Source organism: Pseudomonas sp. D1-1 (genome assembly GCF_051132225.1).
GTDB lineage: Bacteria > Pseudomonadota > Gammaproteobacteria > Pseudomonadales > Pseudomonadaceae > Aquipseudomonas.
In genome coordinates this window covers 4,497,363-4,722,245 of the sequence record NZ_CP071676.1, presented here as the reverse complement: position 1 = coordinate 4,722,245, position 224,883 = coordinate 4,497,363, and the positions used below count along the sequence as shown (strand labels likewise).

The window sequence follows — 224,883 nt, the reverse complement described above, 5'->3', positions numbered from 1 at the left end:
AGCAAGTCCAGCTGTTGGGCCAAACCTTCTTCCACGCGGAAGGACAAAACGGGCGAGGCCATGGGGATCTCCAAAGTGTATACGTTGTAGACACACTAGGCGGTACCAGGTTTTCCGTCAACCGGCGAGCGTGCGCCGATCGACGAAAACCTTAGCAGGACGAACTCATGGCAGGCGTTGGCATGTGTTGCCAACATTGTCTCGTATCAATGCTTGAACATCACATGCCGCACCACCGTGTAATCCTCCAGCCCATACATCGACATGTCTTTGCCATAGCCAGAACGTTTCTGACCGCCATGGGGCATTTCGCTGACGAGCATGAAGTGCGTATTCACCCAGGTGCAGCCGTATTGCAGGCGTGCCGACAAGCGATGGGCACGGCCGATGTCGGCGGTCCACACCGATGAGGCCAGGCCGTAGTCCGAATCGTTGGCCCAGGCCAGCACTTGTGCTTCCTCAAGGAATGGCGTGACGGACACCACAGGACCGAACACTTCGCGGCGGACAATTTCGTCGTCCTGCTGGACGTCGGCCAGCACCGTCGGTTCGAAGAAGAAGCCGTTGCCGTCCACGGCCTTGCCACCGGTGACCAGGCGGATGTGGGGCTGGGCGATGGCCCGCTCGACGAAGCCGGCCACGCGGTCGCGGTGCTGAGCGGTGATCAACGGTCCCATCTCGGTATCGGGTTCGTTCTGCAGGCCGTACTTGATACTGGCGACGGCGGCGCCGAGTTTTTCGACAAATTTGTCGTAGATGCCTTGCTGGGCATAGATGCGGCAGGCGGCCGTGCAGTCCTGGCCGGCGTTGTAGAAGCCGAAGGTGCGGATGCCTTCCACCGCAGCATCAATGTCGGCGTCATCGAAGATGATCACCGGGGCCTTGCCGCCCAGCTCCATGTGCGTGCGCTTGACGCTCTCGGCGGTGCTGGAAATGATGTTCGAGCCGGTGGCGATGGACCCGGTCAGGGAAACCATGCGGACTTTCGGGTGCGTGACGAGCGGCTGGCCGACGGTTTGCCCGCGTCCGAAAACGACGTTGAGCACACCTGCCGGGAAAATTTCCGACGCCAGTTCCGCCAGGCGCAACGCGGTCAGTGGCGTCTGTTCCGACGGCTTGAGCACCACCGTATTACCGGCGGCCAGGGCCGGGGCGATTTTCCAGGCGACCATCATCAACGGGTAGTTCCACGGGGCGATGGAAGCGATCACGCCCACCGGGTCGCGACGGATCATCGAGGTGTGCCCCGGCAGGTACTCGCCGCCCGCCGAGCCGTTCATGCAACGGCTGGCGCCGGCGAAGAAACGGAACACATCGGCGATCGCCGGGATTTCATCGTTCAGCGCGGCGCTCAATGGCTTGCCGCAGTTGTCCGATTCGAGCCTGGCCAGTTCTTCACCATTGGCCTCGATGGCATCGGCCAGCTTGAGCAGCAGCAGGGAGCGGTCCTTGGGCGGCACTTGCGACCAGGCATCGAAAGCGCTGTCGGCGGCGCGCACGGCGGCATCGACCTGGGCTTCGCTGGCTTCATTTATTTCCACCAGGACCCGGCCCAGCGCCGGATTAAAAACGGCCTGGCCAGGGCCGTCGCCGTTCACCAGATGGCCGTTGATCAACAGTTTGGTTTGCATGTCCGTGTCCTCTTGAACGCTGTTGTTTTCCTGTGGGAGCGAGCCTGCTCGCGATGGCGATGCAACAGTCGACATCTCTGCTGAATGCCGATCTGTCATCGCGAGCAGGCTCGCTCCCACATGGGATAGTTTTCATTGGGGCCTGGGTTACTTCCCACCACTCCCCGCCACGCTCTCCCCACCGCGCGTCAGGTAATACGCGCCGAGTATCGGCAGCATCGTCACCAACATCACCAGCATCGCCACCACATTGGTCACTGGCACGTCGCGAGGGCGGCTGAGCTGGTTGAGCAGCCAGAGCGGCAGCGTGCGCTCATGGCCGGCGGTGAACGTGGTGACGATGATTTCATCGAACGACAAGGCAAACGCCAGCATCCCGCCGGCCAGCAAGGCCGACCCCAGATTAGGCAGGACGATGTAGCGAAAGGTCTGCCAGCCGTCGGCGCCCAGGTCCATCGACGCTTCGATCAGGCTGTGGGAGGTGCGGCGCAGACGGGCGATGACGTTGTTGTAGACGATCACCACGCAGAAGGTCGCATGACCGACGATGATGGTGAACATGCCGGGTTCGATGCCCAGGGTCTTGAAGGTCGCCAACAGCGCGATGCCGGTGATGATCCCTGGCAGCGCAATCGGCAGGATCAGCATCAGCGAGATACCCTGCTTGCCGAAAAAATCACGGCGGTACAGTGCCGCAGACGCGAGTGTGCCGAGCACCATGGCGATCAGGGTGGCGACGGCTGCGATCTGCAATGACAACTTGATCGCCTCCAGCACGTCCGGGCGCGAGAAGGCGACGCTGAACCACTTCAGGGTCAGGCCCTTGGGCGGGAAGCTGAACGCAGCGTCTTCGGTGTTGAAGGCATAGAGGAAAATGATCAGGATCGGGAAATGCAGGAACACCAGCCCGCCCCATGCCGCTATCCGCAAGCCCCACGAAGCCTTGGAGTCAGAGTGCATCGAAAGCCCCCAGTCGCTTGACGACAGACAGATAGATGGCAATCAGCACGATGGGCACCAGCGTGAACGCCGCGGCCATGGGCATGTTGCCGATGGCGCCTTGCTGGGCGTAGACCATGCTGCCAACGAAGTAGCCCGGCGGGCCCACCAGTTGGGGCACGATGAAATCCCCCAGGGTCAGCGAAAAGGTGAAGATCGAGCCGGCGGCAATGCCCGGGATCGACAGCGGCAGGATTACCTGCATGAAGGTCTGGCGTGGCCTGGCGCCGAGGTCCGCCGAAGCTTGCAGCAGCGACGGCGGCAGCCGTTCCAGGGAGGCCTGGATCGGCAGGATCATGAACGGCAGCCAGATGTAGACGAACACCAGGAAGCGCCCCAGGTGCGAAGTAGACAGCGTGCTGCCACCGACGCCGGGAATGCCCAGCACGAACTGCAACACCGGCCCCAGCCCCAGGTGCTGGATGAACCACTGCGCCACGCCGCCCTTGGCCAGCAGCAGTGTCCAGGCGTAGGCCTTGACGATGTAGCTGGCCCACATCGGCAGCATCACCGCGATGTAGAAAAACGCCTTGGTCTTGCCGCTGGTGTAGCGCGCCATGTAGTAGGCGATCGGGAAGGCGACAATGGCGCTGGCGATGGACACCGCGATCGCCATGGTCAATGTCCGCGCAATGATGTCGAAATTCGACGGCTGGAACAGCGCCGAAAAATTCGCCAGGGTCAGGTCCGGCGTGACCGCCATGGTGAAGTCGTCGAAGGTATAGAAGCCTTGCCACAGCAAGGTCAGCAGCGAGCCCAGGTAGATCGCGCCAAACCAGATCAGCGGTGGCACCAGCAACAGCGACAGGTACAGGTTGGGACGCCGGTACAGCAGGTTCGAAAAGCGTCGCAACGGCGAACCGTGTGTCTCGGTTCGAGTCATGGCCAGGGTGCTCATCTCAGGCCTCGCTGCCGGCGGTATCGTGCAGGGCAACCATTGCCTCGCGGGCCCAGCGTACGGCGCGATGCTGGCCGGTATGGTGCTGGGCGCCGCTGTCGTTCCATTGGCTGTTGGCTTGGCTGAGGCTCAAGGTCTGGCCGTTTTCCAGCTTCAACTCGTAGCGCGTGGCGCTGCCCTGGTACTGGATGTCGTGAAGCAGACCGCTGACTTCGATTTCATCGCCGGCCAGCGGACCTTCGGCAAAGCGCACATGTTCCGGGCGGATCGAGAACGGCTGTGGATAACCGCTCAGTTGCCTGGCCAACTCACCGCGAATCACGTTGGAAGTGCCGACGAATTCGGCGACGAAGGTGGTGGCCGGCTTCATGTACAGGTTGCGTGGGGTATCGACCTGTTCGATCCGGCCCTTGTTGAACACCGCCACGCGGTCGGACATCGACAAGGCCTCGGTCTGGTCGTGGGTAACGAAGATGAAGGTGATACCCAACTGGCGTTGCAGTTTTTTCAACTCGCTTTGCATCTGTTCGCGCAGCTTCAGGTCGAGCGCGCCCAACGGTTCATCCAGCAGCAACACACGCGGGCGATTGACCAGCGCGCGGGCCAGGGCAACGCGCTGGCGCTGGCCACCGGACAGTTGCACCGGCTTGCGTTCGCCATAGCCGCCCAGGGCAACCATCTCCAGCGCTTCATCGGCGCGCCTGATGCGCTCGGCCTTGGCGACGCCTTTGACTTTCAGGCCGTAGGCGACGTTGTCGCGTACGTTCATGTGCGGGAACAGGGCGTAGTCCTGGAACACCGTGTTGACGTCCCGCTGATACGGCGCGAGCCCTACGGCTTCCTCCCCATGGATGCGAATCGAACCGGCGCTGGGCTGCTCGAACCCGGCAATCAGCCGCAGGCAAGTGGTCTTGCCCGAGCCGGACGGGCCGAGCATGGAAAAGAACTCGCCGTCCTGGATGTCGATGGAGACCCGGTCAACGGCCTTCACCTCGCCGAATTGACGGGAAACGTGAGTGAACTGGACGGCAAGCGTCATGGTGCGGTGCTCCAGAAAGCGGGGCGTTAATCCGTGTTATTGAGGCACAAACCTGTGGCGAGGGGATAAATCCCCTCGCCACAAAAGCAGTGTTCGGCTGCGACTTAGCGTCCACCCATGATCGCAATGTAATCCTGCGTCCAGCGGCTGTACGGCACGAACTTGCCGCCCTCGGCTTGTGGGGTTTTCCAGAAGGCGATCTTGTCGAACTGGTCGAACCCGTTGGTCTTGCAGCCCTCGGCGCCCAGCAGTTCGCTTGCCTTGCACGCCTCGGGCACGGCCGGCAACGAGCCGAACCAGGCGGCTACGTCGCCCTGGACTTTCGGCTGCAGCGACCAGTCCATCCATTTATAGGCGCAGTTGGGGTGCTTGGCCTCGGCGTGCAGCATCGTCGTGTCAGCCCAGCCGGTGGCGCCTTCCTTGGGGATGGTCGAGGCGATCGGCTGTTTTTCGTTGATCAGGCCGTTGACCTGGTATGGCCAGGCGCCGGATGCGACCACGCCTTCGTTCTTGAAATCGCTCATCTGCACGGTCGTGTCATGCCAGTAGCGGTGGATCAACGGCTGCTGGGCACGCAGTAATTCCAGCACGGCCTTGTACTGGGCCTCGTCGAGTTGATACGGATCCTTGATGCCCAGCTCGGGCTTGGCGGTCTTGAGGTAGAGCGCCGCGTCGGCGATGTAGATCGGCCCATCGTAGGCTTGCACCCGGCCCTTGTTCGGCTTGCCGTCGGGCAGGTTCTGCGCCTCGAACAGGACGCTCCAGCTGGTCGGCGCTTGCTTGAATACTTCGGTGTTGTACATCAGTACGTTCGGCCCCCACTGGTACGGCGTCCCGTAGGTCTGTTGGCTGACCACGTACCACGGCGCGTCCTTGAGGCGCGGGTCGAGGTTTTTCCAGTTGGCGATCAACGCGGTGTTGATCGGCTGCACGCGTTTGCCGGCAATCAGCCGTAGCGAGGCATCGCCCGACGCGGTGACCAGGTCGTAGCCGCCCTTGGTCATCAGGCTGACCATTTCGTCGGAGGTGGCGGCGGTCTTGACGTTGACCTTGCAGCCGGTTTCTTTCTCGAAACCAGTGACCCAGTCGTAGGCCTTGTCGCTTTCGCCGCGTTCGATGTAGCCCGGCCAGGCGACGATATCCAGTTGGCCTTCGCCAGCGCCAATGGCCTTGAGCGGTTCGGCGGCCTGGAGGCTGGCGCTGGCCAGCAGCGCCGTGGTGATTGCACTGAGCAATGCGGTCTTGTGCGCGTACATGGAAATCCCTCTTGCTTTAATTATGGTCGGGGCAGTTTTCGAACGGGGTGAAGCGCCATGGCTGGCCTGTTATTAGAGTAGTGCTGTTCCCTACAGATGCTGGCCGTGGCGGGCCATGATGTGGCGCACCACGCTGTAGTCCTGAAGCGAATCGCTGGACAGGTCCTTCCCATAGCCCGAGCGTTTCAGGCCGCCGTGGGGCATTTCGCTGACCAGCATGAAATGACTGTTGATCCAGGTGCAGCCGTATTGCAGCCGCGCCGCCACCTGCATCGCCTTGTCGAGGTTCTGGGTCCAGACCGAGGACGCCAGGCCGTATTCCGAATCGTTGGCCCAGTCCACCGCCTGGCTGAGTTCATCGAAACGGGTCACGGTGACCACCGGGCCGAATACTTCGCGCTGGACGATCTCGTCGCTTTGCTTGCAGCCCGCCAACAGCGTGGGCTGGTAATAGAAACCGGCGCCGGAATGCACCGCCGCGCCGGTGATGCGCTCGATATGCGGCTGGCCGAGGGCACGCTCGACGAAACTGGCGACGCGGTCGCGCTGGCGGGTGCTGATCAGCGGGCCGATTTCGTTGTCGGCGTCGCGCTTGCCGGCAAAGCGCAGGCTGCTGACCGCCGCGCCGAGTTCAGCCACCAGCCGGTCGTGAATCCCGGCCTGGGCGTAGATCCGGCACGCGGCGGTGCAATCCTGGCCAGCGTTGTAGTAACCATAGGTGCGTACACCCTCGACCACTGCCTGCAGGTCGGCGTCGTCACAGACGATCACCGGGGCCTTGCCGCCCAGTTCCAGGTGCGTGCGCTTGAGGGTTTTTGCCGCGGCCTGGAGGATTTTCTGGCCGGTGACGATATCGCCCGTCAACGAGACCATGCGCACCTTGGGGTGACTGACCAGATGACTGCCGACGCCTTCGCCGCCACCGCAGATGACGTTGATGACGCCCCGCGGCAGGATTTCGGCCAGGATCGGCGCCAGGGCCAGGATCGACAGCGGCGTGTGTTCCGAAGGCTTGAACACCAGGGTATTGCCGGCGGCCAGGGCCGGGGCGATTTTCCAGGCCGCCATCATGATCGGGTAGTTCCAGGGCGCAATGGACGCCACCACGCCAATCGGGTCGCGACGCACCATGCTGGTGTAGCCCGGCAAGTATTCGCCGCTGAGCTGGCCGGTCTGGCAGCGTACGGCGCCGGCAAAAAAACGGAACACATCCACCGTGGCGCTCAGGTCGTCCTGACGCGCCAGGTGCAGTGGCTTGCCACAGTTCAGGGATTCGAGAAGGGCCAGGTGGTCGGCATTTTTTTCAATAGCGCCGGCGATCTCCAACAGCAGGTTCGAGCGTTGTTGCGGCGTGGTGCGCGACCAGCCGTCAAAGGCCTGATGAGCCGCGAGGATCGCGGCTTCGACCTGTTCGGTACTGGCCTCGGCGATATGGGCGAGCACTTCACCGGTGGCCGGGTTGAGGATCGGCTCGACAAAGCCCTCGCCGGGTACGCTTTCGCCGTCGATCAACAACGCTGTACATAACGGGGTTTGCGTGCCGGCCATATCGCCTTCTCTTTTTTATAACGGTGAACACAGGCCCTGTGGGAGCGAGCTTGCTCGCGATAGCGGTATGACAGGCAGCATTAAATTGACTGAAAGACCGCTATCGCGAGCAAGCTCGCTCCCACAATGGCTCGCTCCCACACTGGATTGTGGTGCTGTAGCAAGACTAGTGCCCAGTCGCCAGGCCGACAAATTCGAAATACTCAAGGCGGCATTCGATTAAATAGATGGCTTGCGTCCGTGGGGCTGTTCGCGGGCAACAGCCAGGAACGGGTCGACCGAGGCCGGGCGTGCCGTGCCTCGGCGCCAGGCGAGTCCGACATCCAGCGTCTGGTTGAGGTCGGCGATGGGTCGTGCCTCGATGATGTCGCCTTCCAGCGACCATGGGCGGTAGGTCATGTCCGGTTGGATCGAAACCCCCAGCCCGGCCGCCACCAGGCTGCGCACCGCTTCGGTCGAGGCGGTACGCAGGGTGATCTGCGGTTGCAGGCCGGCACCGCGCCACAGGCGTTGCGCGTTGCGATCCATCTCGTCGACGTTCAGTTGGATCAACGGCTCGCGAGCCACATCCGCAAGATTGATGCTGTCGTGTTCGAGCAGCGGATGCTGGGCCGGCAGCCACAATCGATGGGGCGAGTGGGTCAATACTTCGGTCTGCAGGGCGTGGCGGTCTTCCAAGTTGGACAGGATCAGCACGCCGACGTCGATTTCGCCGCTGACCAGCAGATGTTCGATATAGGGGCGTTCGTCCTCCATCACGCGGATGGCCACATTGGGGTAGGCGCGCTGGAAACGGGTCAAGAGGTCCGCCAGATAGTACCCGGCGACCAGGCTGGTCACGCCGATGGTGACCTGCCCGGCAACCTGATCGGTGCTTTGTTGCAGGCTGCGCTTGGCGTTGTCGACGGTGGCGAGTATCAGGTGCGCCTGACGCAGGAACTGATGTCCCTGGTGGGTCAGCGTCATGCCCTTGGCGTGACGGTTGAACAGGCTGACGCCGATTTCCTCTTCCAGTTGCTGGATGGCCAGGGTCAGGGTGGATTGGGAAATGAACGCGGTTTGCGCGGCGGCGGAAATCGAACCGGTTTCGGCTACCGCGATGAAATGACGGATCTGGCGCAGGGTCATCATTGTTGGATACCCAGGAAACGTATTTATCGATGTCTTGGAGTGTATATCGTTTTTATCGAATGGCTGCGGCTGCCTTCAAATCACCGGCAAGTCCGTAGGCAACATCTCGAAGCAATCTGGCCGAGGGCGGTGGGGCACTTTCGATCTACGCTGGGGGCCTTATGATCCGGTTAACCCGAATGCGTGGAGGCAGCAAATGAACACCCGTGGATTGCTCGATCAGTTACTCAAGTCCGGCCAGGAGATGTTGCAGAACAAGGCCGGCGGCTCCCAGGGCAAGTCGTCCGGCGGTCTGGGTGGTTTGCTCGGCGGCTCCGGCAACCTCGGCGGAATGCTCTCCGGCGCAGGGGGCGGGGCGCTGGCGGCCAGCGCCATGGGGTTGCTGCTGGGCAACAAGAAAGCCCGTAACTTCGGCGGCAAGGCCCTGACTTATGGCGGCCTGGCTGCATTGGGCGTGATTGCCTACAAGGCTTACGGCAACTGGCAGGCCCAGCAGGGCAATGCGCCGAAAACCGAACCGCAGACCCTGGATCGCGTCCCGCCGGCGCAAGTCGAGCAGCACAGCCAGGCGATCCTCAAGGCCCTGGTGGCGGCGGCCAAGGCCGACGGCCATGTGGACGAACGCGAGCGTCAACTGATCGAAGGCGAATTCACCAAGCTCGACAACGACCAGGAACTGCAACACTGGCTGCACGCCGAGCTCAACAAACCGCTGGATCCCGGCGACGTCGCCCGGGCGGCCAGCACACCGGAAATCGCCGCGGAAATGTACATCGCCAGCGTGATGCTGGTGGATGAGGAGAACTTCATGGAGAAATCCTACCTCGACGAACTGGCGCGACAACTCAAGCTGGAACCTGGGCTGAAGGCGGAACTGGAGAAGCAGGTGCGTCAGGCGGCCGCCTGACCGTTACCCCTGTGGGAGCGAGCCTGCTCGCGAATAGCGTCCAGCCAGTCAAAATCCGTTGACTGACACACCGCTTTCGCGAGCAGGCTCGCTCCCACAGGTTTTGTATCCAGCCCTCGACAGCGAAACGGTGAGCGAAAATCTCCCGAACACCGCCATACAGACGCACCACCACCCTCGGCTATACTCCCGGCAATTCAAAGTACCCGAGGTTTTCCTGTGAAGAACTGGACGTTGCGCCAACGCATTCTGGCGAGTTTTGCGGTGATCATTGCCATCATGTTGCTGATGGTGGTGGTCACTTACTCGCGGTTGTTGAAGATCGAGGCCAGTGAACAGGAAGTACGTACCGACGCCGTTCCAGGGGTGTATTACAGTTCCATGATCCGTGGGGGCTGGGTCGACAGTTACGTCAAGACCCAGCAGCTCGTGGGTCTGTCCGATCACCGGGAAATCACCGACGAAGACAAGGCGCTCTACCAGCGGTACGAGCAGCATCTGCGCGATGAAATGCAGCAATACCAGAAGCTGATCCAGGACCCGGCCGACCAGGCCTCATTCGATGAATTCGAAGTCAATCACCAGGACTTCAACAAAGCCCTGGCGAAGGTACTGGATCTGTACCAGCGCAAGGACTACGAAGGCGCTCGGCTGGCGGTGGAAAAAGACCTGACGCCGGCATGGCTCGACGGTCGTGGGCACTTGAACCAGATCATCGAGCGCAATCGTGAGTTGGCTGAGCAGGCCGCCCTGACCATCGGCCGTGCGGTGACAGCCGCCGAGGTCGCCATGGGCCTGTCGTTTGTCGTTGCGGTGCTGGTGGCTGTTCTTTGCGGCCTGTTGCTGATGCGCGCGATCATGGCGCCGATGAGCCGCATCGTCGAGATACTCGATGTCATGCGCAGCGGCGATTTGAGCGGACGCCTGAACCTGGCGCGCAAAGACGAGTTCGGCGCTGTGGAGACCGGCTTCAACGACATGATGGCCGAGTTGACGTCGCTGGTGTCCCAGGCCCAGCGTTCCTCGGTGCAGGTCACCACCTCGGTGACCGAGATCGCCGCGACCTCACGGCAGCAACAGGCCACGGCCACCGAAACCGCAGCCACCACCACCGAGATCGGCGCGACGTCCCGTGAAATCGCCGCCACCTCTCGCGACCTGGTGCGCACCATGACCGAAGTCTCCAGCGCCGCCGACCAGGCCTCGGTCGCCGCCGGCTCAGGTCAGCAAGGCCTGGCGCGCATGGAAGAAACCATGCATTCGGTGATGGGCGCCGCCGACCTGGTGAACGCCAAGCTGGCGATCCTCAACGAGAAGGCCGGCAACATCAACCAAGTGGTGGTGACCATCGTCAAGGTTGCCGACCAGACCAACCTGTTGTCGCTCAACGCCGCCATCGAGGCCGAGAAGGCCGGTGAGTACGGGCGCGGTTTCGCCGTCGTCGCCACAGAGGTGCGGCGCCTGGCCGACCAGACCGCTGTCGCCACCTACGACATCGAGCAGATGGTCCGCGAGATCCAGTCCGCTGTCTCGGCGGGTGTGATGGGCATGGACAAATTTTCCGAAGAGGTGCGCCGTGGCATGGCCGAGGTACAGCAGATCGGCGAGCAATTGTCGCAGATCATCCATCAGGTCCAGGCGCTGGCGCCGCGGGTGTTGATGGTCAACGAAGGCATGCAGGCCCAGGCCACCGGTGCCGAGCAGATCAATCACGCCCTGGTGCAACTGGGCGATGCCAGCAGCCAGACCGTGGAGTCCCTGCGCCAGGCCAGTTCCGCCATCGACGAGCTCAGCCAGGTGGCCGTGGGCCTGCGCAGCGGCGTCTCGCGTTTCAAAGTCTGATGAGCGATTTCGATGCCCGACGCGGTACCGGGCCGGCGGCCCGGCAGGCGTTGTTCCTGGTGTTTTGCATCGGTAACGAGCGCTACGCCCTGCAAGCCATCGATGTGGTGGAGGTGCTACCGCGCCTGCCGCTCAAGCCGATTGCCCGGACGCCGTCCTGGGTGGCCGGGGTCTTCGCCTGGCGTGGCCAAGTGGTGCCGGTGCTCGACCTGTGCGCCTTGACCTTCGGCCAGGCCGCCGAGGCGCGCACCAGCACCCGGCTGGTGCTGGTCAATTACCGGCCCCAGGCGCAGCACGCAGCGCACGTGCTGGGTTTGATCCTGGAACAGGCCACCGACACCCTGCGTTGTGATCCGGCCGACTTCAAGCCTTATGGCCTGGATAACCCCCAGGCGCCTTACCTGGGCCCGGTACGGGAGGATGCCCAAGGAATGTTGCAGTGGGTACGAGTCAACGATTTGCTCGACGAGTCGGTGCGTGCGGTGCTGTTCCCCACGCCGCCGCTGGACCTTGATGGTTTCGAGGATCGGCGATGAACAACGACCAGCGTTTTTTCGATTACCTCAAGGAGCGCATCGGCCTGGACGTGACGTCCGTCGGCACCGCGATTATCGAGCGGGCCGTGCGCCAGCGCGTCCTTGCCGTGCCTGGCCGGACCACCGATGACTATTGGCAAAGCCTGCAGCATTCTGCCCAGGAGCAGCAGGCGCTGATCGAAGCGGTGATCGTCCCGGAGACCTGGTTCTTCCGTTATCCCGAATCGTTCGCGACGCTGGGGCGACTGGCCTCCCAGCGCCTCGCTGCGATCAAGCACCTGCGCGCGCTGCGCATCCTCAGCCTGCCATGCTCCACTGGCGAAGAGCCGTATTCGATCGCCATGGCCCTGTTCGACGCAGGCCTCGGGCCGCATCAGTTCAAAGTCGATGCGATGGACGTCAGCCCGCTGTCCGTTGATAAAGCCCGGCAAGCGCGTTACGGCAGGAACTCCTTCCGTGGCGCGGACCTTGGTTTTCGCGAACGGTATTTCCGTGCCGAGGAGGACGGCTATTACCTCGATGAGCACATACGTGAACAGGTGCGCCTGCAAGTGGGCAACCTCTTGGATCCGGCCTTGCTGGTGAATGAGGCGCCGTATGATTTTGTATTCTGTCGCAACCTGCTGATCTATTTCGACCAGCCGACCCAGCAACAGGTATTCGAGGTGCTCAAGCGCCTGACCCATCAGGACGGCGTGTTGTTCATCGGTCCCGCCGAGGGCAGTTTGCTGGGGCGGCTGGGCATGCGCTCGATCGGCATCCCCCAATCGTTCGCCTTCAGCCGCCAGGGCGCGCCCGAGCCGCAACCGCTGCCAACGCTGTTGCCAAGTCCGTTGCCGATTCGCCAGCCGCCACCACGAGTCGCTGCGCCGCCGCCTCAGCCTCGACCGTTTGCAGCTAGTGTGACGCCAATCGCCCCAGCCAGGAGCAGCGACGCGGTGACCTTGCTGGCCAATATCGCCGCCCTGGCCAACGGCGGCAAAAGCGCTGAGGCCCGTGCGGCTTGCGAAGAGTATTTGCGCAGCCATGCGCCCAGTGCGCAGGTGTTCTATTGGCTGGGCCTGCTCAGCGACATGGCCGGCAACGCGCTCGAGGCCCAGGGTTTTTATCGCAAGGCGCTGTATCTTGAACCGCAACACGCCGAGGCCCTGGTGCATCTGGCGGCGCTGCTGGCATCCCAGGGAGACGTGGCCGGTGCCCGTCGATTGCAGGAACGTGCGGCCCGCAGTGGGCGCCCGGTTGAGAGTGAGCGCAAACGATGAGTGGTTCGGCTTCCTATAACGTGACTCATGACGATGCCCAGGCCATCGATGACTGCTGGAACCGCATCGGGGTTCACGGCGACAAGTCCTGCCCATTGCTGGTCGAACATATCCATTGCCGCAACTGTTCGGTGTACTCGGCGGCGGCCACTCGTTTGCTCGACCGTTATGCCCTGCGCCAGGATGATCGAGAGCTGGCTCTTGCGCCGGTCGACAGTGACATCGTCACGCGCTCGGTATTGATGTTCCGCCTGGGCGAAGAATGGTTGGGCTTGAGTACTCGAAGCCTGGTGGAAGTGGCGCCGTTGCAGCCGATCCATTCGCTGCCGCACCAGCGTTCGCGTGCCTTGCTCGGCGTTGCGAATGTGCGCGGCGCCCTGGTGGCCTGCCTGTCGCTAGTCGAGTTGTTGGGGCTGGAGCCTGGTTCGCTTGCGCCTTCCAGTGGGCGGATCATGCCGCGCATGCTGATTATCGCCGCCCAGGGCGGACCGGTATTGGTGCCGGTGGATGAGGTGGACGGCATTCATGCGATTGACGAACGCATCCTGGCGGGTGCTTCGCAATCGGCGGGCAAGTACACCCGTGGCGTGTTGCAGTACAAAGGCCGCAGCCTGCGTTGGCTGGATGAAGAGCAGTTGTTGTCCGCCGTGTCCCGGAGCCTGTCATGACCCCCGATCAGATGCGCGACGCCTCGTTGCTCGAACTGTTCAGCCTGGAAGCCGAGGCTCAGACCCAGGTACTCAGCGCCGGCCTGCTGGCCCTGGAGCGTGACCCGACCCAGGCTGACCATCTTGAGTCATGCATGCGCGCGGCCCACTCGCTCAAGGGCGCCGCGCGAATCGTCGGGATCCCCGCCGGGGTCAGCGTGGCCCACGTCATGGAAGACTGCCTGGTCAGCGCCCAGGAACGCCGCCTTATATTGCGTGCCGAGCATATCGACGCCTTGCTGCAAGGCACCGACCTGCTGACGCGCATCGCGACCCCAGGCAACAGCGTCGGCGCCGAGGACATCGAGGCCTATGTCGCGTTATTGGGGCGCCTGCTGGATCCTGCCGCTGCGGCGGCTTCAAGCGCCATGTCGCCGACCAGCGAGATACCCCTCGAGCCCGTGCGGGTCGAGATGCCTGAGCCCATGCCCATGCCCATGGAGCCTGTAGAACCGGCGGCAAGGAAAAAGCATGTCACCGAGGAGGGCGAACGGGTCTTGCGGGTCACTGCCGGGCGCCTCAACAGCCTGTTGGACCTGTCGAGCAAGTCGCTGGTCGAAACCCAGCGTCTCAAGCCTTGGCTGGCGACCCTGCTGCGGCTCAAGCGCCAGCAAGGCAATGGCCTGCGTGCTCTTGAAGACCTGAATGTGCATCTCAAGGACCATGCCTTGAGTCTGCAGGCCCAGGAGGCGCTCAACGATGCCCGGCGCCTGTTGGCGGAAACCCAGCAGATCCTGGCGCAAAAAACCGCTGAGCTGGATGAGTTTGCCTGGCAGGCCGGCCAGCGCGCGCAAGTGTTGTACGACACGGCGCTGGCTTGCCGCATGCGCCCGTTTGCCGATGTGCTTGCGGGCCAGGCGCGCATGGTTCGTGACCTGGGACGCAGCCTGGGCAAACAGGTACGCCTGGAAATCGAAGGCGAGAAAACCCAGGTCGATCGCGACGTACTGGAAAAACTCGAAGCGCCCCTGACTCACCTGCTGCGCAACGCCGTTGACCATGGCATCGAGACGCCGGAGCAACGGCTGTTGGCCGGCAAACCCGCCGAAGGCCTGATTCGCTTGCGTGCCTCGCACCAAGCCGGCCTGCTGATGCTGGAACTGGCGGACGACGGTGCCGGCGTGGATCTGGAACGGGTGCGCCGCAGCGTCGTGGAGCGTGGTCTTTCTCCCGAGCACACCGCCGCCAGTCTGAGCGAAGAGGAATTGCTGACTTTCCTGTTCCTGCCCGGCTTCAGCCTGCGGGACAAAGTCACCGAGGTGTCCGGGCGCGGTGTCGGCCTGGACGCTGTCCAGCATATGGTCCGGCAGTTGCGTGGCGCAGTGGTGCTTGAGCAGACGGCGGGGGCGGGCAGTCGCTTCCACCTTGAGGTGCCGCTGACGCTTTCGGTGGTGCGCAGCCTGGTGGTGGAAGTCGGCGGCGAGGCCTACGCGTTTCCGTTGGCCCATATCGAACGCATGTGCGACCTGTCGCCCGAGGACATCGTCCAGGTCGAAGGTCGCCAGCATTTCTGGCATGAAGGCCGCCATGTGGGGTTGGTTGCCGCCACGCAATTGCTCAACCGCCCGGTAGCGCCCAACAACGGCCAGAGTCTCAAGGTCGTGGTGATTCGCGAGCGTGAAGTAATTTATGGCGTGGCGGTGGAACGCTTCATCGGCGAGCGAACCCTGGTGGTGCTGCCCCTGGATGAGCGCCTGGGCAAGGTCCAGGACATTTCCGCCGGTGCCTTGCTCGACGACGGCTCGGTGGTGTTGATCGTCGATGTCGAAGACCTGCTGCGTTCGGTAGAAAAATTGCTCGACACCGGGCGCCTGGAACGCATCGCCCGGCAGAACGAGGCCCAGGCCCCACGCAAGCGGATCCTGGTGGTCGACGATTCCCTGACCGTGCGGGAGCTGGAGCGCAAGCTGTTGCTCAATCGTGGTTATGACGTGGCAGTGGCGGTAGACGGCATGGATGGCTGGAACGCGTTGCGTTCGGAGGATTTCGACTTGCTCATCACGGACATCGACATGCCGCGCATGGACGGTATCGAACTGGTGTCGCTGCTGCGCCGCGACAACCGCCTGCAATCGCTGCCGGTGATGGTGGTTTCCTATAAGGATCGAGAGGAAGATCGCCGCCGTGGCCTGGATGCCGGAGCCGACTATTATCTAGCCAAGGCGAGTTTTCATGACGACGCCTTGCTCGATGCCGTGGTCGAATTGATCGGAGGAGCGCGCGCTTGAAGATCGCCATCGTCAATGACATGCCCCTGGCGGTCGAGGCCCTGCGCCGCGCGCTGGCATTCGAGCCCGCGTATCAGTTGGTCTGGGTGGCCGCCAACGGCGCCGAGGCGGTGCAGCGTTGCCATGAATACACGCCGGACCTGATCCTGATGGACCTGTTCATGCCGATCATGGACGGTGTCGAGGCGACCCGGCGAATCATGGCCGACACGCCGTGCGCCATCGTGATCGTCACTGGCGACAGCCAGCAGAACGTCCATCGGGTGTTCGAAGCCATGGGCCATGGCGCCCTGGACGTAGTGGATACCCCGGCGCTGGGCGTCGGCAGGCCCGAGGACGCCGCTGCCCCCTTGCTGCGCAAGATCGCCAACATCGGCTGGCTGATCGGCGAGCGGGGCAACCGTGAGCGCGCCGCGCCGGCTGCGCAGCGGGCCTCGGTGTCACGCAACAGCCTGGTGGCGATCGGCTCGTCTGCCGGCGGCCCCGCCGCGTTGGAAGTGCTGCTCAAGGCGCTGCCCCGTGATTTCGCCCCGGCCATCGTGCTGGTCCAGCATGTGGACGAAGTGTTTGCCGCCGGCATGGCCGAGTGGCTTGGTGGCGTGTCGGGCCTTGAGGTCCGGCTGGCCCGCGAGGGCGAGACACCGCGAGGCGGGGTGGTGCTGTTGGCCGGAACCAATCATCATTTGCGCCTGTTGAAAAACGGCACGCTGGCGTACACGGCGGAGCCCGTCAACGAAATCTATCGGCCCTCCATCGATGTGTTTTTCGAGAGTGTCGCCAATTTCTGGAGTGGTGAGGCGGTAGGCGTGTTGCTCACCGGCATGGGGCGCGACGGTGCGCAAGGGCTTAAACTGATGCGCCAGCAGGGCTGTGTGACCATCGCCCAGGACCAGCAGAGCAGCGCGGTCTATGGCATGCCCAAAGCGGCCGCCGCTATCGACGCGGCGGCGCAGATACTCGCGCTGGACCGGATAGCGCCACGCCTGGTGGAAATTTTCAGCCAATGATGCCTCTTGCACCCCAGCAGTACTCAGGTGAGCCCCATGAATGAATTACAGCTCGACGACTTCAAGCGCGATGAGAACGCCGCCATGGTCTTGCTGGTCGATGACCAGGCGATGATCGGCGAGGCAGTGCGACGCGGGTTGTCGAACGAGCAGAACATCGACTTCCACTTCTGCTCCGACCCTCACCAGGCCATCGCCCACGCCGTGCGCATCAAGCCGACGGTGATTCTCCAGGACCTGGTGATGCCCGGTCTCGACGGCTTGAGCCTGGTGCGCGAATACCGCAACCATCCGGCCACTCGCGACATCCCGATCATCGTCCTGTCGACCAAGGAGGACCCGCTGATCAAGAGCGCGGCGTTTGGCGCCGGAGCCAACGATTACCTGGTCAAGTTGCCGGACAATATCGAACTGGTAGCGCGGATCCGCTATCACTCGCGCTCCTACATGATGCTGTTGCAGCGCGACGCGGCCTACCGTGCGTTGCGGGTCAGCCAGCAGCAGTTGCTCGACACCAATCTGGTGCTGCAACGGCTGATGAACTCCGATGGCCTGACCGGGCTGTCCAATCGCCGGCACTTCGACGAATACCTGGAGCTGGAGTGGCGAAGGGCGCTGCGGGACCAGTCCCAGCTGTCGCTGTTGATGATCGATGTGGATTATTTCAAGTCGTTCAACGACAACTACGGTCACCTTGAAGGCGACGAAGCCCTGCGCAAGGTTGCCACGGCGATTCGCGATGCCTGCAGTCGTCCGTCCGACCTGCCGGCCCGTTATGGCGGCGAGGAGTTCGCCCTGGTCTTGCCCGGCACCTCGCCTGGCGGTGCACGGCTGATGGCCGAAAAGCTGCGCCAGAGCGTCGTTGCCCTGAAAATCCCGCATGCCACGCCCGACGGCGGCGAAAACCTGACCATCAGCATCGGCGTCGCGACCTTCACCCCGCAACAGGGCGGCGAGTGCCGCCAACTGATCTCGGCGGCGGACAAGGGGTTGTACCTGGCCAAGCACAATGGGCGCAATCGGGTGGGGGTTGAATAAACTATCCTGGCTAGCGGCAAGGTGGCTTTTGTGGCGAGGGGATTTATCCCCGCTGGGCTGCGCAGCAGCCCTAGAACCCGACAACTCGGTGTGCCAGGCAAATGAGTTGCCTGATATTTGGGGCTGCTTCGCAGCCCAGCGGGGATAAATCCCCTCGCCACAGGGGTATGGGTAGAACCAACCACTGAAGTTCATTCCCCCTAAAGCCGCCAGGCGGGCTGCCGCCGACGCTTGATTACGTTATACTCGCCGGCTTTCAAAAGTTCGCCAACGAGTGCTGCCCGCCATGGAAATCAACCCGATCCTGAACACCATCAAGGACCTGTCCGAGCGCTCCGAAACTATTCGGGGGTATCTTTGACTACGATCAAAAGCATGAGCGTCTGACCGAAGTCAATCGCGAGCTTGAAGATCCGAATGTCTGGAACAACCCTTCCTACGCCCAGGAACTGGGCCGCGAGCGTTCTGCGCTGGCGCAGATCGTCGAGACCCTGGACGAGTTGTCCAGCGGCCTGGCCGATTGCCGCGACCTGCTGGACATGGCCGTAGAGGAAAACGACGAAGGCGCGGTCGGCGATGTGGTCGCCGAGCTGACACGCCTGGACGAGAACCTGGCCAAGCTGGAGTTCCGCCGCATGTTCAGCGGCGAGATGGACATGAACAACGCCTACCTGGACATCCAGGCCGGCTCCGGCGGCACCGAGGCCCAGGACTGGGCCAACATCCTGCTGCGCATGTACCTGCGCTGGGCCGACAAACGCGGTTTCGACGCAACCATCATGGAACTGTCCGCCGGTGAAGTCGCCGGGATCAAGGGCGCTACCGTGCACATCAAGGGCGAGTACGCCTTTGGCTGGCTGCGTACCGAGATCGGCGTGCACCGCCTGGTGCGCAAGAGCCCGTTCGACTCCGGCAACCGTCGTCACACCTCGTTCTCGGCGGTATTCGTCTCGCCGGAAATCGATGACAACATCGAGATCGAGATCAACCCGGCCGACCTGCGTATCGACACCTACCGTTCCTCGGGGGCCGGTGGCCAGCACGTAAACACCACCGACTCGGCCGTACGGATCACCCACGTACCGACCAACACCGTGGTCAGTTGCCAGAACGAACGGTCCCAGCACGCGAACAAAGACACCGCGATGAAGATGCTGCGGGCGCGTTTGTACGAGCAGGAAGTGCAGAAACGCAACGCGGCGTCCCAGGCCCTGGAAGACACCAAGTCCGATATCGGCTGGGGTCACCAGATCCGCTCGTACGTCCTCGACGCTTCGCGGATCAAGGACCTGCGCACCAGCATTGAACGCAGCGACTGCGACAAGGTGCTCGACGGCGACATCGATGAATATTTGATCGCCAGCCTCAAGCAAGGGCTGTAACGCGACACCCACGTGGCGGGCGGGCACGCTTTCGAAGCGCGGCTCGCCGGCAGACTCCGGCCCGGGCCGGGGGCAACGAACCTGTGATGGAAACCTTAAAGACATGAGCGACCTAGAACTCGACCCGCAAGCCCTGCAACAGGAAGAAAACTCCCTGATCGCCCTGCGCAAGGAAAAGCTTGCTGCCGAGCGCGCCAAGGGCCAGGCCTTCCCCAACGACTTTCGCCGCGATTCGTACTGCGATGCCCTGCAGAAGAAGTACGCGGACAAGACCAAGGAAGAGCTGGCCGAGGCGGCGATTCCGGTCAAGGTTGCCGGTCGCATCATGCTCGACCGTGGTTCGTTCCTGGTGATCCAGGACATGACCGGTCGCATCCAGGTCTACGTCAACCGCAAGACCCTGCCGGAAGAAACCCTGGCCGCCGTCAAGACCTGGGACCTGGGCGACATCATTGCCGCCGAAGGCACCCTGGCCCGCTCCGGCAAGGGCGACCTGTACGTCGAAATGACCAGCGTGCGCCTGCTGACCAAGTCCCTGCGCCCGCTGCCGGACAAGCACCACGGCCTGACCGACACCGAGCAGCGCTACCGCCAGCGCTACGTCGACCTGATCGTCAACGAAGACGTGCGCCACACGTTCCGCGTGCGCTCGCAGGTCATCGCGCACATCCGCAGCTTCCTGATGAAGCGTGACTTCCTGGAAGTCGAGACGCCGATGCTGCAGACCATTCCGGGTGGCGCGGCGGCCAAGCCGTTCGAAACCCATCACAACGCCCTGGACATGGAAATGTTCCTGCGCATCGCGCCGGAGCTGTACCTCAAGCGCCTGGTGGTCGGTGGTTTCGAGAAGGTCTTCGAGATCAACCGCAACTTCCGTAACGAAGGCGTTTCGACCCGGCACAACCCCGAATTCACCATGCTCGAGTTCTACCAGGCCTACGCCGATTACAACGACAACATGGACCTGACCGAAGAACTGTTCCGCGAGCTGGCACAGTTGATCCTGGGCAGCACCGACGTGCCGTACGGCGACAAGGTGTTCCACTTTGGCGAGCCGTTCGTGCGCCTGTCGGTGTTCGATTCGATCCTCAAGTACAACCCGGAAATTACTGCGGCCGACCTGCAGGACATCGACAAGGCGCGTGCCATCGCCAAGAAGGCCGGCGCCAAGGTGCTCGGCTTCGAAGGCCTGGGCAAGCTGCAGGTGATGATTTTCGAAGAGCTGGTCGAGCACAAGCTGGAGCAGCCGCACTTCATTACCCAGTACCCGTTCGAAGTGTCGCCGCTGGCCCGTCGCAACGACGAGAACCCGAGCGTGACCGACCGTTTCGAACTGTTCATCGGTGGCCGTGAAATCGCCAACGCCTACTCCGAGCTCAACGACGCGGAAGACCAGGCCGAGCGCTTCATGGCCCAGGTGGCCGACAAGGACGCCGGTGACGACGAAGCCATGCACTACGACGCCGACTTCGTTCGCGCCCTGGAGTACGGCATGCCGCCGACGGCTGGCGAAGGCATTGGCATCGATCGTCTGGTGATGTTGCTGACCAACTCACCGTCGATCCGGGATGTCATCCTGTTCCCGCACATGCGGCCCCAAGCGTAAGTGTTTCAATTAAAAAGCCGCCTCGATGGGCGGCTTTTTAATGCCTGTCTGGTACAAACGTATCAATTGGTTACTTCTGAAATAGCGAGGAAAGACCTGTCGTGAATCGTGCAATGGCTCCAGAAGGTGCAGCGGGCGTCGCCACTGCTGTCGCTGAAAGTGTTCAGTACCAGGGTCGCAAGGCCAGCCGACAGGGCAGTGAACAGCGCCGCCAGGAGATTCTCGACGCGGCCATGCGAATTGTCGTGCGCGATGGCGTGCGGGCGGTGCGCCACCGCGCGGTGGCCGCCGAAGCGGGCGTGCCGCTGTCGGCCACCACTTATTATTTCAAGGACATCGACGACCTGCTCACCGACACCTTCGCCCAGTACGTGGAACGCAGCGCGGCGTTCATGGCCAAGCTGTGGACCAACAATGAAGGCCTGCTGCGCGAGATGGTCGCCTACGGGGATGGCAGCGCCGCGTCGCGCTCGCAACTGGCGGACGACATCGCGCGGATGACGGCGGACTACGTGCAGCATCAATTGCACAGTCGTCGCGACTACCTGATGGCCGAACAGGCCTTCCGCCAGGAAGCACTGCTCAACCCGCGCCTGGCGGTGTTGGTGCGTTCTCACCAGCAGATTTTGCTGCACGGCACCTGCCAGTTTTTCCAGGTCCTGGGCTCCCGCGAGCCACAACAGGATGCCAAAGTGTTGACGGCGATTATCGGACGGATGGAATATCAGGGCTTGCTCAATGGCGCCGAGCCGGTAGCTGAAGAAGACATGCTCGGCATCCTGACCCGTTACATGCACTTGGTACTGGCGTCGGTGTGACCCTGGTGGGTTATTACGGTCCCCTGTGGCGAGGGAGCTTGCTCCCGCTGGGCTGCGCAGCGGCCCCTCTTTTATGAGCGCTGCGCACTCAAGCGGGAGCAAGCTCCCTCGCCACGGAAGACAAGACGCTGAAGCCATAGGGAGTTCCAATGAAAGCCTGGCGTGCCGTTGCACTGGCCGTGTCGTTGCTGCTGCTCAGTGGCTGCCTGGTGTCGTTCAAGGCGCCGTTGCCCGACAGCGAAGCCGCGCCCAAGGGCCTGCTCGGCCACTGGACCAGCACCAACGCCTGGGGTGAGCCGGTAAACCTGGAGCTGACGGAGGTCGGCAAGCATCGCTACCAGGCCGTCAGTTATTTCAGGGCCAGGCCTCAGGAGCGCGAAGCCATTCCCCTGACCGTCTCCCGCCACGGCAGTCGCTGGTATTTGTCGGCCAAGGTGCCGGCTCGCTTCGGCGGCCATTTCGTCATCGCCGGTTTCGAACTGACCGACAAGCAGGAACTGGTGGTCTACAACCTGGACATGGAACAGATCAACCAGGCCATCGGCCAGAAGCTCCTCAGCGGCCAGCCAAACCAGAGCGAGGAGGGTGATGGCGTGCTGGTGGACAGCGACATGAACAAGGTTTTCAGCTACCTCGACGACCCGGCCAATTCCGATGTGTTCTCGGAAGCCGTGCGCTACCAGCGACTGAGCAAATCCCAATAACGGCTACAAGCGGACGTTTTTTCACAGGAGTTTCGGGTGGACGATTACCAGCAGACGATACGCACCTTGTCCGATCGCATTGTGCTGGCGCAGACACCGATCCGCATTCTCGACGCGGTGAAGTGGGACGAGAGCATCCGCAAGGGGTTTCTCAAGGCCAAGGGCAAGGAAATGCCTGCGGTGGATCGTGATTATTACCTTAACCGGCCACTGTCCTTCGATTCCAGCAAAGTGAAGCTGGAGTTCCAGAACATCGAGCGTGACATCACCCGTCAGCTTGGGCAGTTCAACCCGGTGGGCCAGATCATGCGGCGCATGTGCAAGGAATACCGCATGGTGGTGCGCATGCTCGAAGCGCGCGGCACCGAGGACTTCGGGCTGATTTCCCAGGAGCTGTACGGCGCCGCTTCCGACGCCTTTCACGCCGGTGACCCGACCTTGGCCGACCTGGGCCTGATGCTCTCCGACTACCTTAACAACATCGATGGCCGTGGCGACCTCAAGGACGAGCCCAAGGTGCTCAGTGCCAAGGAGGCCGTCAGCCTGTTGCAGCATCGCCTCAACCGGGTGTTTGGCGAGGCCGAGGAAACCATTCGCGTATTCGAGTCCGACGGTATCGTTGCTGACGCGGCGGCGGGCGCCGACTACATCAAGATCCGCACCGACGCGATGTTCAACGAGCGGGATGTGCGCGCCCTGGAGGTCCATGAGGGACTGGTGCACGTTGGCACCACCCTCAATGGTTTGAACCAGCCGATCTGCACCTTCCTGTCCAAGGGCCCGCCCTCGTCGACGGTGACCCAGGAAGGCCTGGCGATCCTGATGGAAATCATCACCTTCGCCTCCTACCCGAGTCGCCTGCGCAAACTCACCAACCGCACCCGCGCCATCCATATGGTGGAGGAGGGGGCCGACTTCCTGCAGGTCTTCGAGTTCTTCCGCGAGCAGGGCTTCGAAATGGCCGAAAGCTACGGCAACGCCAGCCGCGTTTTCCGTGGCTCGGTGCCGACCGGTCTGCCATTTACCAAAGACTTGTCCTACCTCAAGGGCTTCATCATGGTTTACAACTACATTCAGCTGGCCGTGCGCAAAGGCAAGCTGGAGCAGGTGCCGCTGCTGTTCTGTGGCAAGACCACCCTGGAGGATATGCGCACCCTGCGCCAGTTGGTGGATGAGGGCCTGGTCGTGCCGCCCAAATACCTTCCGGAGCAGTTTCGCGACATGAACGCACTGTCGGCGTGGATGTGCTTCTCCAACTTCTTGAACCACCTGAGCCTGGACCGGATCGAAGCGGATTATTCGAACATTCTTTAACAGCACCACCCATCCCCTGTGGGAGCGAGCTTGCTCGCGATAGCGGTGGTTCAGTCAACGCCTTTGCTGACTGACCTGCCGCTATCGCGAGCAAGCTCGCTCCCACAATGGGGTGTGTGTAACCTCCAATTTTACGAGGCTTCACCGGATGCGAACCCTCGGCATCATTTGCCTGCTGCTGGCCCTGAGTGGCTGCAGCTCCCTGCTGTTCTACCCCGAACGCGGCCTGCCGTTCACGCCGCAGCGGGCCAAGCTCGAATACCGCGACGTCACCCTGACCACGGCTGATGGCCTGAAGCTGCGTGGCTGGTGGCTGCCGGTGAAGCCGGGTGTCGAGGTCAAGGGCACGGTGCTGCATTTGCACGGCAACGGCGGCAACCTGTCCTGGCACCTCGGCGGGAGCTGGTGGTTGCCGGAGCAGGGTTATCAAGTGCTGATGGTCGATTACCGGGGTTATGGGGTGTCCGAGGGCGAGCCGAGCCTGCCGGCGATCTACCGGGACATCGACGCTGCGTTCAAATGGCTCGACCAATCGCCCGAGGTCCAAGGCAAGCCGCTGGTGCTGCTCGGCCAGAGCCTGGGTGGCGCGCTGGCGGTGCATTACCTGGTGGAGCATCCTCAGCGTCAACAGCAGCTCAAGGCGCTGGTGCTTGATGGCGTGCCCGCCAGCTATCGCGACGTCGGACGCTTTGCCCTGAGCACTTCATGGCTGACCTGGGCGTTGCAGGTGCCGCTGTCCTGGCTGGTGCCGGACGGCGACAGCGCCATTGGCTCGATCGCACAATTGAACGGCGTGCCGAAACTGATCTACCACAGCCTTGACGACCCCATCGTGCCCCTTTCCAACGGCATCCGCTTGTATCAAGCTGCGCCGCCGCCCCGGGTCCTGCAACTGACCCGGGGCGGCCACGTGCAGACTTTCGCCGACCCGACCTGGCGAACCGTGATGCTGCGCTACCTCGACGATCCCCTGCACTTCGATGGCTTGCGCCGCCTGGGCGAGGTGCCGAACTACCCGAAATCCTCCGTTGAATCATCCGAGAACCCGCAATGAGCGAAGAACGCAACGCCATCCCCCTGATCATCACCGGTATCTGCAGCATTCTCGGCACTGTCGCGGCGCTCTGGTACTACGGCTATCTGCATTTCGCCAAGCCCGAGGATGCGTTGCTGCTCAACCAGTTCACCATGCTCAAGACCGTGCCGGGCGAAGACTATAAAGTCGCCCTGGAGCCGGCGCCCCAGGTCGCCCAATGCGTCGATGGCGTACTGGTGCTGTTCGACACCGAGCAGAAAGGCCTGACCGGTGTGCTGATCAACGAGAAGAAACGCGCGGTGCGCTGCATGGGGCAGGAGACGCCGCAGAAGCTTCAGCCATAAGCCAATTGAAGCGCACCACACCTCCCCTGTGGGAGCGAGCTTGCTCGCGATAGCGGTGGTTCAGCTACATTGTCAGTGGCTGATACTCCGCCATCGCGAGCAAGCTCGCTCCCACAGGGAGCTGTACAGCCAAACATCTTCTGCCAATAAAAAGCCCCGCCTGATTGAAGTCAGGCGGGGCTTTTGCGTTGCAGTCAGCCGATCAGTTGGCGCTCATGGTCGAGCGCGGGGCGACTGGCTGGTTGTCGTTGGAAATGGTGACTTCCACGCGACGGTTCATGGCACGGCCCGAGACGCTGGTGTTGTCGGCGACCGGAAATTCCTTGCCGTAACCCTGGGTCACGATGCGGGCCGGGTCGACACCCATTTTTACCAGGGCGGTACGCACGGAGCTGGCGCGGCGTTCGGACAGCGACTGGTTGTAGGAATCCGAACCGGTGCTATCGGTATAACCTTCGATGATCACCTTGCGATCCGGGTTTTCCTGGAGGAACTGCGCCAGTTTGCTCACATTGGTCATGCCGCTGGCGCGCAGGTCGGATTTGTTGGTGGCGAACAGCACGTCACCGAAGGTCACCAGCGTACCGCGCTCGGTCTGCTTGGCGTTGAGGCTGTCCTGCAACTGCTTGATCTGCGCGTTGCGGGCGTCGAGCAGTGCGCGGGCGCGTTCGTCACCGGCGTTTTTCAGCTCGGCTTCGGCGTTGCGCAGGGCGATGGTCTGCTTGGCCACTTCGACGCGCTGGTTGGTCAGGTAGGCCAGTTGGTCAACCTTGGCTTCGTCTTCGTTGTCCAGGTAGGCCTTGTCGGCCTTGGCCAGGAAGTCGGAGGCCTCTTTGGTTTCCAGGGCCGCGACCTTGGTGGCCGCCGGGTCGGCCTGCAGGCCGTTGTAGTTGGTACGGGCCTGTTCCAGGTTAGCGTTCGGGTCGTGGGAGCAAGCGGCCAGGGCTACGCAGGCGGCAAGCAGGGCGGGCATCATGAAATGTTTGTGCGTCATAGTCTGTCGTCCTTTTATCAATGAGAAGTACGTCGTGGCTCGAACAGGGTTACTGAACCTTGTTCATGCCTTCCTGACGCAGTTCCTGAACCCCTTTCTGGGAATCCTTGAGGGCCTGTTCGGCCTTGGCTGCCAGGGCCTTGCGTTCGGCAACGCGCGCATCCCATTCGGCCTGTTCGGCCAGACGCTTGGCCTCTTCATAGTTCTCGTCGTGCATGGCGATCTCGGCCTGCTTGAGTTTGTCCTGGGCGGATTTCATTTCCACCGCGGCGAACTCGGTGCCGCCCGCGCTGACGGCGCTGTTGACCGCCGATTGCGTGACCGCGTATTGCTCCGAAGGTGGATTGCCGGCGCAACCGGCCAGGATGAAGCTGCTACCGATAGCCAGGGCAGCCAACTTCAGGCCGCGCAAGCCAGTGGATGAGGGTTTGGCAGTGCAGGTATTCATAGGCTTCAACTCCATTGGAAAACTCCTGAAAAAACACTAATCCATGCTGGGACCGAAGCCGTGACGTCTGTTTTGGCGCTGGCGCCAGGGCGCGTTTATTTAAACGACCGTTCCAGTATGGTTACTCGGTGTGACCCGAGGCGTTTTTCAAAAGTTCAGGTAAGGATGGCCAATCGCCAAAAGAAATGCTGACTGATCGGTCAGTTGCCAAAAAGCTGAACTTTCAAGGCGGGCAGCGGTATTCCGGCACCACAAACTCGGTAGCGGTGCCGGGATAACGCGATGCGGGGGGAGGGAAATCAGTGCTTGGACTTGTCGTTTTGCGAAGAGAGTTGGCGCAGATGACGACGGGACAAGGCGAGAAATCGCGGGGTCGCACCGACGTCTTCGTACAGCGGGTCGCCTTCTTCATCGGTGGCCACGACCTGCGCGCCCTTGATGTAGGGGAAGCTGGCTTCCAGCTCCTCCAGCGCAGCGCCGATCAATTCGCCGAGCAGTTCTTCGGGCTGGCGCTTGGGGTACATGTCGCAGATCGCCGCCAGGCGTGCGGCGGCTTCCACATCCAGATGAATCGTATAACCGGTCTGGGTCAGGTGACCCTTGGCGTTTTCTTCCCAGTGCTGAGCAAGTTCACGGATTTTCATGATGGCGCCTCAATGGACCCGCTCGTGGCGGGCGCGACAGTGACAAGCCGTTGTGTGGCTTACCCATGAGACTAGCTTTGGCTGACAAGGTTTAAAGTCCCTTCGTCGCTTGTCATAAGCGACCGGCATCGGCACTCTCTCCTACAAAGCTGTCTGGACCTTTTTGCTGGAGACCTGCTGATGACCGATATTGATGCCCGCTTGCGCGAGGACGTCCACCTGCTCGGCGAACTGCTGGGCAATACCATTCGCGACCAGTACGGAGACGCCTTTCTCGACAAGATCGAGCAGATTCGCAAAGGCGCGAAGGCTGACCGACGCGGTTCGATGGATGCGGAACTGAGCGCCAGCCTCAACCAGTTGAGCGAGGACGAGTTGCTGCCGGTAGCGCGGGCGTTCAACCAGTTCCTCAACCTGGCCAATATCGCCGAGCAATACCAGCTGATTCACCGCCGCGAAGAATCCAGGCCGGCGCCGTTCGAAGCACGCGTGCTGCCCGAGCTGCTGGCGCGCCTGCGAGCCGAAGGCCATGGCGCCGAAGCGTTGGCCCGGCAGTTGGGCCGGCTGGAAATCGAACTGGTGCTCACTGCGCATCCCACGGAAGTCGCCCGGCGCACGTTGATCCAGAAATACGACGCGATCGCCGCGCAACTGGCCGCCCAGGACCATCGCGACCTCACCAGTGCCGAGCGCGCGCAGATCCACGAACGCTTGCAGCGGTTGATCGCCGAAGCCTGGCACACCGAAGAGATTCGCCGGACCCGCCCGACGCCCGTGGACGAGGCCAAGTGGGGCTTCGCGGTGATCGAGCATTCGCTGTGGCACGCCATCCCCAATTACCTGCGCAAGGCTGACCAGGCCCTGCATGCCGCCACCGGGTTGCGCCTGCCGCTGGAGGCCGCGCCGATCCGCTTTGCCTCGTGGATGGGTGGCGACCGGGACGGCAACCCGAACGTCACCGCCGCGGTCACTCGCGAGGTGTTGCTGCTGGCGCGCTGGATGGCGGCGGACCTGTATTTGCGCGACGTCGACCATCTGGCCGCCGATTTGTCCATGCAGAAAGCCAGCGAGGCCTTGCGCGCCCAGGCCGGTGACAGCGCCGAGCCCTATCGCGCGGTGCTCAAGCAATTGCGCGAACGCCTGCGAGCCACGCGCAACTGGGCCCAGGCCTCCCTGAAGGGCACGACGCCGGCGACCGCCGAGGTGTTGCAGGACAACCGTCAACTGCTTGATCCGTTGGAGTTGTGCTACCAGTCTCTGCATGAGTGCGGCATGGGCGTGATTGCCGACGGGCCGTTGCTCGATTGCCTGCGCCGCGCGGTGACCTTCGGCCTGTTCCTGGTGCGCCTCGACGTGCGCCAGGACTCGACGCGGCACACGGCGGCGATGACCGAGATCACCGATTACCTCGGGCTGGGGCGTTACGAGGAATGGGACGAAGAGCAGCGCATCGGTTTCCTCTTGGGCGAGCTGAATAATCGCCGGCCCTTGTTGCCGCCTTACTTCAAGCCGTCGGCCGATACGGCGGAAGTCCTGGCCACGTGCCGCGAGGTTGCGGCGGCACCGGCAGCGTCCCTGGGCTCTTATGTGATTTCCATGGCCGGCGCGGCTTCCGATGTGCTGGCGGTGCAGTTGCTGCTCAAGGAGGCCGGCGTATTGCGGCCGATGCGCGTAGTGCCGCTGTTCGAAACCCTCGCCGACCTGGACAACGCCGGGCCGGTGATCGAACGCCTGCTGTTGCTGCCGGGTTATCGCTCGCGCCTGCAAGGTCCCCAGGAAGTGATGATCGGCTATTCCGACTCGGCCAAGGACGCCGGGACCACGGCGGCAGCCTGGGCGCAATACCGCGCCCAGGAGCGGTTGGTGGACATCTGCCGCGAGCAGCAAGTCGAATTGCTGTTGTTCCATGGCCGCGGTGGCACCGTCGGCCGTGGCGGCGGCCCGGCGCACGCGGCGATCCTGTCCCAGCCGCCGGGATCGGTGGCCGGACGTTTCCGCACTACCGAACAGGGCGAAATGATTCGTTTCAAATTCGGCCTGCCGGACATCGCCGAACAGAACCTCAATCTTTACCTCGCCGCAGTGCTTGAAGCGACCTTGCTGCCACCACCGCCGCCAACCCCGCAATGGCGGCATCTGATGGATGAACTGGCTGCCGACGGGGTCAATGCCTACCGGGCCGTAGTGCGGGAAAATCCGCAATTTGTCGAGTATTTCCGCCAGTCCACGCCGGAACAGGAACTGGGTCGCCTACCCTTGGGCAGCCGTCCGGCCAAACGTCGGGCCGGCGGTATCGAAAGCCTGCGGGCGATCCCGTGGATTTTCGGCTGGACCCAGACCCGGTTGATGCTGCCGGCCTGGCTCGGTTGGGAAACCGCCCTGGGCAAGGCGCTGGAGCGCGGCGAGGGCGAACTGCTCGGGCAGATGCGTGAGCAATGGCCGTTCTTCCGCACCCGCATCGACATGCTGGAGATGGTCCTGGCCAAGGCCGACGCCGATATTGCCCAGTCCTATGACGAGCGTCTGGTGGAACCGGCGTTGCTGCCTTTGGGCGAGCATTTACGCGACCTATTGTCGCAGGCCTGTTCCGTGGTCCTGGGCCTGACCGGCCAGTCGCAGCTACTGGCACATAGCCCAGACACGCTGGAATTCATCCGCCTGCGCAATACCTACCTCGACCCGCTGCACCTGTTGCAGGCCGAGCTGCTGGCACGTTCGCGGCAGCAGGACGTGGCCCAGGGCAGCCCTGTGGAACAGGCGTTGCTGGTGTCTGTGGCAGGGATTGCCGCCGGTTTGCGCAACACCGGCTAATCTCCCGGAGGGTTAAAAAACAGCACGCCCGGCCTGTCCGGGCGTAGCTGTTTGCAGGGGCAGGGAGGTCGACCAGGCGACAGTTTGTTGTCCGCTTGCGACTCTCACTCCCCCCTACGAAGGTCGCGTGCGGCGCGGGTTACTCCGACTTTCGGCGGCTTGTGTGGGTCGGGCCCGCTGTGTATCTTGATCAGCCTTTGGCCGTTTGGGCGGTCACGATCAAGTTTTTCGAAGATTGGCCCCACGAGGCGAATCCGAGCGTTTTACATAAAAAAATTGAGGAGCACATCGATGCGCGTCATTCTGCTGGGAGCTCCCGGGGCCGGTAAAGGTACTCAGGCAAAGTTCATCACCGAAAAATTCGGTATCCCGCAAATCTCCACTGGCGACATGCTTCGCGCCGCGGTCAAGGCTGGCACCCCACTGGGTGTTCAGGCCAAGAGCATCATGGATGCCGGCGGCCTGGTGTCGGATGACCTGATCATCGCGCTGGTCAAGGACCGCATTGCTCAAGCCGACTGCGCCAATGGCTTCCTGTTCGACGGTTTCCCGCGCACCATTCCCCAGGCTGAAGCCCTGGTGACTGCCGGTGTGGAACTCGATCACGTGGTCGAAATCGCGGTAGACGACGAAGAAATCGTCCAGCGCATTGCCGGCCGTCGCGTTCACGAAGCGTCCGGTCGTGTCTATCACACCGTCTACAACCCGCCAAAGGTCGCCGGCAAGGACGACGTGACTGGCGACGAGCTGGTGCAGCGCAAGGACGACACTGAAGAAACCGTGCGTCATCGCCTGTCGGTCTACCATTCCCAGACCAAGCCGCTGGTGGATTTCTACCAGAAGCTGTCCGCTGCCCAGGGCAAGCCGAAGTACAGCCACATTCCAGGCGTCGGCTCGGTCGACGCGATCACCGGCAAGGTGCTTGAAGCACTGAGCTGAAAACGCTGATCGCAGCCTCAACTACGGCCCGCTTGCGGGCCGTAGTTGTTTATACTGGCGCACTTTTTCCCACCTGATTTACGGACATATCGATGAGCACCTTGCTGGCCCTGGACACCGCGACTGAAGCTTGCTCCGTTGCCTTGCTGCATGACGGCAAGGTCACGAGCCACTACGAGGTGATTCCGCGCCTGCATGCGCAAAAATTGCTGCCTATGATTCAGCAATTGCTCAGCGATGCCGGGATCACCTTGCAAGCCGTGGATGCGATCGCCTTTGGTCGCGGCCCAGGGGCGTTTACCGGCGTGCGCATCGCCATTGGCGTCGTGCAGGGCCTGGCCTTCGCCTTGGAACGCCCGGTATTGCCGGTCTCGAACCTGGCCGTACTGGCCCAGCGCGCCTTGCGCGAGCACGGCGCGCATCAGGTAGCGGCCGCCATCGATGCGCGCATGGACGAGGTGTACTGGGGCTGCTATCGCGAAACCGCTGGCGAGATGCGCCTGGTCGGTGCCGAGGCGGTGTTGCCACCCGAAGCGGCGGCGTTGCCGGCTGACACCAGCGGCGACTGGTTCGGCGCCGGTACCGGTTGGGGCTACGGCGAGCGAATCGGCGTCAGCCTTGTCGGCCAGGATGCCTCGATGTTGCCCCATGCCGAAGACCTGCTGGCCCTGGCACGCTTTGCCTGGGAACGCGGCGAAGCCATCCCTGCCGACGATGCGCAGCCGGTGTACCTGCGGGACAAGGTCGCGACGCCCAAGTCCGAACGGTAAACCCAAACTTGACCACACTCTCGAGCGAGCACAATTGTGGCGAGGGAGCTTGCTCCCGCTGGGGCGCGAAGCGCCCCTGAAATCTCCTTGGTATCCTTACTGGTCGGGCTGAAATTAAGTCTTGGGGTTGCTTCGCAACCCAGCGGGAGCAAGCTCCCTCGCCACGAAGGCGTTGCTCCGGCTCAAAACCCGCCAAAGTCATCCCAAGACCCAAAAGTCACACCCAAAATTGCCAGTCGTCACTTTTTTCGCCGGTTTTTAAACCTTTTCGCCTTTATGTGTTCTAGTTATCACTTGCGCATTTGCGCGGATACGAATGTGCCGCTAAATTGCCATCATTGATACCGAGCATTCTGTTATGCGTATAGACGGCGTTTCATCCCAGTCCTACCCCATCAAGCGTCGGCCTCGTGCGGGTAAAGCCGCTGAGCCGGAAAACTTCGATGACATCGATGGTGAGCTGGAATTTCCGTCCGAAGAGCAACTGGCCGCCCGCGCCGCCAAAGCCTCTGCGCAACGCCTGAGCAATCTTCCCGCCCGTCAGCAGGACATGCTGTATCACCGCGCCATGAGCCGCAGTGTCGCCACGGCGCTGGCCAGCTACCTGAGCACCGCCGGTTTTGTTGATTGGGATATGGAAGTGCTGGGCCTCGACCTCTATATCTGATGCGGTTGCCCTACTATCTGGGTTGCCCGTCCTGGAGCGAAAACGCCTGGCGCGATTATCTTTATCCCCAGGACGCCAAAAGCTCCGATTTCCTCGGTCTCTACTCTCAAGTATTCAACGCCGTGGAAGGCAACACGACCTTCTACGCGAGCCCGGCCGCGTCCACCGTTCAGCGCTGGGCCGAAATCATGCCCGAGCACTTTCGCTTCACCGCCAAGATCCCCGGTGACATCAGCCACGGCGGCGACCTGCGCGAACACCTGACCGCCACCGAAACCTTTGTCCAGTTGCTAAGCCCCTTGGGCGAGCGCGTCTCGCCGTTCTGGCTGCAACTGTCCAAGGCGTTCACGCCCAATCGATTGCAGGAGCTGGCGGCATTCATCGACGCGTTCCCACGGTCGTTGGCCGTAGAGGTGCGTCACGATGAGTTTTTTGCCAAAGGCGACGCTGAACGACAGCTCAACCGTTTGCTGCTCGATCGTGGTGTCGAACGCATCTGTCTCGATCCCCGCGGCCTGTTCAGCTGCGCGTCGACCGCCCCTGAAGTCATTCACGCGCAATACAAGAAACCCCGGGTGCCGACGCGACCGGCGGCGTTCACTCAATACCCGCAGGTGCGTTTCGTCGGTCATCCGGTAGTGGAGGCCAACGAGCTGTTCCTGACGCCATGGGTAGAAAAAATCGCCGTGTGGATCGAAGAGGGGCGCACGCCGTATATGTTCCTGCACACCGCGGACAATCTGCTGGCGGCGAAACTCGCGATGCATTTTCACAGCCGCCTGATGAAGCGTTTGCCTGGCTTGCCGGCGCTGCCTGAGCTATATAGAGAACCCGCCGCCGAGCAACTCGGTCTGCTCTGAGGCGAACTCCGCAAAATTGCTCAGGAGCGACTTTCATGGATGCACAAACCCGCCGAGCCCAGGCGTTCAAGGCGTTGCACGAACGCGATGGGGCGTTTGTCATTCCCAATCCATGGGATGCCGGTTCGGCAAAGATGCTCGCCAGCCTCGGCTTTGAAGCATTGGCGACGACCAGTGCCGGTCACGCTTTTTCCCTGGCACGACCTGACGGCGCCCTGGGTCTTGATGACACGCTGGCGAATGTGCGAGCGATTGTTGCGGCCATGGACCTGCCAGTAGCCGTCGACCTGGAAAACGGCTTTGCCGATGCGCCCGAAGACTGCGCCCGCAGCTTGCTCCGCGCGGCACAAGCCGGCGCGGTAGGGGGCTCCATCGAAGATGCCACGGGCCGCGAAGACAGCCCGATCTACGATTTCGAGCACGCCGTGGCGCGGGTCAAGGCCGCCGCCGAGGCGGTGCGCAGTCTGCCTTTCCCTTTCCTGCTGACCGCGCGGGCAGAAAACTTCCTGCATGGCAGGCCGGATCTGGACGACACGATCCGACGCCTGAAGGCCTTCGCCGGCGCCGGCGCCGATGTGCTGTACGCGCCGGGGCTGAGCAGCGCCGAGCAAGTGCTGGCGGTGGTCCGGGCCGTGGCGCCCAAGCCCGTTAACGTACTGATGTCCGGCGCGCTGGACCTGACGGTAGCCCAGTTGAGTGAACTGGGCGTCAAGCGCATCAGTGTCGGATCGGCCCTCGCGCTGGCGGCGTATGGCGAGTTTTTCCGCGCCGCCGAAGAAATCCAACGGCAGGGGACCTTCACTTTCACCCGTCGCTCAATGCCTTTCAACCAGGCCAATCAATTATTCAAGGGTTGAATCCCGAGGCGTTGTCGTGCGGTTTTTGAAAGGACTGATGGTATTGGCGCTGATTGCTGGCGTCGCGGTGGTGGCGGTATGGCGCGGTTGGCTGGCCGTGCCGCCGCAATGGAACCCCTGGGCGCCGTTGGACGTGAAAGCGCCGCCAAATCTGCTGACCCGCTACAAACTCATGGCGCTGCGCAACGATCCGCAACTGTGTGACCAGGCGCTCGCCACGTCGGGGCTGCGCACCGCTCGCCAGGCCGACAGCGGCGCCAATACCTCGTGCCCGCTGACCAATGTGCTGCGGGTGCAGGGCGGTGAGGTGGCGCTGAGCAGCAGCTTCCTCGCCAGTTGCCCTCTGGCGGTAGCCTTCGCGCTGTTCGAGCGCCATGCGTTGCAGCCGGCGGCAATGGCCGCCTATGGCAAGCAAGTCACGCGGGTTGATCACTTGGGCAGTTTTGCCTGTCGCAACATGTACGGTCGTGAAAGCGGCGCGCGCAGCCAGCACGCCACTGCCAGCGCGTTGGACATCGCCGGGTTTCGCCTGGCCGATGGACGAGCCGTCAGCGTGCTCAGGGATTGGCCGAAGGACAACACCGATGCGCAGTTTCTACGGCAGGTGCGCGATGGCGCCTGCGACATGTTCAGTGTGGTCTTGAGTCCGGATTACAACGCGGCGCACCGCAACCATTTTCATCTGGATGTGGGGCCCTGGTGGATTTGTCGTTGAGGAATCAGGCAGCGATGCGCAGGTTCTGCAGTACGATCGGACGCGCCCAGCGAGTGTCGAAGTCCAGTTGTTTCTGCTGCGCCACCAATTCCTCTTCCGGGAATGGAGGGAATGGCTTGTCCAACAGGTCGAGTTCGAATTCGGCAATCGGCAGGGGCAGTCGACGCGGCTGTGGTGCCGGGCCCGGTTCTGGCAACGGTTGACCGGCGGCGAGGACGATCGGGCGAACCCAATTGCTCTCGAAGGTCTGCTGCTTTTGCTGCGCTACGATTTCTTCTGGCGGGAAGGGCGGGAACGGCTTGTCGAGCAAATCCAGTTCGAACTCGGCGATCGGCAGGAACAACGGCTCGGGTGGCTTGACCTGGGTTTCCGTCACGTCGCAGGTGCGCTGGCTGACGATATGCTCCAGCAGCTCGGCGCCCAGGGTCGGTTCAACCGCTTCATCGAGGGCGACTGGCTGGTAGCTGCCGGGCGCCGGTGCGTTTTCACCCAACTGGTCGGCCAGGGCCCGGGCAAAAAAATCCTGCCACAGGTGACTGACGCCGCTCAGCGCTTGGGTGTTACGCAGGCTGTAATCGCCGTAAGGGGAGATAACGCCTATCGATGTGGATTGAATGTCTGACATTTTTCTCGGTCGACGCTCAGCTCTGGCAAAATGCCGTTCACCGTTGTTATCGGCCGTTTTTGCCGATCCTTAATTTTTTGAGCATGTTTTCATGACTGAGCAACTCGCGGCTTGCCGCATCCATGTCGAGGCCCTGGCCCCGGCGTTCCAGCCCCGCGCCGAGCAGTGGGCCGAGCAGCTCGGCCTGCCGTTGCAGATGGATGACGGCGAGTTCGCCTTGCAGGTCGGCGAGCACGGGTTGCAATTGCAGCAGCTGGGTCCCGATGCGCCGGGACCGGTGCGCGTGGATTTTGTCGAGGGCGGCGCAGCCCATCGTCGTTTGTACGGGGGCGGCAGTCGCCAGATGATCGCCAAGGCAGTCGGTGTCGCCCAGGGTGTGCGTCCGCGAGTGCTGGATGCCACGGCGGGGTTGGGCAAGGATGCGTTCGTGCTGGCGAGTCTCGGCTGCGAGATGAGCCTGATCGAGCGTCAACCCTTGATCGGTGCTTTGCTGGAGGATGGTCTGGCTCGCGGTGCGGAAGATTTCGATGTGGCGCCGATTGTGGCGCGGATGCGCTTGCTCAAGGGCAATTCCATCGAAGTGATGCGCAGTTGGCAAGGCGAGCCGCCCAAGGTGATCTACCTGGACCCGATGTTTCCCCATCGGGAGAAAACCGCCCTGGTGAAAAAAGAGATGCGCCTGTTCCGCCCGCTGGTGGGCGATGATACCGACGCCCCGGCGCTGCTTGCCGCCGCGCTGGCGTTGGCGACCCACCGGGTGGTGGTCAAGCGCCCGCGCAAGGCCCCCTGCATTGAAGGGCCGAAGCCGAGCCATGGGCTGGAAGGCAAGTCCAGTCGGTACGATATCTATCCGAAGAAAGCGCTCAAGGCTTGAGACCGGGGTGACCTCATTCGCGAGCAGGCTCGCTCCCACATAGGGTCTTGGGAAGGAGCTGTTCAGCAGAATCCATATTCACCACCGTTCTCCTGTGGGAGCGAGCCTGCTCGCGAAGAGGCCCTCCCAGCCAGCGAAGGTGACCGGTCGAACTAAGGCCGATAAGCCCGCACAAACAACCCCACCACTTCCTGCACATGCGCTTCGGCCGCTTCGGCGTCCTGCGGCCCGTCGCAGCCATACAACAACCTGAAGTTCGCCGCGCCCTTGATCAGGCAGAAAAAATGCTCGGCGGCGTTGCGCGGTTTGTCGATGCTCAGGGCGCCGCTCTGGTCGATCTTGGTCAGCAACCTTTCCATCTCTGAGAGCATTCGCTGCGGGCCGGCCTGGTAGAAGATGGTCGAGAGCTTTGGATCCTGGCTACCCAACGCCACCATCAGCCGATGCAGGTTCACCGATTCGTCGCTGTTGATCAATTGGTTGAAGCCGCGGGCGATGTTCAGCAGCACGTGTTCAATCGGAACACCGTCGGCCCATTCGAAGAAAAGCGGCGGCACCTGTTCCTCGCACTTGGCAATCACGGCGGCGGAAAACAGCGTTTCCTTGTCATTGAAGTGGCTGTAGACGGTCAGCTTCGAGACGCCGGCCTCGGTGGCCACGGCGTCCATGCTGGTGCTGGCGTAGCCCAGGCTCAGGAACAGGCGTTTCGCGGCGTCGAGAATGGCCTGGCGCTTGGCCAGATCCTTGGGACGACCAGGGCCGCTGGAGGAGGGAGGATTGTTCGACATTATTCGCTTTTAATACTGGACTGGTGAGTTTGCTATTAATAACATACTCGCCAGTATAATTATTCCAAGCACCATTAGCGAAAGGTCATCCACCATGTTCCGCTATGTCCTGCCCCTCGCCGTGCCAGTCAGCCTGGCTTTTTTATTGTCTGCGTGCGGTCATGAGGAGCCGACGCCGGTCGCCGTGCGCCCTGCGATGGTCGTCAAGCCGGAGCCTTCGGCCCAGGCGATGGACAGTTATCCCGGCGAAGTACGGGCGCGGTTCGAGCCGGACCTGGCGTTTCGCATTGGCGGCAAGGTGAGCCGCCGGCTGGTGGAAGAGGGCCAGCGGGTCAAGGCCAACCAGGCGCTGGCCGAACTCGACCCCGAGGATGTGCGCCTGCAACTGGAAGCCAGTCGGGCCCAGGTTGCCGCGGCCGAGGCCAACCTGAGCCTGGTAAAAGCCGAGCGTGACCGCTACAAGACCTTGATGGAGCGGCAGATGGTCAGCCGCTCCCAATACGACAACGCCGAGAATCTCTATCGCTCCGGTGCCGCGCGGCTCAAGCAGATCAAGGCCGAATTCGACGTTGCCAGCAACCAGGCCAGCTATTCGGTGTTGCGTGCACCCCAGGACGGCGTGGTGGCCCGGCGGGCGGTGGAAGTCGGCCAGGTGGTGTCGGCTGGACAGACCGTCTTCACCCTGGCCACCGACGGCGAGCGTGAAGTGTTGATCAGCCTGCCGGAGCAGGGATTTGGTCGGTTCAAGATCGGCCAGCCAGTGTCGGTTGAATTGTGGAGCCAGCCCGATCAGCGCTTCAGCGGACGCATCCGCGAACTCTCGCCGGCCGCCGATCCGAAATCCCGTACCTTCGCCGCGCGCGTCGCCTTCACCGCTGGCAGCGTCCCGGCGGAACTGGGCCAGAGCGCCCGGGTGTTTATCCAGACCGCTGAGAAGGCGCCGCTGTCGGTGCCATTGTCGGCCCTCACCGCCGAGAACGGCGCCACCTTCGTCTGGGTGGTCAAGCCCGACAACACGCTCAAGAAAGTCCCGGTGCGCGTTGGCGCCTTCGGTGAAAAGACCGTGCCGGTGCTCGAAGGCCTGAGTGCCAATGACTGGGTGGTGGCCGCTGGCGTGCATGTGCTTCTGGACGGCCAGCAGGTTCGGCCGGTGGATCGCTCCAATCGCGTGGTCAACCTGGCGGCCAAGGAGTAATCCCCGATGGGCTTCAATCTCTCCGAATGGGCGTTGCGTAACCGCCAGATCGTACTGTTCCTGATGCTCTTGCTGGCGATCGTCGGCGCGCTTTCCTACACCAAGCTGGGTCAGAGCGAAGATCCGCCATTCACCTTCAAGGCCATGGTCATCCGTACCGTCTGGCCAGGGGCCACGGCCGAGGAAGTGTCGCGCCAGGTCACCGAGCGTATCGAAAAGAAGCTCATGGAAACCGGCGACTACGAAAAGATCGTCTCGTTTTCCCGGCCGGGAGAATCCCAGGTTACTTTTGCGGCTCGCGACTCCATGCATTCCAAGCAGATTCCCGAGCTGTGGTACCAGATCCGCAAGAAGATCGGCGATATCCGGCAGACCTTGCCGCCGGGTATCCAGGGACCGTTCTTCAACGATGAGTTCGGCACTACCTTCGGCAATATCTACGCGCTCACCGGCGACGGCTTCGATTATGGCGTGCTCAAGGATTACGCCGACCGTATCCAGATCCAGCTGCAGCGGGTCAAGGACGTAGGCAAGGTCGAGTTGGTCGGCCTGCAGGACGAGAAAATCTGGGTCGAGCTGTCGAACGTGAAGCTGGCGACCCTCGGCCTGCCCCTGGCGGCAGTCCAGCAGGCGCTGGAGGCGCAGAACGCGGTATCGACCGCCGGCTTCTTCGAGACCGGCAGCGAGCGATTGCAGCTACGGGTCTCGGGGAATTTCCAGAGCGTGGAAGAGATCCGTGACTTTCCGATCCGCGTGGCCGACCGGACCTTCCGCATCGGTGACGTGGCCGATGTTCGTCGCGGCTTCAATGATCCACCGGCGCCGCGCATGCGTTTCATGGCGGAGGACGCCATCGGCCTGGCCGTGGCGATGAAGGAGGGCGGCGACATCCTGATCCTCGGCAAGGCCCTCGAGGCCGAGTTTGCCCGCATCCAGAACACCCTGCCGGCCGGCATGCAACTGCGCAAGGTTTCCGACCAGCCGGCTGCGGTGAAGACTGGCGTCGGCGAGTTTGTCCAGGTACTGGTGGAAGCACTGACGATCGTGTTGCTGGTGAGCTTCTTTTCCCTGGGGCTGCGCACCGGAATGGTGGTGGCGCTGGCGATTCCGCTGGTCTTGGCGATGACCTTCGCCGCGATGTATTACCTGGGCATCGGTTTGCACAAGATTTCCCTCGGCGCGTTGGTGTTGGCGCTGGGGCTGTTGGTGGACGATGCGATCATCGCGGTGGAGATGATGGCCATCAAGATGGAGCAGGGCTACGACCGGATCAAGGCGGCCAGCTTTGCCTGGACCAGCACGGCGTTCCCGATGCTCACCGGCACCCTGATCACCGCGGCGGGGTTCCTGCCGATCGCCACCGCGCAATCGGGCACCGGTGAGTACACCCGTTCGATTTTCCAGGTGGTGACCCTCGCGCTGGTGGCTTCCTGGGTGGCCGCGGTGGTGTTCGTGCCGTATCTCGGGGAAAAACTCCTGCCGGACTTGGCGAAGATTCACGCGGCCAGGCATGGCACTGCTGACGGCCAGCCGGACCCCTACGGCACGCCGTTCTATCAGCGAGTCCGGCGAACGGTGGAGTGGTGCGTGCGTCGACGCAAGACGGTGATCACCTTGACCGTGCTGTTGTTCGTCGGCTCGGTGGTGCTGTTCCGTTTTGTCCCGCAGCAGTTTTTCCCGGCGTCGGGACGACTGGAGCTGATGGTCGACCTGAAGCTGGCCGAAGGCGCTTCGCTGGTCAACACCGCGGAGCAGGTCAAGCGCCTTGAAGCGCTGCTCAAGGACCACGCTGGCATCGACAATTACGTGGCGTACGTCGGCACCGGCTCACCACGCTTCTACTTGCCGCTGGATCAACAACTGCCGGCGCCGAGCTTCGCCCAGTTCGTCGTGCTGGCCAAGACCATCGAAGACCGCGAGCCCTTGCGCAGTTGGCTGATCAGCACACTGAACGAGCAGTTCCCGACCCTGCGCTCGCGGGTCACACGCCTGGAAAACGGCCCGCCCGTGGGGTATCCGGTGCAGTTTCGGGTGACGGGTGAACACATCGAAGAAGTCCGCGCGCTTGCCCGGAAAGTCGCGACAAAGGTTCGCGAAAACCCCTACGTCGCCAATGTCCACCTGGACTGGGAAGAACCGAGCAAGGTGGTGTACCTCAACATCGATCAGGATCGCGCCCGCGCGTTGGGCGTCACCACCGCCAACCTGTCGAGCTTCCTGCAAAGCTCCCTCACGGGCTCCAGTGTCAGCCAGTACCGCGAAGACAACGAGCTGATCGAGATCCTGCTGCGCGGCACCGTGCATGAGCGCACCGAGCTTTCGCTGTTGCCAAGCCTGGCGGTGCCTACCGACAACGGCACGAGCGTTGCCCTGTCGCAGATCGCGACGCTGGAATACGGCTTTGAAGAAGGGGTGATCTGGCACCGCAACCGTCTACCCAGCGTGACCGTACGGGCCGACATCTATGGCAAGGAACAACCGGCGACGCTGGTGCAACAGATTTTCCCGACCCTGGACCCGATCCGTGCAGAGTTGCCGGACGGCTATCTGCTGGAAGTCGGGGGCACGGTGGAGGATTCAACCCGTGGGCAGAAATCGGTGAATGCGGGCGTGCCGCTGTTCATCGTGGTGGTGCTGACGTTGCTGATGCTGCAACTGCGCAGCTTCTCGCGCACGGCGATGGTGTTTCTCACCGCGCCGCTGGGACTGATCGGCGTCACGCTGTTCCTGCTGGTGTTCCGCCAGCCGTTCGGTTTCGTCGCCATGCTCGGCACTATCGCGTTGTCCGGGATGATCATGCGCAACTCGGTGATCCTGGTGGACCAGATCGAACAGGACATCAAGGCGGGGCTCGCCCCCTGGCAGGCGATCATCGAGGCGACCGTGCGCCGTTTCCGGCCGATTGTACTGACTGCACTGGCGGCGGTCCTGGCGATGATCCCACTGTCGCGCAGCCTGTTCTTCGGGCCCATGGCAGTGGCTATCATGGGCGGCTTGATCGTGGCGACGGCGTTGACGCTGTTGTTCCTGCCGGCGTTGTATGCGGCGTGGTTCAGGGTCAGGAAAACCTGACGCAATTCTGATAGCACCGAGGATCAAATGTGGGAGCGAGCCTGCTCGCGAAAGCGTTGTAACAGCCAACAACGATCCTATGGCTGATACCGCTATCGCGAGCAGGCTCGCTCCCACAGCGTTTGTCGGATAGGGCTCAGAGGGTGCCAAACACTTTCTTGGCCAAACTGGTCGCCGCGGCCGCCGGGTTCTGGCGGATCGTTGCTTCCTGCTTGGCAATCATCTTGAACAACCCGTCCAGCGCCTGCTCGGTCACGTAGTTCTCGACGTTGGCGCTCTTGGTGTCCACCACGCCGAGTGTCGCAGCCTGGCCGGCGAAGGCGTTGTACTTCTGGACCAGGCCGACCTTGTCGGTGGCTTGCTTGACGATCGGCAGGAACTTCGCGCGAATCTGCTCGCGGCTGCTCTTGTTCAGGTATTGCGTGGCCGAGTCGTTGCCGCCGCTCAGAATGCCCTTGGCATCCGTCACGCTCATGTTCTTCACCGCATCCACCAGGATCGGCTGGGCCTGCACTACGGCGGCTTCGGCAGCCTGGTTCATGCTGGTTTCCAATTGATCGACCTGAGCGCCCATGCCGAAGGCCTTCATCTTGCTGGCGACTTTACCGAGCTTGCCCGGCAGCTCGATCTTCACGTCGGGGTTGTTGCTGAAACCGCCAGGCTTACCCAGTTGCTTGACCGCGATCTGGGCGCCTTGGGTGAGGGCATCCTTCAGACCGCCCGTGGCGTCCTTCTGCGAGAGATCACCGAGCGACAGGGCCATGGCGTTGGCGCAGATCAACAGGCCGGCGCAGAGGCCGGTGAAACGGAGGGTAGGGCGGAGCATGGGCACTTTCCTTGAACGTTTGGAAAAGCATCAGCGTACGGCATTGCCAGGGATCTTCATATTCAGGGCGCCCGAATGCAACCAGGCGCCCAGGGTTCAGTCCGCAGCCGTCGGAACGTCCTGATCCGCCGCATCTTCGCTGCGATGCAACGCCACCTGGCGGATCGACAGACGAATTTCCGCCGGCAGCACCCGCTTGGCCGCGCCTTCAGCCAGCTCGCCGAGCAGTTCGTGATAGCTCAGCTTGCCTGCTTCGTCGCGCCGCAGGACGTCGAGGTCGAGCATCGTCTGGATGAAGTGGCGGAACAGGCTCTTGTCGAAGAACTCCGGTGCGTTCAGCCCATGCAGGATCGACAGGCGCTGGGCCATGACGGTGCAGAGGTCCTCCAGTTCTTCGGCGCTGATGCTGTTCTGCCCGCTGTTGAGCAGCAGCGAGACGGTCATGTAGAAACGCTGCAAGGTCTGGGCGATGCTTTTCGACAGCAGCGTCAGCAGCACGAAATGCCGCGAACTCGGCGCCGGGCGCAGGTAGAGGTCTTTTTCGAAACGCAGCAGGCCTTGTTCAACGAATGCTTCGAGCCACTGGTCGACCACCGCGTCCAGTTCCTCCAGCGACCAGCGAATGAACAGCTCCGACTGCAGGTACGGATACAAGGCCCGGGTGTAGCGCAGGATCTGTTCGCGGCTCATGCGCGAGCTGCTCTGGAAGAAACTGGCGAGCAGCGCCGGCAGGGCGAAGATGTGCAGGACATTGTTGCGGTAGTAGGTCATCAGCACCGCGTTCTGCTCATCCAGATACAGAATCTTGCCCAGGGCGTCCTTCTGTTCCGACAGCAGGTCCATGCCTTTGACGTGCGCGATCAGCGCCTGGCCATCGCCTTCGGGCAAGGTGGTGTGAGGCGAGTATGGCACTTTGCGCAGCAACGCGAGGTACAGGTCCAGTACGCGGGCCATGGCGTGATCGTCCAGGGCCAGACGGCTGGTGGACAGCAGCGCGAGCGCGACCAGGTTGACCGGGTTGATGGCCGCGGCTTCGTTCAGATGGCGGGCGACACGTTCGCCGAGGCGGTTGGTGGTCGCGTTGAGCCAGTCGGGTTTGAACTGCGGCCCGAGCTCCTGCTGGCGCCAGCCGGGTTGTTCGCCGTCGAGGAACTCCGCCAGCTTGATTGGCTCGCCAAAGTTAACCGCGACCTGGCCAAAGCGTTGCTTGAGGGCGCCGATGACCTTGAAGATGTCGAAGATCGACTCCTTCTTTTTGCTCGCACCCCGCAGCTCACCGAGGTAGGTGCGGCCTTCCAGTACGCGCTCGTAACCGATGTACACCGGCACAAAGACGATCGGCATGCGCGAGGAGCGCAAAAAGCTACGCAGGGTAATGGCGAGCATGCCGGTCTTCGGTTGCAGCATGCGCCCGGTACGCGAACGGCCGCCTTCGACGAAGTACTCCACCGGGAACCCCTTGGTGAACAGCGTGTGCAGGTATTCGTTGAACACGGCGGTGTAAAGCGGGTTGCCCTTGAACGTGCGACGCATGAAAAACGCGCCGCCACGGCGCAGCAGGCCGCCGATCACCGGCATGTTGAGGTTGATGCCGGCGGCAATGTGCGGTGGGGTCAGGCCATTGCGAAACAGCAGGTACGACAGCAGCAGGTAGTCGATATGGCTGCGATGGCAGGGTACGTAGATGACTTCGTGGCCTTGGGCAACGTTCTGCACGCCTTCGATGTGGTTGACCTTGATGCCATCGTAGATCTTGTTCCAGAACCAGCTCAGCACCACTTCCAGGAAGCGGATCGCGGTGTAGGTGTAGTCCGAAGCAATCTCATTGCCATAACGCAGGGCCTGGGCCTTGGCTTTTTCAGCCGGGATCTTTTCCCGTTCGGCCTCTTCGAGGATGGCCTGCTTGACCAATGGCTGGTTCAACAGACCCTTGACCAGGTTGCGCCGGTGGGAGATGTCCGGGCCGATAACCGCTGCTTTCAGATTGCGAAAGTGCACCCGCAGGATCCGCTGGGCCATGCGCACGGTGCGTTCATGGCCTTTGTCGTGCTCGATCAGTTCGCGCAGATGAATGGGCGCGGAGAACTGCACCCGTGTCTTGCGCCCAAGAATCATGATGCTCAGCAAGCGACGCAGGCGCCCGGTGACCGCCCAGCTGTCGGCGAACAGCAGCTTCCAGGGGCTGGATTCGCTGTCGGGCGACTGGCCCCAGAAGACGCTGACCGGAATAATCTGGGCGTCCTCGGCGGCGTTGTGGGTCAACTCGTCGACCAGTCGCGTCAGGGTCGGCGGCGCACCGCGTTTGTCCTGGCGCCCGAGCCAGTCCGGCGCCGGCGTCAGGTAGAAAAACGCCGCCGGCTCCAGCAGGCCGCCCACCGAGACGGGCAGCACCGGACGTGGCAGGCCGGCCTTGGTGCATTCGGTGTCGAGCACCGCCAGATCGGTGAGCGAAGGATCTTGCAGGACGTAGAACACCGGACGACTGCGGTCGAGGTTGAGGGTGAAGGACGACTGGTTGATGGTCTCGGAGCGAACCCAGAGGTACAACAGTCGGCGCAGGGTGCCAAACACAAGACGGCGGAACGGGGAGCGGGTCATACGGCTTCTGCGTGAGTGGATAAGAGCAAGCGGTACTAGTGTGCCGGATTCACCGAAAATCGGCAAAAAAGCGGCGAAGTAAAGTCAGTTGAGAGTTTTTCCGGGTGTCATATACTCGGCCAGTTACTGCCCCGGCCTTCCGACGGATGGTGGGACGGCGGCTGAAACGCGTACGGCTTTCCCTCGAAAAGCCGGCTCAGAAAACAAGAACGGGAGTGAGCATCATGGCAACACGCGAAACTGGCAGTGTGAAGTGGTTCAACGACGCCAAGGGTTATGGCTTCATCCAGCGCGAAGGCGGGGCGGATGTGTTCGTCCACTACCGCGCGATCCGTGGCGAAGGCCACCGTTCACTGACCGAAGGCCAGCAGGTCGAATACGCGGTGGTGGAAGGGCAGAAGGGCTTGCAGGCTGAGGATGTGGTGGGGTTGTAAGCCGCATTCACTGCTACACAAAACCCATTGTGGGAGCGAGCTTGCTCGCGATAGCGGTGTATCAAGCAATACTTCATCAACTGTCACACCGCTATCGCGAGCAAGCTCGCTCCCACATAGGGTCACTGTTCACATGGATCTTTCATAGGCATGGCGATTGTGGCATGCCTCCAAGCCGTCACGCCGTCTTCCAGGTAATCTCTTCTTCCCCATCGGCGCTGATGCGAATCCAGCGATCCGCCGAATCCTCACCTTCTTCTTCCACCCACGACCCAGGCGCGCAGCGCACTTCGACGTTCAGCGCGGCGAAGGCGGCGCGGGCGCAGGCGATGTCGTCTTCCCACGGGGTCTGGTCACTTTCCAGGTACAGGCTGTTCCATTTGCCTACAGCCTTGGGCAACCAGGTCACCGGGATGTCGCCGGCCTTGCACTTGTACGTCTGACCTTTCTGCACCCAGTCGCTGCACGGGCCGAGGGCCTGGCCGAGCCAGGCGGCGATCGCCTTGTGGTCGACGTCGGCGTCCTTGAGGTAAATCTCGATATCGGGTTGGCGCATGGATGTCCTCACTGCGGTCTCGAAAAATCCATTCGCGGATTTAACTGGCCCCGGACAGTTGTCCGAAGCCCGGAATAAAAGAAGGTTACTGCAGAACGAAATAATCGTAGCGCATCGACACGCTCACCTCGAACGGCTCGGCCTGCTCGATCACGCTGGCGCGGCGTTCGGCGCTGGCGCGCCAGCCGTGGGGCGTCATCGCCAGCAGGTTGGCCCGATCCTGGCTGTTGTCGAGCGTGAGCTTGAACTCGAGGGTTTCACTGTGATCCAGCGCCATCCCCGACGGCACCAGGGCCAGGTGTTTGTCATCGGTGTATTCGCGAACCTCATCATACAGCCGCTCGCGCAGCTCCATCAGGTGGCCGCTGGTAGGCCCGACTTTCATCAAGCCGCCGCCGGGGCTGAGCAGGCGCTTGGCCTCCTGCCAGTCTAACGGGCTGAACACGCTGGCGAGGAACTGGCAGCAGCCGTCCGCCAGCGGTACCCGCGCCATGCTGGCGATCAACCAGGTCAGTTGGGGGTTGCGTTTGCAGGCGCGCTTGACGGCTTCGCGGGAAATATCCAGGGCGTAGCCATCGGCGTCGGGCAGGGCGTCGGCGAGTTGCGCGGTGTAATAACCTTCGCCACAGCCAATGTCCAGCCAGCGTCCGGGCGCACGTTCGGCGGCCAGTTCAGCCAGGCGCCGGGCGACCGGGGCGTAATGACCAGCGTTGAGGAAATCGCGGCGGGCCTCGACCATCGCCTGATTGTCGCCGGGGTCGCGGCTGTTTTTGTGCTGCACCGGCAGCAGGTTCAGGTAACCCTGCCGCGCGCGGTCGAAACGATGCCCGGCGGGGCATGCCACGCCGTTGTCCACCGCATTCAAGGGTTCATTGCAGATCGGGCAGGCGAGCATCAGGCGAGCAACTTGATGAGCGTCTTGTAGTAGATCTCGGTCAGCACGTCGAGATCGGCGGCCAGCACGCGTTCGTTGACCTGGTGGATCGTCGCGTTGACCGGCCCCAGCTCAACCACTTGAGTGCCCATGGTCGCGATGAAGCGACCGTCGGAGGTGCCGCCGCTGGTGGAGGCCTTGGTCTCGCGGCCGGTGACGTCCTTGATGCTCGACGACACGGCGTCGAGCAGTGCGCCCGGCTCGGTGAGGAATGGCAGGCCGGACAACGCCCAGTCGATGTGCCAGTCCAGTTGATGCTTGTCGAGGATGTCGGCGACCCGCTGCTGCAGGCCTTCGACGGTGGACTCGGTGGAGAAGCGGAAATTGAACACGGCTTCCAGGTCACCGGGGATCACGTTGGTCGCGCCGGTGCCGGAGTTGAGGTTGGAGATCTGGAAACTGGTCGGCGGGAAGAAATCGTTGCCGTGATCCCAATGCTCGGCGGCCAATTCGGCCAGGGCAGGCGCGGCCAGGTGGATCGGGTTCTTCGCCAAGTGTGGATAAGCCACGTGGCCTTGCTTGCCGCGCACCGTCAGTTTTGCGCCGAGGGAGCCGCGACGGCCATTCTTGACCACATCACCCACCAGCGTGGTGCTCGATGGTTCGCCGACGATGCACCAGTCCAGGCGTTCCTGGCGGGCCTTGAGGCGCTCGACCACGGCTTTGGTGCCATGGTGGGCCGGGCCTTCTTCGTCGCTGGTGATCAGGAAGGTGATCGAGCCCTGGTGATCCGGGTAGTCGGCGACGAACCGTTCGGCCGCCACCACCATCGCCGCCAGGCTGCCTTTCATGTCCGCCGCGCCACGGCCGCAGAGCATGCCCTGTTCGTCGATGACCGCATCGAACGGGTCGAGCTGCCAGGCCTGTACCGGACCGGTCGGGACCACATCGGTGTGACCGGCGAAGCACAATACCGGACCGTCATGCTTGCCATGGCTGGCCCAGAAGTTATCCACATCCTCGATACGCATGGGTTCGAGCTTGAAACCGGCGTCGCCCAGGCGCTGCATCATCAGTTTCTGGCAATCGGCATCCACCGGCGTCACCGACGGACGGCGGATCAGGTCGCAGGCGAGTTGCAGGGTCGGCGAGAGGTCGGCGTGGGCCGTCATGGAAACTCCGGAATATAGTATGGACGCAAGGCTTGTACTGGCGCGGGCTGGTTCGCGCAAAATGGCGGTTATCTTATAGCAAAACGATCGCCATGGGCCGCCGCTCCCCTCAGTTGGAACTCAAAACCTGTGGGAGCGAGCCTGCTCGCGAAAGCGATTTGTCAGTCAACATTTGATGCTGCTGATTCGACGCCTTCGCGAGCAGGCTCGCTCCCACAAGAAATTATCGGGTGGGAACATTTCGCGATCGGTCGCCTGAGGCTCGAATTACCACGGCAAAGCCCTATAATGCGCGCCGGTTTTTGGGGTAATGGTCATGAGTACAGAAGATCCACGGTTCGCCGGCATTGCCCGTTTGTATGGCATCGAAGGCCTGGAGCGCCTGCGGGCGGCGCATGTGGCGATTGTCGGCGTCGGCGGCGTTGGTTCCTGGGCGGCGGAAGCGATTGCCCGTTGTGGCGTGGGCGAGATTTCGCTATTCGACCTGGATGACGTCTGCGTCAGCAACGCCAATCGTCAGTTACATGCCCTGGACAGCACCGTCGGCAAGCCCAAGGTCGAAGTGATGGCCGAGCGGCTGCGGGGGATCAACCCCGATTGCACCGTGCACGCGGTGGCCGACTTTGTCACCCGCGACACCATGGCCGAGTACATCACGCCGAACATCGACTGCGTGATCGACTGCATCGACAGCGTCAACGCCAAGGCTGCGTTGATCGCGTGGTGCAAGCGCCGCAAGATTCAGATCATCACCACCGGCGGCGCAGGCGGGCAGATCGACCCGACGCTGATCCAGGTCTGCGACCTCAACCGTACGTTCAACGATCCGCTGGCCTCCAAGGTGCGCTCCACCTTGCGCCGCGACTATGGTTTCTCGCGCACCGTGACCCGTCATTACAGCGTGCCCTGCGTATTCTCCACCGAGCAATTGCGCTACCCGAAACCGGACGGCAGCATCTGCCTGCAGAAGAGTTTTGTCGGCGACGGCGTCAAGCTCGACTGCGCTGGCGGGTTCGGCGCAGTGATGATGGTCACCGCGACGTTCGGCATGGTCGCGGCGACCAAGGCTGTGGACAAGATCGTCGCGGGCGTGCGGCGTCCGGCGGACCGGCTTAAGCCCGGGCAGTAACAGCTTTTGTGGCGAGGGAGCTTGCTCCCGCTGGGCCGCGAAGCGGCCCTGAAACGGGGCGACGCGGTATGTCAGGCGGATTGAGTTGACTGCTTTTGGGACTGCTGCGCAGTCCAGCGGGAGCAAGCTCCCTCGCCACGGTTATTGCGCCAGCTCGCGCATCCGCTTCAACACCGCATTCAAGCCATTGCTGCGCGAAGGCGACAACTGCCGTGACAACCCCAACTGATTGAACCAGTCCGGCAAATCGACCTGGCGCAAATCCTCAGCCGACAACCCGTTGACCCGCGCCAGCAACAACGCCACCAACCCGCGTATCAAGCGCGCATCGCTGCTGGCGGAAAACTGCCAGTGCCCATCATGCAGCCGACCCACCAGCCATACCTGGCTTTCACAGCCGTTGACGAGGTTGTCCTCGCACTTGTCTGCATCGCTCAGCGGTGGCAAGCGATCGCCCCACTGCATCAGCAGCCGGGCGCGTTGCTCCCAGCCGGAGGCGTCCTGGAAAATCCGCAGTGCCGCAGCGGCATCGGCAGGCAGGCTCATCGCAGCATCTCCAGGGCCTGATCCAGCGCCTCGAAGAACCGTTCGATATCGGCGGAGTCGTTGTACAGCGCCAGCGACACACGAATCGCCCCGGAAAGCTTCAACTGCTTGAACAGCGGCATCGCACAGTGATGCCCGGCGCGCACGGCAATGCCTTGCTCGGTCAACAGGTGCGCCAGATCAGCGTTATGAACGCCTTCGACGCCGAAGCTGACCAGCGCCAGTTGTGGGTTGCCCACCAGCCGCACGCCGTTGCGCGCCAGCAGCCCGTGAAGCAGATAATCGTGCAGCGCGGTTTCGTGATCGATTACCGCCTGCCCGTCGAGATCGGACAGGTAGTCGAGCGTCGCTCCCAGGCCGATCACGCTGGCGGTGGGCGGCGTGCCGGCTTCGAAACCCAACGGCGCCGGGCGGAACGTGGCGCTGTGGTAATCAGCCGTTTGCACCATTTCCCCGCCGAACTGCCAATGACGCAGTCGAGCGAGGGCGTCGGTACGGCCGAACAGCACGCCCAGGCCTTCGGGACCGTAAAGCTTGTGGCTGGAAAAAACATAGAAGTCGCAGCCCAGCGCTTCCACATCATGGCGCCCGTGGACCACGCCCTGTGCGCCATCGACTACCGTCAGCGCACCTTGCGCCTTGGCCATCGCCAGCAACGCCGGCACCGGTTGCCAGGTGCCAAGCACGTTGGACAACTGGCTCACCGCCAGCAGGCGGGTGCGCGGACCGATCAGCCTGGTGGCGGCCTCCGTATCGATCACCCCGTCGGCATCCAGGGGCAGCACCACCAGCGCCAGCGAGCGGCGCTCGGCCAGTTGCTGCCAGGGCAGCAGGTTGGCGTGATGCTCAAGGGCGCTGATGACAATTTCATCGCCCGGGTTGAACAGGTGTTCCAGCCCATAGGCCAGCAGGTTCAGCGCCGACGTGGCGCCGTGGGTAAAAACGATCTGTCCGCAATTTCCCGCATTGAGCCACTGGGAAACCTTGAGTCGGCTGTCCTCGAACGCCTGGGTGGCCAGTGCGCCGGGCAGATGCTGCGCCCGGTGCACGTTGGCCGCGCCGTTGGCGTAGTAATGCGCCAGGGCGTCCATCAGGGCTTGGGGTTTCTGTGTGGTGGCGGCGTTGTCCAGATAGGTCTGGCCTTGCCGTTGCAGGGCGGCGAGGGCCGGAAAATCGGCACGCCAGGGGGATGGAATTAACATGCTTTCGGGCCCTGCTGGAGTTACGCCGGACCCTGTGGGAGCAAGATTGCTCCCACAGGTGAGGTGTGAAGCGGTTCAGTTATGCGCGTGCAGTGCTTCGTTCAGCTCGATGGCCGACTTGTGGGTCTTGCATTCCACTGCGCCGGTCTCGGAGTTGCGCCGGAACAGCAGGTCCGGCTGGCCGGCCAGGTCGCGAGCCTTGACCACTTTGACCAATTGGTTGTTCTCATCCAGCAGCGCAACCTTGGTGCCGGCGGTCACGTACAGGCCCGACTCCACGGTGTTGCGATCGCCCAGCGGGATGCCGATGCCGGCGTTGGCACCGATCAGGCAGCCTTCGCCAACCTTGATCACGATGTTGCCACCACCCGACAGGGTGCCCATGGTCGAGCAACCGCCGCCCAGGTCCGAGCCCTTGCCGACGAACACACCCGCCGAGACCCGGCCTTCGATCATCCCCGGCCCTTCGGTACCGGCGTTGAAGTTGACGAAACCTTCGTGCATCACCGTGGTGCCTTCGCCCACATAGGCGCCCAGGCGCAGGCGCGCGGCGTCGGCGATACGCACGCCGGCCGGAACCACGTAGTCGGTCATCTTCGGGAATTTGTCCACCGAGAACACTTCCAGCAACTCGCCACGCAGACGGGCTTCGAGCTGGTGCTCGGCCAGTTCGGCCAGGTCGATCGCGCCCTGGCTGGTCCAGGCCACGTTCGGCAGCAGTGGGAAGATGCCGGCCAGGTTCAGGCCGTGGGGCTTGACCAGGCGATGGGACAGCAGGTGCAGCTTGAGGTACGCCTCAGGCGTGGATGCCAGTTGCGCATCTTCGGCCAGCAGCGTGGCGACCAGCGGCTTGTGGCTTTCAGCCAGGCGGGTCAGCAGCTTGGCTTGCGCGGCGTCGACGTTGCGCAGCGCTTCAGCCAGTTGCGAGGCCTGGGCCGTGGTGAACGTGATGGCCTGGTTGCCTTCGCTGTAGCCAAGGATCGGCGCAATGGCGGCAACGATCTCGGCCGACGGGTTGAGCAGCGGTTGGGCGTAGAAGACTTCCAGCCAGGCGCCTTCACGGTTTTGAGTGCCGACACCGAAGGCCAGGCTGAACAGGGTAGTGGACATGAAAATTACCTCAACAAAATGGACTGGGCAGGCTTACTTGATCTCTGCCGCATAGATATCTGGCTTGAAGCCAATCAGGGTTCGGTCACCGAGATCGAGCACCGGGCGCTTGATCATCGAGGGTTGGGCGAGCATCAGTTCGATGGCTTTCGTCTGGTCGAGATCGGCTTTGCGTTCGTCGTCGAGTTTGCGAAAGGTCGTACCGGCACGGTTCAACACCACTTGCCAGCCATGCTCGTTGCACCATTGGGCCAGGTGCTCACGGTCGATGCCGGCAGTCTTGTAATCGTGAAGGTCATAATGCACCGCGTGTTCATCGAGCCAAGTGCGGGCCTTTTTCATCGTGTCGCAGGCTTTGATGCCGTAAAGCTTTAAGTGCTTGATTTCATTGGGCATGAATGCTCCCCCAAAACGTTCCCGGTATCGTCCTGAAAATCAGCCGACGATTATGCCACGTCGTTCCACTGCGTGCCTCGACTGTCGGCGGATCGGACGGTACGGAACCGATAGGCCAAGGCGACCACACAGCACAGGTGAACCTCAGCACTTTATTTCGCATAAGAGACTCCCCATGGATGCCATCTCACCGATACCGCTTCATGCCTTGACGAATCAATCCCAAGAAACACTCCCGCCCCAGCAACACGGCGTGCCGGCTCATTCAACAACGGCGAGCACCGGGACCGCTGCGTCCGTCCCGATTGGCCCGGTCACGGCTGAACAGGACCTGGCAGATCGGGCGGGCGCCATCAAAGCCCAGCTCACCAGGGTTTTCGAGCCTCATATGAACGGTGCCAATCGCGAAGCCTTCGAAGCGCTGATCGACGATCGTTCGCGTACCTTGGCCAATGATGGGGAAACCGCGCAAAGCGTCGACGCCGTTCTGGCCAAGGGTTCGCGGCTGGATCGCGCGGCCCATGATGCTGTTGGATTCGTGCGCTCGGTTCCTTTCGGTGCCGCGTCCATCGCATTGGACTTCGCCCCAGCGGTAACGGGAAATGGCTCCATAACAGCGCCGTTGGCGTTGTCGGCGATTTCCGGCCTGGTCAGCAGTGCCGCCGATACCGTCGGCAATGGGCTGATGAAACGCGCGACCAGTGATACCCAATGGCTCGTTGCAGAGGATACCGAGCTGGAGCCGGTCATGCAGGAGGCGGCCCAGGCGGTGAAGCCGAGCCTGGCGACTCAGGCGATCGAAGGCAGCCTGACCTTCCAGACCTTTTCCGCGCGGAACGTGCTGCGCACGGTTATCCAACCCATCGTGACGAAGACCGTCGATGCCCAGACGGGGAGCAAAGTGGACTCGGTGATAGCTGCCGTCGGTTCTCCGCTTTCCGGCATGGCCGCCTATGATCTGCAACATTCCATTGATAAATCGAAACATCGGGTTGGCCCGGAATACCTTTTGGGTCGCCACGACTGGCACCAGCGCTACAAGGACCTCAAGGGCTATGGCGTGGGCAGTGCCGCCATGGGAATTGCGAAGCGGGTCGGCAGCTTACCCCTGGACGCGGTGCGCGACGGCAGCAAATCGCTGCAAGCGCTGGTTACACCCACGGGGCTGGTCAGTGGCCTCGGTGCATTGGCCGGTGGTATCACCGCGATCGGCATGGCCCAGACGGCGGCTGTCAACGCGGCCAGGCGTGCCGGGGTTTCGCCGGCTGGAATAGCGGCGGCGGGCAAGGCGACCGTCACCGCGACTATGGCCCCGGTGGTCGCCGCATGGGTGACCACGGCTGTGATGACGCAGCCCTTGGCGGACAAGGCTTCCGCTGCGTTGGACAGGCTTACCACCGGGCCCGCGCATCCAGATGAGCTACAAGGCATGTTGCCCCTGGTCGAAACGAATGCGACCGAACGGCTCGGTAGTGATAGCGAGAGCGAAGGCGACGATATCGTGTCGGCACGCTCGACCCTCAATGCTGCGGAGCGGGCAGTTTAGCTTGGGTAGTGACCGGTCACGCCAGGCCCGGAGAAGTGTGGCGTGGCCGGACCCTTTGTGCTGGTGCCGAGGTACGCGACGAAGACATCTTGTGGCGGCCTGGCGGTTTCGCCGCGCTCCAGATCTGCTGGCATCCAAATTAGGGAGGACTGCGACATAGGTGTAACGGCCAAGCCAATGCCAAGCGGTTAACATGGCACTTCAACGGCAAGCTGTTGCCGGATGTGTGTGGCTGTCACTGGAAAGCTGTTATGCAAAGCGCCTATACCGTCCTGATCCTGTTGATGCTGGTGGGCGTCTCGCGCCTGGTCGGGCGATTGATCCCGCTGCCGCTGCCCCTGGTGCAGATCGCTGCCGGCGCCGTGCTGGCCTGGCCTTCGCTGGGGCTGCATGTGGCGCTTGATCCCGAGTTGTTCCTGTTTCTGTTCCTCCCGCCGTTGCTGTTCTCTGACGGTTGGCGCATGCCCAAGCGTGAACTGTGGCGCCTGCGCGGGCCGGTCCTGACGCTGGCGGTCGGGCTGGTGTTGTTCACGGTGGTCGGCGCGGGTTATTTCATTCATTGGTTGTTGCCAAGCATTCCGTTGCCGGTGGCCTTCGCCCTGGCGGCGGTGCTGTCGCCGACTGACGCGGTGGCCGTGTCGGCAATCGCCCGAGACCGCTTGCCCGCGCCGTTGATGCACATGCTCCAGGGCGAGGCATTGATGAACGATGCGTCGGGCCTGGTGACTTTCAAGTTCGCTGTGGCAGCGGCCATCACCGGGGTGTTCTCCCTGGCCAGTGCCAGCCTGACTTTTGTCCTGGTCGCTGTCGGTGGCCTGCTGGTAGGCGTGGCCCTGAGTTGGCTGGTGGGTCGTCTGCGGGCGTGGATGATCGCCCGGGGCTGGGACGACCCCGCCACCCATGTGGTGTTCATGTTATTGCTGCCGTTTGCCGCTTATGTGCTGGCTGAACGCCTGGGCGCCTCGGGCATTCTCTCGGCGGTGGCGGCTGGGATGATGCAGAGCTGGCTTGACCTGCTGCCGCGCCAGACCGGCACGCGGTTGCTCAATCGCAGCGTCTGGGCGCTGTTGGAATTTGCCTTCAATGGCTTGATTTTCTTGCTGCTGGGCTTGCAACTGCCGGACATCATCAAAGCCGTGACCAGCCACGAGACCACGTTGTGGCCGATGTTGTTCTACCGCTGCCTGGATGTGGTGGCGATTTTCCTGGTGCTGCTGGTGTTGCGTTTTGTCTGGGTGCAAAGCATCTGGCGCTTGTCCGGGCTGTTGCGCCGCTGGCGCGGCAAGGGCGAGTTGACCCTGGTGCCGACCGCGCGCTCTTGCTGGTTGCTGACGTTTGGCGGCGTGCGCGGGGCGGTAACGCTGGCGGGCGTGATGTCGGTGCCGTTGCTGTTGGGGGCGGGTGAGGCGTTTCCCGAGCGCGACTTGCTGATCTTCATCGCTGCGGGGGTGATTCTGCTGTCACTGGTCGCCGCTTGCATCGCTTTGCCCCTGCTGTTGCGCGGCGTCGAGAAGGGGCCGGACGACAAACGCCGCAACGAAGTCCGTGAGGCCTGGCGTAAAACCGCTGAAGCGGCGATTCATGCCTTGGAAGTGGAGGAGCCGGCCGAGACAGCCGCGCCTGACGCGGCCACGGCGGCTCTGGCGACGGAGGTCAAGGCGCGGCTGATGTCCGAGTATCGTCATCAGCTTGAGGTATTCAACGACTCGGCCGAAGCCCAGGCGCTGGCGTTCGAAATGGACCTGCTGGAGCGCCGATTGCGTTTGAAGGCGTACCGAGCGCAGCGGTTGGAGCTGTATCGCCTCAGTCGCCAGCACCAGATTGGCGATGATGTGTTGCGTGAGGTGCTGGCGGAGCTGGATTTGGCGGAGGCGAATTTGGGGTTGGGTAAATAAATCCTGACCTCATTTCCCGAATAGCCCGGGGGCGGGCCGGGCTAGTATCAGGCAGCTTTTACTGGCTTTATCAGGCTTTCTGCTGGGATGCCGAACATATCGTGAAGCTTCCAGATCATGGGCAGAGTTAACGAGCGCTTACGGTTGAGCACCTCGTATACGCGGTTCGTTTTTCCGATAGCGGGAGCAAGATCGGCCGCGGTGAGTCCGGATTGCTCCATGCGAAACTTGATGGCTTCAATTGGGTCGGGCAGATCCACCGGGAAATGCTTGGCTTCATATGCCTCGATCAGAGTGACCATGACTTCGAAAACATCGCCTTCCGGGGTGCCAGGTTCAGGCTCATTCTCAAACAGGGGAGAGATCTCTTTGAGAGCTACCCGGTATTCTTCATCGGTGCGGATTGGGCGAATGTTCATGATGATTACTCCATTTCCACGGTGTTTGCGTCGATCTCATCGTACCGGCGATGAGTGCCGACAAACTTGATGTACACAGCGCCGAAGCGGTAGGCAATGGCGATCACCAGGCGGTAGTCGTTACCCTTGATGTTGAACACCACGCGGCGACTCTTGAGAATGCTTGCGTTACCGTATTGCGCCTTGATGTCGTTTGGGTTGGTCCAAGTGGCTTTTTTGGCATCGTCAAGCCAAGCCTTAAGCTGCTGTTCGGAATCTGGGTATTTCTCCCAAAAGGCTTTCAGATGACTGAGGGCGATAATTCTCATGGGTGAGAATGTAGTCCCGTGGTGGGACTTTTGCAAGCATTCACAAGCAACAGCCCATGACCGCAATTTGCTGTATGGGCAGCGTGTTGTATGGATCGTTCCCACGCAGAGCGTGGCAACGATCCAACGGAATACATCAGACAGATTGAGTTGTCTGCTTTAGGGCCGCTTCGCAGCCCAACGGGAGCAAGCTCCCTCGCCACGACAGCGGTCCGTTTCGGCTCGATAGAGCCATCAACCCCGGCGCTGGATGAATGCGCGGATTCGTTCCGCCGCTTCCACGCATTCGGCCAATGGCGCGACCAGGGCCATGCGCACGCGGCCGGCGCCGGGGTTGACGCCGTCCACATCGCGCGACAGGTACGAGCCTGGGACGACCGTCACGTGTTCCTGTTCGAACAGGTCACGGCAGAATGCCGCGTCGTCGCCGGCCACGTTCGGCCACAGGTAGAAGCTGCCATCGGGGCGTTGCACGTCGAGCACCGGGCTGAGGATTTCCAGCACCGCGTCGAATTTCTCCCGGTACAGCGCGCGGTTGGCCCGGACGTGCACCTCGTCGTTCCACGCGGCAATGCTCGCCAATTGGGTCTGAACCGGCATCGCGCAACCGTGATAGGTGCGGTAGAGCAAAAAGCCCTTGAGGATGTCGGCGTCGCCAGCAACGAAACCGGAGCGCAGGCCCGGCAGGTTGGAGCGCTTGGACAGGCTGTGGAACACCACGCAGCGCTTGAAGTCCTTGCGACCCAGTTCGACGCAGGCGCTGAGCAGGCCTGGCGGCGGGGTCTGTTCGTCGAAGTAGAGCTCGCTGTAGCACTCGTCCGCGGCGATGACGAAGTCGTGCTCGTCAGCCAGGGCGATGAGCTTCTTCAGCACGTCCACCGGAATCAAGGCGCCGGTCGGATTGCCCGGGGAGCAGAGGAACAGGATCTGGCAGCGTTTCCAGATATCCGGCGAGACGGCATCGAAATCCGGGTTGAAGCCGTTCGTGTCCAGGCATGGCAGGTAGTGTGGCTTGGCTCCGGCCAGGAACGCTGCGCCTTCGTAGATCTGATAGAAGGGGTTCGGGCTGACGACCAGGGCGTCATCGCCACGGTTGACCACGGTCTGGGTGAAGGCGAACAAGGCTTCACGGGTACCGTTGACCGGCAGCACATGGCGCGCCGGATCGAGCCAGCCGTCTGGCACGTTGAAGCGGCGCTCGCACCAACCGGTGATGGCTTCGCGCAGCTCGGGAATGCCAAGGGTGGTCGGGTACACCGCCATTTTTTCCAGACTGCCGGCCAGGGCTTCAGCCACAAAAGTGGGTGAGCGATGCTTGGGTTCGCCGATGGACAACGCGATCGGGCGCTTGTCCGGATTGGGCGTGACGCTGCCGAGCAAGGCGCGAAGCTTCTCGAACGGGTAGGGCTGGAGCTGGGACAGGGCGTTGTTCATCGGGGGCCTCGTTCAATGTGGGCACTGCCCCTTGTGAGAGCGAGCCTGCTCGCGAATACGCTGTGTCAGTCGATAAAATCATTGACTGATCCGCGGCTTTCGCGAGCAGGCTCGCTCCCACAGGGGGATATGTTCGTTCAGATGCTGATGCGCGTCAGGTTGATGTCGGGTTCCTGGTTGACGCTCAGGTGCCGCACGATCGCTTCCTGCAAACGGCTGCACAGCTGCGGGTCGGACAGCGGCTGGTTATGGGCGTCGGTGATGAAGAATACGTCTTCCACCCGCTCGCCGAGGGTCGCGATCTTGGCGTTCTGCAGCGACAGATCGAATTCCAGGAAAATATGGCCGACCCGCGCCAGCAGGCCCGGGCGGTCCGGCGCGCTGAGTTCCAGCACGGTGACCTGGCGCTGTGCGTCGTTGTGGATCGTTACCTGCGGCGCAAAGGCGAAATGCTTGAGCTGGCGCGGCACCCGGCGCTGGATGATGGTCGGGTAGTCCGCGGGGTTGCGCAGGGCTTCGGTGAGACCGTCGCGAATCTGCTTGACCCGCGCCGGGTTGTCGCCGATCGAGTCGCCGTCAGTGTCGAGCACGATGTAGGTGTCGAGGGTGAACTGGCTGCTGGACGTGATGACTCGGGCGTCATGGATGTTGAGGTTGAGCTGGTCCATCGCCGCCACGGTCACGGCGAAGAAATCGTGCTGGTCGGGGGCGTAGATGAAGATCTGCGTACCGCCCTCGAATTCGCGCTGGGTGGTTTCCTTGATCAATACCAGCGGACCGCCATCGGCCGGCTGCTGGAGAATCGCATCGGTGTGCCAGGCCACATCGCCGGCGGTGTGGCGCAGGAAGTAGTCATCGCCCAGTTGCGACCAGAGTTGCTCGACATCATCCGGATCGGTGCCGCCGCGTACCAGGATGTCCAGAGCCGCGCTCTGGGTGCGGCGGATCTGTTCTTCGCGATCCACCGGGTTCTCCAGACCACGGCGCAGGGCACGCTTGGTCTCGGTGTACAACTGGCGCAACAGGCTGGCGCGCCAGGAATTCCACAGGGTCGGGTTGGTGGCGTTGATGTCGGCCACGGTCAGCACGTAGAGATAATCCAGGCGGGTTTCATCGCCCACCGCCTGGGCAAAATCGTGGATCACCTGCGGGTCGGACAAATCCTTGCGCTGGGCGGTGGTCGACATCACCAGGTGGTTCTGCACCAGCCAGACGATCAGCCGGCTGTCCCACACCGGCAACTGGTGCCGCTGGCAGAACGCCTCAGCATCCACCGCGCCAATCTCCGAATGGTCGCCTTGGCGGCCCTTGCCGATGTCGTGATACAGCCCCGCCATGTAGATGAGCTCAGGCTTGGGCAGCTTGGCCATGAGCTTGCTGGCCAGCGGGAATTTCTCCGACACCTGGGTGTACTGCAACTTGCGCAGGTGTTTGATCAGGTTCAGCGTGTGCGCATCGACCGTATAGATGTGGAACAAGTCGTGCTGCATCTGCCCGACGATGTAGCCGAACTCCGGCAGGTAACGTCCGAGGATCCCATAGCGGTTCATGCGCCGCAGGTTGCGGTGCACGCCGATCTTGCACTTGAACAGTTCGATGAACAGGCTGGTGTTGCGAATATCGTGGCGGAAGTCGTCATCGATCAAGTGACGGTTTTCCCGCAGCAGGCGGATGGTGTCGGCGCGCACGCCCTTGATTTCCGGCTGCTGGGCCATGAGCACGAAAATCTCGAGCATGGCGAACGGCGTGCGGCGAAACACGTTGGCGTGGCGCGCCTCGATGTAGCCGTCGTGCAACTGGAACCGGGAATTGATCGGCTGCGGCGGCGCCTCGTCTTCCGGCGCGAGGATCACTTCCTCGAAGTGCTGGATGATCAGTTCGCTGAGCTGGGCGATGCTCATCACCACGCGATAGTACTGCTGCATGAAGTTTTCGATGGACTGCTTGGCGTCCTGGCCTTCGAAACCCAGCAGGCCGGCGATGGAGCGCTGGTGATCGAACAGCAGGCGATCCTCGGAGCGCCCGGCGAGCATGTGCAACGCGTAGCGGACCTTCCAGAGGAATTCCTGGGACGAGGCCAGCAGGGCGTTCTCGCTTTCCACCAGGAAGCCTTCGCCGGCCAGTGCGCGCAGGTTCAGCGTGCCGTACTGGCGACGGGCGACCCACAGGATGGTCTGGATGTCCCGCAGCCCGCCTGGCGAGCCTTTGACGTTGGGTTCCAGGTTGTACTCGGTATCGTTGTACTTGTGATGGCGAGCCTTCTGCTCGGCGCGCTTGGCCAGGAAGAAGTCCTTGCTCGGCCACATGTGCGCCGTGCTGGTGACGTCGAGCATGCGCTGGCGCAAGCGCTCGGGGCCGGCAATGGTGCGGCTTTCCATCAGGTTGGTGATCACCGTGAGGTCGGCGCGGGCCTCGTCGGCGCATTCCTGCACCGAACGCACGCTCTGGCCGACTTCCAGGCCGATGTCCCACAGCAGCGTGAGGAAACGCTCGATGGAATCACGGAAAATCTCGTGGTCGGCGCTCTCCAGCAGGATCAGCAGATCGATATCGGAGTAGGGGTGCAGTTCGCCGCGCCCGTAGCCGCCCACGGCCACCAGGGCGATGTCGGCGTCCTCGCTCCAGTTGAATTGCTCCCAGGCCTTTTGCAGGATGTTGTCGACGAACCAGGCGCGGTCCTCGATCAGCCGACGAATATCACGGCCACTGCGAAAGCGCTGGTCGAGCACTTCGTGGGCCTGGCGGATCGCCTTCTTGAATGCCGAGATGGGGCTTGCCTTCAGGGCCAGTTCAGCCTGGAACTGGCCGCGGTCGAAGAGTTCGGGATCCACCTGCGGCATTGAATGGCTTTCCTTTCTATCTATATCTATCGGATCGGTCAGGCTGGGTTCTGATCAGGCGGAAACACGGGGAATGGTGTCATCGCTGCGCAGGGTGAAGATCTCGTAGCCAGTCTCGGTGACCAGCAGCGTGTGCTCCCACTGCGCCGACAGCTTGCGATCCTTGGTGATGGCGGTCCAGCCGTCGCCCAGTACCTTGGTGTCGGCGCGGCCCTGGTTGATCATCGGTTCGATGGTGAAGGTCATGCCCGCCTGCAGTTCCATGCCGGTACCGGCGCGGCCGTAGTGGAGGATCTGCGGTTCTTCGTGGAACACCTTGCCGATGCCGTGGCCGCAGAACTCACGCACCACCGAAAAACCGTTTTTCTGCGCGTGCTTCTGGATCACCTCGCCGATGTCGCCCAGGCGGCAGCCCGGCTTCACCAGTTCGATGGCCATGTACATGCATTCCTGGGTGACCTTGGACAGGCGCTCGGCCCACTCCGGTACGTTGCCGACGTGGAACATGCGGCTGGTATCGCCGTGGTAGCCGTCCTTGATGACGGTGACGTCGATGTTCAGGGTGTCGCCATCCTTCAACGGTTTCTCGTTGGGGATGCCGTGGCAGACCACGTGGTTGATCGAGGTGCAGATCGACTTCGGGAAGCCTTTATAGTTGAGCGGAGCCGGGATGGCCTTCTGCTCGTTGACGATGTAATCGTGGCAGATGCGGTCCAGCTCTTCGGTGGTGACGCCCGGCTTGACGTAGTCGGCGATCATTTCCAGCACTTCGGCGGCGAGTTTGCCGGCGACACGCATTTTGGCGATGTCCTCGGGAGTCTTGAGGGTGACGGTCATACAGGCTCTCTCTGCGCCCGACGGCGCTGTTCAAAACGAAATGGGCGGCGGATGATGTCGTTGCGGCCCTGAAAAAGGCGATTCTACCAGACGATCAGCGCAAATCCGCGCCCGCGTGCATCGCTTCTCTCTATAAGGGTGCGTATTCCCAGGCAATGAACGGGCGGCGTGCAAGCGCTTCGCCAGGTTTTCAGAATCCGGGTTTCGTTTTAATCCTTGCTGTGGTATAAAATGCGCCGCTTTCCGGGGATGACCCCGTAAGCTTAAATCCACACACGTGTCGACACGATGACCTGGGTGCCTTCGGCTTTTACAGTCGCTGGTTGGTCATTGGGATACGTGGAGGCCAAACCCGACTTATCAAGGAACTATCATGTCCCAAGTCAACATGCGCGATATGCTGAAGGCCGGTGTGCACTTCGGCCACCAGACCCGTTACTGGAACCCGAAAATGGGCAAGTACATTTTCGGCGCGCGCAACAAGATCCACATCATCAACCTTGAAAAAACCCTGCCGATGTTCAACGAAGCACTGACCTTCGTAGAGCGCCTGGCCCAGGGCAAAAACAAGATTCTGTTCGTCGGCACCAAGCGTTCCGCTGGCAAGATCGTTGCTGAAGAAGCAGCACGTTGCGGTTCGCCGTACGTCGATCACCGCTGGTTGGGCGGCATGCTGACCAACTTCAAGACCATTCGCGCTTCCATCAAGCGTCTGCGTGACCTTGAAGTCCAGTCCGAAGACGGTACTTTCGCCAAGCTGACCAAGAAAGAAGCGCTGATGCGCACTCGTGATCTTGAGAAGCTGGACCGCTCCCTGGGCGGTATCAAGGACATGGGCGGTCTGCCTGACGCGCTGTTCGTGATCGACGTTGACCACGAGCGCATCGCGATCACCGAAGCCAACAAGCTGGGTATCCCGGTCATCGGCGTTGTCGATACCAACAGCAGCCCGGAAGGCGTTGACTACATCATCCCAGGCAACGATGACGCCATCCGCGCCATCCAGCTGTACATGGGTTCGATGGCTGACGCTGTCATCCGTGGTCGCAACAATGTAAATGGCGGCACCGAAGTCTTCGCTGAAGAAGCTCCGGCAGCAGCCGCTGAGTAATTGACGCCCTGGCGTTGACTCAGTAAGCAAAAAGGGGGCTTGGCCCCCTTTTTGCCACCTCGAAAACCACTTGTCGCCAGCGCAGCTACCTGTTTGTAACCTGCAGCGGTCTATAAGCAGTGGTTTTTCAGGAAGAATTGATCGCCCGTTCGGTCGGGTGGAATGGTTGAAAACCTATCCAAGAGGATTTTGAAATGGCAGAGATTACTGCAGCGTTGGTCAAAGAACTGCGCGAGCGTACCGGCGAAGGCATGATGGACTGCAAGAAAGCCTTGACCAAGGCTGGCGGCGACATCGAGAAAGCCATTGATGACATGCGCGCTTCGGGCGCCATCAAGGCTGCCAAGAAAGCCGGCAACATTGCCGCTGAAGGCGCGATCGGCATCAAGGATGACGGTAAAGCTGCCGTTATCATCGAAGTCAACTCGCAGACCGACTTCCTGGCCCTGCAAGACGACTTCAAGGCATTCGTTGCCGCCAGCGTCGAAAAAGCATTCGCCGACAAACTGACCGACGCAGCTCCGCTGATCGCCGCTCAGGAATCGGCTCGTGAAGCCCTGGTTGCCAAAGTAGGCGAAAACGTCAACATCCGTCGTCTGGTTCGCGTCGAAGGCGATGTTGTCGGTTCTTACCTGCACGGCAACAAGATCGGTGTTGTTGTGGCCCTCAAAGGCGGCAACGTCGAGCTGGCCAAAGACATCGCAATGCACGTCGCTGCCAGCAATCCTGAGTTCCTGCTGCCGTCGGAAGTTTCCGCTGACGCCATCGAGCGTGAAAAAGCTGTGTTCATGCAGCTCAACGAAGACAAGATCAAAGGCAAGCCAGCCGAAATCGTTGAAAAAATGGTTGCCGGTCGTATCACCAAGTTCCTGGCTGAAGCCAGCCTGGTTGAGCAGGCGTTCGTCAAGAACCCTGAAATCAAGGTCGGTGAACTGGCCAAGAAGGGCGGCGCTGAAATCGTTTCCTTCACCTACTTCAAAGTGGGCGAAGGCATCGAGAAGCCAGTAGACAACTTCGCTGAAGAAGTGGCTGCTCAGCTGGCTGCCAGCAAGCAATAAGATAGTTTGTATAACTGTCGCCCTGAAGAGGCTGCCCGCTCACGCGCGCAGCCTCTTTTCGGATAAGGATGCCGATTTATATTGGTTTCCTGTCGGAACTGGCTTACAAAGCCGTGTTCCGATGGCGCTGTGTCAGCGTCAAGCTAGAGTGAACGCAGGCTGCAAACAGCCCGCAACAGAATTTTTTGAAAAATACGCCGCAGGAGAGATTCGCAATGGCTCAGCAGGGCAGTGGTTATCAGGCTCGCTATAAACGCATTCTACTCAAGCTTAGCGGCGAGGCCCTGATGGGCTCGGAAGAGTTCGGGATCGACCCGAAAGTGCTGGATCGCATGGCCCTGGAAGTGGGCCAGTTGGTCGGGATCGGCGTTCAGGTCGGCCTGGTCATCGGCGGCGGCAACTTGTTCCGTGGCGCGGCGCTGAGCGCGGCGGGCATGGATCGGGTCACGGGCGACCACATGGGCATGCTGGCCACTGTGATGAACGCCCTGGCTATGCGCGACGCGCTGGAGCGTGCCAATATCTCCGCGATCGTGATGTCGGCGATTTCCATGGTTGGCGTGACCGATCACTACGATCGCCGCAAGGCCATGCGCCACCTCAATTCCAAGGAGGTGGTGATTTTTGCCGCGGGTACCGGCAATCCGTTCTTCACCACGGATTCGGCCGCGTGCCTGCGAGCGATCGAGATCGACGCCGATGTCGTGCTCAAGGCTACCAAGGTGGATGGCGTGTACACCGCTGACCCGTTCAAAGACCCGCATGCCGAGAAGTTCGATCATCTGACCTACGATGAAGTGCTGGATCGCAAGCTGGGTGTAATGGACCTGACCGCTATTTGCCTGTGCCGCGACCACAAGATGCCGCTGCGCGTTTTCAACATGAACAAACCCGGGGCCCTGCTCAACATCGTGCACGGTGGCGCCGAAGGAACACTGATCGAGGAAGGCAAGCAATGATCAACGACATCAAGAAAGACGCTCAAGAGCGCATGCAGAAATCCCTGGAGTCTCTGAGCCACGCATTCGGCCAGATTCGTACCGGCAAGGCTCACCCGAGCATCCTCGGCAGCGTCATGGTGCCTTACTACGGCACTGACACGCCGCTGAGCAGCGTCGCCAACGTCACCGTGAAAGACTCGCGCACCCTGCAGGTCGTGGCTTTCGAGCGCAACATGCTCGCCGCTGTAGACAAGGCGATCCAGAGCGCCGGTTTGAACCTCAACCCAACCAACCTCGGTGAGCTGCTGCTGATCCCGATGCCGGCCCTCACCGAGGAAACGCGCAAAGGCTTCACGAAACAGGCCCGTAGCGCCGCGGAAGACGCGCGTGTTGCCGTGCGCAATATCCGTCGTGACGCGTTGGGTGAGCTGAAGAAGCTGGTCAAGGACAAGGAAATCAGTGAAGACGAAGAGCGTCGTGCCATCGCTGATATCGATAAGCTGACCAAAGAATCCGAGGCCCAGATCAGCAAGGCTACGGATGAGAAAGAAAAAGACCTGATGGCCGTATAAGGGTCTCGTTTTCATGGATAAGACCAAGCAGGCCGTGCCGTTCGCGGTACCGCGCCATGTGGCGATCATCATGGACGGCAATAACCGCTGGGCCAAGAAGCGCTTTATGCCCGGTGTTGCCGGGCATAAAGCCGGGGTCGACGCGGTTCGGGCGGTCATTGAGGTGTGTGCCGAGGCCGGGGTCGAGGTGCTCACCCTGTTCGCGTTTTCCAGCGAAAACTGGCAGCGTCCGGCTGACGAGGTCAGCGCCTTGATGGACCTCTTCCTCAAGGCATTGCGGCGTGAAGCCAAGCGCCTCGACGAGAACCGGATCAGTCTGCGGATCATCGGTGATCGCTCGCGCTTTCATCCGGAACTGCAGGCTGCGATGCGCGAAGCCGAGACCGCCACGGCTGGCGCCGATCGGTTCGTTCTGCAGATTGCCGCCAATTACGGCGGTCAGTGGGATATCGCCCAGGCGGCGCAGCGCCTGGCGCGGGAAGTCCAGGCCGGTCACCTGCGGCCCGAAGACATCACGCCCGAGCTGTTGCAAACCTGCCTGGCAACCGGCGACCTGCCGTTGCCGGATCTGTGCATCCGCACCGGTGGCGAACATCGCATCAGCAATTTCCTCCTCTGGCAGCTGGCTTACGCCGAGCTGTACTTCTCCGACCTGTTCTGGCCGGACTTCAAACACGAAGCCATGCGCACTGCGCTGGCCGATTTCGCTTCCCGTCAGCGTCGTTTCGGTAAAACGAGCGAGCAGATCGAAGCTGGAGCCCGGGTTTAATGCTCAAACAACGAATCATCACCGCCCTGATCCTGTTGCCCATCGCCTTGGCTGGCTTTTTCCTGCTTGAAGGAGCCGGCTTCGCCCTGTTCATCGGCCTGGTCGTGACGCTGGGCGCCTGGGAATGGGCGCGGCTGGCAGGTTTTGCTGCGCAGTCGGCGCGCATGATCTACGCGGCAGTGGTCGCCGCCATGCTGTTCATCATGTACCTCGTGCCTGGCATCGCGCCGTGGGTGCTGGGGGCGGCAGTGCTGTGGTGGGCGACGGCAACGTTCCTGGTGCTGACCTATCCACGCACTACGCACCACTGGGCCAATGCCGCGACCAAGCTGATGATCGGCCTGTTGATCCTGCTGCCGGCCTGGCAAGGGCTGATCTGGATCAAGCAGGGCGCACTGGGCAACTGGCAGATCATGGCGGTGATGGTGCTGGTCTGGGGGGCTGACGTTGGCGCCTATTTCTCCGGCCGTGCCTTTGGCAAGCGCAAGCTGGCGCCGAAAGTCAGTCCGGGCAAAAGCTGGGAAGGTGTCTACGGTGGCCTGGCCCTGAGCCTGGTCATTACCGCTGTGGTCGGTTTTGTGCGGGACTGGACCGTCGCGCAATTGCTGATGGGCCTGTTCGGCGCGGCCCTGGTGGTTTTCGTATCGGTCGTCGGCGACCTGACCGAAAGCATGTTCAAGCGTCAGTCCGGGGTCAAGGACAGCAGTAACCTGCTGCCGGGCCACGGTGGTGTACTGGACCGTATCGACAGCCTGACCGCCGCGATCCCGATCTTCGCCGTGCTGTTGTGGATGGCGGCACCGTGAGTCGTCCTCAGCAGATTACCGTTCTGGGGGCCACGGGCTCCATCGGACTGAGTACCCTTGATGTCATCGGTCGCCATCCGGAGCGCTATCAGGTATTCGCTCTCAGTGGCTTCACCCGCCTGAGCGAGCTGCTGGCGCTGTGCATCCGCCACACGCCGCGTTTTGCCGTGGTGCCACATGCCGATGTGGCGCGGGCGCTGCAGGACGACCTGCGCGCCGCTGGCCTGCAAACTCGTGTGCTGGTGGGCGAGGAGGGCCTTTGCCAGGTGGCTTCCGACCCTGAAGTCGACGCCGTGATGGCGGCAATCGTAGGGGCGGCGGGCTTGCGTCCGACGCTGGCGGCGGTGGAGGCTGGCAAGAAAATCCTGCTGGCGAACAAGGAAGCGCTGGTGATGTCCGGTGCACTGTTCATGCAGGCGGTGCGCAAAAGCGGCTCGGTACTGCTGCCCATCGACAGCGAACACAATGCGATTTTCCAATGCATGCCGCAGGATTTTTCCCGCGGCCTGGGGGCGGTCGGCGTTCGGCGGATTCTTCTGACAGCGTCTGGCGGCCCATTCCGGCAGACACCCCTGGAAGAATTGGTGCATGTTTCGCCCGAGCAGGCTTGCGCCCATCCGAACTGGTCCATGGGACGCAAGATTTCCGTGGACTCCGCCAGCATGATGAACAAGGGGCTGGAGCTGATCGAGGCCTGCTGGCTGTTCGATGCCCGGCCGTCCCAGGTCGAGGTGGTGATCCATCCACAAAGCGTGATCCACTCCCTGGTGGATTATGTCGATGGTTCGGTCCTCGCCCAGCTGGGGAACCCGGACATGCGTACGCCGATCGCCAATGCGCTGGCCTGGCCGGAGCGGATCGATTCGGGGGTGGCGCCGCTGGACCTGTTTGCCATCGCCCGTCTGGATTTCCAGGCGCCCGATGAGCAGCGGTTTCCTTGCCTGCGCCTGGCTCGGCAGGCGGCCGAGGCCGGCGACAGTGCCCCGGCCATGCTTAACGCGGCCAACGAAGTGGCGGTCGCAGCGTTTCTCGATGGGCGTGTCCGTTACCTCGAGATCGCGAGTATCATCGAGGAGGTCTTGAATCTCGAGGCCGTGGTTTCGCTTGATGATCTCGATGCGGTATTTACCGTCGACGCCAGGGCTCGTGAGCTGGCGGGCCATTGGTTGAAGCGCCACGGGCGTTGAGACTGCGGTACCTTAGCCAGGGTTGTCCCGGGCAGGATTGTGGAGAAAACAGATGAGCGCGCTCTATATGATTGTCGGCACCCTGGTTGCGCTGGGGGTGCTGGTCACTTTTCACGAATTCGGCCATTTCTGGGTCGCGCGTCGCTGTGGCGTCAAGGTTCTGCGTTTTTCCGTTGGCTTCGGCATGCCTTTGCTGCGCTGGCACGACAAGCAGGGCACCGAGTTCGTCGTCGCGGCCATCCCGCTGGGCGGCTACGTCAAGATGCTCGATGAGCGCGAAGGCGAAGTGCCTGTCGATCAGCTTGACCAATCTTTCAATCGCAAGACCGTTCGTCAGCGTATCGCTATCGTGGCGGCGGGCCCGATCGCCAATTTCCTGTTGGCCCTGGTGTTTTTCTGGGCGTTGGCAATGCTCGGCAGCGAGCAGGTGCGCCCGGTCATCGGTGCAGTAGAGGCCGGCAGCGTGGCGGCTCGGGCCGGGTTGGGCGCAGGCCAGGAAATTGTCGCCATCGATGGTGAACCCACCTCGGGCTGGGCGGCGGTCAACCTGCAGTTGGTGCGCCGCCTGGGCGAAAGTGGCTCGCTGCAATTGCTGGTGCGCGAGCAGGGCTCGACGGCGGATTCGCCGCGAGAGCTGATTCTCGACAACTGGCTCAAGGGCGCCGACGAGCCGGATCCGATCCGTTCCCTGGGGATCCGCCCATGGCGTCCGGCGCTGCCGCCTGTGCTGGCCGAGCTCGATCCGAAAGGCCCGGCTCACGCCGCAGGTCTGAAAACCGGCGACCGATTGCTGGCATTCGATGGCCAGTCGGTGAATGACTGGCAACAGGTGGTTGATTCGGTTCGTGTACGTCCTGATACCAAAATCCTGCTGCGCGTCGAACGCGACGGTGCTTCAATCGACGTCCCGGTGACTCTGGCCGCCCGTGGCGAAAGCAAGGCGCCGACCGGTTACCTGGGGGCGGGCGTCAAGGCGGTCGAGTGGCCGCCGGAAATGATCCGCGAGGTCAGCTTCGGCCCTCTTGAGGCGATTGGCGAGGGTGCGCGTCGTACCTGGACCATGAGTGTCCTGACCCTGGACTCGCTGAAGAAAATGTTGTTCGGCGAGCTCTCGGTAAAAAACTTGAGTGGACCGATAACCATTGCTAAAGTGGCGGGCGCTTCTGCCCAGTCGGGCGTCGCTGATTTCCTGAATTTCCTTGCTTATCTGAGCATTAGCCTGGGGGTTCTGAATTTGCTGCCCATTCCGGTACTGGATGGGGGGCATCTGCTGTTTTATCTGATCGAGTGGGCGCGTGGTCGTCCCTTGTCGGATCGGGTGCAAGGTTGGGGGATACAGATCGGTATCAGCTTGGTGGTCGGGGTGATGTTGCTTGCTCTGGTCAACGATCTGGGTCGTCTGTAACGCTTCGCTGAATTGCGAATCTGCCGCATTTTGCGGCAGTTTGTTTATTGCCAGTTGGAATAAGAAAGGACTTCATGAAACGTCTGCTGCTAACTGCGGTTCTCACCGTATTGATGATCGCCGAAGTTCACGCCGAGTCCTTCACTATCTCTGATATTCGCGTCAACGGCCTCCAGCGGGTTTCCGCGGGTAGCGTCTTTGGTGCCTTGCCGTTGAACGTCGGCGAGCAGGCGGATGATCGGCGCCTGGTGGAATCCACTCGTGCGCTGTTCAAGACCGGCTTCTTTCAAGATATCCAGCTGGGCCGCGACGGCAATGTCCTGGTCATCACGGTCGTCGAGCGCCCATCGGTTGCCAGTATCGAGATCGAAGGCAACAAGGCGATCTCCACTGAAGACCTGATGAAAGGCCTCAAGCAATCCGGCCTGGCCGAAGGCGAGATCTTCCAGCGCGCGACCCTCGAAGGCGTCCGTAACGAGCTGCAACGCCAATACGTTGCCCAGGGCCGTTATTCGGCGACTGTCGACACCGAAGTCGTGCCGCAGCCGCGCAACCGCGTCGGCCTGAAGGTCAACATCAACGAAGGCACCGTCGCCGCCATCCAGCACATCAACGTGGTCGGCAACACGGTGTTCCCGGATGAAGACCTGATCGACCTGTTCGAACTCAAGACCACCAACTGGCTGTCGTTCTTCAAGAACGACGACAAGTACGCTCGTGAAAAACTCTCCGGTGACCTGGAGCGCCTGCGTTCCTACTACCTGGACCGTGGCTACATCAACATGGACATTGCTTCGACCCAGGTGTCCATCACCCCGGACAAGAAGCACGTCTACATCACTGTCAACGTCAACGAAGGAGAGAAGTACACCGTTCGTGACGTCAAGCTCAGTGGTGACCTGAAAGTTCCGGAAGACCAGGTCAAATCGCTGTTGCTGGTGCAGAAGGGGCAGGTGTTCTCGCGCAAGCTGATGACCACCACGTCCGAGCTGATCACTCGCCGCCTGGGTAACGAGGGTTACACCTTCGCCAACGTGAACGGCGTGCCACAACCGCACGATGAAGACCATACCGTCGACATCACGTTCGGCGTGGACCCCGGCAAGCGTGCCTACGTCAACCGCATCAACTTCCGTGGCAACACCAAGTCCGAGGACGAAGTGCTGCGTCGCGAAATGCGCCAGATGGAAGGTGGCTGGGCGTCGACCTACCTGATCGACCAGTCCAAGACCCGCCTGGAGCGCCTGGGCTTCTTCAAGGAAGTCAACGTCGAGACCCCGGCCGTACCGGGCGTCGATGACCAGGTGGATGTGAACTACAGCGTCGAGGAACAAGCCTCCGGTTCGATCACCGCCAGTGTCGGTTTCGCCCAGAGCGCGGGCCTGATCCTGGGTGGTTCGATCACCCAGAACAACTTCCTCGGTACCGGTAACCGCGTCAGCGTGGGCCTGACCCGCAGCGAGTACCAGACCCGCTACAACTTCGGTTACGTGGACCCCTACTGGACTGCCGACGGTGTGAGCCTGGGCTACAACGCCTTCTATCGCACCACCGACTACGACGAGCTCGACTCTGACATCTCCAGCTATGCGGTGGACAGCCTGGGTGCCGGCGTCAACATCGGCTATCCGATCAGCGAAACGTCGCGCCTGACCTTCGGCCTCACCGCCCAGCAGGACGAGATCAGCACTGGCCGCTATACCGTTGACGAAATTTTCGATTTCGTCGAGAAAGAGGGCGACAAGTACCTGAACTTCAAGGCGTCTGTTGGTTGGTCCGAGTCGACCCTGAACAAGGGTGTGCTGGCGACCCGTGGCCGTTCCCAGAGCTTGGTCCTGGAAACCACTACGCCTGGCAGCGACCTGTCGTTCTTCAAGCTCGACTACCGCGGCCAGCTGTTCCAGCCGCTGTCTGACAACTACACCATGCGCCTGCACACCGAGCTGGGTTATGGCGATGGCTACGGTTCGACCGACGGCCTGCCGTTCTACGAGAACTACTACGCCGGTGGTTTCAACTCGGTGCGTGGCTTCAAGGACAGCACCCTGGGCCCGCGCAGTACCCCGAGCCGAGGTGCAGCTGTCACTGGCAACCAGGGGACCATCCGGGATCCGGACCAGGATCCACTGCCGTTCGGTGGTAACGTCCTGATCCAGGGCGGTGCCGAGCTCCTGTTCCCGATGCCGTTCGTCAAGGATCAGCGCTCCCTGCGTACCTCGGTTTTCTGGGACGTGGGTAACGTATTCGACTCCAGCTGCGATAAGCCTACTAACAACAATGGCACGTCATCCAACGCAGAGTGCAACGACATCAGCCTGAGCAACCTCGCCAGCTCCGTCGGCGTCGGCGTGACCTGGGTCACCGCGCTAGGCCCGTTGAGCTTCGCGTTGGCGATGCCGATCAAGAAACCGGATGACGCTGAAACCCAGGTTTTCCAATTCTCCCTCGGTCAGACGTTCTAAGCGTCTGACCCAAGATAACGACAATGGATTTTGTAGGAGTACATCGTGCGTAAGTTGACTCAATTGGTTCTCCTGGCGACCGTACTGGTCGCAGGTCCGGCTTTTGCCGACATGAAGATCGCCGTCCTGAACTATCAGATGGCCCTGCTGGAATCCGACGCGGCGAAGAAATACGCTGTGGACGCGGAGAAAAAATTCGGCCCGCAACTGACCAAGCTCAAAGGCCTGGAAAGCAGCGCCAAGGGTATCCAGGATCGTTTGGTGGCCGGTGGCGACAAAATGGCCCAGGGTGAGCGCGAGCGCCTTGAGCTTGAATTCAAGCAAAAGGCCCGCGATTTCCAGTTCCAGTCCAAGGAACTGAACGAAGCGAAAGCCGTTGCCGACCGCGAAATGCTCAAGCAGCTCAAGCCGAAACTCGACAGCGCTGTGGAAGAAGTCATCAAGAAGGGTGGTTTTGACCTGGTGTTCGAGCGTGGTGCAGTGATTGATGTCAAGCCTCAGTACGACATCACGCGCCAGGTTATCGAGCGCATGAATCAGCTGAAGTAATCCATGACAGCGACTATCAAGCTCGGCCAGTTGGCCGAGTTCCTCGGCGCCACCCTGCGTGGCGACCCGGAGAAGGTCATCACTGGGCTAGCCACTTTGCAAGAGGCTGGCCCAGCTCAGTTGAGCTTCCTGGCAAATCCTCAATACCGTAAATACCTGGCTGATAGCCGGGCTGCCGCGCTGTTGCTCAAGGCCGGTGATGCCGAAGGGTTTGCCGGTGATTCGCTGATCGTGGCCGACCCCTACCTTGCGTATGCGCGGATTTCCCATCTGTTCGATCCCAAGCCCAAGTCGGCTGCCGGTATTCACCCGACTGCAGTGATCGCAGCGGACGCCGTGGTGGATCCCTCGGCCAGCGTTGGCCCGTTTGTCGTGATTGAAAGCGCGGCCCGGATTGGCGTCGGTGTGACGCTGGGCGCCCATTGCTTCATCGGCGCGCGCTGCGAGATCGGCGAAGGTGGCTGGCTGGCGCCCCGGGTGACGCTGTATCACGATGTGCGCATCGGCAAGCGGGTAGTGATCCAGTCTGGCGCAGTGCTCGGTGGCGAAGGCTTCGGTTTTGCCAATGAGAAAGGCGTCTGGCAAAAGATTGCCCAGATCGGTGGCGTAACCGTCGGCGATGACGTGGAGATCGGCGTCAACACCGCCATCGACCGTGGCGCGCTGGCCGATACGGTCATTGGCAATGGCGTCAAGCTCGACAACCAGATCCAGATCGCCCACAACGTCCAGGTCGGTGACCACACCGCCATGGCCGCCTGCGTGGGCATCTCCGGCAGTACCAAAATCGGCAAGCACTGCATGCTCGCCGGTGGCGTGGGCCTGGTGGGCCATATCGATATCTGTGACAACGTGTTCCTGACCGGAATGACCATGGTGACCCACTCGATTACCGAGCCGGGTGCCTATTCTTCCGGCACAGCCATGCAACCGGCTGCCGAGTGGCGCAAGAGCGCGGCGCGTATCCGCCAGCTCGACGACATCGCGCGGCGCCTCAAGCAGGTGGAAAAGCGTGTAGGGGACGTGACCCCTGGCGGTAATGCTTCATCAGATGGCTGATACCATTTCCATATCAAGTGTGCACAGCCGCTAGGCCCTGGCCTCCTTGATTTGCTAGCGGGGTGCGCGTCAATCGTGCGCTCCCAATCTTTACATAGGCTTCCCCCCGAAATGATGGACATCAACGAGATTCGCGAATACCTGCCTCACCGTTACCCGTTCCTGCTGGTGGATCGGGTCGTGGACCTGGATGTTGAAGGCAAGCGCATTCGCGCCTACAAGAATGTCAGCATCAACGAACCCTTCTTCAATGGTCACTTCCCCGCGCATCCAATCATGCCGGGCGTATTGATCATCGAGGCGATGGCTCAGGCTGCCGGGATCCTTGGTTTCAAAATGCTCGACGTGAAGCCTGCCGACGGCACGCTTTACTACTTTGTTGGCTCCGACAAGCTGCGCTTCCGCCAGCCGGTCACTCCGGGCGATCAGTTGATCCTCGAAGCCAGGTTCATCAGTTGCAAGCGCCAGATCTGGAAATTCGAATGTCAGGCTTCGGTCGATGGCAAGCCGGTCTGCTCCGCTGAAATCATCTGTGCGGAACGCAAGCTATGAGTTTGATTGACCCTCGCGCAATCATCGATCCGACGGCCGTACTGGCCGCCGATGTCGAGGTTGGCCCTTGGTCGATCATCGGCGCAGGTGTGGAAATCGGCGAGGGCACGGTGATCGGGCCCCATGTGATCCTCAAGGGGCCGACCCGGATCGGCCGGCACAACCGCATCTACCAGTTCTCATCGGTAGGTGAGGACACGCCCGACCTCAAGTACAAAGGTGAAGAAACCCGCCTGGTGATTGGCGATCACAACGTGATCCGCGAAGGCGTGACGATTCACCGTGGCACCGTCCAGGACCGTTCCGAAACGACGCTGGGCGACCATAACCTGATCATGGCCTATGCCCACATCGGCCACGACAGCGTTATTGGCAACCATTGCATCCTGGTCAACAACACCGCGTTGGCCGGACATGTGCACGTAGATGACTGGGCGATCCTGTCCGGTTTCACCCTGGTCCACCAGTATTGCCACATTGGCGCCCATAGCTTCTCCGGCATGGGCACCGCCATCGGCAAGGACGTCCCTGCCTACGTCACCGTGTTCGGCAATCCGGCCGAAGCTCGCAGCATGAACTTCGAAGGCATGCGTCGGCGTGGTTTCAGCGAAGAGGCCATAACTGCCCTGCGTCGCGCCTACAAGGTTGTGTATCGCCAGGGCCTGACGGTCGAGCAGGCGCTCGCCGAACTGGCCGAGGCAGCGGCACAGTTTCCGGAAGTCGCAATATTCCGCGATTCCATCCTGTCTTCGACCCGCGGCATCACCCGCTGATCATGGCGAACCTGCGTATCGCACTGGTGGCGGGCGAAGCTTCCGGTGACATCCTGGGCGCCGGCCTGATGCGCGCGCTCAAGGCGCAGCACCCGGCGGTCGAGTTCATCGGGGTGGGTGGGCCATTGATGGAAGCCGAGGGACTGGTGTCCTACTTCCCGATGGAGCGCCTGTCGGTGATGGGGCTGGTGGAAGTGCTCGGCCGCTTGCGTGAGCTGCTGGCCCGGCGCAAGAAGCTGATCCAGACGCTGATCGAAGAAAAACCGGATGTGTTCATCGGTATCGATGCGCCGGATTTCACCCTCAATATCGAACTCAAGCTGCGCCAGGCCGGGATCAAGACCGTGCATTACGTCAGCCCGTCGGTCTGGGCCTGGCGACAGAAGCGCGTGTTGAAGATCCGCGAGGGCTGCGACCTGATGCTCACGCTGCTGCCGTTCGAAGCCCGGTTCTACGAAGAAAAAGGCGTGCCCGTGCGATTTGTCGGTCACACCTTGGCCGACACCATTCCCCTGGAGGCGGACCGCGAGGCGGCTCGCCAGGCGCTGGGCCTGGCCGCGGGCCCGCTGGTGGCGTTGATGCCCGGTAGCCGAGGCGGCGAAGTGAGTCGCCTGGGCGGGCTGTTCTTCGACGCCGCCGAGCGTCTGCGGGCGATGCGTCCGGACGTACGATTCATCTTGCCGTGCGCCAGTCCACAGCGGCGGGTCCAGCTCGAAGCGCTCCTGGCCGATCGCGATTTGCCGGTCACGCTGCTTGACGGCCAATCCCATCAAGCGCTGGCGGCCTGCGATGCCGTGTTGATTGCCTCCGGCACTGCTACCCTTGAGGCATTGTTGTACAAGCGCCCGATGGTGGTTGCCTATCGTCTGGCGCCGTTGACGTTCTGGATTCTCAAGCGCATGGTCAAGAGCCCTTACGTTTCCCTGCCGAATCTGCTGGCCCAGCGCCTGCTGGTGCCTGAACTGCTGCAGGATGACGCGACCGCCGAGTCCCTGGCCAGCACGCTTTTGCCGTTGATCGATGGCGGCGAGGAACAGACCCGGGGCTTTGACGAAATCCACCGTACCTTGCGTCGCGATGCCTCCAACCAGGCAGCAGACGCGGTACTGACCTTGATCGGCGCCAGACGATGAGCAACGTGAAGCTGCAGATGGGCCTGGATTTCAACCTGGTCGCCGAAGTCGAAGAGTTGGTCGCGGGTGTCGATGAGGTGGGCCGTGGCCCGTTGTGCGGTGCGGTGGTGACGGCGGCGGTGATCCTCGATCCGAAGCGGCCGATCCTGGGGCTCGATGACTCCAAGAAGCTCACCGAGGCCCGGCGTGAAAAACTCTACGACGAAATCTGCGAAAAAGCCTTGAGCTGGTGCATTGCCCGGGCCGAGGTCGAAGAGATCGACGAGTTGAACATCCTGCATGCCACCATGCTGGCGATGCAGCGGGCGGTACACGGCCTGCACATCACGCCGAAGCTGGCGATGATCGACGGCAACCGTTGCCCCCAGCTGTCGATGCGCGCTGAAGCGGTCATCCAGGGCGACGGCAAGGTGCCGGCTATCGCAGCGGCCTCGATCCTGGCCAAGGTCAGTCGCGACCGGGAAATGGCCGCGTTCGAATTGATTTACCCAGGCTATGGCATCGGCAGCCACAAGGGCTATCCGACCCCCGTTCATCTGGAAGCCTTGGCGCGCCTCGGGCCGACGCCCATCCACCGGCGCTCGTTCGCCCCGGTGCGGCTGGCCTATGAAGCTCGCGAAGGCTTGATTGTGAGTAGTCAGGCTCTGGTTTCGTGATGCAGGCCTTTGTCAGGCTGACCGCTCATGGCTGATGTTTTACCCAAGGCCCGGTACAATCCGGGCCTTGTTGTTTTCATGACTTAACGCAGGATCACTATGCCGGCTTCATTCGTTCATCTACGCCTGCACACTGAATATTCCCTGGTCGACGGCCTGGTGCGGATCAAGCCATTGGTCAAGACCCTGGTCGGCATGAACATGCCTGCCGTGGCCGTTACCGATCAGAACAACATGTGTTCGCTGGTCAAGTTCTACAAGAACGCCATGGGCGCCGGGATCAAGCCGATCTGCGGTGCCGACCTGTGGCTGGCGAACAAGGACCCGGATGCGCCGCTGAGCCGTATCAGCCTGCTGGTGATGAACGCCGTCGGCTACCGCAACCTCACCGAGCTGATTTCCCGCGGCTTTATCGAGGGCCAGCGCAATGGCTCGATCATCATCGAGCGCGAGTGGGTGGCCGAGGCGAGCGAAGGCCTGATCATGCTGTCGGCGGCCAAGGAAGGTGAGATCGGCCTGGCCCTGCTCAGCGACAACACCGAGGAAGCCGAGCAACTGGCTCGCGACTGGATGACGGTGTTCCCGGACCGCTTCTATATCGAGGTGCAACGCACCAACCGTCCGAATGACGAAGAGCACCTGCACGCCGCCGTGGCCCTGGCCGACAAGCTGGGCACGCCGCTGGTGGCGACCAACGACGTGCGGTTCATCAAGCAGGAAGATTTCGAAGCCCACGAAACCCGTGTCTGCATCGGTGAGGGGCGGGCCCTTGATGATCCTCGTCGGTCAAAGAACTACAGCGACCAGCAGTACCTCAAGAGCGCCGAGGAGATGGCGGAGCTGTTCAGCGACCTGCCCGAAGCGCTGGAAAACACCGTCGAGATTGCCAAGCGCTGCAACATCGAAGTGAAGCTGGGCAAACACTTCCTGCCCAACTTCCCGATTCCCGATGGCATGACCATCGATGAGTATTTTCGCAAGGTGTCGTTCGACGGCCTGGACGAGCGCCTAAAGGTCCTGCTGCCCAAGGACACCACCGAAGATTACGAAGCCAAGCGCCAGGTCTATGTCGACCGGCTGAATTTCGAGCTGGATATCATCATCCAGATGGGCTTCCCCGGTTACTTCCTGATCGTGATGGATTTTATCCAGTGGGCCAAGAGCAACGGCGTGCCCGTCGGCCCAGGGCGGGGGTCGGGTGCCGGGTCGCTGGTGGCCTATGTGCAGAAGATCACCGACCTCGACCCGCTGGAATATGACCTGCTGTTCGAACGTTTCCTCAACCCGGAACGGGTCTCCATGCCCGACTTCGACGTCGACTTCTGCATGGACGGTCGCGACCGGGTGATCGATTACGTCGCCGAGAAGTACGGCCGCAACGCGGTAAGCCAGATCATCACCTTCGGTTCCATGGCCGCCAAGGCGGTGGTGCGTGACGTGGCGCGGGTGCAGGGCAAGTCCTACGGCCTGGCGGATCGCCTGTCGAAGATGATTCCCTTCGAAGTCGGCATGACCCTGGAAAAAGCCTACGAGCAGGAAGAGATCCTGCGCGATTTCATCAAGGTCGATGAGGAAGCGGCGGAAATCTGGGAAATGGCGCGCAAGCTCGAAGGCGTGGTGCGTAACGTCGGCAAGCACGCCGGTGGCGTGGTGATCGCGCCGACCAAACTGACTGACTTTTCGCCGATCTATTGCGACGAAGAGGGCGACGGCCTGGTGACCCAGTTCGACAAGGATGACGTCGAGGCGGCCGGCCTGGTGAAGTTCGACTTCCTCGGCCTGCGGACCCTGACGATCATCGATTGGGCGCTCAAGACCATCAACCGCGACCGGGCCAAGGTCGGCGAAGAGCCGCTGGACATCGCGTTTATTCCGCTGGACGACAAGCCGACCTACAGCCTGTTGCAAAAAGCCGAAACCACCGCGGTGTTCCAGCTTGAATCGCGCGGCATGAAGGAGCTGATCAAGAAGCTCAAGCCCGACTGCCTCGAAGACCTGATCGCACTGGTGGCCCTGTTCCGTCCGGGCCCTCTGCAATCGGGCATGGTCGATGACTTCATCAACCGCAAGCACGGGCGCGCCGAGCTGGCGTACCCGCACCCCGACTACCAGTACGACGGCCTCAAGCCGGTACTGGCGCCGACCTACGGCATCATCCTGTATCAGGAACAGGTGATGCAGATTGCCCAGGTCATGGCCGGTTATACCCTCGGCGGCGCGGACATGCTGCGTCGAGCCATGGGTAAGAAAAAGCCCGAGGAGATGGCCAAGCAACGCGGTGGTTTCATCGAAGGTTGTGCGAACAACGGCATCGATGCGGACCTGGCGGGCAACATCTTCGACCTGGTGGAAAAGTTCGCCGGCTACGGCTTCAACAAATCCCACTCCGCCGCCTATGGCCTGGTTTCGTATCAGACCGCGTGGCTGAAGGCGCACTACCCGGCGCCTTTCATGGCCGCGGTACTCTCGGCGGACATGCACAACACCGACAAGGTCGTGACCTTGATCGAAGAAGTGCGGACCATGAAGCTGCGCCTCGACGCGCCGGATGTGAACGCTTCGGAGTTCAAATTCACGGTCAACGACGAAGGCCGCATCATCTACGGTCTTGGCGCGATCAAGGGCGTGGGCGAGGGTCCGGTGGAGGCGATCACCGAAGCGCGCCAGGACGGGCCGTTCAAGGACCTGTTCGATTTTTGCGCGCGGGTCGACCTCAAGCGCATCAACAAGCGCACCCTCGACGGGCTGATCCGCAGTGGCGCGCTGGACCGCTTGGGCCCGTACTTCCAGGATGAGCCCAAGGCCTACCAGGCCAACATCGACCGCAACCGCGCGGTGTTGCTGGCGGCGATGGAGGAGGCGATCAAGGCTGCTGAACAGACCGCCCGTACCCACGACAGCGGCCACGCCGACCTGTTTGGCGGGCTGTTTGTCGAGGAAGACGCCGATGTGTATGCCAACCATCGCAAGGCCAAGGAGCTGACCCTCAAGGAGCGCCTCAAAGGTGAAAAAGACACCTTGGGCCTGTACCTGACCGGCCACCCGATCGACGAATACGAGGGCGAAATCCGCCGCTTCGCTCGCCAGCGCATCATCGACCTCAAGCCCGCTCGCGATACGCAAACCGTCGCCGGCATGATCATCGCCCTGCGGGTAATGAAGAACAAAAAGGGCGACAAGATGGGCTTCATCACCCTCGACGACCGCTCCGGGCGTATCGAAGCGTCGTTGTTTGCCGATGCGTTCCATTCGGCGCAGTCGCTGTTGCAGACCGATGCAATGGTTGTGGTGGAAGGCGAGGTCAGCAACGACGACTTCTCCGGTGGCCTGCGGCTGCGGGTCAAGCGGGTGATGAGCATGGAGGATGCCCGTACCAACCTGGCCGAGAGCCTGCGCCTGAAGTTGCAGACCCAGGACCTCAAGGGCGATCAGCTACGCTGGTTGGGCGAGTTGTTCAAGCGCCACCGTGGTGCGTGCCCGATCACCATGGAGTACGTGCGCCCCGATGCCAAGGCCGTGCTGCAGTTCGGCGAGGGCTGGCGGATCGACCCGGCGGATGCGTTGATTCAAGCCTTGCGTGACCAGTTCGGCAAAGACAACGTCTTCCTCCAATACCGTTGACGGCCAGGGGCCACTCCTGAACCTGGAGCGACCCTGACCTCGACTCGAATTTTTAATCTCGACCTGAACGCGCCTCTCCCTTAAGGTAGGCGCGAATAGACAACCGGCCGGCCCAAGCTCACTTGGACGTCGACCCAAGACGGACGCCTATGAACCCGAATTTTCTAGATTTCGAACAGCCGATCGCCGACCTTCAAGCCAAGATCGAAGAGTTGCGCTTGGTCGGTAACGACAATTCGCTGAATATCGGCGATGAAATCTCTCGGCTGCAGGACAAAAGCCGCACGCTGACCGAAGACATCTTCGGCAAGCTGACCAGCTGGCAGATCGCGCGTCTGGCGCGGCATCCGCGTCGTCCCTACACCTTGGACTACATTGAACACATCTTTACCGAGTTCGATGAGCTTCACGGCGACCGTCACTTCTCCGATGACGCCGCGATCGTCGGCGGTGTCGCTCGTCTGGATGACCAGCCGGTGATGATCATCGGCCACCAGAAAGGCCGCGAAGTGCGCGAGAAAGTACGCCGCAACTTCGGCATGCCGCGTCCGGAAGGCTACCGCAAGGCCTGCCGCCTTATGGAAATGGCCGAGCGCTTCAAGATGCCGATCCTGACGTTCATCGACACGCCGGGCGCCTACCCGGGTATCGACGCCGAAGAGCGCAACCAGAGCGAGGCGATTGCCTGGAACCTGCGCGTGATGGCTCGCCTGAAGACCCCGATCATCGCTACCGTGATCGGCGAAGGCGGTTCCGGCGGGGCGTTGGCCATCGGCGTTTGCGACCAGTTGAACATGCTGCAATATTCCACTTACGCGGTGATTTCGCCGGAAGGCTGCGCCTCGATCCTGTGGAAAACCGCCGAGAAGGCGCCGGACGCCGCAGAAGCCATGGGCATCACCGCCGAACGCCTGAAGGGCCTGGGTATCGTCGACAAGGTAATCAGCGAGCCAGTGGGCGGTGCCCATCGCGACCCGGCCGCGGCCGCAGCGCTGATTCGCGCGGAGCTGAGCTCCCAGCTGTCGATGCTCAAGAACTTCGATAACGACGCGCTGCTGGCGCGTCGCTACGAGCGGTTGATGAGCTACGGTCTCTGACTCAAGCGCTGTACCCTGTGTGGGAGCGAGCTTGCTCGCGATGGCGGTTTAACATTCAACAGATGAGTTGACTGATATACCGCCATCGCGAGCAAGCTCGCTCCCACAAATGTTTGTGCCCAGGCTGACTCCTATGAACTCCAGCGCGGATCTGCCAACCCGGCTCCTCACCCAACTATCCCCCTGGCGCAACGCCGCCACCTGGCGCATCGCTTTCTCCGGTGGCCTCGATTCCACTGTCCTGTTGCATCTGCTCGCGACCCTTTCGAAAAACCATTCGTTGCCTGCGCTGAGCGCCATCCACGTCCATCATGGCCTCCAGGCTGTGGCCGATGCCTGGCCTGAACATTGTCATCGGGTTTGCGCAGCCCTTGGCGTGGCTCTGGAGGTGGTCAGTGTGCAAGTCCGCCCCGGCGCCAGCATCGAACAAGCCGCCCGTGACGCGCGGTATGCGGCGTTCATTGCCGCGACGCAGGGCAACGAAGTGTTGCTCACGGGGCAGCATCGTGATGATCAGGCAGAAACCCTGATGTTTCGTTTGCTGCGCGGGGCAGGGGCGAGGGGCTTGGCGGCGATGCCCCGGCAGCGTCCCTTGGGCCAGGGGCACTTGTTGCGGCCATTGCTCGACGTGTCCCGGGCAGAGTTGGAAAACTACGCGGCGGAGCAAGGCCTGGACTGGATCGAGGATCCCTCCAACAACGATCTCCGGTACGCGCGCAATTATCTGCGCCAGCGGGTCTTCCCGGTGTTGTCCGCGCAGTGGCCCCAAGCGTCGTTGACCCTGGCCCGCAGCGCCGCGCATTTGAGCGAGGCCCAGGGCTTGCTGGACGAGCTGGCGCAGCTCGATCTGCACCGCGCCCGCATCCCGGACGCATTCGACTGGCTCGGGCTGCAGTCGCTTGAACTGCCGCCGTTGCGGGCCTTGTCGCCCGCCCGACAGCGCAATGCGCTGAGTCATTGGCTGGCGCCGCTGACGACCCTTCCCGACAGCGATCATTGGGTCGGCTGGGACTCACTGCGTGACGCGCAAGAGGACGCCCGCCCGATCTGGCGACTGGCCGGCGGCGAATTGCACCGGGCCGGCGCAAGAGTCTGGTGGTTATCCGACCACTGGCTGCGCCCGGTCTCGGGCTCCGTAGCCTGGGCGCGGGTTGATCAGCCCTTGTCATTGCCCGATAACGGCAGGGTGATCCTGCGCGGCAAGGGCCCCGTCGGCCCACTCTGTATTCGTTATCGCCAAGGCGGCGAAGTGCTTGACGTTCCCGGCCGTGGTCACCGTGATCTCAAGCGCCTGCTCAATGAAAGCGGCCTGCCGGCGTTCGTCCGCGGTCGATTGCCGCTGCTTTATCAAGGTGAACAATTATTGGCGGTGGCCAATCTGGCCGGGCTCGACGCGCAGGCCGATGGCAGTTGGCAATTGATCTGGACGCCAGGAAGCCAAGATCTGGGTTTGAGCTGAAAGGGGCTTTCCGGTAGACTACGCTCCCTTCTTGATACAACTTCTGTGGATTCGCCTGAATTGCAGGAGTTGCCGATTACCAAGCAGTCTTTGCTGGGCGATTCCAAAAAATGTGTAGCGAGCAACGTACCGGTGATTTCACCTCCGGTCTGTCCCGACGCGGCGGTTTTTTTGAAAGGTGCACTGTGATTAATGCAGGTGATCGGGGGCTTCGGCCTTCCTTCGCTCTCCCCGGCGGCTCGGACCGCTTTAACGCAGACTTCTAGGGTTTTTCATGACGCGCTACATATTCGTCACGGGCGGTGTTGTTTCTTCATTGGGGAAAGGCATTGCCTCGGCTTCATTGGCGGCCATCCTGGAGGCGCGGGGACTTAAGGTCACCATGCTCAAGCTGGACCCGTACATCAACGTCGACCCGGGCACCATGAGCCCGTTCCAGCACGGTGAAGTGTTCGTCACCCACGACGGCGCCGAGACCGACCTGGACCTGGGCCACTACGAGCGGTTCATCCGCACGACCATGACCCAGAACAACAACTTCACCACCGGCCGTGTCTACGAGCACGTGTTGCGCAAGGAGCGTCGGGGTGACTACCTGGGCGCGACCATCCAGGTCATTCCGCACATCACCGACGAAATCAAGCGCCGCATCATCAAGGGTGCCGGCGACGCCGACGTGGCGATGGTCGAGATCGGCGGTACCGTGGGCGACATCGAATCCCAGCCGTTCCTTGAGGCCATCCGCCAGCTGCGTTTCGAAATCGGCGCCAAGCGCGCGATGCTGATGCACCTGACACTGGTTCCGTACATCGCTACCGCCGGTGAAACCAAGACCAAGCCGACCCAGCACTCGGTCAAGGAGCTGCGCTCCATCGGCCTGCAGCCGGACGTGCTGATCTGCCGCTCCGACCACCCGATCGATATTTCCTCGCGCCGCAAGATCGCCCAGTTCACCAACGTTGAAGAGCGTGCGGTGATCGGCCTGGAAGACGCCGACACCATCTACAAGATCCCCGGCATCCTGCATTCCCAGGGCCTGGATGACTTCGTCGTCGAGCGCTTCGGCCTGCAATGCGCCAGCGCCGACCTGTCCGAATGGGACGCGGTCGTCGATGCCAAGCTGAACCCGGAGCACGAAGTCACCATCGCCATGGTCGGCAAGTACATGGAGCTGCTGGACGCTTACAAGTCGCTGATCGAGGCGATGAGCCATGCCGGCATCAGCAACCGCACCAAGGTCAACCTGCGCTACATCGATTCCGAAGATATCGAGAACCAGGGCACCGGCCTGCTTGAAGGCGCCGATGCGATCCTCGTGCCGGGCGGCTTTGGCCTGCGGGGCGTGGAAGGCAAGATCACCGCGGTGCAATACGCTCGCGAGAACAAGGTGCCTTACCTGGGTATCTGCCTGGGCATGCAAGTGGCCGTCATCGAGTTCGCGCGTAATGTGATGGGCTGGAAGGACGCCAACTCCACCGAATTCGATCGCGCCAGCGGCCACCCGGTCGTGGGCCTGATCACCGAGTGGGAAGACGCCACCGGCTCGGTCGAAGTGCGTACCGAAACTTCCGATCTGGGCGGTACCATGCGCCTCGGTGCCCAGGAATGCCTGCTTGAAGCTGGCTCCAAGGTGCACGATTGCTACGCCAAGGACGTGATCGTCGAGCGTCACCGCCACCGCTATGAAGTCAACAACAACCTGCTGCCACAACTGATCGAAGCCGGCCTGAAAATCTCCGGCCGCTCCGGTGACGGTGCGTTGGTTGAAGTGGTCGAGGCCGCGGATCACCCGTGGTTCGTCGCTTGCCAGTTCCACCCGGAGTTCACCTCGACACCGCGTGACGGTCATCCGTTGTTCAGCGGTTTCGTCAAAGCCGCTTTGGCTCAACACCAGAAGAAGGCATAAGACCATGGCCCAGAAGATCATCCGCGTCGGCGACATCGAGATTGCCAACGACAAACCCATGGTGCTGTTCGGCGGCATGAACGTGCTTGAAAGCCGCGACATGGCAATGCAGGTCTGTGAGGAATACGTCAAGGTCACCCAGAAACTGGGCATCCCTTACGTGTTCAAGGCCAGCTTCGACAAGGCCAACCGTTCATCCGTGACTTCCTACCGTGGCCCGGGCCTGGAAGAGGGCATGCGGATCTTCCAGGACATCAAGCAAGCGTTCGGCGTGCCGATCATCACCGACGTGCACGAGCCTGACCAGGCCGCGGTTGTCGCCGAGGTCTGTGACATCATCCAGCTGCCGGCCTTCCTGTCGCGCCAGACCGATCTGGTGGTCGCGATGGCCAAGACCGGCGCGGTGATCAACATCAAGAAAGCCCAGTTCCTCGCGCCCCAGGAAATGAAACACATCCTGAGCAAGTGCGAAGAGGCCGGCAACGATCAACTGATCCTCTGCGAGCGCGGTTCGAGCTTCGGCTACAACAACCTGGTGGTAGACATGCTCGGCTTCGGCATCATGAAGCAGTTCGAGTACCCGGTATTCTTCGACGTCACTCATGCGCTGCAGATGCCCGGTGGTCGGTCCGATTCCGCCGGCGGTCGTCGCGCCCAGGTAACCGACCTGGCCAAGGCCGGCATGAGCCAGTCCTTGGCGGGCCTGTTCCTAGAAGCCCACCCTGATCCGGACAACGCCAAGTGCGATGGCCCTTGTGCCCTGCGCTTGAACAAGCTGGAACCTTTCCTGTCTCAGCTCAAGGCGCTGGACGAGCTGGTCAAGGGTTTTCCGACGATAGAAACCGCGTAACACGGCTTTCTCCGGTAAAGTACCGCTCGATAAACGCTCTGGCCTGCGGGCCGGGCGTTATCGTCGGCGAGCCTGCCCGCTGCTCTGTACCCGCCGACGGTAAAAGATTTCCTCTCGCTGCGTCGTTTTCGTCAACTTTGGAGTGTTCACAACAATGGCAAAAATCGTCGACATCAAAGGTCGTGAAGTTCTCGACTCCCGTGGCAACCCCACTGTCGAAGCGGACGTGCTTCTCGACAACGGCATCATCGGCAGCGCCTGCGCGCCGTCCGGTGCTTCCACTGGCTCGCGCGAAGCGCTGGAGCTGCGTGATGGCGACAAGAGCCGTTACCTGGGCAAGGGCGTGCTGAAAGCCGTCGCCAACATCAACGGTCCGATCCGCGACCTGTTGCTGGGCAAGGACCCTGCCGACCAGAAAGCCCTCGACCAGGCCATGATCAAACTCGACGGTACCGAAAACAAAGCGACCCTGGGCGCCAACGCGATCCTCGCCGTTTCCCTGGCCGCCGCCAAGGCTGCCGCCCAGGACCAGGACCTGCCGCTGTACGCGCACATCGCCAACCTGAACGGTACCCCGGGCGTCTACTCGATGCCGGTGCCGATGATGAACATCATCAACGGCGGCGAGCATGCCGATAACAACGTCGACATCCAGGAGTTCATGGTCCAGCCGGTTGGCGCCAAGTCCTTCTCCGAAGGCCTGCGTATGGGCACCGAGATTTTCCATCACCTCAAGGCTGTGCTGAAGGCCCGTGGCCTGAGCACCGCGGTTGGCGACGAGGGCGGCTTCGCGCCGAACCTGGCGTCCAACGAAGACGCGCTGAAAGTGATCTCCGAAGCCGTGGCCAACGCTGGCTACAAGCTGGGCACCGACGTGACCCTGGCCCTGGACTGCGCGGCCAGTGAGTTCTTCGAAGACGGTAAATACAACCTGTCCGGCGAAGGCCAGGTGTTCACCGCCGAAGGTTTTGCCGACTACCTCAAGGGCCTGACCGAGCGCTACCCGATCATCTCCATCGAAGATGGCCTGGACGAGTCCGACTGGGCTGGCTGGAAAATTCTCACCGACAAGATCGGCGAGAAAACCCAGCTGGTGGGTGACGACCTGTTCGTGACCAACACCAAGATCCTGAAAGAGGGCATCGACAAGAAGATCGCCAACTCGATCCTGATCAAGTTCAACCAGATCGGTACCCTGACCGAAACCCTGGAAGCCATCCAGATGGCCAAGGCTGCCGGCTACACCGCGGTCATCTCCCACCGTTCCGGTGAAACCGAAGATTCGACCATTGCCGACCTGGCCGTGGGTACTGCTGCAGGCCAGATCAAGACCGGTTCCCTGTGCCGTTCCGACCGCGTTTCCAAGTACAACCAACTGCTGCGTATCGAAGAGCAGTTGAACGGCAAGGCCAAGTACAACGGCCGTGCCGAGTTTCGCGGCTAAGCGGTAAATGGTAAAAAGACAGCGGATTGTGTCGCAAAGGTCGCCAAGGCGACGGTTTTGCCTCTAATCTGATGCCTTATCAAGCACAAGCCTGGATTTTCCAGGCTTCGTGCTATCAGACCTTCAAGTTTGGCATGGCGGTCTTTTTTCACTGGATACTGATATTCGATGCGCAGTCCCAATTGGTTGTTTCTTGTCTTGCTTCTCTTGCTGGCCGGCTTGCAGTACCGCCTGTGGGTGGGTAATGGCAGCCTGGCGCAAGTGGCCGACCTGACTCAGCAAATTGCCGACCAGCACGCTGAAAACGAGGCGCTGCTGGAGCGTAACCGGGTAATGGACGCCGAAGTGACAGAGCTGAAAAAAGGCATGGAGACCGTTGAAGAGCGGGCTCGACATGAGCTGGGCATGGTCAAGGAGGGCGAAACCCTCTACCAGTTGGCCCAATGAGTATTCGTTTGCCGGCCTTCTGGGCCGTGATTCCTGCCGCGGGCGTTGGTGCCCGCATGGCCGCGGACCGTCCCAAGCAATATCTGCAGCTGGGCGGACGTACCATTCTCGAACACAGCCTTGGCTGTTTTCTCGACCACCCAACCGTCAAGGGCGTGGTCGTCAGCGTTGCACAGGATGATCCTTACTGGCCGACACTGGCCTGCGCCAGCAATCCTCGAATCCAGCGTGTGGACGGCGGTGAGCAGCGTTCCGATTCGGTGCTCAATGCCTTGTTGCACCTTCATGAACACGGCGCCGACGATTTCGATTGGGTGCTGGTGCATGACGCCGCGCGGCCCAATCTGGCGCGGGGCGATCTCGACACATTGCTCCATGAGCTGGCGAACGATCCGGTCGGAGGACTGTTGGCAGTGCCCGCCCGCGATACGCTCAAGCGCGTCGACAAGCATGGCCGTGTGTTGGAAACGATCGATCGCAGCGTGATCTGGCAAGCCTACACGCCACAGATGTTCCGCCTCGGCGCCTTGCATCGGGCCCTGGCCGACAGCCTGGTGGCGGATGCACTGATCACCGACGAAGCTTCGGCCATGGAATGGGCGGGGCAGGCGCCTCGGTTGATCGAAGGGCGATCGGACAACGTCAAGGTCACCCGGCCGGAAGACCTGGAGTGGTTGCGCCAGCGTTGGGCGAATCGGCATTGAGCGCTGGAGGCGTCTTCCTGACCGTCTTCGCGAGCAGGCTCGCTCCCACATTGGATCGTCAGTCGCCATGAATGTTGGGTACAACCAGAAACCTCTGTGGGAGCGAGCCTGCTCGCGATAGCAGTTGCTCAGGCAACACAAAAACCACGGTCACCCCCGATACTCCGGCCGCTCAGCCAACCCCTCCTTCAAGTAATCCACCAACTTGCGCACCTTGGGCGACAGATGCCGCTGCTGCGGGTACAGCGCCCAAACCGCCGTATTCGGCGGCTGATGAGCCTCCAGCAAAGAGATCAGCGCACCGCTGTGCAGATGTTCAAGCACGTAATAATCCGGCAATTGGCACAAACCCACCCCTTGCAGCGCCGCATCAAGCACCGCTTGCCCACTGTTACAACGCCAGTTTCCCTGCACCCGTTGAGAAAATTCCCGCCCGTTCTGCTCCAGTTGCCAAATGTCGGAGCTGCCGATGAGGCAGTTGTGACGGCTCAGTTCCGACACGCTGTGGGGCCGACCGTAGCGTTCCAGATAGGACGGTGAAGCGCAGAGGTACATGCGCCGCGGCGCCAGGCGTGTCGCGACCAGGCGCGAGTCCTGCAGGCGGCCGAGGCGAATCGCCAGATCAAGGCTTTCGTGAACCAGGTCCAGTGGGCGATTGCTCAGTTCGATGTCTACTCGCAGTTGCGGGTACAGCCCCATGAACCGCGTCACCAGTGGCACGATAAAACGCTCGCCGTAGGCCACGGCGCAGGTCATTCGCAGCATGCCCTTGGGTTCGCTGGTGAGATCACCCACCGCCCGCAGCGCTTCCTCGCGTCCGTCCTGCAGGCGTTGGCAATGCTGCAGAAAAGTCTGACCAGCCTCGGTGAGGGTCACACGCCGGGTACTGCGATAGAGCAATCGTGTCTGCAGACGCTCTTCCAGCCGTACGATTTGTCGACTGATGTGAGAAGACGAAACCCCAAGGCGCTCGGCCGCCGCGGTGAACTGGCTGCATTCGGCCACGGCGACGAACTCGTCGATGCCTTCCCAGCGATTGTCAGACATGGAAGATTGTCCCTATACAGCAATAATGTTTTGCTTTTGGTTGGATTATTCATCGTTCGGCGAAGGATTACACTCCCGGTCTTGTTTTTATTTGCCGGAGAATCCGAATGATCAAGTCGCGCGCCGCCGTTGCCTTCGAGGCCAAGAAACCCCTGGAAATCGTTGAAGTCGACGTCGCCATGCCGAAAGCCGGCGAGGTGCTGTTGCGCGTGGTGGCTTCGGGCGTTTGCCATACCGACGCCTACACGTTGTCGGGCGCCGACCCGGAGGGGATCTTCCCGTCGATACTCGGTCATGAAGGCGGCGCGATCGTCGAGGCCATTGGCGAAGGCGTGACTTCGGTGGCGGTGGGTGACCATGTGATTCCGCTGTACACACCGGAGTGCGGCCAGTGCAAATTCTGCAAGTCGGGCAAGACCAACCTGTGTCAGGCGATTCGCGCCACCCAGGGCAAAGGCCTGATGCCGGACGGCACTTCGCGCTTTTCCTACAAGGGCGAGACAATTTTCCACTACATGGGCACTTCGACGTTCTCTGAATACACCGTGCTGCCGGAAATCTCCGTAGCGAAGATTCCAAAAGAAGCGCCGCTGGAAAAAGTCTGCCTGCTGGGCTGCGGCGTCACCACCGGCATTGGCGCGGTGCTCAATACCGCCAAGGTCAAGCCAGGGGACACCGTGGCAATCTTCGGCCTGGGCGGCATCGGCCTGTCGGCAGTGATCGGCGCGGTGAAAGCCAAGGCCTCGCGCATCATCGCCATCGACATCAACCCGGCCAAGTTCGAGATCGCCAGGCAGCTCGGCGCGACCGATTGCGTCAACCCGAAAGACTTTGATCGCCCGATCCAGGAAGTCATCGTCGACATGACCGATGGCGGCGTGGACTTCTCCTTTGAATGCATCGGCAATGTCCAGTTGATGCGCGCCGCGCTGGAATGCTGCCACAAGGGCTGGGGCGAGTCGGTGATCATCGGCGTGGCCGGGGCCGGCCAGGAAATTGCCACCCGTCCATTCCAGCTGGTGACCGGCCGCGTCTGGCGCGGTTCGGCCTTTGGCGGCGTGCGTGGTCGCAGCGAGTTGCCAAGCTATGTGGAAATGGCCGAAAAGGGCGAGATCCCGCTGGATACTTTCATCACCCACACCATGGGCCTGGAAGATATCAACAAGGCATTCGACCTGATGCACGAAGGCAAGAGCATCCGTACCGTTATTCATTTCTGAGGTCGGTCATGAGCCTGGAAAACATCTCCTGCCAGAAAAGCTTCGGCGGCTGGCACAAACGTTACCGCCACCGTTCCGAAGTGCTCGGTTGTGACATGGTCTTTGCCGTCTACCTGCCGCCGCAAGCCGAGCAGGGCGGCAAGCTGCCGGTGCTGTACTGGTTGTCCGGACTGACCTGCACCGATGAAAACTTCATGCACAAGGCCGGTGCCCAGCGCATGGCCGCCGAGTTGGGGCTGATCATCGTCGCGCCGGACACCAGCCCCCGCGGCGCCGACGTGCCGGGCGATCCGGACGGCGCCTGGGATTTCGGCCTGGGCGCGGGTTTTTATGTGAACGCCACGCAGGATCCTTGGGCGCGGCACTATCGGATGCATGATTATGTGGTGCAGGAATTGCCGACCTTGGTCGAAGCACATTTCCCTGCCTCGGATAAACGCGGCATCAGCGGTCATTCCATGGGCGGCCATGGCGCGCTGGTCTGCGCCTTGCGCAACCCTGGGCGTTACCGTTCGGTGTCGGCTTTTTCACCAATCAACAACCCGATGGATTGCCCGTGGGGGCAGAAGGCTTTTTCCCGTTACCTGGGGGAAGACCGCTCGAAATGGCGTGAGTGGGATGCCTGTGCATTGATTGCCGAGGCGCAGGAAAAGCTGCCACTGCTGGTGGATCAGGGTGACCGCGATGATTTCCTGGCCAATCAGCTCAAGCCCGAAGCTTTGCAGCAGGCGGCCAAAGTGGCCGGTCATCCGCTGGAGTTGCGCCTGCAACCAGGCTACGACCACAGCTATTTCTTCATCGCCAGCTTTATTGATGATCACTTGCAGCATCATGCGCGCGCTCTGAACGCCTAATGCAGGTAGAATCACGCCCTGACAAAAATCGGGGCGTTTTTTTATGCGTATTGGCCACGGCTACGATGTTCACCGTTTCGCTGAAGGCGACTTCATTACTCTGGGCGGCGTGCGTATCGCACACGGCTTCGGGCTGCTTGCGCATTCTGACGGTGACGTGTTGCTGCACGCCTTGAGCGACGCTCTGCTCGGCGCGGCTGCCCTGGGCGACATCGGCAAGCATTTCCCGGACACCGACCCGCAATTCAAGGGCGCCGACAGCCGCGTGCTGCTGCGCCACGTGGTCGCGTTGATCCACGCCAAGGGCTGGGTAGTCGCCAATGTCGACAACACCATTATTGCCCAGGCCCCCAAGATGGCGCCGCACATCGAAGCGATGCGCCAGCGGATTGCCGAGGATCTCCAGGTTGAGCTGGACCAGGTGAACGTCAAGGCCACCACGACCGAGAAGCTTGGTTTCGTTGGTCGCGAAGAAGGCATCGCCGTCCATTCCGTCGCCTTGTTGCAGCGCCCATGACCGAACTGGAACTCTTGGGCCCGCGGGCCTACGGTGAGACATTGGGCCGTGCGGTACTGAAGGCTACCGCCGAGGATTTCCAGGTCGACGAAGTGCTTGATATCCCGTTGTCCGGTGATGGCGAGCATCTGTGGATCTGGGTGGAAAAACGCGGCTTGAATACCGAGGAGGCTGCCCGGCGAATCGCCAAGGCCGCCGGCGTTCCTTTGCGCACGGTCAGCTACGCCGGGCTCAAGGATCGTCAGGCCCTGACCCGGCAATGGTTCAGCGTGCAATTGCCCGGCAAGGCCGACCCAGACCTGTCGACGGCAGAAAACGATACGCTGAAGATCCTCAAGACCGCACGCCACAGACGCAAGCTGCAGCGCGGCGCGCACTCGGCCAATGGCTTTACCTTGCGCCTGACCCAGTTCTCGGGCGACAAAGAGGCCATCGAGACACGTCTGCAACACATCGCCCTTCAAGGCATTCCGAATTATTTTGGTGCCCAGCGCTTTGGCCATGACGGCGGCAACGTCGTCGATGCCCGTGCCTGGGCGGCGCGCAAGGCTTTGCCGGAGCAGCGCAACGTGCGTTCTCGGCTGTTGTCCACCGCGCGCAGCTTTCTGTTCAACCGGGTGCTGGCGGCGCGAGTCGCCGACGGTACCTGGCGGCAAGCCCAGGTGGGCGACTTGCTCGCCTTTACCGACAGCCGCAGTTTTTTCCCAGCCGGTAAGGCTGAGTGCAGCGATCCGCGCCTGGCCATTCTCGATCTGCACCCGACCGGGCCGCAGTGGGGCGAAGGACCTTCGCCCGCCGCCGGGGCAACCTTCGAATTGGAGCAAGCCATCGCCGCGGACGAGGCCGATCTGCGGGACTGGTTGATAAACGCGGGAATGAGTCACGAACGTCGCATCCTGCGACTGCCCATTGGCGGGCTGTCGTGGCATTATCCCTCGCCTGACATTCTGCAATTGGAATTCGTCCTGCCGGCCGGATGTTTCGCCACTGTCTTGGTGCGCGAACTCGTCGATCTGGTGCCGGTGGGGCAGACGGACAGCCCATGCGTATTCTGATTTCTAACGACGACGGGGTGACAGCACCCGGTCTTGCCGCGCTTTATGCTGCGCTGGCGGATTTTGCCGAGTGCGTGGTCATCGCCCCGGACCAGGACAAAAGCGGCGCGAGCAGCTCGCTGACGCTCGACCGTCCGCTGCATCCCTGCTACCTGGACAACGGTTTCATCAGCCTCAACGGTACGCCGACCGATTGCGTGCACCTGGGCCTGAACGGCCTGCTGGAGCGCGAGCCCGACATGGTGGTTTCCGGGATAAACCTGGGGGCCAACCTGGGCGATGACGTACTGTATTCCGGAACGGTCGCCGCCGCCCTGGAAGGTCGTTTCCTCAACCATACGTCGTTCGCCTTTTCGTTTGTTTCACGGCAGGTCGACAATTTGCCCACTGCCGCCTACTTCGCCCGCAAACTGGTGCAGGCCCACGGCGAGCTGGACCTGCCGCCGCGTACGGTGCTGAACGTGAATATCCCGAATCTGCCGCTTGATCATATCCGTGGCATCCAGCTCACTCGCCTGGGTCACCGCGCCCGGGCTGCCAGGCCGATGCATGTCGTCGACCCGCGCGGCAAGGCCGGGTACTGGATCGCCGCCGCCGGCGATGCCGAAGACGGCGGGCCTGGCACCGACTTCCATGCAGTGATGCAGGGCTATGTCTCGATCACACCCTTGCAGCTCGATCGCACTTTCAACGATGCCTTTCGAAGTCTCGATGGCTGGCTGGAGGGGCTGCGCTGATGGGTCGTGAACAAGACGATATGCTGCGCCGCGGAATTGGCATGACCTCCCAGCGGACTAGGGAACGGTTGATCCAGCGGCTGTACGAAGAAGGCTTGTCCAACGCCCAGGTGCTCGAGGTGATTCGCCGTACGCCGCGTCATCTTTTCGTCGATGAAGCGTTGGCCCATCGCGCCTATGAAGACACGGCGTTGCCGATCGGCCACAACCAGACCATTTCCCAGCCCTACATGGTGGCTCGCATGAGCGAGTTGCTGCTGGAGGCGGGGCCGCTGGACAAGGTGCTGGAGATCGGCACGGGCTCGGGTTACCAGACCGCGGTATTGTCGCAGTTGGTGGAGCGGGTGTTTTCCGTGGAGCGAATCAAGGTCCTGCAGGATCGCGCCAAGGAGCGCCTGGTGGAGCTGAACCTGCGCAACGTGGTGTTTCGCTGGGGCGACGGTTGGGAAGGCTGGCCGGCGCTGGCGCCTTATAACGGCATCATCGTCACGGCCGTTGCCACCGATGTTCCCCAGGCTCTGCTGGACCAACTCGCTCCCGGCGGGCGACTGGTGATTCCGGTGGGTGCGGGCGAAGTCCAGCAACTGATGTTGATTGTGCGTGAAGAACACGGTTTTTCACGACACGTCCTCGGGGCGGTGCGTTTCGTGCCGTTGCTCAACGGGCCATTGGCCTGAGCATTTATAGACAGACGCTGAATTCCGGGGCACGACATGTGTCTTACGGCAGCAGCTGTTCGACAAGCGCTGGTTTGCCAAACAGCGTTCAACAGCGTCGAGCAAACGTGTGCGGCAGCTTTTCGCGCTTCCTTTATAGAAGCGTGGTGTCGGCTCGCCACGGGGCAATATTTCTGCCTGGACAGGCAGTGTGCAATTTTTTCAGCCACCACAAAGGGAGCGGCGGGTGAGTCTCACAGTCATTGCGCAGCGTATGGGTATCACGAGCTTCAAGCGCCTGGTGACTGGCCTTCTCTTGAGTACCTTGCTGGTCGGTTGTTCCAGTACTCCGTCGGGTAATGTCCGGGTGGTCGATCGCAACAATGCGACACCGCAGCGGCCTACAGTGACGACCGGTCAGTATGTAGTCCGTCGCGGCGATACGCTGTTTTCCATCGCGTTTCGCTACGGCTGGGACTATAAAGCCCTCGCGGCTCGCAACAACATTCCTGCGCCTTATACGATCCATCCGGGTCAGACAATTCGCTTTGACGGTCGCAGTGCCTCAACGCCTACCGCGGTCGTGACGCAGTCGGGTTCGACCCCGTCATCCTCGAGCAAAACCACGGTTATCCGTCGTCCGGCCGGTGCCGCAACGGCGACTGTACCGTCCGTCGCGAACAAGCCGGCACCCGCTCCGATGCCTCCGGCGGGCCCCGCCCCGACCGGCTGGGGATGGCCTTCTAATGGCGTTCTCATTGGAAAATTCTCTTCAAACGGTAGTTTGAATAAAGGAATTGATATCGCCGGGGATTTGGGACAGCCTGTTTTGGCAGCGTCTGATGGCACGGTCGTGTACGCCGGGAGTGGTTTAAGGGGCTACGGCGAACTCGTGATCATCAAACACAGCGATACCTACGTCAGTGCCTACGGTCACAACCGCAGGCTGTTGGTTCGGGAGGGGCAGCAGGTCAAGGTCGGACAGACAATTGCCGAAATGGGCTCAACGGGTACGGATCGAGTGAAACTGCATTTTGAGATTCGCCGACAAGGTAAACCTGTGGATCCGCTGCAATTCCTGCCACGTCGTTGATTTGCTTGTCAGCCTGTTCCGTCGCGTAGAGGGAACAGGCTCCAGCGTTGCCAAGGATAAGGGCGTCGCTTGAGCTTGAGGTCGAACTCACCAAAGGACTATAACAATGGCTCTCAGTAAAGAAGTGCCGGAGTTTGACATCGACGATGAGGTCCTCCTTATGGAGACCGGCATCGCTATGGATTCGATGTCGAATGATGAAGGGGCGACTCCACCTTCCGTTCGTGCCAAATCCAAACACTCCGCTTCACTTAAACAACATAAGTACATCGATTACACCCGGGCGCTGGACGCCACTCAGCTGTACCTCAACGAAATCGGCTTCTCACCATTGCTCTCCCCCGAGGAAGAAGTTCATTTTGCGCGCTTGTCGCAAAGTGGCGACCCGGCGGGTCGAAAACGCATGATTGAAAGCAACCTGCGCCTGGTGGTGAAAATCGCCCGACGCTACGTCAATCGTGGGCTTTCGCTGCTGGACCTGATCGAAGAGGGCAACCTGGGCCTGATTCGCGCCGTCGAGAAGTTCGACCCCGAGCGCGGCTTCCGTTTCTCGACCTATGCGACCTGGTGGATCCGCCAGACCATCGAACGGGCGATCATGAATCAGACCCGGACCATCCGGCTGCCGATCCACGTGGTCAAGGAGCTCAACGTCTACCTGCGAGCCGCCCGCGAGTTGACCCAGAAGCTCGATCACGAACCTTCACCCGAGGAAATCGCCAACCTGCTGGAAAAACCGGTGGGCGAGGTCAAGCGCATGCTCGGTCTCAACGAGCGGGTCTCATCGGTTGACGTTTCACTGGGGCCAGACTCGGACAAGACGCTGCTCGACACCCTTACCGACGATCGTCCGACCGATCCATGCGAGTTGCTCCAGGATGATGACTTGTCCCAAAGCATCGACCAATGGCTTTCGGAGCTCACGGACAAGCAACGGGAAGTGGTGATCCGCCGCTTCGGCTTGCGCGGTCATGAAAGCAGCACCCTTGAAGACGTGGGTCTGGAGATTGGTTTGACCCGTGAGCGGGTCAGGCAGATCCAGGTCGAAGGCCTCAAGCGCCTCCGGGAGATCCTGGAGAAGAACGGCCTGTCTAGCGAGTCGTTGTTCCAGTAAATCAGGCAAGCGCAGCAGAGAAAGCCCCGACTGAGTTCGGGGCTTTTGCTTTTGCCGCAGAGAGAACTTCTCATCAGCCCATTTTGTAGCTTCAGTTTGTAAGCTTTTGCCTAGTGTTACGTAAGCGTTCGGTTCCACGACGATGGGACAGATTGCTAATAAAGCGTTTCATAAACATGCAACTAACTGTTTTTAAAAGATTTTCATAAGTGTGAATGGCTCGTGACAGTGCCGGCGGAGCGCCGCCGAGGCATTGCACTCGTTTGGGAAAACACTAATATCAATCCTGTGTCGACGGACAGACACACCCGTCAAGGACGATGGGACAGGAAGGACATCGCAGGACGCGATTCATCAGGACGATGAAAAGGATTAAAGGGATTATGGAAAAAATGTGGGCGGGTCAAACCGCCCCTTTTTTTTGCCCGCGATTTTGTTCCAGGCAGCAAAAAGGCCCGCAAGGGGCCTTTTCAGCGAACGCTGGGTAATCAGCGTTCCAGGTCTGCGATCTTGCCAGGCTTGCCATCCCATTCTTCGGCGTCGGGCAGGGCGTCTTTCTTCTCGGTGATGTTCGGCCAGATATCCGCCAGTTCGGCGTTCAGCTCGATGAAGTTTTCCATACCGGCCGGCACTTCGTCTTCCGAGAAAATGGCGTTCGCCGGGCATTCCGGTTCACACAGGGCGCAGTCGATGCACTCGTCCGGATGAATGACCAGGAAGTTCGGGCCTTCGTAAAAGCAGTCCACCGGACAGACTTCTACGCAGTCGGTGTACTTGCACTTGATGCAGTTGTCGGTGACGACGAAGGTCATTTCTAATTCTCTCCTCAGGCGGCTGCGGCGAAGCCCCATCACGGTAGGGGTCGCGAGGTTCGGGAGCGATTGTCTGCAAACCCAGGCTAATAGGCCACAGCATCCCAAACCGCGCGAGATTCTAACAGCTTGAAAGCCTGTGCGTTAGACCCGTGTCTTCAATGTATAGAGTAAATCCAGCGCCCGGCGCGGGGTCATGTCGTCGAGGTCGAGCTTGGCCAGTTCGTCGAGCACCGGATGCGGCAGGCTGGCGAACAGGTCGCTTTGCTGCGGCGCGGCCGGTTTGCCTTTGGTCGGGCGCGGTACCTCGTGCGGCAAGCTGGTGGTCTCCAGGCGACTGAGGTGCTCGCGAGCGCGGGTGATGACGTCGCTCGGCACACCGGCCAGTTGTGCCACCGCCAGGCCGTAGCTCTGGCTGGCCGGGCCGGGCAGTACGTGGTGAAGGAACACGATGCGTTCGTTGTGCTCGGTGGCGTTGAGGTGGACGTTGGCCACCAGCGGCTGGCTCTCCGGCAACACCGTCAATTCGAAATAGTGCGTGGCGAACAGCGTATAAGCGCGCAACTGGGCCAGACGTTCAGCGGCCGCCCAGGCCAGGGACAGGCCGTCGAAGGTGCTGGTGCCGCGACCGACTTCGTCCATCAGCACCAGGCTGCGCTCGGTGGCATTGTGCAGGATGTTCGCGGTTTCGCTCATTTCCACCATGAAGGTCGAACGCCCACCGGCCAGGTCATCGCTGGAGCCGATCCGGGTGAAGATCCGGTCCACCAGGGACAGTTCGCAACTGGCCGCCGGGACGAAGCTGCCGATGTGAGCCAGCAGCACAATCAGCGCGGTCTGGCGCATGTAGGTGGATTTACCGCCCATGTTCGGACCGGTGATCACCAGCATGCGAGTATTGTCGTCCAGGCTCAGGTCGTTGGCCACGAACGGCGTGGTCAATACCTGCTCGACCACCGGGTGACGACCCTGGCTGATGCGCATGCACGGCTCGCTGACGAAGCGTGGGCAATTGAGGTCCAGGTTCAGCGCGCGTTCGGCCAGGTTACTCAACACGTCCAGTTCCGCCAGGGCGGCGGCGGTGTCCTGCAACGGTGGGAGCTGGCTGATCAGGTCTTCGAGCAGCGCTTCGTAGAGCATCTTTTCCCGGGCGAGGGCACGACTCTTGGCTGACAGGGCCTTGTCTTCGAAAGCCTTGAGTTCCGGCGTGATGAAACGCTCGGCGCCCTTGAGGGTCTGGCGGCGAATGTAATCGGCCGGGGCTTGCTCGGCCTGCTTGCTCGGCAGCTCGATGAAGTAGCCATGGATGCGGTTGTAGCCGACCTTGAGGTTGGCAAGGCCGGTACGGGCCTTTTCCCGGGCTTCGAGGTCGATCAGGAATTGGCCGGCGTTTTCGCTCAGCGATTGCAGCTCGTCGAGTTCGGCGTCGTAACCGGTTTTCAGCACGCCGCCGTCCCGAATTACCGCTGGCGGATTGTCGATAATGGCTTTTTCCAGCAGCGCGGCCAGTTCCGGGTAGGTGCTGGTGGTGCACGCCAGCTGCTGCAGGTGAGGTGCTTCAAGGTCGGTCATCGCCAGCTGAAGTTCGGGCAGCGCGCCGAGGGCGTCGCGCAGGCGCGCCAGGTCGCGAGGACGGGCGTTGCGCAGGCCGATCCGCGCGAGGATCCGCTCGATATCGCCGATTTCCTTGAGCTGCGGTTGCAGCTGCTCGAAACGATACCGGTCCAGCAGGCAAGTAATGGAAGACTGGCGTGCTTGCAGTACCGTCAGGTCCCGCAGCGGTCGGTTCAGCCAGCGGGTCAGCAGGCGGCTGCCCATGGCGGTCTGGCAGCGATCGACTACCGATTGCAGGGTGTTATCGCGGCCACCGGCCAGGTTGGTGTCCAGTTCCAGGTTGCGTCGGCTCGCGCCGTCCAGCACGACCGTGTCATCCAGGCGTTCGTGACGCAGGCTGCGCAGATGGGGCAGGGCGGTGCGCTGGGTTTCCTTGGCGTAGGCCAGCAGGCAGCCGGCGGCGCCGATGGCCAGGGTCAGGTTCTCGCAGCCGAAGCCCTTGAGGTCCTGGGTGGAAAACTGCTGGCAGAGGCTTTTCAACGCCGAGTCGCGCTCGAAATCCCACGGCGCCCGGCGACGTACGCCACGGCGTTTTTCCGCTGGCAGGTCTTTGGGCCAGTCATCCGGGATCAACAACTCCACCGGATTGACCCGCTCCAGTTCCGCCAGCAGGTTTTCCCAGCCCTTGATTTCCAATACCGAGAAGTTGCCGCTGGTGATGTCCAGCACGGCCAGGCCGAACAGGCGCTCGTCGCCGAGGACGGCGGCGATCAGGTTGTCCCGACGTTCATCCAGCAATGCCTCGTCACTGACTGTGCCCGGGGTGATGATCCGCACGACCTGGCGCTCCACCGGGCCCTTGCTGGTGGCCGGATCGCCGACTTGTTCGCAAATCACCACGGACTCGCCCAGCTTGACCAGTTTCGCCAGGTAGCCTTCCGCCGCGTGGTAAGGAATCCCACACATCGGAATCGCCATGCCCGCCGATTGCCCACGCGCCGTCAGGGTGATGTCCAACAGCTTGGCGGCCTTCTTCGCGTCCTCGTAGAAGATCTCGTAGAAGTCGCCCATGCGATAGAACATCAGCTGATCGGGGTGCTGGTTCTTCAGGCGCCAGTATTGCTGCATCATCGGCGTGTGGGAGGACAGGTCGTTCACGGCTGTATTCATGGGTGTCAGGCAAAGCTCGTTGAAAGGTGTGGGGCAAAAGGAGGGGCATCGGCCCGGCTTTTCCGCGATGGGCGCAAGGTTAACATGGGCGGTCTGGTGCGACCCAGGGATGAGTGGCTTCGATTGTTGTCCCAGAATGTGGCGGAAAACCCTCTGGCCAGGTAAATCTGGCAACAAAAAGCCCGACATGTAGTCGGGCTTCTCTTGAATTTTGATATCAGCCTCGTTTCGCCTCGGCCTGCATCATCACCAGGTTTTGCTGCTTGGTAGCCTCTGTCAAAACCTCGCTATAAACACGTTTTTTTTGGTCCGATTTAGCATTACGAATAAAATCGGCAAAGGTGCTTTTGGTTCCTTTGGACAAGCCCAGCTTGATCGAAATCATAGGTGCCCTCCTGATGGTGGCTCGAGCATGGCCTCTAGGTCGGCCCGCGTGTGTTGCTCAGGGATATGGTAGTCAATTTTATCGACACCAGCTTTGTAAAGTCGTCCCGAATTGTCGATATGTTTGAGTAACAGGTCCACATGGACATCGCCGCGATACTCTAGCTTAAGCGCGTTCACTACGTCACGTGCGGCGAAATATTGCTTGATGAAATGTTCTTTGCGGATCCTCCTGCCTTCGGCCGCCTCGCGAGCATTAACGAATCCCCAGGCGAGTACAGGCGACTGATATACATAAAGAATTTGTACGAATCGGCCTTTTCTCAAGGAGCGATCTACGTTTCGTCTTGCTACGTCTATGTTGGAAAACGTTCCATCAAGGATGAAGGACTGCCTTTGATCCAATGCGAAATCCAACATTTTATCGACCAGAATCGAAACTCCTCCCTGAAAAAGCCAGGAGTTTGCTCCAGCGTAAGCTGGAAACTCGCTTCGTAGCTCATCTGCGTCTATGCGTAGGATCGCTGAATCTGCGAACAGATTCACCAACGCTATTGATGCCTCGGTTTTACCGGCGCCCGGAGAGCCTGCCATAAAAACTGACACGGGCGCTTCCTCTGGCGGATAAAGAGCCTTATCTGTCAGTCGCTTCGCGATTGCTTTTTTATTGGACCGAGCGAAGCGCAATGCGTCTTCATGGACGGCTTGGTCTGCTGAGGCCAGTAGCCGGCTGCGTGTATCGGCATTCTCCGTCATTAATCCGATCCCTTTTCGATGGTCTGACTGTTTGTATCGAACTCCCCAGGCCTCTTTGTGCTTATTGCTGCCCATTTATAGTTGATAACGACGTGGCGGGGGAGCTTGCTCCCGCTTTGGGGGCGCAGCGGCCGCTAGAAACGGGGTAACCGCGTAACCCGGCGGGAGCAAGCCGCCTCGCCATAGGGGGTTGTCCTTCTTGAATGAACAGCCTGGCGACATGCAGGCTTTTTTTGTTCTCGTCGAATCGGCCTGTTTTATCTGGGATCCACCACATCCAATGCCCGATTCGCCAGCAACTGGCTCAGCTCGATCATCTGGAGGATCCCTAGGGCGATATGTCGTCGCGAGCCTTCCAGGTCAAACGCGAGATCGCTGACCATGGCGTTGGCCGAGGCCAGGGTTTCGCTGAGGTTGGCGAGCAGGCATTCGGTGTCGATGTTGGGAGCAATAAGGTAGAGGGTATCGGATCTTTCCTCGTCGGCTTTCGGCTTGAGGTTATCTTCGAGGGGATTTGGTATCTGTTTGGACATGGTCTTGGATCCTTGAGTTGGAGCCACTACCAATCCGCTACTAAACGAGATGGGCGGCAGCTGTACGCAGGTTAGTAGACCGGGGATCCAAGAAACCGGCGCGCCCGAGGGCGCCCTGCGCACAGCTACCATTGAGCGCAGGTAAAAATACCTGGCTGAGCGGAGCGATGTACGTCTTGGAATGCCGGGCTACTAAACCCGATCACTGATGGGCAGTGACAAGATCAAAAGTACCGGTGGGGCCCAAGGCGCACAAGCCGGCGGATTCTGGCGTAGTTGTAGGCAGAGACGCAAGGCAACGTAGTCTCGCGATGCGCATTTGAAGGACGGGGTGGGAGGTTTTTCCTAGAACTGTGTAGGGCAAATCCCGTGGCGAGGGAGCTTGCTCCCGCTGGGCTGCGCAGCAGCCCCTTTTGTGAGCGCTGCGCACTCAAGCGGGAGCAAGCTCCCTCGCCACAAAAGCATCTGGCGGAGCTTAAGCACAGTGTTTGCGTATTTATGCAAAACAGCATTTGTCTTCCGCGAAAAGAACAAGCATTATGCGCGTTATGCAAAAACGCAACGTTTCTACCGTATTAAGAGCATTGCTCGATCAGCACGGGATCTCCCCCACGGAGCTTCACCGGCGTACCGGCGTGCCTCAGTCCACCCTCTCGCGGATCCTCAGCGGCAAGATCGTCGACCCTTCGGATAAACACATCTCGAAGATCGCCGAATATTTCGCCGTGAGCACCGACCAGTTGCGTGGGCGGGTCGACGTTGCGCCTGCCGGCAACAGCCGCCGCGAAGAGCCACATTCCGAACTCAAGGACATAAGCCTGTGGGACGATGACACGCCCGTCGAGGAAGACGAGGTGTCCGTTCCTTTTCTGCGTGAGGTTGAATTGGCTGCTGGATCAGGAAGATTCGTCATCGAGGAAAGCGAGCGCTCAAGCCTGCGTTTCGGCAAGCGCAGCCTGCGCCATAACGGCGTGCAGTTCGACCAGGCCAAGTGCGTGACGGTGCGTGGCAACAGCATGTTGCCGGTGCTGCGCGACGGCGCCACGGTCGGGGTGAACGCGGGCAAATGCGGGATCGGCGACATCGTCGACGGTGACCTCTACGCCATCAATCACAACGGCCAACTGCGGGTGAAGCAGCTATATCGCCTGCCCACCGGCATTCGCCTGCGCAGCTTCAACCGCGATGAGCATCCGGACGAGGACTACACCTTCCAGGAAATGCAGGACGAGCAGATCGTCATCCTCGGTCACGTCTTCTGGTGGGGCATGTACGCCCGTTAATCCTTCCGCTGTCAGATAAAACCCGCCGCCGTGCGGGTTTTTTTTCGCCTCCTGGAAACCTTCAAACCCAGTACCTACGCGGCCTCCATGCATTTGCGCATTCCTTGTGCATGAATAAATGCATTTACGCATTGACTGTATATGCATCCATGCATATTCTGTGTCCAAGCCGCTCGACAAAGCGGCTGGCAACAAAGCTCTTTAGTTCCACCAACAGGCAGCGATGAACCGGCCTTAACGGTTCAGAGGGTTGGCAACTGACCCGGGTGTGCAGCGTAAAGCACCAGAAGCAGTTATCCGGCGGGCAGGGACCGCGGTCGGAGGAACAATTTGAATGGATCCGTACCGCGCCAGTCGCGCCGAAAGATCAAGCGCATTACTGAAAAGCCTGGGCGACCGGGCTTTTTGGAATGCCTGTGCCGCGAGGTACTTCAAACCGCCGCCGTGGGAGGGCTTTAAATGCTGAAGGATTTCAGATGCGGTCACTGCAAAAGACTTCTGGCCCGCATGGGCGAGAACACCGAACTCCAGATCAAGTGTCCCCGTTGCGGGACATTGAATCATGTGAAGGCCGTTGAGCCTCGAGTGAACGCCGGCGAGCAATGTATCAACCGTGCAATCAATCACTAACTCAACAGGTGGATCATGAATCGTTTCAAGAAATACGCTACCCCGCTGATGCTCTGCGGCGTCCTGTTCGGTGTCGGAGGCAACGCTGTTGCTGCCAACCTTCTGGTCAACGGTAGCTTCGAACAGCCAGGCTGCAGCGCAAGTTGCATATTGAATACTCCAGCGCAAGCCAACTTCATTACGGGTTGGACGACGTTCCTGTCTGGAGCCGAGTATTTCAACCTGCCCGCTTCGATTGGCGGTTCCCTGGCGGCGGATGGCGTCGTAATTGTCGACTTGGCTAACTATATCTATAGCAACGGCGGCGGCATTCAGCAGAACTTTGCAACCTCCGTTGGCGCCAAGTACCGCTTGACCTTCAGCGCAGGTAATTCGCGTTACGCAAGTCGTTCCGGTGAAGGTGTTATCCAAATAAAAGTGGCGGGCCAAAGTGTCACTTTCAACACCCCTTCAGCAAAAGGTAGAGCTGTTGAGTGGAGCACCATTACGTATGACTTCATCGCGACCTCGCCTCAGACAACCCTGGCTTTTTCCAATGAGCAGAATCCGTATGCCAACTATGCCTTTATCGACAACGTAATCGTTGAGCGACTGTAGAACGTTATCTGGCTGTCCAGGCCTGACCCCCGTTCTTTCATCCATCTCCCCAGGAAACGAGACATGACAAACGAGCAACAAGCGTTGCTGGACATGCCGATCTGGCTGGTCATCGTGCTCGCCCTGGTGGGCGGGGTGACTGGCGAGATGTGGCGTGCCGACAAGGAGGGCGCCCGTGGCTGGTCACTGCTGCGGCGCCTGGCCCTGCGCTCCGGCGCCTGCATGATCTGTGGCGTCTCGGCGATCATGCTGTTGTACGCCATGGGCCTGTCGATCTGGGCCGCCGGTGCCTTCGGTTGCCTGACCGCGATGGCCGGGGCTGACGTGGCCATCGGGCTTTACGAGCGTTGGGCCGCCAAGCGGATTGGCATCAGTGAGCTACCGCCGCGTGATTCCCGTTCCGACCCACATTGATTCCCACTGCTGATCTTCGTGCCGCCATAAAAAACAGGAGGCCTTGATGCCTGCCGTCCTCGAAAAACCTTCGCAGCTGTTGACCGCCATTGCCGAAACGTTGCGAACTGCCATGCCTGGCTTGAACGTCGGGAGCCTCCAGGATTTCAACGACATTGGCGACCCGCCCTGGGTGTTGCTCGCCATCGAGCGTGATGCGGTGGGCCAGCGTTCCAGCGAAGGGCGAATCGCCCATGCCCTGACGGTTTCCCTGCAAGTCGTGTCGTCTGGAACGGCGTCGACAGCGTGCGACCTGGGCTGCGAACTGAAGCAGCGTGTCGTCGACAACCGCTGGAATCTGCCGGGTGATCAATGCGACCCGCCCACGTACATCGATGGCGTCGCGTCGGCCTTTGGGAGCGAAACCCGCGCGTACGCCGCCTGGACCCTTTCATTCACACAGACGCTGTACCTCGGCCCGACATTACTGGAGGACCCGCTGGGTATTCCGAAATTCGCCCGTACCTGGGAAGTCTCGGACATCGACGACCCGGACCAATACACCGCACTCGAGGGCTGAGCCATGTTTGATGCGCTGTTACAGATGCATCTGGCGCCGATCATCGAGCGTCTGGCGCAGATGGAAACCGAGTTTGAGGACCTGCATCGGCGTGCAGAGAGTTTTTGCCGCATCGGCGTTTGCCAGGAAGTCGATGCGGCCAGCAACACTTGCAAGGTCAGTCACGGCGGGCTGGTGACGCCGGCGATCCGCTTTTTCAACCCGAGCGCCGGCGCCCAGAGCGAGTCGCGGATTCCGTCCGTGGGCGAGCAATGCCTGCTGTTCAACCATGGCGGCGGCGACAGCGGCGGACAGACGGTGGCGTTGTTCGGCCTTAACGGCGGCCAGTTTCCACCCGTCTCGACCCACGCCTCGCTGACGCGTCGCCTCTATCAGGACGGCACGGAAAACGGCTACGACCACGCCAGTCATGTCCTGCATTGGGAAAACGGCCCGGCGACGTTCAGCGGTTCCCGTGAATCGCTCCAGTTGAGCATTGGCCCGGCGCGATTGGCGATGACACCCCAGGCCATCGAGTTGCAGCTGGGCGCCGGCGGTTTGCGTATCGACGCGACAGGCGTGCATTTCAGCGGCCCGCTGGTGGATCACCAGGGACGCGTAATCAGTACCGCATAAAGGATTTCCCATGATTGGAATCGATCGCAACACCGGCGCGACGGTCGACGACTGGCTGCAATTCGTGCAGCGCGCCACCCGGGCGTTGACCACCCCGTTGGGTACCCGTCAGAAGCGCCCCCTGTACGGCAGCGCCTTGACCGAGCTGCTCGGGCAAAACCTCGGTGACGACCTGCTGCTACTCGCCCAAAGCCACGCAGCGCAGGCGTTCTACAACCCGCACAACGGCATCGACGATTTCGAGCCGCAAGTCATCGTCGCCAATCGACAGGGGGCTGGTTTGCTGTTGCGCTTCGCCGGCACCTGGAAAAACCGCAAACAGACCTTCGAGGTGGTGACATGAGCATGCTGATTCCCGGCCAGAACCAACTGGCCGAACCGGCTATCGTTACCGTCGAAGCGTTCGAGGACCTGCTCGCCGAGTTCAAGACCTTCGTGGTTGAGTACGTTGCCGCGCGCTCTCCCGCAAGCGCCGCGAGGCTGGTCGACAGTCTCGAAAACGAAAGTGAGTTGCTGACCCTTGCCCTTGAGGCATTCTGCGTCCGGCTGCAAACCCACGAACGCAAATACAACGCCCGCATCAAGCAGATGCTGGCGTGGTGGGCCACGGGCAGCAATCTCGATGCTCGCCTCGCGGACATGGGGCTTGAACGTCAATTGCTCGACCCGGGCGACCCCGCGGCATTCCCGCCCATCGCTCCGGTCTACGAGAGCGACGAGGACGCCCGGTTGCGCTATTACCTGGCGCCCCACGCCCCGGCAGCCGGTTCCCGCATGCAGTATCGGCGGGAGATTTTCACCCTGGGGCAACGTCCCGTCGTGAAAGTTGAAAGCGCCTCGGCGGGGCTGGTGACAGTCAGCTACACCTTCGACCCGGATAGCCATGCAGCCCAGATCAAGGACGGCAACGGACGCCGTACGGCACCCGGCGAAGTCACGGTCACGGTGCTGTCCCGAGCGGGCGACGGCACGCCGTCCGAGGCGCTGCTCGCCGGCGTGCGCGAGCATTTCGCCCGGCCCGATGTGCGACCGGAAACGGACCGGGTCATCGTCCAGCCCGCGCAGATCAAGAACTACAGAATCCGCGTCGTGGCAAAGATCAACCCCGGTCCGGATTCAGGCCTGACCCAGGCTGCCGCACAGCAGCAGTTGCGCGAATACGCCGAGGCCTGTCATCGCCTGGAAGGCCGCGTGGATCCGAGCTGGATCGACTACACGCTGCACAGCGCCGGCGCGGTCCAGCTTGAAATTCTCGAACCGCTGGAGCCGATTGTCACGACGGCTTTCCAGGCCCCGTATTGCACGGGCGTCGAGGTTGAGGTGGATACGTTATGAGTGACGACACACATCGCCCAAGCCTGCTGCCGGTCAACAGCTCACCGCTGGAGAAGGCACTTGATCTCGGCTTCGCCCGGTTGCTCGAACGCATCGATCCACCGTTTCCCGAGCTGATGAATCCGCGCGGAACGCCTTTGACGTTCCTGCCGTATCTGGCGGCGGATCGTGGAGTCAGTGAATGGGACGCGGCAGCCAATGATCTGGAAAAGCGCTTGACCGTTTCGTTGTCCTGGCAGATCCAGCGTCAGGCCGGCACGCGTCAGGCGCTGAATCATGCCGTCGAATCTATGGGGTTCACACCCAAGGTCACCGCTTGGTATGAGCAACAACCGCTTGCTCAGCCCTACACCTTTGATGTGCAAGCGGTCATCGGTCGCAGTTGGTCCAGTGGCGATCACAATCGCTTGATACGGCGAATCAATGCCGCCAAGAGCGAGCGTGACCAGGCCACCATCACGCTTGTACATCAAACGAACGGCAGCCTGGCGCTGGCATCAGTCGCAGACGGAGCCTTGAGCGAAGGGGAACTGTTCCTGGACGGAGCGCTGCCATCAATTGACCTTGATGCGTGCCTTATCAGTACCGGTTTTTTTCAACCCTACACCATTAACGATTACGACCTCAGGGCGCAGCCATGACAGAAGACATTACGCGCTTGGTTCGCTTCACTTCCGCCGGCTTGGCCGAAGTGTTGCAGGCAAAGAACCAAGGCTTGAAAGGTGAGATCACTCACATCGGTGCCGGCACCGCTCGCTACGATCCCAGCGGATCGGAAACGGCGCTTCGCAATGAGCGGCAGCGTGTGCCAATCGTGGATTACGAGGACCTTGATCCAGGGCAGCTGAGAATGGCCGCTTTGTTTGAGGGGGCGGATGAATATGAGATTGGCGAGTTCGGTTTCTATCTTTCTACCGGCACGTTGCTAGCGGTGTATTCGGTGGCTGGAAAGTTGCTGACCTACAAAGCGGCGGCCGCGCGAGTATTGCAAAAGTTCACGCTGGATATTTCACCATTGCCGGCGCAAAGCGTCACGGTGGTGGTCGGGTCCGACAACCTGAACATTCTATTGAGTGAAGAAATCGCCACGTTGGCTACCGCCAATATCGACAATATGGCGCGGCACGTTGGCCTGATGTTTCGAGTGATGGCGCTCGAAGCTAAATAATCAAATAGTACAAGGAACCTGAATGTGAGCCTGGAAACCACTATCGCGTCGCTGGTATCAGCGGCCAATAACTTGACCACGGCGGTCAATGGAAAGATCGGCAGTATCAACAGTACCATGGCCACCGCACTGGAGCAGTTTAATGAATGGAGGAGTCTCAAGGACGTTGAAGGCGATCCAGCAGCGCTGGGGACGATTCGTCGTAATCTGCTGCAAGGTTTTGTCTCAGGTACCGGAGGTGTACAGGGGGTGGGCGCGCAAGGTGATTTTGTGCTAACCGACTTGGGTACCAGCGCAAACGTCTATATACATTTCAAAGTTCCGCTGAACATCAATGTGAACTCGGAAATGTTCTGGTTCAACATAAAAGGTTACAGTTACGGCACTGCGAAAATCATCGAAGAAACGCTGGTCGGCTATTGCTATCAACCCACTCGTACCCTGCAGAATGTTGCCACGTTTGGCAACATGACACCTGCTTGTTACGTTGATACGAACGGTAATGTTGTGATGCGTATTCTGATTCCGAGTATTTATTACACCACTATACGTATCGACACCATGCGTGTAGGAAACGGCCGTTTGTTTAAACTCGGTGATTTGAAAACAAAACTATCGCTGGCTGAAACAGTGGTTTTTAGTTAAGGAGTTGATATGTCTGATTTCCCTGAAGATAACAACGCAGAATTTGCGCTCGCTGTGCCTTCGCCTGACATCGAATGGGCTGCAGTTCGTACCCGTCGCGATCAGCTTCTGCGAGCGACTGACTTTACCCAACTACCGGATTACCCGGCCACTGCTGTCCAGTTAGCCCAGGTCACCGCCTACCGTAAGGCGTTGCGGGATATTCCTGAAACGGTGGAACATCCTGACCAATTAGTGTGGCCTGAGCCGCCAACATTTGTGAAGTAACCCTCACCGCGAAAGCGGTTTTCTTTTGCCCGTACAGAGCCCCTTTAGATGGGGCTTTTGCGTTTTTGCGTCTGGAGAAACTCGCAAATGTCTATCCGCCAAACCTACACCGTGCTCCTCCCATTTCCTACCGGTGGCGGCCACTGGTCGAGCGTCGGCCAGCAGCTCGACTTGCTCGACGTCGAGGCCAGTGCCTTGCGTAGCGCCGGTCGCCTGGAACTGAAAAAAACCGAAGCCGTCGAGTCGGCTTCCACATCGACCCCGGCCAAAAAGGCCGCCACCAAAAAGGCTGAATAACCATGGCTGAGGTTTTGAACTTCGAGCACAACGGCATCACCGTCAATGCCACTGAATCTCCCGAGGCCATGGGTGGCCTGGGGGACAACGTCATCGGGCTGGTCGGCACCGCGCCGAATGCCAACGCGCTGATTCCGAAAAACACCCCGTTTCGCATCAACAGCTTCACCACCCAGGCCCAGTTGGACCCCACCGGTGCCGAGGCGGGGACGTTGTTCCACGCGGTCTACCAGATCCTCAAAGTGGTCAAGGTACCGGTGTATGTGGTTATCGTCGAAGAGGGCGCGACCCTGGCCGACACGCAGAACAATGTGATTGGCGGCATCGAGGCGCAGACCGGACGCAAGTTGGGTCTGGCGGCGTTGAGTGGCGTCGCTGAGGACCTGACCATCATCGGCGCGCCTGGCTTCACCGGCACCAAGGCGGTGGCGAGCGAGTTCGCCTCGTTCGGCAAGCGCATCAAGGCCCGTGTGGTGCTCGACGGCAAAGACGCCTCGGTCGCCGATCAAGTGGCCTACAGCCAGGAGCTGGGCGGCGCCGACCTCGGTTTCGACCGTTGCCTGGTGGTGCACAACATGCCGGCTGTGTACTCCAAGGCGGCGAAGAAAAACGTCTTCCTCGCGCCGTCAAGCCTGGCGATTGCCGCGCTCGCCAAGGTCAAGCAATGGGAGAGCCCGGGTAATCAGGTGACCTACGCCGAAGACGTTTCCCGCACCGTGGAATACAACATCCTCGACACCTCCACCGAAGGCGATCTGCTCAACCGCTACGGCGTCAGCTACTACGCCCGCACCATCCTCGGCGGCTTCTCGCTGCTGGGCAACCGCTCCATCACCGGCAAGTTCATCAGCTACGTCGGCCTGGAAGATGCCATCAGCCGCAAGCTGGTGAAAGCCGGCCAGAAAGCCATGGCGAAGAACCTGACCAAGTCGTTCATGGACCAGGAGGTCAAACGCATCAACGACTGGCTGCAAACCCTGGTCGCCGACGAAACCATTCCCGGCGGCAGCGTGTACCTGCACCCGGAATTGAACAGCGTCGAGAAGTACAAGAACGGCACCTGGTACGTGGTCATCGACTATGGCCGCTACGCGCCGAACGAACACATGATTTATCAACTCAACGCCCGCGATGAAATCATCGAGCAGTTCCTGGAGGATGTTCTCTAATGTTTACCAACCGCGTAAGACAGGCCATTGCGGCCACCCTGCAGGGCCTGCCGTTGTCGGCGACCGTGGAAGAATTCACGCCGCCAAAAATCGAATTCGAAATGGAAGAAATGCGCGGCGGGCGTTTCATCGGCGAGGAGATGGCCAAGAGCGGCAAGGCGCTGACGGCCAAACTGGTGCTGCAAGGTGTCGGTCCGGAAATCATGCTGGCGCTGGGCGTAAGCGTCGGTGACGACATCCTGCTGAACGTGCGCGAGGCCGGTCAGGATCAGGACGGCAACACATGGTTCACCTACCACACGGTGGGCGGCAAGCTGAAATCCCTCGACGAAGCCGCCCTGAAGATGAACGACAAACCCACCACCACTCTCGAGCTGGCCTGCCGCACCTATAACCGCCTGGAAAACGGCATCCCAGTGATCGACATTGACGTGCGCACCCAGAAGTTCGTGCTCAACGGCGTCGACATTCTTGGCGATGCGCGTCGCGCGGTGTTGCTGCCTTAAGCCAACGCCAATCCCTGTGGGAGCGAGCCTGCTCGCCAAGGCAGAACATCAGCCGTCATCCATGCTGAATGTCCCAGCGCCTTCGCGAGCAGGCTCGCTCCCACAGCGGATCCCCGATTTTTGAAGGAATCGATTTCATGTCCTGGATGCCTCCTACCCATGAGCTGCTGTCACCGATCACCGCTGACGACGGTTCGCAGATCGAGCAGTTGCAACTCAAACCGTTGTACTACGCCGCGCAAAAAGACGCCCTGGCCCGTGCCGGCGATGATGAAGACGACCAGTTCTTCGAGCTGGCCAAACTGGCGACCGGCCTGTCGGCCAAGGAGCTGGACCAGCTCAAGCGCCCGGACTACGTGAGCATTGCGCAATACGTGCATGAAATGTCCACGCGCCCGGCATCCCACTTTCTGGATCAGACCGAGGGAGCCCCAGGTGATCCCGACCAGGTGCAATTGCTGCAACCGATCGATGTGGCGGGCCGCAGCCTGACCTCGCTGACCCTGGAAATGCCGGTGCTGCGGGCCACCAAGGCGATGAAAAAACTGAAGACGGCCAAGGAACGCGCCGAGTTCATCACGGCCCATTGCACCGGGCTGATGCTGCCGAACCTGGCCTCGCTGAGCGTGCCTGACTGGACGCAACTTCAGGTACGCATCGACGATTTTTTAAACAAACCGGCGGACTTCTTTCGGAGCGCGACATCGAGGTGATCCTCGATGTGGTGCCGCTCATTTACCCGGTAAGTGAAGCGGAGATCCTGGAGTGGGACGCCGGCAAGGCCTTGCGCCGATACGACATCGCGATCGCTCGCCTTGGCGTGAAACAGGAGTAGAGCGGAATGGCGGACGATAGATATTCGCTCAGATATGCAGCCTTCGATGGGAGTGGGTTGGCGGTCCCCAATGCCAGCGCCAAGAACAGTGTGATCCTTTCCGCTGGGGACCAGCTGCCCGGACTCGATCAGGCGCTGGAAAACCTCGGGCTCAAGCTCGGCTTGCTGACTACGGCAATCGAGTCGTTGACCCTGAAACTCTCGGCACAGCGCGCGTTGTTTCAGGTTATGGGCGCCAGTGCCAAGGGGGATTCAGCCAAAGAGCCAAAAGCGAAGTCGGGTCGTGGAATCGAACCACCGGAACTGCTCAAACCGGCGATAGCAATGGATTCGGCCATGGCCGATCTGAAGCAGGCCGGCCAGTTCACGCCGCGGCAGATCCAGCAGATGGCTGAGCCAACCCAGCGTATCGCCAGCGCGCCATTGGTGGCGGCTGGCGGCACAACAGCGGTTGAGTTGGTGAGAATCGAAGGCCTGGCTGCCAGGGCAGGCATCGGCAGTGATCTGCCCGATGCCTCGGACCGACAATCGGCGCTGTTGCGCTTTGCCAGCGATGCGGGTGTCACCGCATCGACGTTCAAGATGCCAGCCGTGGAAGCCGCCGAGATGCTGCTTGGTTGGCGCACCGCCATGAAGCTCAGCGCCGAGAAAGCCTTTGACCTGGCGGACGCAACCAACCACCTCGGCAAGATTCCCGGCGGTGCGAAAGCGAGCGAGATCGGCACGGTGTTGCAGCGTGACGGTGCGGCCGCGACCTCGGCCGGCCTGCAACCTGCACAGGCCGCTGCGTTGACGGCGGCGTTGCTCAACACCGGTACGCAACAAGCTGAAGCCGGCGCAGCGTTGGCTGGTTTCACGATGGCCTTGGGCAAGGGCAATCAGGCCTCGGCGACCGAGCAAGCGGCCTGGACGCAACTCGGGCTTGATCCCAAGGAAGTCGCGAGTGGGTTGCGTGACAAGGACACCGCGCCGGGGACAGTGATGTCGGTGCTGGCGGCGTTGAACGCGCAGCCGGCGGAAAAACGCTCGGACCTTGCCTCTTCGCTGTTTGGCACGCGGGATGAGGCGGTGCTGCGGATGGCGCAGAAACTGACCGACGTGAATGACGCGTTCTTGCAGGTGAAAGACCCGGCCCAGTACGCCACCTTGCAATTGGGCGACAAGGGCTCGGTGCGGCAGGACGCGTTGGCGTTGGCGAATACCCGGCAAGGTCGGTGGAACGTCTTCAACGCCAGCAATGAGCGTTTGACACTGGCCACGGGCAATGCGGTAGCGCCCGTGGCGGACAGCTCGCTGCAATGGCTGGGTTCGCTGAACGATGGCATGAGTGAGTTGGCCGAGACTTCACCTAAGACCACAGCTGCCATTGTGCTGGTGGGCGCGGCGCTCAAGCCGCTGGTGGGGGCGCTGCTCAAAGCCATCGCGGATGAAATGAGCAATCAAGCGGCCAAACGCGTATTGGGCGGCGTGGCGAAGCGTCTTCCCAGGCGCGTGGGAGAAGTGTTCTCTGAAGACTTCAGAAACGACAATCGTAACGCCAGGCCGGATATCAAGGGCGTCAGCCGGCTCGGACCGGCGAGCGTTGCCAAGGCCGAAGCGGGAGTGACCGTCAACGGTTCCCTTCGCAGCATGGGTGCTTCGTTGCGCCCGTTCAGCCGTTTTGTTCCGGGAGCTGTCGCGTTAAGTGCAGCCCCTGAAGTGCTGGAAGGGGCGCTGAGCGGCGACGCTCGCAAGGTTGGCGCTGGCCTGGGCGCCGCTGGCGGCGGCTGGGCGGGAGCATCGGCAGGCGCCAGCGCGGGCGCGACGATTGGCACGTTCTTCGGTCCGGGTATCGGCACCGCTATTGGCGGAGCACTCGGCGCAATTGTCGGCGGTCTGGCGGGAAGCTGGCTCGGCGGTGAGTCGGGCTCCTGGTTGGGCGAAAAACTCGCCTCGCCCGTCGATAAGCTCGCCGCTCCCGAGCAGGTCAGCAAAGACCTGAGCGGCACCCCGGCGACCGGCCAGCAAAACAACCTGACCGCGAACATCTACATCAATGGCCAGGATCAGGCCAGTGCCGCCCAGTTGGCGAACCTGGTTGTGCAACAGATCACTAGCCAATTCCAACTCATGCCCAACTCGCTTGCCATGCGCAGTGACGCGGCCCTGACCGACGGAGTGACCTGATGCGTCAGCAAATGGCCCTGGGCAGTTTCATTTTCGGGCTGTCCCGCAGTTTCGCCTACCACTCCTTGGTCCGCACCTCGGACGGTGGCTGGAAAAGCATCGACATCCTTACCAGCAAGCCCAAGTCCAGCCAGATCGGCCAAGGCCTGCAGGGGCTGACGATCACCGGCAAATCGATGTACTCGACCGCCATGGATCGACTCGATGAGCTGCGCGCATTGCAAGCCCTGCGCACCCCACTGCCGTTGGTGGATGGCATCGGTCGCAACTGGGGCCTGTGGCAGATCAACAAGGTCACGGAAACCCAGACCGAGGTCATTGATGACGGCACGGCCATGGTGGTCGGCTGGGTGGTTGAATTGACGGAGTTCGCCAATGCGTAGAGTACGAAGTATCGCCGGTGACTCGGTGAATCTGCTGCTGTACCGCGAGCTCGGGCGTTGTGATGACGCCGCCGAAGAAGCGCTCTGGCTGCTCAATCCGGGATTGGCCGAATGGGGCCCGATATTGCCTGCGGGCGTTTGGGTTGTCTTGCCTGAGGTGGACCTCAGGCCTGTTGCAATCCCAGCGGTTTCAGCCTGGGATTAAGGAGGCGCCATGTCATTGGGTTTTACGCCTGCAGTGGAAATTTATGGCGCGAACGCCGCGCTGCTCAACGAACGCCTGCTCAGTTGGACGCACGTCGACGCGGCGGGCATCGAGTCCGATCAACTGACACTGACCATCAGCCTGGAGGGGCTTGAAGGCATGCCCAGCCTGGGCGGCAAGATCGGCCTGCGGGTCGGTTATCTGGAGTCGGGACTTGTGGATAAAGGCGAATTCGTCGTGACCCGGCGTACACCGACCCTGTTTCCCTTGCGCCTGACACTGGTGGCGACAGCCGCGCCGTTCAGCGCCTCGGACCAGACTGGTTTCAAGCAGCGCCGATCCGTCAGCCATGGCCCGACGACCCTGGGCGCGCTGTTTCGGGAACTGACCTCAAGGCACGGTTTTTCCCCCCGGGTGGCGCCGGAACTGTCACTGATAAAAATCGAGCACATCGACCAAACCAACGAAACCGACATGGGCTTCCTGACCCGTCTGGCCCATCGTTATGACGCGGTCGCCAAGCCGATCAACGAGCTGTATGTGCTCGCCCGGCGCGGGCAGGCGAAATCGCTGTCGGGCAAAGTCTTGCCTGAGGTAAAGCTGTCGGTGACGACGAACAATCGCCCAGGCGACCAGGCGTTTACGTCGGCGATCCTTGATGAGACCGCCCGGGCCAAATACCAGGGTTGCAAGACCACCTGGTGGGATGCGGCGGCGGGCAAGCTGCGGGTCGAAGAGGGCGGCATCGCACCTTTCAAGACCTTGCGCCAGCGCTTCCAGAGCGCCGACGACGCCCGCGCCGCCGCTGAGGGCGAGACACGGCGGATGATGCGCGAAGCCCTCAAGGTCGCCATCGAATGCCCGGGCAACCCGGCCTTGTCCGCCGAGGGCATCGTGCTGCTTGACCCCTCCTGGCCGGATTTCATGCGCGGGCGTTGGTCGATCGACAAAGTCACCGCCAGTGGCAGCCGGGAAAAAAGCTATCGCTGCAAGATCGATGCGACCTGCCTGGATGCCCGGGCCTGACACTGGCCCCTTGTGGGAGCGAGCCTGCTCGCGATAGCCGTCTGACATCCAACACTGGTGTTGCCTGATACACCGCTTTCGCGAGCAGGCTCGCTCCCACAGGTTTCCCTGACGCTACCTTCCATACCACTGGAATTCCCCCATGAAGATCACCCCGATCCTCACGCAACTGCGTGAGCAATGCCCCACGCTTGCCCATCGCGTGGCTGCAGGCTTTGACCTTGCCACGCTGCAAGCCCAGGCCCCGCTGCAAACCCCCTGCGCCTATGTCCTGGCAACCGCCGACGTTGCCAGTAGGAACGCGGCGCAGAACGTCACGCTGCAAGCGGTACGTGATCGTTTCGATGCCGTGCTGGTGCTCGACGCGACTGACGCGACAAAAGCGCTGGATCTTTCGCACGACCTACGGGCTGAACTGTGGCGCGCGCTGGTGGGGTTCAAGCCGGGCGCTGAGTACACCGGCGTCGAATACGACGGCAGCGAGCTGGTTTCCATCAATAGCAGTCGCGTGTTGTACCGGCTGCGCTTTTTCGCCGAGTTCCAGCTGGGCCGCAATCTGCCGGGCCAGCCTGCCGAAAGCTGGCATGAGCGTGAACTGGACGGCTTGTCGTCCTTTACCGGGGCCACCGTGCGCGTCGATGCCATCGACCCGGCGGACCCCAACCTGAAACGTCCCGGCCCCGACGGGCGCCTGGAACTGACTTTCTCTGGAGACGTAACCCCATGAGCAAACGCATCACCGTGCTGCCGGCCCCTGGCCGCGCCGTACCGGACCCGGAAGCGGGCGATCTGTTGCCCCTCGAAGGCCGTGAAGTGCCGGACAACGCCTGGTGGCGTCGACGTCTGGCCGATGGCGATATCACTACCAAAGCCGTGCAAGCGGCAAAACCAAAGGGAGCCAAATAATGGCGATTGGATTCAGCAACATTCCCGCGGACATTCGTGTTCCGCTGTTCTACGCCGAGATGGACAACTCGGCCGCCAATAGCGCGTCGTCGGCCATGCGCCGGTTGATCGTCGCCCAGGTCAACGACAACATCGCCCCGGCCGAAGCCGGCAAGCTGGTGCTGGTTTCCAGCGTCGCGCTGGCCAAGAGCATTGGCGGGCAAGGCTCGATGCTGGCGTCGATGTACGAAACCTGGCGCAAGACCGACCCGATCGGTGAGATCTGGTGCCTGCCGCTGCATAACGTCAAAGGGGCGATTGCCCAAGGTACGCTGACGCTGACCGGCAGCGCTGCGGAGAGCGGCGTGCTCAACCTGTACGTCGGTGGCGTGCGTGTCCAGGCCGCTGTCGTCAAAGGTGCCAGCGCTGCCCAGGCGGCCACGGCGCTGACCCTCAAGATCAACGCATCCGCCGACCTGCCGGTGACCGCCGCGGCCGCCGAAGGCGTGGTGACCCTGAGTGCCAAATGGACCGGCGCCAGCGGCAATGACATCAGCCTGCAATTCAATCGCCTGGGCAAGAGCAACGGCGAAGACACCCCGGCCGGCTTGACCACGGCCATCACCGCCATGGCCGGCGGCGCCGGTGCGCCGGACCAGACTGCCGCCGTCGCCGCCCTGGGCGATGAGCCGTTCGAGTTCATCGCCATGCCGTGGTCCGACGTGTCGAGCCTCGACACCTGGCAAGCGGTCATGGATGACAGCACCGGTCGCTGGTCCTGGGCCAAGCAGTTGTTCGGTCACGTCTACAGCGCCAAGCGCGGCACCCTCGGCACTCTTGTCGCCGCCGGCCAGGCCCGCAACGACCAGCACATGACCATCCAGGCCCTGGAGCCGGGCGTGCCGCAACCGTTCTGGGTCCAGGCCGCTGCGCTGGCCGCGCGCACTGCGGTGTTCATTTCCGCCGACGCCAGCCGCCCGACCCAAAGCGGCAGCCTGCCGGGGCTCGATCCGGCACCGGCCAGCGAGCGCTTCACCCTGACCGAGCGACAGTCGTTGCTCAACTACGGCATCGCGACCGCTTACTACGAAGGCGGCTACGTTCGTATCCAGCGTTCCATCACGACCTATCAGAAGAATGCCTTCGGCCAGGCGGACAACTCCTACCTGGACAGCGAAACCATGCACCAGTCGGCGTTCATCGTGCGGCGCCTGCAAAGCGTGATCACCAGCAAATACGGTCGCCACAAACTGGCCTCCGACGGTACTCGTTTCGGCGCCGGCCAGCCCATCGTCACCCCGAGCACCATTCGCGGTGAGTTGATCGCCCAGTACGCCAAGCTTGAGTTGGAAGGTCATGTGGAAAACGCCGAGCTGTTTGCCGAGCACTTGATCGTCGAACGCGACAGCCAGGACCCGAGCCGGGTCAACGTGCTCTTCCCGCCGGATTACATCAACGGACTGCGCGTGTTCGCGCTGCTCAACCAATTCCGCCTGCAATACGACGCCGCCGCCTGACAGTGGTACTCAGTTGCATGAATTCAGCCCACCTCGCGTGGGCTTTTTATTGAAGGGAGAAACATCATGGGTCAACTGATTGCGGGCACCTGCTACGTCAAAGTGGACGGCGCTCAACTGACCATCAATGGCGGCTGTGAAGCACCACTGATGTTTACCAAACGCGAGACCGTCGTACCGGGTTTCTACAAGGAAACCGACATCGCGCCGTCGTTCAAGGTCACCGCGCTGCACACCGCCGACTTCCCGCTCAAGCAGCTGGTCGCCGGCACTGACATGACCGTCACCTGCGAATTCAGCAACGGCAAGGTCTACGTGCTGGCTGGCGCGTATCTGGTGGAAGAGCCGGTATCCAAAGGTGACGACGCCACCATCGAGCTGAAATTCGAAGGCATCAAGGGGACCTGGCAATGACTGGTGTCGTGGCGTTGCGCGTGGCCATCGAGGCCCACGGCGAGCCGTTGAGCGAACTGACCTTGCGCCGTCCGACGGTGCAGGAGGTCCGTGCGATCAAGGCGCTGCCGTACAAGATCGACAAGAGCGAGGAGGTCAGCCTGGACATGGATGTCGCGGCCAGATACATCGCGGTCTGCGCCGGTATTCCACCATCATCGGTCAACCAGTTGGACCTGGCTGATCTCAACGCGCTGAGCTGGGCCGTCGCGAGTTTTTTCATGAGTGCGGCGTCGCAGCCATCGGCGACCTGATCACCGCCACCTATGACCTGGCCTGGTTCTGGAAGGTTGACCCCGAACAGATGATGGCCAGGCCACTGGATGTGCTCCGCGAATCCCTGGAGCACGCGCAACGGATCAATGCGATGCAGCAGGTGCAGTGATGGCAGAGACACAGAAGGTAGAGAAAAAGGCGCTACTGCTGACCGGTATCGACGAACTGTCGCCCAAGCTCGCCAGCCTGCGAGCGAAGGTCGCGAGTTTCAAGCAGAACCTCGACGCCACGGGCCTGGGCAGCCTGGATATGTCCGGGCTGCTGCCCAGCGGTGGCCTGGCCCAACCGTTCATGGACGGGCTCAAGTCGGCGCTGGCCTTCAAGGACGAAGCCGGCGCAGCGAGCGCGGCAGCCAGTGCCGTCCAGGCGCCGGAAGCGCCTCGCGTAGCGGCACAGAACCTGGAGGGATTGAAGACTTCCATCAGCAACGTGTCGGTGCAGTTCGGCTCGGCGCTGGGGCCTGCGGTCAACGCGGTAGCGGTCGGTTTGCAGCCGATGGTCAACGGCGTGGCGCAGGTGCTGCAGGACAACCCGCAACTAATCCAGGGCCTGGCAAATGGCGTCGTCGCGTTCAACGCGATCCAGACGGCGGTCAGCGGCGCGAGCCAGGCAATGGAAGTGATCAACCTGGCCTTGAAGATGAACCCCATCGGCTTGATTGCCATGGGCATCGCCTTGGCGGCAGGGATGATCATCGCCCACTGGACACCAATCTCGGCATTTTTTGCCGGGCTCTGGCAACGGCTGGCGCCGATCATCCTGCCAATGGTCGAGTTCTTCAAGACGCTGTTCGCCTTTACCCCGATGGGGCAGGTGATCAGCAACTGGGGGCCGATCAGCAGCTTTTTTGGCGCACTCTGGAATGTGATCGTGGCGGCGGCGACGCCGATCATCGGTTTCATGCAGACGCTGTTCGCCTGGTCGCCCCTGGGGTTGATCATTGCCAACTGGACGCCCCTGAGCGGGATGTTCGCGGCGATCTGGGATTTGCTCCAGGCCTTGACCGTGCCGGTGATGGCCGCGCTGAAAGGCCTGTTCGACTGGACACCGTTGGGGCTGATCATGGCCAACTGGGGCACGATCGGCGAGGTCTTCGCCGGGATCTGGGAGGGCATTCGCAATCAGGTTTCGATCATGCTGGCGGTGTTCAGCGGCCTGTTCGACTGGTCGCCCATCGAGGGCCTGACCCGGCAGTGGGGACCGGTGGGCGAATGGTTCAGCCAATGGTGGGCCGAGCTGCAGGGCGTGATCGCGCCAATCAAGGCGTTCTTCAACGGCGGCTTCGGCGAGGTGATTGCCTCGTTCACCGGCAAGGTCGAGGGATTGGCCGAGGCGCAGCGCGCCACCAATGCCGAAGGCAAGGGTGAGCTGGCACCGGCGTTTTTTGGCGGGGCCAGCGAGCAGCCTTCGGGGCTGTCTTCAAGCCTTGCGCCGCCACCCGCCACTGCGTCGCCCAGAGCGTCCTTGACGCCCGGCGCATTGCCGCAGACTTCCAGCGCCCTGGTGCAACAAAGCGCCGCCAACAACCGCACGCAACTGGAAGGCGGCCTGACGGTGCGCTTCGAAAACGCGCCGGCGGGTTTGCGCGCCGACCCGCCCCAGACCAATCAACCGGGCCTGGCGGTGAGTTCGCGCATCGGTTATCGCTCACTTTCCGCAGGAGGTTCCAATGAGCTGGCGTGATCGTTTGCTGCCGGCGTCGTTTCGCGGCGTCGGGTTCTGGGTCGACCAGGCGAAAACCCCGATCGGTCATAAAGGCCAGTTGCATGAGTACCCGCAGCGTGACCTGCCGTATTTCGAGGGGCTCGGCCGGCAGGCACGCATCCACGAGTTGACGGCGTTCATCGTCGGCCCCGATTGCCTGGAGCAGCGCGACAAACTGCTCGCAGCCCTGGAGCAGGGCAGCGGTGAACTGGTGCATCCATGGCTGGGGCGCCTGCAGGTCAAAGTGGGCGAATGCGACATGACCCAGACCCGCCAGGACGGCGGGCTGGTCACGTTTGCCCTGAAGTTCTACCCCGACCAGCCGCTGCAGTTTCCTTCGGCGGCGATCAACAGCCAGAAACTGCTGCTGGTCTCGGCCGACAGTTTCCTCGGCTCGGCGGTGCGGCGTTTCGAAGACGCCATGAGCCTGATCAAGGCGGCGCGGATCGGCATCGCGGATCTGCGCAACAGCCTCAAGGAGGTTTATGGCGTCATCGAGCAGGAGCTCAAACCATTGATCGAGACCTATCGGCAACTCAGCGATCTGGTCAAGGCGGTCAAGGAGCTGCCCAAGGAAGTAGCGGCGGAATTCAAGGGACTGCTGGGCGACATTCGGGAGCTGAAGGATTTTGCCCGTGACGGCTATCGCGGCGTGATTGCCAGCGTGTCGCAACAGGTGGAAGCCATCCGTCAGGCAGACGCGCCCAAACTCACCACCGGCAAGGACACCACGGCGGCGGCCCAGGCGGTTGCCGATCTGGTCCAGGACACCTTGCTGGTGCAAGCGGCGCAATGGATTGCGGCGATGCCCGTGGCGGCGCCGGTGGTCAAGCTGGACGCCACTCCATCGGTGGCGCAACAGGCGGTGCAACCGGTCCAGCGCCGAGACGTGCCGGTGGCCGATGACGTGCTCGCCTTGCGCGATGCCCTCAACGAAGCCATCTGGCAGGCTTCCCTCAAGGCCGCTCCGGATCACTACCAGGCAATGAACAACCTGCGTCAGCAAATGGCCGCGCACTTGACGGCCGTGGCGTCGTCCGGTGTCCGGCTGATCAACCTGTCGTTCAAGCAAAGCCTGCCGGCGCTGGTGGTCGCGTATCAGCAATTTGCTGACGCTACCCGGGTGACCGAGGTGACCCAGCGCAATGGCGTGGCGCATCCTGGCTTCCTGCCGCCCAACGACCTGAAAGTCTCCGGGGAGTGAGCCATGAATGAGCTCGACAACGCTGTCACGCTCACCGTCGGCGGGCTGGATTACGGCGGCTGGAAAAGCGTGGAAATCAGTGCGGACCTGGAGCGCCAGTTCCGCACCTTCAAACTCGACATCACCTGGCAATGGCCGGGGCAGACCCAGGCGGTGCCGATTCGTCCCGGTGACGAATGCCAGGTGCGCATCGGCGCCGACCTGCTGCTCAGCGGCTACGTGTTCAAGGCGCCCATCAGCTACGACGGCCGGCAGATCAGCCTGAGCATCGAAGGCGGCTCCAAGACTCAGGACCTGGTGGACTGCGCGGCGATCAACCGCCCGACGCAATGGCGCGGGCAAACATTGCTGAGCATCGTCCAGGCGCTGGCATCGCCCTATGCCGTGGGGGTGGTCAGCGAGATCCCGGAAACCGCGCGCCTGAGCGAGCACAGCATCGTGCCTGGAGAAACGGTGTTTCAATCCATCGACCGTTTGCTGACATTGTTCCGAGTGTTCTCCACCGATGACCCGCAGGGCCGCGTGCTGCTGGCCAAGCCCGGCAGCGGTGGGCGGGCCAGCGATGTGCTGGAACTGGGCAAGAATATTCTTTCGGGCAACGCGCCGATGGACTACAGCCAGGTGTTCTCCGAATACCGGGTCATCGGCCAGCACAAAGGCAATGACCAGCAGAGCGGGGCGGCGGTGAGCGAGGTCTCGGGCACCGCCACTGACCTGGGCTTCAAGCGCAAGCGGGTGACCGTCATCAGCGAAAGCGCTCAGTTGACCCCGGCGCTGGCCCAGCAACGAGCCGACTGGGAAAGCGCGATTCGCAGCGGCCGCGCCCTGACCACCACCTACCGCGTACAGGGCTGGCGCCAGGCCAACGGCGATCTCTGGCGGCACAACACCCTGGTGCGGGTGATCGATCCGGTGCTGGGATTTGACGCTGACATGCTGATTTCCAAGGTGACCTATTCGCTGTCCGCCCAGGGTTCGATCACCACCTTGCAAGTCGCCCCGCCGCACACCTTCGACGCCAACCCGGTGCCACCCAAGGCCTGAGCCCGACGCCGATACCCGCCCTGCGCAAATCCCTTGTGGGAGCGAGCCCGCCGCCAGATTCCTGCCCAGCGCAGATTCCTTGTGGGAGCGAGCCTGCTCGCGAAAGCGGTGGCTCGGTTTGCATCGATGTTGAATGTGCCGGTGCCTTCGCGAGCAGGCTCGCTCCCACAATGCTCTGCCGTTAAACCCGATTCCGAAGGAAAAACCCAATGAGCCTACTGACCCGCCTCCTGGCGCGTGGCACTGTCGTGCTCGCCCATTCGGCGAATAAATTGCAATCGCTGCAAATGCGCCTCACCGCTGGCGAAGTGAGCGACGACATGGAGCATTTCGAGCCCTATGGCTTCACCAGCAACCCGCTGGCCGGCGCCGAGGGCATCGCCACGTTCCTCGGCGGCGACCGCTCCCACGCGGTGGTGCTGGTGGTCGCCGATCGGCGCTTTCGTCTCAAGGCCCTGGCCCCGGGCGAAGTCGCGCTCTACACCGATGAAGGTGACAAGCTCCACTTCAAGCGCGGCCGGGTCATCGACATCGAGACCGCGACGCTGAACATCCGCGCCAGCAGCGCGGTGAACATCGACAGCCCCGTCATCAACCACACCGGCAGGATCGTTTCCCAGGGCGATCAGATCGCCGGCGGCATCAGTCAGATCAAGCACGTGCACGTCGGTGTACAGGCCGGCAACGGCCAGACCGGTGCGCCGGCGGGAGGCCAGTGATGTTCATCAGCCAGAACCTGCACGCCGCGCTGACCCGCTCGGTGCTGGTCAGCCTGTTCACCTGGCGCCGCGCCGCCGCGGGCGATGCGGTCGATGACGACGAGCGTTTCGGCTGGTGGGGCGACACCTTTCCCACGGTCGCCGACGATCGCATCGGCTCACGGCTGTGGCTGTTGCGGCGGGTCAAGCTGACCCGCCAGACCCAACTCGACGCCGAATTCTATGCCCGCGAGGCGCTGCAATGGTTGATCGATGACGGTCATTGCAGCGCCATCGACATCATCAGCGAACGCCTCGACGCCCAGCGTCTGAACCTGCGCACGGTCCTGACCCTGGCCAATGGCGAGCGCCTGGACATCAACCCCGACCACAGTTGGCAGGTGACTTATGCCGTTTGAAACCCCTTCGCTGCCGGTGCTGATCAAGCGCGCCCAAAGTGACCTGGCCAGCGATTCGCTGCGCCAGTCCGACGCCCAGGTCCTGGCGCGTACCCTCGGCGGCGCCGCCTATGGCCTGTATGGCTATCTGGATTGGATCGCCGAGCAGATCCTCCCGGACAAGGCCGATGAAATGACCCTGGAGCGCATCGCCGCGCTGCGCCTTAACCAGGCGCGCAAGGTCGCCCAAGTGGCCACCGGCAGCGTCAGCTTCACCGCCACGGCGGGTGCCGTGCTGGATGCCGACACGCTGCTGCAAGCGGCCGATGGCCGTACTTATAAAGTGACCACCGCGCGAACCACCAGCAATGGCCTGAACACCGCCGCCATTGCGGCACTGGAGGCCGGTAGCCTGGGCAATGCCGATGCGGGTCTGGTGCTCACGCCGGTGCAGCCGCTGTTGGGTATCGGCAACAGCTTCACCGTACTGGCGCCAGGGCTGACCGGCGGTGTCGCCCGGGAAAGCCTTGAATCCCTGCGGTCGAGGGTGATCCGTTCCTATCGGGTCATCCCTCACGGCGGTTCGGCCCAGGACTACGAGACCTGGGCTCTGGAGTTTCCCGGCGTTACCCGCGCCTGGTGTCGCGGCAGTTATCTGGGGCCGGGGACCGTCGGCCTGTTCGTGATGCGCGACGACGATCCGCAACCGATCCCCAACGCCGAGCAACTGGAGGAAGTGCGGGCCTACATCGAGCCCTTGCGCCCGGTGACCGCCGAACTGCATGTGCTGGCCCCGACCCAGGTGCCGGTGAACTACAAGCTGCGCATCACCCCGGACACCAGCGCCGTGCGCGCCGCCATCGAGGCCCAGTTGCGCGACCTGCATAACCGCGAAGCCGGCCTCGGCGAAACGCTGTTGCTGAGTCATATCGCCGAAGCGATCAGCAGCGCCACCGGCGAAACCGACCACAAGCTCAGCGCACCCGCCGCCGATGTCGTCGCCGCCAGCAACCAGTTGCTGACCTTCGGAGGCTGCACATGGCTGGGATAAGAACCGTCGAACAATACCAGGCCCAACTGCGCAGCCTGCTGCCCAGCGGCCCGGCGTGGGACCCGGAGCGCGTGCCGGAACTGGACGAAGTGCTGCAAGGCATCGCCCAGGAGCTGGCGCGCCTGGATGCCCGCGCCGCCGACCTGCTCAACGAGATGGACCCGGCGGGAGTGAGCGAGCTGGTGCCGGATTGGGAACGGGTGATGGAGCTGCCGGATCCGTGCCTTGGCGCCACGCCGCTGTATGACGATCGCCGTCTGGCGGTGCGACGGCGGTTGCTGGCGGTGGGCAGCCAGGCCATCGCCTATTACGTGGAAATCGCCAGGAGCCAGGGCTACCCCAACGCAACGATTACCGAACTCAAGGCGCCGCGCATGGGCCGCGCACGGTTTGGCGAAGCGCACTTCGGAACGTGGCAGGCGCAGTTCATGTGGACCCTCAACACCGGCGGCCGGCTGCTGCTGGGACGGCGCTTTGGTGCGAGCTATTGGGGCGAACGTTTTGGCGTCAATCCGGGGTCGGCGCTGGAGTGTCTTATTCACCGCAGTGCACCGGCGTATACCAAGGTTCACATCAACTATGACTAGGGAGTAAACGGATGGATTATCCGAAAAGTGTACCCAGCGCCGGCTTGGTGAATGGGAGGTTCGTCGATGAAAACCCGTTGACCGGGACGCCGGGATCGTTGATTCCGGCGGATTGGGGGAATGGGGTGACGCAGGAGATCGTGAATGTCATCAAGGCGGGAGATCTGACGCCGGATGAAACCCGCAGCGATCAATTGCTCGCGGCGATTCGGACGGTAACCGCCAAGGGCTGGAACCAGGACTTCGCTCTGCCGATCACAGCGTTGCCGCTGCCGACGATTGCCACGGCGGACAACCGTTTGGCCGTCACTCCAGCAGCGCTGCCCACCAGTGGCGGACGTGTCTCGATTCCGGCGGGTGTGTACGTCAGCATCGGGCAAGAGGTGGTAGCAGGACGGTTGGGGCGGACACGTACCTACGTGACGACGGCCTGGAGCAGCGCCGATCTGTTGCCCAGCGCCAGTTATTTTTTAAGAGCGCAGGTAGTCGGTGATGCGCTGACGTTCTATGTGCAGCGGGGAAGCCTGTATGACCTTGCTCCGGAATCCCTGAAAGGCACCGTCAACGGAACGGCAGGCGGTGGGTTCCCATCGACCCCCCTGGACATGTGCCTGGCCTGGGTGGTGACCGGGACGCCTGGCTCCCTGCCGACGATCCGCACGATTTATAACCGTACTCAATTGACCTGGACGCAAACGGTAAATGGCACCGGGGTGGTGTATCTGCCGCTGGATCCGCATGCGCGTGCGGCGCGGCTTGTGGCGGGTAATCCCACCCCAGCCTCGAACGTCGTGACCACGCTGTCGTTTGTTCAGTCCGGATGGCTTGGCGGCAACTACAGCTATCTGTCGCCCGCCGCGACTAGCCCCGGCAACAATGCGGTGGGTTGGGCGAGCCCGTCAATGTGCGTGCTGTTCTCCAATAACGTCGCCAATGACGTGACCGTTTCCACGGTCACGGCCAGTTTCGACCATTCCCAGTTACGTTCGCTTTGGCAGTGCTATCAGGCCGAGCACACATTGGGTGCGACCACTGCAGACAGCGACGAGTTGCTGTTGAGCATGGGAATCAAGGGGCACCAAGCGCTGACAGATTACAGCGTGGGCATCGGCATCAACTTTATCAACGCAGTCAATGCTCACCTGTCCTGGGAGTTGATCCGATGAAAGTCATTCAAGAGCTGCACCAGTACGAAGATGGGCTTCGCCCGCCTGCGCCTTCCTCCGCTCATATCTGGGTGGACGATACCTGGGTGCTTACCGAAGAGAATGCAGCCGAGCACCTCAGCCTGGAGGCCGAACGCCTTTGCGAAAAGATCGATGCCGCTGCCGACAGCGCCCGTCGCGTTTTGGCCGGTGATCCGTTACGGGCCCTGGAATATCAACAAGCGGCCCTTGAAGCGCAGGCGTTCAAGGATCAGGGCTACCCGAAAAAAGCTGTTCCGTTGTCGGTTTCTGCCTGGGTCGTCAAGGGCCGCACAGCCAGGCAGGCAGCGGACCAGATTCTCGCCAAGGCCGCTGAATTCGACGCGAACCTGCTGACGCTTCGCGAGCTGCGCCTCAAGGCCAAGGCGCAGATTCGCGCGCACGTAGCCAAGGGCAAAGCCGAACTCGCCACTAAAACCGCCGATGACGCGCTCGCAGCCATCCGGACGCTACGCCTTCGGGCTTGATTCTCATCTCATAGAGAGACAAAACATGGATTATCCAAAAAGTGTTCCCAGCGTGGGGCTGGTGGACGGTCGGTTCGTGGATGAAAATCCTGTCGAAGGCTCGCCGGGATCCTTGATTCCGGCTGTGTGGGGTAACAGCGTTACCCAGGAAATCCTCGGTGTGATTTCTGGCGCCGATATCGCGCCCTCCGAAGCGGACACCAATCAGCTCTTCAAAGCTATTCAGAAGATCATCGGTATGACCAACCCCATGCGTTCGGTAATCACGCGGTTGGCCCTGTCGAAAACGCTGACGGCAAATGAGCTTGGCCTTGTATTGATTGACGCCAACGCTGGCGCTACGACCATCGGGTTACCCTCGGCCAACGCTGCGCTGGGTGTTCGAGACGTCGTCATTCGGCGTCTGGACAACAGCGGCAATCGTCTTGTGGTTCAGGCCGGCGGGGCTGATCGGATCAGATTTCACACCCATCTTTCGGCCGCTGGCTATCCATTTCTCGTGCTGATGGGCAGTGGTGACTGGTGGCATCTACGTAGTGACGGTGCCGGCAGTTGGTGGCCAATGGGAAGGTTTGACAACACAGCTTTGGGGCGGCCGTTTTTTGAAACAACTATCCAACTCAGCCCGGGTGGTTACGGTGCGCTAAACGGCACGGTCATGAAACGTGCTGAGTGGCCCTGGCTGTGGGATCACGCCCAACAGTCCGGAATGCTCGGCACCGAGGCCACTCGGGAAGGCAGTGAAGGCAAATGGAGTTCTGGTGATGGTGTTCTCACTTTCCGAGCCCCGGAAGGACGAGGTGAATTCTTGCGGATCTTGGACGAAGGGCGCTCCGTGGATCCTGGACGGGCGATGGGGGCCTTTCAAGCCGGCACTGTTCACTCCTATGCGTTGGGGGGACAAGGGGCTGGTGCGGTTGGATCAAGATGGTCCGACAGCCTTACCGGATTCGGTGCCAACACCCGTGAGGAAATCAAAATCATCGGAGACCTTGTAAACGGTGGTCCGATATTTCCTACCGGGACCAGTTTCCAGGTAGATACGGCCAACACGTTGCTCTACTCATTCAAATCGCGCCCGCGCAATGTCGCTTATCCGGCGCGGATCAAACTCATCTGAGGTGTCTGTGTTTTATTATCTTTTCGATAAAGCCGGCGCGTTGTCCGGACCCGTGGAGTTTCCCGTAACGCCAGGTATTGGCGTTCAGATCCCCAGTAATGCGGTGGCAATTTCCTTTGAACTACCCCCTCCGGAAGGTGGCCGCACGTGGGCGCTGGTGAGCAATGTGCCCCGAGAGGTTATTGACCGTCGCGGCTTGGTCTACCGCAAGAAAGACGGCGGCCAGCAGATTTGGAACGAACTGGGGGAATTGCCGGAAGCGTTCACAACCGAGCCATGGCCAGGTAATTACCATACCTGGAAAAATCACACTTGGGAGTTCGACGTTGACTTGCAGTTGAGCGACATCACTGGCCAGGTTCTGGCCCAACGGGATGCGCTTCTGCGCGACGCAATGTTGCGTATAGCCCCGCTTCAGTACGCCGAGGACATCGGCGACGCCAGCGACCAGGAACAACTGGCCCTGATGGAGTGGAAGCTTTATAGCGTCGAGTTGAATCGCATCCAGCATCAAGCCGGTTTTCCAGCCGCTATCACTTGGCCTGTCCTGCCCGAGCCTGCTCTTTAAGCTGCCCGGGGCGACCTCTCAGACTTTCTCAATCAACCGCGCCACCGCGTATTGCCGGTGAGGCTTTGTCTCGCCTGTTTTTTATCTTTGGCCATCAGGAGTGAAATGTGGACTATCCAAAAAGTGTGCCCAGCGCAGGTCTATCGAACGGCAGGTTCGTGGATGAAGATCCTTTGGCGGGAACGCCGGGATCCTTGATTCCCGCCAGTTGGGGCAATGGTGTAACGCTGGAGTTGCTTAATGTTATACAAGCCGCGGGCATAGCTCCGTCGGAGGTCGTCTATAACCAGCTGCTTACAGCCTTACGGGGGAGCGGGCTGTTTCTGACTGCGGCGCAATTCGATAACAGCAGGGCCGCCGCGACGACTGGATACGTAAACCGTACAGGGGTGCAGTATTCCAGATTCGATGTCTACAATAGCAGTGCCACTTTAACAGCATCGGATGTTGGCGGAGTTGCCAGTTTCGCCAGCAATACACCGGTAACCGCCAGACTGCCGGCGACCGCGGAAATCATACAGGGCGCGACTGTAAAGATTGTCAATGCAGGATCGGGCATCGTTACGGTTTCGACGGCATCCGCTATCGATGTGCTGTGCGCTTCGAATGGTGCTCAAGGAACCATCAGTATCGGCCTCGGCGAAACGGCGGAATTCATCAAGTTAAATAATCAATGGCGTCTCGTTGGCGGTAATGTGGCGTTGAAATATTCGGCTATGTCCGCTTCGTCATTGCAACCCAATGGTTGGAAACGAACGCCTGATGCAACAAGTCCGACGGGATATGTTATCGAACAATGGGGCGTTGCCTCCAGCGGAGCGGATGCCAACGGCGTTCTTGTGACGTTCCCCATGTCCTTTCCTAATGCCGTTAGAAACATCGTGGTGACGGATGGCGGTCCCACTTGCGCATGTTTTGGAGTTTCCACCGGCTCGCTGAGCCAGTTCAGGCTTTATGGGCGCGATTATAATGGCGCTTATTCAAGTTGGACCGGGATGTGGCGCGCGATAGGTTATTGAACAGGAGACGATTAAATGATGATTTATTATGCTCAATCCACCGGCGGGTTCTACAACTCCATCGATCATTCCGGCAGGCTTCCTGAAGATGCAGTCAAGATCAGCGATGAAGAATATGGAGCGTTATTTGCCGCTCCTTTCCTGAACAAACGTATCGAGTCGGACGCCAAAGGCCGTCCGGTGCTCTTGGAGCTGTCCATTGATGAACTCACGGTGCGAATGGCCAGTGAAAAGAAATGGCGCGATGATCAACTCACCGCAACCGACCGCCTCATAGCGCGCGATCGCGACGAGATGGACGATGGCGGCGGCACGACGCTGGACCAGGCGCAGTACACGCAGTTGCAGGCTTATCGCCGGGCCCTTAGGGAATGGCCACAGGACGAGTACTTTCCAGCCGCCGAACACCGTCCGGCCGCGCCGTCCTGGCTGGCCGGGCAGCTTTGATCATGTATGTGCGGTGACCCGAACATGGACCTTACGCAACAGCAACTCATCAAGATCATGCCCGACGCCCGCGCCCAAGCGGGCGTTTTTATTCCAGCGTTGAACACCGCGATGTCTCGTTACCGCATTGACACTCCCAAGCGCATCGCCGCATTTCTGGCCCAGGTCGGTCACGAATCGGGGCAGTTGCGTTATGTACGAGAGCTGGGCAGCGAGCAATACCTGAGCAAATACGACACCGGAACCCTGGCCGTTCGCCTGGGCAACTCGACCCAGCCCGACGGTGACGGTCAGAAATATCGCGGCCGGGGCTTGATCCAGATTACCGGCCACGACAATTACCTTCGTTGCAGCCTGGGGCTGTTCGGCGACGAACGTTTGCTGGCCTTGCCCGAACTGCTCGAACAACCGCAATGGGCGGCGCAATCCGCCGCCTGGTTCTGGGCGCAGAACGGCCTGAACGAGCTGGCTGATCGTGACCAGTTCAACAGTATTACCCGCCGCATCAATGGCGGCCTGAATGGCTTGCAGGATCGCTTGCAACTCTGGGCGCGGGCGAGGGATGTGTTATGCCAACCTTCAGCCTGATGCCGTTTTCCTGCCGTACGCTAGGTGTCGTTGTATTAGTGGCGCTGCTGATCGGTGGTCCAGCCATGTTGGCGTGGCGGCTCCAGGAGTGGCGGTACGGCAGGCAACTGGCGCAACTGGCGCAGTCGCAGTCCGAGACGCTCAATAGAATGACCCAGGCGGCAGCGAAGCAGCAAAAGACCGAACAGGACAAACGCCTCGCCCTGGAACAGCAACTCTCCGCCAGCGAACAAACCCACTACCGAGCCTTGAGCGATGCCCAACGTGATCAGGATCGCCTGCGCGATCGCCTTGCTACTGCCGATGTCCGGCTGTCAGTCCTCCTCGACGCCGACGATGTTGCCGCCGGTTGTGCAATGCCTGCCGCCACCGGCGCCAGCGGCATGGATCATGGCGCCCCACGCGCCCGACTTGACCCGGCGCATGCTCAACGAATTATCGCCATCACCGACGAGGGCGACCGTGGACTGATCGCCCTGCAGGCCTGCCAGGCTTATGTGAGAGCGCTGGCCCGGTAATCTGGCGGACCTTGCAAGCTGTGGCTGCTGGTGTACGGTAGGCGCCAACCGCGTCGAATCAGGAGAGCAGCATGGATGACATTACCGGACTGGCCGCTGAGTTGGGCAGGCGCTTGCAGGTGCTCAATGCCCATGTCACTACCGCCGAATCCTGTACCGGTGGCGGGATTGCCGAGGCGATCACGCGGATCCCGGGGAGTTCGGCCTGGTTCGAAGCCGGTTACGTCACCTATTCCAATCGCCAGAAAACCCAGCAGTTGGGTGTGCCCCCCGAATTGTTCGACAAGGTCGGCGCGGTCAGCCGCGAGGTGGTGGAGGCGATGGCGCGGGGCGCCCAGCAGAAAAGCCTGGCGCGTTTCGCCGTGGCGGTCAGCGGCGTGGCCGGGCCGGACGGAGGCTCGCCGAGCAAGCCGGTGGGCACCGTATGGCTCGCCTGGGGCGTTGGCGAGGCGGTGTTCAGCGAGCGGCGCTTCTTTCCAAGCAATCGCGACGAGGTCCGCCGACAAACGGTGAAGGCCGCGCTAGACGGGCTGTTACAACATGCCGCCACAGAAATCTCAAATCAGGGGTAGGCGATCCTGAATCGCTGTGGAATAATACTGGCTACTTATACAGGTGTTGGCCGTCAGGCCTTATTGATTACGTGAGGACTTTAATGGACGACAACAAGAAGAAAGCCTTGGCTGCGGCCTTGGGTCAGATCGAACGTCAATTCGGCAAAGGTGCCGTAATGCGTATGGGCGATCAGGACCGCCAGGCTATTCCTTCCATCTCTACCGGATCGCTGGGCCTGGACATCGCGCTTGGCATCGGCGGCTTGCCAAAAGGTCGTATTGTTGAAATCTACGGTCCTGAATCCTCCGGTAAAACCACGCTGACTCTGTCCGTGATCGCCCAGGCTCAAAAAGCCGGTGCGACCTGCGCCTTCGTCGACGCCGAACACGCTCTGGACCCGGAATACGCCGGCAAGCTGGGCGTCAACGTCGATGACCTGCTGGTTTCCCAGCCGGACACTGGCGAACAGGCCCTGGAAATCACCGACATGCTGGTGCGCTCCAACGCGGTTGACGTGATCATCGTCGACTCCGTAGCGGCACTGGTACCCAAAGCGGAAATCGAAGGTGAAATGGGCGACATGCACGTGGGCCTCCAGGCTCGCCTGATGTCCCAGGCCCTGCGCAAGATCACCGGTAACATCAAGAATGCCAACTGCCTGGTGATTTTCATCAACCAGATCCGCATGAAAATTGGCGTGATGTTCGGCAGTCCTGAAACCACCACCGGTGGTAACGCGCTGAAGTTCTACGCCTCGGTTCGCCTGGACATCCGTCGTACCGGCGCGGTGAAAGAAGGTGATGAGGTTGTCGGCAGTGAAACCCGCGTCAAGGTCGTGAAAAACAAGGTGGCATCGCCGTTCCGTCAGGCCGAATTCCAGATCCTGTACGGCAAGGGCATCTACCTCAACGGCGAGATGATCGACCTGGGTGTGCTGCACGGTTTCGTCGAGAAATCCGGCGCCTGGTATGCCTACAACGGTACCAAGATCGGTCAGGGCAAGGCCAACTCGGCCAAGTTCCTGGCGGACAATCCGGAAGTCGCGGCAACTCTCGAGAAGCAACTGCGCGACAAACTGTTGAGCCCGGTTGCAGACGTCAAGGCCGTGGCCAACCGCGAGACTGCAGACGATCTGGCTGACGCTGACATCTGATCGATCCGATGACCGCCGTACTCGATACCCTCGTCGCAGTGCGGCGAACCGCAATGGACCTGCTCGCCAGACGCGAGCACGGTCGAGTCGAGCTGACGCGTAAACTGCGCCAGCGCGGCGCCTCTGATGAATTGATCGACACAGCCCTGGACCGCTTGACGGAAGAGGGGCTGTTGTCGGAATCGCGCTACCTTGAAAGCTTTGTCTCCTATCGCGCCCGCTCTGGTTATGGCCCGATGCGAATTCGCGAAGAACTTGGCCAGCGCGGCTTGCAACGACCGGATATCGAACTTGCCTTGCGTGAAAGCGGTATCGATTGGCAGGAACAGTTAATCGATACCTGGCGTCGCAAGTTCTCAGGGCATCTGCCCATTGATGCGAAGGAACGGGCCAGGCAAGGGCGTTTCCTGGCGTATCGAGGATACTCCATGGAAATGATCAATCGGCTGTTCAGCGGTCGTAGCATGGATGACTAGATAAAACGGCCCGCTATTTCGATAGCGGGCCGTTTTTTTTTGGCTCAAGTCACCTCGATTGGTTCCCAGGTCAGCGGGTGGGGTTGGGCGGCAGGCTGGGCCCAGTTTTCCGGCAGGTTGATATAGTCCACCAGTTCTCTAAGTCGACCGTGATCGCGGGCGTTGAAGGTGAATGCCAGGCGCGTCAGGTGGCTGAAAGGCGCCTCCTCCGGCTCCTCGCCGCTGTAGGCATGCTGATGGAAGCAGTCGTTCAGGCATAGATCGGCAAATTGGACCTGCATCTGCTGCATCGCCTGTTCGGTGAGCGCATGATTCATGCGGATCACGAACTGATGCTTGAGCCAGCGGCTGGAGTGGAAGTTGCGATAGAACTGATTGATTTCTTCCACCGCATCCTCGGCGGTGTACACCAGGCGCATCAACTTCATGTCGGTGGGCAGGATGTAGCGGTTTTCTCCCAATTGTTCATGAATGAAATCCAGGGCGCTCTGCCAGAATTTACCTCCCGGCACATCCAGCAACACTATCGGCACCAATGGGCTCTTGCCTGTCTGCACCAGCGTCAAGACTTCCAATGCTTCATCAAGGGTGCCGAAACCACCTGGGCAGAGCACTAACGCGTCTGCTTCCTTGACGAAGAACAGCTTGCGGGTGAAGAAGAAATGGAACGGGAGGAGGTTCTGCGTGCCTTCAACGGTCGGGTTCGCATGTTGTTCGAAGGGGAGGGTGATGTTGAAACCCAGGCTGTGCTCGCGGCCTGCGCCTTCATGGGCGGCGGCCATGATGCCTCCGCCTGCGCCGGTGATGACCATCATGTCCGACCGGGCCAGCGCCGCCCCCAGTTTTCGCGCCAAGCCATACAGCGGATGCTCGATGGGCGTTCGGGCCGAGCCAAAGACCGTGACTTTGCGACGGCCCTTGAATTGTTCGAGGGTGCGGAAGGCATGTTCCAGTTCGCGCAGTGCTTGCAGCGTGATTTTGGCGTTCCAGCGGTTGTGATCTTCCTGGGCCATGCGCAGCACGGTAAGGATCATGTCGCGGTAAATGGGGAGATTGGGACTGTTGGGTGATACCAGGTTGAGTTGCTCTTCGACCTTGCGGGTGAGGTCGTGGCCATGGTTCTCAAAATGCCGACTGAGCAGGTCATTCGGTTTGTAAGGCATTCAGCTTCTCCTTCTGAACAGAACCTGGCCCGAACGAGAGATTCGTCAGGGCCACGGCACTTCCTGTGCCGTCGTCAGCCCGGCGTATGCCCGGGCATTCAACCTGGCTCGACGCAAATTGCAGCAAGGCGATCAAGCCAGCCAACGGATTCTGCTGTTTCCCTTGGATGAAAAAAATCAAGCGTCAGGGTATTGGCAAGGGCAGCCTCGTTCTGCCCGGTAACAGGCGATATTTTGAATCTAGCCTCTTGTTGATCATGGCGCTCGCAGATGACGGTTTGCAACCGTCACCTGGCCTTGTTGGAACCCGTCATCACGAGCAGGCTCGCTCCCACAATTGATCTTCAGTGAACATCAGGTGTGCGTTCGGCAAAATTCCTGTGGGAGCGAGCCTGCTCGCGAAGGCGTCCGGTGCTCCAGCTCTGATAGTGGGTAATGCGCCGCTCGTCAGTTCACCGACTGGCTACGTCCCGCTCTGATTTACTCATAACAAGCGTGCTGACGTTATTCGACGTCCAGGGTTGGGCGTCCACGTTAAGCATTTTCGGGGGCAGGGAGGCGGGAGAAATGACCAGGGTAACTCTGGAACTCGACAAGCAGTTGTACCTGATGCTGTTGGAAGCGGCTCAGGCCAATCAGGTGAGCCTTGAAGAGGAGTGCTGCCGTCGGCTGGAGGGCAGGGAATGGCGCTCGCGCTATTTGCAGGCGCTGGTGGCGGAACTGCGCGCCGACGATGAGCAGCGGCGCGCCAGCTCGGGTTGATTATTTCTTGGTCTTGGCCGGTTTCGGGCAGTCCGATTCCTGGAAGCGTTCGGTGGCGACCGGACGATTGGTCTTAACTTCGGTGAATTCGTAACGCATGGTTGCGCCCTTGGCCATCAACTTGCGAAAGCCTGGGTTGGTGCACACCGTGGAGCCCAGCTGGAAGTAGACCGCCTTGGGGTCGGCGCGCATTTTCTGGGCGTGGCTGCTTTGCACGCTGAGATGGTTGATCAGCTCGGTGCCTTCGACGGTATAACCCTGGTCGAGAATGTCTTCGTTGATGGCACGCGGAGTGCCGACGCTGCTTTGCGTGGCCACGTTCTGCAGCATCTTGTTCAGTTCGAGTTCTTTCAGCGACGCGGCCTGAGCGCTGATGGACGTCGCCAGCAGAACGGCAACGGTTGGGACGATAAGGCGCAGCATGAAACTCTCCTGGTTCAGTGACAGGGGGTTCGACCGGTCACGTGACTGTGCGTTCAGTGGCGGCGATTATAGGGGAGCCCGGGTAGACGGTACAGGCTTGCGCGCTCTGGTAGACTGCCGGGCTTTGTTGTCCTGCCGAGTGTTGTTCGTGTCGAGTTCTCTTGTCCGTGGGCGTCGCCCGCTATGATCCATGCCCCCAACGCCGTAGCCCGCCTGCGCGACCAGCGCGTCGACGAGGGCATCAAGCCGCTCCAGGCCCGTGGCTGGCGCGCGCCTCGTTGTAGCGCGTGTCGGGTGATCGAAAGCCATTGCCTGTGTGCCTGGCGCCCGAGCGTCGAGACCCGTTCCGGGGTCTGCCTGATCATGACCAACAAAGAAGTCTTCAAGCCGAGCAATACCGGTTGGCTGATCGCCGATGTGGTGCGCGACAACCATGCCTTCATCTGGTCGCGTACCGAGGTCGACGGGCAATTGCTGGCTTTGCTGAATGACCCGCAATGGCAGCCTTATCTGGTGTTTCCAGGCGAGTATGTCGAACCGTCCCGTGTCACCCACACGGTGGCGCTCGATCAGGGCAAGCGTCCGTTGTTCATTCTGCTGGACGCGACCTGGACGGAAGCGCGCAAGATGTTTCGTAAAAGCCCGTATTTCGACCGATTGCCCATTCTGAGCCTGTTGCCCGACAAGTTGTCTCGTTATCGCTTGCGTCGCTCGACCCGCAGCGAACACCTGTGTACCGCCGAAGTGGCGGCGCTGTGCCTGGAACTGGCGGGGGACAGCGACGCGGCGTCGGCCCTGGACGCCTATTTCGATGTGTTCAGCCAGCATTACCTCGGCGCCAAGCGCCAGCAGGAGGTGAACGAGTCCACGCCGGCCCATGCCGAGCTGCAACCCTTCGTTCGCGCGGCTCCTGCGCTGTTGGCCGAGTAGTGGCCCATACTGGATAAGGCCGTGACCGTGCTGCTTGACCACCCCGGCTTCGCTGGGCATGCTGGGCGCCGACCAGGGTGCGGCTGGAGTTTGAAACGCTGTGATTGGCGTTGAACATGCCCCCTGTGGATGCCGCTGCTTGGCGGTGTCTTGAGTTGTTTGGCGAGGCGCGAATGCATCGGGCCTGCCACTAAAAAAACAGGATCATTTGAAAAATGGCCACATACGAAATCCTGATTGCCGATGACCACCCGCTTTTTCGCAGCGCGTTGCATCAGGCAGTGACCCTGGGCCTTGGCTCGGATGTCCGGTTGACGGAGGTGGCCAGCATCGCGGAACTGGAAAGCCGATTGGCTGAAAAGGCCGACTGGGACCTGGTGCTGCTGGATCTGAACATGCCCGGTGCGTATGGTTTTTCTGGCCTCGTGCTGTTGCGTGGGCAATACCCGCAAATTCCGGTGGTGATGGTCTCGGCCCAGGAAGAGGCCTCGGTGATGGTCAAGGCCCGCGAGTTCGGCGCCAGCGGGTTCATCCCCAAGTCCAGTTCCCTGGAAATGATTCAAAGAGCGGTGAAGGCCGTCCTTGATGGCGATGTATCCTGGCCGCCCCAGGCGTTCGAGGCGGTGAGTGTTTCCGCGGAAGCCAAGGCCGCCAGCGAAGGGCTGGCCAGCCTCACGCCGCAGCAATTCCGGGTGCTGACCATGGTCTGCGAAGGCCTGCTGAACAAGCAGATTGCCTATGAGCTGAATGTGTCCGAGGCGACTATCAAGGCCCACGTTACGGCGATCTTTCGTAAACTCAACGTGCGCACCCGGACGCAGGCGGCCTTGTTGCTGCAACAACTCGAGTCAATTTCGCCGCAGTCGTAGTGTCTGAATTCACGCTTTTTTGACTGCGGTTCCATTAGCTTCTCCATTCCTTTCGATCAGTGCCTACCTTATGTCACCTTTTAAAGGCCAAACCGGCCTGAAACGCATCCTCAATGCCTCCGGCTATTCCCTGGACGGCCTGCGTGCGGCGTTCGTTGGCGAAGCCGCTTTCCGTCAACTGGTGCTGCTCAATGTCATCCTGATTCCGCTGTCGTTCTTCCTTAACGTCAGCCGCGTCGAGCAGGCCTTGCTGATCGCGGTGTGCCTGCTGGCCCTGATCGTGGAGTTGCTGAACTCCGCGGTGGAAGCGGCCATCGACCGCATTTCCCTGGAGCTGCACCCACTGTCGAAAAATGCCAAGGACATGGGCAGCGCCGCCCAGTTGGTCGCCCTGACGATGATCGCGTTGGTTTGGGGCCTGATACTGCTCTGAGTTTCAGGCGATGGCGGGCAGGACGATCTCGTCGCTACGCTGCACCCCAGCGGTGAACGCCCGGCACAGATCAAGAAACTCACGCATGGCCGATGTCTGGTATTTCTGTTTGTGCCAGATGAAATAAAATTGCCGCGACAGATCCATGTCCGGGGTTTCCACGGCCACCAGGCTGCCGCGGCGAAAAGCGTCACGCAGGGCCAGGCGCGAGATACAGCCTATCCCCAGGCCGGACTCCACGGCGCGCTTGATCGCTTCGGTGTGTTCCAGCTCCAGGCGGATATTCAACGCGCTACGGTGGTGACGCATGGCCTGGTCGAAGGTCAGGCGGGTGCCGGAGCCCTGTTCCCGCAGGATCCAGGCTTCGCGGGTCAACTCCTCCATTGTCGCCTGGCCGCGTTTGGCCAATGGATGCTGGGGCGCGCAGAACACCACCAATTCATCCTCGACCCAGCTCTGCACCTCGATGTCCGGGTGGCTGCAGTCGCCTTCGATCAGACCCAGATCAATTTCATAGTGAGCAACCTGGTGCACGATATTGGCGGTGTTTTGCACATGCAGCTTCACCTGGCTTTCCGGATGGCGCTGCATGAAGCCGCCGATAAGCAGGGTCGCCAGGTAATTGCCAATAGTCAGGGTGGCGCCGACCGCCAGTGAACCGAAGCCGGACTTGCCGTTGAGCAGGTCTTCGATCTCCTTGGCCTGGTCCAGCAGCGCCACTGCCTGGGGCAGCAATTGCTTGCCGAGGGCGTTGAGGCTCAGGCGTTTGCCGGCGCGGTCGAAGAGCTGGCAGCTGGACTGGCGCTCCAATTCGGTGATGGAAGTGCTGGCGGCCGACTGCGACAGGTTGAGCAGGCCCGCGGCACGGGACACGCTTTCCTGCTGGGCGACGGCGACGAAGACTTGAAGTTGACGTAGAGTAAATCGCATATCGATATAACCGATAACCCTTATCTTAATAATCCATTTAACAGATATTGTCGCCGCCATTAGAATGCGATGCAATTGCGCAGATTATCGGCGCAGGCATCATTTCCAGGAGTCCCCCGTACATGAGCAACATGAACCACGAGCGTGTCCTCAGTGTTCATCACTGGAACGACACTCTGTTCAGCTTCAAGTGCACCCGCGATCCGGGCCTGCGCTTCGAGAACGGTCAGTTCGTGATGATCGGCCTGCAGCAGCCCAACGGCCGCCCGCTTATGCGCGCTTACTCGATTGCCAGCCCGAATTGGGAAGAGCATCTCGAATTTTTCAGCATCAAGGTTCCCGACGGTCCGCTGACTTCCCAGCTGCAGCACCTGAAGGAAGGCGACGAGATCATCATCAGCAAGAAGCCTACCGGCACGCTGGTGCTCGACGACCTCAAGCCTGGCAAACATTTGTATCTGCTCAGCACCGGTACCGGGCTGGCGCCATTCATGAGCGTGATCCAGGATCCGGAAACCTACGAGCGTTTCGAGAAAGTGATCCTGTGCCACGGCGTGCGTTACGTCAATGAAGTCGCCTACCGCGAATTCATTACCGAGCATCTGCCACAGAACGAATTCTTCGGCGAAGCGCTCCGCGAAAAGCTGATCTACTACCCGACCGTGACCCGCGAGCCCTTCGAGAACGAAGGCCGCCTGACCGACCTGATGCGCAGCGGCAAGCTTTTCCGCGACATCGGCCTGCCACCGATCAACCCGCAGGACGACCGCGCCATGTTGTGCGGCAGCCCAAGCATGCTCGACGAGACCAGCGAAGTGCTCAACAGCTTCGGCCTGACCGTTTCGCCGCGTATGCGTGAGCCGGGTGATTACCTGATCGAGCGGGCGTTTGTAGAGAAATAAACCGCGGTTTGTGCGTTGGCTGACCTACCGCCATCGCGAGCAAGCTCGCTCCCACAGGTTTTTTGTTGAATCAAATCTCTGGAACAACACAAATCAACTGTGGGAGCGAGCTTGCTCGCGATAGCAGCGACTCGGTCCTACTGACAGATCACGAAAAAAGCCCGCGCCGCCTGATCCAGGCCGCGCGGGCTTTTTCGTTTCCGGCGATTATTCCTGCGCCGGGATCACTTCCAGTACCCGGATCAATCCCGGCTGCGGATAATGCCAGCGCACATCCAGGTCCCAGAACTGCGCGCCGTATTCCCGTTCGGCTGCGGGGACCTGATACGCCGGACGTGGATCCTGGGCCAGGCATTGTTCGATCAACTCCACCAAGGGCTCTTCGAGGCGCAGGGCATGCTCGCGGGCTTGAAGCAGGGCTGAGTCCGCCCATTGCACCGGAATCAATGCAGGCGCTGCGCTGGCGATGCTGTTCGTCGCCGAGCCGATGATGTCGGCGTAGGGCACGTAGGGCTTGATGTCCAGCACTGGCGTCGCGTCCAGCAGATCGATGCCCGAAATCCACAGCCGACCCGCTTCGACCCGTTCCAGCTTCACCACTGACTGACCGATGCCGTTGGGGCGATGGGTGGCGCGGGTGGCGAATACGCCCATGGACTTGTTGCCGCCCAGTCGGGGCGGACGCACCTTCAATCGTGGTTTTTCCTCCAGGGCCTGGTGGAACAGGAACAGCAGCCAGACATGACTGACCTGCTCCAGGCCCTGCACCGCTTCGCCCTGGTCGAACGGCGCCACCAGCTCCAGCACGCCACGCGCGGCCGGGGCCAGGTGTGGCTGGCGCGGAATGGCGAACTTCTCCTTGAAGCAGGAGCGGACGAAGCCGATGGGGGAAACGTTGTAGGTCATGGATCAGCCGCGCACGCGCAGCGTCAGGCCCTTGAGGAAATTGCGCAGCAACTGGTCGCCGCATGGGCGATAGTTGGTGTGGCCGAATTTGCGGAACAGCGCGCTCAACTCCGGCTTTGATACCGGGAATTCGGCGGCCTTGAGAATGGCGTGCATGTCGTCTTCCTTCAGCTCGAACGCCACGCGCAGTTTCTTCAGGATGATGTTGTTGGTCACCGGCACTTCGATCGGCTGCGGCGGACGGCTTTCGTCCTTGCCGCGCTTGAAGATCACCAGGCCATCGAGAAAATGCGCCATGACCAGGTCCGGGCAGAACACAAAGCCTTCTTCCTCGTCTTTCTTGAGGTAGCCAGTCAGGTCTTCCAGGGAAACATCCAGGCCGCCCAGCTTGATGATCTCGATGACTTTCTTGTCGCTGATGTCGAGCATGTAGCGCACGCTGCGCAGTACGTCGTTGTGAATCATGTGTGCAGTCCTGATCAATCGGCAGTGGGCGCCCCAGCTCGGTGCGGCGCCAGTAAAGTCGTGTCTAGAATTTTTCTTTGGCGGACAGATAGCGCCATTGGCCCAACGGCACCTTGCCGATGGACACGCCGCCGATGCGGATGCGGCGGATAGCGACGACCTTCAGGCCGACCGCTTGGCAAAACAGTGCAATGGCGCCTGGTTGCGGATTCTTCATGGCGAAGCGCAGGCGGTTTTCGTTCTGCCAGCTGGCCTTGACCGCAGGCAATTCCTTGCCTTTGTAGGTCAGGCCGTGGTTCAGGCGATTAAGACCGTGGGCGACCATTTCACCCTCGACTTCGACTACGTATTCCTGCTCGATCTTGGCCGCGTCGGCGGTGAGCTTGCGCAGGATCTTCCAGTCCTGGGTGAACACCAGCAGGCCGCTGGCATTGGCCTGCAAGTCGGCGCTGGCGGTCAGGCGCAGAAAGTGGCCCTTGAGCGGGCGCTTGCCGAAGCGATGTTCGTCGCTCAGGGTCTCCGGTCCGAGGGTTGCCATGGCGGTGTCGACGTCCATGCCCGCCGGGACGTTGAGCAGGATCGTCACCGGCTCCGGCGCAGTGGCCTTGGCTTGCGGGTCGAGTTCGACCTTCTGGCCGGTGACCTTGAACTGCGGCTCGTCGATCACTTCGCCGTCCACGGTGACCCAGCCGCCCTCGATGAACAGCTCAGCCTCCCGACGGGAGCAGCCGACGAGTTCGATGAGGCGTTTGGAGAGACGAATCGGGTCAGTCATGACGGGGCCGTAACAAAAAGAGGGTGGGCATTGTACCTGTCTGGCGCCGGTTAATCGCGGGTCCATTTGCCTCAGGCAGCTTTTAGCCGCGTCCGGCCTTCAGGTCGGCTTGTTTGTAGCGCATGTGCAGCAACGGGTACGGCTGGTTCATGCCATCCCGTGCGGAACGCCCGACCACTTCAAAGCCTTGCTTGAGATAAAAGCCCAGGGCTTGCGGGTTCTGTTCGTTGACGTCCAGCTCGTTGGCGTTCAGGTGCTCCATGGCATAGCGCAGCAGTTGTTTGCCCAGGCCTTGGCCCCGGTGTTGCGGGTCGATGAAGAGCATTTCGATCTTGCCGGCCGCCACACCGGCAAACCCGGTGATGCGTTGACGGTGGTCCCGAGTACAGATCAGCATCACCGCGTCCAGGTAACGGGTGAGTACCAGGTTCTTCAGCAGCTCGATGTAGCTGTCTGGCAGGAAGTCATGGGTAGCGCGTACCGACGCTTCCCAGACCCGGGTCAATTCCTCGTAATCGCTCGGTTTCGGTGTGTGGATGACCGAATGCTGACGCATGTCCGCCTGTTCCTTATGGTGGAAATGTTATGTCTGCATACGATAGCCGTAAAAAAGCCCCGCATCTTGTTACAGAGCAGGGCTTCATGATTTTTTAAGTGCAGGCCTGAATCAACCGATCTGCTCAGCCCACAAATCATACTCATCGGCGTCGGTGACCTTGCACCAGACCTTGTCGCCTGGCTTGAGGTTGCTGCCGTTGTCGATGAAGACGTTGCCGTCGATTTCCGGGGCGTCGAAGAAGCAGCGGCCGACGGCGCCTTGCTCGTCGACTTCGTCCACGAGCACTTCGATTTCACGGCCGATGCGCATTTGCAGGCGGGCCGAGCTGATCGCCTGCTGGTGCGCCATGAAGCGTTCCCAACGCTCCTGCTTGACGTCGTCCGGGACCACGTCCAGGTCCAGGTCGTTGGCCGGTGCGCCTTCGACCGGCGAGTACTGGAAGCAACCGACGCGGTCGAGCTGGGCTTCGGTCAGCCAATTCAGCAGGTATTGGAAGTCTTCCTCGGTTTCGCCGGGGAAGCCGACGATGAAGGTCGAGCGGATGATCAGGTCCGGGCAGATTTCGCGCCAGTTCTTGATACGTGCCAGGGTCTTGTCTTCAAAGGCCGGGCGCTTCATCGCCTTGAGCACTTTCGGGCTGGCGTGCTGGAACGGGATGTCGAGGTACGGCAGGATCTTGCCGGCGGCCATCAGCGGGATCAGCTCGTCGACATGCGGATACGGGTAGACGTAATGCAGGCGGACCCAGACGCCGAGGCTGCTGAGCGCTTCGCACAGCTCGGTCATGCGGGTTTTCACCGGCGCGCCGTTCCAGAAACCGGTGCGGTATTTCACGTCGACACCATAGGCACTGGTGTCCTGGGAAATCACCAGCAGCTCCTTGACGCCAGACTTGACCAGGCGCTGGGCCTCGTCGAGTACATCACCGACCGGACGGCTGACCAGTTTGCCGCGCATCGACGGGATGATGCAGAAGCTGCAACTGTGGTTGCAGCCTTCGGAAATCTTCAGGTAGGCGTAGTGACGCGGGGTCAGCTTGATGCCTTGCGGCGGCACCAGGTCGATCAGCGGGTTGTGGTCCTGGCGCGGCGGCACGACTTCGTGCACGGCGTTGACCACTTGCTCGTACTGCTGCGGACCGGTCACCGACAACACGCTCGGGTGCACGTTGCGGATGTTGCCTTCTTCCACGCCCATGCAGCCGGTCACGATGACCTTGCCGTTTTCCTTGATGGCTTCGCCGATGACTTCGAGGGATTCGGCCTTGGCGGAGTCGATGAAGCCACAGGTGTTGACCACTACCACGTCGGCGTCCTGGTAGGTGGACACCACGTCATAACCTTCCATGCGCAGTTGGGTCAGGATGCGCTCGGAGTCGACCAGAGCCTTCGGGCAACCCAGTGATACGAAGCCAACCTTCGGGTTGGCTGGCGCGGGAGTGGTGGACATGTCTAACCTCGGTATAAGGGGGATCGTCTCGTGCGAGACAGGGCGCCTGACGCGCCTCTGATCAAAAAGTGCGCAATTCTATCCATGGCGGGCGCACTTGACCAGCTTTATGCAGGGAAAAACGACGAGTGCTGCGCTATGCTTCGCGCCTTTGCCTTCTGGCGATTGCTACAGTCAACAAAACGTCTGTAACAAAGCGTAAAACAGCGCATGCTGCGGCACAAAGCGTACGGCTTCTTTTACAGAGAAGACAGGTCTGGGAATCAGGAGTGTTGGATGGGTCATGCAAGTAGTCAGGCGGCGACTGCCGAGCATTCGGCAACGAAGCCGCTGAGCATGCTGGTCGCGGCGGTCGGAGTGGTATATGGCGACATCGGCACAAGCCCCCTGTATACCCTGAAGGAAGTGTTTTCCGGCGGCTATGGCGTGCCGGTCAACCATGACGGGGTGCTGGGGATTCTGTCGCTGATTTTCTGGTCGCTGATCTGGGTCGTGTCGATCAAATACATGATGTTCGTCCTGCGCGCCGACAACCAGGGCGAGGGCGGGATCATGGCCCTGACCGCCCTGGCGCGGCGGGCGGCGGCCGGCAGGGCGCGGTTGCGCACGTTGCTGGTGATCTGCGGCCTGATCGGTGCGGCGCTGTTCTATGGCGATAGCATGATCACCCCGGCGATCTCGGTACTGTCGGCGGTGGAAGGCCTCGGCCTGGCATTTGAAGGCATCGATCACTGGGTGGTGCCGCTTTCGGTGGTGGTGCTGGTCGCGTTGTTCCTGATCCAGCGTCACGGCACCGCGCGGATCGGCATCCTGTTCGGCCCGATCATGGTGACCTGGTTCCTCGTGCTCGGCGCTCTGGGCGTGTATGGCATCAGCCAGCATCCGGAAGTATTAAACGCAGTGAACCCGGCCTGGGCCGTGCGTTTTTTTGTCGTCCACCCGGGCATGGGCGTGGCGATCCTTGGCGCGGTGGTGCTGGCGCTGACCGGGGCTGAAGCGCTGTATGCCGACATGGGGCATTTCGGTCGCAAGCCGATCGCTCGCGCCTGGTTTATCCTCGTGCTGCCGGGCCTTATGCTCAACTATTTCGGCCAGGGCGCCTTGCTGCTCGGCGACCCTGAAGCGGCGCGCAACCCGTTCTATCTGCTGGCGCCGAGCTGGGCATTACTGCCATTGGTGGGCCTGTCGACCCTGGCGACGGTGATCGCTTCGCAAGCGGTGATTTCCGGCGCGTTCTCGCTGACGCGCCAGGCAATCCAGCTCGGCTACATCCCGCGTATGTACATCCAGCACACCTCCAGTGCCGAACAGGGCCAGATCTACATCGGTGCGGTGAATTGGTCGTTGATGGTCGGCGTGGTGCTGCTGGTGCTGGGCTTCGAGTCGTCCGGAGCGCTGGCTTCGGCCTACGGCGTGGCGGTGACCGGTACGATGTTGATGACCACGATCCTGGTCTCCGCCGTGATCCTGTTGTTGTGGAAATGGCCGCCGTTGCTAGCGGTGCCGGTGCTGTTCGGTTTCCTGCTGGTAGATGGGCTGTACTTCGCCGCCAACGTGCCGAAGATCATCCAGGGCGGCGCGTTCCCGGTCATTGCCGGTATCGCCTTGTTCGTGCTGATGACTACCTGGAAGCGCGGCAAACAACTGCTGGTGGAGCGCCTGGACGAAGGTGCGTTGCCGTTGCCGGTGTTCATCAGCAGCATTCGCGTGCAGCCGCCGCATCGTGTGCAGGGCACCGCGGTGTTCCTGACTGCGCGCTCGGATGCCGTGCCCCACGCGCTGTTGCATAACCTGTTGCACAACCAGGTGCTGCACGAGCAAGTGGTGTTGTTGACCGTGGTCTACGAGGACATTCCCCGCGTACCGTCGCAGCGGCGCTTCGAGGTCGATGCCTACGGCGAGGGCTTCTTCCGGGTCATCCTGCATTTCGGCTTCACCGACGAACCGGACGTGCCCCAGGCGCTCAAGCTCTGCCATCTGGATGAACTGGATTTCAGCCCGATGCGCACGACGTACTTCCTCAGCCGCGAGACCGTCATCGCCTCCAAGCTCGAAGGCATGGCCCGCTGGCGCGAGTCGCTGTTCGCCTTCATGCTGAAGAACGCCAACGGCAACCTGCGCTTCTTCAATCTGCCGTTGAACCGAGTGATCGAGCTGGGTACGCAGGTGGAGATGTAGGCCCAAGCCCGATAGCAAGGCGAGCTCCCTGCTCCTTGCCCCTTGTGGGAGCGAGCTTGCTCGCGATGGCTCAGGGACATTCAACATCAAGGTAAGCTGACCGGACGCTATCGCGAGCAAGCTCGCTCCCACAGGGAGATACCAGGCGGGCAACAAAAAGCCCCTGCACCGTGAGGTTGCAGGGGCTTTTTGTCAGCTGTGTATCAGCTCACTGCGCGGCAGGTGTGGTCTGCCGCTTGTTGATCTCATCGATCAACCGCTTGGCCAGGGCCGGGTAGTTTTCATCGAAGTGATGGCCGCCGGGCAGCTTTATGGCTTCGCCTACGGCGGTCTTGTCGGTGCAGCCACTTTCGTTGGCTTCTTCCGCGCCATAGATGCACACCACTTTTTCCGCCGGCAGCTTGGCCATTTCCGGGCCGGTGGCGGCTTCGGTGCCGGCGTTGCCGAGCCAGCCCTCGACTTCGATTTCGAAGCTGCCGGTGCGGGCAAAGGCGAGCAGGATAATCGCATCGACCCGTTGCTGTTCTGTCGCCGGCAGGCGGTTGTAGATTGCCGGCAGGACATCGGCTCCGAAGGAATAGCCGGTCAGGACGAAGCGTTTGGTGCCCCAGATCTGGCGATAGTGTTGCATCAGCTCGGTCAGGTCGGTCGCGCTCTGTTCGGGGCTCTTGTGCTGCCAGTAATAGCGCAGGGTGTCGATGCCGACCACCGGGTAACCGACCTTGGCCATTTCATCGGCCACGTCGCGGTCCAGGTCACGCCAGCCACCGTCGCCGGAGAGAAACAGCGTCACGGTGTCCCGGGCCTGGCTGGCGGGGACTTCCACCACCGGAATGCTCAGGCCGCCCTTGCCCTTGTCGGCGCCCACCAGGATCTTGCGCAGCTCGTTGTTGAGTACCTGCGCCAGGTTGATGTCGTAGTCGCTGATGCTGGTTTCGGCATTCTTCTGGTCGCGCACGAAAGCGGCGCTGGTATCGTCGGGGTTATCGTTCCAGGCCACCAGCCAGCGACCATGGCCGGCGCTTTTGGGCAGCAGGTGGGTGCAGCCGGGTTTTTCCAGGGCCAGGTCGACCGAGACGGCCTGGGCCTTGTCGTCCTTCTGTTCAGCCAGCCAGCGCCAGGCCAGCACCGCGCCGGGACCGATGCCGCTGACCAGCGTGGCCGGGCCGTGCAGCTGCCGCAGGCCGGCTTGCAAGGCGCGCCCCTGGAGCATGCAGTCCTTGGGCAGGATCACCTGGACGATCTGCGCCGAGCCGCTGCGGCTGAGGGTCGTCAATTGGGTGTCGCTGAGCTTCTGGTCCTCGTTGACCGCCACCAGCACCTGGGCGCGTGCCTTGGTGCCGGGGATGACTCGGGTCATCGGCACGCCATCGGCCGGCTCCAGTTGTTCCAGGGTCGGTTGCGGGGCCGGGCGGTTCCAGTACCAGTAGCCGCCACCGAGAATCACCGCCAGCACCAGCAGGGCGGCCACTACGTATCGCCAGGAGCGTTGCATCATCAGCGTTTCACCAATCCAGTCAGGCCGCCCGCAATCAGGGCGGCGGTATCGGCCAGCGCTACCAGCGGATCGAGTCCGGCGGGCACGGCCATGTAACGAGGTTCCCAGTCAGGCTGGAATTTGTCTTTGAAGCGGCGCAGGCCCTGGAAATTGTAGAGCTGCTCGCCACGGCGAAACACCATCGAACCCAGGCGCTGGGTCAATGGAGCGCCGCGACGCGGTTGCAGGCCCGAGAGCGGGACCATGCCGAGGCTGAAGCGGGCGTAGTCATGGTTTTTGTAATGCTGGATGAGGCCGACCATCATGAACTCCATGGTCAGCTTCGGGGCTTCGGGATGAGCACGCATGAGGTCAAGGCTGGCCAGCTCATGGCTATGGGTTTCCAGCAGGTTGGCGAACGCCACCGGACGCCCCTCGAAACGAATCACCGCGATGCGGAAGTGCTTGAGGTAATCATGGCTGAATCGCCCCAGGGAGAAACCTTTCTCACGTACATTCTTGCCGGTCAGCCAGGCATCGGAAATAACCTTGAGTTCGTCCATTGGCGCCTGGCCCGGTTCATGGATCTCCAGTGACAGGCCGTCACGGGTGCCGCGATTCCAGGTGTAGCGCAGGTCCTTCATCTCCTTGCCCTTGGCTTCGAGATCAAAACGCTTGAGATCGACCCGCGCTTCTTCGCCCAGCTTGATCGCAGTCAGGCCGATGTCCATGTAATAGGGCAGGTTCTCGGCACGCACCTGATAGAACACTGGCCTGGCGTGGTAGATGTCGCAAAGGTCACGGAACTGCCAGATCATTTCCGCCCGTTGCTGGGTCGGCCCGATCGGGTCGTACAGCGCGACCAGGCTGCGGCCACGGCGGGCATACATCAGGAAGGCTTCATCGTTGGGATGAAACAGCAGCGCCTTGTCGCCGGTCAGGGCCAGGCCGCCGTCGGGTTGCGAAGACGCCATGAGAATCGTCCGGGCGCGCTCCAGTTCTTCAGCCGTAGGCAGATGAATCACCGGCCGAGCGGTGCGCAGCAGCCAGGTCAGGGACACCACCACCAGCAGCACCGCGGCACCCAGCAGCGAGCGCAGGCCACGCGGGGCGTCGGCGTCCAGGGTGAACTGCCACCACAGTTGATGGCTATACGGCACATCCTGATAGGCAAACAGCAGCAGCCAGATCGACGCACCCAGCACGCAGAGGCTGGCAATCAGGAACAACGGCGAGAAGGGCAGCTCGGTCAGGCGACTTGGGCGGTAAAAGGAACGCCGGAAGACCGCCAGCAGGGCTGCGGTCAGCGTCAGCAGGGTGGCTTCTTCCCAGTCGAAACCCTTGAGCAGCGAGAGGAGGGCGCCCACCAGCAACAGGACAGTGGTCAGCATCCAGGCTGCGGACAAGCGGCGACGCAGGCCTTGGGCGAGCAACAGGCACAACACGCCCACCAGGCTGGCGCCAAAGTGCGAGGCGTCCACCAGGCGATGCGGGATCAGGAAGCCGATGTGCTCCAGGCGCGTGTCGATCTCCGGCGTCACGCCGGAAAACAGCAGCACCACGCCGGACAGGAACACCAGCACTGCCAGGATTGGCGCCGCGAAACCGGACGCCGCCCGCAGGGTCTGGCGGGTCTGGAACAGCCGTTGTGCCTCATTGATCAACAACAATACGCACGCCACCAGCATCGGCAGCAGCACGTAGATCAGGCGATACAGCAGCAGGGCGGCCGCCAGCGGCGCAGCCCCGAGTCTGTCGGCAAACGCGGCCAGCAGGATCGCTTCGAACACCCCGACGCCGCCCGGCACATGACTGAGGACGCCGGCGGCGAGCGCCAGCAGGTAAACCAGCAAGAAGGGGCCGAACGGTGGCGCCTCCGGCAGCAACAGATAGAGCACCGTTGCCGCGGCGGCGACATCCAGCGCGGTGATGATCAGTTGCAGGAACGTCAGCCGGCGGCCCGGCAGACGCAGCGTGCGGCGACCGGCCTTGACCAGCAGGGCATCCCGATAGGGTTGTTCCGGCAGGCGGCGGCGATAGATGCCGATGGCCAGCGCACTGGTCAGCAGCAGCACGGCAACGGCGATCACCCCCAGCAAAGTGGCGGGAAGGTGCAGGGCGGCAGAGGCGGCAGGCAGATTGCTCAACGTCGCCAGGGCCGCCAGTGGCGGTAGCGCGCAACCCAGTGACAGACTGGCGAACAATGTCATGTGGGCGACATCCGCCGCCCCCAGGCCGTGGCGGGCGTACAGGCGGTAGCGAACCGAACCGCCCGACAGCAGCGACAGGCCGATCGCATTGCCGATCGCAAACGCGCTGAAGCCGCCGAGGATCAGGGTTTGGGTGGGCAGCTTCACGCCGGCGTAGCGAGTGGCGGACCATTCATAGCCCAGCAGAATGATGAAGCCGGCCACGGTGGCGGCTATCGCACCGAGCAGCGCCGGCCTCGGCACCTCGAGGATCGAGTCGTGAAGGGCGTAGAGGTCGAGTTCGCTCAGGAGGTGACGGCAGGCGATCAAGGCAATCGCAAACAGCAGCAGCGTGACGGCGAGGCCGATCGGTTGCCGGTACTGGCTGATCCGGTCCAGCCAGCGCAATCGCTCGGCCTTGATCGGTTGTGTCGCATTGACAGTGTCTTGTGGGTCAGACGAGTGGGCGCGCATCAATCACCTCTTGAGCTATGCGCGACAGGATGGGGGTATCCAGCCAAGTTACCAATCCCTGCGGCGGAAAATAATTACAAAATATTTGTAATTAGGCTTTTTCGGCACACACAAAAAAGGCCACTCTTTCGAGCAGCCTTTCTTGATATTTGGTTGCGGGAGCCGGATTTGAACCGACGACCTTCGGGTTATGAGCCCGACGAGCTACCAGACTGCTCCATCCCGCGTCTGTGTGGCGGCATTCTACAGGCGAACGCCGGACTGTCAACCGTTAATAGAGCGCCGGATGAAATAAACGGCCGGTTCACCTAAATGCGCGAAAACAAACGGAAATCGTCCTACAACTTCGACGTTTTGCGATGGCCGTAGTGACATGGAATGCACCGGCAGAGGAAAACAGGCGCGCACAAAAAAGGCCACTCTTTCGAGCAGCCTTTCTTGATATTTGGTTGCGGGAGCCGGATTTGAACCGACGACCTTCGGGTTATGAGCCCGACGAGCTACCAGACTGCTCCATCCCGCGTCTGTGTGGCGGCATTCTACAGCGAATCGCCCGGCTGTCAACCCCTTTGCTGGAAAAACCTGTTCAGCTTCAATCGGTTAGCCTGCGCCAAGGCAATGTGACAGCGCTGTGACGCAGGCCTGGCAAGGCCTGGCGCTCTATTGGGCGGTTCGCTGCGATTGAAGAAACACATTCATGTAGGCATTTTCCAGATCTGTCGAAGGATCTTTCAAACTACTGGTGCTATGTACAGGTTCGAGTGAGATACTGGCGCTCCGATCCATCGCATGTACCGCTGCTTATATGACGCAACGCAAAATCATCCACGTCGACTGCGACTGCTTCTACGCCGCGATCGAAATGCGCGATGATCCGCGGCTGGCCGGCATACCCCTGGCGGTCGGTGGCTCGGCGGACCGGCGTGGGGTCATCGCGACCTGCAATTACGAGGCGCGGGCCTACGGTGTGCGCTCAGCCATGTCTTCTGGCCACGCGCTGAAGCTCTGCCCCGACCTGACCATCGTCAAGCCGCGGATGGACGCCTATCGGGAGGCCTCCAGGGAAATTCAGACGATTTTCAGCGATTACACCGACCTGATCGAACCGCTGTCGCTGGACGAGGCTTATCTGGACGTCTCCGCCAGTCCGCATTTCGGCGGCAGTGCCACGCGCATCGCCCAGGATATTCGCCGGCGTGTTTCCAACCAGTTGCACATCACTGTTTCCGCGGGCGTGGCGCCGAACAAGTTTCTCGCCAAGATCGCCAGTGACTGGAAAAAGCCCAACGGCCTGTTCGTCATCACTCCTGACCAAGTGGAAGATTTCGTCTCGGCGCTGCCGGTGAGCAAGCTGCACGGCGTCGGCAAGGTCACCGCCGACAAGTTGAACAGGCTCGGGATTATTGACTGCCAGCACTTGCGCGAGTGGGACAAGTTGGCACTGGTGCGTGAATTCGGCAGTTTCGGCGAGCGACTCTGGAGCCTCGCCCGTGGAATTGACGAGCGCCTGGTGCACAACGACAGCCGGCGGCAATCCATCAGCGTGGAAAACACCTATGACGTCGATTTGCCTGATCTGCAGAGCTGCCTCGACAAACTGCCCGAACTGATGGAAACCCTGGGCGGGCGCATGGCGCGGATCGACAGCAGCTATCGGCCGGGCAAGCCGTTCGTCAAAGTGAAATTCCATGACTTCACCCAGACCACCCTTGAGCAGGCCGGGGCAGGGCGGGACCTGGGCAGTTACCAGCTACTGTTGACCCAGGCGTTCAACCGCGGCGGCAAACCGGTGCGATTGTTGGGGATCGGAGTGCGGCTGGAGGACTTGCGGGGTGGGTTTGAGCAGTTGGAGTTGTTTGAGCGTTGAGCGCTCATTGTGGCGAGGGACCTATCGTGGCGAGGGGATTTATCCCCGCTGGGCTGCGTAGCAGCCCTTTTGGCTCTGCCTGACAAAACGCAACGCCAACGGGGCGGTGCGACGTTTCGCTAAATCCCCTCACTACAGGGGGAGCACCTAGAGTCAGCTCGCGCCCGGGTCCGCCACCAACCGCCCGCCATCCTTGGTCAGGGCCTTGATGAATTCGGCCTGCAGTTCCGGATCGTTGCGGGTCAGTTCGATCAGGCTCTGTTCGAGTTCGCTGGCCTCTTCTTCAAGCCCCAGCTCCGAGAGACGCTTGACCCGATGAACCCACTGGCTCACTTCGTCGTCTTCCAGATCGTCGTAGATCAACGCGTGGGCTTCGACCAGTTTGCTGCGCAACGTACTGCTGACGCTCAGGGATGAGTCGGTGTGCACCTCGTCCTGGGCATCCGTCACACTGATCTGCAGTTTGCCGAACTGGCTCAGGTCATGCTCGGCGAACGGGCTTTCCAGCAGGTTCAAGCGCAACACGCCGTTACGGTCGGTGCTCAGCTCGAAGGTCTGCCGGGCGGCTTTCACCTGTACCGGACGCTCGCTCCAGGGCAGGCTCGAATGCTCCGTGCGCTTGTCGCGCTGGACCTCATCGATACCTGCCAGGTTCTGCTGGGCACGGCCATTGGAAGGCACGTTCATGAACGGATTGAGTCCGGCAAAACCGTAGCTGATCCAGTCGCGGGTCGCACTGTCCGGCAAGCTGCCGAGGGCGAACACATTGACCACGTTCGCGCCGACGCCGGCCACTACCGCCACCGCGCCCAGCGGGATCTCGTAGATCTCCCGCCAAGGCTGGTACGGCGTGTAGCGATCGTAATGGCGGGTGACCTCGAACTCGGTGACCTCGAAGGTCTTCTGCTCGTTGATCCGCACCCGACGCTGCGGCAAGTCGAGCACCTTGGGTTCGCCCACATCGATCTGCAGGCTATGGTCGAGCAATTTGCGCTCGATCCGTTCTTCGTGCTCGTTGCGTTGCGACATCTGGTTGGCGCAGCCGCTGACCAGCAGGGCGCCGCACAGTGCGGCGCCCCCGAGGCCTAAGGTGTTTCGCTTGAACATGACGTCTCTATCTGGTCTCAGCGGCGGATACGGGCCTGAAGGAAGGACAGCACGTCGGCGACCGGCAGCGCTTGCGCCTCGGCCTCGGTACGGCTCTTGTATTCCAGGTTGCCATCGGCCAGGCCACGGTCACTGACGACGATCCGGTGCGGGATGCCGATCAGTTCCATGTCCGCGAACTTGATGCCGGGGCTGGTTTTCTTGTCGCGGTCGTCCAGCAGTACTTCGAAGCCGGCGGCCGTCAGTTCGGCGTAGAGCTTGTCGGTCGCTTCGCGAACCTGTTCGGTTTCGTAGCGTAGCGGCACGAGGGCAACCTGGAACGGCGCCAGCGTGTCGCTCCAGATGATGCCGTTCTCGTCGTTGTTCTGCTCGATGGCCGCAGCCACCACGCGGGACACGCCGATGCCGTAGCAGCCCATCTGCAGCGTGACCGGCTTACCGTTCTCGCCGAGCACTTCGCATTTCATCGCCTTGCTGTACTTGTCGCCCAGCTGGAAGATATGCCCGACTTCGATGCCGCGCTTGATTTCCAGCGTGCCTTTGCCGTCCGGGCTCGGGTCGCCGGCCACGACGTTGCGCAGGTCGGCGACGGTTGGGACCGGCAGGTCGCGTTCCCAGTTCACGCCGAAATAGTGCTTGTCATCGATGTTGGCACCGATGGCGAAGTCGCTCATCAATGCCACCGAGCGGTCGATGATGATCGGCAACGGCAGATTCAACGGGCCGAGGGAGCCGGCACCGGCACCAATGGCATCGCGCAGCTCGGCATCGGTGGCCATGACCAGCGGGCTGGCGACGCCAGGCTGGTTGGCGGCCTTGATTTCGTTCAGCTCGTGGTCGCCACGGATGATCAGGGCAATCAGCTTGCCTTCTTCTTCCGCGCGCACGATCAGGGTCTTGATGGTGCGTTCGATGGGCAGGTTGTAGCCTTCCACCAATTGGGCAATGGTCTTGGCGTTCGGCGTGTCTACCAGGCGCAATTCTTCGGCCGGTGCGGCGCGGGAGGTTTCCCGTGGCACGGCTTCGGCTTTCTCGATGTTCGCGGCGTAGTCGGAGCCGTTGCTGAAGACGATGTCGTCTTCGCCGGACTCGGCCAGCACATGGAATTCGTGGGAGCCGGCACCGCCGATGGAGCCGTTGTCGGCTTCAACCGGGCGGAACTTCAGGCCCAGGCGGGTGAACACGTTGCAGTACGCCTGGTGCATGCGGTCGTAAGTGACTTGCAGCGAGGCCAGGTCGGCGTGGAACGAATAAGAATCCTTCATGATGAATTCGCGACCGCGCATCAGGCCGAAGCGTGGACGGATCTCGTCACGGAACTTGGTCTGGATCTGATACAGGTTGATTGGCAGTTGCTTGTAGCTGCTCAACTCGTTGCGCATCAGGTCGGTGATCACTTCTTCGTGAGTCGGGCCAGCGCAGAAATCGCGACCATGGCGGTCCTTGATGCGCAGCAGCTCCGGGCCGTATTCCTCCCAGCGCCCCGACTCCTGCCACAGCTCGGCCGGCTGGGTGCTCGGCATCAACACTTCCAGAGAGCCGGCGGCGTCCATTTCTTCGCGGACGATGGCTTCGACCTTGCGCATCACCCGCAGGCCCATCGGCAGCCAGGTGTACAGGCCGGAGGCGAGCTTGCGGATCATGCCTGCGCGCAGCATCAGCTGGTGGCTGATCACGACGGCGTCGGAAGGCGTTTCTTTCTGTGTGGCGAGCAAAAATTGACTGGTGCGCATGGTTGGCCGTTGTCGGTTGCTGATGACGAGAAGTGACGCAGCATTGTACGGGCGAGATGCCCTGGCGTACAGGCGCGTGGCCGGTCGCCGGATTCAGGCGCCGCTTTCGTCGGCGCCTGTTGAGATTTCCTACAACTCTTGAGCGGGCCGGGTCGGCGGCGATTCCGACTCTGGCGCCGATTCAGGCGTCGAGCCCTCTCGGCGATTCTCCTGATACCAGTGCAAGGCGATCAGCAGCAAGGTCGGAACGCCGAGCAACGCGGTGATCAGGAAGAAATCGTGATAGCCGAATTTTTCCACCATGACCCCTGAGTACCCGCCGATCAGGCGCGGCAACAAGAGCATGATCGAGCTGAGCAGGGCGTATTGGGTCGCGGAGAATTTCAGGTTGGTCAGGCTCGACAGATAGGCGACGAACGCCGAGGTGGCCAGGCCGGAGCTGAAGTTGTCGAGGGAGATCGTGACGATCAGCATCTTCAAGTTGGCACCCATGTCCGTCAGCATCAGGAACAGGATGTTGGTGGCGGCCGACGACACGCCGCCGATGAACAGGATTGGCAGGATGCCGAAACGCACGATCAGCAGCCCGCCCATGCCGGCGCCGACAAGGGTCATGATCAGCCCGAAGATCTTGCTGACGCTGGCGATCTGGTCTTTGGTGAAACCCTGGTCGATATAAAAAACGTTGGCCATGACGCCCATGACCGTGTCGGACATCCGGTAGGTCGCGATCAGGCCGAGCAGCAGCAGGGCCTGCCAGCGGTAGCGCAGGATGAAATCGTTGACCGGCGTCAGCACCGGCGCCAGGCCGCGACGCCCCATGGACGACAGGCACAGGGCGGTCAGGATGATATAGAGGATGGCGCGCAGGAAGGCGCGGTCCTGGAGCAGCAGGTCCAGCAGGCTGACGCCTTCGAACAGCACGCTGGCAAAGTCGGTGTTGTAGAGCTGGGTGAACATCGCCGGGACCGACACCAGCAGCACGATCAACACGAATACCGAGGCCAACTGGTGGACGAAGGTATAGCGCCCGGCTTGCAATTGAGTACGCAACGGTACTGGCGGCTCGCGCATGAACAGCGAGGTCAGCAGCGCCGGGACCATCAGTACGCCAAACAGCAGGTACGTACCGGCCCAGGCCGAATGTTTATAGCTGAACCCGGTGGAGCCGAACCCCTCGGCGAAAAACAGCGCGCCGGCGGTCGCCAGCAACGCGGCGACGCGGTAGCCGGACATATAGCTGGCAGCCAGGGCGGCCTGGCGGGTGTCGTCGGCGATTTCCAGTCGGTAGGCATCGACGGCGATGTCCTGGGTGGCCGAGGCGAAGGCCACGATGACGGCAATCGCGATCAGCCAGGACAGGTGTTTTTGTGGGTCACAGAAGCCCATGCCGACCAGGCCGAGGATCACCAGGGCCTGGGAGAGCACCAGCCAGGAGCGTCGACGTCCCAGTTTGCCGAGCAATGGCAGGCGCCATTGGTCGAGCAGTGGCGACCAGACCCATTTGAAGGCATAGGCCAGGCCGATCAGGCTTGCGTAACCAATGGTTTCGCGGGCCACGCCGGCCTCGCGCAACCAGACCGACAGCGTGGAAAACACCAGCATGTAGGGCAGGCCGGCGGCGAAGCCAAGCAGCAACAGCACGAGCGTCGAAGGACTGGCATAGGCGGCAAGGGCGGCGCGCCAGGTTTTACGGGGCATGGGCTGGAGTCTGCCTCAAAAATTGCGAAAACAAAGCGCGCACTCTAACCGCTGTGCTCTACCGGGCGCCAGCCATGACGCTGAATATCAACACGATTATTCAGGACACTGATCCCTTCCATGCGCAGGCGTGCGCGCTGTTCGTCCCCCGAGGCGCTGCCTGCCGGCAGGCTGATCCGACCACCGGCGCCGAGGACTCGATGCCACGGCAGCTTCGTGTCGTTCGGCAACTGGCTGAGCGTTCGTCCGACCCAGCGCGCGGCGCGGCCCAGACCCGCCATTTCGGCGAGCTGACCATAGGTGACGACCTGGCCGGCCGGCACTTGGGCCAGGGTCAGGTAAAGCGTGGTGCGGCGGATCTGGGCGGCGTTCTCGGGGGCCGCTGGGGTGTCGGTCACGTGGAGGATTCCTGGAAATGTCCGTCTGTAGATTAGTGCCTACAGGGCCAATTGATAAATGAACTCATCATCCTTATGCAGGTCAGTCGTTGCTGAGGTGTCATCCTGGGGGATAATGCCGCCTTTTCCTCGCAAACTTGAGCCCATTATCGCTTATGTTGTCCAGAACCCTGTTGTGCCTAGCTGTTACCAGTGCCTCCATGCCTTTGCTTGCCGATACCGTCTGGTTGAAGAACGGCGACAAGCTCAGTGGCAAGATAACCGTTTTCGACGGCGGCAAATTGTTGATCCAGACCGATTACGCGGGCGCGATCCCGATTGATTGGAAGCAGGTCAAGACGCTTGAAAGCGACCAGCAACTGTTGGTCAAGCAGGATGCCTATACCGGCGAAAAAGCCAAGGCGTTGCAGGCGGCCGAGGATGGCAAGGTCACCTTGGCCAACGGTGATGCGCCCAAGACCGTCGAGCTGGCGAGCATCCAGCAGATCCTCAAGCCCAAGCCGGTGGTCGAGGACCTTGTTTGGAAGGGCAATATCGACGCTGCACTGGATTACCAGCGCGCGGAAGCCGATACCGACGATTACGACATCGACTTCAAGACCTCGGCGCGCCACGGCAGATGGCGGCACATCGCCGAAGGCGAATACAACCGCGAATTCCAGGATGATGTGGTGTCGGCTGACAACTGGCGGCTGGAGTATTCCCTCGACCGCTTCCTCACGGAAAAATGGTTCTGGCAAGGTCGCCTGAACTACAAGCGTGACAAGGTTGAAGACCTGGCCCGCCAGCGCGTGGTCGGTACCGGTCCGGGTTATCAGTTCTGGGACGACGAACTGGGCGCTTTCTCCCTGGGTTCGCTGCTCAACCGCACCGATTATGAATACCGCGACGGCGGCAAGGACAACTTCTATTCCGTGGCGATGAAGTGGGACTACAACCGTTACCTGATCGGCAAGCGCGTCGAGCTGTTTACCAACGGCGAAGTGGGCAAACCGCTGTCCGGCGTGGCTGAATACGCCTATGACGCCGAAATCGGGTTGCGCTACAAGGTCACTGACTGGGCATCGCTCAACCTCAAGGCCGAGAAGGATGTCATCGAAGGGACCGAAGACAGCGACCTGAGCAAGACGCGCTACACCGCCGGGTTTGGCGTGACCTGGTAACCGGGGTATCCACCACCAGACCCTGTGGGAGCGAGCCTGCTCGCGAAAGCGGTACACCAGTTGCCACAGATGCAACTGATCCGTCGCTTTCGCGAGCAGGCTCGCTCCCACACTGGTTTCGGTTTCCAAAAACACCCAGGCACAAAAAAGCCCCGCTTTTGAGGGCGGGGCTTCTTACTAAAGCAAGGACAAGTTAGATAACTTGAACTTCTTCAGCTTGCATGCCTTTCTGACCGCGGGTAGCGATGAAAGAAACCTGTTGGCCTTCTTTCAGGCTTTTGAAGCCGTCAGATTGGATAGCTTTGAAGTGAACGAACAGATCGTCACCGGACTGTGGGGTGATGAAGCCGAAGCCTTTTTCATCGTTGAACCACTTAACGGTACCGGTTTGGCGATTAGACATGGTGTAACTCCTTGAACAAAGATAACTGCGACTCAGGAAGAACCCTGGCCGAGACTGAGTGCAAAGAGCAGGAAAAATTCTTGTAGATGGTTGGATCGAAATTCAACATATCGTGTAGAGATTCTCAGTGACACAAGCAACACAGTGACGCCACCTTACCCCTTTTTCCGAAACGTGCCAATGGTCTTTGCGAAGGTTTCTCGGTTTTAATGACTGACGGCAATGGCGATAGCCGTCAGAGCCCGGAAATCAAGGCGGATCGGCGAGAGTTGCGTCTCGCACTTTGAACCCGCCCCGCGGCCCGGTAAGATGCCGGACAGTTTTTTCCACCTCGCTATTTCAGGAAACCCGCCATGAGCATCAAATCGGACAAGTGGATTCGCCGCATGGCGCAAGAGCACGGCATGATCGAGCCCTTCGTAGAGCGCCAGATGCGTGGCGAAGGCGCCGACCGGCTGATTTCCTTCGGCGTTTCCAGCTACGGCTACGATGTGCGCTGCGCCGATGAATTCAAGGTGTTCACCAACATCAACTCGGCCACCGTCGACCCGAAGAATTTCGATGAGAAGAGCTTCGTCGACATCAAGAGCGACGTTTGCATCATTCCGCCGAACTCTTTCGCCCTGGCCCGCACCGTCGAGTACTTCCGCATCCCGCGCAACGTGCTGACCATCTGCCTGGGTAAAAGCACCTACGCCCGCTGCGGCATCATCGTCAACGTGACACCTCTGGAACCTGAATGGGAAGGCCACGTGACCCTGGAGTTCTCCAACACCACGACCCTGCCGGCGAAGATCTACGCCAACGAGGGCGTGGCGCAGATGTTGTTCCTTGAGTCCGATGAGGAATGTGAAGTTTCCTACAAGGACCGTGGCGGCAAGTACCAGGGCCAGCGCGGTGTGACCCTGCCGCGTACCTGATTCTGACGAGCTGTTGGAATTCCTGAGCGGGCAGGCACTCTATTGGGTGTACTGCCCGTTTTTGCGTCTGCGCAACGGGCCTTCGCTCAGGAGTTGCTCTATGAAGATCGATCCGCGAATCAGTGCCGAACTGGCAAGGCTTGAGCCCAATCAGATCGGCGTCCTGGCTTGGTCATTACTGGCCCACCCTGCTGAAGCGGCGGGCGGCATCCCTGGCCAGCCCGATCCCGATACCCCTAACGAACAGCCTACCGAACCCGGCGAACCGACTCTTCCGGACGAACCGCCTCCCGCGCCCGTAGCCTGATCAACCAATGGCCCGTCAGTTGAAGCCCGATCGCTTCAACTGACGGGCCATATTTCGTTGTCGCCCACCACGAAGATCTTGCAGTCGTTGTCCTGATCGACCCGATAGCCTCCCGTGAAGGCACCGAAGGCCGGTAGCAGGCTGATCTCGCTACCGAGGCGGAAACATGGCAGGCGCAGGCGTTGACGCCCCTTGCCGCTCAGGTGGTAGACCGGGTGTACGTGACCGGCGAGCACGTGTCGACTTGGATGCGGGGTAGGCTCGTGTTGCACGGCGAAAGGGCCCAACAGCAACGGCTCGGGGACGACGCGGATATCGAGTGCCGCTGGCGGATCGCCGGCGCGCTTGTCGTGATTGCCGCGGATCAGCGTGATGGCTAGTTTGCGATGCCGTTCACGCCAGTCGGCAAGGGCCTTCAAAGTGCCTGGGGCATGAGAACCGGGCCCATGCAGGAAGTCCCCGAGGAATATCAGCAGTCGGCACGGCAGGCTCGCCAGCAACTCGTCAAGCATGGCGATGTTGTTCGCCGTGGTGCCGTGGGGCACCGGTTGGCCGAGGCTACGGTAGGCCGCGGCCTTGCCGAAATGCACATCGGCCACCATCAGGGTTTCCTGGGCCGGCCAGTACAGGGCTTTTTGCGGCAACAGCCAGAGCTCTTCGCCCGCGAGGTTGACGGGATACGGCGCGGGCATCAGGCGCTTCCTCGATCAGCGGTTTTTTCCAGTTCGCTGACCATGCGCCGGATACGATCGGCGAGCTTTTCCGAGCTCATGCTTTCGCGAAATCGCTCCACCAGCAAGGGGAAGCCCAGCGGAGTAGGGCGCTTGATGAGATGCAGGTCGAGCTTCAAGGTATCGAGCCGTTCCAAGGTCTGCTCCAGTCGGCGTATATCCAATTCTTCGCGCAAAACTTCCTCGCCGGCCTGGGCCAGCAGCAGGTTATCGGCGTCATATTGCTTGAACACTTGATAGAACAACCCGCTGGAAGCCTGCACTTGGCGGGTGCTCTTCGGTGCGCCGGGGTAGCCGGCGAACACCAGCCCGGCGATCCGGGCGATTTCGCGGAAGCGGCGCAGGGCCAGTTCTCCGGCGTTCAGGCTGGCGAGAACGTCGGCCAGCAAGCCATCGGTGCGCAACAGCGCCGGGTTCAGGTGCGTTGACCAATCCAGTTCGGTGGCGCTGAGCAATTCCAGGCCGTAGTCATTGACCGCAATCGAGAACGTCACCGGTTGGCGCTGGCTGACGCGCCAGGCCAACAGGCTGGCCAGACCCAGATGTACCTGGCGCCCGGCGAACGGATACAGGAACAGGTGCCAACCCTCCCGGGATTTGAGCGCTTCGGCCAGCAGCGTTCCCTGCGTCGGCAGGCCGGACCAACGTAGCTGCGTTGACAGCAGCGGCTCTACGGCTTGCATTTCCGGTCCGTCGAAACGGCCCTTGGCGGCTTCGCTCAAGCGCGCGACGACCGCGGCAGCGAGCTCGCTGGAAAGCGGCATGCGTCCGCCATTCCAGCGCGGCACGGCGGCTTTTTTCGCCTGGCTGCGGCGTACGTAAGCGGTCATGTCCTCGACCCGGACCAACTCCAGCAACCGCCCGGCGAACAGGAATCCGTCGCCGGGGCGCAAGCGTGCGATGAAGCCTTCTTCCACGCTGCCCAGGGTCTTGCCGCCGCCGCCCTTGCTCCAGAATTTCAATTGCAGGCTGGCGTCACTGACGATGGTGCCGATGCTCATGCGGTGGCGCCGTGCCAGACGGGCGTCAGGCACGCGCCAGATCCCCTGTTCATCCGGTTCGACCCGCCGATAATCAGGGTAGGCGGTCAGCGACAGGCCGCCGTGGCGCACGAAAGCCAGCGCCCAGGCCCACTCGGCCGGGTTCAGGTCGCGGTAGGCCCAGGCGCCGCGTACCTCATCAAACAGCTCATCTGGAACAAAACCGCCACCCAGGGCCATGCTGACCAGATGCTGGACCAATACATCCAAAGGCTTGTGGGGCGATTCTCGCGGCTCGATTCGCCGCTGCGCCACGGCGTCCTGGGCGGCGGCGGCCTCGATCAGTTCCAGGCTGTGGGTTGGCACCAGGGTTATTCGCGAGGTCCGCCCCGGCGCATGGCCGGAGCGTCCGGCGCGTTGCATCAAGCGGGCGACGCCTTTCGCCGAGCCAATCTGTAGCACGCGTTCCACGGGCAGGAAATCCACCCCCAGGTCGAGGCTGGACGTACACACGACTGCCTTGAGCTGGCCGTCCTTCAACGCCCGTTCCACCCAGTCGCGGGTGTCGCGGGACAGAGAACTATGGTGCAACGCGATCAGTCCGGCCCAATCCGGGCGCGCCTCAAGAATGGCCTGGTACCAGATTTCCGCTTGCGCGCGAGTATTGGTAAAGACCAGGCAACTGCTGCTGGTGTCGATTTCAGTGACCACCTGGGGCAACATTTTCAGGCCGATATGCCCCGCCCATGGAAACCGTTCGAGGGTTGGCGGCAACAGCGTATCGACCTGCAACGCCTTGGCATCGGCGCCCTGCACACTAATTCCGCTGCCTTGTGGGATCAATACCTGCTCGGCGTGGGCCTGGTTGCCCAGGGTCGCGGATACGCCCCAGACGATCAGGTCGGGGTGCCAGTAGCGCAAGCGAGCCAGGGCCAGTTGCAATTGCACGCCGCGCTTGTTGCCGAGCAATTCGTGCCACTCATCTACCACGACCATGCGCAGGGTCGACACGGCCGTTTGCGCATCAGCGCGGGCGAGCATCAGCGTCAGGCTTTCGGGTGTGGTGATCAGCGCCGTGGGCAGGCGCCGGCCTTGACGGGCGCGTTCGCTGGCGCTGGTATCGCCGGTGCGCAGGCCTACGCTCCAGGGAATCTGCAGCGGATCGAGGGGCGCCTCGAGAGCCTTGCCGGTGTCGGCGGCCAGCGCGCGCATCGGCGTTATCCACAAGACCGTCAGCGGTTCGCTCGGCGGTTTGCGTTTACGAGGCTTGTCTGGTGGCGGCACGCTGCGGGCGAAACGGTTGAGTGCGGCAAACCAGACGGCGTAGGTCTTGCCGGCGCCGGTATTGGCATGCAACAGCCCCGACTCGCCACGCTTGACCGCAGCCCATACCTGCTTTTGAAAGGCGAACGGCTTCCAGCCGCGGGCATCGAACCACTGTTTCGCGAAGTTGCTGGATGTCGCCATGCGTGCGGTGTGCGCCCTGAAAGTCCTTCTTCAAAGACCACGACGAGAGATGAAAGGTTTATTTCTGTGGCGAGGGGATTTATCCCCGTTGGGCTGCGAAGCAGCCCCAAAAAGCTTGAAAAGAGCCTGTCTGAGATACCGAGGTGGCAGGCTGGGGGGCTGCTTCAGCCCAGCGGGGATAAATCCCCTCGCCACAAGAGCTGCTTGCCGCCCATATCAGGTTTATTTCAGATTGCCACTGAGGAACTGCTTGAGCCGTTCGCTCTTCGGGCTGCCCAGCACGTCTTCCGGCGCGCCTTCTTCTTCCACCAGGCCCTGGTGCAGAAACAGCACCTGATTGGACACCTTGCGGGCGAAGCTCATTTCGTGGGTCACCATGATCATGGTCCGGCCTTCTTCGGCCAGGCCTTGGATCACTTTTAATACTTCACCTACCAGTTCCGGGTCCAAGGCCGAGGTCGGTTCGTCAAACAGCATGACCTCAGGCTCCATGGCCAAGGCGCGGGCAATCGCTACGCGTTGTTGCTGGCCACCGGACAGGAACGCCGGGTATTGCTCGGCAACACGTGCCGGCAGGCCGACCTTGTCGAGATAACGGCGGGCGCGATCCTCGGCTTCCTGCTTGCTGACGCCCAGCACCCGGCGCGGCGCCATGGTGATGTTTTCCAGCACGGTCATGTGGCTCCACAGGTTGAAGTGCTGGAACACCATGGCCAGGCGCGTGCGGATGCGTTGCAGCTCGTCGGCGTCGGCCACGCGCATGCCGTGGTGATCCTTGATCATCTGGATCGATTGGCCGTCCAGGCTCATGGCGCCGTCGTTGGGTTGTTCGAGGAAATTGATGCAGCGCAGGAAGGTGCTTTTGCCCGAGCCGCTCGCGCCGATCAGGCTGATCACGTCGCCGGTCCTGGCCTTGAGCGAAACCCCTTTGAGCACCTCATGGTGGCCATAACTTTTGTGCAGGCCTTCGATGGTCAGTTTGTACATGGAACAGGCATCCTCAAGGCGAAAGTAGGTAGCCGCTGCGGTAGGCTTCGGTCCCGGCGACATGGGCGATGACCATGCCGGCGGTGGCCATGCGACGCAGCGAGCGGGCGTACAGCAGCCCGGCATTACGGCAATGAACGGGGGTGACGGTGTCGTTGACCGGGTCGATGATTTCGGCGATCAGCTGTCCCGCCTCCAGGTACTCACCGGGTAGGGCGCTGTACACCAGCAGGCCGCCGACCGGTGTCGCCACCGGTTCGACGCCTGCCAGCGGCGTGGCCGGGTAGGGCAGGTCGGGCAACGGCACCGGCTCACCGTCGATGGCGCCGAAGTGGATCAGGTATTCGATCAGGGCTTGGCAGTCGAGACTCGCCAGGCCATGGTTGACGTCACCCTGGCCGCGCAATTCGACAGTTACCGAAAAGCTGCCCAGGGGAATTTCGAAGCGCTCACCGAAACGCTCCTTGAGCTGCCACCAGAGCAGCGTGAAGCATTCGTCGAACGATTGGCCGCCGGAGTCGGTCGCCAACAGGCTGGCCTCGGCGCCGATGTAGCGCGCCAGCGGCTCGACCCGCGGCCAGGCCTCGGGCGTGGTGTAGAGATGGGCGACGGCTTCGAAATCGCAATGCAGGTCAAGCACCATGTCGGCATCACACGCCAGGCGTTGCAGGACCAGGCGCTGGGATTGCAGTTGGGTGCTGGCGGTCTGCCGACTCAGGGCGTCGCGCAGGCTGGTGCGGATCAGCATCAGGTTGTGCTGCGGGTCGTCGGTCAGCAGGCCTTCGATTTCGTTGCCGATCTCTTCGCTCAGGTCGACGAACCGGCGGTTGAAATTCTGCCCGCTCTCCAATTCGTAACGGCCCAGGGGCACGTCCATCAGTACCTGTTCGAGGCCGATCGGGTTGGCGACCGGCACCAGCACGATTTCGTGCCGCAGGTGGCCCGAAGCCTCGAGTTCGGCCAGGCGCTGCTTGAGGTGCCAGGCGACCAGCATGCCGGGCAGTTCATCGGCATGCAGGGACGACTGGATGTAGATTTTGCCGACGGCTTTTTCCGGGCCGAAGTGGAAGCTGTGGATCTTGCGTGCGGTCCCCGGCAGCGGGGCCAGCAGGTCATGAATCTGGTGGCGCATTTACATGTATGTCCTGGGAACGGAAGCCTTAGTGGGTCGGCCCGAGAAAGGCCAGCCAGCGGCGTTCGGCGAGACGGAAGAGGCCCACCAGTGCAAACGTGACGGTCAGGTAGATCAACGCGGCGATCCCGAACGACTGGAACGTCAGGAAGGTGGCCGAGTTGGCGTCCCGGGCGACCTTCAGCACGTCTGGAACGGTAGCGGTGAACGCCACGGTCGTCGAATGCAGCATCAATATCACTTCGTTGCTGTAGTAAGGCAGCGAACGACGCAGCGCTGACGGCATGATCACGTACGTGTAGAGCTTCCAGCCGGTCAACCCGTAAGCCTTGGCCGCTTCGACTTCGCCGTGGTTCATGCTGCGAATCGCCCCGGCAAAGATCTCCGTGGTGTAGGCGCAGGTGTTCAACGCGAACGCCAGGATCGTGCAGTTCATCGCGTCGCGAAAGAAACTGTCGAGCACGGGTTGGGCACGCACCGCCTCGATGCTGTAGATGCCGGTGTAGCAGATCAGCAATTGGATATAGAGCGGCGTACCGCGAAACAGATAGGTGTAGAACTGCACCGGCCAGCGCACGTAGACCTTGGGCGAAACCCGGGCAATGGACAGCGGAATCGACACCACAAAGCCGATCAACAGCGCGGCGCTGAGCAGCCACAGGGTCATTGCCAGGCCGGTGATGTGGACGCCGTCGCTGTAGAGAAACGGTCGCCAGTATTCTTGCAGGAGTTCGATCATCGCACGGCCTCCCGGGCTCCGGCGGCGTAGCGGCGTTCAAGCCAGCGCAGGATAAAGTTGGATGCACTGGTGATCAGCAGATAGATGAGCGCCGCCAGCACCAGGAAATAAAACAGCTGGTAGGTGCTTTTGCCCGCATCCTGGGCGGCCTTGACCAGGTCGGCCAGGCCGATGATCGACACCAGGGCGGTGGCCTTGAGCATGACCATCCAGTTGTTGCCGATCCCCGGCAGGGCAAAGCGCATCATTTGCGGGAACACCACGTAACGGAAACGTTGGCCACGCTTGAGGCCATAAGCCGTGGCCGCTTCGACCTGACCGCGAGGCACCGCAAGGATCGCGCCGCGAAAGGTTTCGGTGAAGTACGCACCGTAAATGAAGCCTAGGGTGATGACCCCGGCGCCGAACGGGTTGATCTCGATGTATTCCCATTCCATGAAATCGGTAAAAGAGGTCAGCCAGGTTTGCAGGCTGTAGAAAATCAGCAGCATCAGCACCAGGTCGGGCACGCCGCGAATCAGCGTGGTGTAGAGCTGGGCCGGAATACGCAGCAGTTTGACGCTGGACAATTTGGCGCTGGCGCCGAGCAACCCGAGCAGGACGCTAAGCAGCAAGGATAGGGCCGACAGCTTGATGGTCATCCAGGTGCCTTGCATCAGCAGCGGGCCAAAGCCCTGCAGGCTGAAGGCCGAGAGCCCCAGACTTTGTAGGAATTGTTCGAACATGGACATTGCCTTTGGCAGGAAAAAAGCGCCCACCCGGTTCAGGGTGGGCGCCGCGCATTATTTGCCGCTGTACAGATTCAGATCGCCAAAGTGTTTTTTCTGGATCTCGGCGTATTTGCCGTCGTCGTGTAACGCTTTGATACCTTTATCCAAAAGTGCCTTCAGCTCTTTGTTACCTTTCTTGATACCGATGGCGGTCTTGGATGGCAGCAGTTCGCTGTCCACCGGCTGGCTGACTTCATAGCCTTCGCCTTTTGGCGATTTCAGGAAGCCCAGTTCGGCCTGAAGCATGTCCTGGATCGCGGCATCGAGGCGGCCCGAGGTCAGGTCGGCATAGACCTGGTCCTGGTTCTGGTAGGCCTGGGTCTTGACGCCGGCCTTGTCCAGCACGGCCTTGGCGTAGGCTTCCTGGATGGTGCCTTGCTCGTAGCCGACGGTCTTGCCCTTGAGCGAGGCAACGTCTGCGCTCAGGCCCGAGCCCTTCTTGAATACATAGGCCGTTGGGCCGGAGAACAACTCGCTGGAGAAGTCGATAGCCTTTTCACGGGCCGGGGTAACGGTCATGGAGGAGATCACGCCGTCGAATTTATTGGCCTTGAGGCCCGGAATCATTCCGTCGAAATCGCTTTCGACCCATTTGCATTTGACCTTCAGTTCTTCACAGATCGCATTGCCCAGGTCGATGTCGAAACCCACCAGGCTGCCATCGGCGGCCTTGGATTCGAACGGGGCGTAGGACGGGTCGACACCAAAACGCAGTTCCTTGTATTCCTTGGCCGTGGCGACGCCGGCGGCCATGCACAACGCCAGTGCAGAAAGGGTCAGCAGTGCTTTTTTCATTATTGAGTCCCTAAAACCAATTTGAGCGCTTGTGGCGCGTAAGATTGTTACCGGTGAAGGTCTGAACGGTATGACGGCATAAAGGTAGCAATTTCCGAACCATAGTGCCGAACAAGTGTTTTAAAAGCACTGGCGGCGAGAGACGGAACGCAATGGTGCGCGGGGGTGAGCGTACATCAAAAAGCGCACCGGGATGGAGCGTGCGTTTGTCCGGTTTAGCTCTTCGTGGCGAGGGAGCTTGCTCCCGCTGGAGGCGCAGCCTCCCTCTGCGGTGCGTCCTTCAGAATCAGGGGGCGCTTCGCGCCCAGCGGGAGCAAGCTCCCTCGCCACGAGAGCGGGGTTTACTTGAGAAGATCCTGAAGCGTCGCCAGCGTGTCCGCCTCTTCGACGGTCTTGTCCTGGCGCCAGCGCAGCATCCGTGGGAAACGTACCGCGATCCCGCTCTTGTGGCGCTTGGACAAGGCAATGCCTTCGAAGCCCAGCTCGAAAACCAAGGTCGGGGTGACGCTGCTCACCGGGCCGAACTTTTCCACCGTGGTCTTGCGCACGATGCTGTCGACCTGGCGCATTTCTGCATCGGTCAGCCCTGAATAGGCCTTGGCGAAAGGCACCAGCGTGCGTTCTCGGCTGCCGGGCGGGTTGTCCCACACGGCGAAGGTGTAGTCGCTGTAGAGGCTGGCGCGCCGGCCATGGCCGCGCTGGGCATAGATCAGCACCGCGTCGACACTGAACGGGTCGATCTTCCATTTCCACCACACGCCCATGTCCTTGGTCCGGCCGACGCCGTACAGCGCGTTGCGCGCCTTGAGCATCATGCCTTCGACGCCGAGGCTGCGGGACGCTTCGCGCTGGCGGGCAAGGTCGAACCAATCCTGGCCAGTGACGATGGGCGACGGCAACAGCACCGGACTGTGGCAGCGGGCAATCAGGGCCTCCAGTTGATCGCGACGCTCGGCCTGGGGCCGGCTGCGCCAGTCCTCGCCTTGCCATTCCAACAGGTCGTAGGCCATCACCACCACGGGAGCGTCTTCCAGCACTTTCTTGCTCAAGGTCTTGCGACCGATGCGCTGTTGCAACAGGGCGAAAGGTTGCACCGCCGGCTGCAGCGGCGCTTCCGGATCAAAGGCATCCTCGGTGATCGCCTGCGGGGCTTTCCAGACCACGATTTCGCCATCGATCACCGTGCCGTCGGGCAACGCCTGCGCCAGGCAATGCAATTCAGGAAAGCGCTCGGTCACCAAGTCCTCGCCACGGGACCAGACCCACAAATGGCCGTCACGCTTGATCACCTGGGCGCGGATTCCGTCCCATTTCCACTCCACCTGCCAGTCGCTGGCCGGCCCCAACAAGGTGTCGAATTGCTCAATCGGTTGTGACAAGGCATGGGCCAGGAAAAACGGATAAGGCTGGCCGCCGCGCTGGGCATGTTCATCGGCAGATTCGCCGGCGATCAGCTTGAGGTAACTGGCCGCGGTCGGGCGATGGGACAGATCGGTGTAGCCCACCAGCCGTTGGGCCACCCGTTTGCTGTCGAGCCCGGCCATCGTAGCCAGCGCCCGGGTGACCAACAGCTTGGACACCCCGACGCGGAAACTGCCGGTGATGAGCTTGATGCAGAGCATCAGGCTGGATCGGTCAAGTTCTGCCCACAGCGCCGGAAGCCGCTGCGCCAGTACCTCTGGCGACTCACCGCGCAACGGCAGGAGTTTTTCCTCGATCCACACCGCCAGGCCTTCATCGGAACTGTGGGGCGATTCGGGCAGTACCAGCGAAATGGTTTCGGCCAGGTCGCCCACGGCCTGGTAACTTTCTTCGAACAGCCAAAGAGACAGGCCGGACACCTGGACCGCCAGCTCGCGGAGGATTTTCACCGGTACCAACTGCCTGGGACGCCCGCCCGAGAGAAAATACACCGCCCAGGCGGCGTCCTCGGCTGGCGCCTTGCTGAAGTAATCCTGCATGGCCGCGAGCTTGGCGTTGCTTGAGGTGGTGGCGTCGAGTTCGGCGTACAGCTCGGCAAAAGCTTTCATGAGGCATCCTCGCCGCTGTCGCTCGCCACGGCGACGTCCTCTTCGTCATCGCCGTATTCCGTGGTGAAGCCCTGGGCGTCGAGGCCTTGTTCACAGAGATGACGCACCAGCACGGCCACCGATCCATGGGTGACCATGACCCGTTCGGCGCCGGTCTGTTCGATGGCCCAGAGCAGGCCGGGCCAGTCGGCGTGATCGGAAAGCACGAAGCCCCGATCCACGCCCCGTCGCCGACGGGTGCCACGCAAGCGCATCCAGCCGCTGGCGAAGGCGTCGCTGTAATCACCGAAACGCCGCATCCAGGTGCTGCCACCGGCGGAGGGCGGGGCGATGACCAGTGCCTGGCTCATGATCGGATCAGTCTTTTTCACATCGCCGGCATAAATCGTCGGCGGCAGGTGCACACCGGCTTCGCGATAGACCCGGTTCAGCGGCTCAACCGCGCCATGGGCGAGTATCGGCCCCAGGCTCGCGTCGATGCCGTGCAGGATTCGCTGGGCCTTGCCAAAGGAATAGCAGAACAACACGCTGGCCCGGCCGGCGGCGATGTTCCCGCGCCACCACTGGTTGATCTCATCGAACACCTGCGCCTGGGGCTGCCAGCGATAGATCGGCAGGCCGAAGGTGGATTCGGTGATGAACGTATGACACTTCACCGGCTCGAACGGTGCGCAGGTGCCGTCGGGCTCGACTTTGTAATCGCCGGACGCGACCCACACCTCGCCTTGGTATTCCAACCGCACCTGGGCAGAACCCAACACATGGCCGGCGGGATGAAAGCTCAAGGTCACGCCATGGTGCAGCAGCCGTTCGCCGTAGGGCAGGGTTTGCAGATTGATGTCCTGGCCCAGCCGGGAGCGCAGGATGCCTTCGCCGGGTGCCGCTGCCAGGTAGTGCTGGTTGCCGCCGCGGGCGTGGTCGCCGTGGGCGTGGGTGATGACCGAGCGGTCCACCGGCCGCCATGGGTCGATGTAGAAATCTCCCTGCGGACAATACAGGCCTTCGGGGCGGGCAATGACCAGATCCATGCGGTTACCGGGGCGATGGGCTTGTCCGGTAGAGGCGGGTATCGGGGGAGAAGTTCGATCGGTTTTCCTGGTGGGGTGGGCTGACGCCATCGCGAGCAAGCTCGCTCCCACAGGTAATGCGGCTCACTTGAGAAAGGATGCACTTGTGGCGAGGGAGCTTGCTCCCGCTCGGCTGCGAAGCAATCGTGAACCGTCGGGTGCGGTGTGCCTGATGCTCCGCACATGGCAGGTTTTTGGGGCCGCTTCGCGGCCCAGCGGGAGCAAGCTCCCTCGCCACGGGATCGTCGATTGCCTTAAGTGAATAGCATTAGAGGCAGATCGGCCTATTTACCGGGAACCAAGGTCAAACGAGTCTTGCCATACGCCCGGTCAAAATTCTGCGGTTGCAAGGGCAGGCTTTGATATTGACCCTTGAGCCACGGGTCCAGGCCGTTCAGATAGTTCGGGCTGGCCGGGTTGCCCGACTGGCCGGCGCCGCCCTGGATCGTCAATGGCTCAGGCTGGCTGAAATCAACGATAAAGCGCGTGGCCGGCGCCAGGGTCGTGTTGAAATCCTGGCCCCAGGCGAACGCGGCGGTATTGAGCGTGCTGTTATCGCCGCCGGCTGCCAGCGGGCCGCGTACGGTCTGGCCGCTGGCGTTTTTCCATTCCTGGCGGTGCAGCTTGCCCCACTGCCAGGCGCTGTGGTCAGTGCCCAGCAGACTGTCACCGGCGCTGACAGCCGCCGCGAGGCTGCGCGCCAGGATAACGGCCTTGTCTTCTTTTTGCGGCGTGCGCACATCGTCCCAGAACGGACTGTCCTCACGACCAAGCAAATGATCGGCCTGGGCCGAATAAGACAGCTGGCCGTTGGCGACCAGCGCTTTCCACGCCGGACTACCCTCGGGGCCCAGTTCATCCAGGAATGTCTGCTTCATGCTTTCTTGCAGGAACAACTCATAGATCGCTGCGTCGGCAGAAACCGGACTGAGCCTGCCATCGAACGCCATCAGCCGGGTATAGGCCTCGCGTGCCTTGGCGCGGTCCGCCACCGGCAGGGCTTCGATGGCTTGCTTGAGTGGCTGGGCCATGCCCGGGGCTTCGAAGACCTTTTTCAGCTTGGCGGCGAATGTCGTGGTCTGGTCGTATTGCATGGCGATCAGGCTGCGCGCGTCGTGCTTGCCTGCGCCGGCCAGTTCGGCCAGGCGCTCGCCACGTTCCGGCGCCGCCCAGGAGTTGGACAGTTGCATGCCGTAGCCATGAGGAATGACGCGCTGGTTGGCGGTGCCGAGCCAACCCTGCGCCGGATCCTGGTCGTAGGGGTGCAGCATCGGATCGGCGTAACCGTCCCAATCGTAACGGCTGTCCCAGCCCGGCGACGGCAACAGGCCTTCGCCCTCGCGGCGGTTCGGGTAGCGACCGGTGACCTGCCAGCCGATATTGCGGGCGTCGGCGAACACCATGTTCACTGCGAGGGCGCGGATCTCCCGGCTCGCGTCGGAGGCTTTCTCGACGTTCTGCGCGCGCGACAGATCGAAGAGCGCGTCCAGGGTCTTGTCGTCGGTGAAGCTCGGCAATTGCAGGGCCAGGCCCAGACCGTTGGCCATGGCCGGACCTTGGGCGCTGTTGAGCAACGGACCGTGGCGGGTTTCGTACACCGCTTCTCTGATCGACCGTTGGCCCTTGATGAAGTAGGTCTCGTTGCGCACGGTCGCCTGCTGCCACTTGCCGTTGGCTTCGTAGGACAGCCCGTTGCCCTGGCGTCGGATCTTTTCCAGGTACAGGTCCTGGTTGTCGCCGAGAACACTGGTCATGCTCCACGCGACGTTACCGTTGAAGCCCGCGAGGATCATCGGGATGCCCGCCACGGAAAGCCCGGCCGCCTGATATTTGGGCGCGCGAATCTGCACTGGGCTCCAGAGCGACGGCACGCCCAGCGGGCCATGGCTGTCGCCGGCCAACAGGCTCTTGCCGTTGCGGCTGCGCTGCGGGCCGATGGCCCAGTTGCTCGAAGACGCTGCGCCCAGCAGGTTCAGGTTGGCCAACTCGGCGCTGGCCTTGCTGATTTCGTTCAAACCGGGAATCTGCCCATTGAGCCGGACGCCCTGCAGCTTTTCGGCTTCGGTCAAGGGCAATGGCTCGTCCGGGTAGGACGGGCTCAGCCAGGCCAGTTTATCGTTGGTTACGCTCTGGGCCAGCACCAGGGCGGCGACTTCTTCCGGCAGGTTCGCCGATTGGGTGAAGTTAAGCAGGCAGAACAGCAGCGCCGAATCTTCCGGTTTCCAGTATTCGGGTTTGTAGCCGGTGGCGGCCAAGTCCGCCGGCAGCTTGTCGCGGTAGCGGAACAGGTAGGCGTTGACGCCTCGCGCATAGACTTCGAAAAAGCGCTTCAGGCGTGGCGAAGATGCCTTGTACAGCTCATCTGCGCTTTTCTTCAGGTTGACGGCGCGCATGTAGCGGTCGACGTCCAGCCGTTCGGCGCCGGACATTTCCGCCAGGCGGCCCTGGGCGAGCAGGCGCAGGGTGGCCATCTGCGTGATCCGGTCGCTGGCATGCACATAGCCGAGGGCAAACAGGGCGTCATGAAAACTGTTGCTCTCGATCAGCGGCATGCCCAAGGCATTACGCCGGACCGAGACATTCTGCGCCAGCCCCTTGAGCGGTTGTACGCCGGTGGTGGGCGCGACCGTGTCCTGGGTATTCCAGGCCTGGCAACCGCTCAAACCGAGCAGGCTGGCCACTGCTGCGGCAACGCCGAGCTTGGGAAAGAAAGAAATCGAGGCTGGCGAGGCCATGGCAAAGCTCCTGCGGGAGGGGGTGGCACCAATAAAGGCGCTACGTTAGTGAGCAGGAGAAGGGCGCGCAAGCGGGCTTTGGGGTTATTTGATGTTTTGCGATGAAAGCCCGGGCCACCAGAGACTTGCTTGTAAGAGAAGGTGGTGCTCAAGTGTGGGAAAAACCGACGACCGAGAGACCCGGAATGGAGCTACAGAAAAACGCGGCGCTGATCCTTATCGATCAGCAGAAAGGCATCCTCCATCCCAGGCTTGGCCCGCGCAACAATCCCGGGGCGGAGCTGCGCATGCTGGAATTGCTCGGATGCTGGCGAGAGTCGGCGCGGCCAATCATCCATGTCCACCATTTGTCCCGGTCCGAGGCGTCAGTCTTCTGGCCTGGACAATCAGGCGTGGAGGTTCAGGAGCGGTTCAGGCCCATGGCTGGGGAAGGGCTGGTCCAGAAGCAGATGCCCGATGCGTTTTGCGGCACGACCCTGGAGGCGGATTTGCGCAGTGCGGGTATCGGGCAACTGGTGATTGTCGGCGTGGCCACGAACAATTCGGTGGAGTCCACCGCGCGCACGGCGGGCAACCTGGGATTCGATACGTGGGTAGCCGAGGATGCCTGTTACACCTTCGACAAGCCCGACTTCTTCGGTTATGCCCGTTCGGCTGCCGAGGTGCATGCGATGTCCCTGGGGAATCTGCATGGGGAGTATGCGACGGTGGTCAGCGTGGAGCGGATTCTGGCGGCGGGCTGATAAACCGAGATGGATGTGCTGGCATCTTCGCGAGCAGGCTCGCTCCCACAGGGAAAAGTGGTGCACCGCAGAACCAGTGTGGGAGCGAGCCTGCTCGCGAAGGCGGCCTAGCAGGCGAAAAATTTTTTTGCCTGGTCCATCAAGCCCCGTGGCACTTCTTGAATTTCTTGCCATTGCCGCACGGGCAAGGGTCGTTGCGACCGACGTCCTTCAGGGCATTGCGCACGGGTTCCTGGTGGGCGTGGCCGCAGTTCGGGCCGTGGACATGGCCGTGATCATGGTCGTGGTGATGATCATGGTCGTGGTTGCAATCAGGGCCATGGACGTGGGGTTGTTGGGTCATCGGGGTTACTCCGCAATTAGATCGGCGGCGATTATCACGCCATTGCGCTCCAGGTGCACGTAGTCGGCGATGAATAAACCGGTTTCCAGCTCCCCCTCCAGACGATAGGGAATCTGTTGCCGGGGTTTCTTCAGCATTTTCACCAGTTCGCGCACCTGCGGCCACAGGTTGGTGCGGATCGGCACCTTGAAATAGGCGCTGTGTCCGGGGCGCACCGTAAACCAGTGTTCATGTTCTCCTTCGGTCAGCAGCAAGTCGTCCAGGTGGATCCGGTAGGTCAGGCCGCGTACGGTGAGGTCGTCTTCGCCGGGGTTGTCGACGCGAAAGTGCAACATGAACTTCTGCTCCAGCAACCGGGCCCGCACCACCTCCACCTTGACCAGATGCACCTGTGGTTCGGGTGCCTCTTCACCTCGCCAGGACGCACACGCCCCTAGCCCGACGAACAGCAGCAGGCAAGTGATGCGCAGCAATCGAGATGTCTGGGTCATGTCCGTGCCTCTGGTTTGTTTCCAGTCTAGCCCCCTTGGTCGGTGGACGAGCGTCGGACGTTTCCGAAAATCAACGAATGAAGTAACTGGCGCAGCACTTCTTGAATTTCTGCCCGCTACCGCACGGGCAGCTGTCGTTGCGTCCCGTCTTGACCGGCACGGTCGGGTCAATGAAGTACCAGCGCCCGCCGTTCTGCACAAACGAAGATTGTTCGCGGTGGCTGTGTTCGCCCTGGCCGTCGTGCCAGCGTGCGGTGAAAGTGACGAAGGCATGTTCCGGCTGGCCGCCGAATACCTCGCTGCTCTCCACCTCCAAGCCCAGCCAGGTGCTGCCGGCGCTCCATTCGCTGATGGCCTGGCGGTCGAGGCCGTCCTGCTGGGCGGGCAGGGTGGTGCTCACCAGATAATCCACCAGGCCCAGCACATAAGCGCTGTAGCGCGAGCGCATCAAGGCTTCGGCGCAGGGCGCCGGATGACCGTCGTGATAATGGCCGCAGCAGGCGTCCAACGGGTTGCCGCTGCCGCAGGGGCAAATGGTTGAATGCAGGCTAGTGTCCACAGCTACCACCAATATTTTCCAAAGTTTTCCGGGTTCGCCCAGAAACGTGAGTTGAGCCAGTCGGGGACCTGCTTGTATTCAAGCAGATCGTAGGTAAACAGGGTCAGCACCTGTTCTTCGCGCTGAAAGCGTTCGCTGGCCTGCAGGGCCAGGGAGAAGAAGTCGGTTTCCTGCCAGCCGCAGGCGTTGAGGTCGGCCAGCACGGCAATCCGGCTGGCGTTGAGGTTGCGAATACCGCCCAACAGGTTCAGACCGTCGCGCTTGGGCAAATGCTCCAGGCAATCGAGCGCCAGGGCCAGGTCGAAACGCCGCGCAGCCAGATCCGCCGGCAAGGGGCCGGGGGCAGCATGGACCACCTCGGTGTCGGGATGCGCCTGCTGGAATGCCTCGAGCGCGGGGAAGCTGCCGGCGCCGATCAGCAACAGCTTTTGCGGGGCATAGCGGTCAAGCACGGCGGCCAGCGCCTGCTGGGGCGTGCGCGAAGAAATGGCAACGGTCATCGAAGTTCCTCAGTCAGAACCGCCACGATAGCGCGCGTGGACGCACGGGCCTAGAGCGGTTTGTCTTCGAACGCCGCGATCCGCCGTAAACAGGCGGCCAAAGCTGTGGTTGCGTCACGCTGGCGCAGAACCCGAGTCGGGTCTTTACTCCCCTGAATCGGCGCGAAGCCGATCCTTCAAGGAGAAAACCCGATGAGCATAGTTCGGACAGCGTTACCCCTGGTTCTGCTAACCAGTGTGTTGACTGGTTGCGCAGGTTTGCAAAAAACCGACTGGCCGATCTGTGCGGCCACCGGTGGTGTGGTCGGCGCAGGATTGGGCGCCATCGAAAGCAGTTCCTGGATCGGCCCGGGCGCACTGGTCGCCGGTACGGTGGCGGCAGGCTGGTGCTGGGCCCATGGCGATGGCGACGAGGACGGCGATGGCGTGCCGGACAGTCGTGACAAGTGCCCGGGCACGCCGAAGGGCGTGCAGGTCGATGCCGACGGCTGCCCACCACCGGCACCCGCACCGACACCGGTGGCTGAAGCGCCCGTGATGGTCCAGGAAGAAACGATCGTGGTCCGCGACGTGCATTTCGAATTCAACAAGGCCACCCTCACGCCGACGGACAAAGAAGTGCTGAGCACCATCGCGACCCGGCTGAAGCAGGAAACCTCCACCGCACAACTGCGAGTGACCGGGCACACCGACAGCGTCGGCAGCGATGCCTATAACCAGAAACTGTCGGAAAAACGCGCCAACTCGGTGGTTCAATACCTGGTCGAAAGCGGCGTGCCTCGCGCCAGTTTCGTCTCGGTGGCCGGCGCCGGGGAAAGCCAACCGGTGGCGGATAACAAAACCGCCGATGGTCGCGCAATGAACCGTCGCACCGAAATCAAGATAAACCGCTGAGCCCCTCGTTCTCCGCGGCTTGTACAGTCGCGGATGCGGGTCTTTACTCCTGTGTGACCGGTATGGGCCGGTGACACAGGAGCATTCACCATGAACGTTCTAATCAAGGCCGCCTTACCGCTACTGCTGGCAAGCAGCCTGCTGTCCGGATGCGCCACTCACAGTGATGGCAGTGCCTCGCTCAATCAGCGTACCTGGCCGATCTGCAGCTTGATCGGCGGGCTTGTCGGCGGTGGTCTCGGGGCCATCGAAAGCGGTGGCTGGGCCGCCGGTGGCGCTGCGTTGGGGCTGCTGGGCGGTGGTTTGATCTGTTACGCCCAGGACGGCGACGAAGACGACGATGGTGTATTCGATCGTCGCGACCGTTGTCCCGATACACCGGCCAATACCCCCGTCGAACATCACGGCTGCCCGCTGCCGCAATACCCGGCCAGCACGCCACCGGCCGAGCCGGACATGCCCACCAGCGAAGTCATTACCCTGAACGACGCTGGCAAGGTGCTGTTCGATTTTGACAAATCCGACCTCACCGCCGCGGCCAGGAGCCAGCTCGATGAGCTGACGGCAAAACTGAGTCACGCCAACGTCGCCAGTATCCGCGTGGTGGGCCACACCGACAGTGTCGGTACCGAGGCGTATAACGAGGGCCTCTCGGAACGTCGGGCCGGTAGCGTGGTGGAGTATTTGCTGACCCAGGGCGTGGCCCCGGCAAAACTCACGAGTGAAGGCAAGGGCGAAAGCCAACCGGTGGCCGACAACGAGACTGATGAGGGGCGGGCCCAGAACCGTCGGGTCGAATTGCATATCCAGCGTTAAACATCATCGCCCAAGCGGGCCAGAGCCGTCGGATCGCCAGGAAGGCGGTCCGCTGGGCCTGGATTAAATTTGCCGGGCCCTCTGGCATATCCTGCGCGCAAGCCGTTACTGTGCGCGCAAAGAATAATTCTCGAACGGGGGGCGTATGAAGGTGTTTTGGTGGCTGGGGCGCGTGCTGACCCTGCTGTTCTGGCTGGTGGTGCTGGTCAATCTGGTCATGCCGTTCGTCCATCCGCTGCATCTGTTGGTCAATCTGGCCGGGGTGTCGTTACTGGCGATCCATCTGCTCGAACTTCTATTGTTCAGGGCTCGGTTTCGCGGTCGTCCCGCTCCTGGCCGTGATCGCCTCAGGGTGCTGCTGTTCGGCATCTTTCACCTGCAAACCCTCCCGACCGCGCCAGAGGCCTCCCATGCGTAAACTGTGTCTGCTCGCATTACTCGTATGCCCGTGGGCCAGCGCTCAAGTGGTCCAGGTGGAAAGCCACTCGTTGATGCGCTTGCCCAACACCACCAGCACGCTTGCCCTGGAGCGATTGGACGTGGCCGACTACGGCACGCTGCTGGTGCCTTCGAACGTCACTGAGCTGTCCATTGGCCAATTGCACCTGGGGCGGGAGGCAAGGATCGCGATCGTACCGGCACAACAGGCGCTGGAGATGAAAGTCACCCAGGCCGAACTGGCTGAAGGCAGCCAGATCACCGCCCGTGGCGCGCCGGGAACCTATACCAAGGCGGCGCGCCCGGGGCGTAACCTCAATTTGCGCTTCGAGGCGTTGAACGCGCCGCTGCTGTCGGTGGATGCCCGTGGCGGTACCGGTGCGCCAGGTTACGTGGGCCTTGACGGCGCCAACGGCCAGGCACCGGGTTGCACCTGGGGTTCGGCCGGTCGCGGCGCCGACGGCAGCAACGGCGCGGATGGCCAGCCGGGCGCGGCCGGCGCGCTGGTTCGGCTGCAATTGCCCCGCGCTTATCCCGACGAACAGATCAAGGTAATGGTAGATGGCGGCGCTGGTGGCGCGGCCGGGCCTGGCGGCAAGCCTGGCGCGGGAGGCAAGGCCAAGGGCTGCCTGGTCTACACTGCCGACGGCGGCAAGAGCGGCCGTCCCGGCGCCGATGGCCAGCCAGGGCCTGCCGGCGCGACGGGTGCGGTGACGGTGCAGCGGTTCTGAAGAAAACTTGCCCTGAACCTGTGGGAGCGAGCTTGCTCGCGATGACGGTGTATCAGTCAATATTCCACTGACTGACAAAACGCCATCGCGAGCAAGCTCGCTCCCACAGGGTTGGATAACTGTTTCAGAACATCGGCCGAGCCGCGCCGATCGCCACCACCAGCAAACCGATCAACAGATTGATCCCCACCAGCCTGCGAATCTTCCCCAGCACCGCCGCACCCGTCGGCCAATCCTGCGCCGTCACAGCGTTACGCAATGCTGGCAGTTGCAGGCCCTGGATACGGATGAACAACGCCGCCATCACCACATACAATCCCATCATTACCTGCACGTAACGCGGCGCGGTTTCGAAACCGGCGAAGCGCATGTGGATCAGGCCCACGCCGCTGATCGGCAAAAGCACCACGGCCACCCAGACCCAGACGAAAAAACGCTGAAACACTTCTACCCACAACTTGAGCCGGGCAGGGCCCTCAAGCGCCGTGATTGCGGCGGGTCGCAGGATCATCCAGGCGAAAAACATACCGCCAACCCAGACCAGGGCCGCCAGCAAATGCAGGGTGTAGACGAGGGCAAAGGGTGTCATTGGGTCACTCCGTTCTGCGCAGGATTAATTAGCGGGGTATGATAGCCGCCGATCCGAACCACTGAAAATTTATCCAGCGTTTTTTGCGCCCGACCATTCATGATCAGCACCGAACTCAAAACCACGATCCAGGGCGCCTATTCGCGTTTTCTCGAAGCCAAGAGCCTCAAGCCGCGATATGGCCAGCGCCTGATGATTGCCGAAGTGGCAAAAGTCCTGGGTGACATCGACACCGACGACGAAGGCCGGCGCAGCGGCGAGCCTGCCGTCGTCGCGGTGGAGGCCGGCACCGGTACCGGCAAGACCGTGGCCTACAGCCTGGCGGCGATCCCCACCGCCAAGGCCGCCGGCAAGCGCCTGGTGATCGCCACGGCCACCGTCGCCCTGCAGGAACAGATCGTCTACAAGGACCTTCCCGACCTGATGCGCAACAGCGGGCTGAATTTCAGTTTCGCGTTGGCCAAGGGGCGGGGGCGCTACATGTGCCTGTCCAAACTCGACATGCTGCTGCAGGAAGGCCACGCGCAGACCGCCACTGCCCAGCTGTTCGAGGAAGAAGGTTTCAAGATCGAGGTCGACGAGGCCAGCCAGAAGCTGTTCACCAGCATGATCGAAAAGCTCGCCGGCAATAAGTGGGACGGCGACCGTGACAGCTGGTCCACGGCTCTGGAAGACGCTGACTGGTCGCGCCTGACCACCGACCACAGCCAATGCACCAATCGCCATTGCCCGAACTTCGGCCAGTGCGCTTTCTACAAGGCTCGCGAAGGCATGGGCAAGGTCGACGTGATCGTCACCAACCACGATATGGTCCTGGCCGACCTGGCCCTGGGCGGCGGCGCCGTGCTGCCGGACCCGCGCGACACGATCTATGTGTTCGACGAAGGTCATCACCTGCCGGACAAGGCCATCGGCCATTTCGCCCATTACACCCGGCTGCGCTCAACCGCCGACTGGCTGGAAACCACTGCCAAGAATCTTACCAAACTGCTCGCCCAGCATCCGTTGCCCGGCGACCTGGGCAAGTTCATCGAGCAGGTGCCGGAGCTGGCGCGGGAGATCAAGACGAACCAGCAGTTCATGTTCACCGCCTGCGAGCAGGTGGCCGACTTCAAGCCCGGCGAAGATGTCGAGGGCCGCGAGCGGCCACGCCATCGGTTTGTCGGCGGGGTGATCCCCGAGCATATGCGCGAGATGGGCATCGAACTCAAGAAGGGCTTCGCGCGCCTGACCGACCTGTTCACGCGCCTGACCGATCTGCTCAAGGAAGGCATGGATGGCGAGGTCAATATCGGCATCGCCAGCAACCAGGCCGAGGAGTGGTATCCATTGTTCGGCAGCTTGCTGTCCCGCTCCCAGGGCAACTGGGAGCTGTGGACCGCGTTCACCACCGAAGACCCGGAAGACAATCCGCCGATGGCGCGTTGGCTGACGCTGGCCGAGAGCGGCTCGCTGTTCGACATCGAGGTCAATGCCAGTCCGATCCTGGCGGCGGACATGCTGCGGCGCAACCTGTGGAACGTCGCCTACGGCGCGCTGGTAACCTCCGCCACGCTGACGGCGCTGGGCACTTTCGACCGTTTCCGCATGCGCGCCGGCCTGCCGAAAAAAGCCGTGACCGCCGTAGTTCCGAGCCCCTTCCACCATGCCGACGCCGGCGTGCTGCGGGTGCCGGACCTCAAGGCCGATCCGCGCGATGCCGCCGCCCACACTGCCGCGATCATTCGCGAGCTGCCTGCGCTGGTGGAAGGTTCGCGCGGCACCCTGGTGCTGTTTTCCTCGCGCAAACAGATGCAGGACGTCTTCGACGGCCTCGATCGTGACTGGCGCAAGCAGGTGTTCATCCAGGGCAACCTGTCGAAGCAGGAAACCTTGAACAAGCACAAGGCCCGGGTCGATGGCGGCGATTCCAGCGTGCTGTTCGGCCTGGCGAGCTTTGCCGAAGGCGTCGATTTGCCGGGGGCCTATTGCGAACACGTGGTGATCGCCAAGATTCCATTCTCGGTGCCGGACGATCCGGTGGAAGCCGCGTTGGCCGAATGGATCGAAGCCCGTGGCGGCAACCCCTTCATGGAGATATCCGTGCCGGATGCCTCGCTGAAGCTGGTCCAGGCCTGTGGCCGCTTGCTGCGTACCGAGGAAGACCGCGGCACCATCACCCTGCTCGATCGCCGGCTGGTGACCCAACGCTACGGCAAGGCGATCCTCAACGCGCTGCCGCCGTTTCGGCGGGAGATTTCCTAGTTTCAACAGGCGTAGGAGTTGGTTGTGGCGAGGGGATAAATCCCCTCGCCACAGATTCATTCCCTGCCTCAGTGGTGAAATCAACCAGCCGTCCAGACACGGTTCCCAAAAGCCCCAATCGCTGAAACAATGCCAGCCATTGACAAAAAAGCTTTTGTTCCAAGGGAGTTACGGGTGCAAATTCAAGGTCATTACGAGCTTCAGTTCGAGGTCGTGCGTGAAGCGTTTGCGGCGCTGTTCGACAATTCCCAGGAGCGCGGCGCGGCGTTATGCATTCAGGTGAGCGGCCGCACCGTCGTCGACATCTGGGCCGGCACCGCCGACAAGGATGGTCATGAAGCCTGGCACAGCGACACCATCGCCAATCTGTTTTCCTGCACCAAGACATTCGCCGCCGTAACTGCCTTGCAACTGGTAGCAGAGGGCAAGCTGCAGCTCGATGCGCCGGTCGCCCGCTACTGGCCCGAGTTCGCGGCCGCCGGCAAGGAGTCCGTCACCCTGCGGCAATTGCTCTGCCATCAGGCCGGACTACCGGCGCTGAGAGAGTTGATGGCGCCTGAAGCACTTTATGACTGGCAGGCCATGACCGATGCCCTGGCGGCTGAAACGCCTTGGTGGACGCCTGGCGAGGGCCACGGTTATGCCGCGATCACCTACGGCTGGTTGATCGGCGAGTTGCTGCGCAGGGCCGATGGCCGAGGGCCGGGTGAGTCCATCGTGGCTCGGGTCGCCAGACCGCTGGGGCTGGATTTTCATGTCGGCCTGGCGGACCAGGAATTTCATCGCGTGGCGCATATCGCCCGTGGCAAAGGCAACGCCGGAGATGCGGCGGCACAGCGCCTGTTGCAGGTGACGATGCGTGAACCTTCGGCCATGACCACCCGGGCCTTCACCAACCCGCCATCGATCATGACCAGCACCAACAAACCCGAGTGGCGCCGCATGCAGCAACCGGCCGCCAACGGCCACGGCAATGCCCGGAGCATCGCCGGGTTCTACGCCGGTCTGCTCGACGGCAGCCTGCTGGAAGGCGAAATGCTCGACGAACTGACCCGCCAGCACAGCTTCGGCGAGGACAAGACTTTATTGACCCAGACCCGTTTCGGCCTGGGTTGCATGCTCGACCAGGCGGATGTGCCCAACGCGACCTACGGCCTCGGGCCGCGGGTGTTTGGTCACCCTGGGGCAGGGGGCTCCATCGGTTTTGCCGATCCCGAGCATGACGTTGCGTTCGGTTTCGTGACCAACACATTGGGACCTTACGTCCTGATGGACCCGCGCGCGCAGAATCTCGCGCGGGTGCTTGCCACTTGTCTGTAAAAAGTGGTTGTCGGTAATGCATACAGGAACCTCGGCTCCTTTGCGGTTTCCAAGCGTCTGTTTATGCGGCCGGAACATGGCCTTTGTTTTTTCATCCTGATCATTTTGTGGATATCCAATGTCATCGAATAAAACCCTCGCTCTGGCGCTGTGCTTCGCTATTACCGGTTGCGCACAAAACCCACAAAATGATGCCGAGGGCGGCGGTGGCTGGTGGCCGTTCGGCTCGTCCGACAAGGTTGCGAGCAAGGATGCGGCGCCACAGGCTCCTTTGAAACCCGCCGCCGCGGCACCGCAGGCCAAGGCCGAGGGAGCCACGCACTGGTGGTGGCCGTTCTCTTCGGATGAATCCGCCGCGGATGATGTCGCCAAAAAAGAACCGCTGAAACCTGAAGCCAAGGCGCCAGCCGTGGCCAAGGCCGAAGCCGAAAGCAACGGCAAATGGTGGTGGCCGTTCGGCGGCAAGGAACAGGAGACCGCCAAGGCGGTGCCGATGCCCGATCCGAAAGTCACCCAGGCCTGGCTCGACGACTATGAGCCGAAGCTGCGTACGGCGATCAAGGACAGCAAGCTCGAACTCGAACGTCGCGATAACGTGCTGGTGGTTACCGCTCCCGCGGACGGTTCGTTCAACCCTGATCGTCCGGCCATGCTGCTGCCGGTGACACTCGGTCCGTTCACTCGCGTCGCCAAGATTCTTGAAGCCGATCCGAAAACCGCCGTACTGATCCTCGGTCACGCCGATACGTCGGGCGCGGCGCCGGCCAACCTGAAGCTCAGCCAGGAACGTGCTCAATCGGTGGCGGCGATTTTCCGTCTCAGCGGTTTGCAGCGTGATCGCCTGATGCTGCGTGGCATGGGCTCGGTGGCTCCGCGTGCGGCCAATGACAGCGTTGAAGGCCGGGCCTTGAACCGTCGCGTCGAGTTGCTGGTTACGCCAGCGAACACCATGGTTGCATTGCTGAGCAAGTACAACATGCCGGCCCCTGCGCCAGTAACCATGGTAGCTGCCCAGGACGTGAAACCCGCCGCGCCGGCCCCGGCCCCGGCGACGAAAAAGGCTGCCGCTCCGGCTGCCAAGAAAGCAGCGGCCAAGAAGGCTCCGGCGAAGGCACCCGCGAAGAAGACCCCAGCCAAGAAGGCTACGCCCGCGAAGAAGCCCGAGCCGGCCAAGGCCGCTGCCGACGGCAAGAAAGTCGCTGCCGCCGATACCGCCAAACAGTGATTGGCTGACCACAAGGAACGCGCCATGACCCAAACCCTGGCTGATATGCGCCGTGACTACACCCGCGATGGCCTGACCGAGGCGCAAGCCCCAGCCGAGCCGTTCGCCTTGTTTCACCAATGGTTTGCCGAGGCGGTGAAAACCGAACAGGCACCGGTGGAAGCCAACGCCATGACCCTGGCGACGGTGGACGCAGACGGCAGGCCTCACTGCCGGATCCTGCTGCTCAAGGGGCTCGATGCCGAGGGCTTCACGTTCTTCACCAACTACGACAGCGCCAAGGGCCAGCAACTGGCCGCGAGTCCGTTCGCGGCCATGACGTTTTTCTGGCCGACGCTGGAGCGCCAGGTGCGCATCGAAGGCAAGGTCCTGAAGGTCACCCCACAAGAGTCGGACGCTTATTACCAGGTACGGCCGCTGGGCAGCCGTCTCGGTGCCTGGGCCTCACCTCAGAGCCGGGTGATCGCCGGGCGGGATGAGCTGGAAGACTTGCTCAAGGCCACTGAGCAACGCTTCAGCGACAGCCAACCCCATTGCCCCGAGCATTGGGGCGGCTATCGCCTGTTGCCCGAGCGCATCGAATTCTGGCAAGGCCGCCCGAGCCGTCTGCACGATCGCCTCAACTATCGCCTGCAAGGCGCGGACTGGATTCGCGAGCGTCTGGCGCCCTGACGTCGGAGTAACCTGCCGCAGCGGCCTGGAGCCAGTGCGGCAGGTCCCGACGCTTGATCCCTTGTTCGCGGGCGAGGGCCAGTTGTTGCAGCATGTAGTCTCGCTTCCGTCCATCCTGCCCCGCCAACGACAAGGCCAGGTCGCGGTCCATCCAGCGTTTGATACGTACGTAGAGCCATCCATGAAAGTACAGACCGGCGACGGTGGTGGCGACTATGATGAAGTAATCCATGGAAAATCCCGGTATCGATGACGCGAACTTTCGAAATTGGCGCTACTGTTGGGTGAATTTTTCGGGTGCGCCTGTATCCCACCTGAATGAAAACAATTTTTCCCCGGCAAGGCCGTGACAGGCATCAAGCCGGGGGAGTTTAATGGATCACTGTCTTTTGGAGTTTGATGCTATGCGCAAGTCTGTTTTGCTGGTTGCTTCCTTTTCCACGATGGCGATGTTACTGACAGGCTGCCAGTCAAGCCTGACCGGTGACTCCTATTCCCGTGACGAAGCGCGTCGCGTGCAGACGATTCGCATGGGCACCATCGAGTCCCTGCGCCCGGTCAAGATCGAAGGCACCAAGACCCCGATCGGCGGCGCAGCCGGCGCGGTGGTGGGCGGTGTTGGCGGCAGCGCTATCGGCGGTGGTCGTGGCAGCATCGTGGCAGCCGTGATCGGCGCCGTGGCCGGTGGCCTGATCGGCTCCGCCACTGAAGAAGGCCTGACCCGTACCCAGGGTGTAGAGATCACTGTGCGTGAGGATGACGGCAGCATGCGTGCCTATGTCCAGCAGGTTCAGGAGAACGAAGTGTTCCGTGTAGGTGAGCGGGTGCGGATTTCGACTGTCGATGGTACGAGTCGCGTATCGCACTAAAGGCTATCGGTATGTATCCGTTGCTGCGGTAATGGCTGCTGGAGGTTCCGCTCTTACAGCGGGTCATTCTTGAAGAGCGCAAAAATATAAAACCGACCTGGTTTGATAGGTTTGCGTTTTCCTAGTAGGGGCGGGCTTGCTTGCGAAGACGGTGTGTCAGCCAATGAATATATTGGTTGGGCTGGCCCCTTCGCGAGCAGGCTCGCTCCCACAGGGATTCCATCCCGGTCGCGATGGCGGTGTCTCAGCTACGGAGATGCCAAGCGCTTGTCGCGCTGTTGCTGTTGCTGTTGCTGTTGCTGTTGCTGTTGCTGTTGCTGTTGCTGTTGCTGTTGCTGTTGCTGTTGCTCTGCTTTTGACTTTGATCTCGGCGCCCCGTTAACCACGCTGGCCGAACGCAGGGATTGCGCAGTGGGCATCCCGGCATGGATGCCGGGATAGCCGCGCTGGGCCAGGGACGGCCCTTCGCGGCGGGCCCACGGAGCAATGCCGGAGTGAGGGCACACCGAGCCTTGGCGAGGTGCCGAGTGGTGGGGCAGAGCGTTTTGGGTTACTTTTGGCTGGTCCGGCTCCCGGCTCTCCAAAAGTGACTCGCCGTAAGGGCGAAACCCTAAGCAGCCGTGACCGCAGCAACGGATATACACCCCATCAGGAAGCCACCACAGCAGACCTGCGACTAGCCATCGCCGTCACCCCATATCCAATCAGCGCCGCCAGGATCGACCCGGTGAGAATCCCCATCCGATCCATCCCCGCATACTCACTCACCTCCGGCACGAACGCCAGGGAGCCGACGAACAGGCTCATGGTAAAACCAATGCCACAAAGAATCGCCACGCCCAGTATCTGCCCCCAATTGGCCCCGGCAGGCAGACTGGCGATGCCGATTTTCACCGCCAGCCAGGTCAGGCTGAACACGCCGACCGTCTTGCCCAGCAACAGGCCGATTGCGATGCCCATCGGAACATGATGGGTAAAGCTCTCGACCGTGACGCCGCTCAGCGAAAGGCCAGCGTTGGCGAATGCGAACAGCGGCAAGATAATGTAGGCCACCCAAGGATGCAGCGCATGCTCAAGCGTCAGCAGGGGGGAGGTTTCAGCGTTTCTCGTGCGCAGTGGGATGCAGAATGCCAGCGTCACCCCCGCCAGCGTGGCATGCACGCCGCTCTTGAGCACACAGACCCAGAGAATCAAGCCGATCACCATGTACGGCCCGAGCTTGACCACGCCCAGCCGATTCATTGCCACCAGGGCTGCGATGCAGGCCGCGGCCAGCCCCAACGACAGTGTCGACAGCTCGCCGGAGTAGAACATCGCGATAATGACGATGGCGCCCAGGTCATCAATGATCGCCAGCGTCATCAGGAACAGCTTGAGCGATACCGGTACACGCTTGCCAAGCAAGGCCAGCACGCCGAGGGCAAAGGCAATATCGGTAGCCGTAGGAATCGCCCAGCCAGCGAGCGCGGCGGGGTTGTCGCGATTGAGAAACCAGTAGATCAGCGCCGGCACCAGCATGCCGCCTATGGCCGCGGCCCCAGGCAGGACGATCTGAGAAGGTTTCGACAGTTGCCCGTCGAGCACCTCGCGTTTGACCTCCAGGCCAATAAGCAGGAAGAACAGCGCCATCAGGCCGTCATTGATCCATAGCAGCAACGGTTTGGCGATCTTCAACGCACCGACCTGGACGACCACGGGCGTGTCCAGCAGGCCGCCATACAGCCAGGACAGCGGAGAGTTGTTGATGACCAGGGCCAGCACGGCGGCGGCAATCAAGAGCAGGCCGCTGGCAGCTTCCAGCTGGAAAAACCGCGTCAGTGAGTTACGTAGAGCCAAGGTTGCTCTCCATTCATCAAATCAAAAAGATGGCACACCCTAACCCGTACTGTTTGTTGTTAAAACAAAAGTTATATTCTTTTTTGTTATATGTCGTTACAGCGCCTGCGCCGGGCATTCTGGCAGTTGCCGGGCACATTGGACCTTAGCTGTACCTGTGCGGGATGTCGGTTTTTTCCTAAGCTGGTGTCTCGTATTTCCTGAATAGATCGTGCCCCCGGCCATCGGTCTGCCTGAAAGTCCTACCGGCCCTGCGAGAAAACACCATGAACAATCCCCGCCAATGGGCGCGTGAAGCCATCCGTATCATCGAGGCGGATTTCCAACGCAGTGCCGATACGCATCTGATCCCATTGCCGTTGGCCGGACTGCCGGGCATCGAGCTGTATTTCAAGGATGAGTCCAGCCATCCCACCGGCAGCCTCAAGCACAGACTGGCCCGCTCGCTGTTCCTGTATGCATTGTGCAATGGCTGGCTCAAGCCCGGTGCACCGGTGATCGAGGCCTCCAGCGGCTCGACGGCGATTTCCGAGGCGTATTTTGCGCGGTTGCTGGGCCTGCCTTTCATCGCGGTGATGCCTGCCACTACCTCCCGGGAAAAAATCGCCCAGATCGCCTTCTATGGTGGCCAGAGCCATCTGGTGGATGACCCTACGCAGATCTACGCCGAATCCGAACGCCTGGCCCGCGAGCATGACGGGCATTTCATCGACCAGTTCACCTACGCCGAGCGGGCCACGGACTGGCGGGCGAACAACAACATTGCCGAGTCGATTTTCCAGCAGATGCGCTTCGAGCGGCATCCGGAGCCAACCTGGCTGATCTCCAGCCCTGGCACGGGCGGTACAACGGCCACCTTGGGGCGCTACGTACGCTACCGCCAGCACAGTACCCGTGTGCTGTGTGCCGACGCCGAGCGTTCGGTATTTTTCGACTACTACCGCAGCGGCGATGCCAGCCTGCGCCTGGATTGCGGGTCGCGGATCGAGGGCATCGGTCGGCCACGGGTCGAAGCCTCGTTCCTGCCCAAGGTGATCGATGCGATGGTCAAGGTGCCGGACGCCCTGTCCCTCGCGGCCATGCACTACCTGGCCCAGCGACTGGGACGGCGGGTCGGCGGATCCAGCGGCACCAACCTGATCGGCGCGCTGATCGCCGCGAAGCGAATGGTGGAAGGCGGTGAGTCGGGGTCGATCGTGGCGATTCTGTGTGATGGCGGGGAGCGTTATGCCACGACGTATTACGATCCGGCGTGGCTCAAGGCCCAGGGGTATGAGTTGGACCCATTGATCGATGCGGTGGCGGCATGTGCGGAGCGCGGAGAAGCGCTGCCGGAGAGCGTGTTGCGGGCCAATATCTGACTGGAACACTCAGAGAACCCTGTGGGAGCGAGCCTGCTCGCGAAAGCGGATTAACATTCGATATACATGCTGAATGATTCATCGCTTTCGCGAGCAGGCTCGCTCCCACAGTGAATGGAAGTCAGTCGTTCAAGCCAAGAATATCCCGCGCCACCGCTTCGGCGATCCGGATCCCGTCCACGCCCGCCGACAAGATCCCGCCGGCATAACCGGCACCTTCGCCAGCCGGGAACAGGCCTTTCACATTCAAGCTCTGCAGCGTTTCGTTGCGGGTGATGCGCAGCGGCGATGAAGTCCGGGTCTCGATGCCGGTGAGCACCGCATCATGCAGCGAATAACCACGGATCTGTTTCTCGAACGCCGGCAGCGCTTCACGGATGGCCTCGATGGCGAAATCCGGCAGAGCCAGGGCCAGGTCGCCCAGGGCAACCCCAGGCTTGTAGGACGGTTCGACGCTGCCCAGCGCCGTGGACGGCTTGCCGGCGATGAAATCACCCACCAGTTGCGCGGGGGCTTCATAGTTGCTGCCACCCAGCACGAAGGCGTGGGATTCCAGGCGCTCCTGCAACTCGATGCCCGCCAGCGGGCCACCCGGATAATCCACTTCCGGCGTGATGCCGACGACGATGCCCGAGTTGGCGTTGCGCTCGTTGCGCGAGTATTGGCTCATGCCATTGGTCACGACGCGGTTCGGCTCGGAGGTCGCCGCCACCACGGTGCCGCCCGGGCACATGCAGAAGCTGTACACCGAGCGACCATTCTTCGCGTGGTGCACCAGCTTGTAGTCGGCGGCGCCGAGTTTCGGGTGGCCGGCGTACTTGCCCAGGCGTGCGCTGTCGATCAGCGATTGCGGATGTTCAATACGGAAACCCACCGAGAACGGCTTGGCTTCCATGTACACGCCACGGCTGTGGAGCATGCGGAAGGTATCCCGGGCGCTATGGCCCAGGGCAAGGATCACGTGTTTCGAACGGATCTGCTCACCGCTGGCCAGCTCGACGCCAACCAGTTGGCTGTCCTCGAACAAGACGTCGGTAACTCGCTCGCCGAAGCGCACTTCACCGCCCAGGGCGCGAATCTGCTCACGCATGTTTTCGACGACGCCGGTCAGACGGAACGTACCGATGTGCGGCTTGCTGACATAGAGGATTTCTTCGGGGGCCCCGGCCTTGACGAACTCATGCAGGACCTTGCGTCCAAGGAATTTCGGGTCCTTGATCTGACTGTAGAGCTTGCCGTCGGAGAATGTCCCCGCGCCGCCTTCGCCGAACTGGACGTTGGACTCGGGATTGAGCACGCTTTTACGCCACAGACCCCAGGTGTCCTTGGTGCGCTGGCGTACTTCCGGGCCGCGCTCAAGGATGATCGGCTTGAAGCCCATCTGCGCGAGCAGCATGGCGGCGAAGATGCCGCACGGCCCGAAGCCGACCACGATCGGCCGCTCGCTCAAGTCCGCCGGTGCCTGGCCAACCACCTTGTAGCTGATGTCCGGCGCTTCGTTGACATTACGGTCATCGGCGAACTTGCGCAGCACACCGGCTTCATCGCGCACCGACAGGTCGATGGTGTAGATGAAGCACAGCTCGGAGGATTTCTTGCGGGCGTCGTAGCTGCGCTTGAACAGGGTGAAGTCGAGCAGGTCATCGCTGGCGATGCCCAGCCGCTGCACGATGGCAGGGCGCAAGTCTTCTTCGGGATGGTCGATCGGCAGCTTGAGTTCGGTGATTCGTAACATGACGGGGTCCGGTTCGCGGGGCGCACAACTGCGCCAAGGCGTTCTTCAAACCCGCGATTATAAGCCGCAATCCCGGTTTTCCGTGAGGTTAAAACCCGTCATGCGTCGAATCAGTCGTCGCGCGCGCCACCAAAGTAGGCGCAACCGCGCTGGACCTGACCGTTGACCCGCAACTCGGCGCTCATGTGCTGCACGCTGCCACTGGTGCTGTCGACGCAGCGTTGCGGCGTGACCCACAACTCGACCTTCTGGCCGTTGGCCTCGGTGCCGAGGTTGAAGCGGCCATCGCCCAACTGCTCCTCGACGTAAGGCACCGCCAGCGGCGGCTGCCCTTGGCGATCCAGGACCAGGCCCTTGCCGCTGGCCTTGAGTGTCCATTCAGGGGCATGTCCCGCTGCCCGCAGAATCACCCGTTTGAAGTCAACATCATCGCAAGCGGTCCCGGAGCGTTCCAGGCGATACAGCTGCTCGACGTCCAGCTGGCTGTCGGTGCCGGCCGCCGCGCTGGAAACGATACGCCCGCGCAGATCGGCGAAGAGTTTGCCGCGATCATCCGCCAGGGTGGCGGCTTGTTGCAGCACACTGGTGCCGCCGGTGTCGTTGACGATGTAGCGGCGCTGTTCCTGACACGGCTGGAACACCAGCTTGCCATCGGCCGCCGTGAGTTCGCCCTGCATGCGCGTCTGGCCGGCATGGGAGGCGCTCTGGCGCGGGGCGTCGAGCAACTGGCAGCCGGCGAAAAGCGCAAGCGAGGCAATACACAACAGGGAACGGGCGGCACGCATCATTGGGTCTCCAGACAAGTGCCGCCACGTTACTCAGACTGATCCTTCATCACAAGGGGTCAGCCGACGTGAAAAGTCTGCCCGGTTTGCAGGCCTTCGACGCTCTTGGCGTAGGCCAATGCCACTTCAGCCGCAGGAACCGGCTTGTAGCCGCGGAAGTACGGCGCATATTTGTCCATCGCTTCCCGCAATACGTTCGGGCTTACCGAGTTGAGCCTGAGGCCCCGGGGCAGCTCGATTGCCGCAGCGCGCACAAAACTGTCGAGGGCGCCGTTCACCAGGGCCGCCGAGGCGCCGCTCTTGATCGGGTCGTGGCTGAGTACGCCGGTGGTGAGGGTAAAGGATGCACCGTCATTGGCGAATTCGCGGCCGATCAATACAAGATTGACCTGACCCATCAACTTGTCTTTCAAGCCGAGGGCGAAGCTTTCTTCGGTCATGTCGCCCAGCGGCGCGAAAGTGACGTTGCCCGCCGCACAAACCAAGGCATCGAAGCGGCCGGTTTTTTCGAACAGGGCGCGGATCGAGGCGCTGTCGCTGATATCCACTTGCACATCACCGCTGTGGCGGCCGATACGGACAATTTCATGACGGGGCGACAACTCGTTAGCGATGGCCGAACCGATGGTTCCGTTGGCGCCGATCAACAGGATTTTCATGGACTGATCCTCAAATGGGGTGGACGAGGTTGCAGTCTAGAGTGGATTTTCCTGGGGATAAGCGTGCTAATGGGAAACCTTTGGTTTTCATTTGGAAACAATCCAATGAGCGAGATCGATGATCTGGCAGCGTTTGCCGTGCTGGTCGAGGCCGGTAGTTTTACCCTGGCGGCGCAGCGGTTGGGATGCAGCAAGGGGCAACTGTCCAAGCGCATCAGCCTGCTGGAGGAGCGGTTTTCAGTGATCCTGCTCCAGCGCACGACTCGACGCCTGAGCCTGACGGCGGCGGGTGCGGCACTGTTGCCCCAGGCCCAGGCCTTGTTGGTGCAGGTGGAAAGGGCGCGTCAGGCGTTGGCCCGCTTGAAGGGTGAAATTTCCGGGCCGGTGCGGATGACAGTACCGGTTTCGTTGGGCGAAACCTTTTTTGAAGGCCTGCTGACCGAGTTCGCTCTCGCCTACCCCGACGTGCAGATCGAGCTGGAGCTCAATAACGGTTACCGCGATTTATCGCGCGATGGGTTTGATCTGGCGATCCGCTCGGATGCGGCGATCGACGAGCGGTTGGTGGCTCGCCCGCTGCTGGCCTGGCATGAACTGACCTGCGCCAGCCCGGCCTATCTGGAACGCTTCGGTGAGCCCGCGGTTCCCCAGGCCCTGGCGGAGCACAAATGCCTGCTCAACAGTCACTACAGTGGTCGTGAGGAGTGGTTGTATCACCAGCAACATGAATTGCTGCGGGTGCGGGTGTCCGGGCCGTTTGCCAGCAACCATTACAGCCTGTTGAAAAAAGCCGCCCTGGCCGGCGCTGGAATCGCCCGTCTGCCGTCGTATCTGCTTGACCAGGAACTGGCCGACGGCCGCCTGCGCTGGTTGCTGCGCGACTTTCAGACCCGTCGCATGCCGATGTACCTGGTGCATCCATATCAGGGCGGGTTGCCCAAGCGTACGCAGGTGCTGGCTGATTATCTGATTGAATGGTTCAAACGCAGCGGGGAGGCGCTGGATCGTCTTTAGCAATCGCCCCGCAACCCTGTGGGAGCGAGCTTGCTCGCGATCGCGGTGGTTCAGCTTGCATAGTTTGTGTATTTGCCGCCGCCTTCGCGAGCAGGCTCGCTCCCACAGGGGGCTTGGCGTTTAGGGAAGATTAGCAGGCAAAAAAAAACGGCCCGAAGGCCGTTTTTTCTATCGCGACAGACTCAACCGCCCAGGTACGCCTCGCGCACTTTCGGGTCGGTCAGCAGTGCTTCACCGGTGCCTTGCATCACCACGCGACCATTCTCCAGCACGTACGCCCGGTCAGCGATCTTCAGCGCCTGGTTGGCGTTCTGCTCCACCAGGAACACCGTCACGCCATCCTTGCGCAGCTGTTCGATGATGTCGAAGATCTGCTGGATGATGATCGGCGCCAGGCCCAGCGACGGCTCGTCGAGCAGCAGCAGCTTGGGCTTGCTCATCAGTGCACGACCGATGGCGAGCATCTGCTGTTCGCCGCCGGACATGGTGCCGCCGCGCTGGGTAAAACGCTCTTTCAGGCGTGGGAAAAGGTGCAGCACCTTGTCCATCTGTTCCTGAAAGTCGCCCTTGTCGGTAAAAAAACCGCCCATGGCGAGGTTTTCTTCCACGGTCAGCCGGGCAAATACCCGACGGCCTTCAGGCACCACGGCGATGCTCTTGCGCATGATCTGCGCCGAGTCCTGGCCCACCAGTTCCTCACCCATGTAGCGGATGCTGCCGCTGTGGGCCTGCGGCGAACCGCAGAGTGTCATCAGCAGTGTGGACTTGCCGGCACCGTTGGCACCGATCAGCGTGACGATTTCGCCTTGGCGGACCTCGACGTTGACGCTGTGCAGCGCCTGGATCTTGCCGTAGAAGGTGGAAACGTTTTCGAACTGCAGCATTTACGCTTCCCCCAGGTAGGCTTTGATCACTTCAGGATTGTCGCGGATCTGTTCCGGCGTACCGTCGGCCAGGGGCGTGCCCTGGTTGATCACGACGATGTGGTCGGAAATGCTCATGACCAGCTTCATGTCATGCTCGATCAGCAGCACGGTCACGTTGTGCTCCTCGCGCAGCACGCTGATCAGCGCCTTCAGGTCTTCGGTTTCCTTCGGGTTCAGGCCGGCGGCCGGTTCGTCGAGCATGAGGATCCGCGGACGGGTCATCATGCAGCGGGCGATTTCCAGGCGCCGTTGCTGACCGTAGGCCAGGGTCCCGGCGGTACGGTTGGCGAACTCGGTGAGGTTGACCTTGTCCAGCCAGTACTCGGCGTACTCCATGGCCTCGCGTTCGCTCTTGCGGAACGCCGGGGTCTTGAACAGACCGGCAAAGAAGTTGGTGTTCAAGTGACGATGCTGGGCGATCAGCAGGTTTTCGACCGCCGTCATGTCCTTGAACAGCCGCACGTTCTGGAAGGTCCGCACCACGCCCTTGCGGGCAATGTGATGACCGGGCAGGCCCTGGATCGGCTCGCCGTCCAGCAGGATGGTGCCGCCGGTAGGCTGGTAGAAACCGGTCAGGCAGTTGAACACGGTGGTCTTGCCCGCGCCGTTCGGCCCGATCAAGGCAACCACTTGTTTCTCTTTAACGGTCAGGGCCACGCCGTTGACCGCCAGCAAGCCGCCGAAGCGCATGCTCAGATTTTCGACTTTCAGGATCTCGCGGCTCATTTGCGCAGCTCCATGTGCGGGCGTTGCATAGGCAGCAGACCTTGAGGACGCCAGATCATCATCAGCACCATCAAGGCGCCGAACATCAACATGCGGTATTCGCTGAATTCACGCATCATTTCGGGCAGCAGGATCATCACGATCGCCGCCAGGATCACACCCAACTGCGAGCCCATCCCGCCCAACACAACGATGGCGAGGATGATCGCCGACTCGATGAAGGTGAAGGACTCGGGCGTCACCAGGCCTTGGCGAGCGGCGAAGAAGCTACCGGCGAAACCGGCGAACGCAGCACCCAGGGTAAAGGCCGAAAGCTTGATCACGGTCGGGTTGAGACCCAGCGCACGGCAGGCGATTTCGTCTTCGCGCAAGGCTTCCCACGCACGGCCGATCGGCATGCGCAGCAGGCGGTTGATGACGAACAACGCGGCCAGGGCCAGCAACAAGGCAACCAGGTAGAGGAAGATCACCTTGTTGATCGAGTTGTATTGCAGGCCGAAGTACTCGTGGAAGGTCTGCAGGCCTTCGGCGGCTTTACGTTCGAAGGTCAGGCCGAAGAACGTCGGCTTCTCGATGTTGCTGATGCCGTTCGGGCCGCCGGTGATGTCGGTCAGGTTGCGCAGGAACAGACGGATGATCTCGCCAAAACCCAGGGTCACGATCGCCAGGTAGTCGCCGCGCAAGCGCAGGACCGGGAACCCCAGCAGAAAACCGAAGGTGGCGGCCATCATTCCGGCGATCGGCAGGCAGATCCAGAAGCTCAGGCCGAAGTAGTGCGACAGCAGCGCGTAGCTGTAGGCCCCGACGGCGTAGAAGCCGACATAACCCAGGTCCAGCAGGCCGGCCAGGCCCACGACGATGTTCAGACCGAGGCCGAGCATCACGTAGATCAGGATCAGCGTGGCGATGTCCACCGCGCCGCGAGAGCCGAAGAACGGCCATACCAGGGCCACGACGATCAGGCCCAGGACGATCCAGCGCTGGGTCGACGGCAGGGTCAGGAAGTTGCTGGCCTTGGCCGGGATCACCGGCACGCCGGGCGACGCTTTCCACGCCGCACTGATCTGCGTGCTGAACAGCACCCGCAGGAACATCAGGACGGAACATACGGCGATGGTCGCCAGGATGGTCGGGCTGGTGCCGTGCACTTCCAGGTTGATACCAACGATGGTCAGTTTGAGACCGAGTACCGGATAGGCCACGGCCCAGACCAGCAGGGCGCTGAAGAGCGCCGATTTGAGATGCCTAGTCATACTTTCTCAACCTCCGGACGGCCCAGGATGCCGGTCGGCCGGAATAACAGAACCAGAACCAACAAGCCGAACGCCACGACGTCCTTGTACTGGTCGCCGAAGATGTCGGCGCCAAAGGCTTCCGCCACGCCCAGCACCAAGCCGCCGAGCATCGCGCCGGGGATGCTGCCGATGCCGCCGAGCACCGCGGCGGTAAAGGCTTTCAGGCCCACGAGGAAACCGGCGTTGGGGTTGATGACGCCGTATTGCATGCTCAACAGCACCGCGGCGATGGCCGCCAGGGCCGCACCGATGACGAAGGTCAGGGCGATGATGTTGTTGGTGTTGATGCCCAGCAGGTTGGCCATCTTGATGTCCTCGGCGCAGGCGCGGCAGGCGCGGCCCAGGCGGGAACGGGAGATGAACAGCGTCAGGCCGAGCATGGCGACCAGGGTCACCACGAACACCACGATTTGCATGTAGGAAATCAGCACTTCATGTGCCCCGCCTGGCCCGATGGCGAAGTTGCCCGGAATCAGGTTGGGAATGGATTTGTCCTTGGAGTCTTGCGAAAGCAGTACCGTGTTCTGCAGGAAGATCGACATACCGATGGCGGAAATCAGCGGGATCAGACGGTTGCTGCCGCGCAGCGGGCGGTAGGCGATCCGTTCGATGCTGTAGCCATAGGAACTGGTAACCACGATGCTCGCGATGAAAGCTGCGGTCATCAACAGCGGGACACTGTCGAGTCCCATCATGGCCAGCCCGGCGATGGCGATGAACGCCACGTAGGAGCCGATCATGTACACCTCGCCGTGGGCGAAGTTGATCATTCCAATGATGCCGTAGACCATCGTATAGCCGATGGCGATCAGGGCATACGTGCTGCCAACGGTCAGGCCGTTAACCAGCTGCTGGAAGAAGTGATAGATGTCAGGCATTACAGCGCTCCTAAAAACCTGATACGCATTTCACTGGTGGAGTCATTTTCCCGCCCGGGTCCCGTGGATCTGCATCCACTTCGAACACGAGGTTTGCCAGCGAACCGCTGATGACGGTTTTGAGATTTTCAGGTGGGGAGACTGGCGGATCACGCCAGCGCGGCCCAATACATTTAAAACAAAGCCCACGGCACGCCGTGGGCTTTATTGGCAGTCAGTCAGGCCAGGCCTTACTGAGGCGAAGCTTCGGTTTTAGGTTTGCCGAAATGCCACTCGTAAACCACGAACTTGAAGTCCTTCAGGTCGCCCTTGTCGTCGAAGCTCAAGTCACCGGTTGGCGTCTTGAAAGTGCCGGCGTGGATGGCTTCAGCCACTTTGGTCGCGTCTTCGCTCTTGGCAGCCTTGATCGCGTCGGCGATCACGGTCACAGCGGAGTAGGACGGGAATACGAACGGACCGCTCGGGTCTTCTTTCTTGGCCTTGAACGCGTCAGCCAGGGCGACGTTGGCCGGATCCTGGTCGAAGGATTTCGGCAGGGTCACCAGCAGGCCTTCGGAGGATTCCTTGGCGATTTGCGAGATGGAATCGTTACCCACGCCTTCCGGACCCATGAACTTGGCTTTCAGGCCTTTTTCCTGGGCTTGACGCAGAATCAGGCCCAGCTCCGGGTGGTAGCCGCCGTAGTAGACGAAGTCGACGTTGGCTTGCTTGAGCTTGGCGATCATCGAGGAGAAGTCTTTGTCGCCGGCGTTCACGCCTTCGAAGACGGCCACTTTCACGCCTTTGCCTTCGAGGGTTTTCTTCACGGCGCTGGCGATGCCTTCACCGTACTGCTGCTTGTCGTGCAGGACCGCAACGACTTTCGGCTTGACGTGGTCGGCGATGTAGTTGCCGGCCGCAGGGCCTTGGGCGCTGTCCAGGCCGATGGTACGGAAGATCATCTTGTAGCCGCGAGCGGTGATGTCCGGGCTGGTAGCCGCCGGAGTGATCATGATCACGCCTTCGTCTTCGTAGATGTCGGAAGCGGGCTGGGTGGAGCTGGAGCACAGGTGGCCGACCACGAACTTGATGCCGTCGTTGACGACTTTGTTCGCGACCGCGACCGCTTGTTTTGGATCACAGGCGTCGTCGTATTCAACGGCGACCAGTTGCTTGCCGTCGACGCCACCCTTGGCGTTGATCTGTTCGATGGCCATTTTCGCGCCACTGAACTGCATATCGCCGTATTGGGCTACAGGGCCGGTTTTCGGGCCGGCGATGCCGATCTTGATGGTGTCGGCGGCGAACGAATGGCTGGCAACCCCGGCCAGAACCATAGCGGCAAACAGTTTGGAAATCTGCTTAGTAGCCTTAGTCATAGTGCTCCACTCATGCTGTTGTAGTTTTTATAGTCCTGGCGCCGTAGCAGCAGAACCGGGTCAGATATCTCGGATACCCACGCGGAAAATGCCCCCGGCAACTGTACCGGTACAGTGTAGAGCGCCGATTGTTGGCAAGGGAAGCTGGCGCTTGGGGGCAAAACCTGGGGGTGTCGCTTTATTGAAAGAAAAAGACAGATTAGCGGCGGGGTTTGTCCGGTCAAATCGGCAATCCTTGGCTTTCCTGCGCTTTTCAATCGGTGCTGCAATTGCAACCGGGTTTTTCTGCCAGACCACCGACGTTATCATTCGCGCCGATTTCTTTTCCGGACAGCTCCCATGAATCAAGAACCTAGCACCCTCTATGCCAAATTGCTCGGTGAAACCGCATCCATTACCTGGAAGGAGCTGGAACCGTTCTTTGCCAAGGGTGCCCTATTGTGGGTCGATCCGGCACTGGATCTGATCGCCGCCGCCGAGGCCATTGCCGAGGACGAAGGTACCAAAGTCGCCGCCTGGCTGGCCGGCGGGCAGCTCGCCAAGCTGTCTGAAACGCGGGCGCTGGATTTTCTCGAGCGTGATCCGCTGCTGTGGGCCGTGGTGGTTTCGCCGTGGATAATGGTCCAGGAAAGGGCGTCGAATTGATCGGTGCACCAAGTTGGTTCGTGTTTTGGCATCTCGGAAAGTGTGTAGGTGAGTAGCGTGATGACAGCCTGCCGTGGCGAAACGCCACAGGGCAGGGTGACGTATACGTAACGGGAACAGTTTTTGGTGCGGCCGGTGGGCTGCCTAATTGTTTCTGGATGTTGTTTTTGCGGTGCCGCTCGTGGCCCCTTCGCGAGCAGGCTCGCTCCCACAACGGATCTGTGTTCACAAATCCTGTGGGAGCGAGCCTGCTCGCGAATCGGCGCGACGCGGTGTCACGCCAGCCTCAGTAACTCTTGCCAGTATGGTTATTCAGCGAAATAACCTTGGTCTTGCCGATCCGGTGACGGTAGATCTCGCGCAGGTACTTGATCGACTTCTTCACGCAGTCGCGGGACAGCCGGATGTCATTGATCGAGACAAACTTGTCCTTGTCGCTGATCAGCTCGCGGTACTTCTTCTCGTACATCGGCTTGATCGCGTACCAGTTGGTGTCGAGGATCTTCGCCGGGTTCTCGAATTCGTTGAGCAACTCATCGATGCGTCCTTCATCGAACTCTTCATTGATGATGAAGTCCAGGATCGAGTTGTCCAGGGTCTCGTCGAAGCGATACGGCGTGCGGGCAAAGCAGCGCTTGATGAACGCCACGATCAGGGTCAGGAAGTCATCCGACAGGCACGGGCTCTTGGCGATCAGGGTAGTCAGCGACAAGTTGGCCGAGGCGCCGATCACCAGCGCATAGCGCTTGAGCGTGGTGTTCGGGAACAGGCTGTTGAGGTGGGTCTTGAGCCGGTTCAGGTCCATGTAGGACAGCTTGTAGTCCTTGGGCAGCGAGACGATCGACACCACCGACGAGCAGTTCTTGAAGAAGTGCAGGTCGTGCAGGGCGGCGGCGTCATAGCCGGAATTCTTGTATTGCTCCAGCGAGGCCCGGTAACGCTTGGACTCGATCGGCAACAGGCTGATGCCTTCGATGGCCTGGGTGACCTTGTTGAAGTGCGGCAGGTCGATGGAGCGGAAGAACAGGTCATCGATGTTCAGGCGCGGCGGCTCCTTTTCGAACACCTTGAACTTGTCGCCGCTCGGCGCCGGGGTTTCCGGAACGACGGATTCAGCGTAGGCAATCGCCACCGGGCCGGCCAGGCTCATGAACAGGTCGTTGGCATCCAGGCGAATGGTTTCGCCGATGTCGATGCCGGCGCGCCGGAAGTAGTTCTGGTCGTAGTCGGTGGTCACGGCCTGGGCCGTGAGGATGTTGAAGATCTGTTGGGAAATGTACTGGTTGGCGTGCTTTTCCATGGCATTGACATCAATGTTCTGGATGTTGCCGTCATCGCTTTCTTCGGCGTAGCGCATGATGTCGTTGGAGATCAGCATCATCGCGTTCCATGGCCGGATACGGCCCATGACGCTGGCTTCGCTGCTGTCTTCGTTGGCGAAGTTGTACGAGAAATCCCATTCTTCCGAGAGGTATTTGCACAGCAGCCGTCCGGCGTTGATGTGCAGCGCCTCGGACATTTCACTGCGGTGATCGGAAATGTTCGGCAGCACGCAGATGCCGCTGGTGAAAATCGGTTCGAAGACGAAGGAATGACCGCTCTTGCTGTCGTGTTCGTCCATCGGCTTGGTGTCGAACGTCTTGTTCATGTACGAGTACTGCTGGGCCAGGCCGAACTCCGAAGCCATGCCCGAACCGGTACCGCCGCCGGCGCTGAAGATCGAGAAGTACAGGCGCGACTGGTTGGCCTTGATGCCGCAGCTATCGATCAGGTACGAGTGGATCATTTTCCAGTCGGGGCTGGAGAAGCGCTGGGTGTCCTTGTTCAGGATGATCTTCGCCAGGTACTGGCCGAGGATCGGCGCGTTACCGGCACCACCGGCGTGGACTTCGGAGAGGTCCATGATTTTCATTTTGCTGTAGTCGCGCAAGAACCCGCTTTTTTCGCCCTTGCGGGAAAACCGGATACGCCCGGCGATGTCTTTGTCCAGGTCGCCGAGCATGACCAGCGGTTCCACCAGGAACACCGGTTTGCTGGCCTTGCTGGTCCCCAGGCGCAGGTTGCGCATCCACTGCGCGGGGCGATAGCCCTTGTCACCGTAGTGCTTGTCTTCGGCGTTGAATTCGTTGAGATAGAACTTGCGCGCGTTGTAGACCAGTTCCGCTACGTCCAGGGCGATGTTGGAGCCGCAGCGCCCGAGGCCGATCAGGCACACCGAGGGGAATTCCTGCTGGCCACGTTCGCTCTCGTCATCCACCAGGTGCGGCGGGCGGGGGAATACGGCATCACGCAGGCCATCGAGGTTGTCGAGGATGCGGTCGGTGTTGGTCTCGGTGAAATACAGATATTGCTGGGTCGCCAGGGATCGCGAGCTGCTCGACAGCGCCGAGGCGTCCGCGCCGTTGGCGGCCGGGCTCAGGGTCAGATCGGAAACCGCAGTGGCTGTTTTTTTGGAGGTCATTGTGCGCCGTATGCCTGACTGGTCGGTTCGACGATTGGGTCATCGAACCATCGCGGATGGGAGCTCGCGTCTCGCGCGAAGGTCGGCCCAAGCGTCCAGGCAATGCCTGGGCCCCGCTCGGGAGAATCTTTCCTGATTATCTGGATCGGCATCTGTAGGACGATCTTTAATCATGAAGGGGCAAAATGATGGCATTTCCTACAGAAAAATGACCGTTGTCATGGATGCGCCATTCACCATGGTCGGGTATCAGCCGCGCGAATGATTGAAGACAGCGCGCACGCTGCTGTCTAGATTGCAGACTCCGGGCTCGGATGCCTCGCCCAACAATAAGAAGAGACGGACCCATGCAGAACTCGACCCAAGCGGCGAATGCCTGGCGCATTCTGTTCCTGCTGTTCCTGGCCAACCTGTTCAACTTTTTCGACCGCACCATCCCAGCGATCATCATCGAGCCGATCCGCATGGAGTGGAGCCTCAGCGATTTTCAGATCGGCATCATCGGTACCGCCTTCACCATCGTCTATGCCATCGCGGGCCTGCCATTGGGACGCATGGCCGATACCGGTTCGCGCAGCAAACTGATGGGCTGGGGCCTGGCGGCCTGGAGTGGGCTGACGGCGGTAAACGGCCTGGTGGGCAGTTTCTGGGCGTTCCTGGTGGTGCGCATGGGCGTGGGCATCGGTGAAGCCAGTTATGCGCCGGCGGCCAACTCGTTGATCGGCGACCTGTTCCCGGCGCACCGTCGGGCTCGGGCGATGGGCATTTTCATGCTGGGACTGCCGCTGGGCCTGCTGCTGGCGTTTTTTACCATTGGCGCGATGGTCAAGGCGTTCGACAGCTGGCGCGCGCCGTTCTTCATTGCGGCGGTGCCGGGCCTGGTGCTGGCGGTGTTCATGTTTTTCATCAAGGAACCCAAGCGCGGCGCGGCGGAAACCGTGGCGGTGTCCCAGGAAAAGGTCGACAAGCCGATTCGCCGGTTGCTGGCGATTCCGACCTTTCTCTGGCTGATCCTGGCGGGTCTGTGCTTCAACTTCGCCACCTATGCCTGCAACTCCTTCCTGGTGCCGATGCTGCAGCGCTATTTCGGGATGCCGCTGCACGAGGCGGCTGTGGCGACCGGGATCATGGTCGGTGTGACCGGGTTGTTCGGGTTGACCCTTGGCGGCTGGGTGGCCGACAAGATTCACCAGCGCGTGCCCAATGGCCGGTTGTTGTTCGCGGCGTTCAGCCTGGCGATTTCCACGGTGACTACCGCTTGGGCCCTGCATGCCGGGCGCATCGAAATCGGCATTTTTGTCGCCGTGTTCAGCGTCGGCTGGCTGTTTGCCTATAACTTCTACACCTGCGTCTACACCGCGATCCAGGACGTGGTGGAGCCGCGCCTGAGGGCCACGGCGATGGCGTTGTATTTTGCCGGGCTGTATCTGCTCGGCGGTGGCCTGGGGCCGGTGGTGGTCGGCGGCTTGTCCGACTACTTCGCCCACACGGCCATGGCGGCCGCAGGCGCCCCGCAGATGACCGAAGCGTTCAAGGCGATCGGCCTGCATGACGCGATGTACCTGATCCCGGTGGCGCTGCTGTTGACCATGGTGTTCCTGTTCCTGGCCTCTCGCTGCTTCGTGCGCGATGCCAAGCGGATGAAGGAAGGGATGAGCGCGGTGGTGGTGCCCGAAGGTGTCGTGGGGGCGGCCTAACGGGATTTTGTGGCGAGGGAGCTTGCTCCCGCTGGGCCGCGCAGCGGCCCCAAAAATTCCCAGGCTCACTCAGGATTTTGGGCCTGCTGCGCAGTCCAGCGGGAGCAAGCTCCCTCGCCACAGGGTTCAGCGCCATCCGCACTAGCGAGTTTTTTCTTCTCGCCCGCGCAACAGGCAGTCGGGCATTGCCAGCGCCGCCGCCAACCCCAGCAACGACACCGCTGCGCTGATCATCAGCAAATGCCGGAATGTCGTTTGCAGCTCCTCGCGCAAGGCGTCCCGTGCCGCGCCCGGCGCGGCGTTCAGGCCGTCGAGCAGCACGTTGCCGGAATGCCCTTCGCCGATCACTGACGAACCGGCGAGCTGGGCGAAACCCGAGTCCTGCAACAGCGCCAGCAGCAACGCCGACATCAATGCCACGCCGACCGCGCCGCCCAGTGAGCGGAACAGGTTGGTGGTGCTGGTGGCCACGCCGATGTCCCGTTGCTGCACCGAATTCTGCGAACCCACCAGCGAGGTGGGAAATTGCATGCCGGACGCGATGCCGCCAAGCAGCATGAACAGGCTGCTGAGCCAGAATGCCGCGGGCGGGGTGAAGGCCATGCCGAGGACGGCGAACGGGAAGAGCAGGGCGCCACTGAGGATCATCGGTTTGTAGCGACCGGTGATCGAGGTGCGCCGTCCGGCGAAATAGGCGCCCATCGGCAGGCCCATCGCCAGTGGCAGCAGATGCAGTGCGGCACTGTCGGCCCCGGCGCCGGTCACGCTCTGGAAGCGCAACGGCACCAGCACCGTCAGCGAGATCGCCTGGAAACTGGTGAAGAACACCGTGCACCAGCACAGCACCGCGCTGCGGTTGACGAACAGGTGCATGGGCAGCAGCGGCTCCCGGGCGCGGCGCTCATGCCAGGCGAATACCCCCAGCACGACCACGGCGCCACCGAGCAGCCCGAGCACTTCGCGGCTGTGCCAGGCGTGGCCCTGGCCCACCTGGGTAATGCCCAGCAGCAAGGCAGTCAGGCCGATGATCAGCAACACGGTGCCCAAGTAGTCGATGATGGGTGTGCGTTGCGGCACCGGCAGCCCCACCAGCGTGCGCCGGGCCACGAGCCAGGCGCCCAGGCCCAGCGGCAGGTTGATCCAGAACACCCAGCGCCAGGACAGGTATTCGGTCATGTAGCCGCCCAGCACCGGCCCGGCGACGCTGGCCACTGCATACATGCTGCTGAAGTAGCCCTGATAACGGCCACGTTCCCTGGGCGGGATGATGTCGCCGATGATCGCCTGGCTCACGGAGATCATCCCGCCAGCGCCGATGCCCTGGAAAATCCGCGCCAGTACCAGTTGCTGCATGTCCTGCGCCAGGCCGCAGAACAGCGAGGCGAGCGTGAACAGGCCCATGCCGAACAGCATCAATGGCCGCCTGCCGTACAGGTCGCCCAGTTTGCCGTAGATCGGCACCGCAACGGTCATCGCGACCATGTAGCCGGAGATCACCCAGGCCAGCAGGCTGACATCCTTGAATTGCGCGGAAATCGCCGGCATCGAAACGGCGACGATGGTCTGGTCCAACGCCCCGAGGAAAATCGCCAGCATCAGCGCCACCAGCACGCTGCGGATGGCGGGTTGCGGGACTTGAGGCGTATCGAGCTGATTCAAGGCTGGACCTGCGGGCATCGCGCCGGGGAGGCGAATGGACGGGAGCCCGCAGTTTAAATCGATAGTTGGCTATTCGATAGCCTCGTAAGGAAGGCCGACATAATTTTCCGCAATGGTTTTTCGACCGGCCTCGGAGTCGACGAAATACTCCAGCTCCGCTTCGCTGATGCGCTGGTTGAATGCATCGTCGTCGAAGCGATGCAGCATCGAAGTCATCCACCAGGAGAACCGTTCGGCCTTCCAGACTCGCCGCAGGCAAATGGCCGAATAGCGTTCCAGGAGATCCACGCGACCGTCGCGATAGACCTTGAGCAAGATGTTGAACAACGTGCTGACGTCGCTGGCGGCCAGGTTCAGCCCCTTGGCACCGGTGGGCGGGACGATGTGGGCGGCATCGCCGACCAAAAACATCCGCCCGTACTGCATCGGTTCGACGACAAAACTGCGCAACGGCGCGATGCTTTTTTCGATGGAGGGGCCGGTCACCAGCGCTTCGGCCAGGTCGGCGGGCAGGCGGTTTTTCAGCTCGCTCCAGAAACGCTCGTCCGGCCAGTCGGCTATCTGTTCCTCGGCGGGCACTTGCAGGTAATAACGGGTGCGGGTCCGCGAGCGCATGCTGCACAGGGCAAAGCCGCGCTCATGGCGGGCGTAGACCAGCTCCTCGTGGACCGGCGGGGTGTCGGCCAGGATGCCGAGCCAGCCGAACGGGTAGACACGCTCGAAGACCTTGAGTTTTTCCGCCGGGATCGATTGCCGTGCAACACCGTGGAAGCCGTCGCAGCCGGCCACGTAATCGCAGTCCAGGCGCCAGGTTTCGCCCGCATGCTCGAAGGTCACGAAGGGCTGGTCGGTCTGCAGGTCGTGGGGCTGGGCGTTATCGACCTGATACAGGGTCTGCGCGCCGCAGGCCTGGCGGGCAGCCATCAGGTCGCGGGTGACTTCGGTCTGGCCGTAGACCATGACGTTCTGGCCGCCGGTCAGTCCCTTCAGGTCAATGTGCACGCGCCGGCCACTGAGGACCAGCTCGAAGCCATCATGGGGCAGGCCTTCGGCATCCATGCGCTGGCCGACCCCGGCCTGGCGCAGCAACTGCACCATGCCTTGCTCAAGCACGCCGGCGCGGATGCGGCTGAGGACGTAGTCGGGTGTCTGGCGTTCCAGGATCAGCGTGTCGATGCCGGCGTTGTGCAACAACTGGCCGAGCAGCAGTCCAGAGGGGCCGGCGCCGATAATGGCGACTTGGGTCTTGAGGGTTTTCATTGTTGTTATGACTCGCAAGAGCACGCGACCAGGGTCGGTGTTTATTATTAGTAATCCTGGCCTGCATTTTTCGCTTGCGAACCTGTCAATTGAAGGGGAAAACTGCGCTGAAACCTGTACTTTCTGCCAATCGGTGCGATTACCGCCCGTAACCCGAGGCCAACCCTCGTATGAAGAAAACCGAGCTGCCTTCGATACCGGTGTTCAAGCTCTACGGCGAGAGCCAGGATTGGCCGACGCCGGACCTGCTGCATTGCGAAACCATTTCCACGCGCAGCAGCGAACACCAGTGGGAAATCAAACCCCATCGGCATGCGGACCTGTGTCAGTTGCTGTTTGTCTACAAGGGCCAGGCCGAGCTGGAAATAGAAGGCCAGCGCACCCGGCTCGACGAGCCGGCCGTGCAGATCCTGCCGCCCTTGTCAGTGCACGGCTTTCGCTTTTCCGAGGATGTGCAAGGTTACGTGGTTACCCTGGCGGCGCCGCTGGTGACGCATCTGCAAGGGCAGCTCGGGCATTCGGTGAATGTCCTGGCCCAGGCCGAAGCCTACCCGGCCGGCGAAAACGCCGACTACCTCAACAGCCTTTTCAGCGCCTTGCAGGCGGAATATGTTGGCCACGAACCGGCCCGGGAAATGCTGATGCATGCACTGGTCAGCGTGATCATGGTCTGGGTCAGTCGCCAGGTAATGGACAGGCGTACCTCGTCGCAGCGCCCGCAACGGGCCCGGGAATATCTCAACGGGTTCATCCAGTTGGTTGAGGAAACCTATCGCCAGCATGTCAAGGTCGAAGACCTCGCCCATCGCCTGGGCATCTCGGTATCGCACCTCAACGGCACCTGTCGCGAACTGGCCGGGCAACCGGCGTTGCAGATCATGCACGAGCGTCAGCTGCTGGAGGCCAAGCGGCTGCTGACCTACACCGGCATGACCATCTACGAGATCTCCGAACTGCTCGGCTTTTCCGACCCGACCAACTTCACCCGGCTGTTTCGCCGGCGTGTCGGCATTTCGCCCAAGGCCTTCCGCGACCGGCTCAAGACCGATCAGCAGGACGACTGAAACCGCTTCAGCGCAGAGCGTTCAGGGATGCGTTGTGCGGTATGCAGCGTTCAAAGTTGCAGCTGGCGTATTCACGGGGCAACTGCCTGGCCTGTTCGACCCGATAAGCCGCGGTGCCATACAGCGCTAGCGTGGCCGTGCAGGTGACAAAGATGGCGAGGCGTCTTCTTGTTTTGATGTTCATGGCGATGACCTCTGAACGAATACCCGGGGGTACTGTTTTCAGCATAGGTCAGCCATGGCGAGTTGCCAGTCGGGCGGGTCTTGTGTGTAGGCCGGTATTCAGAATGCTTATAGATTCCCTGTGGGAGCGAGCTTGCTCGCGATGAGGGCGGTACATCCAGCATCCATGCAAGCTGATACGCCGCCATCGCGAGCAAGCTCGCTCCCACAGGAGATAATGGGGCTTTCGGGCAGCTATTCCAAATGCTCAGGCTTCATCGGATCACCCGGCTTGACGTCGAGCTGGTGCCGCACGTCTTCGAACATCTCGTCGTAATACTTGTGCATCGAGCCGATGCTGGCGGTCTTCGGCATGCCGTACTGCTGGGCGATGCGCGTGGCGTGGCGGGCGAAGTCGAAGGCCTGGTCCTTGGCCAGGAAAAACGTCTCGTCCACGCTCCTGTCTTCCACCGTGCCGTGCAGCCGGAACGACATGCCCGTTCCTTCCTCGGGATCCTGGGTCACCTCGTAATCGATGCACAGGTTGTAGCTGTAGTCGTCCTTGTTCAGCGCATGGCGTTCCATGTGCAGGTGACCGGGTTGGAACGTGGCCATAAGGGTCTCTCCTTCGAAGGCGTGGAGAACGGCAGACACCGCGCCTGCCGTATAAGTTTTGTGGTTACCGATAAACAATCCCCGGCGTTGCCGTGCTGATGCGCGTGCCGGCGGTGCCCTGGACGATAGCCTCGATGTCCGACAGCGACCCGATCACCGCGACCTTGCCGGTGTGGCGGGCGAATTCGCAGGCGGCTTGCACCTTGGGCCCCATGGACCCGGCGGCAAAGCCCAGTTTTTCCATCTCGTCGGGGTGAGCCTGGGCGATGGCTTTCTGGGTCGGCTTGCCGAAATCGATGAAAGCGGCGTTGACGTCCGTGGCGATGACCAGCAGATCGCTTCCCAGCTGTTCGGCCAAGAGTGCCGAACACAGGTCCTTGTCGATCACCGCTTCGACGCCTTGCAGGTTGCCGTCGGCGTCGTACATCGTCGGGATGCCGCCACCGCCGGCACAGATCACGATGCTGCCTTTTTCCAGCAGCCACTTGATCGGACGGATTTCAAAGATGCGCCGGGGCCGTGGGCTGGCGACCACCCGGCGGAACTTGTCGCCGTCGGCGGCAATCGCCCAGCCTTTTTCTGCGGCCAGTTGCTGCGCTTCTTGCTGGCTGTAGACCGGGCCGATGGGCTTGGTCGGGTTCTGGAAAGCCGGGTCGTTGGCGTCCACTTCGACTTGGGTCAAAAGCGTGGCGAAGGGCACTTCGAAGTCCAGCAGGTTGCCCAGTTCCTGTTCGATGATGTAGCCGATCATGCCTTCGGTTTCGGCGCCCAGCACGTCCAGCGGATACGGCGTGACCGAGGTGTAGGCCGCCGCCTGCAACGACAACAGGCCGACCTGCGGGCCGTTGCCGTGGGCGATGACCAGCTCGTTGCCGGGATGGATTTTCGCGATCTGTTCGGTCGCGGTGCGGATGTTGCTGCGTTGATTGTCGGCGGTCATGGGTTCACCCCGACGCAGGAGGGCATTACCGCCCAGGGCAACGACGATGCGCATGGTGCTGTCCTTTCAAGTCAGATCGAACAAAACAGTTCCCTTGTGGGAGCGAGCTTGCTCGCGATGACGGCGGCACATCCAACATCAATGCAAGCTGACACTCCGCCATCGCGAGCAAGCTCGCTCCCACAGTGAAGAGCATTCCAACAGGGGATCGGGCCGGTGTTCAGATATCCGCCAACGCCGCCACCAGGATCGCCTTGATGGTGTGCATGCGGTTCTCCGCCTGTTCGAAGGCGATGTTCGCCGGGGATTCGAAGACGTCCTCGGTCACTTCCACGCCGTTGGCCAGGTTCGGATAACGCGCGGCGATGTCCTTGCCGACCTTGGTTTCACTGTTATGAAAGGCCGGCAGGCAGTGCATGAATTTCACCCGCGGATTGCCCGAGGCTTTCATCATTTGCGCGTTGACCTGATAGGGCAGCAGTTGCTGGATGCGCTCGTCCCAGGCCTCCACTGGCTCGCCCATGGAGACCCAGATATCGGTATGGATGAAGTCCACGCCCTTGACCGCTTCTTCCGGGTCTTCGGTGATGGTGATCCGTGCACCACTTTCGGCGGCGAAGGCCTGGCACTGGTCGATGAAGTCCTGATGCGGCCACAGGGCTTTCGGCGCGCCGATGCGCACGTCCATGCCCAGCTTGGCGCCGATCATCAGCAGCGAGTTGCCCATGTTGTAGCGCGCATCGCCCAGGTAGGCGTAGCTGATGTCATGCAGCGGCTTGTCACTGTGCTCGCGCATGGTCAGGGTGTCGGCGATCATTTGCGTGGGGTGGAATTCTGCGGTCAGGCCGTTGAACACCGGCACGCCGGCGAACTTGGCCAGCTCCTCGACGATTTCCTGCTCGAAGCCACGGTATTCGATGGCGTCGAACATCCGCCCCAGCACCCGGGCGGTGTCCTTCATGCTTTCCTTGTGGCCGATCTGTGACGAAACCGGGTCGATGTAGGTGACGTGGGCGCCCTGGTCATGGGCCGCGACTTCGAAGGCGCAACGCGTGCGGGTCGAGGTCTTCTCGAAGATCAGCGCGATATTCTTGCCTTTGAGGTGCGGTTGCTCGGTGCCGGTGTACTTGGCGCGCTTGAGGTCGCGGGACAGGTCGAGCAAAAAGTGCAGCTCGCGGTGGGTGTGGTGCATCAAGCTCAGCAGGCTGCGGTTGCGCATATTAAAAGCCATCATGGATCTCCTTGGGTGTCGGTTATCCCCTGGGCCGTTTTCGATAAAACGACCCAGGCTCAGAGGTCAGTAGTCGATTGGGTCGCGGACGATCGGGCAGGTCATGCAATGGCCGCCGCCACGGCCACGACCGAGTTCGCCGGCGCTGATGGTGATGACTTCCACCCCGGCCTTGCGCAGCAGGGTGTTGGTGTAGGTATTGCGGTCGTAGCCAATGACCACGCCTGGCTCGAGGGCGACCACGTTGTTGCCGTCGTCCCATTGCTCGCGTTCGGCGGCGAAGCTGTTGCCGCCGGTTTCAACGATCCGCAGCGCGGGCAGCTTGAGGGCGCGGGCGACGGTACTGAGGAAGCTGCCTTCCTCGCGCCGCACGTCGATGCCGCCGGGTTTGCTCTCGTCCGGGCGCAGCGAAAACGCGACGATCTGGCTGACGACTTCAGGGAAAATCGTCACCAGGTCGCGGTCACAGAAACTGAACACGGTGTCCAGGTGCATCGCTGCGCGGGAACGTGGCAGCCCCGCGACAATCACCCGCTCGACGGCGTTGTGCTTGAACAGGTTCAGTGCCAGTTGACCGATGGCCTGGCGCGACGAGCGTTCGCCCATGCCGATCAATACCACGCCATTGCCGATGGGCATTACGTCGCCGCCTTCGAGGGTGGCTTTACCGTGGTCCAGGTCCGGGTCGCCGTACCAGATCTGGAAATCGGCTTGGGTAAACTCGGGATGGAATCGGTAGATGGCGGTGGTAAGCAAGGTTTCCTGGCGGCGGGCCGGCCAATACATCGGGTTCAGCGTCACGCCGCCGTAGATCCAGCAGGTGGTGTCGCGGGTGAACTGGGTGTTGGGCAGCGGTGGCAGGATGAAGCTGGAGTGCCCGAGAAAGTCGCGGAACATCTGGATGGTCTTGCCGCCGAAGCTGTCCGGCAGGTCATCGGCCGAGACGCCGCCGATCAGGTATTCGGCGATCTTGCGTGGCTCCAGGCTGCGCAACCAGGCGCCCACTTCATGCACCAGGCCCAGGCCCACGGAGTTGGCGGTGATCTTGCGATGCAGGATCCAGTCGAGCGCTTCGGGGATGGCGACGATGTCGGTCAGCAGATTGTGCATCTCCAGCACGTCGATACCGCGTTCACGCATCTTGGTGACGAAATCGAAGTGATCGCGCTTGGCCTGGTTGACCCACAGCACGTCATCGAACAGCAGTTCGTCGCAGTTGTTCGGCGTCAGCCGCTGGTGGGCGAGGCCTGGTGAGCAGACCATGACTTTGCGCAGTTTGCCGGCTTCGGAATGGACGCCGTATTTCACTTTTTCCGTGGTCATTACAAATCCTCCAGATGAAACAGTCAGCCGACTACAGGCTCAGGAAGCCGTCATAAAGGCCGTAGGCAGCCACCAGGGCACCGACCACCACGGCGGCAAAAATCAGCTTCTCGACCGAGGTGAAAACCGGTTTGCCCAGTTCGCGCTTGGCCTTGGCGAACAGGATCGCGCCGGGGGCGTAGAGCAGGGCGGAGAGCAGCAGGTACTTGATCCCGCCGGCATACAGCAGCCACATCGCGTAGATCAGCGCGATGGCGCCGATGACCAGGTCCTTGCGCCGTTCGGCCAGGGCGTTTTCATAGGTTTCACCGCGTACCGCCAGCAGCAGTGCGTAGGCCGCCGACCACAGGTACGGCACCAGGATCATCGAGGTGGCGAGGTAGATCAGCGACAGGTAGGTGCTGGCGGAAAACAGCGTGACGATCAGGAACAGCTGGACCATCGCGTTGGTCAGCCACAGCGCGTTGGCCGGTACATGATTGGCATTTTCCCGGCGCAGGAAGGCCGGCATGGTGTGGTCCTTGGCGGCGGCAAACATGATCTCGGCGCACAGCAAGACCCAGGACAGCAGGGCACCGAGCAGCGAGATAACCAGGCCGACGCTGATCAGCACAGCGCCCCAGTGACCGACCACGTGCTCGAGTACGGCGGCCATGGACGGGTTCTGCAGCTTCGCCAGTTCAGGTTGGGTCATGATCCCCAGCGAGAGCACGTTCACCAGTACCAGCAACAACAGCACCGTGATGAAGCCGATGACCGTGGCCTTGCCGACGTCGCTGCGTTTTTCGGCGCGGGCCGAGAAAATGCTCGCGCCTTCGATGCCGATGAACACCCACACGGTGACCAGCATCATGTGTCGCACCTGATCCATCACGCTGCCCAGGTCCGGGTTTTTCAAGCCCCAGATGTCAGCGGTGAAGATATCCAGCTTGAAGGCGAACACCGCGATCAGCACGAACAGCAGCAGCGGCACGACCTTGGCGACGGTGGTCACCAGGTTGATGAACGCCGCTTCCTTGATGCCCCGCAGTACCAGAAAGTGCACGGCCCACAGCAACAGCGATGCGCCGATCACTGCCGCCACGGTGTTGCCTTCGCCAAACACCGGGAAGAAATAGCCCAGGGTGCTGAACAACAAAACGAAGTAGCCAACGTTGCCGAGCCAGGCGCTGATCCAGTAACCCCAGGCCGAGGAAAACCCCATGTAGTCGCCAAACCCGGCCTTGGCGTAGGCGTACACCCCGCCGTCCAGATTGGGTTTGCGATTGGCCAGGGTCTGGAACACGAATGCAAGGGTCAACATGCCCACTGCGGTGATGGCCCAGCCGATCAATACGGCGCCGACATCGGCGCTGGCGGCCATGTTCTGCGGCAGGGAAAAGATCCCGCCGCCAATCATCGAACCCACTACCAGCGCAACCAGCGCGCCCAGTCGAAGTTTTCCGGGGGTATCGGACATTGCAGGACTCTCATGCGAAGGAGAGTCAACAGCCTAAGTCGATTCAAAGGGGCGACAGCTGATCTGGGTCAGTTCAACCGCGAAGCATGAGCTGAAAGGGCTGGATGCAAAACCTGTGGGAGCGAGCCTGCTCGTGAAGGCTGAGTGTCAGTCGATTGAGATGTTGGATGTGTCGCGAGCAGGCTCGCTCCCACAGTGTTTTTTGTATGCCGTGGGATCTGCGTTTGTCGAAAATCCCATGTGGGAGCGAGCTTGCTCGCGATGGCGGTGTGTCAGTCGATTGAGATGTTGGATTGCCGGCCTCTTCGCGAGCAGGCTCGCTCCCACAGTGATTCTTTGTAGGTCGTGGGATCTGTGTTTGTCAAAAAATCCAATGTGGGAGCGAGCCTGCTCGCGAAGGGGATCGAACGATCACCACTGAGGGCGATGTGCGCCCAGTTCGGTGGCTGGCAGGGCCCACTGCAACGGCGTGCCGGTGATTTTCAGTGGCACCTGCAAGCGGTGCGCCGGGCCCCAGGGCGTTTGTTCCACCAGCAGTCCCTGGTCGGCCTCGTCTTCGGGGCGCAACGCAGCCTCATCGCCGGCGCCACCCTCGATCAACAGTTTCGCCGTGCGGGCCAGTGACAAGCGTGCCGAACCGCCACGGCCATCGGCCAAGCGCCGAGCCAGCAGTACAATCGCACTGGCCGCCATCAGGTAGCCGGTGCCGTGATCCAGCGCCTGAACGGGCAGCGGCGTCGGTTTATCTGTCTGTTTCCAGGCCATGCCGGCCTCGGCGATGCCGCTGCTCATCTGCACCAGACTGTCGAAGCCGCGCCGGTGTTGCCAGGGGCCGCTCCAGCCGTAGGCGTTGAGGCTGACGTCGATCAGCCCAGGTGCCAGTTGGCGGCGTTGCACGGCGCCATAGCCCAGGCGTTCGAGCGCGTCGGCGCGATAGCCGTGCAGGAGGATGTCGGCATCCTTGAGCAATGCTTCGAACGTCGCGCGGTCAGCGGGCTGATGCAAGTCGAGGCGGGCGCAGCGTTTGCCGAGGGTAACTTCCGGAACCGCGCCGGGTTCGTTCCAGGTCGGCGGGTCGATACGCAGCACATCGGCGCCCAGCCCGGCCAAAAAGCGGCTGGCAATCGGGCCGGCCAGCACGCGGGTCAGGTCAAGCACCTTCAAGCCCGCCAGCGGCTGGGCGACGGAGCCGAGCCAGGGTTCAAGCGGAGCTGCACTCATGTCATCGAAGCGAACAAGCGGTTCGGCGTTCACCGCCAAACCTTGCGGATGGGCCTGCCACGCCTGCCAGGAACGCATCTGTGCGGCGCAACCACCGGCGTCGACCACGGCCTGTTCCAGTTCGGCCTTGTTCCAACGGACAACTTTGCTCGCCATGTCGGCGCGGTCGGTGCAGGTACCGAGGACTTTTTCCGCAGCAAGACGATGATGCGGTGCGTTGGTGTGCAGGCGAATCCAGCCGTCGGCGGTGGCGTAGTCGCCAGCCACCGGGTCCCACAGCGGCGGTACGCTCCAGCCGACGGGCCGCAGGGACGTGGCGAACCAGAACGAGGCCAGGCGCCGGTCGACTTCAAGCGTCGGCAGGCGGCCGGTCTGCTGATGAATGAGTTCGGCGACCGCTTGACCGGCCGTGGCGATGCTGGCGCAGGCCAACTCGGTAACGGCGAACGCAGAGGGCAGGGCGCCTTCGCCAGTGAAGGGGATCGGAGTCGTGGGCAAACCGAGGGCGGTTTGCATGGATGTGAGCAGATCTGACATCGAAGCCCTCCAGGCGAGAGAGCGATCATAGTTCAAAATTGCGTAGGGGGCCGCTTCGCGCCCCAGCGGGAGCAAGCTCCCTCGCCACGAGTTTCCGGGCGTGACCAGATCCACAGGTTGCCCAGGCCCATGCCGGCCATGGCCAGGTACATCGGCCAGCCGTGGGCAAGCATCAGCCACATCATTGCGGCACAACCGAGCATGCTGATCGTGGCGCCGACCTTGGCCCGGCGCGGGATGACCTTGCCGTTGCGCCAGTTGTGCAGCATCGGCCCGAACCACCGATGGTGCTCCAGCCAGGCGCTCAGACGCGGCGAACTGCGGGTCGCGGCCCAGGCGGCGAGCAGGATGAACTCGGTGGTCGGCAGGCCGGGCACGACCAAGGCGATGAGGCCGATGGCCAGGCTGGTGTAGGCGAGCAGGGCGAAGAGCAGTTGGCTGGGTTTTGAGGGGATGCGGGTCATGTATTTTTATCCAACATGCGCTTTACCTTGTGGGAGCGAGCTTGCTCGCGATGACGGACTGCCAGTCGCCATAGATGCTGCCTGATGCACCGCCATCGCGAGCAAGCTCGCTCCCACAAGGGCGTGGGTGACCGTCAGGCCAACTCGGCCGCATAGGCGTGTTCCAGCAACACGGTAAACCGGTTGAAGGCCTCCAGCGCGCCTTTGTCCGCCTCGGCTTCCTGCTGTTCGGTGAAGGCCAGGCCGTCGAGGGTACGGGTGAAGGTTTTCCAGCCTTCGGCACGGCCGCCCGCCGGTTCCGCCAGATGCCGGGCGCCGAAGGTTTCGTTCATTCCCAGGGCCACGGCACGCTTGATCAGGAACGCGGCGCCGAGCTTCGAGCCCTCGGAGACGAACAGCCAGCCCAGTGCTTCGGCCTGGCTCGGGTTTTTTACCGCTCCGGCCACCGGCGCGGGCACTTCGGTGTCCAGGTCCGTGAGATCCGCCTTGGCCGCTTCGGCGCGGCAGCGGGCCGCCAGATCGGGTATCAGGGCGGCCAGTTGCACGTCGTTGTACAGCGCCACCAGTTCTGACTGGAACAGGTACTGGGCGACGACGAAGCGCGCGTAGCTGGCCTGGGTTTCGAATGGGGCGTGGGCTTTGACCAGGGCGTCGAGCTTGCCGTGGGGCTCGTGGGTGATCTGATTCAGGCGCTGGGAACGTAGGGCGGGGCGTGGGGTGGTCATGAAAAATTCCTTGAAGTGAATACATCGTGGCGAGGGGATAAATCCCCTCGCCACAGGTAACTGTTGCCTGGACCGGATCAGATATCCCAGATCAGGTTGACCGCGAAGTTGCGCCCCGGCGCCGTCAGGCGATCGAGGTTGGCCGGGCTCAGCACCGCCGCTTCGCCGACGCTGTCGTAGCCGCGCACGTCATCCCACAGCCAGTACTTCTTGTCGGTGAGGTTGTAGAGGCCGCCGCTGACGGTGACGTCGTGAGTCACCTTGTAGTAGCCGCTCAGGTCGAGAATGCCGAAGCCCGGCGTCTTGAACTGGCCGCTGACGCCGTCGGGCGAATTGAAGTTGCTGTCGTCTACGCGGTTTTTCTTCTGGACCAGGGTCCAGCTGAGCAACGTGCCGAACTGCTCCTGGTCGTAGCCCAGGCCGAACACGCCGGTAAGCGGGTTGACGCTGTTGAGCGGCTCGCCCGTGTCGTTGTTGCGGCCATACAGGTACGCCACCGAGCCTTGGGTGTAGAGGCCTTTTGGCGCACCGAACACGTCCAGGTCCAGGCGTCCCTTGGCTTCGATGCCCTTGATGGTGGCGTGCTTGATGTTGTTGCTCTGGAAGGTCAACTGGTCGGCGCCGGGGGTGATGGCGTCTTCGTTGATGAAGTCGCGGTACTTGTTGTAGAACACCGCCACGTCGAACGATCCGGAGTCGAAACGACCGCGCAGGCCGGTTTCGTAGCTTTTGCTTTTTTCCGGTTCCAGGTCGGGATTGGGTTCCACGCTGTAGCCCACGCCGGCGTTATCGAAACGTCCGTACAAGGCCTTGGCGGTCGGGGTGCGGAACCCTTCTGCGTACTGGCCGTACCAGGTGTACTGGTCGGTCAGGGCATAGGTCAGGCCGAACTTCGGCGAGACGCGATGCCAGTTCTTGTCCTCGCCACTCACCGTACCGCCGTTGGTGGGGTCCACGGTGCGCAGGAATTCCTCGGTCAGGCGTGGCTTGAGCCGGGTGTAGTCGTAGCGCAGCGCTGGCGTGAAGGTCCATTTGTCCCAGCTGATCTGGTCCTGGGCGAAAACGCTGTAGGTGTTGATGGTCGGGTCGGGGAAGTCGCTGGCTTTTGCCAATACGTCCCGGGTGCTGATCGCACCGACGGCGGGGCAGCCCACGCCGATCGCCAGGCACACGCCGTTGCCGCTGCGTGAGCCGGTGACTTTCTGATGCTTGAGCGTGGTGCCGTAGGTCAGTGTGTGATCGGTGTCGGCCAAGCTGAATGACTTGTCTGCCTGCGCGTCGAAGACCCACTGTTTTTCTTCATAGAGCGTTTCACGGGTGCGCAACACCCGGCGGGTGATCGGGAAATAAAACTCGGCGGTGCGCTGGTCGGTCTTGGCGATCTGGTGGTTGAGGCTCCACTTGATGTTGTCGGCCAGCAGGCTGTCGAGGGCGAAGCTGTGCTCCAGGCCGAAACGCTCGCGGGTGATCGTATCGTTACCGGTGCGCCACTGGTACATGCCGCCGGGCAGGATGGAGGCGGAAATGGCTGGTTGGCCGTTGGCATAGGGCCCGCCGTAAGCGCTTTTCAGGTCGACGTCGCGATCGTCTTTGTACTTCTCGTACACCAGGCTCAGGCGTGCGTCATCGCTGTAGTCCCAGCCGAGTTTGGCCAGCACGTTGTTGGCGCGCACGTCTTCCGGGTTGGCGGCGGTGCGGTCCAGGCCGGTGCCGTTGTTGCTGCCGTAGGACTCGGTCTCGTGGCCGTCGCGCTGGCTGTAATGCAACAACCCGTCGAACGGCCCGCTGCGGCCGGCGACGGTGGCGGATTTGAGCCAGCTCTCATCGACGGAGCTGTAGCCGGTCTTGAGACGCGCGCCGACGTCCTTGCCGGGCTTGATGATGTCGTCCGGATCGAGTGTGAAATAACTGACGACACCACCGATCGCGTTGCTGCCGTACAGCACCGAGGCCGGGCCGCGCAGAATCTCGACGCGCTTGATGATTTCCGGGTCGACGTAGTTGCGTTGGGTCTTGGCGTACGGGCCGTTGAAGAAACCGCCGGGGATTTCCACGCCGTCGACCTGGGTCAGGATCCGGTTGCCGTCGATGCCGCGGATGTTGTAACCGCTGATGCCGCCGCGCTGGCCCGCGCCGCCCACCGACACGCCGGGCTCATAGCGCACCAGATCCTTGATGGTGTTGACGTTGTTGCGGTCCAGCTCCTGGCGATCATGGATCGAAACGGTGCTCGGTACGCTGGCGATGTCTTGTTCCTGGCGGGTGGCGCTGATGGTCACCTGTTGCAACTCCAGCGCGCTGCCGGCGCTGCGCTTTTCCAGGACGATGTTGTTATTGCCCAGTTTGCGGTAGCTCAGGTTGGTCCCCACCAACAGGCGCTCCAGGGCTTTTTCCGGCGGCAGCGAGCCGTTCACCCCCGGCGAGGCGACGCCTTCGGCCAGTTCTGCCGGCAGCCCCACCTGCCAGCCGGTGACGGCGGTAAATGCATTCAGTGCGGAAACCAGTGGTTGCCGGGCGATGCTGAAGGTGTAGTCGCCCATGTTGCGCGCGGGCGATTGCTCGGCGGCGGCAGCCAAGGCCGCCGGCGCGGTGCCGGTCATCAGGATGGCGGCGGTGAGCAGTGACAGCGTGCAAGAGGGGGCAAGAAACCGGCAAGTAAGGCGAGAGGACATCGATAGCGCTCCGTGTCGCATCTGTTATAGGTGCAGATTGCATCGCGAGATGCGAATCAATTGCATTGGCTATAACGAGACGAACCAGCGGGAGCTATCGAGTAAAAATAATTCTCATTCAGTTCAGGATTACCAGCGCCGGGAATTCCCGGAGGCGGGCAGAGGTGATATGGGCCAGGGAACGCACCACGTCCAGCGGCTGGTCGAGGCGATAGTTACCCGTCACGGCCACGCCGGCCAACTGCTGGTTGTTGTTGATGATCCAGCCCGGGTAGTAGCGTCGCAACTCCGCCAGTACCTGGCCCAGCGGCCGATTCTCGAACACCAGCCGACCCTGGACCCACGCCAGGTCCGTGCCGACATCGAGGCGTGCCGGGCGGTCGAAGCCGTTGGGACCAATGCGGATGCTTTCTCCTGCCGACAAGCGGACATGGGCATCGTAGCGGGTCGCACGCAGGTCGACATCGCCACGCTGCACCTGGACCTGAGCGACGCCGTCCAGGTAACGCACCGCAAACGTGGTGTCGCTGACACTGGCGGTGACCGGCCCGGCGTCGATCTCCAACGGCACATTGCGACTGGCCGGCACCTCGAAAAAAGCCTCGCCCTTGTAGAGGCGGGCCACGTGCCGCTGTTCGTCGAAGGAACTGGAAAACGCCGAGTCGGTATTCAGCAGGACCTTGGAACCGTCTTCCAGTTGCAGCCGCTGGCGCTCACCGACCACGGTCAGGTGATCGGCCTGCAATTGCAGGGGCAGGTCGCTGAAATTGAACAATCCGAGCAACAGCACGGCGGCGGTGGCCAGGGGTTTCCAATGGGCTCGAAGACGCGACAGCGCGGTGGCCTTGGGGCGGGCCTGGAGCTGCCGGGCGCTTTCGATGATCTGCGGGCCGTTCCAGATCGCCTGGGCTCTGGAGAACGCTTCGCCATGACGCGGATCTGCCGCCAGCCAGGCCTGGAACTGTCGGGTCTGTTCATCGCTGGGGCTGTCGAGCAGGACCAGCCAATCCAGCGCCTGGTCCATGGCGTGGGCGGTGTCCTGTGCCGCAGCGGCTTCAGGGGAGCGATGGTTGTCCGTCACGGTGGTTCCTCGGCAGTGTCTTTGCACGGCTGCTTGTAATCAGGCGACCAAGACTAGCAGGCTCGTCGGCCAACGCAATCGGCGTGGTCGTTGGCCGCCAGTGTCCTGCAGACTCAATCGGCGCCCAGCCGTTCGGCCACGCCCACGCAAATCGCCATGATCAATTTCAGTTCTTTCTGCACGGTGCTCAGCGACACGCCCAAGCGTTCGGCGATGTCCTGGTAACTGTGGCCATGCAGGCGGTTGAGGATGAAGATCTGCTGTTGGCGCGGGCTCAGCGACTGCAGGCTGAGGTTGAGTTGTTCGAGTAACCGGCCGGCATGGGCGGCATCCTCGGCGCTGCTTTGCGGGGCGATGACGTTGTTCACGACTTCCATCGGCACGTCGTCCAGCAGCGTGCGTGACTGGATGCGTCGCGCGCGCAAATGGTCGAGCGCCAGGTTGCGGGCGGTCTGGAAGACGAAGGGTTCGAGATGCTCGACCGTGCGCTCGTTCAGGGCGCGGGTGACGCGCAGGTAGGTTTCCTGAAGCAGGTCTTCGGCGGTGCTGGGGTTGTTGACCATGCGTTCGAGGGTGCGCAGCAGCGGCATGCGCTGGGCGAGGAAAACCTGATGGAAGCGTGATTGGCTCACGGTAGGGCTCGGTCCGGTTCGAGTAGATGATAATGCTTATCATCTACTCGAAAGGTCAAGCCTTCATTTGGTGCTCAAGGTTGCACCACCGCGCCCGGCACCAGCGGTAATTCCAGGGTGGCGATGAATCCGCCGTCGGGGTGGTTCGCCAATCCCAGGGTTCCGCCATGCCGTTCCGCCGCACGGCGCGCGATCGCCAGGCCGAGACCATGCCCGGGGGCGGTCTGGCCGGGAGCGCGATAAAACGGTTCGCTCAACTGGCCCAGGTGTTCCGCCTCTACGCCGGGGCCGTGGTCGCGCACGCTGATCACTATCCTTTCTCCTTGGCGCGCGGCACGCATTTCGATGGGCTGCCCGGCAGGGTTGAAGCGCTGGGCGTTGCGCAGGAGATTGTCCACCGCCCGCTCGATCATGGTGGGCCAGCCCTTGAGCGTCAGTTGCGGCTCGGTTTCCAGGCGCACGTGTTGCTCCGGTGAAGCCAGCTGGGCGTCTTTTTGCAGGTTCTCCAGCAAACCGTTGAGGTCGACTTCCTCGGCGCTGGCGTTGTCGGCGTCGACCCGGGCCAACACCAGGATTTCGCTGATCAATGCTTCCAGGCGGTCACATTCGCGTGTCAGGCGCGGCCAGAGTTTTTCACGCTCGGCGGGGCTCGCCCGCTCCGCCAGCGCCAGAGCGATGCGCAGCCGGGCCAGGGGCGAACGCAGTTCATGGGAAACATCGCGCAGCAATTGGCGCTGGCTGGCGATCAGGCTTTGCAGGCGCGCACCCATGCGATTGAAGTCAGTGGCCAGTACGCCGAATTCGTCCCGGCGGTTGGCCAGTTTGGCGAGGCTGTTCTGCTGGTACGTGGCTTGGCCGAGGTCATGCACCGCGCCGCGCAGGCGGCTCAGCGGGCGGGTGATGGAGAGGGTCACCAACAGGCTGAACAAGGTCAGTACCACCAGCGCAATGGCCAGGGCGCTGAGGGGCCAGAGCAGGCTGTCGCGGTGCCAGGCGTCCAGTTCGGGATGGGGGATGCGGTAGATGAACAGGTAGGTGTCACCGGTCTTGGCGCTGGTGAACTCGTCAGTCAAGCGCCGCCAGGGGAGGCGTCGGTCGTCGTTGTTCTGGCGCGCCTCGAAAGCCGCGGCGCGATGGGGAAAGGTGCCGCGCACCACCGGGTCGCCGCTCTCGTTGAGCACCTGAACGTCGATGTGATACTTGCGCTTGCGCTGTTGCAGGATGTCTTGCGCGGCCTCTTCGCCCTGGCTTTCGTAGGTTTGTGTCCATTCTTCGGCCAGGGTGTTGAGCCCTGGATGGCGGCTGAGGATCCAGGCGTCCTGGTTCAGCATGTGGCCCATCAGGATCGAAAGCCCCGCGACCAGGGCGATGGCCAGCCAGAAACTGGCCAGGATGCGCCAGAACAGTGAACGCACGGATTTATCCTCGAAAACCAGAAAAGCCCAACGGCGACATGCCGTTGGGCTGGGGCTTCAGTGCATTATTGCGCTTTTTGCGGTTGTTGCGCTTTCCAGGCCTTGAATTCGGCCCACTCGGCCCGACGTTCGGCGCGTTTTTTCTGAATGGCGTCAAACTCTTTCTGCTGCTCGGGCTTCAGCAAGCCACGGATCTGGGCATCAACTTTCTGGTGCCGGGCTTCCATTTCGTCCTGCATGGCTTTCTGGTCGGCTGGCGACAGCTTGGCCAGGTACTTGTCGACCAGTTCGCGTTGCTCATGGCGCTGTTCACCCATGATCCGGCGAATCTGCTCGCGTTGTTCGCGGGTCAGGTCCAGTTGGCTGTAGGGGCCTTTGTCGTGCATCTGGCCACCGTGGCGCGGACCGTCCATCGGGCCCATCGGCCCCGGGCCTTCGGGCATGGCCATGGCCACGGTCGGCAGGGCGGCGGCGAATATCAGAGCGGTTAGGGTCTTGCGCATGGTGTCTCTCCTTGTCTCGTTTCCGGTCAGTTCCGGATGTGTGCAGATTACAAAGATCAAGGTCAGCGGCGGTCAGGGGTGGGTAAAGCTTGGGTAAAGACGGTTTGGTGCAGGCCTGACAAAACAGCATGAGCCAAACACAAAAATTGTGGCGATAGGATTACTGTGGCGAGGGGATTTAGCGAAACGTCGCACCGCCCCGCTGGGGCGCGTAGCGCCCCCTCGGTTTCATCTGATACACCGCAGTGTTGGGTAGTTGGGGGCGCTTCGCACCCCAGCGGGGATAAATCCCCTCGCCACAAAAGATCGGCGCAGTGCCTTAAAGGCTGTAGTAGTAGCCCCGGCTACGCAGGGCGACGATGCGCGGGCGGCCGTCGGGGTGGGGACCGATCTTCTTGCGCAGGTTGCTGACGTGCATGTCGAGGCTGCGATCGTACAAGGTCAGCTTGCGGCCCAAGGCAATCTGCGCCAGTTCCTGCTTGTCCAGCGGCTCGCCCGGCTGCTTGAGCAGTGCTTCGAGCAGGCGGCTTTCGGAGACGGTGAGGGTCTGTTCCTGTTCATCGATGCTGACCACGCCACGCACCGGGCTGAAGGTCAGGTCACCCAGTTCGATCTGGCTGGAAACCGCGGCGGGATGGCTGCGGCGCAGCACGGCGCGCAGGCGGGCGGTCAGCTCTCGTGGATCGCAAGGCTTGGCCAGGTAATCGTCAGCCCCCAGCTCCAGGCCAAGGATGCGATCCAGCGGTTCGCCGCGGGCCGAGAGCATCAGCACCGGCAATTCCGGGTGATCGTTGCGCAACTGCTTGAGCAGTTCCAGGCCGCTGCCGTCGGGCAGCATCACATCCAGCACCACCGCCGCCGGGGCGGTTTCGGCCAGGGCCTTGCGGGCGCTCTGGCCATCGTGGCAAGCGCGGACCTGGAAACCTTCCTGGCCCAGCCAACTGCCGAGGAGCTCACACAGCTCCTGGTCATCATCAATCAGTAACAGCTCGCTCATGACTCACTCAATTTAGCCATTGCCGACGTTGTCTACGTCCACCGCTGGCAAAGATACCGCAGAGCAGGGCCAATAGCGCTACCCCGGCGCCGACGACGAACCACTGTTGCTGTTCGGTCAGCAGGCGCGGCAGCGGGCTGGACTGGGCTTCCTTGAGTTGCAACTTCAGGCGCTGGTTCTCCTGGCGCAGCCGTCCCACCAGCGCGCTCTCGCGTTCGCCGTTGGTGTTCTGCAGTTGCTGGGTGAGTGCTTCACGCATGCGCTCGCTGTCTTTCAGGCGCTGCTGCAATTCGGCGATCTGGCCGCCCGCGCTCAGGGACAAGGGCGCCGAATGAGCAGCCTCGGTGCTTTCCTCGCCGTGGGCGGGGGCTCCAATCGCCAACGAGACCAACAACAGGCACAACCGACCTTTGCGCATTGCAACTCCTGAATTCCAATCGAGATTAGACAGGTTGTCGGCAGGCAAATGAGAAAGATGAGCAACAGGACAATGAGCCGCGCAGGCTCATTGCCCCTGGGGATTTACGGCAGGACTTGCTTGAACGGCTTGACCACGACATCGGCGTAGACGCCGGCCGCCACGAACGGGTCGGCCTCGGCCCACGCCTGTGCAGCGGCCAGGGATTCGAACTCGGCCACGATCAGGCTGCCAGTGAAACCGGCGGCGCCTGGGTCGTTGCTGTCCACCGCTGGGTGCGGCCCGGCCAGCACGATGCGACCTTCAGCCTTGAGCTTTTGCAGGCGCTCAAGATGCTCCGGGCGCGCGGCCAGGCGTTTTTCCAGGGAGTCGGCGACGTCAGTGGCAATGATTGCGTAGAGCATGTCAGTCCTCGGTTTTTGGCGTGGTGGGTTCGGCATCGTGCAGGTGACGGGACAGGTAGATGCCCTGGCCGATCAGGAACAGCAAGGTCATGCCCAGGCTGCCGAAGACCTTGAAGTCGACCCAGTATTGCTGGAACGTGAACGCAACGAACAGGTTGGCGGCGCCGCAGAACAGGAAGAAGGCGATCCAGGCGATGTTCAATCGGGTCCAGATCGCGTCCGGCAGGCTCAGCGCGTGGCCCATGATGCGCTTGATCAGCAGGCGATCACCGACGAAGTGGCTGCCGATGAAGGCCAGGGCGAACAGCCAGTTGACCACCGGGGCTTTCCATTTGAGGAAGGTCTCGCTGTGGAAGGCCAGGGTCAGGCTGCCGAATACAAGGCAGGCGATCAGGGTCAGCCACTGGCTCTTCTCCAGCTTGCGCTGCGATACGAACAGCGCGCCGTAGACCACCAGGGAACTGATGATCAGCACCGCGGTGGCGCTGTAGATACCGCCTACAGTCAAGGAGTGGCCGGCGACGTCGACGGTCCGTGGATCAAGTTTGTAGACGATGAAAAACAGCAGGAGCGGGATGAAATCGATGAATTGTTTCACAGTGGCAGCCAGAAGCAGGATGTGGCGGCATAATAACAAACATCCTTGGCCGCGATAGGGCCAGCTG

The 224,883-nt window shown here is 61.6% G+C and carries 224 protein-coding genes and 2 tRNA genes (1 of these 226 cut by a window edge); 129 read left to right on the top strand and 97 right to left on the bottom strand.

Annotated elements, in window-relative coordinates; translation table 11 throughout:
* From J3P86_RS21205 to J3P86_RS21170, 8 genes are all read right to left on the bottom strand, one after another.
* Positions 1–62 carry the start of a CopG family ribbon-helix-helix protein gene (locus tag J3P86_RS21205; protein ID WP_434628628.1) on the bottom strand. It extends 202 nt beyond the left edge of the window, so 62 of the gene's 264 nt are visible here — the first part of the coding sequence; its start codon is at positions 60–62; the stop codon falls past the left edge of the window.
* Positions 63–206: 144 nt separating this feature from the next.
* Positions 207–1,631 carry a gamma-aminobutyraldehyde dehydrogenase gene (locus tag J3P86_RS21200; RefSeq protein ID WP_434698782.1) on the bottom strand — a complete coding sequence of 475 codons (1,425 nt, stop codon included), beginning with the start codon at positions 1,629–1,631 and terminating at the stop codon, positions 207–209.
* A 147-nt stretch (positions 1,632–1,778) separates the two neighbouring features.
* Complete coding sequence (locus J3P86_RS21195) at positions 1,779–2,591, bottom strand: ABC transporter permease (protein ID WP_434628632.1); 813 nt, start codon at positions 2,589–2,591, stop codon at positions 1,779–1,781.
* On the bottom strand, positions 2,581–3,528 hold the full coding sequence (locus J3P86_RS21190) for an ABC transporter permease (RefSeq protein WP_434572044.1): 948 nt from the start codon (positions 3,526–3,528) through the stop codon (positions 2,581–2,583). Before J3P86_RS21190 ends, J3P86_RS21195 begins: the two co-directional genes overlap by 11 nt.
* A gap of 1 nt (position 3,529) precedes the next feature.
* Entirely contained in the window at positions 3,530–4,567 is a 1,038-nt protein-coding gene (locus J3P86_RS21185) for an ABC transporter ATP-binding protein (RefSeq protein ID WP_434698781.1), read from the bottom strand.
* Positions 4,568–4,671: 104 nt separating this feature from the next.
* Entirely contained in the window at positions 4,672–5,823 is a 1,152-nt protein-coding gene (gene ydcS / locus J3P86_RS21180; RefSeq protein ID WP_434628638.1) for a putative ABC transporter substrate-binding protein YdcS, read from the bottom strand.
* 90 nt (positions 5,824–5,913) lie between these two features.
* Complete coding sequence (locus J3P86_RS21175) at positions 5,914–7,371, bottom strand: gamma-aminobutyraldehyde dehydrogenase (protein ID WP_434628640.1); 1,458 nt, start codon at positions 7,369–7,371, stop codon at positions 5,914–5,916.
* Positions 7,372–7,590: 219 nt separating this feature from the next.
* On the bottom strand, positions 7,591–8,502 hold the full coding sequence (locus tag J3P86_RS21170) for a LysR family transcriptional regulator (RefSeq protein WP_305499047.1): 912 nt from the start codon (positions 8,500–8,502) through the stop codon (positions 7,591–7,593).
* A gap of 196 nt (positions 8,503–8,698) precedes the next feature.
* On the opposite strand from J3P86_RS21170, the gene J3P86_RS21165 reads away from it, so the two are divergent.
* From J3P86_RS21165 to J3P86_RS21095, 15 genes are all read left to right on the top strand, one after another.
* Positions 8,699–9,409, top strand: a complete 711-nt coding sequence (locus tag J3P86_RS21165) for a tellurite resistance TerB family protein (protein ID WP_305499048.1) — start codon at positions 8,699–8,701, stop codon at positions 9,407–9,409.
* Between the two features lie 219 nt (positions 9,410–9,628).
* Positions 9,629–11,251, top strand: coding sequence for a methyl-accepting chemotaxis protein (locus J3P86_RS21160; protein ID WP_434628643.1), 1,623 nt, complete (start codon positions 9,629–9,631; stop codon positions 11,249–11,251).
* Positions 11,251–11,787 carry a chemotaxis protein CheW gene (locus J3P86_RS21155; RefSeq protein WP_434628645.1) on the top strand — a complete coding sequence of 179 codons (537 nt, stop codon included), beginning with the start codon at positions 11,251–11,253 and terminating at the stop codon, positions 11,785–11,787. The genes J3P86_RS21160 and J3P86_RS21155 overlap by 1 nt, the downstream gene beginning before the upstream one ends.
* Positions 11,784–13,049 carry a CheR family methyltransferase gene (locus J3P86_RS21150; RefSeq protein WP_434698780.1) on the top strand — a complete coding sequence of 422 codons (1,266 nt, stop codon included), beginning with the start codon at positions 11,784–11,786 and terminating at the stop codon, positions 13,047–13,049. Before J3P86_RS21155 ends, J3P86_RS21150 begins: the two co-directional genes overlap by 4 nt.
* Entirely contained in the window at positions 13,046–13,717 is a 672-nt protein-coding gene (locus J3P86_RS21145; protein WP_434698779.1) for a chemotaxis protein CheW, read from the top strand. The genes J3P86_RS21150 and J3P86_RS21145 overlap by 4 nt, the downstream gene beginning before the upstream one ends.
* Positions 13,714–15,984: a hybrid sensor histidine kinase/response regulator gene (locus J3P86_RS21140; protein WP_434698778.1), complete on the top strand. Its 2,271-nt coding sequence runs from the start codon at positions 13,714–13,716 to the stop codon at positions 15,982–15,984. Before J3P86_RS21145 ends, J3P86_RS21140 begins: the two co-directional genes overlap by 4 nt.
* Positions 15,981–16,991: a chemotaxis response regulator protein-glutamate methylesterase gene (locus J3P86_RS21135; RefSeq protein ID WP_434628651.1), complete on the top strand. Its 1,011-nt coding sequence runs from the start codon at positions 15,981–15,983 to the stop codon at positions 16,989–16,991. The genes J3P86_RS21140 and J3P86_RS21135 overlap by 4 nt, the downstream gene beginning before the upstream one ends.
* Before the next feature lie 36 nt (positions 16,992–17,027).
* Positions 17,028–18,029: a diguanylate cyclase domain-containing protein gene (locus J3P86_RS21130; protein WP_434628653.1), complete on the top strand. Its 1,002-nt coding sequence runs from the start codon at positions 17,028–17,030 to the stop codon at positions 18,027–18,029.
* Positions 18,030–18,315: 286 nt separating this feature from the next.
* A protein-coding gene (prfB, locus tag J3P86_RS21125; RefSeq protein WP_095963568.1) for a peptide chain release factor 2 occupies positions 18,316–19,411 on the top strand; the annotation gives its coding sequence in 2 pieces (ribosomal slippage) (positions 18,316–18,387 and positions 18,389–19,411; 1,095 coding nt in all).
* 103 nt (positions 19,412–19,514) lie between these two features.
* Positions 19,515–21,017 (top strand): lysine--tRNA ligase, encoded by a 1,503-nt coding sequence (gene lysS / locus J3P86_RS21120; RefSeq protein ID WP_434628655.1) that lies wholly within the window; start codon positions 19,515–19,517, stop codon positions 21,015–21,017.
* Positions 21,018–21,118: 101 nt separating this feature from the next.
* Complete coding sequence (locus J3P86_RS21115; protein ID WP_434572066.1) at positions 21,119–21,835, top strand: TetR/AcrR family transcriptional regulator; 717 nt, start codon at positions 21,119–21,121, stop codon at positions 21,833–21,835.
* Between the two features lie 149 nt (positions 21,836–21,984).
* Positions 21,985–22,539 carry a hypothetical protein gene (locus J3P86_RS21110; RefSeq protein WP_305499058.1) on the top strand — a complete coding sequence of 185 codons (555 nt, stop codon included), beginning with the start codon at positions 21,985–21,987 and terminating at the stop codon, positions 22,537–22,539.
* A 36-nt stretch (positions 22,540–22,575) separates the two neighbouring features.
* On the top strand, positions 22,576–23,853 hold the full coding sequence (locus J3P86_RS21105; protein ID WP_014336757.1) for a flavohemoglobin expression-modulating QEGLA motif protein: 1,278 nt from the start codon (positions 22,576–22,578) through the stop codon (positions 23,851–23,853).
* A gap of 148 nt (positions 23,854–24,001) precedes the next feature.
* Positions 24,002–24,907: an alpha/beta hydrolase gene (locus J3P86_RS21100; protein WP_434696910.1), complete on the top strand. Its 906-nt coding sequence runs from the start codon at positions 24,002–24,004 to the stop codon at positions 24,905–24,907.
* On the top strand, positions 24,904–25,233 hold the full coding sequence (locus J3P86_RS21095; protein WP_434698777.1) for a hypothetical protein: 330 nt from the start codon (positions 24,904–24,906) through the stop codon (positions 25,231–25,233). The genes J3P86_RS21100 and J3P86_RS21095 overlap by 4 nt, the downstream gene beginning before the upstream one ends.
* Before the next feature lie 202 nt (positions 25,234–25,435).
* On the opposite strand, the gene J3P86_RS21090 is transcribed toward J3P86_RS21095, so the two are convergent.
* The 3 genes from J3P86_RS21090 to J3P86_RS21080 form a co-directional block, all read right to left on the bottom strand.
* Positions 25,436–26,227, bottom strand: coding sequence for an OmpA family protein (locus J3P86_RS21090; protein ID WP_305499061.1), 792 nt, complete (start codon positions 26,225–26,227; stop codon positions 25,436–25,438).
* Positions 26,228–26,276: 49 nt separating this feature from the next.
* The gene (locus tag J3P86_RS21085; protein ID WP_434698776.1) at positions 26,277–26,690 is read right to left on the bottom strand and encodes a DUF4398 domain-containing protein; all 414 of its coding nucleotides are present in this window, start codon (positions 26,688–26,690) and stop codon (positions 26,277–26,279) included.
* A gap of 284 nt (positions 26,691–26,974) precedes the next feature.
* Positions 26,975–27,319, bottom strand: a complete 345-nt coding sequence (locus J3P86_RS21080) for a pilin assembly protein (protein WP_434698774.1) — start codon at positions 27,317–27,319, stop codon at positions 26,975–26,977.
* Between the two features lie 180 nt (positions 27,320–27,499).
* Between J3P86_RS21080 and ppc the strand changes: the two genes are divergently transcribed.
* The 7 genes from ppc (at position 27,500) to J3P86_RS21045 (ending at position 34,938) form a co-directional block, all read left to right on the top strand.
* A complete protein-coding gene (ppc, locus tag J3P86_RS21075) occupies positions 27,500–30,130 on the top strand; it encodes a phosphoenolpyruvate carboxylase (protein ID WP_434698773.1) in 2,631 nt (876 codons plus the stop codon).
* Between the two features lie 291 nt (positions 30,131–30,421).
* A complete protein-coding gene (gene adk, locus J3P86_RS21070; protein WP_434698771.1) occupies positions 30,422–31,069 on the top strand; it encodes an adenylate kinase in 648 nt (215 codons plus the stop codon).
* 92 nt (positions 31,070–31,161) lie between these two features.
* A complete protein-coding gene (tsaB, locus tag J3P86_RS21065) occupies positions 31,162–31,839 on the top strand; it encodes a tRNA (adenosine(37)-N6)-threonylcarbamoyltransferase complex dimerization subunit type 1 TsaB (protein ID WP_434601733.1) in 678 nt (225 codons plus the stop codon).
* Between the two features lie 358 nt (positions 31,840–32,197).
* Positions 32,198–32,506, top strand: a complete 309-nt coding sequence (locus J3P86_RS21060; protein ID WP_305499067.1) for a hypothetical protein — start codon at positions 32,198–32,200, stop codon at positions 32,504–32,506.
* Positions 32,506–33,366 carry a DUF72 domain-containing protein gene (locus J3P86_RS21055; protein ID WP_434698770.1) on the top strand — a complete coding sequence of 287 codons (861 nt, stop codon included), beginning with the start codon at positions 32,506–32,508 and terminating at the stop codon, positions 33,364–33,366. Before J3P86_RS21060 ends, J3P86_RS21055 begins: the two co-directional genes overlap by 1 nt.
* Before the next feature lie 35 nt (positions 33,367–33,401).
* A complete protein-coding gene (locus J3P86_RS21050; protein ID WP_434698769.1) occupies positions 33,402–34,223 on the top strand; it encodes an isocitrate lyase/PEP mutase family protein in 822 nt (273 codons plus the stop codon).
* A 37-nt stretch (positions 34,224–34,260) separates the two neighbouring features.
* Positions 34,261–34,938 (top strand): extensin-like domain-containing protein, encoded by a 678-nt coding sequence (locus tag J3P86_RS21045; RefSeq protein WP_434631165.1) that lies wholly within the window; start codon positions 34,261–34,263, stop codon positions 34,936–34,938.
* A gap of 4 nt (positions 34,939–34,942) precedes the next feature.
* On the opposite strand, the gene J3P86_RS21040 is transcribed toward J3P86_RS21045, so the two are convergent.
* Entirely contained in the window at positions 34,943–35,563 is a 621-nt protein-coding gene (locus tag J3P86_RS21040; protein ID WP_305499072.1) for an energy transducer TonB, read from the bottom strand.
* A gap of 91 nt (positions 35,564–35,654) precedes the next feature.
* Between J3P86_RS21040 and J3P86_RS21035 the strand changes: the two genes are divergently transcribed.
* Positions 35,655–36,437 carry a class I SAM-dependent methyltransferase gene (locus J3P86_RS21035; protein ID WP_434698768.1) on the top strand — a complete coding sequence of 261 codons (783 nt, stop codon included), beginning with the start codon at positions 35,655–35,657 and terminating at the stop codon, positions 36,435–36,437.
* 152 nt (positions 36,438–36,589) lie between these two features.
* On the opposite strand, the gene J3P86_RS21030 is transcribed toward J3P86_RS21035, so the two are convergent.
* The gene (locus J3P86_RS21030) at positions 36,590–37,225 is read right to left on the bottom strand and encodes a TetR/AcrR family transcriptional regulator (RefSeq protein WP_434656008.1); all 636 of its coding nucleotides are present in this window, start codon (positions 37,223–37,225) and stop codon (positions 36,590–36,592) included.
* A 94-nt stretch (positions 37,226–37,319) separates the two neighbouring features.
* Between J3P86_RS21030 and J3P86_RS21025 the strand changes: the two genes are divergently transcribed.
* Both J3P86_RS21025 and J3P86_RS21020 read left to right on the top strand, forming a co-directional pair.
* Positions 37,320–38,420, top strand: a complete 1,101-nt coding sequence (locus J3P86_RS21025; RefSeq protein ID WP_434628673.1) for an efflux RND transporter periplasmic adaptor subunit — start codon at positions 37,320–37,322, stop codon at positions 38,418–38,420.
* 6 nt (positions 38,421–38,426) lie between these two features.
* Positions 38,427–41,492: an efflux RND transporter permease subunit gene (locus J3P86_RS21020; protein ID WP_434628675.1), complete on the top strand. Its 3,066-nt coding sequence runs from the start codon at positions 38,427–38,429 to the stop codon at positions 41,490–41,492.
* Between the two features lie 136 nt (positions 41,493–41,628).
* Here the strand turns inward: J3P86_RS21020 and J3P86_RS21015 are convergent, their stop codons facing one another.
* Positions 41,629–42,318 (bottom strand): DUF4197 domain-containing protein, encoded by a 690-nt coding sequence (locus tag J3P86_RS21015; RefSeq protein WP_434628677.1) that lies wholly within the window; start codon positions 42,316–42,318, stop codon positions 41,629–41,631.
* 96 nt (positions 42,319–42,414) lie between these two features.
* On the bottom strand, positions 42,415–44,916 hold the full coding sequence (plsB, locus tag J3P86_RS21010; RefSeq protein WP_434628679.1) for a glycerol-3-phosphate 1-O-acyltransferase PlsB: 2,502 nt from the start codon (positions 44,914–44,916) through the stop codon (positions 42,415–42,417).
* Positions 44,917–45,140: 224 nt separating this feature from the next.
* On the opposite strand from plsB, the gene J3P86_RS21005 reads away from it, so the two are divergent.
* The gene (locus J3P86_RS21005) at positions 45,141–45,350 is read left to right on the top strand and encodes a cold-shock protein (protein ID WP_007927922.1); all 210 of its coding nucleotides are present in this window, start codon (positions 45,141–45,143) and stop codon (positions 45,348–45,350) included.
* Between the two features lie 178 nt (positions 45,351–45,528).
* On the opposite strand, the gene J3P86_RS21000 is transcribed toward J3P86_RS21005, so the two are convergent.
* The 3 genes from J3P86_RS21000 to dapE form a co-directional block, all read right to left on the bottom strand.
* A complete protein-coding gene (locus J3P86_RS21000; protein WP_305499079.1) occupies positions 45,529–45,906 on the bottom strand; it encodes a hypothetical protein in 378 nt (125 codons plus the stop codon).
* Between the two features lie 85 nt (positions 45,907–45,991).
* Positions 45,992–46,801, bottom strand: a complete 810-nt coding sequence (locus J3P86_RS20995) for a putative RNA methyltransferase (RefSeq protein WP_434572092.1) — start codon at positions 46,799–46,801, stop codon at positions 45,992–45,994.
* Complete coding sequence (gene dapE, locus J3P86_RS20990; RefSeq protein ID WP_434572093.1) at positions 46,801–47,952, bottom strand: succinyl-diaminopimelate desuccinylase; 1,152 nt, start codon at positions 47,950–47,952, stop codon at positions 46,801–46,803. The genes J3P86_RS20995 and dapE overlap by 1 nt, the downstream gene beginning before the upstream one ends.
* 310 nt (positions 47,953–48,262) lie before the next feature.
* On the opposite strand from dapE, the gene tcdA reads away from it, so the two are divergent.
* Positions 48,263–49,081 (top strand): tRNA cyclic N6-threonylcarbamoyladenosine(37) synthase TcdA, encoded by an 819-nt coding sequence (tcdA, locus tag J3P86_RS20985; RefSeq protein ID WP_434656022.1) that lies wholly within the window; start codon positions 48,263–48,265, stop codon positions 49,079–49,081.
* A gap of 141 nt (positions 49,082–49,222) precedes the next feature.
* Here tcdA and J3P86_RS20980 read toward each other — a convergent pair whose 3' ends face one another.
* The 4 genes from J3P86_RS20980 to J3P86_RS20965 form a co-directional block, all read right to left on the bottom strand.
* Entirely contained in the window at positions 49,223–49,627 is a 405-nt protein-coding gene (locus tag J3P86_RS20980; RefSeq protein ID WP_434628684.1) for a SufE family protein, read from the bottom strand.
* Entirely contained in the window at positions 49,624–50,829 is a 1,206-nt protein-coding gene (locus J3P86_RS20975; protein ID WP_434628686.1) for an aminotransferase class V-fold PLP-dependent enzyme, read from the bottom strand. Before J3P86_RS20975 ends, J3P86_RS20980 begins: the two co-directional genes overlap by 4 nt.
* A gap of 75 nt (positions 50,830–50,904) precedes the next feature.
* Positions 50,905–51,939 carry a 2,3,4,5-tetrahydropyridine-2,6-dicarboxylate N-succinyltransferase gene (gene dapD, locus J3P86_RS20970; protein WP_434628688.1) on the bottom strand — a complete coding sequence of 345 codons (1,035 nt, stop codon included), beginning with the start codon at positions 51,937–51,939 and terminating at the stop codon, positions 50,905–50,907.
* A 33-nt stretch (positions 51,940–51,972) separates the two neighbouring features.
* Entirely contained in the window at positions 51,973–52,335 is a 363-nt protein-coding gene (locus J3P86_RS20965; RefSeq protein ID WP_434698767.1) for an ArsC family reductase, read from the bottom strand.
* 175 nt (positions 52,336–52,510) lie between these two features.
* Here J3P86_RS20965 and J3P86_RS20960 point away from each other — a divergent pair, with 175 nt between their 5' ends.
* Positions 52,511–53,881, top strand: coding sequence for a type III effector protein RopAA (locus tag J3P86_RS20960; RefSeq protein ID WP_434698766.1), 1,371 nt, complete (start codon positions 52,511–52,513; stop codon positions 53,879–53,881).
* A 251-nt stretch (positions 53,882–54,132) separates the two neighbouring features.
* On the top strand, positions 54,133–55,776 hold the full coding sequence (locus J3P86_RS20955) for a Na+/H+ antiporter (RefSeq protein WP_434698765.1): 1,644 nt from the start codon (positions 54,133–54,135) through the stop codon (positions 55,774–55,776).
* A 47-nt stretch (positions 55,777–55,823) separates the two neighbouring features.
* On the opposite strand, the gene J3P86_RS20950 is transcribed toward J3P86_RS20955, so the two are convergent.
* From J3P86_RS20950 to map, 5 genes are all read right to left on the bottom strand, one after another.
* Positions 55,824–56,195: a helix-turn-helix domain-containing protein gene (locus tag J3P86_RS20950; protein WP_434628696.1), complete on the bottom strand. Its 372-nt coding sequence runs from the start codon at positions 56,193–56,195 to the stop codon at positions 55,824–55,826.
* A 5-nt stretch (positions 56,196–56,200) separates the two neighbouring features.
* Positions 56,201–56,503, bottom strand: a complete 303-nt coding sequence (locus tag J3P86_RS20945; protein ID WP_434628698.1) for a type II toxin-antitoxin system HigB family toxin — start codon at positions 56,501–56,503, stop codon at positions 56,201–56,203.
* 234 nt (positions 56,504–56,737) lie between these two features.
* Positions 56,738–57,937, bottom strand: coding sequence for a succinyldiaminopimelate transaminase (gene dapC, locus J3P86_RS20940; RefSeq protein ID WP_434628700.1), 1,200 nt, complete (start codon positions 57,935–57,937; stop codon positions 56,738–56,740).
* A gap of 137 nt (positions 57,938–58,074) precedes the next feature.
* Positions 58,075–60,777, bottom strand: coding sequence for a [protein-PII] uridylyltransferase (locus J3P86_RS20935; RefSeq protein WP_305499088.1), 2,703 nt, complete (start codon positions 60,775–60,777; stop codon positions 58,075–58,077).
* A gap of 54 nt (positions 60,778–60,831) precedes the next feature.
* On the bottom strand, positions 60,832–61,614 hold the full coding sequence (gene map, locus J3P86_RS20930; RefSeq protein WP_030139491.1) for a type I methionyl aminopeptidase: 783 nt from the start codon (positions 61,612–61,614) through the stop codon (positions 60,832–60,834).
* A 373-nt stretch (positions 61,615–61,987) separates the two neighbouring features.
* On the opposite strand from map, the gene rpsB reads away from it, so the two are divergent.
* The 23 genes from rpsB (at position 61,988) to ispD (ending at position 88,175) form a co-directional block, all read left to right on the top strand.
* On the top strand, positions 61,988–62,725 hold the full coding sequence (gene rpsB / locus J3P86_RS20925; protein WP_003198231.1) for a 30S ribosomal protein S2: 738 nt from the start codon (positions 61,988–61,990) through the stop codon (positions 62,723–62,725).
* Between the two features lie 194 nt (positions 62,726–62,919).
* Positions 62,920–63,783, top strand: a complete 864-nt coding sequence (gene tsf, locus J3P86_RS20920) for a translation elongation factor Ts (protein ID WP_024619613.1) — start codon at positions 62,920–62,922, stop codon at positions 63,781–63,783.
* 215 nt (positions 63,784–63,998) lie between these two features.
* Positions 63,999–64,742: a UMP kinase gene (gene pyrH / locus J3P86_RS20915; RefSeq protein ID WP_039591983.1), complete on the top strand. Its 744-nt coding sequence runs from the start codon at positions 63,999–64,001 to the stop codon at positions 64,740–64,742.
* Positions 64,739–65,296, top strand: a complete 558-nt coding sequence (gene frr, locus J3P86_RS20910) for a ribosome recycling factor (RefSeq protein ID WP_305499089.1) — start codon at positions 64,739–64,741, stop codon at positions 65,294–65,296. The genes pyrH and frr overlap by 4 nt, the downstream gene beginning before the upstream one ends.
* Positions 65,297–65,309: 13 nt before the next feature.
* Positions 65,310–66,065: a polyprenyl diphosphate synthase gene (gene uppS, locus J3P86_RS20905; RefSeq protein WP_305499090.1), complete on the top strand. Its 756-nt coding sequence runs from the start codon at positions 65,310–65,312 to the stop codon at positions 66,063–66,065.
* Positions 66,065–66,871: a phosphatidate cytidylyltransferase gene (locus J3P86_RS20900; RefSeq protein WP_434572113.1), complete on the top strand. Its 807-nt coding sequence runs from the start codon at positions 66,065–66,067 to the stop codon at positions 66,869–66,871. The genes uppS and J3P86_RS20900 overlap by 1 nt, the downstream gene beginning before the upstream one ends.
* Positions 66,868–68,058: a 1-deoxy-D-xylulose-5-phosphate reductoisomerase gene (gene ispC, locus J3P86_RS20895; protein WP_434628703.1), complete on the top strand. Its 1,191-nt coding sequence runs from the start codon at positions 66,868–66,870 to the stop codon at positions 68,056–68,058. Before J3P86_RS20900 ends, ispC begins: the two co-directional genes overlap by 4 nt.
* A 52-nt stretch (positions 68,059–68,110) precedes the next feature.
* Positions 68,111–69,463, top strand: a complete 1,353-nt coding sequence (gene rseP, locus J3P86_RS20890) for an RIP metalloprotease RseP (protein WP_434572117.1) — start codon at positions 68,111–68,113, stop codon at positions 69,461–69,463.
* A 74-nt stretch (positions 69,464–69,537) separates the two neighbouring features.
* Positions 69,538–71,925 (top strand): outer membrane protein assembly factor BamA, encoded by a 2,388-nt coding sequence (gene bamA, locus J3P86_RS20885; RefSeq protein ID WP_434628705.1) that lies wholly within the window; start codon positions 69,538–69,540, stop codon positions 71,923–71,925.
* A 45-nt stretch (positions 71,926–71,970) separates the two neighbouring features.
* On the top strand, positions 71,971–72,474 hold the full coding sequence (locus tag J3P86_RS20880; RefSeq protein WP_003184901.1) for an OmpH family outer membrane protein: 504 nt from the start codon (positions 71,971–71,973) through the stop codon (positions 72,472–72,474).
* 3 nt (positions 72,475–72,477) lie between these two features.
* Positions 72,478–73,533, top strand: a complete 1,056-nt coding sequence (gene lpxD / locus J3P86_RS20875) for a UDP-3-O-(3-hydroxymyristoyl)glucosamine N-acyltransferase (protein ID WP_434698764.1) — start codon at positions 72,478–72,480, stop codon at positions 73,531–73,533.
* A gap of 111 nt (positions 73,534–73,644) precedes the next feature.
* Positions 73,645–74,085, top strand: a complete 441-nt coding sequence (gene fabZ, locus J3P86_RS20870; protein ID WP_008154051.1) for a 3-hydroxyacyl-ACP dehydratase FabZ — start codon at positions 73,645–73,647, stop codon at positions 74,083–74,085.
* Complete coding sequence (gene lpxA / locus J3P86_RS20865; RefSeq protein ID WP_434572124.1) at positions 74,082–74,858, top strand: acyl-ACP--UDP-N-acetylglucosamine O-acyltransferase; 777 nt, start codon at positions 74,082–74,084, stop codon at positions 74,856–74,858. The genes fabZ and lpxA overlap by 4 nt, the downstream gene beginning before the upstream one ends.
* A 2-nt stretch (positions 74,859–74,860) precedes the next feature.
* Positions 74,861–75,991: a lipid-A-disaccharide synthase gene (gene lpxB, locus J3P86_RS20860; protein WP_434572125.1), complete on the top strand. Its 1,131-nt coding sequence runs from the start codon at positions 74,861–74,863 to the stop codon at positions 75,989–75,991.
* A gap of 11 nt (positions 75,992–76,002) precedes the next feature.
* On the top strand, positions 76,003–76,647 hold the full coding sequence (gene rnhB, locus J3P86_RS20855) for a ribonuclease HII (RefSeq protein ID WP_305501184.1): 645 nt from the start codon (positions 76,003–76,005) through the stop codon (positions 76,645–76,647).
* Between the two features lie 99 nt (positions 76,648–76,746).
* Entirely contained in the window at positions 76,747–80,268 is a 3,522-nt protein-coding gene (dnaE, locus tag J3P86_RS20850) for a DNA polymerase III subunit alpha (RefSeq protein ID WP_434698763.1), read from the top strand.
* A 149-nt stretch (positions 80,269–80,417) separates the two neighbouring features.
* Positions 80,418–81,365 carry an acetyl-CoA carboxylase carboxyltransferase subunit alpha gene (locus J3P86_RS20845; protein WP_434572128.1) on the top strand — a complete coding sequence of 316 codons (948 nt, stop codon included), beginning with the start codon at positions 80,418–80,420 and terminating at the stop codon, positions 81,363–81,365.
* A 133-nt stretch (positions 81,366–81,498) separates the two neighbouring features.
* On the top strand, positions 81,499–82,824 hold the full coding sequence (tilS, locus tag J3P86_RS20840; RefSeq protein ID WP_434698762.1) for a tRNA lysidine(34) synthetase TilS: 1,326 nt from the start codon (positions 81,499–81,501) through the stop codon (positions 82,822–82,824).
* A 274-nt stretch (positions 82,825–83,098) separates the two neighbouring features.
* A complete protein-coding gene (locus J3P86_RS20835; RefSeq protein WP_434572132.1) occupies positions 83,099–84,730 on the top strand; it encodes a CTP synthase in 1,632 nt (543 codons plus the stop codon).
* 4 nt (positions 84,731–84,734) lie between these two features.
* Positions 84,735–85,580, top strand: coding sequence for a 3-deoxy-8-phosphooctulonate synthase (kdsA, locus tag J3P86_RS20830; protein ID WP_041022908.1), 846 nt, complete (start codon positions 84,735–84,737; stop codon positions 85,578–85,580).
* Positions 85,581–85,734: 154 nt separating this feature from the next.
* Positions 85,735–87,024, top strand: coding sequence for a phosphopyruvate hydratase (eno, locus tag J3P86_RS20825; protein WP_258631378.1), 1,290 nt, complete (start codon positions 85,735–85,737; stop codon positions 87,022–87,024).
* Positions 87,025–87,192: 168 nt separating this feature from the next.
* Positions 87,193–87,471 carry a cell division protein FtsB gene (gene ftsB / locus J3P86_RS20820; RefSeq protein ID WP_003184873.1) on the top strand — a complete coding sequence of 93 codons (279 nt, stop codon included), beginning with the start codon at positions 87,193–87,195 and terminating at the stop codon, positions 87,469–87,471.
* Positions 87,468–88,175, top strand: coding sequence for a 2-C-methyl-D-erythritol 4-phosphate cytidylyltransferase (gene ispD / locus J3P86_RS20815; protein ID WP_434698761.1), 708 nt, complete (start codon positions 87,468–87,470; stop codon positions 88,173–88,175). The genes ftsB and ispD overlap by 4 nt, the downstream gene beginning before the upstream one ends.
* Positions 88,176–88,325: 150 nt before the next feature.
* On the opposite strand, the gene J3P86_RS20810 is transcribed toward ispD, so the two are convergent.
* Positions 88,326–89,222, bottom strand: coding sequence for a LysR substrate-binding domain-containing protein (locus J3P86_RS20810; protein ID WP_092330626.1), 897 nt, complete (start codon positions 89,220–89,222; stop codon positions 88,326–88,328).
* A 107-nt stretch (positions 89,223–89,329) separates the two neighbouring features.
* On the opposite strand from J3P86_RS20810, the gene J3P86_RS20805 reads away from it, so the two are divergent.
* The 8 genes from J3P86_RS20805 to rpoS all read left to right on the top strand — a co-directional run bounded on the left by J3P86_RS20805 (position 89,330) and on the right by rpoS (position 96,468).
* Positions 89,330–90,442 carry an S-(hydroxymethyl)glutathione dehydrogenase/class III alcohol dehydrogenase gene (locus J3P86_RS20805; protein WP_214915574.1) on the top strand — a complete coding sequence of 371 codons (1,113 nt, stop codon included), beginning with the start codon at positions 89,330–89,332 and terminating at the stop codon, positions 90,440–90,442.
* A gap of 8 nt (positions 90,443–90,450) precedes the next feature.
* The gene (gene fghA / locus J3P86_RS20800) at positions 90,451–91,296 is read left to right on the top strand and encodes an S-formylglutathione hydrolase (RefSeq protein ID WP_434698760.1); all 846 of its coding nucleotides are present in this window, start codon (positions 90,451–90,453) and stop codon (positions 91,294–91,296) included.
* A 43-nt stretch (positions 91,297–91,339) separates the two neighbouring features.
* Positions 91,340–91,813: a 2-C-methyl-D-erythritol 2,4-cyclodiphosphate synthase gene (gene ispF / locus J3P86_RS20795; RefSeq protein WP_305499111.1), complete on the top strand. Its 474-nt coding sequence runs from the start codon at positions 91,340–91,342 to the stop codon at positions 91,811–91,813.
* Positions 91,810–92,868: a tRNA pseudouridine(13) synthase TruD gene (truD, locus tag J3P86_RS20790; RefSeq protein WP_434698759.1), complete on the top strand. Its 1,059-nt coding sequence runs from the start codon at positions 91,810–91,812 to the stop codon at positions 92,866–92,868. Before ispF ends, truD begins: the two co-directional genes overlap by 4 nt.
* Positions 92,856–93,605 (top strand): 5'/3'-nucleotidase SurE, encoded by a 750-nt coding sequence (surE, locus tag J3P86_RS20785; protein ID WP_305499115.1) that lies wholly within the window; start codon positions 92,856–92,858, stop codon positions 93,603–93,605. The genes truD and surE overlap by 13 nt, the downstream gene beginning before the upstream one ends.
* Before the next feature lie 41 nt (positions 93,606–93,646).
* The gene (locus tag J3P86_RS20780) at positions 93,647–94,282 is read left to right on the top strand and encodes a protein-L-isoaspartate(D-aspartate) O-methyltransferase (RefSeq protein WP_161796107.1); all 636 of its coding nucleotides are present in this window, start codon (positions 93,647–93,649) and stop codon (positions 94,280–94,282) included.
* Between the two features lie 226 nt (positions 94,283–94,508).
* Positions 94,509–95,354: a peptidoglycan DD-metalloendopeptidase family protein gene (locus tag J3P86_RS20775; protein ID WP_305499117.1), complete on the top strand. Its 846-nt coding sequence runs from the start codon at positions 94,509–94,511 to the stop codon at positions 95,352–95,354.
* A gap of 106 nt (positions 95,355–95,460) precedes the next feature.
* Positions 95,461–96,468 carry an RNA polymerase sigma factor RpoS gene (gene rpoS, locus J3P86_RS20770; protein ID WP_003198289.1) on the top strand — a complete coding sequence of 336 codons (1,008 nt, stop codon included), beginning with the start codon at positions 95,461–95,463 and terminating at the stop codon, positions 96,466–96,468.
* Positions 96,469–96,956: 488 nt separating this feature from the next.
* Here rpoS and fdxA read toward each other — a convergent pair whose 3' ends face one another.
* The 5 genes from fdxA to J3P86_RS20745 form a co-directional block, all read right to left on the bottom strand.
* Positions 96,957–97,280, bottom strand: coding sequence for a ferredoxin FdxA (gene fdxA / locus J3P86_RS20765; protein ID WP_003184854.1), 324 nt, complete (start codon positions 97,278–97,280; stop codon positions 96,957–96,959).
* A gap of 144 nt (positions 97,281–97,424) precedes the next feature.
* Positions 97,425–99,992 carry a DNA mismatch repair protein MutS gene (gene mutS / locus J3P86_RS20760; RefSeq protein ID WP_434628719.1) on the bottom strand — a complete coding sequence of 856 codons (2,568 nt, stop codon included), beginning with the start codon at positions 99,990–99,992 and terminating at the stop codon, positions 97,425–97,427.
* A 229-nt stretch (positions 99,993–100,221) separates the two neighbouring features.
* The gene (locus J3P86_RS20755) at positions 100,222–100,389 is read right to left on the bottom strand and encodes a hypothetical protein (RefSeq protein WP_305499122.1); all 168 of its coding nucleotides are present in this window, start codon (positions 100,387–100,389) and stop codon (positions 100,222–100,224) included.
* Positions 100,386–101,144, bottom strand: a complete 759-nt coding sequence (locus J3P86_RS20750) for a zeta toxin family protein (protein ID WP_434628722.1) — start codon at positions 101,142–101,144, stop codon at positions 100,386–100,388. Before J3P86_RS20750 ends, J3P86_RS20755 begins: the two co-directional genes overlap by 4 nt.
* A gap of 257 nt (positions 101,145–101,401) precedes the next feature.
* A complete protein-coding gene (locus J3P86_RS20745; RefSeq protein ID WP_434698758.1) occupies positions 101,402–101,677 on the bottom strand; it encodes a DUF6124 family protein in 276 nt (91 codons plus the stop codon).
* Between the two features lie 548 nt (positions 101,678–102,225).
* Here J3P86_RS20745 and J3P86_RS20740 point away from each other — a divergent pair.
* The 43 genes from J3P86_RS20740 to recX all read left to right on the top strand — a co-directional run bounded on the left by J3P86_RS20740 (position 102,226) and on the right by recX (position 133,710).
* The gene (locus J3P86_RS20740) at positions 102,226–102,960 is read left to right on the top strand and encodes a LexA family transcriptional regulator (RefSeq protein WP_305501185.1); all 735 of its coding nucleotides are present in this window, start codon (positions 102,226–102,228) and stop codon (positions 102,958–102,960) included.
* Between the two features lie 459 nt (positions 102,961–103,419).
* Positions 103,420–103,590 (top strand): Com family DNA-binding transcriptional regulator, encoded by a 171-nt coding sequence (locus J3P86_RS20735; protein ID WP_434572148.1) that lies wholly within the window; start codon positions 103,420–103,422, stop codon positions 103,588–103,590.
* 15 nt (positions 103,591–103,605) lie between these two features.
* Positions 103,606–104,187, top strand: coding sequence for a DUF642 domain-containing protein (locus tag J3P86_RS20730; RefSeq protein WP_434628726.1), 582 nt, complete (start codon positions 103,606–103,608; stop codon positions 104,185–104,187).
* Between the two features lie 63 nt (positions 104,188–104,250).
* Positions 104,251–104,601 (top strand): phage holin family protein, encoded by a 351-nt coding sequence (locus tag J3P86_RS20725; RefSeq protein WP_434628728.1) that lies wholly within the window; start codon positions 104,251–104,253, stop codon positions 104,599–104,601.
* A 46-nt stretch (positions 104,602–104,647) separates the two neighbouring features.
* Complete coding sequence (locus J3P86_RS20720) at positions 104,648–105,160, top strand: hypothetical protein (protein WP_434698757.1); 513 nt, start codon at positions 104,648–104,650, stop codon at positions 105,158–105,160.
* A gap of 3 nt (positions 105,161–105,163) precedes the next feature.
* Positions 105,164–105,775 (top strand): phage baseplate assembly protein V, encoded by a 612-nt coding sequence (locus J3P86_RS20715; protein ID WP_434698756.1) that lies wholly within the window; start codon positions 105,164–105,166, stop codon positions 105,773–105,775.
* A gap of 10 nt (positions 105,776–105,785) precedes the next feature.
* Positions 105,786–106,118: a phage baseplate protein gene (locus J3P86_RS20710; RefSeq protein ID WP_434628734.1), complete on the top strand. Its 333-nt coding sequence runs from the start codon at positions 105,786–105,788 to the stop codon at positions 106,116–106,118.
* Complete coding sequence (locus tag J3P86_RS20705; RefSeq protein WP_434656073.1) at positions 106,115–107,110, top strand: baseplate J/gp47 family protein; 996 nt, start codon at positions 106,115–106,117, stop codon at positions 107,108–107,110. The genes J3P86_RS20710 and J3P86_RS20705 overlap by 4 nt, the downstream gene beginning before the upstream one ends.
* The gene (locus J3P86_RS20700; protein WP_434698755.1) at positions 107,107–107,751 is read left to right on the top strand and encodes a phage tail protein I; all 645 of its coding nucleotides are present in this window, start codon (positions 107,107–107,109) and stop codon (positions 107,749–107,751) included. The genes J3P86_RS20705 and J3P86_RS20700 overlap by 4 nt, the downstream gene beginning before the upstream one ends.
* Positions 107,748–108,278: a hypothetical protein gene (locus tag J3P86_RS20695; RefSeq protein WP_434698754.1), complete on the top strand. Its 531-nt coding sequence runs from the start codon at positions 107,748–107,750 to the stop codon at positions 108,276–108,278. Before J3P86_RS20700 ends, J3P86_RS20695 begins: the two co-directional genes overlap by 4 nt.
* A 24-nt stretch (positions 108,279–108,302) precedes the next feature.
* A complete protein-coding gene (locus tag J3P86_RS20690; protein ID WP_434628742.1) occupies positions 108,303–108,923 on the top strand; it encodes a hypothetical protein in 621 nt (206 codons plus the stop codon).
* A gap of 9 nt (positions 108,924–108,932) precedes the next feature.
* Positions 108,933–109,190: a tail fiber assembly protein gene (locus J3P86_RS20685; protein ID WP_434628744.1), complete on the top strand. Its 258-nt coding sequence runs from the start codon at positions 108,933–108,935 to the stop codon at positions 109,188–109,190.
* A gap of 87 nt (positions 109,191–109,277) precedes the next feature.
* A complete protein-coding gene (locus tag J3P86_RS20680; protein WP_434628746.1) occupies positions 109,278–109,487 on the top strand; it encodes a hypothetical protein in 210 nt (69 codons plus the stop codon).
* Between the two features lie 2 nt (positions 109,488–109,489).
* Entirely contained in the window at positions 109,490–110,656 is a 1,167-nt protein-coding gene (locus J3P86_RS20675) for a phage tail protein (RefSeq protein WP_434628748.1), read from the top strand.
* On the top strand, positions 110,656–111,162 hold the full coding sequence (locus tag J3P86_RS20670) for a phage major tail tube protein (RefSeq protein ID WP_186635096.1): 507 nt from the start codon (positions 110,656–110,658) through the stop codon (positions 111,160–111,162). The genes J3P86_RS20675 and J3P86_RS20670 overlap by 1 nt, the downstream gene beginning before the upstream one ends.
* 137 nt (positions 111,163–111,299) lie before the next feature.
* The gene (locus tag J3P86_RS20665; protein WP_434698753.1) at positions 111,300–111,875 is read left to right on the top strand and encodes a phage tail assembly protein; all 576 of its coding nucleotides are present in this window, start codon (positions 111,300–111,302) and stop codon (positions 111,873–111,875) included.
* A gap of 128 nt (positions 111,876–112,003) precedes the next feature.
* Positions 112,004–114,163 carry a phage tail tape measure protein gene (locus J3P86_RS20660; protein WP_434698751.1) on the top strand — a complete coding sequence of 720 codons (2,160 nt, stop codon included), beginning with the start codon at positions 112,004–112,006 and terminating at the stop codon, positions 114,161–114,163.
* Entirely contained in the window at positions 114,163–114,546 is a 384-nt protein-coding gene (locus tag J3P86_RS20655; RefSeq protein WP_434628754.1) for a phage tail protein, read from the top strand. The genes J3P86_RS20660 and J3P86_RS20655 overlap by 1 nt, the downstream gene beginning before the upstream one ends.
* Positions 114,539–114,751: a tail protein X gene (locus J3P86_RS20650; RefSeq protein WP_434628756.1), complete on the top strand. Its 213-nt coding sequence runs from the start codon at positions 114,539–114,541 to the stop codon at positions 114,749–114,751. The genes J3P86_RS20655 and J3P86_RS20650 overlap by 8 nt, the downstream gene beginning before the upstream one ends.
* Before the next feature lie 9 nt (positions 114,752–114,760).
* Entirely contained in the window at positions 114,761–115,777 is a 1,017-nt protein-coding gene (locus J3P86_RS20645; RefSeq protein WP_434628758.1) for a phage late control D family protein, read from the top strand.
* A 142-nt stretch (positions 115,778–115,919) separates the two neighbouring features.
* The gene (locus J3P86_RS20640) at positions 115,920–116,504 is read left to right on the top strand and encodes a phage tail terminator protein (RefSeq protein WP_434628760.1); all 585 of its coding nucleotides are present in this window, start codon (positions 115,920–115,922) and stop codon (positions 116,502–116,504) included.
* Positions 116,501–116,683 (top strand): DUF2635 domain-containing protein, encoded by a 183-nt coding sequence (locus tag J3P86_RS20635; protein WP_434601704.1) that lies wholly within the window; start codon positions 116,501–116,503, stop codon positions 116,681–116,683. Before J3P86_RS20640 ends, J3P86_RS20635 begins: the two co-directional genes overlap by 4 nt.
* A complete protein-coding gene (locus J3P86_RS20630) occupies positions 116,683–118,179 on the top strand; it encodes a phage tail sheath subtilisin-like domain-containing protein (RefSeq protein WP_434698749.1) in 1,497 nt (498 codons plus the stop codon). Before J3P86_RS20635 ends, J3P86_RS20630 begins: the two co-directional genes overlap by 1 nt.
* 66 nt (positions 118,180–118,245) lie before the next feature.
* Positions 118,246–118,593 carry a phage tail tube protein gene (locus J3P86_RS20625; protein WP_024780162.1) on the top strand — a complete coding sequence of 116 codons (348 nt, stop codon included), beginning with the start codon at positions 118,246–118,248 and terminating at the stop codon, positions 118,591–118,593.
* Positions 118,590–118,886, top strand: a complete 297-nt coding sequence (locus tag J3P86_RS20620) for a phage tail assembly protein (protein WP_434628765.1) — start codon at positions 118,590–118,592, stop codon at positions 118,884–118,886. The genes J3P86_RS20625 and J3P86_RS20620 overlap by 4 nt, the downstream gene beginning before the upstream one ends.
* A gap of 130 nt (positions 118,887–119,016) precedes the next feature.
* Positions 119,017–120,591, top strand: coding sequence for a phage tail protein (locus J3P86_RS20615; protein ID WP_434698748.1), 1,575 nt, complete (start codon positions 119,017–119,019; stop codon positions 120,589–120,591).
* Entirely contained in the window at positions 120,578–121,816 is a 1,239-nt protein-coding gene (locus J3P86_RS20610; protein ID WP_434628769.1) for a DNA circularization protein, read from the top strand. The genes J3P86_RS20615 and J3P86_RS20610 overlap by 14 nt, the downstream gene beginning before the upstream one ends.
* Before the next feature lie 3 nt (positions 121,817–121,819).
* Positions 121,820–122,860 carry a phage baseplate assembly protein gene (locus J3P86_RS20605; protein WP_434601700.1) on the top strand — a complete coding sequence of 347 codons (1,041 nt, stop codon included), beginning with the start codon at positions 121,820–121,822 and terminating at the stop codon, positions 122,858–122,860.
* Positions 122,861–123,069: 209 nt separating this feature from the next.
* Positions 123,070–123,579 carry a phage baseplate assembly protein V gene (locus tag J3P86_RS20600; protein ID WP_434572165.1) on the top strand — a complete coding sequence of 170 codons (510 nt, stop codon included), beginning with the start codon at positions 123,070–123,072 and terminating at the stop codon, positions 123,577–123,579.
* Positions 123,579–123,977, top strand: coding sequence for a phage GP46 family protein (locus J3P86_RS20595; protein WP_434698747.1), 399 nt, complete (start codon positions 123,579–123,581; stop codon positions 123,975–123,977). Before J3P86_RS20600 ends, J3P86_RS20595 begins: the two co-directional genes overlap by 1 nt.
* Entirely contained in the window at positions 123,967–125,007 is a 1,041-nt protein-coding gene (locus J3P86_RS20590) for a baseplate J/gp47 family protein (RefSeq protein WP_434698746.1), read from the top strand. Before J3P86_RS20595 ends, J3P86_RS20590 begins: the two co-directional genes overlap by 11 nt.
* A complete protein-coding gene (locus J3P86_RS20585) occupies positions 124,995–125,594 on the top strand; it encodes a YmfQ family protein (protein ID WP_434698745.1) in 600 nt (199 codons plus the stop codon). Before J3P86_RS20590 ends, J3P86_RS20585 begins: the two co-directional genes overlap by 13 nt.
* 11 nt (positions 125,595–125,605) lie before the next feature.
* Entirely contained in the window at positions 125,606–126,760 is a 1,155-nt protein-coding gene (locus J3P86_RS20580; protein WP_434698744.1) for a phage tail protein, read from the top strand.
* Entirely contained in the window at positions 126,757–127,266 is a 510-nt protein-coding gene (locus J3P86_RS20575; protein ID WP_434698743.1) for a phage tail protein, read from the top strand. The genes J3P86_RS20580 and J3P86_RS20575 overlap by 4 nt, the downstream gene beginning before the upstream one ends.
* Before the next feature lie 25 nt (positions 127,267–127,291).
* Positions 127,292–128,386, top strand: coding sequence for a phage tail protein (locus J3P86_RS20570; protein ID WP_434698742.1), 1,095 nt, complete (start codon positions 127,292–127,294; stop codon positions 128,384–128,386).
* 7 nt (positions 128,387–128,393) lie between these two features.
* The gene (locus J3P86_RS20565) at positions 128,394–128,954 is read left to right on the top strand and encodes a tail fiber assembly protein (RefSeq protein WP_434698741.1); all 561 of its coding nucleotides are present in this window, start codon (positions 128,394–128,396) and stop codon (positions 128,952–128,954) included.
* 107 nt (positions 128,955–129,061) lie between these two features.
* The gene (locus tag J3P86_RS20560) at positions 129,062–129,973 is read left to right on the top strand and encodes a gp53-like domain-containing protein (RefSeq protein ID WP_434572177.1); all 912 of its coding nucleotides are present in this window, start codon (positions 129,062–129,064) and stop codon (positions 129,971–129,973) included.
* A 15-nt stretch (positions 129,974–129,988) separates the two neighbouring features.
* The gene (locus J3P86_RS20555) at positions 129,989–130,420 is read left to right on the top strand and encodes a phage tail assembly chaperone (RefSeq protein WP_434698740.1); all 432 of its coding nucleotides are present in this window, start codon (positions 129,989–129,991) and stop codon (positions 130,418–130,420) included.
* A gap of 24 nt (positions 130,421–130,444) precedes the next feature.
* The gene (locus J3P86_RS20550) at positions 130,445–131,008 is read left to right on the top strand and encodes a glycoside hydrolase family 19 protein (RefSeq protein ID WP_434698739.1); all 564 of its coding nucleotides are present in this window, start codon (positions 130,445–130,447) and stop codon (positions 131,006–131,008) included.
* Positions 130,990–131,526 carry a lysis system i-spanin subunit Rz gene (locus tag J3P86_RS20545; protein WP_434698738.1) on the top strand — a complete coding sequence of 179 codons (537 nt, stop codon included), beginning with the start codon at positions 130,990–130,992 and terminating at the stop codon, positions 131,524–131,526. The genes J3P86_RS20550 and J3P86_RS20545 overlap by 19 nt, the downstream gene beginning before the upstream one ends.
* A gap of 71 nt (positions 131,527–131,597) precedes the next feature.
* Positions 131,598–132,098 (top strand): CinA family protein, encoded by a 501-nt coding sequence (locus J3P86_RS20540; RefSeq protein ID WP_434698737.1) that lies wholly within the window; start codon positions 131,598–131,600, stop codon positions 132,096–132,098.
* A gap of 83 nt (positions 132,099–132,181) precedes the next feature.
* Positions 132,182–133,234, top strand: coding sequence for a recombinase RecA (gene recA, locus J3P86_RS20535; RefSeq protein ID WP_434628790.1), 1,053 nt, complete (start codon positions 132,182–132,184; stop codon positions 133,232–133,234).
* Positions 133,235–133,242: 8 nt separating this feature from the next.
* The gene (gene recX, locus J3P86_RS20530; protein ID WP_305499159.1) at positions 133,243–133,710 is read left to right on the top strand and encodes a recombination regulator RecX; all 468 of its coding nucleotides are present in this window, start codon (positions 133,243–133,245) and stop codon (positions 133,708–133,710) included.
* Between the two features lie 44 nt (positions 133,711–133,754).
* Here recX and J3P86_RS20525 read toward each other — a convergent pair whose 3' ends face one another.
* A complete protein-coding gene (locus tag J3P86_RS20525; protein WP_434698735.1) occupies positions 133,755–134,873 on the bottom strand; it encodes a TIGR00730 family Rossman fold protein in 1,119 nt (372 codons plus the stop codon).
* Between the two features lie 98 nt (positions 134,874–134,971).
* On the bottom strand, positions 134,972–135,157 hold the full coding sequence (locus J3P86_RS20520) for a hypothetical protein (protein ID WP_434601687.1): 186 nt from the start codon (positions 135,155–135,157) through the stop codon (positions 134,972–134,974).
* Positions 135,158–135,440: 283 nt separating this feature from the next.
* On the opposite strand from J3P86_RS20520, the gene J3P86_RS20515 reads away from it, so the two are divergent.
* Positions 135,441–135,635 (top strand): hypothetical protein, encoded by a 195-nt coding sequence (locus tag J3P86_RS20515; RefSeq protein WP_305499163.1) that lies wholly within the window; start codon positions 135,441–135,443, stop codon positions 135,633–135,635.
* On the opposite strand, the gene J3P86_RS20510 is transcribed toward J3P86_RS20515, so the two are convergent.
* Positions 135,636–136,058 (bottom strand): quorum-sensing-regulated virulence factor family protein, encoded by a 423-nt coding sequence (locus tag J3P86_RS20510; protein WP_305499165.1) that lies wholly within the window; start codon positions 136,056–136,058, stop codon positions 135,636–135,638. It lies immediately after the preceding gene.
* A gap of 183 nt (positions 136,059–136,241) precedes the next feature.
* Here J3P86_RS20510 and J3P86_RS20505 point away from each other — a divergent pair, with 183 nt between their 5' ends.
* From J3P86_RS20505 to J3P86_RS20495, 3 genes are all read left to right on the top strand, one after another.
* Entirely contained in the window at positions 136,242–136,988 is a 747-nt protein-coding gene (locus J3P86_RS20505; RefSeq protein ID WP_434628795.1) for a tRNA-uridine aminocarboxypropyltransferase, read from the top strand.
* 215 nt (positions 136,989–137,203) lie between these two features.
* Positions 137,204–137,857 carry a response regulator transcription factor ErdR gene (erdR, locus tag J3P86_RS20500; RefSeq protein ID WP_434628797.1) on the top strand — a complete coding sequence of 218 codons (654 nt, stop codon included), beginning with the start codon at positions 137,204–137,206 and terminating at the stop codon, positions 137,855–137,857.
* A 70-nt stretch (positions 137,858–137,927) separates the two neighbouring features.
* Positions 137,928–138,290: a diacylglycerol kinase gene (locus tag J3P86_RS20495; protein WP_305499171.1), complete on the top strand. Its 363-nt coding sequence runs from the start codon at positions 137,928–137,930 to the stop codon at positions 138,288–138,290.
* Between the two features lie 3 nt (positions 138,291–138,293).
* On the opposite strand, the gene J3P86_RS20490 is transcribed toward J3P86_RS20495, so the two are convergent.
* Positions 138,294–139,220 carry a LysR family transcriptional regulator gene (locus J3P86_RS20490; RefSeq protein WP_434628799.1) on the bottom strand — a complete coding sequence of 309 codons (927 nt, stop codon included), beginning with the start codon at positions 139,218–139,220 and terminating at the stop codon, positions 138,294–138,296.
* Positions 139,221–139,342: 122 nt separating this feature from the next.
* Between J3P86_RS20490 and fpr the strand changes: the two genes are divergently transcribed.
* Positions 139,343–140,122, top strand: a complete 780-nt coding sequence (gene fpr / locus J3P86_RS20485; RefSeq protein ID WP_003198368.1) for a ferredoxin-NADP reductase — start codon at positions 139,343–139,345, stop codon at positions 140,120–140,122.
* 207 nt (positions 140,123–140,329) lie between these two features.
* Here fpr and tsaA read toward each other — a convergent pair whose 3' ends face one another.
* The 5 genes from tsaA to rimO all read right to left on the bottom strand — a co-directional run bounded on the left by tsaA (position 140,330) and on the right by rimO (position 144,276).
* Positions 140,330–141,028 (bottom strand): tRNA (N6-threonylcarbamoyladenosine(37)-N6)-methyltransferase TrmO, encoded by a 699-nt coding sequence (tsaA, locus tag J3P86_RS20480; RefSeq protein WP_434572196.1) that lies wholly within the window; start codon positions 141,026–141,028, stop codon positions 140,330–140,332.
* A 3-nt stretch (positions 141,029–141,031) separates the two neighbouring features.
* On the bottom strand, positions 141,032–141,493 hold the full coding sequence (locus J3P86_RS20475) for a DUF1456 family protein (protein ID WP_305499176.1): 462 nt from the start codon (positions 141,491–141,493) through the stop codon (positions 141,032–141,034).
* A 64-nt stretch (positions 141,494–141,557) separates the two neighbouring features.
* Positions 141,558–142,268, bottom strand: coding sequence for an rRNA pseudouridine synthase (locus J3P86_RS20470; protein WP_434628803.1), 711 nt, complete (start codon positions 142,266–142,268; stop codon positions 141,558–141,560).
* A gap of 82 nt (positions 142,269–142,350) precedes the next feature.
* Entirely contained in the window at positions 142,351–142,824 is a 474-nt protein-coding gene (locus J3P86_RS20465; protein WP_434628805.1) for a GNAT family N-acetyltransferase, read from the bottom strand.
* 111 nt (positions 142,825–142,935) lie between these two features.
* On the bottom strand, positions 142,936–144,276 hold the full coding sequence (gene rimO, locus J3P86_RS20460; RefSeq protein WP_434572201.1) for a 30S ribosomal protein S12 methylthiotransferase RimO: 1,341 nt from the start codon (positions 144,274–144,276) through the stop codon (positions 142,936–142,938).
* 336 nt (positions 144,277–144,612) lie between these two features.
* Between rimO and J3P86_RS20455 the strand changes: the two genes are divergently transcribed.
* Positions 144,613–146,454: a potassium transporter Kup gene (locus J3P86_RS20455; RefSeq protein WP_434658105.1), complete on the top strand. Its 1,842-nt coding sequence runs from the start codon at positions 144,613–144,615 to the stop codon at positions 146,452–146,454.
* A 208-nt stretch (positions 146,455–146,662) separates the two neighbouring features.
* On the opposite strand, the gene J3P86_RS20450 is transcribed toward J3P86_RS20455, so the two are convergent.
* The 4 genes from J3P86_RS20450 to J3P86_RS20435 form a co-directional block, all read right to left on the bottom strand.
* Positions 146,663–147,952: a virulence factor family protein gene (locus J3P86_RS20450; RefSeq protein ID WP_434698734.1), complete on the bottom strand. Its 1,290-nt coding sequence runs from the start codon at positions 147,950–147,952 to the stop codon at positions 146,663–146,665.
* Positions 147,952–150,594 carry a bifunctional lysylphosphatidylglycerol flippase/synthetase MprF gene (mprF, locus tag J3P86_RS20445; RefSeq protein WP_434698733.1) on the bottom strand — a complete coding sequence of 881 codons (2,643 nt, stop codon included), beginning with the start codon at positions 150,592–150,594 and terminating at the stop codon, positions 147,952–147,954. The genes J3P86_RS20450 and mprF overlap by 1 nt, the downstream gene beginning before the upstream one ends.
* A gap of 150 nt (positions 150,595–150,744) precedes the next feature.
* Positions 150,745–150,821, bottom strand: a tRNA-Met gene (locus J3P86_RS20440).
* 219 nt (positions 150,822–151,040) lie between these two features.
* Positions 151,041–151,117 (bottom strand) — tRNA-Met (locus J3P86_RS20435).
* A 282-nt stretch (positions 151,118–151,399) separates the two neighbouring features.
* Here J3P86_RS20435 and dinB point away from each other — a divergent pair.
* Positions 151,400–152,461: a DNA polymerase IV gene (gene dinB, locus J3P86_RS20430; protein WP_434572205.1), complete on the top strand. Its 1,062-nt coding sequence runs from the start codon at positions 151,400–151,402 to the stop codon at positions 152,459–152,461.
* A gap of 153 nt (positions 152,462–152,614) precedes the next feature.
* On the opposite strand, the gene J3P86_RS20425 is transcribed toward dinB, so the two are convergent.
* The 4 genes from J3P86_RS20425 to J3P86_RS20410 all read right to left on the bottom strand — a co-directional run bounded on the left by J3P86_RS20425 (position 152,615) and on the right by J3P86_RS20410 (position 157,409).
* The gene (locus tag J3P86_RS20425) at positions 152,615–153,568 is read right to left on the bottom strand and encodes a hypothetical protein (RefSeq protein ID WP_434698732.1); all 954 of its coding nucleotides are present in this window, start codon (positions 153,566–153,568) and stop codon (positions 152,615–152,617) included.
* 17 nt (positions 153,569–153,585) lie between these two features.
* The gene (locus tag J3P86_RS20420) at positions 153,586–155,301 is read right to left on the bottom strand and encodes a proline--tRNA ligase (RefSeq protein WP_434628812.1); all 1,716 of its coding nucleotides are present in this window, start codon (positions 155,299–155,301) and stop codon (positions 153,586–153,588) included.
* Positions 155,302–155,430: 129 nt separating this feature from the next.
* Positions 155,431–157,002 carry an AmpG family muropeptide MFS transporter gene (locus J3P86_RS20415; protein WP_434572208.1) on the bottom strand — a complete coding sequence of 524 codons (1,572 nt, stop codon included), beginning with the start codon at positions 157,000–157,002 and terminating at the stop codon, positions 155,431–155,433.
* Positions 157,003–157,046: 44 nt separating this feature from the next.
* A complete protein-coding gene (locus tag J3P86_RS20410) occupies positions 157,047–157,409 on the bottom strand; it encodes an MGMT family protein (RefSeq protein ID WP_434631171.1) in 363 nt (120 codons plus the stop codon).
* A gap of 146 nt (positions 157,410–157,555) precedes the next feature.
* Between J3P86_RS20410 and J3P86_RS20405 the strand changes: the two genes are divergently transcribed.
* Positions 157,556–158,563: a DUF481 domain-containing protein gene (locus J3P86_RS20405; RefSeq protein WP_434601675.1), complete on the top strand. Its 1,008-nt coding sequence runs from the start codon at positions 157,556–157,558 to the stop codon at positions 158,561–158,563.
* A gap of 193 nt (positions 158,564–158,756) precedes the next feature.
* Here J3P86_RS20405 and J3P86_RS20400 read toward each other — a convergent pair whose 3' ends face one another.
* Entirely contained in the window at positions 158,757–158,966 is a 210-nt protein-coding gene (locus J3P86_RS20400) for a cold-shock protein (protein WP_002554837.1), read from the bottom strand.
* Between the two features lie 353 nt (positions 158,967–159,319).
* Between J3P86_RS20400 and dcd the strand changes: the two genes are divergently transcribed.
* The gene (dcd, locus tag J3P86_RS20395; protein ID WP_017126297.1) at positions 159,320–159,886 is read left to right on the top strand and encodes a dCTP deaminase; all 567 of its coding nucleotides are present in this window, start codon (positions 159,320–159,322) and stop codon (positions 159,884–159,886) included.
* Positions 159,887–159,986: 100 nt separating this feature from the next.
* Positions 159,987–160,193, top strand: coding sequence for a hypothetical protein (locus J3P86_RS20390; protein ID WP_305499193.1), 207 nt, complete (start codon positions 159,987–159,989; stop codon positions 160,191–160,193).
* A gap of 35 nt (positions 160,194–160,228) precedes the next feature.
* Here J3P86_RS20390 and pdeM read toward each other — a convergent pair whose 3' ends face one another.
* The 10 genes from pdeM to J3P86_RS20340 all read right to left on the bottom strand — a co-directional run bounded on the left by pdeM (position 160,229) and on the right by J3P86_RS20340 (position 173,626).
* Entirely contained in the window at positions 160,229–160,885 is a 657-nt protein-coding gene (gene pdeM / locus J3P86_RS20385) for a ligase-associated DNA damage response endonuclease PdeM (RefSeq protein ID WP_434628815.1), read from the bottom strand.
* The gene (locus tag J3P86_RS20380) at positions 160,885–163,371 is read right to left on the bottom strand and encodes a ligase-associated DNA damage response DEXH box helicase (RefSeq protein WP_434628817.1); all 2,487 of its coding nucleotides are present in this window, start codon (positions 163,369–163,371) and stop codon (positions 160,885–160,887) included. Before J3P86_RS20380 ends, pdeM begins: the two co-directional genes overlap by 1 nt.
* Before the next feature lie 222 nt (positions 163,372–163,593).
* Positions 163,594–164,358, bottom strand: a complete 765-nt coding sequence (locus J3P86_RS20375) for an ABC transporter ATP-binding protein (protein ID WP_434572213.1) — start codon at positions 164,356–164,358, stop codon at positions 163,594–163,596.
* Positions 164,359–164,371: 13 nt separating this feature from the next.
* Complete coding sequence (locus J3P86_RS20370) at positions 164,372–165,490, bottom strand: succinylglutamate desuccinylase/aspartoacylase family protein (RefSeq protein ID WP_434698731.1); 1,119 nt, start codon at positions 165,488–165,490, stop codon at positions 164,372–164,374.
* A gap of 28 nt (positions 165,491–165,518) precedes the next feature.
* Positions 165,519–166,229 (bottom strand): ABC transporter permease, encoded by a 711-nt coding sequence (locus tag J3P86_RS20365; RefSeq protein ID WP_434628821.1) that lies wholly within the window; start codon positions 166,227–166,229, stop codon positions 165,519–165,521.
* On the bottom strand, positions 166,226–166,954 hold the full coding sequence (locus J3P86_RS20360; protein WP_434572215.1) for an ABC transporter permease: 729 nt from the start codon (positions 166,952–166,954) through the stop codon (positions 166,226–166,228). The genes J3P86_RS20365 and J3P86_RS20360 overlap by 4 nt, the downstream gene beginning before the upstream one ends.
* A 57-nt stretch (positions 166,955–167,011) precedes the next feature.
* Positions 167,012–167,794 carry a transporter substrate-binding domain-containing protein gene (locus J3P86_RS20355; protein ID WP_305499201.1) on the bottom strand — a complete coding sequence of 261 codons (783 nt, stop codon included), beginning with the start codon at positions 167,792–167,794 and terminating at the stop codon, positions 167,012–167,014.
* Positions 167,795–168,135: 341 nt separating this feature from the next.
* Entirely contained in the window at positions 168,136–169,824 is a 1,689-nt protein-coding gene (locus J3P86_RS20350; protein WP_434698730.1) for an ATP-dependent DNA ligase, read from the bottom strand.
* Complete coding sequence (locus J3P86_RS20345) at positions 169,821–170,852, bottom strand: ligase-associated DNA damage response exonuclease (RefSeq protein WP_434698729.1); 1,032 nt, start codon at positions 170,850–170,852, stop codon at positions 169,821–169,823. The genes J3P86_RS20350 and J3P86_RS20345 overlap by 4 nt, the downstream gene beginning before the upstream one ends.
* A gap of 323 nt (positions 170,853–171,175) precedes the next feature.
* Positions 171,176–173,626 (bottom strand): penicillin acylase family protein, encoded by a 2,451-nt coding sequence (locus J3P86_RS20340; protein ID WP_434698728.1) that lies wholly within the window; start codon positions 173,624–173,626, stop codon positions 171,176–171,178.
* A 185-nt stretch (positions 173,627–173,811) separates the two neighbouring features.
* Between J3P86_RS20340 and J3P86_RS20335 the strand changes: the two genes are divergently transcribed.
* Complete coding sequence (locus J3P86_RS20335; protein ID WP_434628831.1) at positions 173,812–174,369, top strand: cysteine hydrolase family protein; 558 nt, start codon at positions 173,812–173,814, stop codon at positions 174,367–174,369.
* A gap of 139 nt (positions 174,370–174,508) precedes the next feature.
* Here the strand turns inward: J3P86_RS20335 and J3P86_RS20330 are convergent, their stop codons facing one another.
* The 4 genes from J3P86_RS20330 to J3P86_RS20315 all read right to left on the bottom strand — a co-directional run bounded on the left by J3P86_RS20330 (position 174,509) and on the right by J3P86_RS20315 (position 176,262).
* Positions 174,509–174,712: an SEC-C metal-binding domain-containing protein gene (locus J3P86_RS20330; RefSeq protein ID WP_003198420.1), complete on the bottom strand. Its 204-nt coding sequence runs from the start codon at positions 174,710–174,712 to the stop codon at positions 174,509–174,511.
* Between the two features lie 5 nt (positions 174,713–174,717).
* The gene (locus J3P86_RS20325; protein ID WP_434601666.1) at positions 174,718–175,203 is read right to left on the bottom strand and encodes an LEA type 2 family protein; all 486 of its coding nucleotides are present in this window, start codon (positions 175,201–175,203) and stop codon (positions 174,718–174,720) included.
* A 70-nt stretch (positions 175,204–175,273) separates the two neighbouring features.
* Positions 175,274–175,750: a YchJ family protein gene (locus tag J3P86_RS20320; RefSeq protein ID WP_434700670.1), complete on the bottom strand. Its 477-nt coding sequence runs from the start codon at positions 175,748–175,750 to the stop codon at positions 175,274–175,276.
* A 14-nt stretch (positions 175,751–175,764) separates the two neighbouring features.
* Positions 175,765–176,262: a DUF6231 family protein gene (locus J3P86_RS20315; RefSeq protein ID WP_434698727.1), complete on the bottom strand. Its 498-nt coding sequence runs from the start codon at positions 176,260–176,262 to the stop codon at positions 175,765–175,767.
* Between the two features lie 192 nt (positions 176,263–176,454).
* On the opposite strand from J3P86_RS20315, the gene J3P86_RS20310 reads away from it, so the two are divergent.
* From J3P86_RS20310 to J3P86_RS20295, 4 genes are all read left to right on the top strand, one after another.
* Positions 176,455–177,156 (top strand): OmpA family protein, encoded by a 702-nt coding sequence (locus J3P86_RS20310; RefSeq protein ID WP_305499213.1) that lies wholly within the window; start codon positions 176,455–176,457, stop codon positions 177,154–177,156.
* Between the two features lie 90 nt (positions 177,157–177,246).
* A complete protein-coding gene (locus J3P86_RS20305) occupies positions 177,247–177,972 on the top strand; it encodes an OmpA family protein (protein WP_434696993.1) in 726 nt (241 codons plus the stop codon).
* 145 nt (positions 177,973–178,117) lie between these two features.
* On the top strand, positions 178,118–178,390 hold the full coding sequence (locus tag J3P86_RS20300; RefSeq protein WP_434628836.1) for a DUF1145 domain-containing protein: 273 nt from the start codon (positions 178,118–178,120) through the stop codon (positions 178,388–178,390).
* Entirely contained in the window at positions 178,383–179,141 is a 759-nt protein-coding gene (locus J3P86_RS20295; protein WP_434698726.1) for a collagen-like protein, read from the top strand. Before J3P86_RS20300 ends, J3P86_RS20295 begins: the two co-directional genes overlap by 8 nt.
* 124 nt (positions 179,142–179,265) lie before the next feature.
* On the opposite strand, the gene J3P86_RS20290 is transcribed toward J3P86_RS20295, so the two are convergent.
* On the bottom strand, positions 179,266–179,730 hold the full coding sequence (locus tag J3P86_RS20290; RefSeq protein WP_305499219.1) for a CopD family protein: 465 nt from the start codon (positions 179,728–179,730) through the stop codon (positions 179,266–179,268).
* A 99-nt stretch (positions 179,731–179,829) separates the two neighbouring features.
* Here J3P86_RS20290 and dinG point away from each other — a divergent pair, with 99 nt between their 5' ends.
* The 4 genes from dinG (at position 179,830) to pdxH (ending at position 185,191) form a co-directional block, all read left to right on the top strand.
* Positions 179,830–181,974: an ATP-dependent DNA helicase DinG gene (gene dinG, locus J3P86_RS20285; protein ID WP_434601660.1), complete on the top strand. Its 2,145-nt coding sequence runs from the start codon at positions 179,830–179,832 to the stop codon at positions 181,972–181,974.
* 174 nt (positions 181,975–182,148) lie between these two features.
* Positions 182,149–183,294, top strand: a complete 1,146-nt coding sequence (locus tag J3P86_RS20280) for a serine hydrolase domain-containing protein (RefSeq protein ID WP_434698725.1) — start codon at positions 182,149–182,151, stop codon at positions 183,292–183,294.
* Positions 183,295–183,412: 118 nt separating this feature from the next.
* Positions 183,413–184,519, top strand: coding sequence for an OmpA family protein (locus J3P86_RS20275; protein WP_434628841.1), 1,107 nt, complete (start codon positions 183,413–183,415; stop codon positions 184,517–184,519).
* A 24-nt stretch (positions 184,520–184,543) separates the two neighbouring features.
* Positions 184,544–185,191, top strand: coding sequence for a pyridoxamine 5'-phosphate oxidase (pdxH, locus tag J3P86_RS20270; protein ID WP_434628843.1), 648 nt, complete (start codon positions 184,544–184,546; stop codon positions 185,189–185,191).
* On the opposite strand, the gene J3P86_RS20265 is transcribed toward pdxH, so the two are convergent.
* On the bottom strand, positions 185,139–185,423 hold the full coding sequence (locus tag J3P86_RS20265) for a hypothetical protein (protein WP_434572245.1): 285 nt from the start codon (positions 185,421–185,423) through the stop codon (positions 185,139–185,141). The genes pdxH and J3P86_RS20265 overlap by 53 nt on opposite strands.
* Before the next feature lie 172 nt (positions 185,424–185,595).
* On the opposite strand from J3P86_RS20265, the gene J3P86_RS20260 reads away from it, so the two are divergent.
* Both J3P86_RS20260 and J3P86_RS20255 read left to right on the top strand, forming a co-directional pair.
* The gene (locus J3P86_RS20260) at positions 185,596–186,060 is read left to right on the top strand and encodes a glycine zipper 2TM domain-containing protein (RefSeq protein WP_003184697.1); all 465 of its coding nucleotides are present in this window, start codon (positions 185,596–185,598) and stop codon (positions 186,058–186,060) included.
* A gap of 176 nt (positions 186,061–186,236) precedes the next feature.
* A complete protein-coding gene (locus tag J3P86_RS20255) occupies positions 186,237–186,419 on the top strand; it encodes a hypothetical protein (protein WP_434698724.1) in 183 nt (60 codons plus the stop codon).
* Between the two features lie 289 nt (positions 186,420–186,708).
* Here the strand turns inward: J3P86_RS20255 and nhaA are convergent, their stop codons facing one another.
* Positions 186,709–187,896 (bottom strand): Na+/H+ antiporter NhaA, encoded by a 1,188-nt coding sequence (gene nhaA, locus J3P86_RS20250; protein WP_434698723.1) that lies wholly within the window; start codon positions 187,894–187,896, stop codon positions 186,709–186,711.
* A gap of 266 nt (positions 187,897–188,162) precedes the next feature.
* On the opposite strand from nhaA, the gene J3P86_RS20245 reads away from it, so the two are divergent.
* Positions 188,163–189,257, top strand: coding sequence for a PLP-dependent cysteine synthase family protein (locus J3P86_RS20245; RefSeq protein WP_434698722.1), 1,095 nt, complete (start codon positions 188,163–188,165; stop codon positions 189,255–189,257).
* Positions 189,258–189,378: 121 nt separating this feature from the next.
* On the opposite strand, the gene J3P86_RS20240 is transcribed toward J3P86_RS20245, so the two are convergent.
* The 3 genes from J3P86_RS20240 to J3P86_RS20230 form a co-directional block, all read right to left on the bottom strand.
* On the bottom strand, positions 189,379–190,992 hold the full coding sequence (locus J3P86_RS20240; protein ID WP_434698721.1) for an NAD(P)/FAD-dependent oxidoreductase: 1,614 nt from the start codon (positions 190,990–190,992) through the stop codon (positions 189,379–189,381).
* Positions 190,993–191,102: 110 nt separating this feature from the next.
* Complete coding sequence (locus J3P86_RS20235; protein WP_434605197.1) at positions 191,103–191,777, bottom strand: COG3650 family protein; 675 nt, start codon at positions 191,775–191,777, stop codon at positions 191,103–191,105.
* 59 nt (positions 191,778–191,836) lie between these two features.
* Positions 191,837–192,436 (bottom strand): short chain dehydrogenase, encoded by a 600-nt coding sequence (locus J3P86_RS20230; RefSeq protein ID WP_434698720.1) that lies wholly within the window; start codon positions 192,434–192,436, stop codon positions 191,837–191,839.
* 105 nt (positions 192,437–192,541) lie between these two features.
* On the opposite strand from J3P86_RS20230, the gene J3P86_RS20225 reads away from it, so the two are divergent.
* Positions 192,542–193,450: a LysR family transcriptional regulator gene (locus J3P86_RS20225; protein WP_434572255.1), complete on the top strand. Its 909-nt coding sequence runs from the start codon at positions 192,542–192,544 to the stop codon at positions 193,448–193,450.
* Between the two features lie 182 nt (positions 193,451–193,632).
* On the opposite strand, the gene J3P86_RS20220 is transcribed toward J3P86_RS20225, so the two are convergent.
* The 5 genes from J3P86_RS20220 to J3P86_RS20200 form a co-directional block, all read right to left on the bottom strand.
* The gene (locus J3P86_RS20220; protein WP_186613630.1) at positions 193,633–194,334 is read right to left on the bottom strand and encodes an ABC transporter ATP-binding protein; all 702 of its coding nucleotides are present in this window, start codon (positions 194,332–194,334) and stop codon (positions 193,633–193,635) included.
* Positions 194,335–195,102 (bottom strand): high-affinity branched-chain amino acid ABC transporter ATP-binding protein LivG, encoded by a 768-nt coding sequence (livG, locus tag J3P86_RS20215; RefSeq protein WP_186613628.1) that lies wholly within the window; start codon positions 195,100–195,102, stop codon positions 194,335–194,337.
* On the bottom strand, positions 195,099–196,355 hold the full coding sequence (locus J3P86_RS20210) for a high-affinity branched-chain amino acid ABC transporter permease LivM (protein WP_434572259.1): 1,257 nt from the start codon (positions 196,353–196,355) through the stop codon (positions 195,099–195,101). Before J3P86_RS20210 ends, livG begins: the two co-directional genes overlap by 4 nt.
* Positions 196,352–197,275, bottom strand: a complete 924-nt coding sequence (gene livH / locus J3P86_RS20205; RefSeq protein ID WP_014336891.1) for a high-affinity branched-chain amino acid ABC transporter permease LivH — start codon at positions 197,273–197,275, stop codon at positions 196,352–196,354. The genes J3P86_RS20210 and livH overlap by 4 nt, the downstream gene beginning before the upstream one ends.
* A 230-nt stretch (positions 197,276–197,505) precedes the next feature.
* Positions 197,506–198,633 carry a branched-chain amino acid ABC transporter substrate-binding protein gene (locus J3P86_RS20200; RefSeq protein ID WP_434628856.1) on the bottom strand — a complete coding sequence of 376 codons (1,128 nt, stop codon included), beginning with the start codon at positions 198,631–198,633 and terminating at the stop codon, positions 197,506–197,508.
* A 339-nt stretch (positions 198,634–198,972) separates the two neighbouring features.
* On the opposite strand from J3P86_RS20200, the gene J3P86_RS20195 reads away from it, so the two are divergent.
* Positions 198,973–199,278 carry a DUF2288 domain-containing protein gene (locus J3P86_RS20195; protein WP_434628858.1) on the top strand — a complete coding sequence of 102 codons (306 nt, stop codon included), beginning with the start codon at positions 198,973–198,975 and terminating at the stop codon, positions 199,276–199,278.
* A 286-nt stretch (positions 199,279–199,564) separates the two neighbouring features.
* Here the strand turns inward: J3P86_RS20195 and J3P86_RS20190 are convergent, their stop codons facing one another.
* A complete protein-coding gene (locus J3P86_RS20190; RefSeq protein ID WP_434628860.1) occupies positions 199,565–201,739 on the bottom strand; it encodes a hypothetical protein in 2,175 nt (724 codons plus the stop codon).
* Positions 201,740–202,086: 347 nt separating this feature from the next.
* Between J3P86_RS20190 and J3P86_RS20185 the strand changes: the two genes are divergently transcribed.
* Positions 202,087–203,436 (top strand): spinster family MFS transporter, encoded by a 1,350-nt coding sequence (locus tag J3P86_RS20185; protein WP_434698719.1) that lies wholly within the window; start codon positions 202,087–202,089, stop codon positions 203,434–203,436.
* 141 nt (positions 203,437–203,577) lie between these two features.
* On the opposite strand, the gene J3P86_RS20180 is transcribed toward J3P86_RS20185, so the two are convergent.
* Both J3P86_RS20180 and pobA read right to left on the bottom strand, forming a co-directional pair.
* Positions 203,578–205,113 carry an MDR family MFS transporter gene (locus J3P86_RS20180; protein ID WP_434698718.1) on the bottom strand — a complete coding sequence of 512 codons (1,536 nt, stop codon included), beginning with the start codon at positions 205,111–205,113 and terminating at the stop codon, positions 203,578–203,580.
* Between the two features lie 51 nt (positions 205,114–205,164).
* The gene (gene pobA / locus J3P86_RS20175; protein ID WP_434698717.1) at positions 205,165–206,355 is read right to left on the bottom strand and encodes a 4-hydroxybenzoate 3-monooxygenase; all 1,191 of its coding nucleotides are present in this window, start codon (positions 206,353–206,355) and stop codon (positions 205,165–205,167) included.
* Between the two features lie 170 nt (positions 206,356–206,525).
* Between pobA and J3P86_RS20170 the strand changes: the two genes are divergently transcribed.
* Positions 206,526–207,419 (top strand): helix-turn-helix domain-containing protein, encoded by an 894-nt coding sequence (locus J3P86_RS20170; RefSeq protein ID WP_434628867.1) that lies wholly within the window; start codon positions 206,526–206,528, stop codon positions 207,417–207,419.
* A gap of 7 nt (positions 207,420–207,426) precedes the next feature.
* Here J3P86_RS20170 and J3P86_RS20165 read toward each other — a convergent pair whose 3' ends face one another.
* The 18 genes from J3P86_RS20165 to J3P86_RS20080 form a co-directional block, all read right to left on the bottom strand.
* Positions 207,427–207,603: a hypothetical protein gene (locus tag J3P86_RS20165; RefSeq protein WP_305499247.1), complete on the bottom strand. Its 177-nt coding sequence runs from the start codon at positions 207,601–207,603 to the stop codon at positions 207,427–207,429.
* A gap of 233 nt (positions 207,604–207,836) precedes the next feature.
* Entirely contained in the window at positions 207,837–208,196 is a 360-nt protein-coding gene (locus J3P86_RS20160) for a DUF5064 family protein (protein WP_434698715.1), read from the bottom strand.
* Between the two features lie 64 nt (positions 208,197–208,260).
* Positions 208,261–209,190 (bottom strand): carbamate kinase, encoded by a 930-nt coding sequence (arcC, locus tag J3P86_RS20155; RefSeq protein WP_434698714.1) that lies wholly within the window; start codon positions 209,188–209,190, stop codon positions 208,261–208,263.
* Between the two features lie 166 nt (positions 209,191–209,356).
* Positions 209,357–210,367 (bottom strand): ornithine carbamoyltransferase, encoded by a 1,011-nt coding sequence (locus tag J3P86_RS20150; protein ID WP_434700669.1) that lies wholly within the window; start codon positions 210,365–210,367, stop codon positions 209,357–209,359.
* 66 nt (positions 210,368–210,433) lie between these two features.
* On the bottom strand, positions 210,434–211,690 hold the full coding sequence (gene arcA, locus J3P86_RS20145; protein ID WP_434698713.1) for an arginine deiminase: 1,257 nt from the start codon (positions 211,688–211,690) through the stop codon (positions 210,434–210,436).
* A 31-nt stretch (positions 211,691–211,721) separates the two neighbouring features.
* A complete protein-coding gene (gene arcD, locus J3P86_RS20140) occupies positions 211,722–213,149 on the bottom strand; it encodes an arginine-ornithine antiporter (RefSeq protein ID WP_434698712.1) in 1,428 nt (475 codons plus the stop codon).
* A gap of 411 nt (positions 213,150–213,560) precedes the next feature.
* Positions 213,561–214,907: a CoA transferase gene (locus tag J3P86_RS20135; RefSeq protein ID WP_434628879.1), complete on the bottom strand. Its 1,347-nt coding sequence runs from the start codon at positions 214,905–214,907 to the stop codon at positions 213,561–213,563.
* Positions 214,908–214,939: 32 nt separating this feature from the next.
* Complete coding sequence (locus tag J3P86_RS20130; RefSeq protein ID WP_434698711.1) at positions 214,940–215,371, bottom strand: YbaN family protein; 432 nt, start codon at positions 215,369–215,371, stop codon at positions 214,940–214,942.
* A gap of 134 nt (positions 215,372–215,505) precedes the next feature.
* Positions 215,506–216,096 (bottom strand): biliverdin-producing heme oxygenase, encoded by a 591-nt coding sequence (locus J3P86_RS20125; RefSeq protein WP_434698710.1) that lies wholly within the window; start codon positions 216,094–216,096, stop codon positions 215,506–215,508.
* A gap of 77 nt (positions 216,097–216,173) precedes the next feature.
* A complete protein-coding gene (locus J3P86_RS20120) occupies positions 216,174–218,768 on the bottom strand; it encodes a TonB-dependent receptor (RefSeq protein ID WP_434698709.1) in 2,595 nt (864 codons plus the stop codon).
* A 118-nt stretch (positions 218,769–218,886) separates the two neighbouring features.
* Entirely contained in the window at positions 218,887–219,849 is a 963-nt protein-coding gene (locus J3P86_RS20115) for a FecR family protein (protein WP_434698708.1), read from the bottom strand.
* A gap of 113 nt (positions 219,850–219,962) precedes the next feature.
* A complete protein-coding gene (locus J3P86_RS20110; RefSeq protein ID WP_434698707.1) occupies positions 219,963–220,481 on the bottom strand; it encodes an RNA polymerase sigma factor in 519 nt (172 codons plus the stop codon).
* A gap of 74 nt (positions 220,482–220,555) precedes the next feature.
* Positions 220,556–221,896: an ATP-binding protein gene (locus tag J3P86_RS20105; RefSeq protein ID WP_434628890.1), complete on the bottom strand. Its 1,341-nt coding sequence runs from the start codon at positions 221,894–221,896 to the stop codon at positions 220,556–220,558.
* Between the two features lie 65 nt (positions 221,897–221,961).
* Positions 221,962–222,399 (bottom strand): Spy/CpxP family protein refolding chaperone, encoded by a 438-nt coding sequence (locus J3P86_RS20100; RefSeq protein WP_434628892.1) that lies wholly within the window; start codon positions 222,397–222,399, stop codon positions 221,962–221,964.
* Positions 222,400–222,718: 319 nt separating this feature from the next.
* Positions 222,719–223,396 (bottom strand): response regulator transcription factor, encoded by a 678-nt coding sequence (locus J3P86_RS20095; protein WP_025215146.1) that lies wholly within the window; start codon positions 223,394–223,396, stop codon positions 222,719–222,721.
* 7 nt (positions 223,397–223,403) lie between these two features.
* Positions 223,404–223,814, bottom strand: a complete 411-nt coding sequence (locus J3P86_RS20090; RefSeq protein ID WP_434572302.1) for a translation initiation factor 2 — start codon at positions 223,812–223,814, stop codon at positions 223,404–223,406.
* A 104-nt stretch (positions 223,815–223,918) separates the two neighbouring features.
* A complete protein-coding gene (locus J3P86_RS20085; RefSeq protein ID WP_434628895.1) occupies positions 223,919–224,218 on the bottom strand; it encodes a YciI family protein in 300 nt (99 codons plus the stop codon).
* 1 nt (position 224,219) lies between these two features.
* Positions 224,220–224,816, bottom strand: a complete 597-nt coding sequence (locus tag J3P86_RS20080) for a septation protein A (protein ID WP_434628897.1) — start codon at positions 224,814–224,816, stop codon at positions 224,220–224,222.
* Positions 224,817–224,883: the final 67 nt, after the last annotated feature.

What these genes read in the sequence shown, in the direction of transcription:
- J3P86_RS20455 (WP_434658105.1), top strand. Translation starts at nt 144,613, where the DNA reads ATGCTGGTCGCGGCGGTCGGAGTGGTATATGGCGACATCGGCACAAGC.
- J3P86_RS20575 (WP_434698743.1), top strand. Translation starts at nt 126,757, where the DNA reads ATGAAAGTCATTCAAGAGCTGCACCAGTACGAAGATGGGCTTCGCCCG.
- J3P86_RS21140 (WP_434698778.1), top strand. Translation starts at nt 13,714, where the DNA reads ATGACCCCCGATCAGATGCGCGACGCCTCGTTGCTCGAACTGTTCAGC.
- J3P86_RS20730 (WP_434628726.1), top strand. Translation starts at nt 103,606, where the DNA reads ATGAATCGTTTCAAGAAATACGCTACCCCGCTGATGCTCTGCGGCGTC.
- erdR (WP_434628797.1), top strand. Translation starts at nt 137,204, where the DNA reads ATGGCCACATACGAAATCCTGATTGCCGATGACCACCCGCTTTTTCGC.
- J3P86_RS20835 (WP_434572132.1), top strand. Translation starts at nt 83,099, where the DNA reads ATGACGCGCTACATATTCGTCACGGGCGGTGTTGTTTCTTCATTGGGG.
- recA (WP_434628790.1), top strand. Translation starts at nt 132,182, where the DNA reads ATGGACGACAACAAGAAGAAAGCCTTGGCTGCGGCCTTGGGTCAGATC.
- J3P86_RS21175 (WP_434628640.1), bottom strand. Translation starts at nt 7,371, where the DNA reads ATGGCCGGCACGCAAACCCCGTTATGTACAGCGTTGTTGATCGACGGC.
- J3P86_RS20240 (WP_434698721.1), bottom strand. Translation starts at nt 190,992, where the DNA reads ATGTTACGAATCACCGAACTCAAGCTGCCGATCGACCATCCCGAAGAA.
- J3P86_RS20950 (WP_434628696.1), bottom strand. Translation starts at nt 56,195, where the DNA reads ATGAACATTCGCCCAATCCGCACCGATGAAGAATACCGGGTAGCTCTC.
- J3P86_RS20650 (WP_434628756.1), top strand. Translation starts at nt 114,539, where the DNA reads ATGCGTAGAGTACGAAGTATCGCCGGTGACTCGGTGAATCTGCTGCTG.
- J3P86_RS20420 (WP_434628812.1), bottom strand. Translation starts at nt 155,301, where the DNA reads ATGCGCACCAGTCAATTTTTGCTCGCCACACAGAAAGAAACGCCTTCC.
- J3P86_RS20300 (WP_434628836.1), top strand. Translation starts at nt 178,118, where the DNA reads ATGAAGGTGTTTTGGTGGCTGGGGCGCGTGCTGACCCTGCTGTTCTGG.
- lpxA (WP_434572124.1), top strand. Translation starts at nt 74,082, where the DNA reads ATGAGTTTGATTGACCCTCGCGCAATCATCGATCCGACGGCCGTACTG.
- J3P86_RS20655 (WP_434628754.1), top strand. Translation starts at nt 114,163, where the DNA reads ATGCGTCAGCAAATGGCCCTGGGCAGTTTCATTTTCGGGCTGTCCCGC.
- J3P86_RS20085 (WP_434628895.1), bottom strand. Translation starts at nt 224,218, where the DNA reads ATGCTCTACGCAATCATTGCCACTGACGTCGCCGACTCCCTGGAAAAA.
- J3P86_RS20230 (WP_434698720.1), bottom strand. Translation starts at nt 192,436, where the DNA reads ATGAAAATCCTGTTGATCGGCGCCAACGGAACCATCGGTTCGGCCATC.
- J3P86_RS21035 (WP_434698768.1), top strand. Translation starts at nt 35,655, where the DNA reads ATGACTGAGCAACTCGCGGCTTGCCGCATCCATGTCGAGGCCCTGGCC.
- J3P86_RS20755 (WP_305499122.1), bottom strand. Translation starts at nt 100,389, where the DNA reads ATGATTTCGATCAAGCTGGGCTTGTCCAAAGGAACCAAAAGCACCTTT.
- J3P86_RS20580 (WP_434698744.1), top strand. Translation starts at nt 125,606, where the DNA reads ATGGATTATCCGAAAAGTGTACCCAGCGCCGGCTTGGTGAATGGGAGG.
- J3P86_RS20220 (WP_186613630.1), bottom strand. Translation starts at nt 194,334, where the DNA reads ATGCTGCAGTTCGAAAACGTTTCCACCTTCTACGGCAAGATCCAGGCG.
- dapE (WP_434572093.1), bottom strand. Translation starts at nt 47,952, where the DNA reads ATGACGGCCCACGCCGACCTCTCGCCGACCCTGCAACTCGCCTGCGAC.
- J3P86_RS20260 (WP_003184697.1), top strand. Translation starts at nt 185,596, where the DNA reads ATGCGCAAGTCTGTTTTGCTGGTTGCTTCCTTTTCCACGATGGCGATG.
- J3P86_RS21085 (WP_434698776.1), bottom strand. Translation starts at nt 26,690, where the DNA reads ATGGAGTTGAAGCCTATGAATACCTGCACTGCCAAACCCTCATCCACT.
- J3P86_RS20200 (WP_434628856.1), bottom strand. Translation starts at nt 198,633, where the DNA reads ATGACTAAGGCTACTAAGCAGATTTCCAAACTGTTTGCCGCTATGGTT.
- J3P86_RS20375 (WP_434572213.1), bottom strand. Translation starts at nt 164,358, where the DNA reads ATGTACAAACTGACCATCGAAGGCCTGCACAAAAGTTATGGCCACCAT.
- rimO (WP_434572201.1), bottom strand. Translation starts at nt 144,276, where the DNA reads ATGTCCACCACTCCCGCGCCAGCCAACCCGAAGGTTGGCTTCGTATCA.
- J3P86_RS20550 (WP_434698739.1), top strand. Translation starts at nt 130,445, where the DNA reads ATGGACCTTACGCAACAGCAACTCATCAAGATCATGCCCGACGCCCGC.
- J3P86_RS20555 (WP_434698740.1), top strand. Translation starts at nt 129,989, where the DNA reads ATGATGATTTATTATGCTCAATCCACCGGCGGGTTCTACAACTCCATC.
- J3P86_RS20505 (WP_434628795.1), top strand. Translation starts at nt 136,242, where the DNA reads ATGATCCATGCCCCCAACGCCGTAGCCCGCCTGCGCGACCAGCGCGTC.
- dinB (WP_434572205.1), top strand. Translation starts at nt 151,400, where the DNA reads ATGACGCAACGCAAAATCATCCACGTCGACTGCGACTGCTTCTACGCC.
- J3P86_RS20685 (WP_434628744.1), top strand. Translation starts at nt 108,933, where the DNA reads ATGTCTGATTTCCCTGAAGATAACAACGCAGAATTTGCGCTCGCTGTG.
- J3P86_RS20570 (WP_434698742.1), top strand. Translation starts at nt 127,292, where the DNA reads ATGGATTATCCAAAAAGTGTTCCCAGCGTGGGGCTGGTGGACGGTCGG.
- J3P86_RS20635 (WP_434601704.1), top strand. Translation starts at nt 116,501, where the DNA reads ATGAGCAAACGCATCACCGTGCTGCCGGCCCCTGGCCGCGCCGTACCG.
- J3P86_RS21150 (WP_434698780.1), top strand. Translation starts at nt 11,784, where the DNA reads ATGAACAACGACCAGCGTTTTTTCGATTACCTCAAGGAGCGCATCGGC.
- J3P86_RS20190 (WP_434628860.1), bottom strand. Translation starts at nt 201,739, where the DNA reads ATGACCTCCAAAAAAACAGCCACTGCGGTTTCCGATCTGACCCTGAGC.
- J3P86_RS20235 (WP_434605197.1), bottom strand. Translation starts at nt 191,777, where the DNA reads ATGCGTGCCGCCCGTTCCCTGTTGTGTATTGCCTCGCTTGCGCTTTTC.
- J3P86_RS20935 (WP_305499088.1), bottom strand. Translation starts at nt 60,777, where the DNA reads ATGCCGCAGGTGGATCCCGAACTCTTCGACCGCGGCCAGTTCCAGGCT.
- J3P86_RS20995 (WP_434572092.1), bottom strand. Translation starts at nt 46,801, where the DNA reads ATGCTCGCCTGCCCGATCTGCAATGAACCCTTGAATGCGGTGGACAAC.
- J3P86_RS20100 (WP_434628892.1), bottom strand. Translation starts at nt 222,399, where the DNA reads ATGCGCAAGACCCTAACCGCTCTGATATTCGCCGCCGCCCTGCCGACC.
- bamA (WP_434628705.1), top strand. Translation starts at nt 69,538, where the DNA reads ATGAAACGTCTGCTGCTAACTGCGGTTCTCACCGTATTGATGATCGCC.
- tcdA (WP_434656022.1), top strand. Translation starts at nt 48,263, where the DNA reads ATGGTCATGAGTACAGAAGATCCACGGTTCGCCGGCATTGCCCGTTTG.
- J3P86_RS21030 (WP_434656008.1), bottom strand. Translation starts at nt 37,225, where the DNA reads ATGTCGAACAATCCTCCCTCCTCCAGCGGCCCTGGTCGTCCCAAGGAT.
- J3P86_RS20745 (WP_434698758.1), bottom strand. Translation starts at nt 101,677, where the DNA reads ATGTCCAAACAGATACCAAATCCCCTCGAAGATAACCTCAAGCCGAAA.
- J3P86_RS20525 (WP_434698735.1), bottom strand. Translation starts at nt 134,873, where the DNA reads ATGCCTTACAAACCGAATGACCTGCTCAGTCGGCATTTTGAGAACCAT.
- J3P86_RS20590 (WP_434698746.1), top strand. Translation starts at nt 123,967, where the DNA reads ATGCCGTTTGAAACCCCTTCGCTGCCGGTGCTGATCAAGCGCGCCCAA.
- J3P86_RS20365 (WP_434628821.1), bottom strand. Translation starts at nt 166,229, where the DNA reads ATGATCGAACTCCTGCAAGAATACTGGCGACCGTTTCTCTACAGCGAC.
- J3P86_RS20360 (WP_434572215.1), bottom strand. Translation starts at nt 166,954, where the DNA reads ATGTTCGAACAATTCCTACAAAGTCTGGGGCTCTCGGCCTTCAGCCTG.
- J3P86_RS20710 (WP_434628734.1), top strand. Translation starts at nt 105,786, where the DNA reads ATGATTGGAATCGATCGCAACACCGGCGCGACGGTCGACGACTGGCTG.
- J3P86_RS20335 (WP_434628831.1), top strand. Translation starts at nt 173,812, where the DNA reads ATGGAGCTACAGAAAAACGCGGCGCTGATCCTTATCGATCAGCAGAAA.
- J3P86_RS20450 (WP_434698734.1), bottom strand. Translation starts at nt 147,952, where the DNA reads ATGATGCAACGCTCCTGGCGATACGTAGTGGCCGCCCTGCTGGTGCTG.
- J3P86_RS20160 (WP_434698715.1), bottom strand. Translation starts at nt 208,196, where the DNA reads ATGGCCACGTTCCAACCCGGTCACCTGCACATGGAACGCCATGCGCTG.
- J3P86_RS20615 (WP_434698748.1), top strand. Translation starts at nt 119,017, where the DNA reads ATGGCAGAGACACAGAAGGTAGAGAAAAAGGCGCTACTGCTGACCGGT.
- J3P86_RS21165 (WP_305499048.1), top strand. Translation starts at nt 8,699, where the DNA reads ATGAACACCCGTGGATTGCTCGATCAGTTACTCAAGTCCGGCCAGGAG.
- J3P86_RS20715 (WP_434698756.1), top strand. Translation starts at nt 105,164, where the DNA reads ATGTTTGATGCGCTGTTACAGATGCATCTGGCGCCGATCATCGAGCGT.
- J3P86_RS21050 (WP_434698769.1), top strand. Translation starts at nt 33,402, where the DNA reads ATGGATGCACAAACCCGCCGAGCCCAGGCGTTCAAGGCGTTGCACGAA.
- truD (WP_434698759.1), top strand. Translation starts at nt 91,810, where the DNA reads ATGACCGAACTGGAACTCTTGGGCCCGCGGGCCTACGGTGAGACATTG.
- J3P86_RS20370 (WP_434698731.1), bottom strand. Translation starts at nt 165,490, where the DNA reads ATGCGCCACCAGATTCATGACCTGCTGGCCCCGCTGCCGGGGACCGCA.
- J3P86_RS20510 (WP_305499165.1), bottom strand. Translation starts at nt 136,058, where the DNA reads ATGCTGCGCCTTATCGTCCCAACCGTTGCCGTTCTGCTGGCGACGTCC.
- J3P86_RS20900 (WP_434572113.1), top strand. Translation starts at nt 66,065, where the DNA reads ATGCTCAAACAACGAATCATCACCGCCCTGATCCTGTTGCCCATCGCC.
- map (WP_030139491.1), bottom strand. Translation starts at nt 61,614, where the DNA reads ATGACCGTCACCCTCAAGACTCCCGAGGACATCGCCAAAATGCGTGTC.
- J3P86_RS20540 (WP_434698737.1), top strand. Translation starts at nt 131,598, where the DNA reads ATGGATGACATTACCGGACTGGCCGCTGAGTTGGGCAGGCGCTTGCAG.
- J3P86_RS20465 (WP_434628805.1), bottom strand. Translation starts at nt 142,824, where the DNA reads ATGCGTCAGCATTCGGTCATCCACACACCGAAACCGAGCGATTACGAG.
- rseP (WP_434572117.1), top strand. Translation starts at nt 68,111, where the DNA reads ATGAGCGCGCTCTATATGATTGTCGGCACCCTGGTTGCGCTGGGGGTG.
- livG (WP_186613628.1), bottom strand. Translation starts at nt 195,102, where the DNA reads ATGAGCCGCGAGATCCTGAAAGTCGAAAATCTGAGCATGCGCTTCGGC.
- J3P86_RS20640 (WP_434628760.1), top strand. Translation starts at nt 115,920, where the DNA reads ATGAAGATCACCCCGATCCTCACGCAACTGCGTGAGCAATGCCCCACG.
- J3P86_RS21090 (WP_305499061.1), bottom strand. Translation starts at nt 26,227, where the DNA reads ATGACGCACAAACATTTCATGATGCCCGCCCTGCTTGCCGCCTGCGTA.
- ftsB (WP_003184873.1), top strand. Translation starts at nt 87,193, where the DNA reads ATGCGCAGTCCCAATTGGTTGTTTCTTGTCTTGCTTCTCTTGCTGGCC.
- J3P86_RS20545 (WP_434698738.1), top strand. Translation starts at nt 130,990, where the DNA reads ATGCCAACCTTCAGCCTGATGCCGTTTTCCTGCCGTACGCTAGGTGTC.
- tsaA (WP_434572196.1), bottom strand. Translation starts at nt 141,028, where the DNA reads ATGACCTACAACGTTTCCCCCATCGGCTTCGTCCGCTCCTGCTTCAAG.
- J3P86_RS20350 (WP_434698730.1), bottom strand. Translation starts at nt 169,824, where the DNA reads ATGAAAGCTTTTGCCGAGCTGTACGCCGAACTCGACGCCACCACCTCA.
- J3P86_RS21005 (WP_007927922.1), top strand. Translation starts at nt 45,141, where the DNA reads ATGGCAACACGCGAAACTGGCAGTGTGAAGTGGTTCAACGACGCCAAG.
- J3P86_RS20605 (WP_434601700.1), top strand. Translation starts at nt 121,820, where the DNA reads ATGAATGAGCTCGACAACGCTGTCACGCTCACCGTCGGCGGGCTGGAT.
- J3P86_RS21155 (WP_434628645.1), top strand. Translation starts at nt 11,251, where the DNA reads ATGAGCGATTTCGATGCCCGACGCGGTACCGGGCCGGCGGCCCGGCAG.
- J3P86_RS20380 (WP_434628817.1), bottom strand. Translation starts at nt 163,371, where the DNA reads ATGGCGACATCCAGCAACTTCGCGAAACAGTGGTTCGATGCCCGCGGC.
- surE (WP_305499115.1), top strand. Translation starts at nt 92,856, where the DNA reads ATGCGTATTCTGATTTCTAACGACGACGGGGTGACAGCACCCGGTCTT.
- adk (WP_434698771.1), top strand. Translation starts at nt 30,422, where the DNA reads ATGCGCGTCATTCTGCTGGGAGCTCCCGGGGCCGGTAAAGGTACTCAG.
- dcd (WP_017126297.1), top strand. Translation starts at nt 159,320, where the DNA reads ATGAGCATCAAATCGGACAAGTGGATTCGCCGCATGGCGCAAGAGCAC.
- J3P86_RS21025 (WP_434628673.1), top strand. Translation starts at nt 37,320, where the DNA reads ATGTTCCGCTATGTCCTGCCCCTCGCCGTGCCAGTCAGCCTGGCTTTT.
- J3P86_RS20170 (WP_434628867.1), top strand. Translation starts at nt 206,526, where the DNA reads ATGAAGAAAACCGAGCTGCCTTCGATACCGGTGTTCAAGCTCTACGGC.
- J3P86_RS21145 (WP_434698779.1), top strand. Translation starts at nt 13,046, where the DNA reads ATGAGTGGTTCGGCTTCCTATAACGTGACTCATGACGATGCCCAGGCC.
- J3P86_RS20340 (WP_434698728.1), bottom strand. Translation starts at nt 173,626, where the DNA reads ATGGCCTCGCCAGCCTCGATTTCTTTCTTTCCCAAGCTCGGCGTTGCC.
- fghA (WP_434698760.1), top strand. Translation starts at nt 90,451, where the DNA reads ATGAGCCTGGAAAACATCTCCTGCCAGAAAAGCTTCGGCGGCTGGCAC.
- kdsA (WP_041022908.1), top strand. Translation starts at nt 84,735, where the DNA reads ATGGCCCAGAAGATCATCCGCGTCGGCGACATCGAGATTGCCAACGAC.
- lpxD (WP_434698764.1), top strand. Translation starts at nt 72,478, where the DNA reads ATGACAGCGACTATCAAGCTCGGCCAGTTGGCCGAGTTCCTCGGCGCC.
- J3P86_RS20165 (WP_305499247.1), bottom strand. Translation starts at nt 207,603, where the DNA reads ATGAACATCAAAACAAGAAGACGCCTCGCCATCTTTGTCACCTGCACG.
- J3P86_RS20355 (WP_305499201.1), bottom strand. Translation starts at nt 167,794, where the DNA reads ATGAAAAAAGCACTGCTGACCCTTTCTGCACTGGCGTTGTGCATGGCC.
- J3P86_RS20120 (WP_434698709.1), bottom strand. Translation starts at nt 218,768, where the DNA reads ATGTCCTCTCGCCTTACTTGCCGGTTTCTTGCCCCCTCTTGCACGCTG.
- J3P86_RS20620 (WP_434628765.1), top strand. Translation starts at nt 118,590, where the DNA reads ATGACTGGTGTCGTGGCGTTGCGCGTGGCCATCGAGGCCCACGGCGAG.
- J3P86_RS20180 (WP_434698718.1), bottom strand. Translation starts at nt 205,113, where the DNA reads ATGCCCGCAGGTCCAGCCTTGAATCAGCTCGATACGCCTCAAGTCCCG.
- J3P86_RS21095 (WP_434698777.1), top strand. Translation starts at nt 24,904, where the DNA reads ATGAGCGAAGAACGCAACGCCATCCCCCTGATCATCACCGGTATCTGC.
- J3P86_RS20185 (WP_434698719.1), top strand. Translation starts at nt 202,087, where the DNA reads ATGCAGAACTCGACCCAAGCGGCGAATGCCTGGCGCATTCTGTTCCTG.
- J3P86_RS20965 (WP_434698767.1), bottom strand. Translation starts at nt 52,335, where the DNA reads ATGCCCAATGAAATCAAGCACTTAAAGCTTTACGGCATCAAAGCCTGC.
- J3P86_RS20390 (WP_305499193.1), top strand. Translation starts at nt 159,987, where the DNA reads ATGAAGATCGATCCGCGAATCAGTGCCGAACTGGCAAGGCTTGAGCCC.
- arcA (WP_434698713.1), bottom strand. Translation starts at nt 211,690, where the DNA reads ATGACCACGGAAAAAGTGAAATACGGCGTCCATTCCGAAGCCGGCAAA.
- J3P86_RS21130 (WP_434628653.1), top strand. Translation starts at nt 17,028, where the DNA reads ATGAATGAATTACAGCTCGACGACTTCAAGCGCGATGAGAACGCCGCC.
- J3P86_RS20680 (WP_434628746.1), top strand. Translation starts at nt 109,278, where the DNA reads ATGTCTATCCGCCAAACCTACACCGTGCTCCTCCCATTTCCTACCGGT.
- J3P86_RS20330 (WP_003198420.1), bottom strand. Translation starts at nt 174,712, where the DNA reads ATGACCCAACAACCCCACGTCCATGGCCCTGATTGCAACCACGACCAT.
- lysS (WP_434628655.1), top strand. Translation starts at nt 19,515, where the DNA reads ATGAGCGACCTAGAACTCGACCCGCAAGCCCTGCAACAGGAAGAAAAC.
- pdxH (WP_434628843.1), top strand. Translation starts at nt 184,544, where the DNA reads ATGACCCAAACCCTGGCTGATATGCGCCGTGACTACACCCGCGATGGC.
- J3P86_RS20290 (WP_305499219.1), bottom strand. Translation starts at nt 179,730, where the DNA reads ATGACACCCTTTGCCCTCGTCTACACCCTGCATTTGCTGGCGGCCCTG.
- J3P86_RS20150 (WP_434700669.1), bottom strand. Translation starts at nt 210,367, where the DNA reads ATGGCTTTTAATATGCGCAACCGCAGCCTGCTGAGCTTGATGCACCAC.
- J3P86_RS20265 (WP_434572245.1), bottom strand. Translation starts at nt 185,423, where the DNA reads ATGGATTACTTCATCATAGTCGCCACCACCGTCGCCGGTCTGTACTTT.
- J3P86_RS20630 (WP_434698749.1), top strand. Translation starts at nt 116,683, where the DNA reads ATGGCGATTGGATTCAGCAACATTCCCGCGGACATTCGTGTTCCGCTG.
- J3P86_RS20495 (WP_305499171.1), top strand. Translation starts at nt 137,928, where the DNA reads ATGTCACCTTTTAAAGGCCAAACCGGCCTGAAACGCATCCTCAATGCC.
- J3P86_RS20515 (WP_305499163.1), top strand. Translation starts at nt 135,441, where the DNA reads ATGACCAGGGTAACTCTGGAACTCGACAAGCAGTTGTACCTGATGCTG.
- J3P86_RS20585 (WP_434698745.1), top strand. Translation starts at nt 124,995, where the DNA reads ATGGCTGGGATAAGAACCGTCGAACAATACCAGGCCCAACTGCGCAGC.
- J3P86_RS20210 (WP_434572259.1), bottom strand. Translation starts at nt 196,355, where the DNA reads ATGACTAGGCATCTCAAATCGGCGCTCTTCAGCGCCCTGCTGGTCTGG.
- J3P86_RS20415 (WP_434572208.1), bottom strand. Translation starts at nt 157,002, where the DNA reads ATGCCCCGTAAAACCTGGCGCGCCGCCCTTGCCGCCTATGCCAGTCCT.
- J3P86_RS21040 (WP_305499072.1), bottom strand. Translation starts at nt 35,563, where the DNA reads ATGTCAGACATTCAATCCACATCGATAGGCGTTATCTCCCCTTACGGC.
- J3P86_RS21055 (WP_434698770.1), top strand. Translation starts at nt 32,506, where the DNA reads ATGCGGTTGCCCTACTATCTGGGTTGCCCGTCCTGGAGCGAAAACGCC.
- ppc (WP_434698773.1), top strand. Translation starts at nt 27,500, where the DNA reads ATGACCGATATTGATGCCCGCTTGCGCGAGGACGTCCACCTGCTCGGC.
- dinG (WP_434601660.1), top strand. Translation starts at nt 179,830, where the DNA reads ATGATCAGCACCGAACTCAAAACCACGATCCAGGGCGCCTATTCGCGT.
- J3P86_RS20700 (WP_434698755.1), top strand. Translation starts at nt 107,107, where the DNA reads ATGAGTGACGACACACATCGCCCAAGCCTGCTGCCGGTCAACAGCTCA.
- J3P86_RS20090 (WP_434572302.1), bottom strand. Translation starts at nt 223,814, where the DNA reads ATGCGCAAAGGTCGGTTGTGCCTGTTGTTGGTCTCGTTGGCGATTGGA.
- J3P86_RS20845 (WP_434572128.1), top strand. Translation starts at nt 80,418, where the DNA reads ATGAACCCGAATTTTCTAGATTTCGAACAGCCGATCGCCGACCTTCAA.
- ydcS (WP_434628638.1), bottom strand. Translation starts at nt 5,823, where the DNA reads ATGTACGCGCACAAGACCGCATTGCTCAGTGCAATCACCACGGCGCTG.
- fabZ (WP_008154051.1), top strand. Translation starts at nt 73,645, where the DNA reads ATGATGGACATCAACGAGATTCGCGAATACCTGCCTCACCGTTACCCG.
- frr (WP_305499089.1), top strand. Translation starts at nt 64,739, where the DNA reads ATGATCAACGACATCAAGAAAGACGCTCAAGAGCGCATGCAGAAATCC.
- J3P86_RS20225 (WP_434572255.1), top strand. Translation starts at nt 192,542, where the DNA reads ATGAGCGAGATCGATGATCTGGCAGCGTTTGCCGTGCTGGTCGAGGCC.
- J3P86_RS20425 (WP_434698732.1), bottom strand. Translation starts at nt 153,568, where the DNA reads ATGTTCAAGCGAAACACCTTAGGCCTCGGGGGCGCCGCACTGTGCGGC.
- J3P86_RS20295 (WP_434698726.1), top strand. Translation starts at nt 178,383, where the DNA reads ATGCGTAAACTGTGTCTGCTCGCATTACTCGTATGCCCGTGGGCCAGC.
- ispF (WP_305499111.1), top strand. Translation starts at nt 91,340, where the DNA reads ATGCGTATTGGCCACGGCTACGATGTTCACCGTTTCGCTGAAGGCGAC.
- J3P86_RS20600 (WP_434572165.1), top strand. Translation starts at nt 123,070, where the DNA reads ATGAGCCTACTGACCCGCCTCCTGGCGCGTGGCACTGTCGTGCTCGCC.
- J3P86_RS20675 (WP_434628748.1), top strand. Translation starts at nt 109,490, where the DNA reads ATGGCTGAGGTTTTGAACTTCGAGCACAACGGCATCACCGTCAATGCC.
- J3P86_RS21060 (WP_305499067.1), top strand. Translation starts at nt 32,198, where the DNA reads ATGCGTATAGACGGCGTTTCATCCCAGTCCTACCCCATCAAGCGTCGG.
- arcD (WP_434698712.1), bottom strand. Translation starts at nt 213,149, where the DNA reads ATGTCCGATACCCCCGGAAAACTTCGACTGGGCGCGCTGGTTGCGCTG.
- J3P86_RS20135 (WP_434628879.1), bottom strand. Translation starts at nt 214,907, where the DNA reads ATGTCAGATCTGCTCACATCCATGCAAACCGCCCTCGGTTTGCCCACG.
- rpsB (WP_003198231.1), top strand. Translation starts at nt 61,988, where the DNA reads ATGTCCCAAGTCAACATGCGCGATATGCTGAAGGCCGGTGTGCACTTC.
- lpxB (WP_434572125.1), top strand. Translation starts at nt 74,861, where the DNA reads ATGGCGAACCTGCGTATCGCACTGGTGGCGGGCGAAGCTTCCGGTGAC.
- J3P86_RS21110 (WP_305499058.1), top strand. Translation starts at nt 21,985, where the DNA reads ATGAAAGCCTGGCGTGCCGTTGCACTGGCCGTGTCGTTGCTGCTGCTC.
- J3P86_RS21100 (WP_434696910.1), top strand. Translation starts at nt 24,002, where the DNA reads ATGCGAACCCTCGGCATCATTTGCCTGCTGCTGGCCCTGAGTGGCTGC.
- J3P86_RS20490 (WP_434628799.1), bottom strand. Translation starts at nt 139,220, where the DNA reads ATGCGATTTACTCTACGTCAACTTCAAGTCTTCGTCGCCGTCGCCCAG.
- J3P86_RS20470 (WP_434628803.1), bottom strand. Translation starts at nt 142,268, where the DNA reads ATGACTGACCCGATTCGTCTCTCCAAACGCCTCATCGAACTCGTCGGC.
- J3P86_RS20305 (WP_434696993.1), top strand. Translation starts at nt 177,247, where the DNA reads ATGAACGTTCTAATCAAGGCCGCCTTACCGCTACTGCTGGCAAGCAGC.
- J3P86_RS21045 (WP_434631165.1), top strand. Translation starts at nt 34,261, where the DNA reads ATGGTATTGGCGCTGATTGCTGGCGTCGCGGTGGTGGCGGTATGGCGC.
- J3P86_RS20315 (WP_434698727.1), bottom strand. Translation starts at nt 176,262, where the DNA reads ATGACCGTTGCCATTTCTTCGCGCACGCCCCAGCAGGCGCTGGCCGCC.
- J3P86_RS20405 (WP_434601675.1), top strand. Translation starts at nt 157,556, where the DNA reads ATGTTGTCCAGAACCCTGTTGTGCCTAGCTGTTACCAGTGCCTCCATG.
- ispD (WP_434698761.1), top strand. Translation starts at nt 87,468, where the DNA reads ATGAGTATTCGTTTGCCGGCCTTCTGGGCCGTGATTCCTGCCGCGGGC.
- J3P86_RS21020 (WP_434628675.1), top strand. Translation starts at nt 38,427, where the DNA reads ATGGGCTTCAATCTCTCCGAATGGGCGTTGCGTAACCGCCAGATCGTA.
- pdeM (WP_434628815.1), bottom strand. Translation starts at nt 160,885, where the DNA reads ATGCCCGCGCCGTATCCCGTCAACCTCGCGGGCGAAGAGCTCTGGCTG.
- plsB (WP_434628679.1), bottom strand. Translation starts at nt 44,916, where the DNA reads ATGACCCGCTCCCCGTTCCGCCGTCTTGTGTTTGGCACCCTGCGCCGA.
- J3P86_RS20660 (WP_434698751.1), top strand. Translation starts at nt 112,004, where the DNA reads ATGGCGGACGATAGATATTCGCTCAGATATGCAGCCTTCGATGGGAGT.
- livH (WP_014336891.1), bottom strand. Translation starts at nt 197,275, where the DNA reads ATGCCTGACATCTATCACTTCTTCCAGCAGCTGGTTAACGGCCTGACC.
- recX (WP_305499159.1), top strand. Translation starts at nt 133,243, where the DNA reads ATGACCGCCGTACTCGATACCCTCGTCGCAGTGCGGCGAACCGCAATG.
- J3P86_RS20245 (WP_434698722.1), top strand. Translation starts at nt 188,163, where the DNA reads ATGAACAATCCCCGCCAATGGGCGCGTGAAGCCATCCGTATCATCGAG.
- J3P86_RS20475 (WP_305499176.1), bottom strand. Translation starts at nt 141,493, where the DNA reads ATGATTCACAACGACGTACTGCGCAGCGTGCGCTACATGCTCGACATC.
- tilS (WP_434698762.1), top strand. Translation starts at nt 81,499, where the DNA reads ATGAACTCCAGCGCGGATCTGCCAACCCGGCTCCTCACCCAACTATCC.
- J3P86_RS20740 (WP_305501185.1), top strand. Translation starts at nt 102,226, where the DNA reads ATGCAAAAACGCAACGTTTCTACCGTATTAAGAGCATTGCTCGATCAG.
- J3P86_RS20955 (WP_434698765.1), top strand. Translation starts at nt 54,133, where the DNA reads ATGCAAAGCGCCTATACCGTCCTGATCCTGTTGATGCTGGTGGGCGTC.
- dapC (WP_434628700.1), bottom strand. Translation starts at nt 57,937, where the DNA reads ATGAACAACGCCCTGTCCCAGCTCCAGCCCTACCCGTTCGAGAAGCTT.
- J3P86_RS20960 (WP_434698766.1), top strand. Translation starts at nt 52,511, where the DNA reads ATGGATGCCATCTCACCGATACCGCTTCATGCCTTGACGAATCAATCC.
- J3P86_RS20810 (WP_092330626.1), bottom strand. Translation starts at nt 89,222, where the DNA reads ATGTCTGACAATCGCTGGGAAGGCATCGACGAGTTCGTCGCCGTGGCC.
- J3P86_RS20345 (WP_434698729.1), bottom strand. Translation starts at nt 170,852, where the DNA reads ATGGATCTGGTCATTGCCCGCCCCGAAGGCCTGTATTGTCCGCAGGGA.
- J3P86_RS20130 (WP_434698711.1), bottom strand. Translation starts at nt 215,371, where the DNA reads ATGACCCGCATCCCCTCAAAACCCAGCCAACTGCTCTTCGCCCTGCTC.
- J3P86_RS20670 (WP_186635096.1), top strand. Translation starts at nt 110,656, where the DNA reads ATGTTTACCAACCGCGTAAGACAGGCCATTGCGGCCACCCTGCAGGGC.
- J3P86_RS21015 (WP_434628677.1), bottom strand. Translation starts at nt 42,318, where the DNA reads ATGCTCCGCCCTACCCTCCGTTTCACCGGCCTCTGCGCCGGCCTGTTG.
- tsaB (WP_434601733.1), top strand. Translation starts at nt 31,162, where the DNA reads ATGAGCACCTTGCTGGCCCTGGACACCGCGACTGAAGCTTGCTCCGTT.
- J3P86_RS20720 (WP_434698757.1), top strand. Translation starts at nt 104,648, where the DNA reads ATGCCTGCCGTCCTCGAAAAACCTTCGCAGCTGTTGACCGCCATTGCC.
- J3P86_RS20780 (WP_161796107.1), top strand. Translation starts at nt 93,647, where the DNA reads ATGACCTCCCAGCGGACTAGGGAACGGTTGATCCAGCGGCTGTACGAA.
- rpoS (WP_003198289.1), top strand. Translation starts at nt 95,461, where the DNA reads ATGGCTCTCAGTAAAGAAGTGCCGGAGTTTGACATCGACGATGAGGTC.
- J3P86_RS20735 (WP_434572148.1), top strand. Translation starts at nt 103,420, where the DNA reads ATGCTGAAGGATTTCAGATGCGGTCACTGCAAAAGACTTCTGGCCCGC.
- J3P86_RS20945 (WP_434628698.1), bottom strand. Translation starts at nt 56,503, where the DNA reads ATGAGAATTATCGCCCTCAGTCATCTGAAAGCCTTTTGGGAGAAATAC.
- J3P86_RS21170 (WP_305499047.1), bottom strand. Translation starts at nt 8,502, where the DNA reads ATGATGACCCTGCGCCAGATCCGTCATTTCATCGCGGTAGCCGAAACC.
- pobA (WP_434698717.1), bottom strand. Translation starts at nt 206,355, where the DNA reads ATGAAAACCCTCAAGACCCAAGTCGCCATTATCGGCGCCGGCCCCTCT.
- J3P86_RS20275 (WP_434628841.1), top strand. Translation starts at nt 183,413, where the DNA reads ATGTCATCGAATAAAACCCTCGCTCTGGCGCTGTGCTTCGCTATTACC.
- fpr (WP_003198368.1), top strand. Translation starts at nt 139,343, where the DNA reads ATGAGCAACATGAACCACGAGCGTGTCCTCAGTGTTCATCACTGGAAC.
- J3P86_RS20975 (WP_434628686.1), bottom strand. Translation starts at nt 50,829, where the DNA reads ATGTTAATTCCATCCCCCTGGCGTGCCGATTTTCCGGCCCTCGCCGCC.
- J3P86_RS20980 (WP_434628684.1), bottom strand. Translation starts at nt 49,627, where the DNA reads ATGAGCCTGCCTGCCGATGCCGCTGCGGCACTGCGGATTTTCCAGGAC.
- J3P86_RS21190 (WP_434572044.1), bottom strand. Translation starts at nt 3,528, where the DNA reads ATGAGCACCCTGGCCATGACTCGAACCGAGACACACGGTTCGCCGTTG.
- J3P86_RS21185 (WP_434698781.1), bottom strand. Translation starts at nt 4,567, where the DNA reads ATGACGCTTGCCGTCCAGTTCACTCACGTTTCCCGTCAATTCGGCGAG.
- J3P86_RS21000 (WP_305499079.1), bottom strand. Translation starts at nt 45,906, where the DNA reads ATGCGCCAACCCGATATCGAGATTTACCTCAAGGACGCCGACGTCGAC.
- J3P86_RS20805 (WP_214915574.1), top strand. Translation starts at nt 89,330, where the DNA reads ATGATCAAGTCGCGCGCCGCCGTTGCCTTCGAGGCCAAGAAACCCCTG.
- J3P86_RS20310 (WP_305499213.1), top strand. Translation starts at nt 176,455, where the DNA reads ATGAGCATAGTTCGGACAGCGTTACCCCTGGTTCTGCTAACCAGTGTG.
- uppS (WP_305499090.1), top strand. Translation starts at nt 65,310, where the DNA reads ATGGATAAGACCAAGCAGGCCGTGCCGTTCGCGGTACCGCGCCATGTG.
- mprF (WP_434698733.1), bottom strand. Translation starts at nt 150,594, where the DNA reads ATGCGCGCCCACTCGTCTGACCCACAAGACACTGTCAATGCGACACAA.
- J3P86_RS20610 (WP_434628769.1), top strand. Translation starts at nt 120,578, where the DNA reads ATGAGCTGGCGTGATCGTTTGCTGCCGGCGTCGTTTCGCGGCGTCGGG.
- fdxA (WP_003184854.1), bottom strand. Translation starts at nt 97,280, where the DNA reads ATGACCTTCGTCGTCACCGACAACTGCATCAAGTGCAAGTACACCGAC.
- arcC (WP_434698714.1), bottom strand. Translation starts at nt 209,190, where the DNA reads ATGCGCATCGTCGTTGCCCTGGGCGGTAATGCCCTCCTGCGTCGGGGT.
- J3P86_RS20645 (WP_434628758.1), top strand. Translation starts at nt 114,761, where the DNA reads ATGTCATTGGGTTTTACGCCTGCAGTGGAAATTTATGGCGCGAACGCC.
- dapD (WP_434628688.1), bottom strand. Translation starts at nt 51,939, where the DNA reads ATGTCCACTACCCTGTTCAGCCTGGCCTTCGGTGTCGGCACTCAAAAC.
- J3P86_RS20625 (WP_024780162.1), top strand. Translation starts at nt 118,246, where the DNA reads ATGGGTCAACTGATTGCGGGCACCTGCTACGTCAAAGTGGACGGCGCT.
- J3P86_RS20665 (WP_434698753.1), top strand. Translation starts at nt 111,300, where the DNA reads ATGTCCTGGATGCCTCCTACCCATGAGCTGCTGTCACCGATCACCGCT.
- J3P86_RS20595 (WP_434698747.1), top strand. Translation starts at nt 123,579, where the DNA reads ATGTTCATCAGCCAGAACCTGCACGCCGCGCTGACCCGCTCGGTGCTG.
- dnaE (WP_434698763.1), top strand. Translation starts at nt 76,747, where the DNA reads ATGCCGGCTTCATTCGTTCATCTACGCCTGCACACTGAATATTCCCTG.
- J3P86_RS20750 (WP_434628722.1), bottom strand. Translation starts at nt 101,144, where the DNA reads ATGACGGAGAATGCCGATACACGCAGCCGGCTACTGGCCTCAGCAGAC.
- eno (WP_258631378.1), top strand. Translation starts at nt 85,735, where the DNA reads ATGGCAAAAATCGTCGACATCAAAGGTCGTGAAGTTCTCGACTCCCGT.
- J3P86_RS21195 (WP_434628632.1), bottom strand. Translation starts at nt 2,591, where the DNA reads ATGCACTCTGACTCCAAGGCTTCGTGGGGCTTGCGGATAGCGGCATGG.
- J3P86_RS20400 (WP_002554837.1), bottom strand. Translation starts at nt 158,966, where the DNA reads ATGTCTAATCGCCAAACCGGTACCGTTAAGTGGTTCAACGATGAAAAA.
- J3P86_RS20325 (WP_434601666.1), bottom strand. Translation starts at nt 175,203, where the DNA reads ATGACCCAGACATCTCGATTGCTGCGCATCACTTGCCTGCTGCTGTTC.
- J3P86_RS20095 (WP_025215146.1), bottom strand. Translation starts at nt 223,396, where the DNA reads ATGAGCGAGCTGTTACTGATTGATGATGACCAGGAGCTGTGTGAGCTC.
- pyrH (WP_039591983.1), top strand. Translation starts at nt 63,999, where the DNA reads ATGGCTCAGCAGGGCAGTGGTTATCAGGCTCGCTATAAACGCATTCTA.
- J3P86_RS21200 (WP_434698782.1), bottom strand. Translation starts at nt 1,631, where the DNA reads ATGCAAACCAAACTGTTGATCAACGGCCATCTGGTGAACGGCGACGGC.
- J3P86_RS20725 (WP_434628728.1), top strand. Translation starts at nt 104,251, where the DNA reads ATGACAAACGAGCAACAAGCGTTGCTGGACATGCCGATCTGGCTGGTC.
- tsf (WP_024619613.1), top strand. Translation starts at nt 62,920, where the DNA reads ATGGCAGAGATTACTGCAGCGTTGGTCAAAGAACTGCGCGAGCGTACC.
- J3P86_RS20695 (WP_434698754.1), top strand. Translation starts at nt 107,748, where the DNA reads ATGACAGAAGACATTACGCGCTTGGTTCGCTTCACTTCCGCCGGCTTG.
- J3P86_RS21080 (WP_434698774.1), bottom strand. Translation starts at nt 27,319, where the DNA reads ATGAAAATCCGTGAACTTGCTCAGCACTGGGAAGAAAACGCCAAGGGT.
- J3P86_RS20125 (WP_434698710.1), bottom strand. Translation starts at nt 216,096, where the DNA reads ATGACCACCCCACGCCCCGCCCTACGTTCCCAGCGCCTGAATCAGATC.
- J3P86_RS20705 (WP_434656073.1), top strand. Translation starts at nt 106,115, where the DNA reads ATGAGCATGCTGATTCCCGGCCAGAACCAACTGGCCGAACCGGCTATC.
- J3P86_RS20195 (WP_434628858.1), top strand. Translation starts at nt 198,973, where the DNA reads ATGAATCAAGAACCTAGCACCCTCTATGCCAAATTGCTCGGTGAAACC.